Source organism: Bradyrhizobium sp. LA2.1 (genome assembly GCF_040547725.1).
Taxonomy (GTDB): domain Bacteria; phylum Pseudomonadota; class Alphaproteobacteria; order Rhizobiales; family Xanthobacteraceae; genus Bradyrhizobium; species Bradyrhizobium barranii.
In genome coordinates, this window is record NZ_JBEPQI010000023.1 from 1 (window position 1) to 171,007 (window position 171,007).

A 171,007-nucleotide genomic window follows, 5' to 3' on the forward strand; every position below is an offset into this window, starting at 1 on the left:
TCGCCCACTGGGCGTCAGTCAAAACGAATCGGTCCATCTCAAGCTTGAATCACAATCAAGCTCGAATGAGAATCCTGAATCCAAACAGGCCCTAGGACGGCCGGCTCATCCGGCGCCTGAAACAGGCCGAGATGATACGTCACTGGACAGATTGGGCATAGTCGCGCTAACCACCGGAAAACTGAGCGACTTCAACACATAATCAGACCTTCTTGATGAGTCAGATTGCTTGATGAGTAAGATTGATCCCACCGCACGGGTCGCGGACGGCGCCGTGATCGGCGAGGGTACCGAGATCGGACCCTTCTGCATCATCGGTCCGAATGCCGTGATCGGCGCCAACTGCAAGCTGATCGGACAAGTCACGGTCATCGGCCACACCTCGATCGGCGACAGCTGCGTGATCTCGCCCTTCGCGGTGCTGGGTGGCGCGCCCCAGGATCTCAGCTACAAGGGCGAGCCGACCAGGCTGGAGGTCGGCTCCGGCTGCACCATCCGTGAAGGTGCGACGATGAATGTCGGCACCATCAAGGGCGGCGGGCTGACGCGCGTCGGCAACGGCGGCTACTTCATGAACAACAGCCATGTCGGCCATGACTGCATGGTCGGCAACAACGTGATCTTCGCGACCTCGGCGACGCTCGGCGGCCACTGCGAGATCGGCGATTTCGTCTATATCGGCGGCCTGTCGGCGGTGCATCAGCTCACGCGCATCGGCCCGCAGGTGATGGTCGGCGGCCTGTCGGGCGTGCGCGACGACATCATTCCGTTCGGCCTCGCCAACGGCCAGTATGCGGCGCTGGAAGGTCTCAATCTCATCGGCATGAAGCGGCGGCAGTTCACCAAGCAGCGGCGGGCGACCGTGCAATCGTTCTACCAAAAACTCTTCCACGGCCCCGGCACGTTTGCCGAGCGGCTCGCGGCGGCCCAGCCGCTCGCGAGCGAAGACCCCGCGATTGCCGAGATCCTCGACTTCATCGGCAAGCGCAAGCATCGCCCGATCTGTCTTCCCGCCATCGAGAAGTGATTTCGGGATGGCCGCGGGCATGACATCGGCGGCTTCGGAGATTTCTTCGCCGGTCGGCGTCGTCGCCGGCGGCGGCGCCATGCCGTTCGCGGTCGCCGATTCGCTTGCCGCGCGCGGCATCACGCCGGTGCTGTTCCCGCTGCGTGGCGCCTGCGATCCGACGCGGGTGGAGCAATTCCGCCATCGCTGGATCTCGGTCGGCCAGCTCGGCCGTGCCATGCGGCTGTTCCGCGAGGAGGGCTGCCGCGATCTGATCTTCATCGGCACATTGGTGCGGCCTGCGCTGTCCGAAATAAGGTTCGACGTCACGACACTGCGCCTGCTCGGCAACGTCATCCGCGCCTTCCGCGGCGGCGACGATCATCTGTTGTCCGGCGTCGGGCGCATTCTCGAGCAGGGCGGCTTTCGCATGGTCGGCATCAAGGATGTCGCGCCGGATCTGCTGATGCCCGAGGGCTGCATCAGCCGCGCCTGGCCGAACGACAACAGCAAGGCCGACATCGAGCGCGGCCGCGCGGTGCTGACCGCGCTCGGCCCGTTCGACATCGGCCAGGCCGCGGTCGTGATCGACGGCCATGTGGTGGCGATCGAGGATATCGAGGGCACCGACGCGCTGCTCGCGCGCGTGGCACGCCTGCGCGAGGAGGGGCGCATCCGCGCTGCGACAGGACGCGGGGTGCTGGTGAAGGTACCGAAGAGCGGGCAGGATTTGCGCTTCGACCTGCCGACGATCGGCCCGCGTACCCTCGAGGGCGTCGCTCGCGCCGGACTGGCCGGCATCGCCGTCGTCGCCGGCAACACCATCGCCGCCGAGCCGCAGGCGATGATCTCGCTCGCCGACGCCAAATATCTCTTCGTCATCGGCCTGCCGGCGTGATGCAGAGCCGCGATCCCAAGCGAAAGATCTTCCTGATCGCGACGGAGGAATCCGGCGACCGGCTCGGCAGCGCCTTGATGAAGGTGTTACGCCAGCGGCTCGGCGACGGCGTGCAGTTCGTGGGCGTCGGCGGCCGGACCATGGCGCGCGAGGGGCTCGAGACGCTGTTTCCGATCGAGGAGCTGTCGATCGTCGGCTTCGCCGCAGTGGCGCAGCAATTGCCGAAGATATTGCGGCTGATCCGCCAGACCGTGGACGCCGTGCTGGAGGCCGCGCCCGACGCGCTCGTCATCATCGACAGCCCCGATTTCACCCATCGCGTTGCCCGCCGCGTGCGTGCGAAGAATCCCGCGATCCCGGTCGTCGACTATGTCTCGCCGCAGCTCTGGGCCTGGCGGCCCGGGCGGGCGCGGACCATGCTCGGCTACGTCGATCATGTGCTTGGCCTGTTGCCGTTCGAGCCGGAGGAATACCGCAAGCTCGGCGGGCCGCCATGCAGCTATGTCGGCCATCCCCTGATCGAGCAATTGCCGTCGCTGCGCCCGAACGCGGAGGAGCAGCGGCGCCGTGATGCCGAGCCGCCGGTTCTGCTGGTGCTGCCCGGCAGCCGCCGCAGCGAGATCAGGCACCATCTCGACGTGTTTGGCGCGACGCTCGGACGGCTCCAGGCCGAAGGCCGCGCCTTCGAACTGAAGCTGCCGACCATGCCGCATCTCGAAGCCACCATCCGCGAAGGCATCGCGAGCTGGCCGGTCAAGCCGCAAATCGTGGTCGGCGAGACCGAGAGGCGCGCCGCGTTCCGAACCGCGCGCGCGGCGCTGGCCAAATCCGGCACCGTGACGCTGGAGCTCGCGCTGTCCGGCATTCCGATGGTGACGGCCTATCGCGTCGGCGCGATCGAAGCCTTCATCCTGCGCCGCGCGATCCGCGTCTCCTCGGTAATCCTCGCCAATCTCGTGATCGGCGAGGATGTCGTTCCGGAGTTCTTGCAGGAGGACTGCGTACCGGAGAAGCTGACGCCGGCACTGTCGGAGCTGCTCACGGACACGCCGCTGCGCAAACGACAGGTCGAAGCGTTTGCTCGGCTCGACACCATCATGTCCACCGGCAACAAGTCGCCGAGCGTGCTCGCCGCCGACATCGTGCTCGCGACGATGCGCAAGGGGCGGCGGAGCTAGGCGAGGCCGCCATCGACCCGAAAACACTGGCTGGTGATACGCTGGCTCTCGTCCGATGCGAGAAACAGCGCCATGCTGGCGATGTCCTCCGGCGTCACTGCATCGGGAACGGCCTGGCGGGTGCGCAGCTCGGAGATCTTCTGCTCGTCCGGAAACCAGAGCCGGCGCTGGCGCTCGGTGATCACCATGCCGGGCGCGATCGCGTTGACGCGAATGCGGTCGGGGCCGACTGACCTGGCCAGCGAGTTGGTGAAGCCGACGATCGCCGCCTTCGCCGTGGCATAGACCGGCAGCGCCGGCGCGCCGCGGATCCACGCCACCGACGACATGTTGATGATCGAGCCGCCGCCGCGCGCCTGCATCTGCGGCACCACCGCCTGGGCCGCGAAGAAGACGTGCTTGAGATTGACGCCGATCGTCCAGTCGAATTCGGCCGGCGTCACCTCGGCCAGCACCTGACGCTGGTCGTTGGCGGCATTGTTGACGAGGACTGCGGCATCGCCGAGCGATCCGTGCACCTTCGCCATCGCAGTGCGCAAGGCGTCGATGTCGAGGAGGTCGCAGGGCACAAACAGGGGCGTGGAGCCGGATGTGGCTGCGACATCCCGCACCAGCGCTTCGCCGGCGCTCGCATCGATGTCGAGGAAGGCGACGCGGGCGCCCTGGGTCGCGAAGGCGCGTACGAAGACGGCACCGATGCCGCTGGCGCCACCGGTGATCAACACCACGCGGCCGGCAAGGCTGGGATAGATGGTTCGGGTCATGCGATCAGCCGCTCCGTTTCGGGGTCGAACAGGCAAATGCGCCGCGTGTCGAGCGCGAAGGTGGCTGTCGCGCCGGGCGCGGGACGGATATCCGGGGTGATGCGCGCCAGCGCAGTCTCGCCGCCGAGACGCAGCAGCACGATTGTCTCGGCGCCGGTCGGCTCGATCATCTCGACCGGCGCGTCGACGAGGACGGGCGCCTCGCCGGAAAAGACACGGCTGGCCTCGGCGATGCATTCCGGCCTGATCCCGACGACCACCTCGCGGCCGACATAGGGCGCCGCCCCGTCGTGCCCATGCAGGCGCAGACGAACCTCGTCCGGTCGCCCCGCGCCGATCACGGCTATCAGTCCGCCACTATCGGCCTCAAGCCGCCCCGGCATGGTGTTCATCGGCGGCGAGCCCATGAAGCGGGCGACGAACAGATTGGCCGGATAACGGTAGACGGTGTCCGGATCGGCGAACTGCTGCACCACGCCCCGATGCATCACGGCGATGCGCGTTGCCATCGTCATCGCCTCGATCTGGTCGTGGGTGACATAGATGATGGTGGCGCCGATGCGCTGGTGCAGCCGCTTGATCTCCATCCGCATCTCGACGCGCAGCTTCGCATCGAGGTTGGAGAGCGGCTCGTCGAACAGGAAGAGCAGGGGATCGCGCACCAGCGCCCGGCCCATCGCCACGCGCTGGCGTTGCCCGCCGGACAGCTGCGACGGCTTGCGGCCGAGCAGGGGCTCGATCTGGAGGAGGCGCGCCACATTTGCCAGCGCCTTCTCCTGCTCCGCCTTCGGAACGTGACGGCATTCCATGCCGAAGGTGATGTTCTGGCGCACCGTCATCGACGGATAGAGCGCGTAGGACTGGAACACCATGGCGATGTCGCGATCCTTGGGCGGGACGTCGTTGACGACGCGTCCGCCGATCTCGATCGTTCCGTCACTCGGACGATCGAGCCCGGCGACGATGTTGAGTAGGGTGGACTTGCCACAGCCTGACGGCCCGACCAGCACGGTGAACTCGCCGCTCTCGATGTCGAGGTTGATGCCCTTCAGCACCTCCAGATTGGCGTAGCGCTTGGACAGGGTGCGAATGCTCAGTGCTGCCATGACGACCCCATCATTTCACTGCGCCGGCGGTCAGGCCGCGCACGAAGTACCGTCCGCCGAGGAGATAGATCAACAAAGTGGGTAGCGCCGCGATGATCACCGCGGCGCTCTGCACGCCATGCTGCGGAATGTCCGCAATTGCGGCAGAGAGCGCGATGAGCGCGGCCGTGACGGGCTGCTGCTGGCCGGTGGTGAATGTCACGCCATAGAGGAACTCGTTCCAGATATGCGTGAACTGCCAGATCACGGTGACGATCAGAATAGGAGCCGAGAGCGGCAGGATGATACGCCAGAAAATACGAAAGAACCCGGCGCCATCGATGCGTGCGGCCCTGATCAATTCATGGGGGATGGCGACATAGTAGTTTCGGCAGAACAGCGTGGTGAAGGAGAGCCCCTGGATCGTGTGAATCAGCACGAGGCCCGTCAGCGTGTTGATGAGACCGGTGTCCCGCAGCACGATGGTCCAGGGAAGCAGGCGCATCTGCTGGGGAAGGAAGAGGCCGAGGGTCACGATGCCGTAGATCCAGCTATCGCCGCGAAAGCGCCAGAGCGACACGGCGTAACCGGCGACGGCGCCGAGCAAGGTCGAGAAAATTGTCGCCGGGATGGTGACGAGCGCGGAGTTCAGCATGTACGGCCGGATGCCGGCGCAGGTCTCGGCGACGCAGAAACCGCTCCAGGCCTTGGCGTAGTTGCTCCAGGCCAAATGCTGCGGCCAGCCGATCATCGAACCCTGCGCGATCTCCTCGTTGGTGCGGAGAGAGTTCAGGACGACAACAACGAGTGGCGCCAGATAGGCCGCAGCGAACAATGTCACGACGAGATAGATCAGAATTCGGCTCGGTGCGAAGCTGCGGTCACGCATGGGTGGCCTGCCTTCGCTGGACATAACGCCACGCCGCATAGGGTAGCAGCACCGCAAGCAGAATGAGCAGCATGAGCACCGCCGCCGCGGCGCCCCGGCCGAGCTGGCTGCGCTGGAACATGAGGTCGTAGACGACAAGGGCCGGCAGCTGGGTCGCGATTCCCGGCCCGCCATTGGTGAGCGCACGGACGAGGTCGAAGGCCGAGATCGCGAACTGCAACTGGACGACGACGACGGTGATGGTGATCGGCCAGAGCGTCGGCAGAATGACCCGCCAATAGGTTCGGATCGGTCCGGCGCCGTCGATCTGGGCGGCCTTGATGATGTCGGAATCGACGGAGCGAAGGCCGGCGAGGAAGAGCGCCATGGCGAAGCCCGACGATTGCCAGATCGCGGCAATCACGATTGTCCAGATCGCCATGTCGCGGTCGATCAGCCAGTCGAACCGGAAGGAGGTCCAGCCGAGGTCATGGACGAGCTTCTGGATCCCGATGCCGGGATTGAGTAGCCAGCTCCAGACCGTGCCGGTGACGACGAACGACACCGCAAGCGGATACAGGAAGATGGATCGCAGCACATTCTCGCCGCGAATGCGCTGATCGAGCAGGATCGCAAGCATAAGGCCGGTGATCAAGCTCAGCAGCACGAAAGCACTGCCGAACAGCAGCAGATTGTCGAAAGCGATCTGCCAGTTCCGGGACGCCAGGACGGAATTGTAGTTGCGCAAGCCGACCCACCCCGACACCGGAATAAGGGTGGATGGCGTGAACGAAATCCAGATCGTCCAGATCGAAAACGTAATGAGATGCGCTGCGGATAGAAGCAGCGGCACCCAGATCATCAGATATTCAGGCAGCCGGCGCACCGTTTCAGCGGTCGCCGACCGGCCCGGTCGCGTTGCTGTCGAGACGGCGTCGGTCAACGCGCGCCCTCGACGGCCTCGGCGAGGCGGGTAACGGCCTCCTCCGGCTTGATCGTCTTGTTCTTCGCGTACTCCGTGAACACGTCGATCATCGCAGCCGTCAGGCCGTTTTCCTGCGCCATGTTGTGCGCGAGGCTCAGCACGGCCTGATTGTTGGCGACGGCATTCTTCAATGCGGCCGCGGTCGTCCGTTGACCATCCGACCAGCCTTCACCGGTCAGATCGACGTCGGTGCGCACGGGGATCGATCCCGTGATCTGCGAGTACATGGTCTGGATCGCCGGATCCATGACGAGCTGGGCCATCAACATCTGGCCGGCCTGCAGGTCGGCCTCCTTGCGCTGCCAGAAGATGAAGGCATCGGCATTCAACAGGAACACCGGCTTGCCATTATCGCTGGGGCCTGGCGCGATGATGAAGTCGTCGAGCTTGAAGCCGGCGTTCTTCAACACGCCCTGTGCCCATCCGCCCATGATGAGCATGCCCATGTCGCCGTCGATGAAGCGCTTCAAATTGACGGCATAAGGTTGGGCGCCGACATTGGGGTCCATCCACTCGGTGAGCTTGCGCATCTGTGCGAAGGCGGCTTTCATCTCGGGACCCTCTAGGGCCTTCTTGTCGAGATTCATGCAGGCGGCGCGGTATGCCGTCGGGCTGATGCCGGCGAGGGACGCCTCGAATTTTTGACCATCGTCGGCCCGGGTGCCGCCGTTAGCGAAGGGATAGGTCACGCCGGCCGCCTTCATCTTCTCGGCGAGCGCATTGAAATCCGCCCACGTAACAGGCGGCTTGTCGGCCTTTGCCTTGTCCAGCGCACGCTTGGAGAGGAACAGCATGTTGGTGCTGTAGATCTGCAGCGGCAGCGCGATCCACTTGCCGCCGGGCTTGTGCAATTTTGCGAGGTCCGGCGCGACGACCTTTTCGTAGCCGGCGGCGGCGACCACGGCGTCGAGGTCGACGGTCGGAGCGATCTTCGACCAGGCCGCAATCTCCGGGCCCTTGAGCTGCGAACAGGCCGGCGGATCGCCGGCGATGATCTGGGCGCGCAACTTGTTCATCATCTCGGTGGTGAAGCCGGGGACCGGCGAGTGCTGCCAGACGCCGCCTTTCTCCTCGAATTTCCTGCCGAGCGCGGTGATCGCCGCCCCATCGCTGCCTGCGGACCATTGCGAGATCGCGGTCAGGCGCGGCTTGGCCGCGCCTTGCGCGCGGGCGAATGCCGGTAGTGCGAGTGCGGCCGCGGATCCAGCGAGCAGACGGCGTCTTGTTGTCGTGATCGGCATGGCAGTTCCTCCCGGTGTGAACTTTCTTGGCGCGTTGAGCCACGCGGCTCAGGGCATGTCAGGCGGCCTCCGTCGAAGCCGCGGGCATCCCGCCGCGGCTGGCGAGACAAAAGGCGGCGAAGGCGAGAGCTGCTTGCGGATCGTTGCCGTTCGAGGGTGGCACGAAGGCGAGCGACACCTGCGCCAGTTTCCGCCCGCCGAGAAGGCAGGCGTCGATCCCATCGACCACCGCTTTCCGATCCTCTTCAGAGAGAAGCGACGGCCAGCCGCTGATCGCGACGCCGTTGCATGGCTTTACGTTGAGCGTGTTGCCGATCGAAAGGCCCAGCCGGAACAGGCGCTGGCGCAACTCCTGGCGCATTCGCGACGAGCGCGGGATCGTGCTCACCCACTCGCTGCCAAGCTGGAGCAGTTCGGCCTCAGTTGCGCCGAGGAGCTCGGCGAGGGCCGGAAGCGACGTGTAGGCCTCGACGCAGCCATGGTGACCGCAGCGGCAGCGCGGCCCGTCGGCGTTGAACACCATATGGCCGAGCTCAACCGGCTGCGGGGCATCGGCCTCAAGCGGATCGTCCATCCAGGCGCCGGCAACGCCCTGGCCGACGAAGACGAAGAGATGTGCGCCGCTGAAGGGATAGTCCTGCGTACGGCAGCGGTGAAACGTGGCGTGTGCGACCACCGAGTTGGTGAACTCGACCGGCACGCCGGCAAACATTCCGCCGAGCATGTCGCCGATGCGTTCGACGTCGCACGGAATGATCGGATTGCCCGCGGCGCTCAGGCGGCCGAGGCCAGGAATGGTGATGCCGATCTGCGCAAGACTGATGCGGCGGCGGCGCGTCCAGTCGCGCAGCAAGGTGAGGGCTTCGCGGAACACCCGGCCGACGGTCTCGACGGTCGGCTTCTTCAGCAACGGAACACGCTCGGTGTAGTGCATTTCGCCCGACATGCCGCCAACGCCCACGCTGAGCCACTGGCCGGTCAGCTCGAGGGCCGCGAGCGCCACGGAACCATCGAGCGACACGAGGCCTGTCGGACCGCCGACATAAGGGGCAGGGCGCCGGACTTCCTCGATCAGGCCTTCGGCTTTCAGGTCAAACAGGATGCGCGACAGGCTCGCCTCGGACAGCCGCACGGCCTTGGCCAGCGGCGGCCGGAACGAGCCGCCGGACTGGAGCAAGTGAGTCAAAATGGCAGCGCGCGTCTGCCGCCGACTTCTCGGCTGCTCCGGCATTTCCATCCCTGTCGTCATTCTTACTTAGTGTAAGAATTTGCGCGCGGAGCGTTTCGACTGTCAAGCGATTGCGGACGCGATGAGTCGACTAGTTGTTGTGCGTGGCAGCAAGATGAGGCGAAGAACCGATCAAGCTTTCGGTGCGGTGCCTTCGGCCCACTCCGGTAATTCGGCCTTCGGGTCGTACCAGTTGGCGGAATCCGCTCGCCAGATGTGCATCTCGGGCCGTTCTGCGATCGGTGTGTCGAGGCAGCCCATCCGCAGCAGGACCCTGTCCTTGCCCTCGCGCGAAGCGACGATGTGCGAGCCGCATTGCGAGCAGAAATAGCGGGTTTTGCCGGGCGAGGATTCGAAGCCGCGCAGCAAGTCTTCGCCCTTGATCCAGCGGAAGCGGTCGCGCGGCACGTTGGTGACGGTGGAGAAGGCCGATCCGTGCGTCTTGCGGCAGGTCTGGCAATGGCAGTGCATGATGGTGCCCGGGGGCGCGTCGACTTCGTAGGCAACTCCTCCGCAGAGGCAACTTCCGTTCAGCATCGGGTTCTCCGTATCGGTAGGGTGGGCAAAGCGCAGCGTGCCCACCGTTTTTGTCTCGCTCGCGGAGAGGTGGTGGGCACGCTTCGCTTTGCCCACCCTACGGGCCCCAAAAACAAAAACGGCGCCATCGCAGGATGGCGCCGTTTCCAAAAGCCCTAAGGCCGATCTTACTTCCGGTCCTTGATCGCGACGTAGTCGCGGCGGGTGACGCCGGTGTAGAGCTGGCGCGGACGGCCGATCTTCTGCTGCGGGTCCTCAATCATCTCGCTCCACTGGCTGATCCAGCCGACGGTGCGGGCGACCGCGAACAGCACGGTAAACATCGAGACCGGGAAGCCCATCGCCTTCAGCGTGATGCCCGAATAGAAGTCGACGTTCGGGTAGAGCTTGCGGTCGATGAAGTACTGGTCGCTGAGCGCGATCTTCTCGAGCTCGAGCGCCACCTTCAGCATCGGATCGTCGCCATGGCCGGTCTCCTTGAGAACGGCATGACACATCTTCTGCATGATCTTGGCGCGCGGATCGTAGTTCTTGTAGACGCGGTGGCCGAAGCCCATCAGGCGGACTTCGCTATTCTTGTCCTTCACCTTGGCGATGAATTCGGGAATCTTGTCGACCGAGCCGATCTCGGCGAGCATCGCGAGCGCGGCTTCGTTGGCGCCGCCATGCGCCGGGCCCCAAAGGCAGGCGATGCCGGCGGCGATGCAGGCGAACGGGTTGGCGCCGGAGGAGCCGGCGATGCGCACCGTCGAGGTCGAGGCGTTCTGCTCGTGGTCGGCGTGCAGGATGAAGATCTTGTCCAGCGCATCAGCGAGCACCGGATTGATCTTGTACTCCTCGCACGGCACGGCGAAGCACATGTGCAGGAAGTTCTCGGCGAACTTCAGCGAGTTCTTCGGATACACGAAGGGCTGGCCGATCGTGTATTTGTAGGCCATGGCCGCCAGCGTCGGGATCTTGGCGATCATGCGCATCGACGCGATCATGCGCTGCTTCGGATCGTTGATGTCGGTGGAGTCGTGGTAGAACGCGGCGAGCGCGCCGACGGAGGCCACCATCACCGCCATCGGATGGGCGTCGCGGCGGAAGCCCTGGAAGAAGCGGGCCATCTGCTCGTGCACCATCGTGTGATGGATCACGCGGTCGTCGAAATCCTTCTTCTGCGCGGCGGTCGGCAGGTTCCCGTAGAGCAGGAGGTAGCAGGTCTCGAGGAAGTCGCCGTTCTCGGCGAGCTGCTCGATCGGATAGCCGCGGTATTCCAGCACGCCGGCGTCACCGTCGATATAGGTGATCTTGGACTCGCAGCTTGCGGTCGAGGTGAAGCCGGGATCGTAGGTGAACAGCCCGGACTGGGCGTAGAGCTTGCCGATATCGACGACATCAGGCCCGACGCTGCCGCTGTGGATCGGGAGATCGTAGTTCTTGTTTCCGACCGTCAGCGTGGCGGTCTTATTGCTTGCTTTTGCGTCCATCAGAGGTCCCCGATGTGTGGTGAAACGGGCCGGACCCGGAAGGCCCCAATGACTTGGTGGGGCAGGCCGGATATTCCAGAAGGTACGGGTGAGATGGGTATATTATTGCTGTGTGCGCTGCAAGATCGCCGCACGCATGGTCGACTTACGTCGTAGCCTGGTCCTTGGCCTAGTCCTTGGCCTGGTCCTTAAGCCGGCCCAGGCTTTCCTGGCGTCCCAGCACGTCCAAAACCTCAAAAATACCAGGCGATGTCGACCGTCCCGTCAGCGCTGCCCGCAACGGCTGGGCGACGGCGCCGAGCTTGAGACTATTTTCCTCGGCAAAGGCGCGCAGCGCGGCCTCCGCATTCGCCGCACTCCATATCTCGACTTTCTCCAGCGCGGAATGAAGCTGGCCGATCAGCTTGCGGTTCTCGGATGTCAGCAGCGCTGCCGCCTTGGGATCGAGCTCCAGCGGCCGGTCGGCGAAGATGAAATAGGCGCTGTCGATCAGCTCGATCAGCGTCTTGGCGCGCTCCTTCAGGGCCGGCATGGCCTTGAGAAGCTGCGCCCGCGTGGTGTCGTTTAACTTGGCCTTAAGCTCGTTGCGGCTGGGCACGACGTGGTCGAGCACGTCCTCGAACATCTTCACGAGTGATTGATCGTCGGCGTGGCGGATGTAGTGGCCGTTGAGGTTTTCGAGCTTGGCGAAATCGAAGCGGGCGGCGGCGCGGCCGACGCTGGCGAGGTCGAACGCGGCGATCATCTCCTCGGTCGAAAAGATCTCCTGATCGCCATGGCTCCAGCCGAGACGGACGAGATAATTGCGGAGCGCGGCCGGGAGGTACCCCATGGCGCGGTAGGCATCGACGCCGAGCGCGCCGTGGCGCTTCGACAGCTTTGAGCCGTCCGGACCGTGGATCAGCGGGATGTGGGACATGCTCGGCAGCGCCCAGCCCATGGCGTCGTAAATCTGCTTCTGGCGGGCGGCGTTGATCAGATGGTCGTCGCCGCGGATGACATGGGTGACGCCCATGTCGTGGTCGTCCACGACCACTGCGAGCATGTAGGTCGGATTGCCATCGCCGCGCAGCAGGACGAGGTCGTCGAGGTTCTCGTTCTGCCAGACCACGCGGCCCTGAACCTGGTCCTCGATCACGGTCTCGCCGGTCTGCGGTGCGCGCAGGCGGATGGTGGGCTTGACGTCGGAAGGCGCGGTCGCCGGGTCACGGTCGCGCCATAGGCCGTCATAGAGGCGGGTGCGGCCCTCCGCGCGCGCCTTCTCGCGCATGGCGGTGAGCTCCTCTGCGGTCGCGTAGCAGCGATAGGCCTTGCCGTCGGCGAGGAGCTGCTCGGCGACCTCGCGGTGGCGGGCGGCGCGGCTGAACTGGTAGATGACGTCGCCATCCCAGCCGAGCTCCAGCCATTTGAGGCCGTCGAGGATGGCGCCGATCGCAGCCTCGGTGGAGCGCTCCCGGTCGGTGTCCTCGATCCGGAGCAGCATCTTGCCGCCGTGCTTCTTCGCATAGAGCCAGTTGAACAGCGCCGTGCGGGCGCCCCCGATATGGAGGAAGCCGGTCGGGGAGGGAGCAAAGCGGGTGACGACGGAGGAGGTCATTCTTGGCAGGGCCTATGCATTGGAGGCGGTGGTATATAGCAGGACCGGAGCATAACTAAAGCCCGGCAGCGGGCACCTAAGCTCTTGGCTCAGCCAAGCGAATTTGGCAGAAGGGCCGCTGATTTCCCTACAGGATTTTCGTAATGACAGAACCGGTGGCGAACGAGGTTGGGCGCGATTTCATTCGTGACATCATCCAGGCCGACCTCGATCAGGGCAAGTACAAGGAGATCGTGACCCGGTTCCCGCCGGAGCCGAACGGCTACCTGCATATCGGCCACGCCAAGTCGATCGCGCTCAATTTCGGCATCGCCCAGGAGTTTCCGGGCCGCTGCCACCTGCGCTTCGACGACACCAACCCGGTCAAGGAAGAGCAGGAATACATCGATTCCATCCAGGCCGACGTGCACTGGCTCGGCTTCGACTGGGGCAAGAACCTGTTCTTCGCCTCGGACTATTTCGACCGCCTGTATGAATGGGCGGAGAAGCTGATCCGCGACGGGCTCGCCTATGTCGACGACCAGACCCAGGAGGAGATTCGCCTCGCGCGCGGCACGCTGACCGAGCCCGGCAAGAACTCGCCGTTCCGCGACCGCAGCGTGGACGAGAATCTCGACCTGTTCCGCCGCATGAAGGCCGGTGAATTCCCGAACGGCGCGCGCGTGCTGCGGGCCAAGATCGACATGTCCGCGGGCAACATCAACCTGCGCGACCCCGTGCTGTACCGCATCCTGCATGCGCATCATCCGCGCACCGGCACCAAGTGGTCGATTTATCCGAGCTACGATTATGCGCACGGCCAGTCGGACGCGATCGAGGGCATCACGCACTCGATCTGCACGCTGGAGTTTGAGGACCATCGGCCGCTCTACGACTGGTTCATCGAAAAGCTGCCGGTGCCGTCCAAGCCGCACCAGTACGAAATGGCGCGGCTCAACCTGACCTACACGCTGCTGTCCAAGCGCGTGCTGACCCAGCTAGTCCGCGACGGTCATGTCGCCGGATGGGACGATCCGCGCATGCCGACTGTAGCGGGGATGCGCCGCCGCGGCGTGCCGCCCGCAGCCTTGCGCGAATTCGTCAAGCGCATCGGCGTTGCCAAGGCCAACAGCGTCGTCGACGTCGGCATGCTGGAATTCTGCATCCGCGAGGAGCTGAACCGCACGTCGCAGCGGCGCATGGGCGTGCTGCGACCGCTCAAGGTGGTCATCGAGAACTATCCGGAAGGGCAGACTGAAGAGCTCGAGGCGATCAACCATCCCGACGATCCCTCGGCCGGCACGCGCAAGATCACGTTCGGCCGCGAGCTCTATATCGAGCAGGACGACTTCATGGAGAACCCGCCGAAGAAGTTCTTCCGCCTGTCGCCGGGCAACGAGGTGCGGCTGCGCTACGCCTATTTCGTCAAGTGCACCGGCGTGATCAAGAACGACGCGGGCGAAGTGGTGGAGCTGCGCTGCACCTACGATCCCGCGACCAAGGGCGGCAACGCGCCCGACGGCCGCAAGGTCAAGGCGACCATGCACTGGCTGCCGGCGGCGACGTCGGTGCCGGCGGAGATCCGCATCTACAACCAGTTGTTCTCCAACCCGAGCCCGGACGCCTCGAACTTCGCGGCCGATCTCAATCCGCAGTCGCTGGAGATACTCTCCAACGCGCGGATCGAGGCATCGGTTGCGGAAAGCAATTCGACCGAGCCGATGCAGTTCGAGCGTCAGGGCTATTTCGTGCGCGACAAGGACTCGACGCCGGGCAAGCCGGTGTTTTCGCGCACCATCGGCCTGCGCGACACGTTCGCGAAGGAAGTCGCCAAGGGCTGAGGGGATTGGGCCTATGAGCAGTGAAGCCGACGCCATCGTTTCCGCCATCATCGCGAAATGGTGCGCCGGCTTCGCGACGCTCGATGCGGCCGCGCTGTCGTCGCTCTATGCGAAGAACGCGTTCTTCTTCGGCTCGAATCCAAGACTCTATCGGGGCAGGGACGGCGTCGCCGACTACTTCAACGGCCTGCCGCGCTGGCGCCAGCCGAGCGCCGTGTTTTCCGAGGTGCGCGCCGCGCAAGCCAACCCGGACCTGATCAACATGGCCGCGATCGTGTCGTTTGACCTCGCCGGCGAGAGGGCGGAGTTCTCGGTCAAGATGAGCTGGGTCATCCTCCGCGAGGACGGCGACTGGAAGATCGTCAATCACCATGCCTCGTCGCGCGCGCCGTTGATCTAGCCGTCGCGCTACTCCGCCTCTCTCGTCATTCCGGGATGGCCCGAAGGGCCAGGCCCGGAATCCATAACCCCGGCTTGTGGTTATGGATTCCGGGCTCGCGCCAAGTGGCGCGCCCCGGAATTGCGATAGCAACGAACGCTGCCCCCGCGCGTTGGGGTGGGTCCAACAAGGAACCCACCATGCAGAACATCGCAGAGCATATGGAAGTCATCGGCGCCGATGGCGTCCACATCGGCACGGTCGACAAGGTCGAGGGCCATCGCATCAAGCTGACCAAGAAGGACAGCGGCGAGGGCAGCCACAAGGGCCACCATCACTTCATCGACAAGGGCCTCGTCGCCGGTGTCGAGGGCAACAAGGTCCGGCTCTCGGCGAAGGCGGACGTCGCCGTGACGATGGAAGAGGAAAAGTAGGGGGACCTTCGCTCCGTTCCTGATCCGTACCGCTATTCGCGTAACCACACGTTCCGGTAGCCTCCAGGCCGGTCGCGTATCGTAAGGTGCAGGGAATGGCGGAGCCGGGCCGACCAGTTCGGTCCCAGGGGATCGCGGGGACTTGGATCGCGGGGACTTGGCCCGTCGGCCGAGCTGCATCCGCGGGCGGCCTCGTGCCGGCAGGGTTCGACCTCTGGACGTCGCTGGCCGGGACCCTGCGCGAATGGGCGCGCGCCGAGGCCGGCGCCGGGCGATTGTTGCCGTGGGTGCCGGTCGCGTTCGGCGGCGGCATCGCGCTCTACTTTGCCGCCGATCATGAACCGGTGCTGTGGGTCGTTGCCGCAACGGCCATCGCGCTCACGCTTGGCGCCGTGCTGTTGCGGCGGAGCCGGTTGTTTGCGCCGGCGATCATGATCGCGGCGGTCGCGGCCGGTCTTGCCACGGCGACCTGGAAGACCGCGCGGATCGCGCACACGGTGCTGGCAAAGCCGCTTTATTCCGTCTCGCTGTCGGGCTTCGTCGAGACCCGCGACATCCGTGAGCGCACCGACCGTTTTGTCCTTCGCGTCACCGCGATGGAGGCGCAGCGCAGCGACGTCAAGCTCGAGCGCGTGCGCCTCTCCGTGCGCAAGGGGACTGCGCCCGAGGTCGGCAGCTTCGTGCAGTTGAAGGCGCGGCTGTTGCCGCCGTTGTCGCCGGTGCGCCCCGGCAGCTATGACTTTTCGCGCGACATGTTCTTCCAGGGCATCGGCGCCTCCGGATTCGTGATGGGCACGATAGCGGCATCGGTGCCGCCGGATGCCGGTGGCTTGCGGCTGCGTTATGCCGCCTTCATGCAGGGTCTGCGCGATGCGATCGACGCGCGCATCCGCGCCACGCTCGAGGGTGACAACCGGGCGATCGCGACCGCGCTGCTCACGGGCCGGCGCGATGCGATTACCACGCCCGTCAACGACGCCATGTTCATCTCGGGGCTCGGACATGTGCTCTCGATTTCCGGATATCACATGGCGGTCGTCGCCGGCGTGGTCTTCTTCGCGGTGCGCGCGCTGCTGGCGTTGATCCCTGGAATGGCGGCCGGCTTTGCCATCAAGAAATGGTCGGCGGCCGCGGCACTGGTCGCAGCCGCGTTCTATCTGCTGCTGTCGGGCGCGGAGGTCGCGACGCAAAGATCGTTCTTCATGACCGCGGTGGTGCTGATCGCGGTCATGGTCGATCGCCGTGCCATCACCTTCCGCACGCTGGCGGTGGCCGCGCTAATCGTGCTCGCGGTCGCGCCGGAAGCGCTGGTGCATCCAAGCTTCCAGATGTCGTTCGCAGCAACGCTCGGACTGGTGGCGCTGGTGCAGATCGGCATGCCGAACTTGTTTGCGTCGCCAGATCATTCCGCGACCGCGCGGATTGCAATGTGGGGCGGGCGCGAGATCGCGATGCTGTTCCTGGCCTCGCTGATCGCGGGGCTCGCGACCACGCCCTATGCCGCCTTCCATTTCCACCGCGTCACCCCGTTCGGCGTGCTCGCCAACCTCGGGGCGATGCCGGTGGTCTCGGCCCTGGTGATGCCCGCGGGCCTGTTGGGCTTGATTGCAGCGCCGTTCGGACTCGATGGTCCGTTCTGGTGGCTGATGGGGATCGGCATCGACTGGATGGTTGCGGTGTCGCGCTGGGTGGCCGCTTTGCCGGGCGCGATCGGCCGTATCTCGGCTTTCGGCATCGCACCGCTGATCGCTGCAAGCTTGGGGATCATCGTGATGGGCTTGTTGCGCACGCCGTTGCGCTGGGCCGGCGCGGTGGTGTTGTTGGCCGCGATCCTCTGGGGACTGTGCGCGCGGCAGCCCGATGTCCTGATCGCCGGTGACGGCCAGAGTGTCGCGGTGCGGGGCAGGGATGGGCACCTGCAACTCATCAGGTCGAGCAAGGACAGTTTTCTTCTGAAGGAATGGCTCGCCGCCGACGCCGATCCGCGCGACGCCGGCAGTGCCTCTCTGGCCGCCGGCGTGTCGTGCGACGAGGCTGGCTGCGTCACGCCGCTCGCCGACGGGCGCCTGGTCGCGCTGGCCTTGCGCATCGATTCATTGGCTGACGATTGCAGCCGGGCCGCGCTGGTGGTGACGGCGCGGCCGGCGCCGCCGGATTGCGCGGCGATGGTTGTCGACCGTCAGCGTCTCGCAAGGCAGGGCGCGCTGGCGCTGACGCGAAGCGGCGACGGCTTCGCGGTTCAGGCGGCGAAGGCAAGGGGGGCAGACCGTCCGTGGTCGCCGGCGGCGGCCGGCGAGGCGGATTTCAGCGCGAGCCTTGCGCCGCAGGCGGCGGCTCCCCGCAACCGCGACGCGACGCCATCGGAAGCGGACCTGCAGGCTGAGGATTGAGCGGACGGGTTACAGATACCAGGCCAGCACGGCGTCGAGCCTGGCATTGCCGATCACCGGCAGGACGACCATCTGGCTCAGTCCAGAGGCGCTGGCCTGCGAGGCCGCGACCGAGCCGTCACGCGCGAGATCGTCGTTGAGCGCGGGCATGCCGGTGGCCCAGGCCCCGCCGATGCTGCCTTCGCCTTTGGCGATGGATTTCGTCGCATAGAGCGCGGCGAGGTCGGTCTGCGCGCTGCAATCGCCGGTGCGGAAGACCAGCGCCGAACGGGCCTCGTCCGGGACCCAGATCTCGAAGCGTCGCGCAATCGGGGTCGCCTGCGCCGAGAGAAATGTCAGCACCCAGGTCTGATCGGTGCCGGTCCAGTAGGGAACGCCGACGCCGAGATTGATTCCGACCTTGGCGGCGTCCTCCCAGCGCAGAAAACTCCTGGCATCGTGCAGGTCCTTGATGATCAGCGGCAGGCCGGCTTTCCAGATGCGGCCTGGAAGGCCGAAGCCGCGCGGAAATCTGGTGTGGCGGGAGTTGAATTCGAACATGTCGGCGGTGCCGTAATAGCCGTCGACGAGCCCCATCTCGTGGGAGGTTTCGGCATCGTTGTGCCAGAGCTCGATCGCGCCGACATGGGCCTCGTCGTCGCCGCAGAACAGCACCATGACGGCTTGCAGGAATTCGCCCGAAAACACGGGCACCGCCACGCCGCAGGTCAGCCCGGCGGCGATGGCCTGATCGGTCCGCTTGAAATAGGAATCGGTGAATCTGGTGAGGATCACGGGGTGGCCGCCGGCCCAGGCCTTGCCGGGAAGTCCCTCGTCATATCCGAAGTGCAGATCCTCGCTCACGTCCCTAAACGCGGACAACCCTTCGCCGTAGAGGCCGCCGCCGAATTCCAGCCGCATGCGCGTGCGGTCAGGCACCCAGAGTTCAACGACGCGAATGAAGGTCTTCATCGAACGTGCCCGCCGTCTCAAGTCGCACCAAGCATCGGCCATTTGGCTGCGGAACGGACGTTCAAAATTCAGGCAGGACAGCGCAAACTTCGTGCGGTGGGAGACGCCACGGCTTGGTCCGCCCGATGGCGTTTCGCGGGACACAAACGACACCATCTCGCCGGCCTCGGCCGGCGATGGCGATTTCAATCCTGGCCCGACCTGCCGGCCGGGAATGGCTGCATCAGCCGATCGGCAGGCGGGTGATGGTTGTCCGGCTGTCGGTGATGGTCTGCGGCTTGTGCTCGCGCTCGCCGAGCGGCTGGGTCACCGGTAGCTGCAGCACGGTCGCACGCTGGCCTTCGACCAGCTGCGTCACCAGCACGGATTTGCCGTCGGGGAATTCGATCGCATCATGATGGCGATCGGGAATGTGCGGATCGATCTTGCCGAACTTGCCGACGCGCGAATTGACGGTGCGCGTCCAGATCCAGCGATTGTCGTAGCGGACGTTGTCGGCGAAGGCGAGCTCCGTCCCCGGGAGCAGGCAGACCGCGACGGTCGGATCGGCCGCGGAGGCAAAGCCGCGCGTCGAGGTGCCGCGGAAGGTTGTCGTGACGATCGTCTCGCCGACTTCGGCGGGACGCGACGCGACGGCATGCAGGCTGTAGTCACACATCGGGTGCTCCTCATGCAGGGATAGCGACCCACGTCTCTTAATCGAGGCGCAGGCCTCTATCAGAGTGGAAATACCAAACGTTCTGCCGGGTTGTAGGCAAATCTACGGCTCGCCGCCGCAGGCCGCAATCACATTAACTTTCCCGAATCCACCAGGAACAAAGCCCGCCCCTTTGCATTCTGCAGGCGCGTGTCAGCGCCCCGCAGGCGCCGACCAGCCGGAATATTGCCAGCCCGGCCGCGACGGTTGGCCGACGGCGTCGAGGGCCCTGCGGACTTGCTCGCCTACGGCGGTGTCCTTGCGGACATGGGGCCGCGATTGCGCGGCCAAGGCTTGCACGGCCAAGGCTTGCACGTCCAAGGCTTGCGACGCTGATGCTGCGATCAGCGCCACAGCAATTGTGCTCAGAACGATCCGGCGCATGACTTCTCCTCGAACCTGAAGGCCGCGAAGCAGGGCTGCTTCGTGCGGCGTGCCGAGGATTTACCGCTGGAGGAGGGGCCGGATAATCTGCGCGAAACCAGAAAGACTATCCAGCGGAAGCGGACAATCGTCCGCTCCAATCTCGGATCGGCGATGCCGATCGAAAGCGCGCGGGGCGCGAAATGACCAATACCGGCGCGTCCGGTATCAATACTTCCGGTACAGCCCGATCAGCTTGCCCTGGATCTTCACCCGGTTGGGCGGGAGGATGCGGACCTCATAGGCGGCGTTGGCGGGCTCGAGCGCGATCGAGGCGCCGCGGCGGCGGAAGCGCTTCAGGGTTGCTTCCTCGTCGTCGATCAGCGCCACCACGATATCGCCGGTATCGGCGCTCTCGTTGCGCTGGATCAGCGCCATGTCGCCGTCGAGAATGCCGGCCTCGACCATGGAATCGCCGCGCACTTCGAGCGCGTAATGTTCGCCCGAGCCGAGCATGTCAGGCGGTACGCTGATGGTGTGGCTGCGGGTCTGCAAGGCCTCGATCGGCGTACCGGCCGCGATGCGGCCCATCACGGGGACCGCGACGGGGCGCTCGCCCTCGTCCGCCGGTGGGCTCGAAGTCGTGCGGACCTTGCCGAGATTGCCTTCGATGACGCTCGGCGTGAAGCCGCGGCGGCTGCCGGCAGCGGCCTGAAGCTCGGGCAGCTTGATCACCTCGATGGCGCGGGCCCGGTTGGGCAGGCGCCGGATGAAGCCGCGCTCCTCGAGCGCAGTGATCAGGCGATGGATGCCCGATTTCGAGCGCAGGTCGAGCGCGTCCTTCATCTCATCGAAGGAGGGCGGCACGCCGCTTTCCTTCAGCCGTTCGCTGATGAACCGCAGGAGCTCGTATTGTTTGCGCGTTAACATCTCGACCAAAATCCCCCGGTTGATGTCGTTCGATTCCGAGACGCTGAATTCAGCAGTAAGCCGCTACATTCTCGAAACAAATCATGAACGGACACTATATGTTCGATACATGTTCCGCAACTGCTTAATTTACCGTGAACGCGACAAAGTTCGCGGAACGCACGCGAACGAAGCGCTTAGACGGGCAACCGCAAGACCTCGCAAGGCGTGCCGGCTTCGGCCTTCGACGCGAATGGCGCGCGCACGAGAAGTGCCTGTGCCGCAGCGAGATTCGCAAGCAGCGAGGAATCCTGGTGATTGACCGGAAGGGCGACGAGCGTGCCGTCGTCGCGCAGCTCGAGGCGTGCGCGCAGGTAATCCTCGCGCTGGTCGTTGGCGCCGACATCGCGGCCGAGCACCGCGCGTTCGCGGCGGTGATGAATCATCGAACGGCCCGAAAGCGCGCGAATCAATGGCACCATGAACAGGAAGCCGCAAACGTAGGATGACACGGGATTGCCGGGCAGGCCGATCACACGCATCGCCCCGAGCCGCCCGTTCATCATCGGCTTACCGGGCCGCATCGCGATCTTCCAGAACGCCATCGAGATACCTTCGTCCCTCAGCGCCTGCTGGACCAGATCGTGGTCGCCGACAGAGGCGCCGCCGGTCGTGATCAGGATGTCCGCGCCGCTCTCCCGCGCGCGGCCGATGCCGGCCGTGGTGGCCTCCAGCGTATCGGCGGCAACGCCGAGGTCGATGGTATCGGCGCCCTCGCTGCGGGCGAGCGCGTGCAGGGCGTAGCCGTTGGAATAGACGATCTGGCCGGGACCGGGCGTGGTGCCCGGTATCACCAACTCGTCGCCGGTCGCGAGGATCGCGACCTTCGGGCGTCGTCGGACTGGCAGTTGCGGGTAATTCATGCCGGCGGCGAGCGCGAGGTCGCGCTCGGTGAGCCGGGCCCCCTTGCGCAGCAGCACGTCGCCTTCCGAGAAGTCGACGCCGGCGGGGCGGATGTGCCGCCCCGTTACGGCGGCTTCCTTGATGGTGATGCGCTTGCCGTCCGTGATCGTGTCCTCCTGGATCACGACCGCATCAGCGCCATCGGGAACGACACCGCCGGTGAAGATACGCACGGCCTCGCTGGCGCCGACCGATCCCGCAAACGGGCGGCCCGCCGCGACCTCGCCGATCAGGGTGAGCTGGGAGTCGATCTTGGCCGCATCGACCGCGCGCACCGCATAGCCGTCCATTGCCGACATCGCTTGCGGCGGCTGCGTGCGCCGCGCGGCGACGTCGCGCGCGAGCACACGGTGGAAGGCCGCGTCGAGCGCGATCATCTCTTCAGGCAGCGGCTCTGCGCCCGCCAGCACCGCGGCGAGCGCGTCGGAAACCGGCATCAGGGCCACGGGTGAAAACTCCTGCTGGGCCCGTTCGGGCAAATCGGCGGCGAGAGTTCTAGCCGAGTGCAGGCGCAGAGGCAAAACAGTGGCCGCGCAGGATGATTTATCCTGCGTCATCCGCTCTGCGATGAAGGGTGAGCATCACGTCCGCCGCGGCATGATCCAGAAGGCGAGACAGACCGGTACGAGGATGGCCATGGCGAGGACGAGAAGGACGAGAGCCACGGCCAGCATCGGTCAGCCCCCCGGCGGCTTGTACGGACTGACGTCCGGCGCTGCGGGGCCCTGATCCTTGTCAGGCAGCGGGTCGGCCTGGGATTTCAGGTCGGCGGCCTTGCTGATCAGCTTGGCGGAAAGCTCAGAATCCGAGGTGGTCCTGGCGAATTTCATCAGCAGAGAGGCCTGCTTGGTGAGGTAGGTTTTGCCCAACACGACGATAAGCCCGATGTAGAATTCCCAACGGACTCATGAGTCCTGAGAGGGGCAATCGTTCCTGGAGCTCTGTATAAAAATGTACAAAGGGTTTTGGTTCCTCGCCCCCGGGGCAAAATAGTTCCATTCGCGGCCCGTCGGCTTGCCGGCCAGAGATCAGATGCCGAGCGCCTTGAGGGCGTTCCCGACGTCGCGGGGCGAGGTCACGTGGACCGTGGTCAGGCCGCGCGACCGCGCTCCTTCGATGTTCGCGGCAAGATCGTCGAAGAACACGATACGGTTCGCCGGCACGCCGATCGCGGCCACGACATGGTCGAAGGCCTCCACATCCGGTTTGCGCAGGCCGATGCTGGACGACAGATACAGCTCGCGGAAATGGCCGAGCAGGCCAGCATATTCCTTCGAGAAGTGGTCCACATGCGGCCGGTTGGTGTTGGAGAACGCGTAGAGCGGCAACTGCTTTGCCGCACGCGGCAGCAGCTCAGCGATATCGGGCATCTCGCCGGCGAAGATTGCGTTCCAGCCCTCCAGGAACTGCGCGTCCGAGATGCCGATCCCGAGCGCGACACGCAGCGAGTCAAAATAGGCCTCGTCGCTGATCTTGCCGACCTCGTGCAGCCGGTAGGCTTCGCTGTCCCGCACATAGCGCGCGACGATGGCTTCCGGCTTGCAGCCGGCATGTCCCGCCCAGCAGGCGATCGCCTTGGAGAAATCGATGTCGAGCACGACGCGCCCGAGATCGAACAGCAGCGCGTCCGCGCTGCCGGGAGAGAGCGAGCTCATTGCATCCTTTCACTCAATATCGATAGGGGTCGTGGTCGAACAGCGGGAACGCGCTAAACACGCTCGGCGCATTCGTTGCGGTCGCCTGGTGCAGGCAGGACTTGTCGACCTCGGCGAACGAGGTAGCGCCCAAAAGGCCGAGGCAGCGCAGCACCTCGTCCTCGAGCAGCTCCAGCATGCGCCTCACGCCGGCCTCGCCGGCTGCGGCCAATGCCCAGCATTGCAGCCGGCCGATGCCGACCATGTCCGCGCCCGCCGCGATCGCCTTGACGATGTCGGTGCCGCGGCAGAAGCCGCCGTCGACCATGATCTTGGCGCGTCCCTTCACGGCCTCGACGATCTCGGGCAGCACATGCATGGCACCGCGGCCGTGATCGAGCTGGCGGCCGCCATGGTTGGAGACGTAGATCCACTCCACGCCGTGATCGACCGCGATCCGGGCGTCCTCGGCGGTGGCGATGCCCTTCAGGATGAGCGGGATCTTGAACTTGTCCTTGATCATCTTCACGGTCCGCCACTCCAGGCCCTTCTGGTAATCGCCGCCGGTGGCGCGCAGGCGGCTCTCGCGAACATAGCGCTTGGCAATGTCACGTTCGCGACGGCTGTAATGGGCGGTGTCAACAGTCAGGCAGAAGGCAGCGTAGGCGTTCTTCTCGCTCCGGCTGACGACATCGGCCACGAAGTCGTCATCACCGCGCACATAGAGTTGATAGAGCCGCAGCGCATCAGGGGCGGCCTCGGCGGTCTTCTCCAGGCCGGGCTCGGACACCGAGCTCAGCATGTGCGCCGCGCCGAAGGTGCCGCAGGCGCGGGCGACGCTCGCCGCGCCATCCGGATCGAAGATCTCCAGTGCGCCGACAGGGGCCAGCACCACCGGCAGCCGCATCCGGCGCCCGAACAGCTCGACCGAGCCGTCGACCTCGCGGACGTCGCGCAGCACGCGCGGCCGGAAGGCGATCTCGTCCAGCGCCATGCGGTTGCGGCGCATCGTGGTCTCGGTCTCGGCGGCGCCGACGATATAGTCCCAGGCGTTCTGGTTGAGGTTGGCGCGCGCCTTGCGGATGAATTCGTGCAGGTTCTGGAATGGCTCGGCGCTGGCGCCGAGTTCGACGTTCCTTTCCGGCCGGATGCGGGGCGCGTCGTTCATTGTTGTCCTCCCGAGAATTTGAAGCGTTATTGTCATCGCCTATCGTGTCCGGCCCTCCAAAACCATCCTAAAATCGCATAGCTGCGAGGCGTGGGCCGGTCGGGCCGATTCCCGCCTTGCGCGAAACGGTTTCGGAACGTTGCCAAAAGTTTAGGCCCGGGCGAAGGGATTTTTACGATGTACCCGCCGGCGTGGCGTCCCGGCCTTGAAGAAACCAGAATGGTATTGTGAACAGCGGGCTGGATCGCCATTTGCATGGCGCCTCACAAGCCCAAAGCAAAGCTCCAGCAAGAAGGCCAGCCTATCCATGCGGAAAAACCTGCTGTTCCCCCTGGGCGCGCTCACGGGAGCGTGTCTAACCCTTCTGGTCGCCAGCCCGCACGGTGGAGTATGGGCGGCACGGGCGGCAGCGAGCGCGGATGATGCCTATTCCCGGCTCAATCTGTTCGGCGAAGTGTTCGAGCGGGTGAAGGCGAGCTATGTCGAGAAGCCCGACAATTCCAAGCTGATCGAGGGTGCGATCACCGGCATGGTGACCTCGCTCGATCCGCATTCACGCTACATGAACGACAAGGCCTGGACCGAGATGCAGGAGACCACCTCCGGCGAGTTCGGCGGGCTCGGCATCGAGGTCACGATGGAGGACGGCCTGGTCAAGGTCGTCTCGCCGATCGACGACACGCCGGCGTCCAAGGCCGGGATCATGTCCGGCGACCTCATCAGCAAGATCGACGGCGATGCCGTGCAGGGCATGACGCTCGAGCAGGCCGTCAACAAGATGAAGGGGCCGGTCGATACCCAGACCAAGCTCACCATCGTGCGCAAGGGCGCCGACGCCCCGCTCGACGTCGCGATCAAGCGCGAGATCATCCATGTGCGTCCGGTGCGCTTCCACGTCGAGAACGGCGACATCGGCTATATCCGCGTCACCTCGTTCAACGAGCAGACCACCGACGGCCTGAAGAAGGCGATCGCGTCGATCTCCAAGGAGGTCCCGCCGGAGAAGCTGGTCGGCTACGTGATGGACCTGCGTAACAATCCGGGCGGCTTGCTCGACCAGGCCGTCTCGGTGTCGAGCGCCTTCCTTCAGCGCGGCGAGGTCGTCTCGACCCGCGGCCGCAATCCCGAAGAGACCCAGCGCTTCACCGCCCATGGCGGCGACCTCACCAAGGGCAAGCCGCTGGTGATTCTGGTCAATGGCGGCTCGGCTTCGGCCTCGGAGATCGTCGCAGGCGCGCTGCATGACCACAAGCGTGCCACGATCATCGGCACGCGCTCGTTCGGCAAGGGCTCGGTGCAGACCATCATTCCGCTCGGCGCCGGCAATGGCGCGCTGGCGCTGACCACGGCGCGCTACTACACGCCGTCGGGCCGCTCGATTCAGGCCCAGGGCATCGCGCCCGACATCGAGATCCTCCAGGATGTGCCGCCCGAGCTGAAGGGCCGCATGGACACCATGGCGGAGTCCCAGATGCGCGGCCATCTGCAGGCCGCCGACGGCACCGAGCAGACCGGATCGCAGTCCTACGTCCCGCCGGAAGAGAAGGACGACAAGGCCCTGCATGCGGCCTACGACTTCCTGCACGGCGTGACCGCGAATGCGGTCGCCGCCAAGCCTGCGCCGAAGGCGGCGGTACCGAACTAAGCCTTACGACGTTCAGATATCGCCCGGGAGCGGATGACCGCTCCCGGGCGAATTCGTGCGGTGACGCTTCTAGTTGTTGGGAAGACCGCCCTAGCTTGCCTCGCGGCGCCGGCTTTCCTCGCCGCCTCGCTGGGCGAGGCGGCTGCGATGCAGCGCGAACAGCTCCAGCACCTTGTCGGCCGGTTTTGCGGCACTGAACAGATAGCCCTGCATCTCGGAGCAGCCGAGCGCACGGAGCAGGCGCTGCTGCTCCTCGGTCTCGACGCCCTCGGCCGTGGTGGTCATGCGGCGGGCGGCAGCCAGGTTGACGACGGCCTGCACGATGCTGGCGGAGCCGTCGGGACCGGCGATGTCGCTGACAAAGCAGCGGTCGATCTTGATCTTGTCGAACGGGAAGCGGTGCAGATAGCTCAGCGAGGAGTAGCCGGTGCCGAAATCGTCGAGCGCGATCCGCACGCCGATGGCGCGGAGCTGATGCAGGATCGCAAGCGCGGTGTCGTCGTCGCGGATCAGCACGGCCTCGGTGATCTCGAGCTCGAGCCGGCTCGCCGGCAAATTGGAGGCGGCAAGGGCCGCCATGATCTTCAGCGCCAGCGTGCCGCTCTTGAACTGCACCGGCGAGACGTTGACGGCGAGGCGGATGTCGTCGGGCCAGTTGGCGGCATCGCGGCAGGCGGTGGCCAGCACCCATTCGCCGATCTCGTTGATCAGGCCGGTGTCTTCGGCGATCGGGATGAACTCGGCGGGCGAGACCATGCCACGCTCGGGATGGCGCCAGCGCACCAGCGCTTCGCAGCCGGTGATGCGGTCGTCCTTCAGGGCGAGGCAGGGCTGGTAGTAGACCTCGAGCCCGCCTTCGAGCCCACCTTGGGCGATGGCGTGGCGCAGATCGATCTCGAGCTGCCGCCGCTCGCGGACCTTGGCGTCCATCTCCGGCTCGAAGAAGCGATAGGTGCGGCGTCCGGCGGCCTTGGCGGCATACATCGCCATGTCCGCGTTCTTCAGGATCTGGTCCAGCGCGGTGCCGTGTCGTGGCGCCAGCGCGATGCCGATACTGGCGTCCGTGGTGAGATGATGGCCCATGCAGTCGAACGGCGCGCGGATGGCCTGGAAGACCCGCGCGACGAGTTCGTTGACCTGCTCCAGCGACGTCACCGCGCTCTGAACGATGGCGAATTCGTCGCCGCCTAGCCGCGCCACGAAGTCCTGCGGACCCGCGCAGCGGCTGAGGCTCGTCGCGATCGATTTCAACAGCTCGTCGCCGACGAGATGGCCGAGCGCATCGTTGACGCCCTTGAACTCGTCGATGTCGATGTAATGCACCGCGATCTCTTCGCCACCGGCGATGGCGGCGAGCTCCGCGCGCAGATGCTCGTGGAACATGGTGCGGTTGGGCAGGTCGGTCAGTGCGTCGTAGTGGGCGAGGTGGGTGATGCGCTCCTCGATGCGCCGGCGCTCGGTGATGTCTTCGTGGGTCGCCACCCAGCCGCCGTCCGCGAGCGGCTCGTTGAGGATGTGGATCGAGCGCCCGTCGGAGGTGTCGACCACCATGGAGTTACGCACATTGATGTCGCGCAGCACACGGACGACATAGTCGCCGATATCGCCAGTGAACGAGCCGGTCGCCTTGCGGTGGGCGATGATGTCGTGGAAGCTGGAGCCGGGCTTCACCACCTCGGCTGACAGGCCGTACATCTCGATGTAGCGCTGGTTGCAGATCACCAGCCGCCGCTCGGCATCGAACAGCAGCAGGCCCTGTGTCATGTTGTTGACGGCGCGGTCGAGGCGCTGCTTCTCCAGCGTCAGCCGCTCGCGGGAGGCGCGGTGCTGCTCCAGCAGCTTGCGCACGATCGCGATCAGCACGCCCGCGATGGCGAGCGCGGAGGCGCCCGCAACCGACATCAGGATGCCGATCTGCTCGCGCCAGTCCGTCAGCGCCGCCGCGCGCGTCGTGGTGGCCATCATCAGGATCGGGAAGTGGGGCAGGGCACGCGAGGAGATCAGGCGGTCTTCTCCGTCGACGGGGCTCATGATGCGGCCGGCGAAGTGATCGACCCCGAAGATCCTCTGCTGCTCGAACGGGCCGGTCTTGAAATTCCTGCCCATCTGCTCGCTGGAATGGGGATAGCGAGCGAGCAGCGTGCCGTCGCGATGCAGCATCGAGATCGTGGCGCCTTCGCCGAGCACGACGGAGGCGAAGAACTTCTCGAAATTGGCCGGTTCGATGCCGCGTCCGACCACGCCCATGAACTCGCCGTTCGGTCCCACGATCTTGCGCACGATCAGGATGGTCCAGGCGCCGGAGACGCGGCTGTGCACCGGCTCGATCAGCACGTTCGGCGAGTAAGGATCGTATTTGAAAGTGCGAAAATAGGCGCGATCGGCGACGTTCACTTTGGGGGCCGGCCACGCCGTCGACGAGTTGATGAGATTGCCTTCGGCATCGATGATGTTGACGCCGCCCATGTAGGGCAGCGCCTCGATCTTCGAGCGCAGCATCCGGTGGACGTCCTGGCCGGAGAGGCGTTTGCGATAGTCCTCGGCGCTTGCGATGCCGGTTGCGCGGACGTGGTCGACGAAATCCTTCTGGATGACCGCGAAATCCTGCAACTGCTGATCGAAATGATGAGCGAGCAGAAGGACGGTGTTTTCCAACTCGCGCCCGCTGTTGCGCAGCGCGCGCTCTCGGAAATTCTGCGCCATCAGGACCGAGCCAATGGCGATGGCCGCGATCAGCAACGTGCCGCCCACCACCAGCCAGCGGATCGGTCCGCTGCGCACGAAGACCTGGTCAAAGAGGCGACTGCCGTATTTCGTCATCATGTCGATCGTTGCCGCGCACACGTCAGGATCGCTTCTTGATCCCGAGAACATCCGTTGGTTTACGGAAACGATATGGAGGCGAAGTTAGGAAGCGCGGTTAATGCGACATGAACGGCCGCGCACAAAAGCAATCGATGCGCGCGACGCAAGACGTGCAGGAATTGCCGCAAGCTCTCGCGATGCCGGTCAATTCCTGCCGGTCGTGCCACGGTCAACCAAGGCTTAACCATCTAAGATGTTGGCGATCCTCGAGTCGGTATTGGCACGTGATTTGCGAACATGCCTGCCAGCGACACAGAGAGGACACGACGATGACAAACACCTTGAAGAACTTCCTCGCCGACGAGCGTGGTGCGACCGCGATCGAATACGGCCTGATTGCCGCCGGCATCGCGTTGGCCATCATTTCCGTCGTGAACGGCATGGGCTCCAAGCTCAACGCCAAATTCGGGTCGATCAGCTCTTCGCTGCGCTGATCGCGTGGGCTCCGCTGCGCGCCAATATCGCCGCCACGATCAGCGCCGCGACGACGTTCGCCGCGGCGCTGATCAGGATCGGCAAGGTATAGCTGTGGTTGACGTCGTAGGCGAAGCCGGCCGCACTCGGGCCAACCAGCGTGCCGAACGCCACGCTGGTGTAGAGAATACCGATGATTCCGCTGACGTTGCGTCCGCCAAAATAGTCCATGACCACAGCGGGCAGCACCGCGACCCAGCCGCCGTAGAACACGCCGTAGACGAAGGCAAAAGCGGCGAGGGTCCAGACATCGGCGGCGATGGCCCAGATCGCCATCGCGAACGCCATTCCGACCAGGACCATGATGAGCGAGCGATCGCGGCCCATCCGGTCGGCAAGCGCGCCGAGAAAGAAGCGGCCTGCGGTGCTGCCGGCCCCGATCACGCCGAGCAGCAGCACTGCAGAGGACGCCGCGACCCCGTGGTCGCGCGCGTATGGCACGAGATGGACGAACGGAACGAAGGCGCCGAACGAGCAGACCAGACACGATGCGTAGAGGGCGATGAACCGCGTCGACCGGACGGCCTCGCGCACCGAAGCGCCGCCGGCATTGCTTGCGCCCGCGGCCTCGCGAGGCGGATCGCCGTCGGGTCCGAGGCCGCGGTGCTTCGGATCGTTCTCGATCAGCAGCGACGCTCCGCCGCCCAGCACCAGCGCGATCGCGCCCAGCACTAGATAGGCGCCGCGCCAGCCCACCGATGCGATCAGCAATGAGGCGAGCGGCGGCATCGCCAGCGTACCGAGCCCGATGCCGCTCACCGCGAGCCCGGAGGCAAAGCCGCGGCGCTTGATGAACCAGCGTTGCACCGCGCCGATCGCGGGAACATAGGCGCAGCCAAGGCCGAGGCCGACGCCCAGCCCGTAGGCGAGATAGACCTCGACAAGGGAACGTGCCGCGCTCGCCGCCGCAAGTCCGACCGCGATCAGGATCATGCCGGCTATGGCCAGCGGACGCGAGCCGAGCCGGTCGGCGAGCGGACCGCTGACGAGTCCGAGCGCGAAGTACAGAAAGCCCGCAATCGAAAACACGAGCGAGATTGAACCGCGCGAGGCGCCGAAATCGCGCTGGAGTGGCTCCAGAAATGCGCTGAACGTGTAGGCGGAGCCGAAGCCGACAAACATGACGGCAAATGCCGCCGCGACGACGAACCAGCCATGGAAAATGCCTCGCTGAGTGAGCGTGGATTGAATGGTCAATGCTGCCTCCGCGAGGTGAGGGAAGGATGGCGACGGTGCCAGGACGTGGCACGCTGGAACGCCGCGCCGGCGCGCACGAGCATGGCCTCGCCGAGATGAGCGGCGACGAGCTGGAACGCGATCGGCAGTCCGTCTGCCGATGCACCACCCGGTAGCGTGATCGTGGGATGACCGGTCATGTCGAACGGGCAGGTGTAGCGCTGCAGCTTTGCGATCAGATCCGGCTGCTCGCCGAGCGTCCGGATCATGGCGAGCGTCACCGGCGGGAACGGGTGTACCGGGATCAGCAGTAGATCAATGGTCTCGAACAGCGCGGTGACGCGGCCGCGCAGCGCCAGCCGCCGCAGCAGGATCTTCTGATAATCGAGGGCGGAGAGCGCGCGACCGGCCTCGATCAGCGAGGCGAGCATCGGGCCGTACTCGTTCTTGCGGGCAGGATAGGTCGCCTCGTGCGCGACCGCAGCCTCCACCGCACAATTCGGTGTCCAGTCGGCAATCGCCTGCATGACGTCGGGAAATCTGACATCGACGATGCCGGCGCCGAGCGCACGGAACGCATCGATGGCGTCCGCCAGCACGTGTTGTGTCGTAACGTCCACGTCGTCGCTGTTCCAGGCGGCATCGACGCCGATGCGCAAGCTTCGCACGTCCTGTGCGGCCGCGGCCAGATAGTCGGGCACCGGATTGAACACCGAGGTGGGGTCGTTGGGGTCGTGTCCGGCAATGACGCCGAGCAGCGCGCCCGCATCGGCCGCGCTGCGGCCGATCGGTCCGACATGGTCGAGCGTCGCGGCCAGCTCGAAGGCGCCGTGTCGGCTGACGCGACCCCAGCTCGGCTTCAATCCGGTCAGCCCGTTGGCGGCGCAGGGCCAGCGGATCGAACCGCCGGTGTCGGAGCCGAGCGAGCCGAAGCAAAGCCCGGCAGCGGTTGCGACCGCCGAGCCACTGGACGAAATGCCCGGCCAGTAACTCGCATTCCACGGATTCTTCGGCGGCGTCACCAATGGATGGTGATCGGAATAGGCGCCCTCGGTGAGTTGCAGCTTGCCGAGTATCACGGCGCCTGCGTCCTTGAGCCGGCGCACGACGGTTGCGTCTTCGTGGGGACGAAAGTCGCGATGAAGCATGGTGCCGGCCGCCGTCGGAATGCCCTTGGTCCAGAACAGGTCCTTGAGCGCAATCGGCACGCCATGCAGCGGCCCCCGATACCGGCCCTGTGCGATTTCGGCGTCCGCGGCTTTTGCCTCGGCGATGGACGTTTCTGCCATCACGTGAACGTAGCTGCCGAGATCCCGGTCCATGGCGTCGATACGGTCGAGTTGCGCGCGCGTCACGTCCAGCGCGGAGATGTCGCGCGCCTTGAGGCGTGCTGCGAGCGCGGTGAGTTCGAGATAGTGCAGGGCGTCGGCCATCGGCGCGGGTTCTCCGTTCTGGTGATCGCAATGCGTGCTCGATCCCGAAGGATTCGACACTAGTATAATAAGGATACAGGTGTCGCTTGCTGTCAACCAGTAAATCTGTTTTACTGGTGTTCCAATCTTTGGTGTCCCGATGTCGAAAGAGTCTCGCAAATTCCAGGTTCCCGACACGCTGGCGAACGTCTACGATTTCGCCAACACGCTCGATGTTCGCCACTTCATGCATTTCGGCGTGGAGCACCCGGAGAGCGATGAGCTCGGCGGGCCGAAGGAACTTGCGGACTGGATGCGGGAACGCGGCCTTGGCGCCGAGGGTGGGCGTGTCACGCCCGCGATGTTTGAGACTGCGCTACGACTGCGCGGCGCCTTGCGCGCCTATCTGCAATGTGAGCCTGCCGAGCGGCCCCGGAACAGGAGCGTTCTCGGCACGCTCAATGAGGCGCTCGCGCCGTTTCCGTTGCGGGTGGAGGCGCGCGCAGGCCGTGGCGCGATGCTGTCGGCAGCGCGCGAGGATGCGCTCGCAGGCCTCTCGGCCATCGCGATCGAGCTCCATGACGCAACGCTTGTGGGAACGCTGGACCGGCTGAAGATGTGTGCGTCGGAGGAATGCCGGCGGGTGTTCTTCGACCGCTCGAAACCATCGACGCGGCGGTGGTGCATGTCGACGCTGTGCGGCAACCGGATGAAGACGCGCGCCTATCGCGAGCGGCAGCGCGAGGCGAAATAGATCACGCGGCGTTCAGGCGCGGTAGTGGCCCGACTTGCCGCCGAGCTTCTCGACCAGATGGATGCCTTCGATGCGCACGCCGCGTTCGACCGCCTTGATCATGTCGTAGATGGTGAGGCAGGCGACCGACACGGCCGTGAGCGCCTCCATCTCGACGCCGGTCGGGCCCGTCACCTTCACGCTGGCGCGGACGAGGCAGCCCGGCAGCTTCGCGTCGGGCTCGATGTCGACCGTGACCTTCGACAGCGCGAGGGGATGACAGAGCGGGATCAGCTCCGAGGTGCGCTTGGCCGCCATGATGCCGGCGATGCGCGCGGTGCCGAGCACGTCGCCTTTCTTGGCGTTGCCGGAGACGATGAGATCAAGGGTCGCCTTGGTCATGACGACGTGGCCTTCGGCGACCGCGAGCCGCTCGGTCGCGGGCTTGTCCGACACGTCCACCATCCGCGCCTCGCCGGAGGCGCCGATATGGGTGAGGGCAGGGCCGGCTTTCGTCCTGGATTGCCTGGCCTTGGCGGGCTTGCGCGCCATGTCAGCGCGTACTCGTCGCGCGCGCAGTCTCACGCGCGAGCAGCGTGCGCGTGGCGGCGGTCACGTCGGCCTGCCGCATCAGGCTTTCGCCGACCAGGAAGGTCGACATGCCGACGCGCTCGAGCCGGGCGAGATCGGCGGGCGTGAAGATGCCGCTCTCGCCGACCATCAGCCGTTCCGCTGGGATCAGCGGCGCCAGCGTCTCGCTGGTTGCGAGCGTGGTCTCGAAGGTGCGCAAATTGCGGTTGTTGACGCCGATCATCGGCGAACGCAGCTTCAGCGCGCGGTCGAGCTCGGCGCGGTCGTGGATTTCGATCAGCACGTCCATGCCGTAGGCGAGGGCTGCGTCCTCGAGATCCTTGGCAGTGGCATCGTCGAGCGCGGCCATGATGATCAGGATGCAGTCGGCGCCATGCGCGCGCGCCTCAATCACCTGATAGGTGTCGAACATGAAATCCTTGCGCAGCACCGGGAGCGACGTCGCCGCGCGCGCCGCTACCATGAAGTCGAGATGGCCCTGGAACGAGGGCGTGTCGGTTAGCACCGACAGACAGGCCGCACCGCCGGCCTCATAGGCCTTGGCGAGCAGCGGCGGATCGAAATCGGCCCGGATCAGCCCCTTCGACGGCGAGGCTTTCTTGACCTCGGCAATCAGCGCGTAGTCGTCATTGGCGTGCTTGGCCTTGATCGCGCGCACGAAGCCGCGTGGGGCTCCTTGCGCCTTGGCTTTGGCCTCGACTTCCGAGAGCGGCTGCGCGCGCTTGGCGGCTGCGATCTCCTCGCGCTTGTAGGCTTCGATCTTGGTCAGGATGTCCGACATGTCAGGCTCAACCGTTCGAGACCGCGATCAGATGCTTCAGCCGCGCGCTCGCGGCGCCGCTGTCGAGCGACTTCGCACCGATCGCAACGCCTTCCTTGAGATCCTTGGCGCGGCCGGCCACGACCAACGCTGCGGCGGCGTTGATCAGCGCGACATCGCGGTAGGGGCTCGGCTTGCCGTCGAGCACGCTCTGCAAGGCGATCGCATTGGCGTCGGCGTCGCCGCCCCTGAGCGCAACGGGATCGCAGCGCGGCAGCCCCGCTTCTTCCGGCGTCACCTCGAAATTCCTGATCTCGCCATTATGGAGCGCGGAGACGAAGGTCGGGCCGGTGAGGGTGATCTCGTCGAGGCCGTCGGAGCCATGCACCACCCAGGCGGATTCCGAGCCGAGGTTTTTCAGCACCTGCGCCAGCGGCTGCACCCATTGCCGCGAGAACACGCCGACCATCTGGCGCTTGACGCCGGCCGGGTTCGACAAGGGGCCGAGCAGATTGAAGATCGTGCGTGTCGCAAGCTCGACCCGGGTCGGGCCGACGTTCTTCATCGCCGGATGGTGGGCAGGGGCGAACATGAAGCCGATGCCGCATTCGCGCACACAGCGGCCGACCTGCTCGGGCCTGAGGTCGATCTTCACGCCGAGCGACGCCAGCACGTCGGCGGCGCCCGAGCGCGACGACAGCGCACGGTTGCCGTGCTTGGCCACCGGCAGGCCGGTGCCCGAGACGATGAAGGACGCGCAGGTCGAGACGTTGACCGAGCCGGAGCCGTCACCGCCGGTGCCGACGATGTCGACGGCGTCCGCGGGCGCGTCGACCGTGAGCATCTTGGAGCGCATCGCCGAGACCGCGCCGGTGATTTCGTCCACGGTCTCGCCGCGCACCCGCAACGCCATCAGGAGGCCACCCATCTGCGAGGGTGTGGCCTCGCCGGACATCATGGCGTCGAAGGCGGAAGCCGCTTCGTCACGCGACAGGCTGGCGCCGGTCGCCACTTTTCCAATGATCGATTTCAGGTCGTCCATCGCGTGCTTTCAACTCACTGGTTCGCGCCGGTCACCTGCGCGAAGGCGGCCTGATTAATGGTGGTCCCGATGTCGGTTTCAAGCTTGTTGACGTAGGAGGCGACCTGCTCGTCGGTCAACGCGCGGTCGAGGCTGTCCTTCAGCTTCTTCATCGCGTCGGACGCAGCGTCGACCGCGGGTTCGACGATGTCGGTGACGCGGAAGACGATCACCTCGCTGCCGCCGCTCACGGCGGTCTGTCCGACCCCGTCCTTGGCGGTGCGGAAGGCGGCCGCAACGACGCTGGCGGGCACGCCGGCGGGCGAGTCGTCGCGCTTGAAGCCAGAGGCGGTCTCGACCTTGGCGTTGATCGCGGCGGCCTCGTCAGCGAGCTTGCCGCCCTGTTCGAGCTTCTGCACCATCTCGGTCGCCTTGGTCTTCAGCTTGGCGGCGATCTGGTCCTGGCGCCAGCGCGCCTCGACCTGGTCGCGCACCTCGTCGAGATTGCGGTCGCGCGAGGGCGTGATGGCGAGCACGTCGTACCAGACATAGCCGCCCTTGAACGAGATCGCGTCGTTGTCGACGCCGACATCGGTGTTGAAGGCCTGCGACACCACGTCGAGGCCCTGCGGGATGCTGGTGACGGGCTGGCCGTTCGGGGCACGGCCGGAGCGGTCGACGGCGTCGATGGTCACGGCGGTGAGGCCGAGCTTCTGCGCCGCGTCGATCACGCTGGCACCGCCGCCGCGCTCGTCTTCCATCTTGTCGCGGAGATCGTTGACCTTGACGCGGGCGCGCTCGGTGGCGATCTCGCGCTTGATGTCGCCGACAAGGCTGGCGTAGTTCGCTTCACTGCCCGGTTCGATCTTGTCGACCTTGACGATGGACGTGCCGAGACGGCCCTGGATCGGCTGGCTGATCTCGCCTGCGGGAAGCGCGAAGGCGGCATCGCCGACCGCGGGGTCGAGTGACGATTTGGTCACGAGCCCGAGGTCGACATCGGAGCTGCTCAGCCCGCGCTCCTTGCCGAGGTCCTCGAACGACATTCCGCCGGCGAGGCGCTCGCGTGCGGCCTGCGCCTCGGCGACGTTGGGGAATACGATCTGATGGATCTGGCGCTTCTCCGGCGTGCCGAGCCGGTCCTTGCGCTGGTCGAACACCTTCTTGGCGTCCTCGTCGGAGACCTCGCTCCATTTGCCGATCTCTTCCGGCGAGACCACGACGAAGGAAATCTTGCGATATTCGGGCGCGCGGAACTGGACCTTGTGATCCTCGAAATAGGCGGCGAGGGCTTCGGGCGAGGGAGCGTCGATGGTGCCGGCCTGCGCGGCGTCGAGCCTGACGAATTCGATCGCGCGCTGCTCGTTCTGGAAGCGCGTCAGCACGTCGATCATGGCCTTCGGCGGTTCGAGGCCGGCGCCGATCGTGCCGGTGATCTGCCGGCGCAGCGACACCTTGCGCTGCTCGGAGACGTAGCGCTGCTCGGTATAGCCGAAATTGCGGATCACGGCCTGGAAGCGGTTCGGATCGAAGGCGCCGCCGACGCCCTTGAAGTTGGGGTCGTTCATGATGACCTGGCGGATCTGCTCGTCGGACTGGCCGAGCCCGAGCCGGCGGGCTTCTTCGTCGAGGGCGGCTTCCGCGATCGTCTGCTGGAGCACCTGGCGGTCGAGGCCGAAGGCACGCGCCTGGTCAGGCGTCAGCGGCCGGCCGAACTGGCGGCTGATCTGTTGCAAGCGGTCGGTATAGGTCTGCCGGAACTCGTTCAACGAAATCTCGGTGCTGCCGACCTTGGCCACCGTGGACTGCCCGAAGCCCTTGAAGATGTCGGCGATGCCCCAAACGCCGAAACTGATGATCAACACGCCCATCACCACGGCCATAATGGACTTGCCGAGCCAGTTTGATGAGGCCTTGCGCATTCCTCGAAGCATTTGGTCCAACTTGTTTGGCAGGAGGGGAACGGGAGCGCGTCTTAATGCAGATTCCGCAAAAGCGCGTCACCAAATTGATCAATCATCATAAAGTGGCGGCTTTCCCCCCGCAACCTCGGGCCACGCGGTCCCTCGACGCTGCGGTTAAAAGCCTTAGCTCTCTGGAACTGCCGCGACAGCTCTGCTAGCGCATGCACAAACCTCATTTTGCTGGAAATTGACATGACCGACGCCATCCGACCGCTGATCGCCGGCAATTGGAAAATGAACGGCCTCAAGGGCTCGGCTGCCGAATTCGACGCCATGCTCAAAGGCGCGGCAGAGGTGGCCGCCAAGGCCGACCTGCTGGTCTGCCCGCCCGCGACCCTGATCGCGGCCTTCGCCGACAAGGCGCGCGGCAGCAAGGTCGCGGTGGGGGCGCAGGATTGCCACCCCAAGGCCTCCGGCGCCCATACCGGCGATATCGCAGCCGAAATGCTGGCCGATGCCGGTGCGACCGCCATCATCGTCGGCCATTCCGAGCGTCGCGCCGACCACGGCGAGGGCGATGCCCTGATCCGGCAGAAGGCCGAGGCCGCCTGGCGCGCCGGCATCACTGCGATCGTCTGCATCGGTGAGACGCAGGGCCAGCGCGATGCCGGCCAGACCCTCGACATCCTGCGCGGCCAGCTCGACGGCTCGCTGCCGGACGGCTCGACCGCCGCCAACCTGGTCGTGGCCTATGAGCCGGTCTGGGCGATCGGCACCGGCCTGACCCCGACGGCCCAGGATGTCGAGCAGATTCATGGCTTTATCCGGGAACTCCTGACCTCCCGGTTCAGGGCGGACGGGGCCAGGATGCGGATCCTCTATGGCGGCTCGGTCAAGCCGTCGAACGCGGCCGAGCTGATGTTCGTGAAAAACGTCAACGGCGCGCTAGTCGGCGGCGCCAGCCTGAAGGCGGCCGATTTCCTTGCGATTGCGAAGGGCTGCCCCTAGCTAATCCCAAAGCGCGGCCGTGGCCGATCGGGGGGTGGCAATGCCTCTTCTGATCGTGTAACACCGCGCAACTTCAGGAAAACCCGCGAAGCGCGATCGGCCGCCGTCTCGGCGCTGTCGGCTTGTGACGGAAGGACACTATGCAGACTGTTGTCATCGTCATTCACCTCATGATCGTCGCCGTCATGATCGGCGCCGTCCTGCTCCAGAAGTCGGAAGGCGGCGGCCTCGGCATGGGCGGAGGCGCAGGCTTCATGTCGAGCCGCGGCACCGCGAACCTTTTGACGCGGACCACCGCGATCCTGGCTGGGGGCTTCTTCCTGACCAGCCTGTTCCTGTCCTGGCATGCCGGCTACAACCGGGCGCCTTCGTCGATCATCGGCGCGCCGGCGTCCCAGACCCAGCCGGCCGGAGGCGCCCCGATCGCGCCGCCGACCTCGGGCGGCATCCTGGATTCGCTGAAGAAGGCCGACGAACAGCAGCAGAACCAGGCGCCAGCCGGCCCGCAGGTGCCGCGCTCGCAATAAAGCAGGGGGGCCATGCAGGGCGGCTTCTACCGTCCTGCATCAAAAATCCCCATCAAGGCTCTGTCACCACTCTTAGTTTTGGCTCACCCACAGGCCCGCAAATTATTTGGGGCGGAATACGAATCGCTTTGGCGAATCGAATTCGAGGGATTAGAGGTTAAGTCCCATGGCGCGGTACATATTCATCACCGGCGGCGTGGTCTCTTCGCTCGGCAAGGGTCTGGCTTCAGCGGCACTCGGTGCCCTGTTGCAAGCCCGGGGCTACAAGGTCCGCCTCCGCAAGCTCGACCCCTATCTCAACCTCGATCCCGGAACGATGTCGCCGTATCAGCACGGCGAAGTGTTCGTGACCGATGACGGCGCGGAGACCGATCTCGATCTCGGTCACTACGAGCGCTTCACCGGCCGGCCTGCGACCAAGCAGGACAACATCACCACCGGGCGCATCTACCAGGACATCATCTCCAAGGAGCGCCGCGGCGATTATCTCGGTGCGACCATCCAGGTGGTTCCGCACGTCACCAACGCCATCAAGGAATTCGTCCTCTCCGGCAATGACGATTACGACTTCGTGCTGGTCGAGATCGGCGGCACCGTCGGCGACATCGAGGGCCTGCCTTTCTTCGAGGCGATTCGTCAGCTCAAGAACGAGCTGCCGCGCGATCATGCCGTCTACATCCATCTGACGCTGCTGCCTTACATCCCGAGCGCGGGCGAGCTGAAGACCAAGCCGACGCAGCACTCGGTGAAGGAGCTGCGCTCGATCGGCATCCAGCCGGACATCCTGCTCTGTCGTACCGACCGCGAGATCCCGAAGGAAGAGCGGCGCAAGCTGGGGCTGTTCTGCAACGTGCGCGAAAGCGCCGTGATCGAGGCGCGCGACGTCGATAACATCTACGCCGTGCCCGAGGCCTATCACAATGCGGGCCTGGACGACGAAGTGCTTGCCGCCTTCGGCATCGGCTCGCGGATTCCGCCGGAGCTGCGAAGCTGGCAGCAGATCAACGAGCGCGTCCGCAATCCCGAAGGCAACGTCACCATCGCCATCGTCGGCAAATATACCGGCATGAAGGATGCGTATAAGTCGTTGATCGAGGCGCTCTCGCATGGCGGCATCGCCAACAAGGTGAAGGTCAATCTCGACTGGATCGAGAGCGAGATCTTCGAGAAGGAAGATCCCGCGCCGTTCCTCGAACACGTCAACGGCATTCTGGTGCCGGGCGGCTTCGGCCAGCGCGGTGCCGAGGGCAAGATCCGTGCGGCGCAGTTCGCGCGTGAGCGCGACGTGCCGTATTTCGGCATCTGCTTCGGCATGCAGATGGCGGTGATCGAAGCCGCACGAAACCTCGTCGGCATCGAGGACGCCAACTCCACCGAGTTCGGCCCGACCAAGGAGCCGCTGGTCGGCCTGATGACCGAATGGCTGCGCGGCAACGAGCTCGAGAAGCGCTCCAAGGCCGGCGATCTCGGCGGCACGATGCGTCTCGGCGCCTATCCCGCGGCGCTCAACCGCGGCAGCCGCGTCTCGCAGGTCTATGGCGGCGCGACCGAGATTTCCGAGCGCCACCGCCACCGATACGAGGTCAACACCGCCTACAAGGACCGCCTCGAGCAGCACGGGCTGAAATTCTCCGGCCTCTCGCCCGACGGCGTGCTGCCGGAGATCGTCGAGTACGAGGATCATCCCTGGTTCATCGGCGTTCAGTTCCACCCCGAACTGAAGTCGCGGCCCTTCGAGCCTCATCCTCTCTTCGCCTCGTTCATTCAGGCGGCGATGGTGCAGTCGCGTCTGGTGTGATGCCTCAGGGCGCGGCGGTGTAGTCGCGCACGAGGTGCATCGGCGCCGCGACCGGCATTGAGGCATCAGGCGCAAGCGTTTCCGTGACGATCTTCATCTGCGGCCGTCGCGTCAGCTTGTAGACGGCGGCCGGCGGCACGTTCAGCAAGGCGCGATCCACCAGCTTTGCCCGCAAGCCCAGCCGGTCGAGCACCGGCCGCGGCACCGGGCAGCTCATCCCGTAGGTGAACTGATAGAACGCGCCTCCCGGGCGGACGTAACGGAACGCACCGCCGATGATGGAGACGACCTTGCGCGTCGACATATTGAGCAGCGGCAGGCCGCTGACCACGGCGCCGACCGGCGCGCCGTCATAGAGCCGCTCCGTCGTGAGCCGTCCCGCATCCATCCACAACACGCGCGCGCCGGGAAAACGGATTTGCAGGAGCTTGGTGAAGTCCGAGCCGTATTCGATCAGCGTGAGGTCCTGCTGGCGCACGCCGCGTTTCAGGAGCTTGTAGGTGAAAGCGCCGGTGCCGGGGCCGAGCTCGAGGATCGGGCCGGTCGTTGCGGTGATCTCGCGGGTGATGAGATCGGCTAGGGCAGCGCCCGAAGGCGCGATCGCGCCGACCCGCCGCGGGGCCGACATCCAGGACAGGAAGAATGAGAGGAAATCGTTGGGCATGCGCACTCCGGCATTTCGATTGCGCCTCGCAAATCAGAGGTGAGGCGGTCGAAGAGTCGCCTGAGCGCATTGCGACAGCATTGCGCTTGAGACGCAGAGACGAATTGAATCAGCTCTGTTGCAGGGGCGGCAGCGTCATCCTGAAGCACGCACCGCCGTTCGGTCCGTCCAGGACCGAAACGTGACCGCCATGCAGGAGCATGATCTCGTGCACCATGTTGAGGCCGAGGCCGGCGCCGCGATCGAGCGGCGTGAGCCGGTAGAACGGCTCGAAGATCAGCTCGCGCTGATCGGCCGGAATGCCCGCGCCCTCGTCGGTGACCTCGATGCTGGCGGGACGGCTGACGCGAATGACGATCGTGCCGCGGCGAGGGCCGTGCTGGATGGCATTCTGCACGAGGTTGGTCAGCGCGCGTTCGAGCGCGGCCGCGTCGCCGAGCACGTCGATCCGCGCCGCCGGTGCGTCGAAGGACAGCTCATAGCCAGCCGCAATCGCCAGCGGTGCGAGGTCGGCGGCAACGCCTTGCGCGACGGAGACCAGATCGACCGCCACGAATGGATGCCCGCAACGGTCGAGCCGCTGGATATCCAGCAATTGCTCGGCAAGGGTCGCGAGCCGCGCCGCATCCTCGATCAGGCGGGTCTTGTCCGGTCCCGACGGCAATGACTCCAGCCGCGTGTTCAGGATCGCGATCGGCGTACGCAGCTCGTGCGCGGCGTCGGCAACGAAGCGCTTGTGGCGGGCGTAACCCTGATCGAGCCGCGCGAGAGCGTCATTGACCGCGGCCACGAGCGGCACCACCTCGAGCGGAATCTGCTCCACCGACAGCCGCGCGCCGCGCTGATGGATATCGATCCGCCGGGCCTGGTCTGCGGTCGCGTCCAATCCTCTGAAAGCGCGCTGCACGACCATCGGCGTCGCGATGAACGTCGCGGTCCCCATCAACAGCAGGCCGGGGAGCGCGACGCCCAGCAACACGAGCGACGTCGTGAACACCGCCTTGGCGCCGCTGAGCTTCCCCTGCGTCGCCGTGATGACCTGCACGTTGCCGACGGCCGTGTCGATGCGTTTCAACCGCGCCGCCGGCTTGCGTGGATCGTCCTCGAAGAGCTGCCAGCCGAGCCGCGCCTGACTGATCTGGTCGAGGGCGCCGCCGATTCCGGCGAATTCAGCCGGCACGGGGCCTTCACTGAGCGAATGCCCCTGTCTGTCGCGAACCAGCAACCAGAGGTCGGGGGCCTCCTCGCGCAACGCTTTCAGCTCAGCCGTCGGCCGCAGCGTCAGGCCGCCGGCTGCGTCGCGCGCGAGCGCGCTCTGCACGACGTCGATCACGCGGTCTTCGTCCCGTTGGACCAGCACGAAGCCCGTAGCGCACAGTGCGCCGATGATGACGACGACCAAAGCGACGAACAGCGCGGCCTGGAGCGAAAGCAGGCGCCAGCTCAGCCGAGAGCGCAGGCAATATGGGTCGGAGTGCCTGCTCACGGCAGTTTCTTCAGCAGATAGCCGACGCCGCGGATGCCGTGGATCTCCACGTGCGCGTCGGCTTCGGCGAGCTTGCGGCGCAGCCGCGAGACATGCGTATCGAGTGCGTTCGACTGGATCTCGTCGTCGAAACTGTAGACCGCTTCCTCCAGCGCCGATCGCAGCACGGTCCGGCCCATGCGGCGGACCAGGGCTTCCAGCACAAGGAGCTCCCGCCGCGGCAGTTCGAGCGGAGCCCCGTCGACGCTCGCCTCGCGATGGCCGAAGTCGAAGGCGAGGCGGCCGGCGCGAATGATGTCGGGCTGAAGCCCGGCGGGCCGGCGCAACACCGCGCGCAGGCGCGCCAGCAATTCCTCCACCGCGAATGGTTTTGCCAGATAATCATCCGCCCCGCTGTCGAGCCCGGCGACGCGATCGGCGAGCTCGCCGCGTGCCGTCAACACGATGATCGGCACACCGTCGGCGCGCGCTCTCAGTTTCGGAATCAGGGCAAGACCGTCGCCGTCGGGCAGCTGGCGATCGAGCAGCACGGCGGCGTGCACGTCGGCGGAAATGGCCTCTTCGGCCTCGGCAAGCGTTGGCACGTGATCAACGATCATGTCGTACCGCTTGAGCGCCGAGGCCAGCGCCCCGGCCATCTCCGCTTCATCCTCGACGAGCAAAATCCGCATGATCCGCACCTGAGCCTCAACCGAGGCGTTGTAGCGGCAGTATCATTGCGGCAGCATTACGGGAACCGGGTGCGATCGGGGCTGGCAAGCCATGCGCCAGACGCCGCTGGCGGTATCGGGCAGCGCCGAAGACACCGTCACGGCCAGCCGTTATAACCCCCGACGTCATCAGGGAGGAACAAGAATGATCTATGAAATGCGCATCTACCGTTGCGTGCCCGGCCGCCTGCCGGCGCTCTTGAAGCGGTTCGAGACGGTAACGTTGAAGCTCTGGGAGAAGCACGGCATCAAGCAGGCCGGCTTCTTCACCACGCTGATCGGCGAATCCAACCAGGAGCTGACCTATTTCCTGGCGTGGGATTCGCTCGCCGACCGCGAAGCGAAGTGGGGCAAGTTCATGACCGACCCGGACTGGATGAAGGCGCGTGCCGAGAGCGAAGCGGACGGCCAGATCGTCGGCAACATCGTCAGCCAGCTCCTGACGCCGACCGCCTTCTCGGCGGTGAAGTAAGGGGCCGCCGGCGCAAGGGCCTCGCACGGAACCCCGGCGCAACCCTGATATTCGGGTGGCCCGGGGCGAATGGGGTTGATCCGACCCTGATGGCGGCTATGGTCGCGCCGAAACGAGGGACATTGGCCTTGAGCTCTTCGAATTCAGCGGCGCCGGTCGTCACCATTGGCACAGTCAGGTTCGGCAACGATCTGCCGATCTCGGTCATTGCCGGGCCGTGCCAGCTCGAAAGCCGCCAGCATGCGCTGGAGGTGGCCTCCGCGCTGAAGGAGATCGCCGCGCGGCTGAAGATCGGGCTCGTCTACAAGACCTCGTTCGACAAGGCCAACCGCACCAGCGCGTCGGCAGCGCGCGGTCTCGGGCTCGCACAGTCGCTGCCGATCTTCGCCGAGATCCGCGCCTCCCTCGGCTTGCCGGTCCTGACCGACGTGCATGACGCCGCGCAGTGCGTCGAGGTGGCGCAAGCCGTGGACATCCTCCAGATCCCGGCCTTCCTGTGCCGGCAGACCGATCTGCTGCTGGCGGCTGCCGCGACGGGCAAGGTCGTCAACGTCAAGAAGGGGCAATTCCTCGCGCCCTGGGATATGGCCAATGTCGTGACCAAGATCACGACCGCGAACAATCCCAACGTGCTCGTCACCGAGCGCGGCGCCTCGTTCGGCTACAACACGCTGGTCTCCGACATGCGCGCGCTGCCGATCCTGGCGCGCACCACCGGTGCGCCCGTGATCTTCGACGCCACCCATTCGGTGCAGCAGCCGGGCGGGAAGGGGACGTCCTCGGGCGGCGAGCGTGAGTTCGTGCCGGTGCTGGCGCGCGCAGCCGTCGCGGTCGGCGTTGCCGGCGTCTTCATCGAGACCCATCCCGACCCTGATCGCGCGCCCTCGGACGGGCCCAACATGGTGCCGCTGCGCGAGTTCGAAGGGCTGATCCGCACGCTGATGGCATTTGACGCGGTGACGAAAAGCACAACGCGCTGATGTCCCCGCCTGCGACCGGGCCGTCGTCCGACCAGAAGTTTCCGCCCGCGATCAATATCATCGCGCTCGCGAGCTTCTCGGCGGCGTTGTCCACGCGCGCGCTCGATCCCGTCCTGCCGCATGTCGCGGAAGATTTTTCGATCAGTATCACGACGGCCGCCAGCATCGCGGCCGGCTACGCCTTGATCTACGCGCTGGTTCAGCCGGTGATCGGAGCGGCCGCCGATCTGTTCGGCAAGGCGCGGTTGATGACGCTGTGCCTGGCGCTGCTTGGCGTCTCCTGCATTCTTGGCGCGGTCGCGACCACCTTCTCGGGCCTGTTCGCGAGCCGCATCCTCGCCGGTATCGCCTCCGGTGGCGTGTTTCCGGTCGCCCTCGGCCTGACCGCCGACCTCGTTGCACCCGCCAAGCGGCAGGTCGCGATCGGCCGCACGCTTGCAGGTTCGATGACCGGCAATCTGCTCGGCGCGACCGCCTCCGGCATCATCGGTGAACTCATCGGCTGGCGCGGTGTGCTCATGATGCTCGGCGCGCTCGGCCTGATCGCGGCCGTTGCGGTGGCCGCGGGCTTTCGCGGTGCCGCGCTGACGGCGCCGCCGAAGACCGATCTGAAGGCCTTGCGGCAGGGCTACCGGACCATCTTCGCCAACCCCAACACGCGCTACTGCTACTCGGCGGTCTTCGTCGAGGGCTGCTGCGTATTCGGCCTGTTTCCGTTCATCGCCGCGCTGCTGTTCGATCTCGGCGAGAAGTCGCCGTCGATCGCGGGCATCGTGATCGCGGGCTTTGCGATCGGCGGACTGTTCTACACTTTCACGGTCTCACGCTTCCTGCCGTGGCTCGGCGTCAGGGGCATGATGATTGCGGGTGCAGGCCTCGTCGGACTGCAGCTCGGCGTGCTCGCCTTCGGTCCCGGATGGAAGCTGCAATTCGCCAGCATGCTGGCGATGGGCTGGGGCTTCTACATGATCCACGGCTGCCTGCAGGTGTTTGCCAGCGAGCTGTCGATCGGGGCGCGGGCAACGGCGATGTCGCTGCATTCGTTCTTTTTCTTCATGGGGCAGACCGTTGGCCCGATCGCCTATGGGCTTGGCCTCCAGCACGGTGGCAAGGTCTCGACCCTGCTCACGAGCGCCGCGATCATGGTGGTCCTTGGTCTCGTCTGCGCCCGGCTGCTCAAGCAGCGGGCACCCTCGGACGCACGGGTCTGAGGGGAGTATCGAACTACCGGTTTCCGTATTTTCCCGGAAGAGATTGGTAGTTAAAGCCGTTCAATCTTAAATCAAATCTCATCGTTCGCTCCGTAGATTGCCCGCGAACCGCGTATTGGCGGCAATATGGATCAGTCGATGCAAAAGCAGCGTTCGGTCGCCCGCATCCTCGGGGCGGTGGTTGGGTCTCTCGGTCTCGTTCTCGTCGTCATCTGTGCCTATGCGCTGAAGCTCGCGGTCACCCGCTACTCGGACAGCAACCGCATCGTCTCGCTCGCGATCGCCAGCCGCGACCTGACCAATACGCTCGTGATTTTCCGCCTGGAGCGCGGTGACACGCTGAGCTATCTGGCGTCGGCTGCCCCCGCGCCCGACAGCGTCATGAGCAGCCTCGCCGAGCAGCGAGCCACGGTGCAGAAGAACTACGCGCAGGCCTTGCAGAGCCTCGCCTCCGCTGAAGCGCCCGGTCTTGCCGAAAAGCTCGACAAGCTCCGCGGCATCTGGGCGCAGCTCGAGGAGTTGCGGCCGCGCGCGGTCACTGCGCTGAAGCAGGAGAAGGCGGCGCGTGACGCGAACCTGCAACCGAGCTGGGCCAAGATCAGCGACGCCTATATGGACGCGATCGGCGACGTCACCGCCCATGTCGACAACGCGATGACGCTGATCGATCCCGTGGTCGATCGCCTCCTGATCGCCAAGCAGGCCTCCTGGCAGGCCCGCGCCAATGCCGGCCAAACCATTCTGATCCAGTTCTCCTCGATCCTCGCCAACAAGACCTGGACCGCCGCCGATGGCGTCACCTTTGCCGATCTGCGCGGCCGCATCCAGCAGTCCTGGGTGGTCGTGCGCGATCTCAGCCCGAATGTGGCCTCGCCCGAGCTGTTGCAGGCGATCCGTAACGCCGAGCCGGAAATCTCCGGCGCGCTTAGCGACGAACGCAACGCCATTGCGACCAAGCTGCTCGCCGGCGAGCCCGCCGGCGTCGCAGGCATCGACTACCGCGATCGTCAGCTCGTCGGCGCCAACAATGTCGTCATGGTCACCCAAACCGCGCTCGCCAACATGATCTCGCGGGCCGAGGAGGGCGCCTCGCGCGCCCGCTTCAGCCTGATCCTGTTCGGCCTGCTGGTGCCGGCCTCGCTGGCGCTGACGATCGGCGGGCTGATGCTGATGCGCAACCGCGTCACCCGGCCGCTGACCGCGATCACCGGTGTCATGACCCGTTTCGCGGCGCATGATTTCGCCGGCGAGGTGCCGGGCCTCGGCCGCAACGACGAGATCGGCCGCATGGCCGCGGCGCTCCAGGTGTTCAAGGAAGCCATGATCAACGCCGAGCGCCTGTCCGGCGACCAGGCCGCCGAGCGCGCCGACAAGGAGAAGCGTGCATCCGAATTGTCCGGCCTCGTGCGGCAATTCGAGAGCCGCATCGGCCAGATGGTACAGACGCTGTCGAGCGCGTCGGGCGAGCTGGAGACGACCGCGCGCTCGATGTCGGGCACGGCGGCCGAGGCCCAGACCCAGGCCGGCTCGGCCTCGACCTTGGCCGACCAGGTCGGCGGCGGCGTGCAGACCGTGGCGGCCGCGGCGGAGGAGCTCAACGCCTCGATCCGCGAGATCAACCGTCAGGTCGAGCAGGCGACGCGCGCCACCGAGCAGGCGGTCGTCACCGTCAAGGAAACCGACAGCACCATGCGCGCGCTTGCCGACGGCGCCGATCGCATCGGCGAGGTTATCGGCCTCATCACCTCGATCGCCGGCCAGACCAATCTGCTGGCGCTGAACGCAACGATCGAGGCAGCCCGAGCCGGCGAGTCCGGCAGGGGTTTTGCGGTGGTGGCGAGCGAGGTGAAGAACCTGGCCTCCCAGACGGCGAAGGCGACCGAAGAGATCAGCGCCCAGATCACGGAGATCCAGGGGGCGACGCAGAAGGCGGTCTCGGCGATCGACGGCATCGTCAAGACCATCGAGGAGGTCTCGAGCATCAACCGCGTCATCGCCGCCGCCATCGAGGAGCAGAACAAGGCCACCGCCGAGATCGCAAACACCGTGCAGCACACGGCGGAAGCGACCTCGACTGTCACCCGCAACATCGCAACCGTGTCGTCAGCGGCGAACGAGACCGGCCGCGCCGCGTCCGGCGTGCTGAAGGCCGCCGCCAACCTGTCGAGCCAGTCGACCTCGCTGACGTCGGAGGTCGACGGCTTCATCAGTAAGGTGAGGGCGGTGGCGTAAGCTGGCGCGCGCTCTCCTTGGCCCCCAGAGACGGCGCTTCGCGCCGCGCTGAGGTAGCACAATCAACGAGGGCGATGCGCGCGGGCGGCGATTGCTTGCGCGCGCTCGAGCAGCGCTTCGGCTCGCTGCACGATCGGAATATCAATCATCTTGCCGTCGATGGCGAAGGATGCACGTCCCTCGGCGGCCGCTTGCTTGTTGAGCGCAACGACACGCTCGGCGTCCGCTACCTCCTTGGCGGAGGGGCTGAAACCCTCGTTGAGGATCGGCACCAGCGACGGATGGATACAGGCAGAGCCCACGAAGCCGAAGTCCGCCGAGCGCCTCACGATCCTTGTGTATCCTTCCAGGTCGGAGAAATCGGCGACCGAGCCAATAGTGCCGAGCGGCAAGATGCCGGCGGCGCGTGCTGCCTGCACGATCTGCTGCTTCGGCATCAGCAAGGTCTCTTCCGTCGGCTTTGCGCCGATGGCCGTCGCGTAGTCTTCCGCCCCCAGTGAAATGCCGGCCAGCCGCGGGATCGATCGCGCGATGTCATGGGCCCTGGCGAGTGGACCGGGCGCCTCGATCAGGCCGACGAACCAGATCTTGCCGATGGGCAATCCGCGCTCGATCTCCAGTCTGGTCACCATCTCGTCGAGCAGACGCAGATGCTCAGCGCCTTCGACCTTGGTGATCTTGATCGCGTCCACGCCGGCGATGACAGCCGCTTCCAGATCGGGCACCGCCAATTCGAGCGGCTGGTTGATCCGCACCATGACATCCGAACTTCCGGTGTCGCGAAAGCGCTTCACGATGCCCGGGATCAGCTTTCGAGCGTTGGCCTTTTCAGCCAGCGGCACGCTGTCCTCGAGATCGATGATCAGCGCGTCCGCGCCGCGCTCGACGGCCTTGACCACGAACCGCTCGACGTTCGCGGGTACGAACAGCGCAGAGCGCCAGACCGGGAATTTTCGTTCAACTGTCATGTGCTGGTTTCCTTCACAACGCCCGAGGCGAGGGCGGCATCGATGTCGTCAGGGCTGAGGCCGGCTTCGGCCAGGATGGTGCGGCTGTGCTGACCGAGGCGTGGCGCAGGCGTCCGGATGCTTCCGGGCGTCTCGGACAGGCGTACCGGGACGGCGTGCATCGGGAACGTTCCCATGTCCTCGTCGGGATAGTCGGCCAGCAGTCCCCGGGCCTGCACGTGGCGATCGTTCATCAAGCGGACGGTGTCGTTGACCGGACCGATCGTGACCTCGGCCGCCTCGAAGAAGGCGACGTTGTCGTCGACCGTTCGTGTCGCGATGAAATCGCCGATGATCTTGTCGAGTTCGGCGACATGGACGAGCCTCTGCTCGTTGGTCTTGAACTTTGGATCCTCGCAGAGCTCCGGGCGGCCGATCGAACGCAGCACGCGCATCGCCATGCCTTGCGTGGATGCCGACAGGCAAACCCAGCCGCCATCGAGCGTGCGGTAGACATTGCGCGGTACCGAGCCGCTCGAGCGGCTCCCGCTGCGCGGTTTGACCACGCCGGTCAAACGGTAATTTGCCGCCTGAGGCCCGAGCGAGTTGACGATCGGGTCGAGCAGCGGCAGGTCGATCACCTGTCCCTTTCCGCCGTTGATCTCGACTTCCCGCAGCGCCGCCATGGCTGCGAATGCTCCGGTGAGACCGGACAGGGCGTCGGCCAGATACATCGGGGGCAACACCGGCTCGCGATCAGGAAAGCCGTTCATCTCGGCGAAGCCGGAGAAGCCCTCCACCAGCGTCCCGAAGCCGGGCCGGCGATGATAGGGGCCGGTCTGCCCCCATCCCGATATGCGAACGATCACGAGCTTGGGCTCCAGCCGCAGCAGTTCCTCCGGCGAGAGCCCCATCTGCTCGAGCGTGCCGGGACGGAAACTCTCGACCAGCATCGCGGCGCCGGGAATCATCTTGCGGATCAGCGGCACCGCTTCGTCGTGACGGAATTCCAGGCAGATGCTGCGCTTGTTGCGCGAATGGATCTTCCAGTTGGTTTCGACACCCTTGGTGCGCCAGCCGCGCAGCGTATCGCCTTCGCGCGGCTCGACCTTGATGACGTCGGCGCCGAAGTCGGCGAGATGCTGGGTGAGCAGATTGCCCGCGACCAGCCTTGAGAGGTCGATGACGCGGAGCCCTGTCAGCGGGCCGCGGACACCGGGGGTGTAATCGGCCTGATGCAGTCCGCTTTCGGGAGAGGTGGCGTCAGTGGGATTTGCCATGGTTCCGTTCTGTAAACAGGATGCCGCCGGTGACAGGCAGCCACAGGCGCAACTGGCGGTCAGTCGTTGCCTCCTGGGTTTCGATGCGGATCTGATTTCCGCCGACGCTCAATCCGATTTGCCATCGGCCGCCAACATAGGAATGGCTGACCACGTCGGCTTCAACGATCGAACCTCCGATCGCCTGATCGTTGGCCGCCACCAGGCGCATCTGCTCGGGGCGATAGGCAAACGTGACCTTGTCGCCGAGGGATGGACGTTTGTCGGACTTGATCAGAACGCGCTGACCATCGGCGAGACTGACCAGTGTCTGTCCATCGCCGTCGGGCGCCCCGACCACGTCGCCGTTCAGGAAATTGGTCGTTCCGATGAAGTCGGCGACGAAACTGTCTGCCGGCCGCGTGTAGATCTCTTGGGGCGAGCCGATCTGGCTGATGCGGCCGCCATTCATGACCACGATGCGGTCGGACAGAGCCAGCGCTTCGACCTGGTCGTGCGTCACGTAGATCGTCGTCAGGCCGAGGCGCGTGCGCAGTTCGGCAAGCCAGGTCCGGGCGCGATCGCGCAGCTTTGCGTCGAGATTCGACAGGGGCTCGTCGAGCAGGAGGATTTCGGGCTGGTAGACCAACGTTCGCGCGAGCGCGACACGTTGCTGCTGGCCGCCCGAGAGCTGATGCGGATAGCGGTCCTGAAAGCGCTCCATCTCGACGAGAGCGAGACTCTCCTCGACGCGGCGCTTGCAGTCGGCGGTCGATACCTTGCGCAGCTTGAGCGGAAACACGACGTTGTCATAGACCGTCATGTGCGGCCACAAAGCGTAGCTCTGGAACACGAGCCCGCAATGGCGCGCTTCCGGCGGCAGGAAGATTCCCTTTTCGCCGTCGAAATAGGTCTTGTTGCCGACGCGGATGCGTCCGCTCGTCGGTTGATCCAGTCCGGCAATGGCGCCGAGCGTTGTTGACTTGCCGCACCCTGACGGCCCCAGCAGCGTGACGAACTCGCCATCGGCAACGTGGATGTTGACGTCGTCGATCGCTTTGACCGGTCCGTACCGCTTGTGTAGGTTCTCGATCAGCAACTCAGCCATAAAGCTTCACTCCGAGAAAAGTGCGCGCCGCCGTGACACAGACGCCGATCACCAGGATCTGGATGGTCGCCAGCGCGGACACCAGACCGACCTCGCCCTGCGTCCATGCCTGGAGCAGCGTGGTCCCGATCACTTCGCTGCCGGGTGCGAACAGGAAGATCGCTGTCGTGTATTCCTTGAAGAACGTGATGAAGAGGATGATGAAGCAGGCAACGAGTGCCGGCCGCAATAAAGGCAAAACGATGCGCCGGCTCGTCGTCCACCAGTCCGCGCCCTGCGTACGGGCGGCGCGATCGAAATCCGGGCTCATCTGCAACAACATCGGAGCAACCGCACCGAGCCCCACAGGAATGAAGTGCATCGTGAAGGCGGCAACCAGAATCCAGATCGTGTTTCGGAGGCCGCCCAGGCCTGGCACGAGCGCAAACGCGTAGAAGAAACCGATGCCGGCGACGACGCCGGGCACGGCACGGGGAAACAGCGCGACGTAGTGCAGCGCGCCGCGCCAGCGGAAGTCGGACCGCAGCACGATGATGGCGATCAGGGCGACCATCGCAGTGGCGACGACGCCACCGACCGAACTGACGATCAGCGAGTTCCAGATCGAACGCGGGTAGACCGGGTATTCGAGTATGTTGGCGAAGTTGCCGAGCGTCAGCACCTCGCTGATCGGCACCATCGGCGACAGCAGGCTCGTGAAGGCACGCAGCAGCAGCGCGCCGATCGGCATCACGACAGTTGCGGTGATGTAGATCGCCGAGACGATGCAAAGCGGCCAGCGCAGGTTGTTCAGGCGGAAAGGGCGCGGTCGCGTGGCCTTGCCGCCGAGCGTGACGAAGCGCCTTGTATTGCCGAGCAGGCGTCCTTGTAGCCACACCAACACGCAGACGACGGCAAGCATCAGCACGGCAGCCGTTGCCACCAGCCCGTGATCGGGGCGGGCCGACGCCACGCCGTTGTTGTAGAGGAACGTGGTCAGCACGGTGATGCCGGCGGGATCTCCGAACACCAGCGGAATCGCGAGGAGCTCCAGTCCCACAGTGAAGTTCAGCACGGCACTATAGGCGATCGCCGGCATGAGGAGCGGCAGCGTGATCCGCCACAAGGTCCTCAAGGTGCCGGCGCCGGTCACGCGCGCGGCTTCCTCCAAAGTCGGATCGGTGATCGAGGCCGACGACATGCAGTAGATGTAGGCGACCGGTGCTTGCGAGACGCCCGCGATCATCGCCATGCCCGGCAGCGAGTAGAGATTCCAGGGCGCGCCGTCGAAGATCGACTGAACCAGAAGCGTGAGGTAGCCGGCGGGTCCGTAGATCGTGTACCAGCCGAACGACAGTACCAGCGCCGAGAGATAGATCGGCCACAGGAAGAGCTCGCCAAACAACCGCGCAAACGGCATGTCGGTGCGGCCGAACAGCACCGCCGCCAGCGTGCCCAGCGTCTGCGAAATCACGGTGGTGAGGGTGGCGAACACGAACGTGTTCCAGATGACGAGCGCGAAGCCGTCGGTGCGAAGCAGGCGCCCGAAATTGCCCAGCGTCAGTTGCTGGCCGGAATCGTAGAGCGCACGATCCAGGAAAGATTGATAGAGAACGGGCAGGAGAGGCGCTGCGATCAGGACAATTGTCAGCAGCGCCATGCCGTACTGGATGACGGTATCGCGGCCGGGCAGCGGCTTCGGCAAGGCGTCCGCGGCCGACGAGCCCAGCGCGCTGCTTGCGTCAAGCGACATTGAAGGTCTTTTTCCAGCGCGCGAGGAAGCTGTCGTAGTCCCGCACCGCGTCCCGATCGTAGCCGATGTAGCAGATGTTCTGCTCGCCGACGGCTTCCACGATCGACGAGTAGGTGTGGCGGATTCCGTCGCCCGGCTTCACACCGGGGCGTGCCGGCGTCAGGCCGCCCCGTCCGAATGCGCGCTGACCGTCCTCCGAGACGACGTAGTCGAGCATCAGTTTTGCTGCGTTGACGTTCTTCGATCCCTTCGGAATCGCGATGCCACGCAGCACGACCGGCTGACCGTCTCCGATGAAGCTCCAGCCGAGGATCTTTGCCCGCGCCGGATCGTTCAGGCGCGGCCAGAAGGTGATGGCCGAAACGAAGAAGCCCATGGTGTATTCGCCGGAGGTGACCTTCTCGGTCATTGGGCCGCCGGAACGCTCGAATCGGGGCGAAAGCTTCGCAAGTTGGGCGAACCAGTCCCAGGCCTTTTCGCCGTGCTTCTTCACGAACGCGTAGCTGATGCCGTAGCCGAATGTTGTTTGATGCACGCCGTAGCTGGTGATGCGGTTGCGCCAGGTCTTCTCGTTTGCGACCGCAAGCTCGACGAACTCGGCAAGTGTCTTGGGACGCTTGCCGTCGGCCACCAGCGTGTTGTTCCAGATCAACGCCATGGGGTCGGAGGAGACGGTGTAGACGCCGGGAAACGGCTTTGACCAATCCGGCCAGGCCTTCGCTTCAGGCGATACGTAGTCGAGGACTTCACCGCGCTCCTGGAAATCGATCCATCCGCCCGGATCGGCTGTCGCGATGAGGTCGCAGGTGCGGCTGTTGGTGCTCCGCTCGGCCAGATATCGCTCGAAGCTCTCGCGGGAGGCGGGGAGATCCAGGGTCTCGACCTTGATCTTCGGGTAGAGCTTGTTGAAGCCCTCGATCACGGGACGCCAGTTTTCCGGCGACATAATCGAGTAAATGAGGAGGCTGCCCTCGTTATGGGCGTCGTCGATGATCTTCTGATAATTCTCAGGATACCCGTTCGGCGCCGCCTGGGCCGTGCCCCGGAGCCCCATCGTGGCGCCGAGAACCGACATCACCATTAAGCTTCTACGATCGATGCCGGACATCTACTGTTCCTCCCGTCGTCGCGATTTGTTATGCACATTTATTGGCGCCAATTTGTGCGCAATAGTTGTGGTGAGTCAAGCGCTCCAAAAAGGGAAGCAGCCATGAAAGTACGGAAGGAGCAGAAGAGGCTGTTGGCGGCTGAAATCGGTGCCGCCATCCTGCAAGGCGACTACCGGCCAGGCGAATGGTTGCGCCAGATCGACCTGGAAGAAGCCTTCGCTGCCAAACGGTTTGACGTCCGGAGTGCGCTGACCCAGCTTGCCGCAAGCGGGATGGTGACGCATGTCGAAAATCGCGGATACCGGGTCGCGCAACCCGACTTGAACGTCGTTCGCGAGATATTGGCGATCCGCACGCTGCTCGAAGTTGAAGCGGCAAGGCAGGCGCTACCGAATATCGGCCCCGACGAACTCAAGAAGATCAAGCAGGCTCAGCAAATCTTCGAAGATGCTGTGGCGCGCGGCAGCAAGGCGGATCAGGCAAATACCAACGCAGCCTTTCACGATGAGATCTATCGCCATGCAGCGAACCAATCGCTCGCCAGCCTCATCGTGGAAATCAGAAATCGCGCCAGACCGGGGCCGATTGCTTTGTGGCCTTCGAACGCCGAGCTGCAGAGAAGTGCTGCACACCATGTCGAGATCGTCGATGCGATCGAGTCTCGCGATCTCGCTGCGCTCGTTGCAGCAGTGCGACGACACATCGTCGAATCCGGCGCCAACTATCCGGCGCGCGATCTCGGTCCGGTCAAGAAAGCCTCGGCAGCCTCCGATTGACTAGGAGTGGCGAAGCCAATCTGTTGAGGGCCTGTCAGGAGCAGCGCACGGAGTAGGCCTGCCTCAATTCGCGCCCCCCGCCGGGATCGGCTCCATCCCGCTTGCGATGATCGCTTCGCGCGCGGCGGGGGAGGCGAGGAATTTTATGAGGGCACGGCCGGCTTCGGGCTCCTTCGAACCGGCCGCGATTCCGGCCGAGAAGATCGTGATCTTCTGCAATTCGTTCGGCAGCGGTCCCACGATATCGATGCCCTTCACGGGCTTCAGCTCGCTGATCTGCTGGAAGCCGAGCTCGGCCTCGCCGTGCGCGACGATCTCGCCGACGGGTGTTGCCGGAATCTTTCGTGCCTTGTCCTTCATGACGTCGGCGATGCCGAGCTTGTCGAACATCTCGGTCGAGACGTAGACGCCGCTGGCGCTATCGGAATAGGCGATCGTCTTCGCTGCCAGCAGCGCGCGCTTGACCGCCTCCACCGAGCCGATGTCCGGCTTCGGCGCACCCGATTTCACGGCAACGCCGATCGGCGATCTGGTGAGGTCGACCTGGCTGCCGGCCACGACCTTGCCCTTGCCGGCGAGGTCGGTGAGGGCATAGCCCACCATGATCAGGACATCGGCGGGTTCGCCGCGCTCCAGCCGGACCGGGATCGCATTGGTGGTCGTCCCCATCGACGGCCCATATTCCGTCAGCACTTTGTTGCCGGTGGCCTTCTCGAATTCCGGCAAGAGCGCCTTGTAGGCAGCCGTCAATCCGCCCGAGATCATCACATGGACCTCGGCAGCTTCGGCCGCGCCGGTCAGCCACAGGACGGTCAGAACGCCGAAGGCAATGTTGCGGAATGTTGCTGATATCGATGTCATCGTCATTCGTCTCCAACTAACCCCGTCCGCGATACGGCGCGACGCCTTGCTCCGGCACCCACAATCCCTTCGGCACGCGGCCGGTCTGCCAGAACACGTCGATCGGGATGCCGCCGCGCGGATACCAGTAGCCGCCGATGCGCAAGAACTTCGGCTTGATCTCGCTCGCGATGCGCTTGCCGATCATCACGGTGCAGTCCTCATGGAATGCGCCGTGATTGCGAAAGCTCGCGATGTAGAGCTTGAGCGACTTCGACTCCAGCAGCCACGGGCCGGGCGCGTAATCGATCATCAGATGCGCGAAATCCGGTTGTCCCGTGACCGGGCAGAGCGAGGTGAATTCCGGCACGGTGAAGCGCACCAGATAGTCCGTGCCCTTTTGCGGATTGGGCACGCGGTCGAGCTGGGCTTCTTCCGGTGTGTGCGGCCACTCGACCGCGCGGCCGAGCTGGAGGGATTTCTTCGCCATCGTCGTCACATCCTGTTCGAGCATGATCCGGAAAAGTGGGCACCGGTTTTCCGAAAGATCATGCTCAACTAAAAAACCGGAGCGCGATAAGATCGCGCTCCAGAGGATGCCGGGATGGACGCAAATGTCGCCGTCGTCAACCAGCCGCGATCGTCTGGATCATGACGATCCGGTCGTTGCCGGACTCGCAGCCCCACAGCTCGCCCGGGCGGCCGTCGAGCTGGCGCACATTGGCATTGGCCTTGTCGCTGGCGAAAACGTTGAACCGCTCGGTCGTGGGATCGAAGCGGACGATGGCATTGGCGGAGAAATCGGTCAGCCAGACCTTGTCCTTGTCGTCGACATAGACGGCATAGGTGCGAGGGCGATCGCCCGGCAGCTTCCAGGTTTTCCAGGAGCCGTTGGCGGGATCGTGCACCGAGACGTGACCGCTGTTCCACTCGCTGACCCAGATCCGGCTTTGCGAATCTGACCAGACCCGCCGCGACCCCTGGCTCGGCGTCGGCGGCTCGACAATGGCGGCATTGCCGGTCGCAAGATCAATCTTCGCGATATGGCTGCCGGCCAGCGAGGCGTACCAGACCTCACCCTTGGGCGTCACCGCGATGCCGTAGGGGCCAACACCCCTGGGCGCCCTGAACACGTCCATCTCGCCCGATCCCGGCTTGAGCCGGCCGTAATAGCCGGACTGGCCGGTGAACCAGTAGGTGCCTTCCTTGTCGAACACGCCGGTGTTGAGATTGGCGGAGGCGAACTTTTCGGGCAGGCGGAACAGCGTGACCTTGAGATCGCCCGGATCGACCCGGGCGATCGCGTTCTGGCCGCCCTCGGTGATCCAGGGGGCACCGTCGGGGCCGATCGTCACGCCGTGCGGTGCGGCGCCCTGGCCGAGGCTGACTGTCTTGAAACTGCCATCCCGGGGGTCGAGCCTGCCCAGCATGCCCTTGCCCTGCGCCGTGAACCAGACTGTGCCGTCGCGAGCGGGGGCGAGGTCGTGCAGGCCGATGCCGGCGCTGATGGGGAAATATTTTGTCCGGAACAGGCCTTCCTGCGCAAAACTTGGGCGGACGGCGAGGAGGGCGGCGCTCGAGGCAAGAAACTGGCGGCGGTTCATGGCGTTACCCCGACTGTTTCAGATTGAGGTTGGACGCGCAGAGCAGGCGACTTCAAGGATAGTCCGAGCCCGCTCACGCGTCAGTCGAAGCACGCCGTCCGAGCGTTCACATTTGCTTGCGGCCCGTGTAAGACCCCCGGCACCGATCAGCCCTAACGAACGGAAGTGCACATCATGACCGCCATCATCGACATCATCGGCCGCGAAATTCTCGACAGCCGTGGCAATCCCACCGTCGAGGTCGACGTCGTGCTGGAAGATGGTGCGCTCGGCCGTGCCGCGGTGCCGTCGGGCGCCTCCACCGGCGCCCATGAGGCGGTGGAACTGCGCGATGGCGACAAGGCCCGCTATCTCGGCAAGGGCGTCACCAAGGCCGTCGGCGCCGTCAATGGCGAGATCTTCGAGGCCCTGAGCGGCCTCGATGCCGAGCAGCAGGCCCAGATCGACCAGATCATGATCGACCTCGACGGCACGCCGAACAAGAGCCGGCTGGGCGCCAATGCCATCCTCGGCGTCTCGCTTGCCTGCGCCAAGGCTGCCGCAAACTCGCTCGACATGCCGCTCTATCGTTACGTCGGCGGCACCTCGGCGCGTCTGTTGCCGGTGCCGATGATGAACATCATCAATGGCGGCGTGCATGCCGACAATCCGATCGACTTCCAGGAGTTCATGATCCTCCCCGTGGGCGCGTCGTCCTTTGCCGAGGGCCTGCGCTACGGCGCGGAGGTGTTCCACACCCTGAAGTCGGAATTGAAGAAGGCCGGCCACAACACCAATGTCGGCGACGAGGGCGGTTTCGCCCCGAACCTGCCGTCGGCGGACGCCGCGCTCGAATTCGTCATGAACGCGATCGGCAAGGCCGGCTACAAGGCCGGAACCGACATCGTGATCGGCCTCGACTGCGCCTCGACCGAGTTCTTCAAGGACGGCAAATACGTCTATGAAGGCGAGGGCAAGACCCGCTCGATCTCCGAGCAGGCCAAGTACCTCGCAGACCTGGTGTCGCGCTATCCGATCGTGACCATCGAGGACGGCATGTCGGAAGACGACATGGACGGCTGGAAGGAGCTCACCGACCTCATCGGCAAGAAGTGCCAGCTTGTCGGCGACGATCTCTTCGTCACCAACGTCAAGCGCCTGGCCGAAGGCATCAAGGCCGGCCGCGCCAATTCGATCCTGATCAAGGTCAACCAGATCGGTACGCTGACCGAGACGCTCGCTGCCGTCGAGATGGCGCACAAGGCCGGCTATACCTCGGTGATGTCGCACCGCTCCGGCGAGACCGAGGATTCCACCATCGCCGACCTCGCGGTCGCCACCAATTGCGGGCAGATCAAGACCGGCTCCCTTGCGCGTTCCGACCGCACCGCCAAATACAATCAGCTCCTGCGCATCGAGCAACAGCTCGGCAAGCAGGCGCTCTACGGCGGCAAGGCGGCATTGAAGGCGCTGGCATAAGCCGGCGCTCCAGCTAGGACAGGGGAGGATCGACATGAGCGACGGCAAGACCGGACTGCAACTGCGTTCGCTGATCAAGAAGAGCGGTGAACTGGAAATCTCGCTCGTCGACGTGCCGACTCCCGAGCCCGCCGCGGACGAGGTCGTCGTCCGCGTCGAGGCGGCGCCGATCAACCCGTCCGACCTCGGCCTTCTCGTCGGCGCGGCCGATATGAGCACGGCGAAGGCGTCCGGCACCAAGGACGCTCCCGTCATCACCGCGAAGGTGCCGGAGGGCGCGATGCGGGCGATGGCCGGCCGGCTCGACGAAGCCATGCCGGTTGGTAACGAAGGCGCGGGCGTCGTCATCAAGACCGGCTCGTCCGATGCCGCGAAAGCATTGATGGGCAAGACCGTCGCGATGATCGGCGGAGCGATGTACGCGCAGTACCGCACGCTGAAAGTGCGCGAGTGCCTGCCGCTGCCGGCGGGCACCACGCCGGCCGAAGGCGCCTCCTGCTTCGTCAATCCGCTCACGGCGCTCGGCATGACGGAGACCATGCGGCGCGAGGGGCACAAGGCGCTGGTGCACACCGCGGCCGCCTCCAATCTCGGCCAGATGCTGAACAAGATCTGCATCAAGGACGGCATTCCGCTGGTCAACATCGTGCGCAGCAAGGAGCAGGCCGACATCCTGCACAAGATCGGCGCCAAACACGTCGTCGACTCCACCGCACCGAGCTTCCTCGGCGATCTCACCAATGCGCTGGTCGAGACCGGCGCCACCATCGCCTTCGATGCCATCGGCGGCGGCAAGCTGGCCGGCGACATCCTCAACTGCATGGAAGCCGCGATCAACAAGACCGCCGAGGAATACAGCCGCTACGGCTCCAACGTGCACAAGCAGGTCTACGTCTATGGCGCGCTCGACATCCGCCCGATCGAGCTGCCGCGCGGCTTCGGCATGGCCTGGGGCGTCGGCGGCTGGTTGCTGTTTCCGTTCCTGATGAAGATCGGGCAGGCGGACGGAGCTAGGCTGCGCCAGCGCGTCGTCGACGAATTGAAGACGACGTTCGCCAGCCACTACACCAAGGTGGTGTCGCTTCAGGAGGCGCTCGATCCCGCCAACATCGCGGTCTACGCCAAACGGGCCACCGGCGAAAAATTCCTCATCAACCCAAATAAATCTTCGTGATGTGCCACGGCACACCATCCAAAGAAGGACTTGCCTTCTGAGCGAAGCGCGGGAACATTTGCGCCGCAATTGAAAGCGGGGCAACCGCAAGCAAAGAAGGGGACACTTCCATGACTGATCTGAATCGCCGCGACCTGCTCGCGGGCGCTGTCGCTATGGGCGCGGCGGCCGTAACCGGACTTGGACCGACCACTGCCAGTGCCTCGGTGCCGCCAAGCGGGGCGCAGGCGCCCGGCTTCTATCGCTACAAGGTCGGCAGCTACGAGTGCACCTCGATCAACGACGGGGCGCGCACCTTCCCGATGCCGGACAAGTTCGTGGTCAACCTGCCGAAGGAGGAAGCGCTGGCCGCAGGCGAGGCGGCGTACATGCCGAAGGGCATGGTCACGGTGCCGTTCAATCCGCAGCTCATCAACACCGGCTCCAAGCTGGTCCTAATCGACACCGGCAACGGCGTTGCCAATCTCGAGCCGAGCAAGGGCGCGGTCGGCCGTACGCTGCAGAACCTCGCCGCTGCCGGCGTCGACCCGAAGCACATCGACGTCGTGCTGCTGTCGCATCTCCATCCTGATCACACCAACGGCATTCGTCTCGCCGACGGCGCGCTCGCGTTCCCGAATGCGGAGATCATGGTGCCGGCGAAGGATTGGGAGTTCTGGGCGAGCGACGAGAATGCGGCCAAGGCTCCGAACGACATGACGAAGAACTACTTCGCCAACGTGAAGAAGACCTTTGCCGGCCTCGAATCCAAAGTCACGAAATACGAGTGGGGCAAGGAGGTCGCCCCGGGCATCACCTCGATCGCGACGCCCGGCCATACGCCGGGGCATACCTCGTTCGCGGTGGCCTCTGGCGACAGGAAGGTGCTGATCCAATCTGACGTCACCAACATTCCGGAGTTCTTCCTGCGCAATCCGGATTGGCACGTGGCGTTCGACAACGATGCCGCGCTGGCGCAGGCCACCCGCCACAAATTCTACGACATGGCGGCAGCCGAGAAGGCGACCGTGATCGGCTTCCACTTCACCTTCCCCTCGGTGGGGCATGTCGAGAAGGACGGCGCGAAATACCGCCTGATCCCGTCGGCCTGGAATCCGACGATCTGAACCGAGCCAGGGGTTTGCGAGAAACGTCAGGCCGCCTTCGGGCGGCCTGATTGTTTTTGGATCGTAGCGACCATCTGCTTTCGAGAAACTCAGCGTTTCCAAACGGGCCCGGTTCATGCACTTGCATCCATCGGCCGGGATCGCTTAAGTGCCGCCCCGGAACTTCCGCTCAAGCCCTCAAGGACAATCCATGGCCTACAACATCGTCGTGATCGCCGGCAGCCTGCGCAAGGACAGCTTCTCGCTGAAGGTCGCCAACGCGCTCGCAAAGCTCGCGCCGGCCTCGCTCAAGCTCGAGGTCGTCACGCTGGCAGGCATCTCGTTCTTCAACCAGGACCTCGAGGGCGCGCCGCCTGCGGACTGGCTGGCCTTCCGCGAGAAGCTGCAGAAGTCGGACGGCGTCATTTTCGTCACCCCCGAATACAACCGTGCCATCCCGGGCGTGCTCAAGAACGCCATCGACGTCGCTTCGCGCCCCTATGGCAAGAGCTCGTTCAACGGCAAGCCGGTCGGCATCATCTCGAACTCGCCGGGCCCGCTCGGCGGCGTCAGCGCCGCCAAGACGCTGCAGAACATCCTGCCGGGCATTGCCGGCCCGATCCTGCAGCAGCCGGAGATCTATCTGAACGCGGTCGGCGATGCCTTCGATGCGGAGGGGAACCTGACCAAGGAATCTCTGAAGCCCGTCCTCCAAGCCTATATCGACGCGTTTGCTGCGCACGTGGCCAAGCACCACGGCTGAGGTTTTTCTTCGTCATGGCCGGGCTTGTCCCGGCCATCCACGTCTTGCTCGTGGTGACGAAGAACGTGGATGCCCGGCACAAGGCCGGGCATGACGGCTGGGGGTTAGGGATTGGAGCGCGAAGGGGGAGGCGATTAGCACTCCCTTAACCAACCTGCCGCATCATCCCAAGATGGTCTCCCGCGCGCGCCTGAAATCGATCCTGACCGGCCTTGCCCTCTATGCGATGGCGGCCGCTATCGTCGGCTATTTCGGCGTCAACGCCTACACCGGCAAATACGGCCTCAACGCCCGCCAGGAACTCGACCAGGAGATCATCGCGCTGACGAGCGAGCTGGCCCAGCTCAAGCGCGAGCGCGTGAAGAGCGAGCAGCGCGTGTCGCTGCTGCGGACATCGCGGATCGATCCTGACATGCTGGACGAGCGGGCGCGCTATCAGCTCGACTATGTCAATCCGCACGATCTCGTTCGGATGATCCCGGCGAAGTAGCGCTTTCCGCTGCATTCGAAACCGGCATCGAAAGCCGCTGCCGAAATCCCGCAACCGTGTAGCAATTCTACCGAAAGTCTTAGGCTTGGAACCGGGCTGCCGCCTTGACGGCAACGCAGCAACGGCCCCATGGCTTCTGCCGCCGTCTGCCTGAGTTGACGCAGATCAACCGGGCCATGCCGGTGCAGCCTAGACTGCCACCCGGAGGAAACAGTGATGAATGGGCCAATGTCCCGGCATCACGCGGCCCGCGTCGAGGCCGCCATTGCGTCAGGCCAGGCCGCGCGCTCCGCGCTGGTGGCCTCATGGCGCCGTTCGTCCCGATTGCATCATCTCGATCCAGCCGGCCGCAGCGCGCCGATGCGGTTGAGTGATGTCGAGTTGCGGCAGGCGCGCGAGCGCGTCGCGCCGCTGCTCGCCGCCGCGCAAGGCGCGATGGACCGGCTCTATCAGGCGGTCGGCGCGAGCGGCTGCTGCGTGCTGCTCGCCGACGGCGCGGGCGTGCCGGTCGACCGCCGCGGCACGGCGGTGGACGATGCGACGTTCCAATCCTGGGGCCTGTGGACCGGCGCGCTCTGGAGCGAGGAGCATGAAGGCACCAACGGCATCGGCACCTGCGTCGTCGAGCAGCGCCCGCTGACGATCGACCGCGATCAGCATTTCTTCACCCGCAACACGCTTCTGAGCTGCACCGCCGTTCCGATCTACGACCACGAGGCGGCGTTTGCAGGCGTGCTCGATGTCTCCTCCTGCCGCGCCGACCGGACCGATGCGTTTTCCAATCTGATTGCGCTCGCGGCAGGTGAGGCGGCAAGGCGCATCGAAGCTGATCTGTTTCGCCGCGCCTTCGCCCATGCCCGCATCGTGCTGACGCAAGGCGCTGACGGCCAGACCGGCGGCCTCGTCGCGGTCGATGCGGATGATCTCGTGATCGGCGCGACCCGGTCCGCGCGGGTGGGACTCGGGATTGCGCCCGGCCGTCCCTTGCAGCCGGTGCCCGCGGTTGACCTCCTCGGCGGCGAACCCGCGCATGACCATCTTGCGGGCGGCCAGCGCGCGGTGTTGCAGCGGGCGCTGCTGCGCGCGGACGGCAATGTTTCGGCCGCCGCCAAAGCCCTTGGCGTCAGCCGCGCCACGCTGCACAGGAAGCTGAAGCGGTTCGAGCTGAAGCACTGAGCTGCGGCTCTGTTTTTCTTCCGCGCCCACCAACTCAACCCTCATGGTGAGGAGGCCGCGAAGCGGCCGTCTCGAACCCATGCAGACCTGGCTGTGCCCGCGGCCATCCTTCGAGACGCGCGCAAGAGCGCGCTCCTCAGGATGAGGGCTGAGTGTGTGGGGGCAGCTGCGTCACCTGTCGCAGAACTGCGACAGGTCGGGCCGGCCATCGCTCACGCCCGGGCTGACAGAAAAACGCTCCCGCGACATCGTCGGCGCAAGTCGTGAACACGCGACGAATTGCGCAAACAGCAAACATCGGGAGTGATCAATGAACAAGGTGGAATTCCTCGGCGTCACCCAGGTTCCCTTCGCCGAACGCTATGACAATTTCATCGGCGGCAAATTCGTCGCGCCAATCTCCGGCAAGTACTTTGACAACGCCTCGCCGGTGAACGGCCAGATCGTCTGCAAGATCGCGCGTTCCGACGCGCAGGACGTCGAGGCCGCCCTCGATGCGGCGCACGCCGCCAAGGGCGCCTGGGGACGCACCAGCGTCGCCGAGCGCGCCGCGATCCTGAACCGGATCGCCGACCGGATGGAAGAGAATCTGGAGCGCCTTGCGATTGCCGAGACCTGGGACAACGGCAAGCCGATCCGCGAGACCCGCGCCGCCGACCTGCCACTCGCGATCGATCATTTCCGGTATTTCGCCGGCGTGGTGCGCGCACAGGAAGGCTCGATCGGCGAGATCGACCACGACACCATCGCCTATCATTTCCACGAACCGCTCGGCGTGGTCGGCCAGATCATCCCCTGGAACTTCCCGCTGCTGATGGCCTGCTGGAAGCTCGCGCCGGCGCTCGCCGCCGGCAATTGCGTCGTGCTCAAGCCGGCCGAGCAGACTCCGGCCTCGATCATGGTCTGGGCCGAGATCATCGGCGATCTCCTGCCGCCCGGCGTTCTCAACATCGTCAATGGCTTTGGCCTCGAAGCCGGCAAGCCGCTCGCGTCCAGCCCGCGGATCGCGAAAATCGCCTTCACCGGCGAGACCACGACGGGCCGGCTGATCATGCAATATGCCAGCCAGAACCTGATCCCGGTCACGCTGGAGCTCGGCGGCAAGTCGCCGAACATCTTCTTCAACGACGTCACCGCCGAGGACGACGACTTCTTCGACAAGGCGATCGAAGGCTTTGTGATGTTCGCGCTGAACCAGGGCGAGGTCTGCACCTGTCCGAGCCGGGCGCTGGTCCACGCCGATATCTATGACCGCTTCATGGAGCGGGCGCTGAAGCGCGTCGCCGCGATCAAGCAGGGCGACCCGCGTGCGGCCGACACCATGATCGGCGCGCAGGCATCTAGCGAACAGCTCGCCAAGATCCTCTCCTATATCGACATCGGCAAGCAGGAGGGCGCCAAGGTGCTGGCCGGCGGCGGTCGTGCCGAGCTCGGCGGCGATCTTTCCGGCGGCTTCTACGTCCAGCCGACGGTGTTCGAGGGCCACAACAAGATGCGAATCTTCCAGGAGGAGATCTTTGGTCCCGTCGTCTCGGTCACGACCTTCAAGACCGATGACGAAGCGCTCGCGATCGCCAACGACACGCTCTATGGCCTGGGGGCCGGCGTCTGGAGTCGCGATGCCAACCGCTGCTACCGCTTCGGCCGGGCCATCCAGGCCGGACGGGTCTGGACCAACTGCTACCATGCGTATCCTGCGCATGCCGCGTTCGGCGGCTACAAGCAGTCGGGCGTCGGTCGCGAGACCCACAAGATGATGCTCGATCACTACCAGCAGACCAAGAATCTCCTGGTCAGCTACAGCCCCAAGAAGCTTGGTTTCTTCTGATCGGGCAAGATCTGATTGGGCAAGATCTGATGGGGTAGGAGAGGGCGGTGCAACCTTGCGCCGCCCTCTCCGCCGTCATCCGTCTGTCAGAGTCTTGAGACAATACGACAGCGCCGACCGTATCCGGTTCGGCGCCCGCGGCATTCGAAGCGATGCCGGGCAAAGACGGAGGCTTGGTGATGCGGAACAGTCGTTCAGGACGGAAAATGGGTGTCGCAGCGATGCTGTTCGGCGCGGCGGTGCTGCCCCTGTCGATGGCCTTTGCACAGTCCGGTCCGGCGCCAGCCGGCGCCAAGCCCTTCCTGACCGTCGATGGAAAGGTGCCGCTGGTCCTTGGCCATCGCGGCCTGCCGGGCCTGGTACCTGAAGAGACCGAGGCGTCGTACGACCTCGCCGCGGCGCTCGGGACCGATGCGCTCGAAGAGGATTTGCACCTGACCAAGGATTGCGTTCTGGTCGTGCGTCATAACCCCTGGCTGAGCGACAACACCAACATTGCCGAGGTGGCGAAGACCAATGCGGCCGTCGCCGCCCGCAAGCGCACCGTGGCCGGTGTGCGCGTCAAGGCCCCGCCGGCCACCGGCGTGCCTGCCGACTACCTGACGGATCTCAGCGACCCGGCCGATCCCAAATCGGTGCTGAAGTCGCTGATCGTGGACGGCGAGGATCATACCAACGATTGGTCGATCAGCGATTTCACCATGGCCGAGCTGAAGCAATGGATCGGCGGCACCACCTATGACGCGGCCAACGAGCGGCCGAAAGTCTTCAACGGCAAGCTCCCGATCATCAGCTTCCAGGACGTCATCGACATCGCCAAGGTCAAGAGCAAGGAGACCGGGCGGACCATCCTCGTCTATCCCGAAACCAAGAACCCGACCTGGAACAATGCCCAGGCGATCGCCAATGGCTGCGGCGCGGCCGGTAGCCGTCCGCTCGAGGATGCCCTGATCAAGATCATTGGCGACAACGGCCTCAATACCAAGGACGCTCCCATCCTGGTCGCTTCGAACCCGGCAGCCTGAAATATATGCGCAGCCACGGCCTTCAGACGCGGCAGGTCCAACTCGTCGACGGCAACGGAATCGACTTCAAAACCGGCAAGGTTCTCCTCAACAACATCACGAATTCGCGCCCGTTCGACTGGACGGTTGCGGGCGAGGCCCGCCTGTACGATGCGATGCTGACGCCCGAGGGGCTTGCCGAGATCAAGACCTATGCCGAGGGCATCGGTCCGTGGAAGGCCTATATCGTTCCGCTCAAGATCGCGCCGTGGAAGGACAGCAATGCCGACGGCACGCCCTACAAGGGATCGACGCCGGAGGCTTCGACGCAGGACGCGACCAGCCTTGTCGCGGACGCGCACAAGCTCGGTCTTTTTGTCCATGTCTTCACGTTTCGGAATGAGAAGAAGTATCTTGCCGCCGACTATCGCGGCGACCCGAGCCTTGAATATCTCAAATTCTACCGGCTCGGCGTCGATGGGGTCTTCAGCGACTTCACGCATACCGGCGTTGCCGCCCGTGCGGCGTATTTGCGCGAGTTGGGCTGGTAAGGCTGGCACGGCGAATCGGACGCGCGTGGGATTTCGGATACAAAACAGCGCGTCCGATTTCTCTGCGTTGGCTGCTCACGTTCCCTTCGCTGACCGGTGAGCTAAAGTTGCCCGATCGCCGCCAAAGGTTTTGCAAAGTTTCGGTCACGTTGCAGTGCGGCATAATGAAAGTCGCGCCATGCCGCCGCGGTCCTTTCCAAGGGCGTTTGACTTGGGTTAGAGAGGGCTGAAGTTTTCTCTGACCCGGAATTCCCATGGCCGCACCCAAGAAAGCCGCCGCAAGCACTCCACAGGACAAGACCGACGGCGGTTCGCCCCCGGAATTCACCAGAGAGCAGGAGCTCAAAGCGCTCCGCGACATGCTCCTGATCCGGCGGTTCGAGGAAAAGGCCGGCCAGCTCTACGGCATGGGCGCGATCGGCGGCTTCTGCCACCTCTATATCGGCCAGGAGGCCGTGGTGGTCGGCATGCAGATGGCCCTGAAGCAGGGCGATCAGGTCATCACCGGCTATCGCGACCACGGTCATATGCTCGCCACCGGCATGGAGGCCAACGGCGTCATGGCCGAGCTCACCGGCCGGCGCGGCGGCTATTCCAAGGGCAAGGGCGGCTCCATGCACATGTTCAGCAAGGAGAAGCACTTCTACGGCGGCCACGGCATCGTCGGCGCCCAGGTCTCGCTCGGCACGGGTCTGGCCTTCGCCAACCACTATCGTGGTAACGACAATGTCAGCGTCACCTATTTCGGCGACGGCGCGGCCAACCAGGGCCAGGTCTATGAGAGCTTCAACATGGCGGAGCTCTGGAAGCTGCCGGTGATCTACGTCATCGAGAACAACCGCTACGCCATGGGCACCTCGGTGTCGCGCGCTTCGGCGCAGCAGGATTTCTCCAAGCGCGGCGCGTCCTTCAATATCCCCGGCATGCAGGTCGACGGCATGGACGTCCGCGCCGTGAAGGCCGCGGGCGAGGAGGCGGCGGCCTGGTGCCGTGCCGGCAAGGGCCCCTTCATCCTGGAGATGCAGACCTACCGCTATCGCGGCCACTCGATGTCCGACCCCGCCAAGTACAGAACGCGCGAAGAGGTCGAAAAAGTCCGCCACGATCAGGACCCGATCGAGCAGGTGCGCAACCGCCTGCTCGCGGCCAAGGTGAGCGAGGCCGATCTCAAGGCGATCGACGCCGAGGTCCGCGACATCGTCAATGCGTCCGCCGACTTCGCCCAGCATGATCCCGAGCCGGATGCCGCCGAGCTCTGGACCGACATTTACCGCTGAACGCGCGCAAGCTTTCTTTTGGAGTCGATATGCCAATTCAAGTGCTGATGCCCGCGTTGTCGCCCACGATGGAGAAGGGCAACCTTGCCAAGTGGCTGAAGAAAGAGGGCGAGACGATCAAGTCTGGCGACGTCATCGCCGAGATCGAGACCGACAAGGCGACCATGGAGGTCGAGGCGACCGATGAAGGTACGCTCGGCAAGATCCTGATCCCCGAGGGCACCGCCGACGTTGCCGTGAACACGCCGATCGCGACCATTCTCGCCGATGGCGAGACGGCCGCCGATCTCGCCAAGGCGCCGGCCGCGCCCGCGCCGAGCGTCGCGCAGGAAGTCGCCGAATCCCGCTCTCCGGTCGGCGAAGGCAAGCCGATGATCTCGGCGCCGAAGGCTGCGGCTGCCCCCCAGGCCGTTGCCGAGCCCGATCCCGAAGTGCCCGCCGGCACCGCGATGGTGACGCAGACCATCCGCGAAGCGTTGCGCGACGCCATGGCCGAAGAAATGCGCCGCGACGCCGACGTCTTCGTGATGGGCGAGGAAGTCGCTGAATATCAGGGCGCCTACAAAGTGACCCAGGGCCTGCTCCAGGAGTTCGGCGCCAAGCGCGTCATCGACACGCCGATCACCGAGCACGGCTTTGCCGGCATCGGCGTCGGTGCCGCCATGACCGGGCTGAAGCCGATCGTCGAGTTCATGACCTTCAACTTCGCCATGCAGGCGATCGACCAGATCATCAACTCAGCGGCCAAGACGCTCTACATGTCCGGCGGCCAGATGGGCTGCTCGATCGTGTTCCGCGGCCCGAACGGCGCCGCCGCGCGCGTCGCCGCCCAGCACAGTCAGGACTATTCGTCCTGGTATTCCAACGTCCCGGGTCTCAAGGTGGTCGCGCCGTTCTCCGCAGCGGACTACAAGGGCCTGCTCAAGGCTGCGATCCGCGATCCCAATCCGGTGATCTTCCTCGAGAACGAGGTGCTCTACGGCCATACCGGCGAAGTGCCGAAGCTCGATGACTTCGTGATCCCGATCGGCAAGGCGCGCATCGTGCGTTCGGGCAGCCACGTCACCATCATCTCCTGGTCGAACGGCATGACCTATGCGCTGAAAGCCGCCGACGAGCTCGCCAAGGATGGTATCGAGGCCGAGGTGATCGACCTGCGCACGCTGCGGCCGATGGACACCGAGACCATCGTCAACTCCGTCAAGAAGACCGGCCGTGCAGTCACGGTGGAAGAGGGCTGGGCGCAGAGCGGCGTCGGCGCCGAGATCGCCGCGCGCATCATGGAGAACGCCTTCGACTATCTCGATGCGCCGGTCGCGCGCGTCTCCGGCAAGGACGTGCCGATGCCCTATGCCGCGAACCTGGAGAAGCTCGCGCTGCCGTCGGCAGCCGAAGTGGTCGAGGCCGCCAAAGCCGTCTGCTACAGGTAGATCATGGCGGGCCCGAAGGAGCAGCCATTGCCACCCGACGTCCTCGCCCGCGACGATGCGGTCGAGATCCTGCGCGTATTCGTGCTGGACGGCGGGCTGTCGATGGCGTTCCAGCGCGCCTTCGAGGAGCCCGACATGTGGGGCCTCCTGCTCGTCGATCTCGCCCGTCACGCGGCGCGCGCCTATGCGCGCGAGAGCGAATACACCGAGGAGGATGCGCTGAGCCGGATCCTCGAGATGTTCCAGGCGGAGATTGAACGGCCAACCGATACGGGCACGACGACACCGCGCGGGAAGGGGCACTGATCGTGGCGATCGAAGCCCATCATTTCGATTTCATGCTGGAGGCGATCCGTGAGGCGGAGGCCTCGATCGCGCAGGGCGGCCTGCCGATCGGCGCCGTGCTGACGCGCGGCAATGAGATCATCGCCCGCGGCCACAACAACCGCGTGCAGGAAAAGAACGTCATCCTCCACGGCGAGATGAGCTGCCTGCGCGAAGCCGGCGTGATCTCGTTCCACGACACCGTCATGTACACCACGCTGTCGCCATGCTCGATGTGCGCCGGCGCACTCGCTCTGTTCAAGGTGAAGCTGGTGGTGATCGGAGAATCCGTCACCTTCCCGGGCTCCAAGGACATCCTCGACAAGTTCGGCATCCCCTGGATCGACCTTGCCGACGACCGCTCCATCACCATGATGAAGAATTGGCGTTCCATCCCTGCCAACGAGCGCCTGTGGCAGGGCGACATCGGCAACTAAACCTGGTCGTCTTCGCTGTCGGAGACGACGTATTGAAAAGTTCTTCTTGAGGTCAGCATGCCCATCAACATCCTGATGCCCGCTCTCTCGCCGACAATGGAGAAGGGCAACCTCGCCAAGTGGCTGAAGAAGGAAGGCGACAAGGTCAAATCCGGCGACGTCATCGCCGAGATCGAGACCGACAAGGCGACCATGGAGGTCGAGGCGATCGACGAAGGCACGATCGCCAAGATCCTCGTGCCCGAGGGCACGCAGGACGTCCCGGTCAACGACGTGATCGCAGTGCTGGCCGGCGAGGGCGAGGACGTGAAGGCGGCTGGTGCCGCCAAGCCCAGCGCCTCGGCCGCACCTCCCAAAGCTGCTGAAGCGCCCGCCGCCGCGGCTGCGCCTGCCGCGCCCAAGGCAGCACCGCCGCCTGCCGCTGCACCGGCGCCGCAGGCCTCAGCTCCGGCCGCGCAGAGCAACGGCCATGGCGGCCGCGTGTTCTCGTCGCCGCTTGCGCGCCGTCTCGCCAAGGACGCCGGCATCGATGTGTCGATGGTGACCGGTACCGGCCCGCACGGCCGCGTGGTCGCGCGCGACGTCGAGCAGGCCAAGTCCGGCAAGGGCCTGAAGGCGCCTGCCGCTGCGCCGTCCGGGGCGCCCTCGATCGCGCCGACCATGTCGGACAAGCAGATCCTGTCGCTGTTCGAGCCCGGCTCCTACGAGATCGTGCCGCATGACGGCATGCGCCGCACGATCGCGCAGCGCCTGACTGCGTCGATCCAGAACGTCCCGCACTTCTACCTCACCATCGACTGCGACATCGGCAAGCTGCTCGCCGCGCGCGAGGAGATCAATGCGGCTGCTCCCAAGGACAAGGAGAAGAAGCCGCTCTACAAGATCTCGGTCAACGACTTCGTGATCAAGGCGATGGCCGTTGCGCTCCAGAGAATCCCGAACTGCAACGTCAGCTGGACCGAAAGCGGCATGGTCAAGCACCACCATTCCGACGTCGGTGTTGCCGTGGCGATGCCCGGTGGCCTGATCACGCCGATCATCCGCAAGGCAGAGACCAAGACGCTCTCCACCATCTCCAACGAGATGAAGGATTTTGCCGCGCGCGCCCGCTCGCGCAAGCTGAAGCCCGAGGAATACCAGGGCGGCACCACGGCGGTCTCCAACCTCGGCATGTTCGGCATCAGCCACTTCACCGCCGTGATCAATCCGCCGCATGCGACCATTCTGGCGGTCGGCACCAGCGAGGAGCGCCCGGTCGTGCGCGGCGGCAAGATCGAGATCGCGCACATGATGAGCGTGACCTTGTCCTGCGATCACCGCGCCATCGACGGCGCGCTTGGCGCCGAGCTGATCGGCGCGTTCAAGCAGCTGATCGAAAATCCCGTCATGATGATGGTGTGACGGCGAGGGTGGCTTGAAATGCGCCACGTGGTCGCTGGTTGTGGTTTCTTGCTGGCGCTCTATCTCCCAATTTGGTGGAGCATGCCTTCGACGCATCCGGCTCAAGACGTGGGAGTTGCCTTGCTGCCCTTCACGCTGGCGGCATATGGCGGGTTGGCGATCGCGGCTCTCGGCATGTACTACGCCTTGTTTCGCGCAAGCGGTCCTTCGGTGCTTCTGCTCGCACTACTGCTGGCGGCCATTGTGACGTGCTGGTGCCTTCGTTGGATCGACGGGACCACAAGTCTGGAGGCTGGTGCGCTTGCCGCAGCGATACTCACCCATCACCTGATATTCAAAACCCTCGGCGCAATGTCGCCTGCTAGACAGATCTGACCCGGGAGCCACCATGGCCGACACATCCTTCGACGTCATCATCATCGGCTCTGGTCCCGGCGGCTATGTCACCGCGATCCGCGCTGCCCAGCTCGGCTTCAAGGTCGCGATCGTCGAGAAGTCCTATCTTGGCGGCATCTGCCTGAACTGGGGCTGCATCCCGACCAAGGCGCTGCTGCGCTCCGCCGAGATCTACCACTACATGCAGCACGCCAAGGATTACGGCCTGTCGGCGGAAAAGGTCTCGTTCGACCCGAAGGCGGTGGTGCAGCGTTCGCGCGGCGTCTCGAAGCGGCTGAACGACGGCGTCGGCTTCCTGATGAAGAAGAACAAGGTCAGCGTGATCTGGGGCGCGGCCTCGATCGACGCGCCCGGTAAGGTCACCGTGAAGAAGTCCGACGTCGAGGGCCCGAAGGGCGCGCAGGGCGAGGGGGCTTACCAGGCCAAGCACATCATTATTGCAACCGGCGCGCGGCCGCGCGTGCTGCCGGGGCTCGAGCCCGACAAGAAGCTGATCTGGACCTATTTTGAAGCGATGGTGCCGGAGAAAATGCCGAAGTCGCTGCTGGTCGTCGGCTCAGGCGCGATCGGCATTGAGTTCGCCTCGTTCTTCCACACCATGGGCTCCGAGGTCACCGTGGTCGAGGTGCTGCCGCAGATCCTGCCCGTCGAGGACGCCGAGATCGCAGGCCTCGCCCGCAAGCGTCTGGAGAAGCAGGGCATCAAGATCATGTCCTCGACCAAGGTCACGAAGCTGGAGAAGAAGGCCGACAGCGTCGTCGCCACCATCGACGACGGCAAGGGCAAGCCCGTCACGACCGAATTCGAGCGCGTGATCTCGGCGGTCGGCGTCGTCGGTAATATCGAGAATCTCGGCCTGGAAAAGCTCGGCGTGAAGACCGACCGGGGCTGTATCGTCATCGACGGCTACGGCAAGACCAACGTCCCCGGCATCTACGCCATCGGCGACGTCGCCGGTCCCCCGATGCTGGCGCACAAGGCCGAGCATGAAGGCGTGATCTGCGTCGAGGCCATCAAGGGCCTGCATCCGCATCCCATGGACAAGAACCTGATCCCGGGCTGCACCTATTGCCAGCCGCAGGTCGCCTCCGTCGGCCTCACCGAAGCCAAGGCCAAGGAAAGTGGCCGAGAGATCCGCGTCGGCCGTTTCCCCTTCGTCGGCAACGGCAAGGCGATTGCGCTGGGCGAGGACCAGGGCCTGGTCAAGGTGATCTTCGACAAGAAGACCGGTCAGCTCCTCGGCGCCCACATGGTCGGTGCGGAAGTCACCGAGCTGATCCAGGGCTACGTCGTCGCCATGAACCTGGAGACGACCGAAGAAGAGCTGATGCACACGGTATTCCCGCATCCGACCCTGTCGGAGATGATGAAGGAAGCCGTGCTCGACGCGTATGGAAGGGTTTTGAATATTTGATGGGCGCCATCGCCGCCCGCCGCCGTCATTGCGAGCGCAGCGAAGCAATCCAGACGGCCTCTGCGGAAAGATTCTGGATTGCTTCGCTGCGCTCGCAATGACGAGCAGAGAGCCGTTTGCAAAATAAGAAGGAAACCAACCCATGCACGATAACGACAATCTCACCATCGAACGCCCGACCTTCGTCACGCACCTGGAATGCGCGATGGAGGGCGATCATTACGCCGCCGACCAGGTCCACAATCTCTCCAAGGCCGGCAAGCCGCTTTTGGTGCGCTACGACCTCGCGGGCGTGAAGAAGGCGCTGACCAAGGACGCGCTTGCCCAGCGTCCTGGCGACATGTGGCGCTACCGCGAGCTCTTGCCCGTGCGCAAATGCAAGGACATCGTCTCGCTCGGCGAGGTCACCACGCCGCTGATCCGGCTGCCGAAGCTCGGCGCCAAGCTTGGCGGCGGCGAGATCATCGTCAAGGATGAGGGACGCCTGCCGACCGGCTCGTTCAAGGCGCGCGGCCTCGTGATGGCGGTGTCGATGGGCAAGGCGCTCGGCATCAAGCACATGGCGATGCCGACCAACGGCAATGCCGGCGCGGCGCTCGCGGCCTACGCGACCTCCTGCGGCATCAAGACCACGATCTTCTGCCCGGCCGACACGCCCGAGGTGAACATCAGCGAAATCGAGCTTCAGGGCGCGACCGTCTATCGCGTCAACGGCTATATCGACGATTGCGGCAAGATCGTCGGCGAAGGTAAGGCAAAAGTCGGCTGGTTCGACACGTCCACGCTCAAGGAGCCGTACCGTATCGAGGGCAAGAAGACGATGGGCCTGGAACTCGCAGAGCAGCTCGGCTGGGACGTGCCCGACGTGATCTTCTATCCGACCGGCGGCGGCACCGGCCTGATCGGCATGTGGAAGGCTTTCGACGAGCTGGAGAAGATCGGGTTCATCGGCTCCAAGCGCCCGCGTATGGTCGCGGTGCAAGCGTCGGGCTGCGCGCCGATGGTGCGGGCCTATGATGCCGGCACCGAGCATGCGACGCGCTGGGAGGACGCCCACACGATCGCGTCCGGCATTCGCGTGCCGCAGGCGATCGGCGATTTCCTGATCCTGCGCGCGGTGCGCGAGAGCAAGGGTTTTGCCATCGCGGTCGACGACGACAAGATCTCGGCGGCGCTGAACGAAGTCGCACGCGAGGAGGGGCTGTTGCTCTGTCCCGAGGGCGCAGCGACCTACGCCGCCTACAAGGACAGCCTTGCCGACGGCCGCGTCAGCAAGACCGACCGCGTGATGCTGTTCAACTGCGCGACGGGCCTGAAATACCCGCTGCCGCCGGTGACCCGCACGCTCGATCGCCACAAGCCGATCGACTACACGCAGTTCTAGGCACGACCAGACCGCCGGAGCGCGATGATCGCGCTCTGGCGCGTCATTTCGTCTCTTCACGAACGATCCCTCTTCCCGTACGCGGGAGGGCAACAATAAAAATGACATCGCTGGGGAGAAGACAATGAAGAAGGCCATCTGGGCTGGGCTGCTCGGTATTCTCGCTGTGACCGGCGCCGCGCGCGCCGACGACTATCCTTCGCATCCCATCACCGTCATCGTTCCCTTCGCCGCCGGCGGCCCGTCGGATGCGATGGCGCGCGTGCTCGCCGAGCGCATGAGGGTATCGCTCGGCCAACCGCTGGTGATCGAGAATGTCACCGGCGCGGGCGGCTCGATCGGCGTCGGTCGGGCCGTGCAATCGGCGCCGGACGGCTACACCATCTCCTTCGGCCATCTCGGCACCCATGTTGCCAACGGCGCCGTCTACAAGCTCAAATACGACCTCGTCGCCGATCTCGAGCCGGTGGTGCTGCTGCCGAGCAATCCGATGATCGTGGTGAGCAAGAACGCGGTGCCCGCGACCTCGCTAAAGGAGCTCATCGAGTGGCTGAAGTCGCGGCCGTCGCCGCCGACCGCCGGCACCGCCGGCGCGGGCTCCGGCAGCCATATCGCCGGTGTCTATTTCGAGAGCGTCAGCGGCATCAAGCTGCAATACGTACCGTATCGCGGCACGGCTCCCGCGCTGAACGATCTCATCGCCGGCCAGATCGACGTCATCATCGATCAGACCTCCAACTCCATCAACCAGGTCCGCGCCGGCACGATCCGCGCCTATGCCATCACCGACGACAAGCGGCTCTCGTCGGCGCCGGACATTCCGACGGCAGCCGAGGCGGGGCTGAAAGGCTTCAACATGACGTTGTGGTCGGGCCTGTGGGTGCCGAAGGGCACGCCGAAGGAGATCGTCACCAAGCTCAATGCGGCCGCTGTGGAAGCGCTGAACGATCCCGCCGTGAAGAAGCAGCTCGAAAGCCAGGGCCTCGAGATGACGCCCAAGGACCAGCTCACGCCCGAAGCGCTCGGCGCGCGCCAGAATGCGGAAATCGCAAAATGGTGGCCGATTATCAAGGCCGCCGACATCAAGGTGGATTGAGGCGGATTGCCTCTTCGGATGCGGCCACAACGTCAAGTGGCCGCACCCTGTGGAACAATCAGGTTCACGCGGCGCCGCGTTACGTCTTGGCTTCGCCGTGCTTCGACAGGGCCGCCTCCAGACAATTGATCAGAGCCGGCGTGGAAAATGGCTTCGCGAGAAAGCAGATGGCGCCAGCTTTCAGCGCGCGGTCGCGCACGGCATCGTCGGGAAAGGCGGTCATGAAGATAAACGGCGTGCGGTGACCAAGGCCGCGCATATGCATCAGGAGATCAACGCCGCTCATGACCGACATCTGCACATCCGCGATCACGCAGGACGTCGTCCTCAGTTCGGCCGACTGGAGAAATTCGAGAGCGGAGCCAAAGATGTAGACGGTGTATCCCCGCGACGTCAGCAGATTGTTGGTCGCAAGGCGGACGGATGGATCATCGTCAATGACGGAAATGACCGAAGGGACTGACAAGATGATCGCTCCTGATCGGGGAGCGGCCGCGCGCGGCGCAGCCGCCCATCGGAAAATGGGCCCCCGGAGCGACCTTGGAAAGCATACTTAGGTTTGCACCTTTCCCCCCGGGCGTGGAATTCCGAGCACCTCGGTCATTCTGACGAGATCGGCCAATGACTTCGCACCCATTTTCCGCATGATCTGCCCGCGATAGATCTTGACGGTAATCTCAGCCAATCCAAGCTCGGCAGCGACTTGCTTGTTCATCAGGCCGGACGCAACCAGGGCGAGAATGTCGCGTTGACGCGGCGTCAGGCCTTCGAAGCGAGTCCGCACGCTCGACACCGACTTCTCGGCATCGCGCCGCTTGCGATCGCGTTCGATCGCAGCCTGGACCGCGTCCAGCATGTCCTGGTCGCGCACCGGCTTGGTCAGAAAATCGATGGCGCCACTCTTCATGGCCCGGACGGTCATGGGGATATCGCCATGACCGGTGATGAAGATGATAGGCGTGCGAATGTCGGCCTTCACGAGGTCCGCCTGGAGGTCGAAGCCGCTCGAGCCGGGCAGGCGGATGTCGAGCACGAGGCAACTGGGGACCACCGGCGGCTTGGCTTCCATGACCTCCGCCGCCGAGCCGAAGGCCTCCACCCTGAGGCCGACCGATTGGAAGAGATTGGTGAGCGCACGCCGCATCGACGGATCGTCATCGACGATCAGGACGATCGGATCATCGGCCCCCGCCTGTGCCTGCGCCTGCGTTGGCTTGGCGTGGTCGGTCACGACGCGGCCTCGTGTGGGAAGGGCAGGGCAATCTGGAATGTTGCACCGCTCCCCTCATTTGGGAATGCCGAAAGACGGCCCGCGTGAGCCTCGATGATCGATCGGCAGATCGATAGTCCCATCCCCAGGCCGCTCGACTTTGTGGTGAAGAACGGCATGAACATGCGGTCTGTCACGTCGCTGTCAAGGCCGAGACCGCGATCCGTCACGGTAAGAAGCAGGTGCTCGTCGCCGTCCCGACTGGAGCGAATTGCCAGCTCGCGCGGGAGCTCGACATTGGCCTGCATGGCTTCGATCCCGTTCATGACGAGGTTGATCAGCACCTGCTGGAGCTGGATCCGATCGCCGCAAATGTTGGGCAGGCCCGACGACAACTCCATCCGCACCGACACGGCATGGGTAGCGAGCTCGCGCCGAACGAGGGCCATCACCTCCCTCACGACCTGATTGATGTCGACTGGGACCATCTCGATTTCGGTCTTTTTCGCGAGCGCCCGGATCCGGCGGATCACCTCGCTGGCCCGATTGGCGTCCTCGACGATCCATTCGACGGAACGGCGCGCAGCGTCGAGATCGGCCGGGTCGCGGCCGAGCCAACCGATACAGGCGTCGGCATTGGAAATGACGGCGGCGAGAGGCTGGTTGATTTCGTGGGCAATCGAGGCGGTGAGCTCGCCGAGCGTCGTGATGCGCGTGACATGAGCGAGCTCGGCTTGCGCTTTGCGCAGGGCATCTTCGGCCTGCTCGGTGCGGATTGCCGCCGTCACATCGCTGCTGACGCCCCTATAGCCGAGAAAGTTACCATTCTCGTCATGGAAGGGCTTGCCGCTGGTGCGCACGTAAATCTGAGATCCGTTGCGATCCCTGCTGCGGTAAACCAGGTCGCGGAACGGAAGATGAGCATCGAGCGCCGCGCGATGCTGCTCCCACTTCTCGGGCTCGAACTCGGCATCGGGCGGAATGTCCCAGCGGGTCAGCCCGATCAAGCCCGTCGGCACCGGACTGGCCGTATCGGCGTGTTCCGATATCCGGGTGATGCGGTGGTCCGGCCCGGTCTCCCAAAACCAGTCCGATGCGGTTTCGGCATAGTCGCGGAAGCGCTGCTCGGATTGCTTGAGCTCGTCAAAGGCCTTTTGCAGCGCTTCTTTTGCGGCGAACTGCTCGGTGACGTCCACGTGCGTGCCGATGATTTCCATCACATCGCCATCGCCGCCTTTCACAGGATGTCCCTCCGTATGGACACGTCTTATCGAACCGTCCGGACGTGCAATCCGAAAGTCGATTTCGAAGGGCTCCCCTTGGTGGATTGCGCGACGTTCCACGTCGGCAATTCGTCGAAAGTCATCGGCGAGAATCCGTTGCTGGAAAGCCCGCGCCGGGACATCGATCTGGTCCGGCTCAAATCCGAACAGGCGGTAGAGTTCAGCCGATCGGTAGGCAAACTCCTGACGACGCACGTCCCAGGCCCAGCTGCTCGTATGGCTGAGGCGCTGGGCTTCGGCCAGATAGGCCTCACTGCGGCGCAGCCTCTTCTCTGTTTCCTTTGCAATCGTGACATCGGTGACAGCGCCGGCGAACTCGATGCGCCCGGATGCACGTCTCACCGCGCGTGCCACGGAATGGAGATATTTGATGGATCCATCCGGCATCAACAGGCGATATTCATGGTCGAAATCCTCCGCCTCGCGGAAAGCTCGATCAAGGGTCTGGCGGACCGCATCGCGGTCCTCCGGATGGATGCGCTGAAACACGAAGCCCAGGTTCGGCTGCATGGCCGGGTCACATTGGAAAATGCGAAACGTTTCCCTCGACCAGAAGATCTCGTCGGTCGTGGGGCTCAAGCCGAAGCTGCCGGTGCGGCTCAGTTCCTGAGCCTGGGCGAGGTAGGCCTCGCTCTGCCGCAGCGCATCCTCCGCCTCCTTGCGCTGGGTGATGTTTTCGCAGGCGACCAGCACGACCGGCGTGCCGTCGCCGCGCAGCATCGCCTTGGCGTTTTCACGGACCCAGAGAACCGAGCCGTCTTTGCGGATCTTGCGAATCTCCCAGGTGTGCGACTGGTCCACGGTTTCCAGGCACAACCCTACGCATTGACGGACGAAGTCGCGGTCTTCCTCGAAAAAGACGTTCAGCACGGATTGGCCGGTCAACTCGGTCGCCGTGTAACCCAATTGTGCGGCGCCAAACGTGTTCACGTTGAGCACCGTCCCGGCCGGATCGACCATGAAATACATGACCGGATTATGCTCGAACACCTCGCGCCACTGCTTCACGGCGTCGCGTAGATCGACGATGTCCTGTCGCGAGTCATCACCGACCGCGGAACTTTCCTTCTCGCCGGTGCCGAAAGATCGAAGCGCCGCGAGGCCGCCGAGCAGCAATTGTGCGGCCGAATTACCAAATTTCGCGATTTGGCCAGGCATCATCGCGGGCGTCCCGGCTCGCAGGGGTCGAAGCAAGTAGAGCACTTTGCAATCAGGGGAGCAATTCCCTCCGACCAAAGTAGACTCCGCGCCGAAACTCGCGGCAGCCGTGCAGCCTGCCGGCCTTGCGCCGTCTCGTTGCGAAGGTGCGGCGAAGGCCCGGAAAACTACGGGGCAAACCTACGTATAGCTCGCGCATCCCAAGTCATAGCGCACATTTACCTCCGTACAATTGAGTCGTCCGTTGCATGCGGACTAGTCTCACAACCATCGAAGGGACGCGATGTGCAAGGCCACAAGCCGGCGATTAGCTCGATGTGCTGCCGATAGCTCCGCGTCCATTGCCCGACCTGCTGCACGATTGGCTGGTCGCGATTGAGAGGCCGCAATTCAGTAACGAGCGTGGATGGTCGGGCGTCAGCGTACGCGCGAAGCCACGACCATGAGAGCCGGGAGGAGAGCATGATGTGCGATACGCCTGAACACTCCGAGCGTGGCCCTGCCGTAAAAGCCTGCGCTGTCTGTAGCGGCAAGTTTGGCCTGATCCGATATTATTCGTGGCGAGCGCCGCTGTGCTCCAGAAAATGTCTCGATCGCTTCAGGGCGCGCCGCGAACGCGACCGCCGATGGTTGTTTCGATTTCAGGCGGCATGAGGATTAGCCCTTCGATCGGCTCCATTCGGCAATTCTGAACCGGAGGCTGCGTGCTGAACCGTGCTTGCAAGCTCCTCTTGATGATCGCGCTGCCGCTTCCGTTGGTAACGGGAGTGAAGGCCGACGAGCTCGGACAGGATGGTGCACGTCGTCATCATCCACTCCAGGATCAGCTCCTGCACGAGAAGTTCTATTCCAGCTGGCACATGCCCGATAATCCCGTGCTCAGCTGCTGCAACAGCGCGGATTGCTACCCGACCGAGGTGCGATACGTCGACGGCCGGATCTACGCGCGGCGCCGGGAAGACGGGAAGTACATCCTCATTCCATCCCAGAAGGTCGAGCGAAACAGGGACAATCCCGACGGCCGCAACCATCTTTGCGCGCCGCCGCCGTCCGCCTCTCTGGTCGACACGGTCTACTGCTTCGCGTTGGGAGGTGCCACGTGAGATTCATATTGGTGAACGGCAGGACCCCTTTCCGCAAGACGTTCTGTCTATGGTGCTGCGAGGAGATCAGCGGCGGTTATCTGCGCGACGCGAAGACGCTGCTGCCCTATTGCGGCTACGAGTGTTACGCGCTCCATCACGAAGCGGCGCCGTTGATCGAGAGGCGAGCGCAAGCGGCGTCTTGAGCTGACGGGTGGGCGAAGCGCATCGGCCGATGCGACTGCTGGCAGGGGAGGACAGGACGTTGAAATTCATGCTCGTCAACCAGGACCAACCGCGCCATGGCGTCACCTGCAGCGCGTGCGCCCGGCCGCTGGGCTCGAGCTACGTCCGGCATGTGTCCACGCAACGGCAGTACTGCGAGTATGATTGTTACCGCCGGTATCAGCAGACGAGCATGGAAGCGCTCTGGCCTTACCGCAGTTCGCTCGAGATGGTCACGGTGTTGGCGGCCATTTCGAGCTGGAGCTGGATGATGCAATTCGGCGCGCTCTCGGGCGCGCTGACGGAAGCATTTCTGCGCGCGCACGAACCTTCTGACCACGGAAGGAGGTGACGGCTAGCCTAACGATGCGGGCCGCGCAGAGTCGGCGGCCGCAGTCACTGCATCCAGCTTCGCGCCGCGTCCAGCCCCGGCGTTGCGAAGCTAGGGCGCGGCGGCTGCGGCCGCTGCCGTGGGTGCCGCGCTGACTTCGTGCGTCGTGACGCGTTGCTCGGACTTCGCCGTGGCTGTGCCGCTGCCCTCGAACCGGGCGCGGTAGACCAGCACATTCTCCATCACACGCTGGACGTAGTTGCGCGTCTCCGACAGCGGGATGCGCTCGACCCAGTCGACCGGATCGACCTTGGGGTCGCGCGGGTCGCCGCGCGCCTGCACCCATTCGCGCACCCGGCCGCGGCCGGCATTGTAGCCCGCGAAGGTCATGATCTGGTCGCCGCGATATTCCGACAGCAGCGCGCTGAGCTCGGCCGCGCCCATCTGCGTGTTGTAGACGGGATCGGACACCATCCTGTCCCAGTCATAGGTCAGGCCAAAGCGCTTTGCGGTATCGCGGCCCGCCTCCGGGGTCACCTGCATCAGCCCGACCGCGTTGGCGGCAGACTTGTCGCGTTGGTCGAACGAGCTTTCGGTGCGTGCCACCGAATAGATCACGCTGGTCTCGATTGCGGGCGCGACCTGCTTGTGCTCGGGAATGCCGATGGTCGGGAAGGCGTAATGGTCGAGCGCAAGCCCGCGCGCCAGCGCCGACTTGCCGACCTCCAGCATCACGCGCGCATCGTTGCGCCGGCCGGCGAGCTCGCCGAGCGCTTCCAGCGCTGCGACGTCGGTGCTCTCCTTGGCGAAATCCTCGGCATAATAGAACACCATGTCGCGCTCGCCGGTGCCGTAGAGCATCTCGGCGGCTCGGACGCGCTCGTCCGCGGGCTGTGTATCGGCCGCGGCCAGCACGGGCGAGGGCGCGCGCAGCTCGATCCCGTCGAGGCCGAGCCTGGCGCGTGCGAGCTGGCCGTAATAGGCGGTCGGATAGCGCGCAGCGGCCTGATAGCTCATGCGCGCATCCGCCGTCGCCCCCATCGCCTCGGCCGCGCGGCCGCGCCAGTAATGCGCACGCGACAGCGCGATCGGATTGGCTGAGCCTTCGTCGATCGCGGCGAAATGCACCATGGCCGTCTTGGGATCGTCGAGATAGCGCAGCGCGATCCAGCCGCACATGAAGTGGTAGTCGACGCGATAGACTTCCATCGCGGGCACCGCCGCCGCGCGCACCACGTCGTAGGCGGTCTTGAACTTGCCCTGGTCGAGCAGCTTCCGCGCGAGCAGGCGGCGCTCGCGCCACCAGGCATCGGTGTCCTGGGCCGCCATCGTGTCGGGCGCGGCGGCCAGGATCACCTCGGCGGCGTCGTCGATGCGGTCGTTCTGGAGATGCCACTGCGCGCGGCAGAGGACGTAGCCGAGATCGCGGCGTGCTTCGGTCGAGACGTCCTCGAGATAATCCTTTGCTTTGTTGGCCTTGCCGGTGACCGCCGAGCAGGCCTTGACGATCGCGAGCGCGTCTTCGCCAAGCCGCTTGGCCGCGCGACGCGCACCTGCATAGTCCTTGGCGCCAAGGCGCTTGTCCATGCGGGCGCGATGATCGTCAGCGGTCAGGAGATCGCGGAACGCCTCATAGGAATCCTCCTCGCTGCGCTCGGACAATTCGTCCGTGCGCCAGGCCTCGCGCACCAGGCGCGTAGCCCTGTCATTGTCGCCTTCACTCAGGAGCACGCGGGCGAGCGCGAACTTGCCCTTGGCGCTGGTCGGCCGGTCCATCGTGAACTTGTGCACGGTCGCCGCGTCGCTCTTCTCCTGCCACAGCCGCGCTTCGGCGCGGCGGCGGAGCAGGGCGCTGCTCGGCCAGTCCGGATTGGCGGCCAGGAAGCCGGCGTAGCGCTTGAAAGGTGCCGTGCTCTCGGAATGGCGCAGCATGAACCAGTCGGCGAGCTTCTGTCCGGCCGGATCGGCAATGCGGTCGCGCGCCGCGCTTGCATCGTCGGTCTTGCCCTTGCGCGCGAGATCGATGGCGTCCTTCAGCGCGGCGAGGTCGCCGGTGAGCGGCGGCGGCGCCGGCTTGTCCGAGGGCTCGTCGTCCTTCTTCGACTTGCGCTTGGCCTCGGCGTGCTTGCCATGGCGCGACTTGACCGCAGCATGGCGCTGCTTGCCGGCCTTCGCCTCATGCGTCTTCTTCGACGCAGACGATTTGTGACTGCTCTTCGCTGCCAGCTCCGTTGGGATCAAGGCCAAAGCGGCCACGGCAATGACACACGCGAGCGAGCGTAGGCACTGGTTCATTCGATGGTCCCCCTGCGAAACCACTACAAACCAAGGTCCGCGACGACATGCGGCTTGAGAATCAAAGACGACACCCAAAACGATGCCACGACATCGTTTCGCAGTCCTCACGCTCCTTCAACAATGCGGCAAAATACCGATGGGAACTCGGGAACTTCCGAAATGGCGGAAAGGGTAATGCCTTCAACCTTTGTTAACGAATGGGGCTCGCGCGACGGTTGCGCGCGGTCAGGGGCGTCGCGAGGGCCAGATTGCGCGTGTTCCCGCCGCCAAAACCGGTGTATTGAGTTCCCAACCGGTCCTTTCAGCTCTTACCCCCACCGCTCATGCCACTTTTCAACCAGTCGATCAGGCGCAAGATCGTCGGGATCGCCCTCGGATTGATCGTCCTGATGCTGGTCACCGCGATTCTTTCGATGGTGATGTCGAGCCAGGTCGGTGTCCTGCTCGACGAGCTGACCGATCGCTACATTCCGGCCTATGGCCATCTGGCGCGCGCCAACATCCGCTCGCTGGAGCGCTCGGTGGCGCTGCGGCGGATGGTCATGATGAAGATGCAGGCCCCCTCGGAGGAGGAGGCCTACGCGGCGCGCCTGCGCGAATTCGAGGAGGCCGATCGGAAGATCGACGAGGAAGCCGAGGCCGCGCGCACGCACATCAACGCGATCATCGACGACAAGAGGACGCCTTCCGACAATGCCGGGCTGGCGCGGATCGAGACCCGCATCGAAACCGCTCTCACCGAGCTGCGTCACGACATGAATGAGGACCACGCAAAACTCCTCAAGCAGGTCGAAGGCAAGCAGATGACGGAGGCGCGCGGGACCCTGGAGCATCTCGACACCATACGCGACCAGTTCAACCAGAAGATCGACGCGATCCGCGCCGACATGCTGAAGCAGGTCTTCGCCAGTACGGCGACAGTGATCGGTCGCCAGCACCAGGCGATGATCATTTCGGGCATCGTCACCATCCTCGCGGCGGTGGTCGGATTTGCTTTCGCGCTCCTCGTCTCCAGTGGCATCACGCGACCGGTGCGGCTGTTGCTCGCCGGCACCCGCGAGGTCGAGGCGGGCCGCTTCGACAAGACCATCACGGTCTCGACCCAGGACGAGATCGGCGAACTCGCCGCCGCCTTCAATCGCATGATCGAGCAGCTGCGGCACAACGAGCGGATCCGTGAGACCTTTGGCCGCTATATCGATCCCAAGGTAGCGCAGGGGCTGATCGACCGCCCGGAGGTCGCCATCGACGGCCAGCGCCGGGTGATGACCATCATGTTCTCCGACATGAGCGGCTTCACCTCGATGAGCGAGGGCATGACCCCGCGCGGCCTCGTCAAGGTCATGAACCACTATTTCACGGTGATGTCCGCGCCGATCCGGAGCCATCGCGGCGTCATCGATAAATATATCGGCGATGCCATCATGGCCTATTGGGGCCCTCCCTTCATTGAGGAGGACGAGCCGGCGCTGTTCGCCTGCTACGCCGCCATCGACATGGCCGATGAGGTGCCGGCGTTGCAGAAGCAATTGCCTGACCTGCTCGGCATCCGCGCCATGCCAGGCCCTTGCGATCTGCGCATCGGGATTGCCACCGGCGAGGTCCTGACCGGCAGCATCGGCTCCGAGCTGATGATGAGCTTCACCGTGATGGGCGATGCCGTGAACCTCGCTTCGCGGCTCGAACTGGTCAACAAGATCTACGGCACGCGGATCCTGATCGCGCAGGCGACGGCGGACGCGATCGGATCGAACCTCGAGCTGCGCGAGATCGATCGTCTCGCGGTGGCCGGCCAAAGCGCATCGCAGGCCATTTTCGAGGTGATGAGCAAGGCGCACGGGCTCAGCGTCCCGCAGGAGAGTCTGCGCGCGCGCTACGCCGAAGGCCTCGCCGCCTACCGCGCGCAGCGTTTTGACGATGCTCGCGCCGCGTTCAATGCAGCGCTCGAAGCCGTGCCCGGCGACGGTCCCTCGCGCACGCTGCTCGGCCGCATCGCGCAGTTCGAGGCCAATCCGCCGGACGCAGCTTGGGATGGTGCCTGGCGGCTGGAGCAGAAATAGCCGTTCTTGCTGGGCTTGCACCGTCCTTGCTGGAAAAAACGTTTCTACTCGATAACGATGTTCGCCGTGACCTATTTCTCAGGCTTAGGTTTGACGTCCCTTGTGGCGTTTGATGGGGACACGCCGATGACAGAACTTCATGACAGGCTGGAACGGTTCGAGACGCTCACCGCCGAATGCGAGCTGATTGCCAAGCTCGCCACCGACAGCACCAAGCGCGAGTTCTATCTGAGACTCTCGGAGCAGTATCGTCAGCTGGCGGTGGATATGCGGAAGGCGATCGCGACCAAGGCCGCGGCCTGACGCCGCCTGCAATCCGTTCTTAATGTTTGGCGCGCATCCTTTGAGGATGCGAGCGTCGCGATCATGATTGCTCGCATTGGGAATGCCGAGGTCCGTTGCGGTGCAGCGCATCTCGCTGACGTCGCTTTGCCGCTCCTCACCAGGGCAATCCCATGCGCCTTCTCGCAGTCCTCATCTTCGCGCTCATGATGGCCGCCTGCAACCAGGAGCAGGACATCACCGGCTCGACCCCGGTCTGTGCGATGCGGAACTACAGCTCCTACAATCCCCGCGACATGAACCAGTGCGTTGCCGCCTGCAAGGCGTGCGACCACGGCAACACCGTCACCTGCACCACGTCATGCACCCTCAAGGGTGCCCACTGAGCGGCGGCGCTGGCTGGAGCTAGCGCTGAGGGTGCTCGGGCACCGGAACGATCCACATGGGTTAGTCATTGAAGGGGCAGGCAGGACGCGGAGTCCTATGGAATGGGTATGCTCGATCTCGGTCGGTTCCTGGTGTCGTGCTCGCATTGCGATGCATGGCCGATGGCGGCCAACGTCAAACGTTCGAGCTGGTCTTCGTCGCCGCACGAGGTCCGCTTCGTATGCCCGCGCTGTCGCAGCGAGGAGACCGCCATCATCTCGGCCTCCGGTGAGCTGACCCCGATCCGGCGCATCGACGCTCCGCTGCGCGACGTCACCGCGGCCTGGGCTCAGGCCCAGCGGCCAAGAGGTCGGGCGTAGCCCGCCCGTCACAGGACCAAGAGATCGGGCGTAGTCGGCTCTGCGCAACGCCTTGCGCGGTCCGTTTTTGGAACCCGGCCTACGCCGACGCGTTTCCGCTCCGACATCAACGCATCGAGGCCCTGCGAATGATCAGCGAGCATTTCGACACCCGCACCCGGATCAACATGAAGCTGGCGCTGGATCGGGTCTGCCGCAATCGCCCGGTCGGCGAGGACCATTGCTTTCGCAGGTCCGTTGCCGAGAACATCATCCGCTGCGCGCTCACAGGCCGCACCGGCATCGGCCAGCTCGTCGATGCCGGCGAGCGGGCGGTGATCAGGACGCGTTCGGAGCAGGAGCCGGCCTGATTGCGCCGGCTCAATCTCCGGTGCGGCGCTCTGACCGTGATGCAACCGGCCGATTGACTCTTCGCTTGCCCGCCCCGTAGATTGGCCGGTGACGGTTCTCCTCACGGAGATCAAAAGGGAACGTGGTGCGAGGTTTTCCCGATACCGGGATATTCTCAACGCCACGGCTGCCCCCGCAACTGTAAGCGGTGAATCTTTCGTCATATGCCACTGGGAATCTCGGTCCTGGGAAGGCGACGTAAGGTAACGACCCGCGAGCCAGGAGACCTGCCGTCAGCCGTGGTCACACGCGAAGATGTCGGTCGGGGAGTACAGACATTAGCTTCACCGGAGCAATCGAACGCTCCGCCGTGAAACCTCGTTCGCTGTGACGTGCCACTGACGTCATACCGAGGTTACAAGAGTGTCCCGTAATGTCTTTGCCGCCAGGCGCTTCCGCGCCGGCGTTGTCGCGTTCGTTTCCCTATATTCGCTCGATCTGTCCATTGCCCAGGCGCAGCAGTCGGCATCGCCCGATCTGCTGCCGCCGGTCGAGGTCGCGCCGACCGAGCGTCCGGCCAAGCCGCAAGTCGCGCGGCCTGGGCCCGACCAGCCCGAGCAGCGGCGCGTCGCTCGGCTGCCGAAGCCCGAGCTGGTGCCGGCGTCGTCTCCGGTTGCCGGGGTATCCGCGGCCAACCTGTTTCCGACGGTCGTCGTCAGTCCGACGGGTATTGTCACTCCGACCAATCTGGTTGCGAGCTCGGTGACGGTTCTGACCGCCAGAGACTTGGAGCGCGATCAGCGCCGGACCGCATCCGATGCACTGAGCGCGGTTCCCGGCCTCAATCTCGTGCAGACCGGCGGCCCCGGCGGACAGACGTCGATCTTCATGCGCGGAACGAATTCCAACCACACCAAGGTCCTGATCGACGGCATCGATGTCAGCGATCCCGGCAACCCGAACCGTTCGTTTGATTTCGGCCAGTTGCTCACCTCCGACATTCAGCAGATCGAAGTCCTGCGCGGTCCGCAGGGCGGTCTCTACGGCGCAGACGCGCTGGGGGGCGTGATCTCCATCGTGACGAAGAAGGGCGACGGTCCCGCCCGCGCCACCGGCTCGGTCGAGGGAGGCTCGTTCGGAACGTTCAATCAAACTGCAGGTCTGAGCGGTTCACAGGACCACTTCAACTATGCCTTCAACGTCGCGCATTTCCACGCGAACGACGTGCCGGTGACGCCGGTCGAATTGCTGCCGCCGGGGCAGAAGGCGATCGGCAATTATTACGACAACATGACCTACTCGACGAAGCTTGGCGTCGAATTGAGCGAAAACCTGACGCTCAATAGCGTGGCGCGGTACACCGACGCCACCCTGCGCTTTACCGGAGACACCTTCGATCCCGTCACATCCGCGAGCTTTCCCGCGGCCGCGCAAAGCACGCAGACGGTGCACCAGCTCTTCACGCGCGGGGAGGCGGTCTGGTCCGCTCTCGACGACCGGATGAAAAGCTATTTCGGCGTCAACTACACCAATCACTGGAACTACAACATCTCGCCCGGCGACGCGATGGCCACGATCACGACCGGCGACCGCGTCAAGTATGATTGGCACACCACGACCCAGCTCGCGCCCAACAACAATGTCATCATTGGTGCGGAGCATGAGACCGAAACACTGCAAACGGCGACGGTCTCGGCGCAAAACGTCAACAAGGCCGGATATATGGAGCTGCAGTCCCAGTTCCGGGATCGCGTCTTCTTCACGGCCAACGTCCGGCAGGACGATAACGAGCGGTTTGGGGAACATCCGACCTTTCGTCTGGCGTCTGCCATGATCGTGCCGGTCACGGATACGAAGTTCAAGGGAAGCTACGGCACGGGGTTCAAGGCGCCAACGCTCAACCAGCTTTACGTCAGCTTTCCCGCGTTCTTCTTCTTTGCAAATCCCAACCTCAGGCCCGAGGAAAGCGTCGGATACGACGCCGGCTTCGAGCAACCCTTGTTTGGCGATCGTGTCCGCTTCGGGTCGACCTACTTCCGTAACAACATTACCGACCTGATCCAGAGCACGTTCGATCCCGTGACGTTCACGAGCACCAACACCAATATCGGCAAGGCGATCACGGAGGGCACGGAGAGCTTCGTCGCGGCTGCGATCACCGACCGGCTTCGCGTTCGTGCCGACTACACTTTTACCCGCGCAGTGGATGCAACGGCGGGACTGGAGCTGCTGAGGCGTCCGAAGGAGAAGTGGAGCGCAAATGTCATCTGGAATCCGATCGACCCGCTCACATTGTCCGCAACAGTGTTGCACGTCGGGAGTTTCGTCGATGGCAACCGCGACTTCAGCATTCTGCGTCTGCTGGCTCCGGCCTACACTGTCGTCAACGTCGCAGCCGAATATCTGGTCACCGACCAGGTGAAGGTGTTCGGCCGGGTCGATAATCTCGCCAATGTGCACTATCAAAATCCGACCGGCTTTCTGCAGCCGGGACTGGGCGTCTATGGCGGCATTCGCCTGGCGAATTACGACGTCAGATAGTGAGAGAGAGAAGCCTCATGACGACGGCCGATCCGCTCATGGACCTGATCGCAAGCCAGCTTGCCGACGCTGAGGCCGGCTGGAGCGTCGGCACGTTCGGTGCCATTGCCGAGTTCACACGCGAGCCCGGTGAGGCCTTCGATATGGAGCAGTCTCGCAACGGGATCAGCGCCGTGACGCAGAAGGGTGGGATACGCGTTGTCTCCCACCCGGATCTGCGCCTGATCGCATCGGAATCGCCGACCACGGAGAGCTGGAGCCACCGCATCGCGCTGTGTCTTCCGCATGAAGCCAGCGCCATGAGTGGTCGTACCGTGTTGACCGAGCTCGGTCCGGATGTCGAGGCGCTCCTGACGAGGGATCGCAGCGGCATCCTGTTCGACCTTGGTCTCGGAACGTTGCAGATCGACGCCTGCATCCGCGTCAGCGATGCCGATGCCGTCGCCGCACTCAGGAGCCGCACGGGCCAATCCGTGTTCGCGCCCGAAAGCGATGCCATGCGGATCATTCTGACCGCCAATCCGCACCGCGTCTTCATCAGCCGCATCGGGCGCGCCGAGGTATTCCAGCGGATCCCGCCGCCGGGTGGGCGAAGCCCTGACGGCCCGCACACCCACGTTCTGCCAAAGCTGCTCGCGCATCGCCGCACCCATGCCGCCAACGAGCCGCTGCCTGAGGGGTGGATCCCCTGCGCGCATCTCTATCCGGCCCATCCGCTCCGCGATCAGCTCGGCCGCAAGCGCGCTTTTCGGCCGGATCGTCACGCAGCCTTCCAGGCGCTGCTCGAACTCTATGGGCTGCCGGAGCTGACGGCGTGCAAGAGGGCCGTGGTCGAGGCGGTCGCGAAGGGGCGGGGACCTGAGATGATGACGCTTCCGCCCGATCGCACGGCGCGCGCCACCGTTCGCGTGGCCTTGCGTCAATTGGCTGCCATGGAGCCGCACACGGCGGCACTCGCCGCCTGGCTTGCCGCCTACGACCGGCGCGATCCAGCCGAGACTGAAGATCCCATGGAGGCTCTTCACTGAGTCAGACGTGATGCCGCGTTCCAGCAAAATTGTGCTACAAATCCCACAAGGAGATCGTTCCATGACTGTCACCATCCTGCCGCCCCACGCCGACCGTTTCCGCCTTCATCCGGTCACCTCGCGCCTCGCGCCGATGTTCTGCTTTGTGCTGCTGACGGTGTCATGCGCGCTCGCGAGCTTCGCGCTTGCCTGCGCGACGCCGTTTGCGGCGTTCGCCGTCGTCGCCGCCGCGATGCTGCCGATGCGTCCGGCGCTGCTCGTCGTCACCGGCGCCTGGCTCGTGAACCAGACCATCGGCTTCGGCGTGCTGCACTATCCCATCGATGGCAGCACCATCGCCTGGGGCTTTGTCATCGGTGCTGCCGCGTTGCTGTCGACGGCAGCGGCATCGACCGTTCTCCGCCTGCTGCCGCAGGGCCGCACGCCGCTGATGCTGGCCATCGCGCTCGTCGCCGCCTACGCCGCCTATGAGCTCGCGCTGCTTGCCGCGACGCCGTTCCTTGGCGGCGAGGGCGCGTTCACTGCGGCCATCGTGACGCGCATCGGGCTGACCAGCGCCGTCTGGCTCGCCGGCCTCGTCGCCGCCTGCGAGATCGTCCGCCTGGTCGATCCGTTCGGGCGCGCGATGCGGAACGCGTAATGCTGGATGTGCGTCATCCCAAGGGTTGCGCGAGCCCGGCGGGAATTCCCGCATTCCACAGGGAACAGGGTTCATGACCCGCAACGAATCGTTGACACCCGGCTGCATATGTCACCACATGTGGGCGTCACGGTTCCGCTGGATCGCAAGATTTAGTGGCTAAGAGGGAAGCCGGTGAACCGCGCGAGAGCGCGGAATTCCGGCGCTGCCCCCGCAACTGTCAGCAGCGAGCTGCTTCCGAACAATCGTCACTGGTGCCTTTCGCACCGGGAAGACGGGAAGTGGGCGACGACCTGCGAGCCAGGAGACCTGCCGCGACGATCTGAACGTCCACGGGCGGGGTGTCCGGCGGTCGCTTGCATGCACCGCCCGGCAACTCTGCTGCCGGCGTTTCTGCAGCGTCCTTCCTTACAGCCCCGTTCAAACACAACGCGCGCATCACGGGGCCCATTGATGTCACTGAACCTGCACGACGCGGACACCGCTTCCGCACCCATCGTTCATTTGCGTCCACTATCGCTTGCGCCTGCTTCGAGCGAGCCGGCCATGCAGATCATCCGCCGCAATGGAAAAGTCTCGCCGTTCGATTCCGCCAAGATCGCGGTCGCCATGACCAAGGCCTTCCTCGCGGTCGAAGGCACCAGCGCGGTCGCCTCGCGCCGCGTCCATGAGAGCGTGGAGCAGCTGACGGCCGAAGTCGTCACTGCGCTGATGCGGCGGGCAGGCGAGGGACGCACCTTCCATATCGAGGACGTGCAGGACCAGGTCGAGCTCGCCTTGATGCGGAGCGAGCACCACAAGGTCGCGCGCGCCTATGTGCTGTACCGCGAGGAGCGGTCGCGCCAGCGCGCCGAGGAGGCGGCCGCGGAAGTGACGCCCGCTGTCGCGCCGGCACTTCATGTCACGCTCGCCGACGGTTCGCGCGTTGGTCTCGACACCAAGCGGCTCGCGCTGATTATCGGCGAAGCCTGCGCCGGTCTCGACGGCGTCTCTGCGGCACCCGTGCTCACCGAGACCACCCGCAATCTCTACGACGGCATCAGCCAGGACGAACTGGCACTGGCCTCGATCATGGCCGCGCGCACGCTGGTCGAGCAGGAGCCGAACTACGCCTATGTCAGCGCGCGCCTGCTGCTGGACAAGCTGCGCGGCGAGGTGCTGTCCTATGTCCATGCCGTGCCGACCTCCGCCTCGCAGGCCGATATGGCTGTGCGCTATGCTGAATATTTCCCGGCCTATCTGAAGACCGGCATTGATGCCGAACTGCTCGATCCTGAGCTGGCCCGCTTCGACCTCGGCCGGATCGCGGCTGCACTCAAGCCCGAGCGCGACCTAAACTTCCAGTTCCTTGGCCTCCAGACGCTGTACGACCGCTACTTCCTGCACGTCCGCGGCAAGCGGATCGAATTGCCGCAGGCCTTCTTCATGCGTGTCGCGATGGGCTTGGCGGTGCGCGAAATCGATCGCGAGGCTAAGGCGATCGAATTCTATGACCTCCTGTCGTCGTTTGACTTCATGGCCTCGACGCCGACACTGTTCAATTCGGGTACGCTGCGTCCGCAATTGTCGTCCTGTTTTCTCACAACCGTCTCGGACGACCTCGACGGCATCTTCAAGTCGATCAAGCACAACGCACTGCTGGCAAAATATTCCGGCGGCCTCGGCAACGACTGGACGCCGGTGCGCGGCCTCGGCGCCCACATCAAGGGCACCAACGGCGAGAGCCAGGGCATTATTCCATTCCTGAAGGTTGCCAACGACACCGCGATTGCCGTCAACCAGGGCGGCAAGCGCAAGGGCGCGGTCTGCGCCTATCTGGAGACCTGGCACGTCGACATCGAGGAATTCCTCGACCTGCGCAAGAACACCGGCGACGACCGCCGCCGCACCCACGACATGAACACCGCCAATTGGGTGCCGGACCTGTTCATGCAGCGCGTCGATGCCGATGGCGAATGGACGCTGTTCTCGCCTGACGAGACGCCCGATTTGCACGATCTCTATGGCGAGGCGTTCAAGACGGCTTACGAGGCCTATGAGGCCAGGGCGAAAGCCGGCGGCATGCGCGTCTTCAAGACCGTGCGCGCGAGCGACCTCTGGCGTCGCATGCTGACCATGCTGTTCGAGACCGGTCATCCCTGGATCACCTTCAAGGACCCCTGCAATCTGCGTTCGCCGCAGCGGCACGTTGGCGTGATCCACTCGTCGAACCTCTGCACCGAGATCACGCTGAACACCTCCGCCGACGAGGTCGCGGTCTGCAATCTCGGCTCCGTCAACATGCTCAACCATGTCGGTCCCAATGGACTCGACCATGCCAAGCTGAAGCGGACGGTGACGACAGCAGTACGGATGCTCGACAACGTCATCGACATCAATTTCTACACGATCCCGGAAGCGCGGCGCTCCAACATGCGTCATCGTCCCGTCGGGCTCGGCCTGATGGGCTTTCAGGAAGCGCTTCAGGTCCAGCGCATTCCGACCGCGTCCGACGCGGCCGTGGCGTTTGCCGACACCAGCATGGAGGCAATCTCGTTCCACGCGATCGAAGCGTCGTCCGATCTCGCCGCGGAGCGCGGACGTTATCCGAGCTTCGAGGGCTCGCTGTGGTCGAAGGGCGTCTTGCCGCTCGACTCCATCCAGCTTCTCGCCGACGCGCGCGGTGGTCTCGACGTCGATCGCTCCGCGACGCTCGACTGGGATCGCCTCCGCAAGAAGGTCACGTCCAGCGGCATGCGCAACTCGAACGTCATGGCGATCGCGCCGACGGCGACGATCTCCAACATCTGTGGCGTCTCGCAGTCGATCGAGCCGAACTATCAGAACCTGTTCGTGAAATCGAACATGTCCGGCGACTTCACGGTCGTGAACGAGTTCCTGGTCCGCGACCTCAAGGCGAGGGGGCTTTGGGACGAGGTCATGGTCTCCGACCTCAAATATTTCGACGGCAGCGTCGGCCAGATCGACCGCGTTCCTGACGATCTGAAGGCGCTCTACGCCACCGCCTTCGAGATCGACAGCGCCTGGCTGATCGAGGCGGCCGCGCGCCGGCAGAAATGGATCGACCAGTCGCAGTCGCTCAACCTCTACATCGCCAATCCCTCCGGCAAGAAGCTCGATGCGCTCTACCGGCTGGCCTGGCGGCGCGGCTTGAAGACGACCTACTATTTGCGCTCGCACAGCGCCACGCATGTCGAGAAATCGACGTTGAAGGGCACCGACGGAAAGCTCAATGCGGTGTCCGCGTCTGTGGCGGTGTCGCACGCGCCGATCATGATACCGACCTCTGCGGTGCCGGACCTCGACGGCATCAAGGCCTGCCGGATCGACGATCCCGAATGCGAAGCGTGCCAGTGAGGAGATGACGATGCTTGACTGGTCCGATACCGAAACCACAGCGGCCGCTCCGGCCGTCTCAAGTCTCGCCACCGCACTGCGTCCGCAGACCCAGCTCAAGCTCGAGCCGGCCGACCCGACCGGCTTAGGTGCGATCGATCGCGCCGGCGGCCGCGTCTCGGTCGACGAGAAGCAGATGATCAACTGCCGCGCCGACGTCAACCAGCTGCTTCCGCTGAAGTACAAATGGGCCTGGGAGAAGTATCTTTCAGGCTGCAACAATCACTGGATGCCGACCGAAGTCTCGATGCAGGCCGACATCGCGCTATGGAAGTCGCGGGACGGGCTAACGGAGGACGAGCGGCGCGCGATCAAGCGCAATCTCGGCTTCTTCGCAGCCTCTGAATCGCTCGTCGCCAACAACATCGTGTTGGCGATCTACCGTCACCTCACCAATCCGGAGTGCCGGCAGTACCTCCTTCGGCAGGCCTTCGAGGAGGCGGTGCACACCCACACCTTCCAGTATATCGTCGAAAGCCTCGGCCTCGACGAGGGCGAGCTGTTCAACATGTACCGCGAGGTGCCGTCGATCACGGACAAGGCGGCCTGGGCGCTCAAGCACACGCAGCACCTGGACGATCCGTCGTTCCAGACGGGGACGCCGGATAGCGACCGCGCCTTCCTGCGCGATCTCGTCGCCTTCTATGTCGTGTTCGAGGGGATGTGGTTCTACACCGGCTTTGCGCAGATCCTGTCGCTCGGCCGCCGCAACAAGATGGTCGGCATCGCCGAGCAGTATCAATACATCCTGCGCGACGAGAGTATCCATCTCAACTTCGGCATCGACGTGATCAACCAGATCAAGATCGAGAACCCGCATCTGTGGACGGCGGCATTCCAGGACGAGGTTCGCGGCATGATCCGTGATGCGGCCGAGCTGGAAGCCGCCTACGGACGCGATACGATGCCGCGCGGCTTTCTTGGGCTCAACGCGGCGCTGTGCGAGCAGTACATGCACTTCATCGCCAACCGCCGCTGTGCGCAGATCGGGCTCGCTCCGGTGTTCGCCGAGGTCGAGAACCCGTTCCCGTGGATGTCCGAGGCAATGGATCTGAAGAAGGAGAAGAACTTCTTCGAGACCCGCGTCATCGAATACCAGAATGGTGGTGCGCTGACTTGGGAATAGCACCGATCATGGTTATGCCGCGGGCGTGTCACCTGTGCTTAAACGGTGGCACGCGTGCGACAGCAGGGGGATGAGGTGGAGATCCGACGAGACGATCCGACGGCGCCCTATGTCGCCGACTTGTTGGCACATCATCTCGAGGAGCTGCGCAGCGTGATGGCCGAGCGCGCGTTCGCTCTCGATGCCACCGGCCTTTCGGCTGCCACCGTGACCTTCTGGACGGCTTGGCAGGACGATGTCCTGCTCGGGTTCGGTGCGCTGAAGGAGCTGGATCATACGCATGGCGAGGTGAAGTCGATGCGTGCCGCGCCGGCTGCGCGGGGCACCGGGGTAGGGCGCGCACTGCTGAGCCATATCATCGCTGAAGCCCGCAAGCGGGGCTATGTGCACCTCAGCCTGGAGACCGGCACGGCAGCCCTGCACGCGCCCGCCATCTCGCTCTACCGCAGCGCCGGTTTCGTCTCCTGCGCGCCGTTCGCTGACTATGAGACAAGCCCGCACAACCAGTTCATGCGGCTCGACCTGACGGATTGAACTGGGCGCTTCGCGCTCATCACTCCTGCCTCAGGATGACGGGGTTGGTACTGTGGGCCGCCGCGACTCAGGTGAGGCACGCTCCGTTCCCGAGACCCGCGCTGGGGCGCGCCGGAGCGGCTTTGAAATCTCAAGTTGTGGATTGGTATAATCACGAGGGTATTACAGTAAGCCAACCCGTGTCTTCCCGGTAACGATTGTGCTGTCTCTGCAACACTCATCTTGGATTAAACCCTTATCTCCGTCCGTTCGCATCAGCGCCGCTTTTTAGCCACACCCGAACATGAATAAAATCGCTCTAAAGTTTGAAGGGCATCGGCGGTCTTCGAAGGACGGAAAATCCCAAGGTCGATTCAAATCTTGGCTCTGATTTTTCGGGTCTGAAAGGGTTGGCCGGGGAAACTGGTTTGCGATGGACGCAAAGACCGACATCAAGCAGAGGCTGCCGAGCCGTCACGTGACGGAAGGCCCGACGCGCGCGCCGCACCGGTCCTATTTCTACGCCATGGGTCTGACTACCGAGCAGATCCACCAGCCCTTCGTCGGCGTCGCCTCCTGCTGGAACGAGGCCGCCCCCTGCAACATCTCCCTGATGCGCCAGGCCCAGGCGGTGAAGAAGGGCGTCGCGTCGGCCGGCGGCACCCCCCGTGAATTCTGCACCATCACCGTCACCGACGGCATCGCCATGGGCCATGACGGCATGCGCTCGTCGCTGCCGTCGCGCGAGTGCATCGCCGATTCCGTCGAGCTGACCGTGCGCGGCCACGCCTATGATGCGCTCGTGGGCCTTGCCGGTTGCGACAAGTCGCTGCCGGGCATGATGATGGCGATGGTCCGTCTCAACGTGCCCTCGATCTTCATCTACGGCGGCTCGATCCTGCCCGGCAATTTCCGCGGACAGCAGGTCACCGTGCAGGACATGTTCGAGGCGGTCGGCAAGCACTCGGTCGGCGCCATGTCGGACGAGGACCTCGACGAGATCGAGCGCGTGGCCTGCCCCTCGGCGGGCGCCTGCGGTGCGCAGTTCACCGCCAACACCATGGCGACCGTCTCCGAGGCGATCGGCCTGGCGCTGCCGTACTCGGCCGGCGCCCCGGCACCGTATGAGATCCGCGACGCTTTCTGCATGACCGCGGGCGAGAAGGTCATGGACCTGATCGCCTCCAACCTCCGGCCGCGCGACATCGTGACACGGAAGGCGCTTGAGAACGCCGCCGCCGTGGTCGCGGCGTCCGGTGGCTCGACCAATGCTGCACTGCACCTGCCGGCAATCGCGCATGAGTGCGGCATCAAGTTCGACCTGTTCGACGTCGCCGAAATCTTCAAAAAGACACCATATGTCGCGGATTTGAAGCCGGGTGGCCGTTATGTCGCCAAAGACATGTTTGAAGTAGGTGGCATACCGCTTCTGATGAAGACGCTGCTCGACAACGGATTTCTCCACGGTGACTGCATTACGGTCACCGGTCGAACGATCGCCGAAAACCTCAAAAGCGTTAAGTGGAATCCGCACCAGGATGTGGTGCACCCGGCAGACAAGCCGATCACCGTCACCGGTGGTGTGGTTGGTCTGAAGGGCAATTTGGCGCCAGAAGGTGCGATCGTGAAAGTCGCGGGAATGTCTAACCTGAGGTTCACCGGTCCGGCGCGATGCTTCGACCGGGAAGAGGACGCCTTTGAGGCCGTCCAGAACCGCACCTACCGCGAAGGCGAAGTCATCGTGATCCGCTACGAGGGCCCCAAGGGCGGTCCCGGCATGCGGGAAATGCTCCAGACCACCGCGGCGCTGACCGGCCAGGGCATGGGCGGCAAGATCGCGCTCATCACCGACGGCCGCTTCTCCGGCGCCACCCGCGGCTTCTGCATCGGCCATGTCGGGCCGGAAGCCGCCATCGGCGGCCCGATCGGGCTGCTCGAGGATGGCGACATCATCGAGATCGACGCGGTCGTAGGTACCCTTAACGTAAAATTGAGCGACCAAGAGCTCGCCCAGCGCAAGACCAAATGGAGCGCTCGCGCGACTAACCACACGTCGGGTGCGCTCTGGAAGTATGCTCAGCAGGTTGGACCAGCGGTCGGTGGGGCAGTGACCCATCCGGGCGGCGCGCACGAGAAACAGTGCTATGCGGACATCTAGGCGTGCCATAGTTGCGTTTGTGTTGGGGGTCGGTGCGCTGGCCGCGCCGGCGCTCGCCTTTGACGGCTCGGCCAGCAAGGATGCGGCCCTCCCGGTCGTGACCACCTTGCCGGGCGCCGCGGGTGCCGTGCGCAGCAAGGTGGCGGCACCGGCGACCACGCCCCAGGAAACCTCGCTCAGCGCCCTGCAATATGCCGCCGAAGGCGGTCATCCCGGCGCTCAGTTCAAGCTTGGCCGCATGTATGCCGATGGCGACGGCGTCGCCCAGGACGATGTGCGCGCCTTCGAATATTTCAGCCGCATCGCCAATGCGCATGCCGAGGACAGCCCGTCGGCGCCGCAGGCGCAGGTCGTGGCCAACGCCTTCGTCGCGCTCGGCCGCTACTATCTGAGCGGTATCCCGAACTCGAAGATCAAGTCGGATCCGGACCGGGCGCGGGAGATGTTCTCCTATGCGGCCTCCTATTTCGGCAATGCGGATGCGCAGTACGATCTCGCCCGGCTGTATCTGAAGACTCCGGACGCTTCACGCGAGGATTTCCGCTATGGCGCGCGCTGGCTTGGCCTTGCCGCTCAGAAGGGCCAGCACGAGGCGCAGGCGCTGCTCGGCCAGATGCTGTTCAATGGCGACCGCCTGCCGCGGCAGGCCGCGCGCGGCCTGATGTGGCTGACGCTGGCGCGTGACAGCGCCGGTATCGAGGAAACCTGGATCAAGGAAAGCTACAATCGCGCTTTCGCCAAGGCCTCGGACGACGACCGCGCTATGTGCCTGCAAATGCTGGAACAGTGGGTGCAGGGCGTTCAGGGCCGCCGGTAGTAGGTACCCCAGCCGGGTAGGTTAGCCCGCGGCTGCGCAAAGCGCAGTCCGCAAGCTCCATCCAGCACCTCCGCGCACCAGCTTAAGCCGCCTCCAGATTCAGATCCGCCCATACCGGCACGTGGTCCGACGGCTTCTCCCAAGCCCGCACATAGCTGTCGATGCCGACATTGGCGAGCCGGTCGCTGGCCTGCGGCGACAGCAGCAGATGGTCGATCCTCAAGCCATGGTTCTTCTGCCAGGCGCCGGCCTGGTAGTCCCAGAAGGTGTAGAGCCCGGGCTCGTCGGTGACCGCGCGCAGGGCGTCGGTGAGGCCGAGGCCCAGCAGGGACTGAAAGCTCTCCCTCGTCTCGGCCTTGAACAGGGCGTCCTCGGTCCAGGCGGCGGGATTATGGACGTCGCGGGCATGCGGGATGACGTTGAAGTCGCCTGCGAGGATCAGCGGCTCCTCGGCCTTGAGGCGCTCCCTCGAATACTCAAGAAGCCGCGACATCCATTTGAGCTTGTAGGGATATTTCTCGGTCCCGACCGGATTGCCATTGGGCAAATAGAGGCAGGCGATGCGCAGCACCCCGTGCTTGAGCGTGACCACGCCCTCGAGGAAACGGGCATGGGCGTCCTCGTCGTCGCCGGCGAGGCCCGACTTGGTCTCGTCGAAGCGAAGCTTCGAGAGCAAAGCGACGCCGTTGAAGGTCTTCTGACCGTGGGTGACCACGTTGTAGCCCAGCGCCTCGATCTCCAGCCGCGGGAAGGCCTCGTCGACGCATTTGATCTCCTGGAGGCAGACGATGTCCGGCTGGCATTCCTTCAGCCAGGTCAGCAGCAGGTCGATCCGCTGCCGGACCGAGTTCACGTTCCAGGTAGCAATTCTGATGGGCATTGGTGGGGCTCCGGGCAGGGGCCATGGTTAGAACAAACTGCAAACGCGCCCGTCAAGGACGCCGCAAAATCTCCCACAAAATTAACCCGGCTTAAGCCGGGCTCGGGCCATTGATGCCGAAAAGGTTTTTCGAATGGGATGGCCGGACAAATCCATGAAGCAAGCTGAGCCGCGCGACGGCCTGATCGGCGCGTTCCTGTACTGGCTCGGCGGCTTCGAGATCGAGGACGGCCTGACCGCCGATCTCAGCGAGCGCGAGCTGCGCCGCATCCGCGCCAAGCAGATCGACGCGGTGATGCGCGCGATCCCGGTGACCATGGCCGTCACCATGCTCAACGTCGCCATCGTGCTGATCCTGTTCTGGGGCAGGGGCTGGAACGATTTCCTCGCGATCTGGGGCATGACCCTCGCCGTCACCGCCTCGCTTGCCGTGCGCGCGTGGCGGCGGTCGCATCAAAACCCGCCGCAGGAAGCATCACCGCGCGCCGCGCGGCAGATGCTGCGGCAGGCGTTCTTCCTCGCGGCGATCTGGGGCACGCTTCCGCTCGCGCTGTTCAGCCGGGTCGAGCCGACCAGTCAGCTCATCCTGGCCTGCCTGATGGTCGGCATGATGTCCGGCGGCGCCTTCACGCTGTCGACCTTCCCGCGCGCGGGCCTCGTCTATCTCGCGACCGTGACGATGGCCTGTGCCGGCGCGCTGTTCCTCTGCGGCACCGGGCCGTATCTGCTGACCGCGGTGTTCCTGCTGCTGTTCGCGTTCTTCATGGCGCGCAACATCGTCTCGCAGGGCAATCTGTTCCTCGGCAATCTCAAGGCCCGGCTCGAGCTCGAACGTCAGACCGAGATCATCTCGCTGCTGTTGAAGGACTTTCAGGAGAACGCCAGCGACTGGTTGTGGCAGACCGACGCCGAAGGGCATCTCGTCGACGTGCCCCAACGCTTCGCCGAAGTGGCGCAGCTTCCGCTTCCATTGCTGAAGGGCTCGCATTTCGTCGACGTGCTCGACATGCTCTGTCCCGACGACAAGAGCGCAGCCTACAACGTCGTCGGCCTGATGGAGCAGAGCGAGCCGCTGCACGAGATGAACCTCAAGGTCGTCGCCGGCGGCGAAGCGCGGCTGTGGTCGCTCACCGCGAAGCCGGCCTACGACCGCGACGGCCTGTTCCTCGGCTATCGCGGCTTCGGCCGCGACGTCACCGAGCGCTGGCGCGCGGAAAAGGCGGAGGCCGAGAGCCGCGCCAAGTCCGACTTCCTCGCGGTGATGAGCCACGAGATCCGCACGCCCATGAACGGCGTGCTCGGGCTTGCCAGCATGCTGCTGGAAACCAAGCTCGATCCGGAGCAGCACGAGGCCGTCACCTCGATCCGCGAGTCCGGCGACAATCTCCAGCGCATCCTCAACGATATCCTCGATCTGTCCAAGCTCGAGGCCGGACGCTTCGCGTTCGAGGCGATCGACTTTGCGCCGCAGGCGCTGGTCGAGACGGTTGCGACCGTCGTGCGCGCAGGCGCCAAGAGCAAGGGGCTCGCCGTCAAGGTCGAGCTCGATCCGAACCTGCCGCCGACGCTGCGCGGTGATGTCGCGCGGATCCGGCAGGTGCTGCTCAACCTCGCCTCCAACGCGGTAAAGTTCACCGACGAAGGCGAGGTGACGATCAAGGCCACCTGCCAGGCGCGCCGCGATCTGCTTGCGACCGTCGAATGGACCGTGACCGACAGCGGCATCGGCATCGCGCCCGAGAAGCTCGGGGAGTTGTTCTCCGACTTCGCGCAGGCCGACGCCTCGATCAGCCGCCGCTTTGGCGGCACCGGGCTTGGGCTTGCGATCTCCCGACGCATCATCGAGCAGATGGGCGGCACCATCGGCGTCACCTCGACGCCGGGCGAGGGCTCGACCTTCCGCTTCACGCTGGTGCTGCCCTGGAGCCAGGCGCAGGTCTCCGACCAGGCGGCGGGCAGCGATGAAGCCGACGAGCTGAAGGCACGGATCGCAGGGCTCGACCGGCCGCTGAAGGTGCTGGTGGCCGAGGACGATGCCGTCAACCGCATGGTCGTGACCAAGATGTTGGGGGCGTTCGAGGTCGAGCTGCGCGTCGTCACCGACGGCGTCCAGGCGGTCGAGGCTGCCTCGGAGAGCGACTACGATGTCGTGCTGATGGACGTGCGCATGCCGGACATGGACGGCCTTGCCGCGACGCGGGCGATCCGCGCGCAGGGCGGGCGTTTCGAAGCCTTGCCGATCGTCGCGCTGACCGCCAACGCCTTCCCCGAGGACGTCAAGATCTGCCGCGAGGCCGGCATGTCGGATTTTTTGGCAAAGCCGCTGCGTAAGCCCGCGCTCGCCGCCGCCTTGCTGCGCGCGCTCGACGGCCACACGATGTCGGAGGACGCGCCGCTTCAGCCGGAGCTGACGCCGATCGACGTCGCGTGGACGGACGAGGAAAGGCAGATGACCGGCGTCTAGCCGGTCAGATCGAGAAGCTGGTCCCGCTGAGCTACTGGCGCGTGCGCCGGCAATGTAACGCGGCGCCGCTACAGTTTTCCATAGACGCGCCCGGCGACCGCCTTCAGGCGCTCGACCGAGCCGGACTCGGGATGCGGCTTGACCGGCGCGAACAGGATCGAAGCCTGCCTGCCGTTCTTCCGAACATAGATGTTGACGGCGTTACCGTTGCCCTTGGTGCAGGAATGCTCGCCGAACGCTTCACTGCCGAGCTCGGGTATCGCCAAATGTTTGCACGGGCCCGAGCGCTTCATCATGCTGATGACCGTGTCGCGCGAGATCGCGATCACCGCGACGGTCATGGTATTGGCCTCGCGATCGAACATCATGCAGCTGCCGGCGCCGGTCCGCTGGACCGTCAGCGTGCTCTTGTCGAGAAAGCCGTCGGCATCGGCGGCCGTGAGCCACTCGCAATTGCCAAACCGCTCGCTGCTCTTGCTCACGTTGGCGATGGCAACGCGCGCGGCATCTGTGAGCGGTCCGAGCAGCGCGTCGTCGGCACGGCGGCCGATCGGATAGACGCTGATCTGCAGAATGTAATCGCCGGACAAGGCGACGACCGAGGCTTCCTGGCGTTCCGCGCCGGCGGCGCTCGTTCCGCCCTGGCCTTCGTCGCCGATCCCCGCGACCGCGTTCAGCGGCATGCGCTCACCAAGCGTCTTGACGAAGGTCGCGTACAATTCTCTGGCGCGGTCCTTGTCGGGATTGCGGAACACGGTCAACATCATCGTGTCGCCGCGCCCGCCCTGGTAGATGCAGCCGCGGCCGTCCTGATTTGAAATCAGTGACCATTTGAGCGCCGGCATCGCGCGGGCGAGCTCCTGGGTGCTGAGGAACGGGCAGGTTTCGGCCGCGCGCGCGGGAAGCACCGGGACGGCTGCGATTGCAAGGAATAGAGCGAGGCAACAGAACAGACGATCAATAACTCGCATTGGATAATTTACTACCGCTATTGGCGCGCCACGGCAGATGCCACGGCAGATGAAGATGGTCACTATTGCTTCGTCGTGGCGCTATGATGCAACGTTCAATTTTGCTCGACTGCTGCCCAGGGCGGGCGTGAGCCGCCGATGCTGCTATGATGAGCAACCGGATTTTGGATGGGCCACCGCCTACTTCCGCTGAACGCGCTGACCGGACATGGCTGCATTAACATTGCGACAGGACTGGAAGGAGGTGCCATGCCGAAAACGATCGCGATATTGGGCTCCGCCCTCTTCTTTGCGGTTGCGCCCACCACAGTGGCGGGGCTCGTTCCCTGGTGGATTACGCGTTGGGAGTTTCGGCCGCCCTTCTTCGATCTCGACGCGACACGCGCCGTCGGGATCCTGTTGATCGTCGCCGGTCTACCCGGGCTTGTCGACTCGTTTGCACGCTTTGCGCTGCAAGGATTGGGCACGCCGGCGCCGATCGCACCGACGCAGAACCTCGTGGTGACGGGTCTCTATCGCTATGTGCGCAATCCTATTTACGTTGCCCTTGTCGCCGTCATTCTGGGCCAAGCGGCCTTGTTCGGCGACCAGCGCCTTCTTGTGTACGGTGTGTTGGTGTGGCTCGCCTTCCACGCGTTTGTCGTGGGGTACGAGGAGCCGGCGCTCGTTCGTAGCTTCGGAACGGAGTACGAGGATTTCCGGGCCAATGTCCCGCGCTGGATTCCGCGGCTCACGCCCTGGCGAGCCGCACGACGCCGGAATCATTCGTGACGCGGGCGCCACCGCGGGAAGGGCGTAGTAGCGTGCCCTGTCGTAAAATGGCGCCGCTGACGAGATTCGAACTTTCTAGAATGATTGGACTGCGGCAGGGGCCGCTTCGGCGTCAGACTGTATCGGACCCGCCGAGCCCCGCTCTTTGGGACCGCGCGATGATCGCAACTTACCCCTGATTTGCCCGACGCGTCAAACGCTTTGCGGAAAATCCGAAATGAATCGTGCCGGCTCCCGACTACTTTGCATGGGGTTGTTTTTCAGATTTTAAGTCGGGTTAGATCGAGAAGCTGGTCCCGCACCCGCAGGACGCCGTCGCATTGGGATTGTTGACGCGGAACGAGGCGCCGATCAGATCGTCGACGAAATCGACCTGCGAGCCCGCCAGGAACGGCTGGGAGGCGGAATCGACCAGCACGACGGCATTCTCCTGCTCGATCACGAGATCGTCGTCGGTGCGGTCGCGGTCGATGTCGAATTTGTACTGGAAGCCCGAGCAGCCGCCTCCCTCGACGGAGATGCGCAGCATCGCGCCAGAACCTTCGCCCTTGAGGATCTCCCCAATCCGGCGTGCGGCGCGGTCACTGATGGTCACGTCAGTCGTCATAGCTCGTCTCCGATAGTCCCGCGGTCATACCAACTTCACTTGTCCAATTCATTTGGTATCCCGCGTCCGGCATAGTTAAGTGCAAGCATACGCAGAATCAAATGGATAGGGACTAAATTCGTCGTGTCCGTCGGAATGGCAGCCCCCCGTGCGCCCTATGCCTGCGACCCCGACCGCAGCCGCGGCCGGCTGGTCGTGGAGCCGCCGAGCCGGACCCGCAGCCCGTTCCGGCGGGATTGCGACCGGGTGATCCACTCCACCGCGTTCCGCCGCCTGAAGTACAAGACCCAGGTCTTCGTGTTCCACGAGGGCGACCACTACCGCACCCGGCTGACCCATTCGCTGGAGGTGGCGCAGATCGCTCGCGCCCTGGCCCGGCAGCTCGGGTTGGACGAGGACCTCACGGAAACGTTGGCGCTGGCTCATGATCTCGGCCATCCGCCGTTCGGGCACGCCGGCGAGCGGGCGCTGGATGCCTGCCTGAAGGATTTCGGCGGCTTCGACCACAACGCCCAGACCTTGCGGGTCGTCGCGTCGCTCGAGCACCGCTACCCGGAGTTCGACGGTCTCAACCTGACCTGGGAGTCGCTGGAGGGTATCGTCAAGCACAACGGCCCGCTGACGGATCGCAGCGGCGCGCCGGTCGGGCCCTATCGCGAGCACGGCATTCCGGTCGGCATCGCCGACTACATCAAGACCTACGATCTCGAATTGTGGAGCTTCGCCTCGCTGGAGGCGCAGGTTGCCGCGATCGCCGACGACATCGCCTATGATGCCCACGACATCGATGACGGTCTGCGCGCCGGCCTGTTCCATCTCGATGATCTCAAGGTGATGCCGCTGACCGCGGAGATCATTGCCGAGACCTCGGCGCATTATCCCGATCTCGAAGACGTCAGGCGCGGCGCCGAGCTGGTGCGCGAGCTGATCTCGCACCTGATCGGTGCGGTGTATTCGGAGGCGCAGAAGAACCTCGCCGCCGTGAAACCGCAATCGGCCCAGGACGTGCGCCGGCAGAGCCGGGCGCTGGTCACGTTCCCGGCGGCGGTTGCCGAGGAGGAGGCCGCCATCAAGCGCTTTCTCTATCAGCACATGTACCGCCACAAGCGGGTGATGCGGGTGATGGGGGAGGCGGAACAGATCCTGTTCGACCTGTTCGCAAAATACCTGACATCGCCCGGAGAGCTGCCACCGGAATGGCTGCTGGGGGCGGAGGCGGACAATGAGGGCGACCGGGCCCGCCGGATCGGCAATTTCATTGCCGGAATGACCGACCGTTTCGCCCTGACCGAGCACCAGCGGCTCTTTGACTCGACCCCGGATTTGCGTTAGGCGGCGGCCATGCCCGACACATCCTCAGCACTGCACCTGTTCGCCGACGTGCTCGCACGCGTGCACGCCGCCTGCCGCGCGCTCGCAGCGGACGCCAACTGGCCCGAGGGTATCGATTTCTCGCGCGTGGTGGTCGAGCCGCCGCGCGACGCCTCCCATGGCGACATGGCGACCAACGCCGCCATGGTGCTTGCGAAAGAGGCAAAGGCAAAGCCCCGCGACCTCGCCGAGCAGATCGCCGAGCGGCTCCGTGCCGACGCGCTGATTGCCAAGGTCGACGTCGCCGGCCCCGGCTTCATCAATTTGACGCTGAAGCCGACCGCCTGGGCCGAGGCGCTGCGGACGGTGCTGCGCGAGGGGGCTGACTACGGCCGCGTCCGCGGTGGCTCCAAAGTCAATGTCGAATACGTCTCGGCGAACCCGACCGGACCGATGCATGTTGGCCATTGCCGCGGCGCCGTGTTTGGCGACGCGCTCGCAAGCCTGCTCCAGTTCGGCGGCCACGACGTCACCCGCGAATACTACATCAACGATGCCGGCGCCCAGGTCGACGTGCTCGCGCGTTCTGCCTTCCTGCGGTACCGCGAGGCACTTGGCGAAAACATCGGCGCGATCCCGGAAGGGCTGTATCCCGGCGACTATCTGAAGCCGGTGGGCGCGGCGCTGGCGAAGGAGCACGGCGACAAGCTGCTCGCGATGAGCGAGGCCGAGTGGCTGCCGACGGTGCGCGCCAAGGCAATCGCGATGATGATGGACGAGATCAAGGACGATCTCGCCGCCCTCAACATCCGCCACGACGTGTTTTTCTCGGAGCGCTCGCTGATCGAGACCGGCAACAACAAGGTCGCCGAGACCATCGACTTCCTGAAGGCCAAGGGCGACATCTATGAAGGCCGCCTGCCGCCGCCGAAGGGCGCGCCGGTCGAGGATTGGGAAGACCGCGAGCAGCTCCTGTTCAAGGCGACCGCTTACGGCGACGATGTCGATCGTCCGCTGATCAAGTCGGACAATTCCTACACCTACTTCGCCTCGGATATCGCCTACCACAAGAACAAGTTCGATCGCGGCTTTGCCGAGATGATCGACGTGTGGGGCGCCGACCATGGCGGCTACATCAAGCGCATGCAGGCGGCGGTGAAGGCGACGACATCAGGCAAGGGCGCGCTCGACGTCAAGATCGTCCAACTCGTGAAGTTGCTGCGCAACGGCGAGCCGGTGAAAATGTCGAAGCGGAGCGGGGACTTCGTCACCTTGCGCGAAGTGGTGGATGAGGTCGGCCAGGACGCCGTCCGCTTCATGATGCTCTACCGCAAGAACGATGCGGTGCTCGACTTCGACCTCGCCAAGGTCATGGAGCAGTCGCGCGACAACCCGGTATTCTATGTCCAGTACGGCCACGCCCGCGGCCACTCGATCTTCCGCAACGCCCGGGCCGAAGTGTTCCCGGAACTGCCTGAGGATACCGGCAAGCGCATCGCGTGGCTCGGCGAGTCGGCGGTGGAACGACTATCGGACCCGGTCGAGCTCGAGCTGCTCAAGCGCCTCGCAATTTTTCCGCGCATGCTGGAGGCCGCCGCCGCAGCCCATGAGCCGCACCGAATTGCCTTCTATCTCTATGACTTAGCGAGCGAATTTCACGCACTTTGGACGAAGGGGCGCGATTTGCCCTATTTACGCTTCATTATCAATAATGATGCAGATCTTACAAAGGCGCGACTGGCCATGGTCCAGGGCGTCGTCTCTGTCCTGGCATCGGGCCTCGCCATCCTCGGCGTCCATGCTCCGGACGAGATGCGGTAGTTTGGGGCGAACTACTTAAGGGGAATTTTGGGGGTAACCGGCAGAAGCCGGACCGCTTAGACTTGGTTGAATGCCTTGTGGGTCGAAAGCCGCGCCTTGGTCGAGGGGCGCGCGGCTTTCCCGAAGGGACGCATCATCACGATGGCCGAACGATATCAGGACAGAACGTTTCCTTCCGATGGCTATGGTCGCGGTGGCGATCAGCATGGGAAGGCGGACAACGATCCCTTGGCCGAACTCGCCCGCCTGATCGGACAGACCGATCCATTCGCAGCGCAGGGACGGCCGAGCGCGCAGCCGCCGGCACCGCCAACGCAGAGCTATCAGGACCACGACTATCCGCAGGACGACTATCGGCAGGATTATGCCGAGCAGGCGCCGCCGGCTCAGCCCGGGCCGCCCTCATGGATGCGGCGCGCCAACGTGCAGCCGCAGCCCACGCCCGAGCAGCCCGACTATCCCGTTTCTGTGAACCCGGTTCATCCATTGCACCGCTATTCAGCCCAGCCGACCGCGCCCGAGCCTGATTTCCATCAGCCGCAGGCCTATCAGGACCACGCTTACCAGGATCAGGCCCATCAAGCGCAGGCCTATCAGGATCAGGCCCATCAGGGCCGCGCTCACCAGCAGCATGATCAGGCTTACCAGGAGCAAGTCTATCAGGAGCCGCATCAGCCGCCCGATCCGGCACGCTACGACGACGCGCTCTATGGACGGCTGGAGGGTGGCGAGCAGGATTATCAGCGCGATCCCGCCTATCCGGATGATCCTTACGCGTTCCAGAGCGACTATCCCGAGGCCGATCTCGACGAGCCGAAGAAGCCGCGCGGCGGCATGATGACGGTCGCGGCGATCCTCGCGCTTGCCGTGGTCGGCACTGGCGCGGCCTTCGCCTACAAGACCTATGTCGGTTCGCCTCGCAGCGGCGAGCCGCCGATCATCAAGGCGGACAATACGCCGACCAAGATCGTGCCGGCGCCGACCGACTCCTCGGCGAAGGTGCCGGATCGCATGGCGAGCGGCGATGGCTCCGAGAAGATCGTGCCGCGCGAAGAGGCGCCTGTCGACATCGCTGCCAAGGCGGGCGGTCCGCGCGTGGTGTTCCCGCCGCTGAATCAGAACGCGAACCCGCCAACGGTCGCGAGCGTGTCGCCGTCCACGATCCCGCCGCCAAGCGCGGGTCCAATCCCGAGCAACGGCACGCTGCCAGCCAACACGCCGCGCGCGATCAGGACTGTGGCCGTGAGGGCCGATCAGACCGATAGCACCGCGCCGCAATCCGCGGCCGCCAAGCCGGCGGCAGCCGCGCCGAAGCCCGTTGCCGCGCCCGCCGCACCGCCGGCGCCGCGCAATCCGCCGACTTCGGCCAATGCCAGTGCCAACCAGCCGCTCTCGCTTGCGCCGCAATCGACGCCGGTTGCGGAGGTGCCGCAGCGGATGGCTGCGACCAACCCGACGCAAATCACGCCCGCCAGCAATGGTGGTGGCGGTTACGTCGTGCAGGTCTCCTCGCAGCAGAGCGAAGACAGCGCGGCTGCGTCCTACCGGGTGCTTCAGAGCAAATATGGGAGCGTGCTCGGATCGCGCTCGCCGGTGATCAAGCGGGTCGATCTGACCGACAAGGGCAAGGGGGTCGTCTATCGCGCTTTCGCCGGACCCTATGGTTCGGCCGAGGAAGCGACGCAGGCTTGCAACAGCCTGAAGTCCGCTGGCCTGTCCGCCTGCTTCGTCCAGAGGAATTAACGGCCGTTTCCTTGACCCCCTCGCGGGGCAGGGTTAATCGGCCGTTATGAGCACGCGGGCCTTCATTACCGGTGTATCCGGAACGGAACTAACCGCCGCCGAGCGGGAGTTTATCCGTGCCGAACGCCCATGGGGCTTCATCCTCTTCAAGCGCAATGTCGAGGCGCCGGCTCAAGTTGCTGCGCTGGTTGAGGAATTGCGGGCGGCTGCGGGCGCAGCCGACGCGCCTGTCCTGATCGACCAGGAGGGTGGCCGGGTGCAGCGGCTGGGCCCGCCGCACTGGCCGGTCTATCCGCCGGGCGCGATTTTCTCGACCTTGTACGACGCTGATTCGGTACTTGGATTGACGGCTGCGCGCCTCAGCGCCCGGCTGATTGCGTCGGATCTCGCCGATCTCGGCATTACCGTGGATTGCCTGCCGCTGGCTGACGTGCCGGTGCCGGGTGCCGATGCCGTCATTGGGAACAGGGCTTACGGCACCGAGCCGGGCAAGGTCGCCGCGATCGCGCGCGCGGTCACTGAGGGCCTGGAGCAGGGCGGCGTGCTGCCGGTTCTGAAGCACATTCCCGGACATGGACGCGCCACCGCCGACACCCATTTCAAACTGCCGACGGTCGATGCTCCGAGGGACGAACTCGACCGGACCGACTTTGCGGCATTCAAGCCGCTGGCCGACCTGCCGATGGCCATGACTGCACATGTTGTGTTTAGCGCGGTCGACCCCGCCCATCCGGCGACGACTTCTGCGACAATGATCACTCAGGTGATTCGCGGCGTGATCGGGTTCCAAGGTTTGTTAATGAGTGATGACGTGTCGATGAACGCGCTGTCGGGGAATATCGCCGATCGGACCCGCGCCATCTTCGCGGCCGGCTGCGACATGGCCCTGCATTGCAACGGCAACATCGAGGAGATGCGCGAGGTCGCCGGCCAGACACCTGAGCTGTCCGGCACGGCGCTGGCGCGCGCGAAGGCCGCACTTGCGTCGCGCAAGGCACCGCAGCCGTTCGACCGGGTGGCCGCACGCGCCGAACTGGACGCATTGATCGCACGGGCAAACACGGCATCCGCATGACCGCAGAAATCCTATCGTTTGAAACCGGGCGGCCTGCAGAGCTCGCCGAGGGTGAGCCGGCGTTGGTTGTGGACGTCGAGGGCTATGAGGGCCCGCTCGACCTGTTGCTCGCGCTGGCGCGGCAGCAGAAGGTCGATCTCGCCAAGATCTCGATCCTGGCGCTGGCCGACCAGTACCTCCACTTCATCGAAGCCGCGCGAAAGATCCGGCTGGAGCTTGCCGCCGATTATCTCGTGATGGCGGCCTGGCTTGCCTTCCTGAAGTCGCGCCTGCTGCTGCCGGAGCCGCCCAGTGCGGAAGGCCCGAGCGCAGAAGAGATGGCGACCGCGCTCGCCAACCGCCTGCGCCGGCTGGAAGCCATTCGTGAAGCCGCCAACCGGCTGATGAACAGGCAGCAATTGCTGCGCGACATCTTCCCGCGCGGTGAGCCCGAGCAGATCGCCGAGATCAAGCATCCGAAATACACCGCGACGCTGTACGACCTGCTCACCGCTTATGCCGCGCAGCGCCAGTCGCGCGTGCTGGCGAGCGTGCATCTGGCCAAGCGCACGGTGTGGTCGCTCGCCGAGGCGCGCGCCACGCTGGAGCGGCTTGTCGGCAGCATCAGCGAACAGGACGACTGGGGCGTTCTCGACGACTTTCTGCTCCGGCACGTTGCCGATCCGACGCAGCGCGCGACGGTGCTCGCCTCGAGCTTTGCGGCTGCGCTCGAACTGGTGCGTGAAGGTCAGCTCGAGTTGAACCAGAAAGAGGCGTTCGCGCCCATCTATTTCCGGAAGGGGCGCCCGAAACCGGTCGTGGACGCAGCTCCTGCGCCTGATGCGCCGGTCGGTTAAGTGCAAGAAGGAGAAGCTACCATGGCAAGCCTGGCTGAAGTGCGGGTAGAAGAGGCCGAGCCGATGGAGAACGAGTCCCAGGCACGTCCCGAAGAACTGCGGCTGCTGGAAGCGCTGCTGTTTGCTTCGAATGAACCGCTGGACACCGCGACGCTGGCCAAGCGCATGCCTGATGGCGTCGACGTCAAGGCTGCGCTCGAACAGCTCCAGGCCGACTATGCCTTGCGCGGCGTCAATCTCGTGCGCGTCGCCAACAAATGGACCTTCCGCACCGCCGGCGATCTCGCCTGGCTGATGACGCGGGAGAGCACCGAGACCCGCCGCCTGTCGCGCGCCGCGATCGAGGTGCTGGCGATCATCGCCTATCACCAGCCGGTGACGCGCGCCGAGATCGAAGAGATCCGCGGCGTCGTCACCTCGAAGGGCACGCTCGACGTGCTGCTGGAGACCGGCTGGATCAAGCCGCGCGGTCGTCGCAAGACACCCGGCCGCCCCTTGACCTTCGGAACCACCGAGGACTTCCTGTCGCAGTTCACCCTGGAACAGCTTGGCGATCTGCCGGGCCTGGAAGAGCTGAAGGGCACGGGCCTGCTGGATTCGCGCCTGCCGACCGGATTCAGCGTGCCGACCCCGTCAGATGACCCGCAGCTGCGCGAGGACGAGGATCCGCTGGAACCGGGCGAGGACCTCGATCTGGCGCTGGCGCCTGCGGTCGAGCCCGAGACGCCGGAAGGCGGCAATGAGGGCGGCGAGGGTGGCAGCGAGGACTGACGTCCCGGTCGTTTAGCGGCTCCCTGCGACCAGTTAACATTGGCAAGATTACGTAGCGCCGACAGCGAATTGGCGCTGCCTTGGTCCTTGTTTTTGAGGCCTGCCAAGCCTAGGTTTCGGGGAAGATCGGCCGGGTCCCCGGCCAAGTGTGTTTGGAGGGTTGCAGGATGGGTTCGCTTAGCATTTGGCACTGGATCCTGGTGATCGCAGTCGTCCTGCTGCTGTTCGGCCGCGGCAAGATTTCGGATCTGATGGGCGACGTGGCCCAGGGCATCAAGGCCTTCAAGAAGGGCATGCAGGACGACGACAAGGTCGCCGACAAGCCCGAGCCGGCCAAGTCGATCGAGCACGCCGCCGCGCCGCCGACCGCGGCCCGGTCCGACGTCGGCAGCAAGGCCGTCTGAGTAAGCGTACGCGAGACGCGGGTGACGGCGCCGATCCTAAGCGCGAAGGATTGGGCCGGTCGCGGCTGGCGTGAACGGAAGACCTCATGTTCGATATCGGGTGGAGTGAACTGGTCCTGATCGGGGTCGTGGCCCTGGTTGCCATCGGCCCGAAAGAGCTGCCGGGCGTTCTGCGCATGGTCGGGCAGTGGATGGGCAAGGCCCGCAAGATGGCTGCCGAATTCCAGGGCCAGTTCCAGGAAGCGATGCGCGAGGCCGAAATGGCCGACCTCAAGAAGAGCTTTGACGAGGTCAAGGAAGCCGCTTCCGGCTTTGCCGGCAACAATCTGATGACCTCGCTCCAGAAGGATGTCAGCGACGCGCTCCGCGTCGATGCGCTGGACAAGCCGGCCGAGACCACCACGACCACCGCCGTCGAAGCGACTTCAAGTGAAGCGCTGGCGATTTCAAGCGAAACGCCGGCGACACCAACCACGCCGGAAGCGCCGACGCCCGAGACCTTCGTGGAAGCCGAGGCGCATGCGGCTGCGAACGAGCCGCTCGCGATCACCCGCGAGGTCGAGCAGGCCCAGGTCATTCAAGACACTGCGCCACCCGAGGCGATCAAGGACGTCAAAGCGTCATGAGCGACGCCGATATCGAGGCCAGCAAAGCCCCTCTGATGGACCACCTGATCGAGCTGCGGTCGCGGCTGATCAAGGCGCTGCTTGGCTTTGGCGTGGCCTTCATCTTCTGCTTCTTCTTCGCCAAGCAGATCTACAACGTGCTGGTCTGGCCGTTCGTGTGGGTCGCGGGTCCCGAGAATTCGAAGTTCATCTACACGGCGCTGCTGGAATATTTCATCACCCAGCTCAAGCTCGCGTTGTTCGGCGCCGGCTTCATCTCGTTCCCGATCGTCGCGACGCAGATCTACAAGTTCGTCGCGCCCGGGCTCTACAAGCACGAGAAGCAGGCCTTCCTGCCGTACCTGGTCGCAACCCCGTTCTTCTTCGTGCTGGGCGCGGCGCTGGTCTATTTCGTGGTGCTGCCGATGCTGGTCCGCTTCTCGCTCGGCATGCAGCAGGCCGGCAGCGACGAGACCGCGCAGATCCAGCTGCTGCCCAAGGTCGGCGAATATCTGTCGCTGATGATGTCGCTGATCTTCGCCTTCGGCATCGCCTTCCAGCTTCCGGTGATCCTGACGCTGCTCGGGCGTATTGGGATCGTGACCTCGAAGATGCTGCGCGAGAAGCGCCGCTATTTCATCGTCATCGCCTTCGTCATCGCGGCCGTTCTGACGCCGCCCGACGTGCTGAGCCAGTGCTCGCTGGCGATCCCCCTGCTGCTGCTCTACGAGGGCTCGATCATCGCGGTCGGGATGGTGGAGAAGAAGGCGGCGGCGTCGAAGGCCGCCACCGGCACCGACGTGTCGACGCCGGCCAATCCGGCGGAGTAGCGGCCAGGCGCGCTGTCATTCCCCGCGAAGGCGGGGAATCCAGTACGCCGAGGCCCCTCGGAGAATCACTGCTGTCTCTGGAATACTGGATCGCCCGCTTTCGCGGGCGATGACGCCTGTGGTAGTGGGAAGCGCGATGCAAGCTCCCGACATACCGCGTTGGCTGTTGCACGCTGATCCAGGACCACCGCCATGCACGACATCAAATCGATCCGCGACAATCCGCAAGCCTTCGACGCCGGCCTCGCCAGGCGTGGCCTGAAGCCGTTGTCGGCGTCGCTGCTCGCGATCGACGAGAAGCGGCGGGCGGCGATCCTGGCCTCGGAGCAGGCGCAGGCGCGGCGCAATGCGGCCTCCAAGGAGATCGGCGACGCCAAGAAGGCGAAGGATGACGCGCGCGCCGCCAAGCTCATGGCGGAGGTCGCCGAGCTCAAGACAACGATGCCGCAGCTCGAGGCCGTTGCGAAAGCCGCCGACGAGGAGCTTGCCACGGCGCTGTCGGCGATCCCCAATCTGCCGCTCGGCGAAGTGCCCGACGGCGTCGACGAGCACGGCAACGTGCAACGCCATGTCTTCGGCAACCGACGCAACTACGCGTTTGCGCCCAAACCCCATGATGATCTCGGCGGCGCGCTCGGTGACATGGATTTCGAGACGGCGGCAAAGCTCTCCGGCGCGCGCTTCGTCGTGCTGAAGAAGGGGCTGGCGCGGCTCGAACGCGCGCTCGGCCAGTTCATGCTGAATCTGCACATCGATGAGCACGGCTATACCGAGATCAATCCGCCGCTGCTGGTCCGCAACGAGATCATGTTCGGCACGGGACAATTGCCGAAATTCGAGGATGACCAGTTCTGGGCGATCAAGGGCGAATTGCTCGCCGCACCCGATCTGGAGCGGCTGCGGACCGAGCGTCTCGGCATCATTCCGACAGCGGAGGTGGCGCTCACCAACCTCGTTCGAGAATCCATCCTCGATGAGAAGCAGCTGCCGATGCGCTTGACTGCGCTGACGCCGTGTTTTCGCGCGGAGGCGGGCGCCGCAGGACGTGATACCCGAGGCATGATCCGCCAGCACCAGTTCACCAAGGTCGAGCTGGTGTCGATCACGACGCCGGAGACCAGCAAGGACGAGCATGAGCGGATGCTGGCATGCGCCGAGGAAGTGCTGCGCCGGCTCGATCTGCACTACCGCGTGATGACGCTGTGCACCGGAGACATGGGCTTTTCGTCGCAAAAAACCTATGACATCGAGGTCTGGATGCCCGGGCAGGGCGAGGGCGGCGCGTTCCGCGAGATCTCGAGCTGCTCGGTCTGCGGTGACTTCCAGGCCCGCCGCATGGACGCCCGCTCGCGCGGTCCGGACGGCAAGCCACGATTCGTGCACACGCTGAACGGCTCCGGCACCGCGCTCGGCCGCGCGCTGATCGCCGTGATGGAGACTTATCAACAGGAGGACGGCTCGATCGCAGTCCCCAGCGTGCTCCAGCCCTATATGGGCGGACTGAAGGTGGTCGCGCGCGAGTAGGGCGTTTTCGAGCGAAGTGGATACCGGTTCGCGTCGAGAAAGCGCGTCAAACAAGATAAAAATCTGAAGTCCCGTTCCGATTCTATCGGAACGCGAATCCGGTGCGTGTTGCCCGGCTGTCACGCAGAAACGTTTGGTTGCGAAGATCGGGCGGCTGGTTATTCTGCCGGCCACCCGACAACACGAACTCACTGTTCATGGCCTTGCACCGCGACATCTTCTGGGTCGGCAGACAATGGGCGGTGACAGGTGCCGGTATCCAGGCCGTCGATCAGCGTCTGCGTGGTGTGTTCGACATCGCGATCGCGCGGCTCTGGGATGACGATCTCGTGTGCAGCCGGCGGGCCAAGCCCGGCGTGAATGCTGCGGATTTCGACAAGGCGCTGACCGTGGCGCGCGAACGCTTTCCGCAGACGCGGGAGCCGGAGCCGATCCTCGCGCAATTGGAGGCGCTCGGGGTGATCGAGGCTCCGGTCGTGAGCCTGGTGGTGCCGGCGATGAAGCTGCGCGCGGAAGGCAGGCTCGCACGCTTCCTGCCGCAATGGCGCATCCGCAGGTAGCAGGACCAGGCCGGGAACCCGCCGCCGGACACAGTCGGCCGGTTTGCCTGATCGGCCCCGGCCGGATAAGACGGCTCAGACCCGCTCAGGAACGATTTTTAATATGCGCATTCTCTGCACCAATGACGACGGCATTCACGCCCCCGGCCTCAAGGTCGTGGAGGAGATCGCGCGCGCACTGTCCGACGACGTCTGGGTCGTGGCGCCCGAGCTCGACCAGTCCGGCGTATCGCATTCGCTCTCGCTGAACGATCCGCTGCGCCTGCGCGAGGTCGGACCAAAGCACTTCGCCGTGCGCGGCACGCCGACCGACTGCGTCATCATGGGCGCGCGCCATATCCTCGGCACCAAGCCGCCGGACCTCGTACTGTCCGGCGTCAACAAGGGCCGCAACGTCGCCGAGGACGTGGTCTATTCCGGCACCATCGCCGGCGCGCTGGAGGGCACCATCCTGGGGCTGCCGTCTTTCGCCCTGTCGCAGGAGTTCAGCGTCGAGACGCGCGAGCGCCCGCTTTGGGACACCGCGCTCAAATTCGGACCCGACATCCTGCGCAAGGTGATCGCCGCCGGTATCCCGAAGGACACCGTCATCAACGTCAATTTCCCGGCCTGTACGCCGGAAGAGGTGCTCGGCATCCGCGTCACGCGCCAGGGCAAACGCAATCTCGGCTTCCTCAGGATCGACGAGCGCAGGGACGGCCGCAACAATCCCTATTTCTGGATCGGCTTCGAGCGCGCCGCAATGATGGATACGCCTGCCGAAGGCACCGATCTGGCGGCGCTGCGCGAGCGCTATGTCTCCGTCACGCCGCTACGGCTCGACCGCACCAATGAGGCGTTTTCCGAAGCGCTGAGCGCGACGCTGAAGTAATCGCTAGCCGCCGCGAAGGGCGGCTTCGATGGTCTTGCCGAGCGCGTCGAGCTGGAACGGCTTCTGCAGAGCCGGCCGGTCGCGGTACTGCTCGGGCAGGCCGGAGGAGCCGTAGCCGGTGGCGAAGATGAACGGGCAGCCCTTCGCCCTGATGACATCGGCGACCGGAGAGATGACCTTGCCGTTGACGTTGACGTCGAGGATGGCGATGTCGAACTCGGTCGCCTGGGCGAGCCGCAGGGCCTCGGTGATATCGCCGGCCTCGGCAGCCACCTTGTAGCCGAGCTCTTCGAGCATATCCGCGACCATCATCCTGATCATCACCTCGTCCTCGACGAGGAATACAGAGCGGCCCGAAGGTCCGGTCGCGGTCATAGTCGTTGAGTCCTTGCCCATTTGCGGAAAACGTTCGCAGATAACGCGAATCGACGCAATGCGCGTTTCGGCGAGCGGACACCTGAAAATGGTCTTTGCAGCCAACCCGTTGCAAGCCGATTTATGGTCCAATACCGCGCCCGAACGGCTATCATGGGTTCCTGGGTAGGAACAGGATTCCTGCCCCGGGTCTTAACGAGACACGTGGCCCCGGACCCGACGAGACGATAAGCAGCGATGACCTCCGATCAGCACCCGCCGGAAAAGATGATGTTTCAGCTCTCGCTGAGGCGGCGGGGCATCAGCGATCAGGCGGTGCTACGAACCATGGAGGAGGTGCCGCGCGATCTGTTCGTCGAGGAGACCGATCGCGACGCCGCCTATCGTGACAGCGCGCTGCCGATCGCCTGCGGGCAGACCATCAGCCAGCCCTTCGTCGTTGCCTACATGACCGAGCAGCTGCAGCTCCAGAAGAAGCACCGCGTGCTCGAGATCGGCGCCGGCTCGGGCTATCAGGCCGCCGTGCTGTCGCGTCTCGCAGGCCAGGTGCTGACCGTCGAGCGCTACCGCAAGCTCGCGGAGGCGGCACGCGCCCGGCTCGAAAAGCTAAACTGTCACAATGTCGAGGTGATGCTCGGCGACGGCCTCAACCTGCCGGCCAATATCGGCCCGTTCGACCGCATCATCGTGACCGCCGCGATGGAGCAGCTTCCGGAGAACCTGGTCGAGCGGCTGGAGGTCGGCGGCATCCTGATCGCACCCATCGGCCCGCACCATGGTGTGCAGACGCTGGTCCGTCTCAGCCGGACCGAAGCCGGGATCGAGCGCAAGGAACTCGTCGAGGTCCGCTTCGTGCCGGCGCTGCCCGGGGTGGCGCGGGAGCTGTAGATTTCCGGATCGGCTGTGCCGCCAACATCTTATTGGGAGGGTTAAGCCGTTATTTACTCGCGACGTGTTTACTTAAAAGACCAGTTCTGTTGCGTACGAGTGAGTAACCATGTCTGTAGTCGCCGAGTTGCTTTACTCGCGCCGCGTGCCGCAGGTTGCGGTCTTGGCGCTGATCTCGTTCAGCTTCGCAGGGTGCAGCGCCGACATGCAGTCGCGGCTGTCCCAGTCGAATTTCTCCAATCCTTTCGCGTCTGAGCAGACCGGCTCGGTGCAGCAGGCACCGCCGCCGCAGCGTGAGCTGCCGCAATATTCGCGGCCGCAGACGCAGCCCGGTTATTATCAGTCGCAGCCCTTGCCGCCGCCGGCGGTCTCCGCGCCGCAATCCTATCCGGTTGCGGCGGGTGGCGGGGTGTCCGGAGGCGGTCGCGGCGTCAGCTCCTACGCGCCCCCGGCACAGCCGCATCTTGAGACCACCGCCACCGTGCCGCCGCGCTCGGTCGCGGCCGCCCAGCCGCCCGGCGGCACCAAGATCATCGTCGGCACCAGCGACACGCTCGACGTGCTCGCCAAGCGCTATCGCGTCACGCCGCAGGCGATCCTCGCCGCCAACGGCTACAAGGGCCCGCGCGCGCTCTCGCCAGGCCAGCAATTGATCATCCCGCATCCGGCCACAGCGGCTGCGCCCGCACCGGCGATGGCTCCTGTCGCGGCGGCTCCCGCGATGGCGCCTGCTGCGAAGCCGGTTGCCGCCGTCGCCGCGCCGCCGAGCACGCACTTCGTCAACCACGGCGACACGCTCGCCAGCATCGCCCGCAAGAACCACATCTCGTCGGCTGAGCTTGCCCGTGCCAACGGCCTCGATCCGTCGGCCAAGCTCAAGCTCGGCACCAGGCTGACCGTGCCCGGTGCCAAGACCGCCGCGGTCGCGGCGCCGGGTGCTGCGGCCCCTGTCGCGGGCACGCTGCAGCCCGTTGCAGTTGCTCCCGCACCCGCCACCAAGATGGCCGCTGTCGCCGCACCCGTGCAGAGCGCGCGTCTGGCCCAGGCCAATGTCGAAGAGAAGGCCGCGGAGGCTCCGGCGAAAGCTGCGGAGACCACCAGCGCGCTGCCGACCTTCCGCTGGCCGGTGCGCGGCAAGGTGGTCACGAGCTACGGCGCCAAGACCAATGGCAAGTCCAATGACGGCATCAATCTCGCGGTGCCCGAGGGTACGCCGGTCAAGGCGGCAGAAGACGGCGTCGTCGCCTATTCGGGCAACGAGCTCAAAGGTTACGGCAATCTGGTCCTGGTTCGGCACTCCAACGGCTACGTCACCGCATATGCCCATGCGAGTGAGCTGATGGTGAAGCGCGGCGATACCATCAAGCGCGGTCAGGTCATTGCCAAGTCGGGTCAATCCGGGGAGGTGGCGTCGCCGCAGCTCCACTTCGAGATCCGTAAGGGATCGAGCCCGGTTGACCCGCTTCAATTCCTGAACGGGGCGTGAGGCGCGGGCCCACAGAGTAGGGCACGCAATCACCACGAGTATGCTGTCATCGCCCGCCTTGTGCGCATTGCGCACTGGTGCGGGCGATCCAGTATTCCAGAGGCGGCGGTTGCCAAGCCGAGAAGCTGCCTCGAACCGTGGCGTACTGAGGCTTTGTGTCCGGACAATCAATTTTCGAAAAACAACCCCATGCAAAGTAGCCGATGGCTGCCGGTGAAATGTCCTAATGTCCTGAAGCTGCTTCAGTTTCGATGGCGCAGCGGACTTGGCAGCCGGACCGTCAACGTTGTGACCAGGACCCTTTGATTTAGATCAACCTGGAAGTCTGTCGTTCCGTTTCCGTAGCAGCGCAGGCCAATGACGCACGGGTCCGGAGATCGGCATGAAGCTGGCTGATACGAAATCGTCGCCTGATTCCGGACAATTGTTCCAGCATCCACCAGGCGAGGGGATGCTGTACGTGCCGGGCGGCACGTTTCGCATGGGTTCGGATCGGCACTATCCGGAAGAAGCGCCGGTCCACCGTGTCACCGTGGATGCGTTCTGGATGGATTGCCATCCAGTGACCAACCGGCAATTCAAGGCGTTCGCCAAGGCTACCGGCCACGTCACCCTTGCCGAGATCGTGCCCGATCCAAAGGACTATCCGGGAATGCTCCCGCACATGGTCTATGCGGGCTCCCTGATGTTCTCGCCGCCCGCGTATCCGGTCAGTCTCCGGGACTTCAGCCAGTGGTGGACCTTCGCCAAAGGCGCGAACTGGCGGCATCCCTACGGGCCGAGCAGCGACATCCGTGGGCTGGACGATCATCCCGTCGTGCATGTGGCCTTCAGCGATGCGATCGCCTTCGCAAAATGGGTCGGCAAGGATTTGCCGACCGAAGCGGAATGGGAGTTCGCGGCGCGCGGCGGACTGGACGGCGCCGAGTTCGCATGGGGAGATGAATTTGCGCCCGGGGGCCGTCACATGGCCAACACCTGGCAGGGCGAATTTCCACGCCAGAACACCAGGGACGACGGATACGAACGGACATCGCCGGTCAACGCATTTCCGCCGAACGGTTACGGGCTGCACGATCTGATCGGCAACGTCTGGGAATGGACGTCCGACTGGTACTCGCCTCGGCATGAGGCCGACGCTGCAAAAGCCTGCTGCATTCCAGAGAACCCGCGCGGCGGCCGCGAGGCCGACAGCTACGACCCCAGAACGACCAACGTCAAGATTCCACGCAAGGTCATCAAAGGCGGCTCGCATTTGTGCGCGCCGAACTACTGCAGACGCTACCGGCCGGCTGCGCGGCATGCGGAGCCGATCGACACATCCACGAGTCACCTTGGATTTCGGTGCATCAGGCGAGGTGTCTCTAACGCATCATAATGGGAGAGCGAGGCCATGTTGAATTGCATATTCAATGACAAGCCACCCTTTGCCGCAATTCCACCGTTCAAGACGTCCCGTTGCCACAAGAGGTCCTGCGCCTCGCTGCTTGGCGCGACGATATTGATGTCGCTGTCCGGGGCAGCCAGCACGCCGGCGACCGCACAGCCGGCACCGAAACCCAATATCCTCTTCATCATGGGCGACGACATCGGCTGGATGCAGCCGAGCATCTACCACCGCGGCCTGATGGTCGGCGAAACGCCCAACATCGATCGCATCGGCAACGAAGGCGCGATCTTCATGCACTATTACGCCGAGCAGAGCTGCACGGCCGGTCGCAATGCCTTCTTCACCGGCATGAATCCGCTGCGCACCGGCATGATCCCCCCGCAACTGCCCGGCAGCCCGTCCTATCTGCGGCCCGGCACCCCGGCGCTCGCCAAATTCCTGCTCGATCTCGGCTACAACACCGGCGAGTTCGGCAAGAACCATCTCGGCGATCACACCGACGCGCTGCCGACCGCGCACGGCTTCCAGGAATTCTGGGGCTACCTGTATCACCTCGATGCGATGCAGGGCGTGAGCTTCCCGGACATCAACAAGTCCCCCACCCAGCAGACGGTTGCCCCGCCCTGCAAGAATACGCCGATCCCCGGCATCCCGGAAGTACCGGGCGCGGTCGATCCGCAAACGACGGTTTGCCTGACGCCTCCGCGCAACGTGCTGGCGTGCAAGTCGGATGGTACATCCAGGACTCAGCAGTGCATCGACCAGGGCCCGCTGACGCTCGAGCGATCGAAGGGGGTCGACGAGGAAATCTCGGCCAAGGTCATCGACTTCATCGATCGCAACGACCCGAAGACGACGGGCAAGCCTTTCTTCGTCTGGTACAACCCGGCGCGCATGCACGTCACAACCGTGCTGAACGACAAGTACATGGCCATGGTCGGCGAGCCCGGCGGCAAGGACTGGGGCGTCAACGAAGCCGGCATGAAGCAGATGGATGACAACATTGGCTACGTGCTGAAGAAGCTCCAGGACATGGGCCAGCTCGACAACACGATCGTCGTGTTCACCACCGACAATGGTGCGGAGACGTTCACCTACCCGGACGGCGGCACGACCCCGTTCAAGGGCTCGAAGATGAACACCTGGGAAGGCGGCATGCGCGCTCCCTGTGTCATCCGCTGGCCGGGCGTCATCAAGCCCGGGACCGTCAAGAACGACATCTTCGCGTCGCTCGACTGGCTGCCCACGCTTGTCAACATTGCCGGCGGAGCCAAGGGCGATGCGCTGAACAAGCGAATCATGGCCGGTGCCTATCCGGGCATCGTCAAGACCAAGCTCGATGGCGTCGATCAGACCGAGTACCTTTCCGGACGTTCGGAAAAGTCGGCGCGCGACACCTTCTTCTACTATTCCAGCAGCCATCCGTCGGCTGTGCGCTACAAGAATTGGAAGATGTATTTCGCGATCGCGCCCGAAACCGCGACGGGATTCCTCTTGCCGGGCGTCCAGACCCAGTTCGCAGCCGGCATGGTTAACCTCAAGCGCGATCCATTCGAGACGTCGTGGGGCGATGAGAAAAAGGCGAGTTTCTGGATGAGCGGCGCGCTCGCCGGACCGGTCAGCGCTTACATATACGACTGGAACCTGCTGCCCATCGGGCAGGTGCTGTGGCTGAAGGAGCTGGAATCCTACAGGGAGTTTCCCCCCCTTCAGGATCCCGCGAGCTACAACCTGGATCAGGTCATGGAACAGCTCAAGAAGGGTCAGGGGCACCCGAGCCAGTAGCTCGGATGCTTGCGGGTGAAGCGGGCGCCCGACATAGGGCGCCCGCCAACGGAATAGCGAGCAAAGTGATCAAGGAGGCCGCGCCCGATCGGTCGGCACCTCCACAAGCCACGTCCGCTTCCGATGCATCAAGCGAACAGAGCCAATTGCATAACAACAGGAGAAGCACGTCATGAGTAGCAAGCTTCCGCCAGAAGAATCGCACGACGTTGCGCCGCAATCGGGCGGCGGAATGAAACGCCGCGATCTGCTGCTGAGCGGCAGTTCGCTTGTGGCCGCCTCGGCGCTCTCGGCTGTCGGGCTGACAACCCCGGCACACGCGCAGCAGCCGGCAGCAGCGCCCGCAGCGGCCGGCCAGCGGCCGAACATCGTCTTCATCATGGGTGACGACATCGGCTGGTTCAACATCGGCGCCTACCACCAGGGCATCATGGCAAGCCGGACACCGAACCTCGACAAGCTCGCCGCGGAAGGCATGCGCTTCACCGACTACTACGCCGAAGCGAGCTGCACGGCGGGCCGCGCCAATTTCATCACAGGCGAACTGCCAATCCGTACCGGGCTTACCACGGTCGGCCAAGCGGGCTCCCCGATCGGAATGCCTGCGCAGGCGCCGACCATTGCGACCGCGCTGAAATCCATGGGGTACACCACGGGACAGTTCGGCAAGAACCACCTCGGCGACCTCAACGAATTCCTGCCAACCATGCACGGCTTCGACGAGTTCTTCGGCTATCTGTACCACCTCGATGCCATGGAAGACCCGGCCCACCGCAACTACCCGCAAGCGCTCTTGGCCACCGTCGGTCCGCGCAATATGGTTCATTCCTGGGCGACCGACGTCGACGATCCGACGGTGCAGACGCGCTGGGGCAAGATCGGCAAGCAAAAGATCGAGGACTCCGGACCGCTTTATCCAAAGCGGATGGAGACGGTGGATGACGAAATCCTGAAGATCACGTTCGACTTCATCGACAAGGCCAAGCGGGACAACAAGCCGTTCTTCGTCTGGCTCAACCCGACGCGCATGCACGTCGTCACGCACCTCTCCGAGAAGTACGAGAACATGCGCAACTCCGACAACGGCTGGTCGGTTTCGGAGGGCGGATTCGCCCAACTGGACGATATCGTCGGCGCCGTCATGAAGAAGCTCAAGGACGAGGGCTTCGACGACAACACGATCGTCGCGTTCACGACCGACAACGGCGCGGAGAACTTTACATGGCCGGATGGTGGACAGACGCCATTTGCGGGCGGCAAGGGAACGGCCCTGGAAGGTGGCTTCCGCGTGCCCTGCATGATCCGCTGGCCGGGCAAGGTGCCGGCGGGAAAGGTCGAGAACGGCATTATCTCCGGACTCGACTGGTTCCCGACCTTCGTCGCCGCCGCCGGCAATCCGAATATTGCCGACGAGTTGAGGAAAGGAAAGCAACTCGCCGGCAAGACCTACAAGGTCTACCTCGACGGGTTCAACCAGATGGACCTGATTACCGGAAAGGGCCCGTCTGCCCGCCACTCGGTCTTCTATTTCACTGAGGGCACACTGAGCGCGGTGCGCATCGACGACTTCAAATATCGCTTCACCGATCAGCCGAGCGGCTGGTTAGGCGGCACGGTCAAGGTTGATTGGCCGATCCTCACCAACATTCGGCTTGATCCGTTCGAACGCACGAACTTGCCCAACGGCGCGCAGGGGTCGTTGGCATTCTATAACTGGTTTGTTTTCGAGTTCTGGCGGTTCCAGTTCGTGCAGCAGGAGGTCGGCAAGCTCGCCCAGACGGCGATCGAGTTTCCGCCGATGCAGAAGGGCGCGAGCTTCAACCTCGAAGCCGTCAAGGAACAGATCGAGAAGGCCATGCAGTCGCACGCTGGCAAGTAGAATGTGCGGTGGGCGGGCGCTCCGCGTTGGGGCGCCCGCCCACGGAATAGCGAGCAAGTGATCAAAGAGGCCGCGTCGGGCCGGTCGCCACCTCCACAAGCCACGCCGGCTTCCGATGCGTCAAGCGAACAGAGCCAATTGCGTAACAACGGGAGGAGTACGTCATGAGCAATAAGCTTCCGCCTGGAGATTCCCACGACGCTACTCCGCAATCGGGCAACGGAATGAAACGCCGCGATCTTTTGCTGAGCGGGAGTTCTCTTGTCGCCGCTTCGGCACTCACCGCGGTCGGGCTAACAAGTTCTGCGCATGCGCAGCAACCAACACCGTCACCCGCGCCAGCCGGGCAGCGGCCGAACATCGTCTTCATCATGGGTGACGACATCGGCATGTGGAATATCGGCGCTTATCACCGCGGCCTGATGGCCGGCCGGACGCCCAATCTCGACAAGCTCGCCGCCGAAGGCATGCTGTTCACCGATTACTATGCCGAGGCGAGCTGCACGGCAGGTCGCGCCAACTTCATCACAGGTGAATTGCCAATCCGCACCGGCATGACCACGGTCGGCCAGGCCGGCGCTGCCATCGGCATACCCGCGCAGGCGGTGACGATTGCCACCGCGTTGAAAGGAATGGGCTACGCCACCGGCCAGTTTGGCAAGAACCACCTTGGCGACAAGAATGAATTCTTGCCGACGGTGCATGGCTTCGACGAGTTCTTCGGTTACCTCTATCACCTCGACGCCATGGAAGACCCCGCGCACCCGAATTACCCGCAGGACCTGCTGAACGTCGTCGGTCCGCGCAATATGCTCCATACATACGCGACCGCCGTGGACGACCCCACCGTGGATCCACGCTGGGGCAAGGTCGGCAAACAGCGGATCGAGGATGCCGGAACGCTTTATCCAAAGAGAATGGAAACCGTAGATGACGAAATTCGCGATCTTGCGCTGAAGTTCATCGAGAAGGCCAAGGCCGACAACAAGCCGTTCTTTCTATGGCTCAACCCGACCCGGATGCACATCGTCACGCATCTTTCACCAAAGTACGAGGGAACGCGCAACTCCAAGAACGGCTGGTCGATACATGAAGCCGGCATGGCGCAGCTCGATGACGACGTCGGCATGGTGATGCAGAAGCTCAAGGATATGGGCGTGGACGACAACACCATCGTGGTCTTCACCACCGACAACGGCACCGAGGTCTTCACCTGGCCTGATGGCGGGCAGACGCCTTTCGCGCAGAGCAAAGGCACCGTCATGGAAGGTGGCTTCCGCGTGCCCTGCATGATCCGTTGGCCGGGCAAGGTGCCGGCCGGCAAGGTCGAGAACGGCATCATTTCCGGTCTGGACTGGTTTCCGACCTTGCTGGCGGCCGCCGGCAACCCGAACATTGCAGATGAGCTGCAGAAGGGCAAACAGATCGGTGACACGACCTATAAGTGCTATCTGGACGGCTATAACCAGATGGACATGATTACCGGCAAGGGGCCGTCGAACCGGCACGAAATCTTTTACTTCGGAGAGAGCGAACTAGGTGCCGTGCGCATCGACGACTTCAAGTATCGCTTCATCGACCAGCCAAAAGGCTGGCTCGGCGAAAAAACCAAGGTTGACGTGCCCTATTTGACCAATCTTCGCCTCGATCCATTCGAGCGCACGGGCTGGCCCGATAACGGGAGTAAAGAAGGCGCGCAGCAATACTTCGACTGGTTCAAATACGAATTCTGGCGCTTTGTATTTGTTCAGCAGCAGGTGGAAAAGCTGGCGATGACGGCGATCGAGTTTCCGCCGATGCAAAAGGGCGCGAGTTTCAACCTCGATGCCGTGAAGGCGAAAATCGAGGCGGCCCGGGCGGCGGTGGGCAAGTAGCGCCTGGCATCGACTGGTTTCATGGCGGGCGCACCGAACTCCTGTGCGCCCGCTTGGCAACGGAAAGGAGTCGACCTTGAAACCGATCATCCGTTTTCCTGCTATCGATCGCCGCATCCTGCTCTCGTCACTGGCCGTCCTTCCCTTGCTCTCCGCCTCACTCCGCTCCACCTCCGCGCTGGCACAGGCACGCGATCCACTCCCGTCCTGGAACGAGGGGGCGACCAAGGCTTCGATCCTCGATTTCGTCGCGCGGGTCACGACGCAAGGCGGGCCTTTCTTCGTGCCGGTCGAGCAGCGCATCGCGACCTTCGACAATGACGGCACACTATGGGTCGAGCAGCCGATGTACGTGCAACTGGCCTTCGCCCTCGACCGCGTGAAGGCCATGGCGCCAATGCATCCGGAATGGAAGACCAAGCAGCCGTTCGCGGCGGTGCTGGACGACGACCTGAAGGCGCTCGCGGCTTCAGGCGAAAAAGGATTGGTCGAAATCATCGCCGTGACACATGCCGGCATGACCACGGCAGAGTTCGAGAAGATTGTCACGGATTGGTTGGCGACCGCGCGCGATCCCCGCTTCAAGCGGCCGCATACTGAACTGGTCTACCAGCCGATGCTCGAACTGCTCGCCTATCTCCGGGCCAGCGGCTTCAAGACCTTCATCGCGTCGGGCGGCGGCATCGAATTCATGCGGCCCTGGACCGAGCGGATCTACGGAATACCTCCGGAGCAGGTGGTCGGATCGTCGATCAAAACCCGATTTGAGATCAAGGACGGTGCGCCAACGCTCTTCCGGCTGCCCGACATCAATTTCATCGACGACAAGGCGGGCAAGCCGATCGGCATCAACGAGCACATTGGCCGGCGTCCGATCGCCGCCTTCGGCAACTCCGACGGCGATCTCGAAATGCTGCAATGGACGACGCTCGGCGCCAGTGGCGCGCGGTTCGGCCTGATCGTCCACCATACCGATGCAGAACGCGAATATGCCTATGACCGCGACTCGCATTTCGGGAAACTCGACGTCGCGCTCGACGCCGCGGCCGTCAACAAGTGGGCGGTCGTCGACATGAAGAAGGACTGGAAGCGCATCTTTGCCTTCGACTGACATCCTCTAAGGACCCATAAGTGCCATCTGGACGGCAACAGCCAGTGGACATGGTTACCGGCAAGAGGCACCCAACGCATTCCGGACTTGCACACCGACCATCTTTGTCGCCTGCGGCACCGCGTTCGAGGCGCGGACGTCCGCTGTTAACGCAAGGAGGACATCAGCAGGACGTTGGGCGCCCCCTTGGGCGGCACCACGGTCGGTGGCCAATAGGGTTTGGAACCCTTGGCATCCATATTGATCGTTCCGCCGAACGGCGCGGGCGGGTTTGGGAGATATTTGCCGTCAATCGTCGTCGTGGCGCTGGGTGAGCCCGGCGTTCCCGAGATCTGCTGGGCGAAGGTCGGACCAATTGTGAGAGCCAGAACGGAGGTCGACCATACCAATGCGCGCATGGTGGGAGTGATGTTCATGGTCAGACTCCCTCGAATTGACTATTCGAAGCTAAACCTGCGAACAGCATGCGCCATACGCTTCAGGATGGCCGCATCGTCATCGACCACAATCACGAAGCGCCATCATGTCCGTGTAGCCCGGTACGGGCGTGCGCAAGAGTCTTGGCCGACCGTTGATCCAGATCAATGGAATAGTCCACCGTGAGCACAACGAAGGGTCGTTGTTATAAAGGCGGGCTTTGCCGACGGGCGCTGAGAATGTCCGGTGATGGGGACCGACCGGACGCGGCTGGCCTCGCGGTCGGTTGCTGACGAGGCGACGACGTCTTCTAAAAGCGAACATTTCCGGACTAGTGATCAAAGAAGTCTGCACGATGTCGGACCGTGAACCCATTCTCAAGCCCGTTGCGATCGCAGACCTGCGCCCGACCCAGATGACGGTCGGCATTCGGGAGGTCAAGGAGAAGCGCAAGCGCTGGCGCGACGAGAGCAAAGAGAAAGGAGCCGAGTTCCTGGGTAAGCACATGATCCCCGTCGTGCTTGGCCCAAAGGACCGCCACTACGTCATCGATCATCACCACCTGGCGCGTGCGCTCCATGAAGAAGGGGTCGAAGAGGTATTGGTTACCGTGGTGAAAAACCTCAGGACGCTGGAGCCCGATTCGTTCTGGTTCGTCCTGGACAATCAAAGCTGGATGCATTCGTACGACGACGAGGGCCGTCTGCGCCCTTACAAGGATTTGCCGAAGACCGTGGCCGGGCTTGTTGACGATCCGTTCCGCTCGTTGGCGGGCGAACTGCGGCGCGCCGGCGGGTACGCCAAGGACACGACGCCGTTCAGCGAGTTCTTGTGGGCGGATTTTTTGCGTCGCCGGGTCAAGCGCAAAACCGTAGAGACCCACTTCGAGGCCGCTCTCGAGCAAGCCCTGGAATTGTCCAAAACCGAGGAGGCGAGCTACCTGCCCGGCTGGTGTGGTCCCGTCTTGGAGGATTGAAGGCATGCCTATCCCGCTCGAAAAATCCGCAAGCGCGCCGAAGACCCGAGGAGCCGTGCTGGCCCGGTGCGAGAGGCTAACGGACAGCGGCATCGACTAGAGGAAAGAGCAGCTCATGGCGCAAACAGAGGCCGACAGAACACTGAGCCATCTGGATCACGAGCTTGTCGCGTCGCTAAACGACTTCCACGATCCGAACCAAGAGTGGCGCCGCCTCTTCTCGGAGCTGCTCGGAACGTTCTTCCTCGTCCTCGTGGCCGCCGGTGGCGGCATGATGGGGCAGGCCTTTCCCGGCACGATCAGCCGTGCCGCTGCGGTCGTCGCACCCGGTCTGATGGTGATGGCGATCATCCTCTTCATGGGCAAGGTGTCCGGCGCTCATCTCAATCCCGCGGTCAGTATCGCGTTCTCGGTGCGTGGCGACTTCCCATGGCGTCGCGTACCGGGATATATCGTCGTGCAGTTGATCGGGGCGACGCTCGCGGCACTGTTCCTGCACGCCGTGATCAACGTGTCGGCCAGCTACGGGTCGAACTATCCCGCGTCGGGATACTCCGCGTCCGATGCGTTCCTGATGGAGGCCGTGCTGACCCTCGGTCTCGTCAGTGTCATTCTCGGCACGGCGTCAGGCGCTCAGAACATCGGGATCATCGGCGCGATCGGCGTCGGCGCGTACATTGCACTTGCCGGGCTGTGGGGGAGCCCTATCTCGGGAGCGTCGATGAACCCAGCGCGCACGTTCGGCCCGAACTTAATCGCGACCGACTTCACGAGCTATTGGGTGTATGTCGCAGGTCCACTCGTGGGTGCAGTTCTCGCAGTGGGTGCAGCATGGGTGCTCCGCGGTGCCGGCGGCGGCCGCGCAGGCTCAGGTGCGGCACAGGGGAGCCTTTTCACCGAAGTCGAGCACCCGGAGAAAGGGTGAGGCGCAGGCATAATGGGTCATGAACTCTCGCTGTTCGTGGGTACGTTCGCGACTTTGCTCGCGATAATAAATCCGTTCGAGGTCCTGCCGGTCTATCTGAAGATGCTGGAAGGCAAGGACGCCGCCACACATCGCAAGGTGGCATGGAAAGCTTGCCTCTATGCGCTGCTTCTATCTCTCTTTTTCTTGATCTTCGGAACGCTGATCCTACGCTTGTTCGGCGTGCCGCTGAGCATGGTCCGCATCGTCGGCGGGATCATCCTGATGAAGATCGGCTTTGAACTATTTTCACCGTCCGCTTCCGGTGGCGTGATTCCGGCCAGCGGCGCGGATCAGAGCGGTAACATAGCTTTCGTGCCGCTTGCGATGCCGCTCATGTGCGGACCAGGCGCTATCGCCACCATCCTCGGCATGACTGCCACGATTAAGCGATCATCAGCGGAACTGGCCTCTTTCGTAGCGATCGTCGTGGCTATTTTCGCGACGATGGTCGTCACCTACCTGTGTCTGGCATATGCCGGGAAACTTTTCGACAAGCTCGGCGCAATGGGGATCGATGCTATCACCCGAATAGTTGGCTTCTTCGTCTCTGCGATGGGCGTTGCGCTGATCTTCGACGGTATCATCGAGGCATTGCAGACGCATGGTGTGACGATTCTGCGTTGAACTAGCTGTTGGTGGCGCCACGCAAATTCCGGGGCGATCTTGACCGCGGATGTATTCTGCCAATCGGAGATTTGTTCTGAACCGAACCGAGTCCGAGGTGGACCGTATTACGCGGCGTCGGGAAGTTGTCGGCCCACAGTACAAAGGACGCGATCATCCACTTCGGACACCGGGACACAAGTCTCGTTGCGCGCCAGGCCGCCACGTCATTTAACCGGGAACAGAAGCGCGATTTCAGCGCGCAATTGCCAAGCCGGAGTGCCGGTCGGACGTACCGCGTTGTAATAGCCGGCAATCGATGCGTTCACCGGTTGGTCACCCACTCTGAAAACGCGACCGAAGCCGCCGCCAATCGGCACAGTCCACTGCTGACCCGATGGCGCGAGCCAGTTCGAGGTGATGACGGGTGACGTGGTCAAGTACCAGCCGTGCGCCATGTTGTAGTTGGCGAAGGGCTGGGCGAGGAAGGCGTTGACGGGCGGTCGCAGTGGATTGCCGCCGACCGACCACTGGTTATTGAGCAATACACCGATCACCCAATGTGGCGGCGTGACCACTAACACGGCCGTTGGGCCGAACAAGAATTTACCGGTCCCGAGGATGGGATCGTTTGCGGACGGAACGGTGAAGACTGGCCCCACGCCCCAGATCAGCGGCCCGGGGTGCACGGGGGACACAAACAACGATTGAGTAATGTCGCCAATCCCGTTGGTGCTACTGTCGAAGAACGGACTCGGCTGGCTCACCAGCGGAATGATAGTACGTGAGATTACGTTCCAGTCTTCGTTTAAATGCATGGGCACGACGGGTTGAATGTTGAGTACTTCCTGGGTGCGATTGAATGGTCCGGTATTGAAATTGGTGTTGCTCTGAAACGGCACGCTGACCAAATCCGCGATCGGGTTTTGTGATTTCTTCTGTAGATCTTCGTCGTCTGAAGGCTCGTGGGAATGCTTCGGCGCCTCGGCCTCCGCGGGAAGGCCGCTTTCGAATTTATAATTGATGCCAGCTTTGACCATTTGAAGGTCGCGGTTCAACGCGACCGAGGGGACGGTGGGAGAACGCCAGTTCGATAGCCCAAGATAATCGTATTCGAGTTTGACGGTCCAATGCGACTTGAAGCCGTATTCGATGCCAGCGCCCGCCAACCAGCCGGTGTTCGTGCTGGTCCCGTTCCAAGCGGCGCCGGGGAGGTTCAAAGTAGCGCTGCTGTTGACCCAGCCGCCGCCAAGCTTGGCGAATACGAGCCATCGATCATCCACGAGGCCGACACGGCCCGCCACGGTGCCGATCCAGTGTTGATCTACAAAGGCTAATGTCGGAGCAGGAAAGACCGGATGACCGAAGCCGGCTCCATCGAACTCACCTTCGACACCAAACAGAAAGTGGCCGGCCTGGAAGTTATAGCCCGCCTGCACGCCTCCAACGAATTCGGTCAGGCCGCCATACAGATTGTTGCCGGGAATGTTCAGGCTGCCGTTGGACCATCCCCCACCGAAGTTGGCACCAACATAAAACCCTCCCCAATTGTACAATGGTGCCGCGATTGGTGCTTTGTATATCGGAGCTTTGACAGGCAGATCGGACGCAAGAGCGGGTCCGCTCAACAATCCTGCCGCGATGCAAATGAGGAAAACTCTCTGCACTGTCGCCTCCTCAAGGTCGGCCACAACTCGCAAACATATGACCAAGAAGGTTTCTGACCAATCAACTTGTTTGATCTGCATCAAGCCTAGCTTGCAATGTCGATGCAGGTGACATTTCGGTCACAACGAAATTGAGGGTCTTCGTGCCGCTTCGTGTTCTTTAAGTGAACATTGTTGTCTGACTTTGCGATCGTCTCCTGTTTGAGAACGCGCTGGGCGATCTGGGAGTGATGCATTGGAATTTTTGCCCATGGCGGTCATCAGCACCGCAATAGAAGTTTCGGCTAACGAGGAGGTTGCTGCGTAGCCGGCTTCCCCACGCTTTGGCCGTACAGGGCCTGGGCGTAATCGTCTCTGGCGTGAGCATCGACGGCATCCTCGAATGGGCCAGCGGCCACAGGTGCGGCGAAGACTGACGCTAGAATGACGCCGACGAGCGTGAGCTTGAGGTTCATCGTCTGGCAACTTTGCTCTTGGTCACACTCGATTACCAATAAGCAGTCGTGAGGCTCAATACGCGACCTAGCAACGGCTGGCATCGCGTTGCAGCAAGAGACGCCGGCGAACGGCAACGCGAGCTTGTTTTTTTCTCACTCGTTGGTGGGGGTCCGAAAATAGAATCGGTGGCACAAACTGCATACCCAACATTTCCAGCTATGAGAGGGTTGCAGTAGGTCTGCCGTGGCGCCCGATCGGACTTGGGTTACCGAATGTGGCTCTTTGGTCGCAGCATTGATCTTTCTTGCGATAGATCTATCCCCGTTGAATTTTACATGATGAGCCCCGATCGCCTCGGGGGTACGCTGTGGCCGGATTGTATTCGGAGGTAGCACATCTTACGAGGCGCGACATGACAGTGAGCATTGCACTGGCGGCGGGGCAGAGTGAGCGATCGAAATCAGCACGTCGACGCAGACTTGGCGTTGCTGCATTCGTCTTGACGTCCGCGATCATTGGTTTTTCCCATTGTGCGTTGGCCGATGAAGGCGGCGTCAGCTTCTGGGTCCCCGGTTTCTTTGGAAGTCTGGCGGCCACGCCGCAGCAGCCGGGTTGGTCGCTGGCAAACATCTACTATCACACCTCTGTCTCCGCCGGCGCCGACGTCGCGCGTGCGCGCGAGTTCACGCTCAACAGGGTTCCGGCCAATGTTACCCTCGACGCAAAACTGAATTTGAACGTCAACGCCACGGGCGATCTTGGCTTTGTGATCCCAACCTATGTATTCGCGACGCCGGTTCTCGGCGGCCAGGCGTCCGTGTCCCTGTTAGCAGCCTATGGCGTCGTCGGCACCAGCCTGGCAGGCACCTTGTCAGGCGTGCTCACGGGCCCTCTCGGCAACAACGTCCCCTTCGCGCGGTCCGACACCATCAGCGACACCACATGGGGCTTTGGGGATGTCGCGCCGGTATTCCAATTGCGCTGGAACGCCGGGGTCCACAACTACATGACCTATATCATGGGCGACATCCCGGTTGGCGCTTACCAATCCGATCGCCTGTCGAATATAGGCATCGGACACAGCGCGATCGACGTCGGCGGCGGCTACACCTATTTCAATCCGCAGACCGGCCACGAATTCTCCGGCGTGCTCGGCTTCACCTACAATTTCAAGAACACTGCAACGCAGTATCAGAATGGCGTCGACATGCACTTCGACTGGGGTGCATCGCAATTCCTGTCGAAGCAGGTCATGGTTGGCCTCGTGGGCTATGTCTACAAGGAACTCGGCTGCGACAGCGGTTCAGGTGACCGTGTCGGCTGCTTCCAGTCCCAAGTGGTCGGCATCGGCCCCCAGATTGGATTCCTGTTTCCGGTCGGCGACATGCAGGGCTATCTCAATTTAAAGGCTTACGGTGAGTTCGCTGCGGAAAACCGGCCATCAGGCTGGAATACCTGGGTCACCTTCTCTATCTCGCCGCCCGCGCCCGGAGCACCTCCGACGACAAAGCCCATCGTTAGAAAATACTAGCAGCAATCAAGCTGCGGCTGTCAGTTTGCTGATCATTCTTTGCAACACGCGGGCAACCGGTGGCACCTGGTCCCCGTCGAAGCTCGTTCCGGTGACCACCACCGAGGCCGTAGTGCCGGCGCGTAGCAGGCGTCGCCTTCGCGCGCGATTCCTTTGCGATCTCGCCCGCCGCGCCTGAAAGTACCGTCACGCCGACCCGGCACATGGTGACAAAGCAAGGCACGCGCCCTTGACCCCCGCCTTCGGGGAAGGGCGGCACGTAGCCGGGTGGCGATCCGACCGCTAATTCACCGTCAGCTTCACGCCGAGCCGCCCCGCAAGCTCCTGCACGAACTGCCAGGCGACGCGGCCAGAGCGGGAGCCGCGCGTGGTCGACCATTCCAGCGCCTCGCGCTCCAGCGCCTCGTCGTCGACCTCAATGCCGAAATGGCTGCAATAGCCCCGCACCATGGCGAGATATTCGTCCTGGCTGCAGCGGTGGAAGCCGAGCCATAGTCCGAAGCGATCGGACAACGAGACTTTTTCTTCGACGGCTTCGCCGGGATTGATCGCGGTCGAGCGCTCGTTCTCGATCATCTCGCGCGCCAGCAGATGGCGGCGGTTGGAAGTGGCGTAGAGGATGACGTTCTCGGGCCGGCCCTCGATGCCGCCTTCGAGCACGGCCTTGAGCGACTTGTAGGACGCATCATTGCCGTCGAAGGAGAGGTCGTCGCAGAACACGATGAAGTAGAAGGACGAGGCGCGCAGCTGCTCCATCAGCGCGGGCAGGCTCTCGATGTCCTCGCGGTGGATCTCGATCAGCTTCAGCTTATCGGCGGCCTTGCGCTCCGCGTTGATGCTGGCATGCGCCGCCTTAACGAGCGACGACTTGCCCATGCCGCGCGCGCCCCAGAGCAGGGCATTGTTGGCCGGCAGGCCGTTGGCGAAACGCTCGGTGTTCTCCATCAGGATGTCGCGCATCCGGTCGACGCCCTTCAGCAGGAACAGCTCGACGCGGCTGACCCGCGGCACCGCAGCGAGGCGGCCGTCGGGGTGCCAGACATAGGCGTCCGCCCGCTCGAACGATTCGCGTTCGACGGCCGGCTTGCCCTGGGCGGCGAGGTGCGCCGCGATCGTCTCCAGCGCGCGGACGATGCGATCCTGGGAGAGGTCCGGGGCTGCCTTATCGACTGCCTTGGGGGGGGCCTTGGGACGTTTTGCCGCGACGCGGGCAGGCGTCCTGGCAGGGGGGCGGGGGCCTTTGCCGGCCGGGCTTTTGCTTGGTTTTTTGGGCATGTCCGAAGTTCCTGAGAACGCAGCCTTATCGGGCCTGAGGGCGCGCCGCAAGGTGGCCAAATCGACGGTCTGGCAGCGTTGCAATTGGGGCAATGGCCGCTATAGTCCGCGCGAATTTGACCGAACCGGTCGCCTTTGAGGGCCTGACCGGTTTTCCCCCGTTTCCACGAGGATCGTCCGAATGTTCATTACCCCTGCGTATGCCCAGGCCGCGGGCGCCGGCGACACCAACAGCATGTTGATGTCGCTGCTGCCGTTCGCCCTGATCTTCGTGATCATGTACTTCCTGATTCTGCGCCCGCAGCAGAAGAAGGTGCGCGACCATGCCGACCTCGTGAAGAACATCCGCCGCGGCGACACCGTCGTGACCTCGGGCGGCCTCGTCGGCAAGGTCACCAAGGTCGTCGACGACGACCAGATCGAGTTCGAGATCGCAGACGGCGTGCGCGTGCGGCAGATGCGTTCGATGGTCTCCGGCGTGCGCGCCAAGGGCGAGCCGGCGAAAGAATCCAAGGATAGCAAGGAAGCCGCCAAGGACGACGCCGCGTCGAAGTGAGCGTTTCCGCGAGCATCCCAAGTCTCCCGATCTGACAGGTCCAGTCGATGTTGTATTTCACGCGGTGGAAGGCGCTGGGGATTATCCTGACGGCGCTGATCGTGTGCCTCTGCGCGGTCCCGAACTTCTTTCCCGAAGCGCAGGTCAAGACCTGGCCCGCCTGGGCGCAGCGCCGGCTCGTTCTCGGCCTCGACCTCCAGGGCGGCTCCTATCTGCTGCTCGAGGTCGATTCCAGCTATGTGAAGAAGGAGAGGCTGGACCAGGTCCGCGACGACGTCCGCCGGACGCTGCGCGATGCCAAGATCGGATTCACCGGCGGCGTGACCGTGCGCAACGACGCGGCCGAGGTTCGCATCACCAAGGAATCCGACGTGCAGCCGGCGCTCGCCAAGCTGCGCGAGCTGTCCCAGCCACTGGGCGGACTGATGGGATCCAGCGGTCAGCGCGACCTTGAGGTGACCGATGCCGGCGGCGGCGTGATCCGCCTGGCGATTCCGCAGGCTGCGATGCTCGACCGCATGCGTAAGACCATCGAGCAGTCGATTCAGATCGTCGAGCGCCGCGTCAACGAGCTCGGCACCGTCGAGCCGGTCATCCAGCGCCAGGGCAACGACCGCATCCTGGTGCAGGTCCCAGGTCTTCAGGATCCGACCCGCCTGAAGGAATTGCTCGGCAAGACCGCGAAGATGGAATTCCGCATGGTCGATGCGTCCGTGCCGCCGGATCAGGCGCAGCAGGGACGGTTGCCGCCGGAATCCGAGCTGCTGATGAGCGCCTCGCCGCCGCCCACGCCCTATGTAGTCAAGAAGCAGGTGCTGGTCGCCGGTGGCGACCTGACCGACGCCCAGGCGAGCTTCGACCAGCGGACGGGTGAGCCGGTCGTCAGCTTCAAGTTCAACACCTCGGGCGCGCGCAAGTTCGCGCAGGCCACGCAGGAAAACGTCGGGCTGCCCTTCGCGATCGTGCTCGACAACAAGGTGATCTCGGCGCCCGTCATCCGCGAGCCCATCACCGGTGGTCAGGGCCAGATCTCCGGCAATTTCACGGTGCAATCGGCCAACGATCTCGCGATCCTGTTGCGCGCCGGCGCGTTGCCGGCGCCGCTCACTGTGGTCGAGGAGCGCACCGTCGGTCCGGGCCTCGGCCAGGACTCGATCGAGAAGGGCGAGCTTGCGGCCTATGTCGGCTCGATCCTGGTCATCATCTTCATGCTGCTGACCTACCGGCTGTTCGGCGTGTTCGCGAACATCGCGGTGGCGATCAACGTCGCCATGATCTTCGGCCTGTTGTCGCTGCTCAACGCCACGCTGACGCTGCCCGGCATCGCCGGCATCGTGCTCACCGTCGGCATCGCGGTCGACTCCAACGTGCTGATCTACGAGCGCATCCGTGAGGAGCTGCGGGGTGGCCGCAATGCGATTTCGGCGATCGACGCCGGATTCAAGCGGGCGCTGGCGACCATCCTCGATTCCAACATCACCACCTTCATTGCCGCTGCCGTGCTGTTCTACATCGGCACCGGCCCGGTGCGCGGCTTTGCCGTGACGCTCGGCATCGGCATCATCACCACGGTGTTCACCGCCTTCACGCTGACCCGGCTGATCGTAGCCTGGTGGGTGCGGTGGAAGCGGCCGCAGAGCGTGCCGATCTAGGAGCTAAGACCGTGACTCACTACGTTCTCATCGGGCTTGGCATTCTCATTGCCGTTCTCACCGTGGTCGCAGCGCTCGGGCTGCTGCCGTCGCTGCGCATCGTCCCGGACGATACGCATTTCGACTTCACGCGCTTCCGCCGGATCAGCTTCCCGATCTCGGCGGCGCTGTCGATCGTCGCGATCACGCTGTTCTTCACCCATGGCCTGAATTTCGGCATCGACTTCCGCGGCGGCACGCTGCTGGAAGTGCAGGCCAAGTCCGGCGCCGCCGACATCGCCGCGATGCGCACGACGCTCGATGCCTTGCATCTCGGCGAAGTCCAGTTGCAGCAGTTCGGCGGCCCCGAGAACGTCCTGATCCGCGTCGCGGAGCAGCCGGGCGGCGACGCTGCCCAGCAGGAAGCCGTGCAGAAGGTGCGCGGTGCGCTCGGCGATTCCGTCGAATATCGCCGCGTCGAGGTGGTGGGACCGCGCGTGTCCGGCGAGCTGCTGGCTTACGGCATGCTCGGCCTGATGCTCGCGATCGTCTCGATCCTGATCTACCTCTGGTTCCGCTTCGAATGGCAGTTCGCGCTCGGCGCCATGATCGCCAACGTGCACGACATCGTGCTGACGATCGGCTTCATGTCGATCAGCCAGGTCGATTTCGACCTGACCAGCATCGCGGCCCTTCTGACCATTCTGGGCTATTCGCTCAACGACACCGTCGTCATCTACGACCGTATCCGCGAAATGCTGCGCCGCTACAAGAAGATGCCGATGCCGCAGCTGCTCAACGAGTCGATCAATTCGACCCTGTCGCGCTCGATCATCACCCACTTCACCGTGACGCTGGCGCTGCTGGCTCTGCTGCTGTTCGGCGGCCATGCCATCCACAGCTTCACCGCGGTGATGATGTTCGGCGTGGTGCTGGTCGGCACCTATACCTCGATCTTCATCGCGGCCCCGATCCTGATCTATCTCGGCGTCGGCGAGCATCGCGAAGATGCGCCCGATACGGCTACGCCGGCGAAGAAAAACAAGGCATGATCCGAACCGCATGCCCTCGCACGCGTTTGCGAGGGCAGTAAGCTCATTCGGACGAAGCACATGGCCGGCGATCCCAACGCACCGCATTTTCCCCGCTCGGCGCCGATCGAAGCCTATGGCAAGGGCGGCTTCGCCTTTGCCGGCATGTCGCACCGGGGATCGCTGCTCTGCCTGCCCGACGCGATCTGGGCCTGGGACGTGACGGACCCGACGAAGATCGACCGCTATTCGCTGGATCGCGTGTTCACGGCGGCCAACAGCATCGACACGCTTCTGATTGGCACCGGAACCGGCGTCTGGCTGCCGCCGCCTGACCTGCGGCAAGCGCTGAAGGCGGTGAGGGTGGTGCTGGATACGATGCAGACCGGTCCCGCCGTGCGCACCTACAACATCATGATCGGCGAGCGGCGCCGCGTCGCGGCCGCGCTGATCGCCGTGCCATGAGCAGCGCTGCGCCTCCGCCCGATTCCGTCGCCTTCTGCGCCGGCCTCGTGCGCAGCCATGACTTTCCGCGCTATGCCGCAACGCTGTTTGCGCCGGCCGCCGAGCGCCAGGCGCTGCTGGCGCTCTATGCCTTCAATGTCGAGATCGTCCGCGTCCGCGACCAGGTGAGCCAGCCCTTGCCCGGCGAAATCCGCCTGCAATGGTGGACCGACATGCTGTCGGGCCACGTCCACGGCAGCGCCGAGGGCAACCCGGTGGCGGCGGAGCTATTGCGTGCGATCAGCGATTTCGACCTGCCGGTCGAGCCGTTATCGCTGCTCGCCGACGAGCATCAGTTCGATCTCTACAACGATCCAATGCCGACCATGGCGGCTCTGGAGGGCTATCTGGACGCGACCTGTTCGGCATTGTTTGGCCTCGCAGCGCGGGTCATGGCGCCGCCGTCGGAGGCGGCCGAGCATGTCGCAAGGCATGCCGGGCTCGCCCAGGGCATCGCGCAGGTGATTGCGAATCTGCCGCGCGACTCGGCGCACCGGCAACTGTTCCTGCCGCAGCAGCTGCTGGCGGCCCATGACTGCCAGATGGAGGACGTGTTCGCCGGCAAGGAGACGCCAAATCTGCATGCGGTGCTCGGCCAGCTCGTGGGCGAAGCCGAGCAGCATTTGACGACGGCCTTGTCGCTGTTGCCGGAGGTGCCGGCGCCGGCACGGCCAGCGTTTCTGCTGCTGAGCCAAGTGCGGGGTGACCTCAAGCGCCTGTCGCAACCCGGGCGCAATCCGTTTGCGCCGCAGCCCCCGTCGCGGCTGCGCACGCTATGGACGCTGTGGCGGGCTTCACGTTCCCGGGAATTTACCAAATAGCGGCCGGCTTATCGCCTCAAACGGCCAAATGCTCTATGCTGTCCTATGGCTGAGTTGTCCCAAAATACATCCCCCGATCTCAGTGGCTTGCCGGTCGCTCTGGGCGACATTCATGCCGCCGCCGACACCATCCGCGGCGCCGTCGTCGAGACGCCGTGCAGCTACAGCCGCACGCTGAGCAATATCTGCGGCTGCGACATCTGGCTGAAATTCGAAAACCTCCAGTTCACCTCCTCGTTCAAGGAGCGGGGTGCGCTCAACCGGCTCACCGCGCTGACGCCGGAGGAGCGTGCGCGCGGCGTCATCGCGATGTCGGCGGGCAACCACGCGCAGGGCGTCGCCTATCACGCCAAGCGGCTCGGCATTCCCGCCACCATCGTCATGCCGGTCGGCACGCCCATGGTGAAGGTCGAGAACACCAAGCACCACGGCGCCGAGGTGGTGGTGACGGGCGCGACGCTGGAGGAGGTGGCCACGTATGCGCGCAGCCATGGCGAGGCCCGCGGCATGATCTTCGTCCACCCCTACGACGACCCGCTCGTCATCGCGGGGCAGGGCACGGTCGGGCTCGAGATGCTGAAGGCGGTGCCGGAGCTCGATACGCTGGTGGTCCCGATCGGCGGCGGCGGCCTGATCAGCGGTATCGGTATTGCTGCGAAATCGATCAAGCCGACAGTGCGGATTCTCGGCGTCGAGGCCTGGCTCTACCCCTCGATGTACAACGCCATCCATGACGGCAATCTGCCGGCGCGCGGCGACACGCTCGCCGAAGGCATCGCGGTGAAATCGCCGGGCAAGATCACGACCGAGATCGTCCGCCGCCTCGTCGACGACATCGCGCTGGTGAACGAAGCCGAGCTTGAGCGTGCCGTCGCGACCCTGATCTCGATCGAGAAGACCGTCGTCGAGGGCGCCGGCGCCGCCGGGCTTGCCGCGCTGATGTCCGATACGTCCCGCTTTGCCGGCCAGAAGGTCGGCCTCGTCCTGAGCGGCGGCAACATCGACACGCGGCTGATCGCCTCCGTCCTGACGCGCGAGCTGGCGCGCGAGGGGCGGCTGACCCAGCTGTCGCTCGACATCCCCGATCGGCCGGGGCAATTGGCTGCCGTCGCCTCACTGCTGGCCGAGGCGGGCGCCAACATCATCGAGGTCTCGCATCAGCGGACCTTCTCCGACTTGCCGGCCAAAGCGACGCTGCTTCAGCTCGTCATCGAAACCCGCGACAGCGCGCATCTCGACGAGGTCATGGCCAAGCTCGGCGCATCCGGCTTGAGCGCGCGCTGTACCTGAGTGGCGCGCGCCTCTATCGCGGCGCCAAACCCGCGAGGTGGCCGATCAGCCGGTCGATCTCGGCTTCCGTATTGTAATAATGCGGGGAGGCCCGCACGACCGGCGGCAGCGAGCGGATTTCGGCATCGATGCGGGTGCTCGCCGGATCTGAAGCGCCGATGGTGATGCCCGCTGCAGCGGCGCTGCTGACGATGGCGTCCGCCTCATACCTATCCAGCGTGAAGCTGACGATGGCGCCCTGTGCGCGTCCGAGGTCGCGAATGGTCACGCCGCGAACCGAGGCGAGGCCACCGCGAAGACGGTCCGCAAGCAAACGGCAGCGCTGCTCGATGGGGCCGAGACCGATATCGAGCGCGTAATCGACGGCGGCTCCGAGACCGAGCCGCGCCGCGTAATTGTTCTCCCAGGTCTCGAAACGGCGCGCGTCGTCACGCAACCGATATTCACCGCGCGAGACCCAGGGCGCGGCGAAGTGATCGATCATCGGCGGCTCGAGCCGTTGCAGCGTCTCGCGGCGGATGTAGAGAAAGCCCGTGCCGCGCGGGCCGCGGAGGAATTTGCGCCCCGTCGCCGACAGCATGTCACAGCCGATGGCTTCGACGTCGACCGTCATCTGGCCGACCGCCTGGCAGGCGTCGAGCAGATAGGGAATCCCGTGCGCCCGCGCGATCTTGCCGATCGCCGCCGCGGGATTGATCAATCCGCCATTGGTCGGAACCCAGGTGATGGCGATCAGCTTCACGCGTTCGTCGATCATGCGCTCGAGCGCATGGACGTCGAGTTCGCCGCTGGCATCGCTCGGCACGACATCGATGATCGCGCCCGTGCGCCTTGCGACCTGAAGAAACGCGACGTAGTTGGCAGCGTATTCCGCTTCGGCGGTCAGGATCCGATCGCCCTGGCGAAACGGAATCGCGTAGAACGCCATCTGCCAGGCAATTGTCGCGTTCTCCATCAGGGCGATCTCGTCGGGGGCGGCATTCAGCAGGCGCGCTACGGAGCCGTAGACCGCATCGAGCCGATCGGACTCGCGGTCGGCAGCGGCATAACCTCCGATCTCGCCCTCCAGATCGATGTGGTCCTTCATTGCCGCGACGACGGCAGTTGGCATGAGGGCCGCGCCGGCATTGTGGAGATAAGCGAGGCGGGAGGCGGCCGGGGTGTCGGAACGTATCCGGTCGATGTCGATCAATGCTGGTCTCCGCCTCTGCTGTCCCGATCCCATGAATTAGGCGCGTTGACGAGCGCGAGCAAGCTTATGTGCTGCTTGGAACAAAATGGCGGATTATTGCCTCGTCTTGGTATCGGATTCCAAATCGGCGGCCGTTCTCCCCGGATTTTGAGAAACCCGGTGACTTCGGACGTTATATCTTCCCGGATCGGGAAACAGACCATGCAAGAGAAGACGCAATCCCGCTCAATGACCGGGACGCCCAGGACCAACATCACCCGACGGATCGACCTCACGACCCTGCGGCTGTTCATCGCCATCTGTGAGGAGGGCAATTTGACGCGCGCCTCGCAGCGCGAGGCGATCGCGCCCTCTGCTGTCAGCAAACGCATGCATGACCTCGAGGAGGTACTCGAGGTCGCGCTGTTCGAGCGGCATCCGAACGGCATGGCGCTGACGCCGGCCGGTGAATCGCTGCTGCATCATGCGCGCGTGACGCTGCTCAACGTCGAGAAGATCGCCGTCGACATGGCCGAGCATGCGCGCGGCGTGCGCGGGCATGTGCGGATGCTGGCCAATCTCTCGTCGATCGTCGAATTTCTTCCCGACGATCTGCCCGGCTTCTTTCGCTCGCACGAGCTGGTGCGGCTCGATCTGCAGGAGCGTCCGAGCGCCGATGTCGTTCGCGGCGTCGAGGAGGGCGCGGCCGAAATCGGCATCTGCTCGGCAGACGTGTCGACGCGCGGGCTGGCGCGGTTCTCCTATCGGCGGGACCGCCTCGTCATCGTGGTGCGGTCCGATCATCCGCTTGCATCGGCGAGAGACGTTTCGTTCGCCGACACACTCGACTACGACCATGTCGGCCTGTTTGCGACCAGCTCGATCTATCTGCGCTCGCAATACACCGCGCAGCAGATCGGCAAGTCGATCCGGTTGCGGGTCCACGTCCCGGGTTTTGATGCGGTGTGCCGGATGGCGCAGGCCGGCATGGGCATCGGCCTCATTCCCGATCGTGCGTTCGAGGTCCTCAGTCACGGCATGAACCTGACGGCCGTCGAGTTGAGCGACGACTGGGCCGATCGCGAACTGGTGCTGGTGGCCAGGGATCCCGCGGGATTGTCGGCGACGAGCCAGTTGATGCTCGATCATCTGCGATTGCCCGGAACCAAACCTCACTGATGGCGGCCTTCGTGTCGTTCGTCATCCGCGAACGCGTGTTCATCAAAGGATATTGGACTTAGGGCCCTGCGCTCGGCGACACCACGATCAAAGACGATCGAGGAGCGCCAGACGTGGACGGACCATTATCCGGAATACGAGTCGTCGAACTCGGAACTTTGATCGCGGCACCGTTTGCCGCGCGGCTCTTTGCTGAGTTCGGCGCCGAAGTCATCAAGATCGAGCAGCCGGGCAGCGGAGATCCGTTGCGCAGATGGCGCAAGCTACATCAGGGCACCTCGCTCTGGTGGTACCTGCAATCGCGCAACAAGAAGTCGATCGCGATCGACCTGAAATCGCCTGACGGCCGCGACGTGGCGCTGCGGCTGGCCGCGCAAGCCAATGTCGTGATCGAGAATTTCAAGCCAGGGAGCCTCGAGAAGCTCGGCCTTGGCTGGGACGTGCTCTCAAAGCTTAATCCAGATCTGACACTGGTCCGCATCTCCGGCTACGGGCAGACCGGCCCTTATCGCGACCGCTCCGGGTTCGGCGCGATAGGCGAAGCTATGGGCGGGCTGCGCTTCACTACCGGCGATCCCGACAGCCCGCCGGCCCGGGTCGGCATCAGTATCGGCGACAGCCTTGCGTCGCTTCATGGCGTGATCGGCGCGCTGATGTCGCTGCTTCGTGTCAAGACGGGGCAGGGGCGAGGGCAGGTGGTCGACGTCTCGCTCTACGAGAGCGTGTTCAACCTGATGGAGAGTCTCGTCCCCGAATATGACCTCATGGGTCATGTCAGGACCCGCACCGGCGGCGCCCTGCCGGGCATCAGTCCATCCAATACATATCCCAGCTCCGACGGGCGCCATGTTGTGATCGCTGGCAACAGCGACGCGATCTTCAAGCGCTTGATGCTGGTCATCGGGCGGCCGGACCTTGCCGACGATCCGGCCCTTGCCAGCAATGACGGACGTGTCCGCGGCAACGCCTTGCTCGATGCTGCCATCACGGCATGGACCTCGGAGCGAACGATGGACGAGATCCTCGCACGTCTCGATGCGGCGGATGTTCCTGCAGGCCGGATCTATTCCGTCGCCGATATTGTCGACGATCCCCATTACGCTGCCCGCGAGATGATCCTGCCGACCGAGCTGCCGGGCGATGTCACCGTGAAGATGCCGGGCATCGCGCCAAAGCTCTCCGACACCCCGGGCGCCGTCAAATGGCCTGGCCCGACGCTGGGACAGCACACCGACGAGGTGCTCGCGGGCCTCGGCTTGCAGGCAGGCGATATCGCGCAGCTGCGCCGGAGCGGAGCGGTGCAATGACGGCAACGCCACCGGACATCCTGATCCAGGAGGTCGCTCTGCGCGACGGCCTTCAGATCGAAGCGAAATGGGTCGAAACCAGCGAAAAAATCCGGCTGATCAATTCGCTCTCTGCGATCGGCTTCAGCCGCATTGAGGTCTCGTCGTTCGTGTCAGCGGCGGCCGTGCCGTCGCTGCGAGACGCCGCGGACGTCTTCGCCGGCATCGAGCGGCGGCCCGGCACGATCTATACGGCGCTGATCCCGAACTGGAAGGGTTCTGAGCTGGCGCTGGCCGCACGCGCCGACGAGCTCAATTTCGTGATGTCGGCGAGCGAGACGCACAACCGCGCCAACATGAACATGACGCATGCGGTGTCGCTGGCGTCGCTCAGCGAGATCGTGAAGCCGGCCCATGCAGGCGGCGCGTTGGTCAACGCGACGGTTGCGACCGCGTTCGGCTGTCCGTTCGAAGGCCTGCAGCCTTTCGAGAAGGTGCTCGATATCGTCAAGCGCTATCTCGATCTCGGGGTCGATGGCGTCACGCTCGCCGATACCACGGGCATGGCCAATCCCAATCAGGTCTCGCAGCTGGTGGCGGAGGTCTTGATGCTGGTCCCTGCGGACATGCTCACGCTTCACTTCCACAACACGCGCGGTCTTGGGCTGGTTAACGTCCTCGCGGCCTATGACACCGGCGCGCGCCGCTTTGACGCCGCGCTGGGCGGTCTCGGCGGATGTCCATTTGCGCCGGGCGCCACCGGCAATGTCTGTACCGAAGACCTCGTCAATCTCTGCCACGAGACGGGCTTGCGAACCGGTCTCGATCTGCAGGGCTTGATCGATCTCTCGTTCCGATTGCCTGGACTGGTCGGACACGAGGTGCCGGGGCAGGTCGCCAAGGCCGGCCGTCCCCTCGATCTGCATCCCATACCCGAGCGGCTGCGGCGCTCGGGCTGAGCGACCACGATCAAAATTCAAAACACATTGGAGGAAACCATGACGATTGCCACGGCGGCGACTGCCGACCTCGATACTGGACTCACAGAGCATCAGGTCATCAAGAAGATCGCGTGGCGGCTGATGCCGCTGATCATTGTCTGCTACTTCTTTGCGTTCTTCGACCGCGTCAACATCAGCTTCGCCAAGGCTGCGCTCCAGGCCGATCTCGGCCTCAGCAACACAGCCTACGGATTTGGCGCCAGCCTGTTCGTCGTTGGTTACGTCCTGCTGGAAGTGCCGAGCAACATGCTGCTCTATCGCTTAGGCGCGCGGCGCTGGATCGCCCGCATCATGATTTCCTGGGGGCTGGCGACGGCGGCGATGGTCTTCGTTCATAGCGAGTGGCAGTTCTATGCGTTGCGCTTCGTGATTGGCGCCATGGAGGCGGGATTTGCGCCTGGCATTCTCTATTACCTGACACTCTGGTTTCCAAAATCGCATCGCGGCCGCATGACGTCGGTGTTCTTCCTCGCCACTGCATTCTCGGGGATCATTGGCGCGCCGATCTCGGGTCTCATCCTCAACTATCTGAACGGGCTGCACGGTCTGGCCGGTTGGCAGTGGCTGTTTCTGGCTGGCGGCATTCCCTGCGTTGCGCTGGGCTTCGTCGTGCTGCTGCGCTTCGACGACGGGATCGAGCAGGCCGAATGGTTGAGCGACGACGAGCGCCGGTTGATCTCGGTTCAGCTGGACCGCCAGAAGAGCGAGATCGGCGAGCATTCGGCATGGCGCTCGCTGCTCATGCCCGGCGTGCTGCTGCTCGGATTCATCTACTTCCTGATCCAGATCGCCTCCTACGGCCTCAATTTCTGGGCGCCCGACCTGATCAAGGCGGCCGGGGGAGGCAGTGCAGCCGCGATCGGCTTCCTGACCGCCGTACCCTATATCTGCGGCGCCATCTGCATGATTATCGTAGGCCGATTGTCGGATGCATCGGGCGAGCGCCCGAAATTTGTCGCAGCCTTGATTCTGACCGCGGCCGTGGGCTTCTTCGCGTCCGGTGCATTCGACAGGAATGTCGTCACGCTGGTTGGCGCGCTTGCCATTCTTGGTGCCGGCGTGGTTGCGGCCATTCCGACATTCTGGACGCTGCCTCCGAAAATTCTCACCGGTGCGGGGGCGGCGAGCGGGATCGCGCTCATCAACACGCTGGGGCAGGTCGGCGGCATCGTCAGCCCGGTCATGGTTGGCTCGGTCAAGGATGTGACCGGCAGCACGACACCCGCGCTCTATGTCATTGGCGGCTTGTGCGTGCTCTGTGCGTTGCTGCTGCTGACGGTGCTTCCGCGAGACCTGAAAGCCAGGGACGTGGCGGAACCCCGGGTCGCATAGGCCGCGGCATTGGCGCGCCTTGGTGAGGCGCATTCAAGAGGGTATCTAGGCGAAAGACATCACACCGCCGTCCATTCTCAATGGATGGCGGTGTGATGGCCCGGAACCGAAGGGGACGCGCAATGGCGAAGAACACGATTTGCCTCTGGTACGACAAGGACGCCGAGGCGGCCGCCCGCTTCTATGCCGAAACATTTCCCGATAGCGCCGTAAGCGCCGTCCATCACGCGCCCAGCGATTACCCCTCCGGCAGGGCGGGCGATGTGCTGACCGTCGAGTTTACGGTTGCCGGCGTTGCCTGTCTCGGCCTCAACGGCGGTCCGATTTTCAAGCACAACGAGGCTTTCTCGTTCCAGATCGCGACCGACGATCAGGAGGAGACCGACCGCTATTGGAACGCCATCATCGGCAATGGCGGGCAGGAGAGCGCCTGCGGCTGGTGCAAGGACAGATGGGGCCTCTCCTGGCAGATCACGCCACGGGCGTTGACTGAGGCATTGGCGACCGGCGGCGCCGAGGCAAAGCGCGCCTTCGATGCGATGATGGGCATGACGAAGATCGATGTCGCCGCGATCGAGGCCGCGCGCCGCGGCTGAAATCATCTCGCCTCAGATGCAGAGGCCGAGCAGCTTGACGTGGCAGCTGCTGGATTTCGGCTTGCTGGCGGGCGCGGCCTCGCGCTTCACGGCAACCAGCGGCTCCTCGTCCTTCTTGCCTTTACCTTTGCCCTTGCCCTTCGGCTCGTAGTCGCCCGCGATCACCATGGCCCAATAGGTTCGCTTGCCGCTGGCATTCTTGGCGCTTGCGATACCGACGCGGGAGGCGTTGTGCAGCAGCAGGTTCTTGCGATGCCCGGACGAGTCGATCCACTGTCCCAGCGTCTTCTCGAAATTGTCGTAGCCGTAGGCGATGTTCTCGGCGGCGCGGCCCGCGCCGGCCGGTGCGACGCGCCGGTTGAACGGGCCGAGCGCGTCGTGGCTGAGGTCGTCCTTCGCCGCCATCGCGCGGGCCTGGTCCATGGCGATGCGGTCGAGGGTTGAATCGCGGACGACGCGGACCTCGCCGTTCTTGAGGCGAAAACCGGAGATCAGCTCTGCCGGGGAGTCGGCCATCGCGGGCGCAGCTGCGAGCAGCAGAAGGCCAGCGATCACGCTGCCAACGACACGATGCATCATCATCCCCCGAATGCCCATGACCCGCCGCCCGAATGATCCGATCGCTTCTCTATCGCCAATGTGGACGCTTCAAGGCGCGAGCAACCCGTCAGCTCGCCGGCAGGTCGGCCTCGAAGTTGAAACGGTCCCGCAGGTTCTTCCGCTGTTCCAGGATGTCCTTGAGGAAGGCGCGGTCCTGGTCGTTCTTCATCATCGGCTCGATCAGGTCGAGCTGGTTCATGGCGACCAGTTGCAGGATCTCGGTCCGCGGCTTGCCGCTGGTATCGCGGGGCAGCGCGTGTACGATCTGGATGTGCTCCGGCGGCTTTGGACCCTTGGCGGCCGAAAGCTCGCTGCGAAGCTCGCCTTCAAGCGTGGCCTGATCGGCCTCGACGAAGGCATAGAGCCCGACGCCGGAGCGGCGGTCGGCGAAGGCGACGATGGCGGTGTCGCGCACGGCCGGGTTCTTGCGGATCAGCTCGGCCAGCACCGGCGCGTCGTTGACCAGCCGGCGGCCGCCACCCTCGCGGTCGGTGAAGTTGAACAGGCCGCGCGTGATCGCGCGATAGACCTTCTTGCCGGTCGCGAGCCACAGGCTGGCGGCGAATGATTTCTTCGCCAGGATCTTTCGCTCGCGCGGCGTCAGCGCCTCGGGTGCATAGGAACGCTTGTGCTTGAGCAGATGCCGGAGGTCCTCGTAGGCGAGGATGCGGTAGAGCCGGCCACGTCGGTTGAAGCAGGCCGCGAGCTGGAAGTCGGTCACGTAGGCGCGGCCGTCGCGGCCGACCAGCCAGTTCTGCTCCTTGGCGAGATCGTTGTGGCAGATGCCGGCGCGGCGCAGCCGGCGTAGCGCCGCCTTGGCCGAGCGGAAATAGGCGAGGTCGCCATGCGGCTTGGCGAGATGGAGCGCGACGCCGTCGACAAAGCCGCGCACGAGCGCCCGGCGGCCGGCCCACAGCAAATCGGGGCCGACATTGAGTCCTTTTGCCAGCGCCAGCGCGTGCTTCTCACGCGCGAAGAGGTGGCGCGCCAGGGGAAATGACCACCACGGCACTTCGTCGAGCCGGCGCAGCACGGCGTCGACCTCGCAGCTGTCACCGCGGAAGCGGCCGCGCTCGACGGTCGAGAACACGTCGCGCTTGAGCAGCACGCCCTCGGTCCAGCGCGCCGACAGTGTCGCGGCGTCGTCTTTGGGAAGACTCATCGAAAAACTCACGCGGCTGCGGCGATGCGCAGGTGATCGGCGATCCAGCGATCGAGATCGGCGAGCGCCAGCGCGCTCATCGCCTGCTTCTTGGCCACCGTCTTCTCGTTGCCGCGCAGGCGGGTGCCGTCGGGCTTCTTCGTCGGCGCGCTCGCGAGCGGCGGGAACAGGCCGAAATTGATGTTCATCGGCTGGAACGAGCGCGTACCGGGCTCGATGGTCTCGATATGGCCGCCGGTGATGTGACCGAGCAGCGATCCCAGTGCCGTCGTGGCAGGCGGGCTCGCCAGTGTTTCGCCGCGCGCATCCGCTGCCGCATAGAGACCGGCGATCAGGCCGACGCTGGCGGATTCCACGTAGCCCTCGCAGCCGGTCATCTGACCGGCGAAGCGCAGCCGGGGCTGCGCGCGCAGGCGCAGCTGGCCGTCGAGCAGCTTTGGCGAATTGAGGAAGGTGTTGCGATGCAGGCCGCCAAGGCGGGCGAATTCGGCCTTCTCCAGCCCCGGAATGCTGCGGAAGATGCGCTGCTGTTCGCCGTATTTCAGCTTCGTCTGGAAGCCGACGATGTTGTAGAGCGTGCCGAGCTTGTTGTCCTGGCGCAGCTGTACGATGGCGTAGGCTTTCGTGGTGGGATCGTGCGGGTTGGTGAGGCCGACCGGCTTCATCGGGCCGTGGCGCAACGTCTCGGGGCCGCGCTCCGCCATCACCTCGATCGGCAAGCAGCCGTCGAAATAGGGCGTGTTGGTCTCCCATTCCTTGAACTCGGTCTTCTCGCCCGCGATCAGCGCGGCGACGAAGCCGTCATACTGCTCCTTGGTCATGGGGCAGTTGATGTAGTCGGCGCCGGTGCCGCCGGGGCCGACCTTGTCGTAGCGCGACTGGAACCAGGCCACTGACATGTCGATGGACTCGCGATGCACGATCGGCGCGATCGCGTCGAAGAAGGCGAGCGCGTTCTCGTCGGTAAGCTCGCGAATGGCGTCGGCGAGTGGCGCGGAGGTGAGGGGGCCGGTCGCAACAATGACGTTGCTCCAGTCGGCCGGCGGCAGGCCTGAAACCTCGCCGCGGGCGATCTCGATCAGGGGGTGGTCGTTGAGCGCCTTGGTGACGGCCGCCGAGAAGCCGTCGCGGTCAACCGCGAGCGCGCCGCCGGCGGGCACCTGGTTGGCGTCGGCCGCGCGCATGATCAGCGAGCCGAGCCGGCGCATTTCGGCGTGCAGCAGGCCGACGGCGTTGTTGGCGGCGTCGTCCGAGCGGAACGAATTGGAGCAGACGAGCTCAGCGAGCCCATCGGTGCGGTGCGCCTCGGTCATGCGGTCCGGCCGCATCTCGTGCAGCACCACGGGCACGCCGGATTTGGCGACCTGCCAGGCAGCTTCGGAACCGGCAAGGCCAGCGCCGATCACGTGCACAATGTTGGATTGGGGTCCTGTCATGGGCGGACAGGTAGCGCTTTTCGGCGGTCAGTGGAATCGCCGAGATGGAGTTTTCTGCCATCAGAAACGACAACGCCCGCACGAAGCGGGCGCTATCGGTTCGTCCGGTGAAGGGCTGAACGAAATCAGCCCTGATACTGACCGGCGGCAACGCGCGGGATGTCCGAGCGATCGAGGCCGATGTCGGCCAGTTCGCGATCGCTGAGCTGGGACAGCTCGGCAACATTGCGCTGATAGTCCCGGAAAGCCTGGATCATGCGGATGAGCGAGAGCAGCATTGGTAGTCTCCTGTAGTTCGATTCAGCCCTTGCCCGGGCCTCATCGTTGAAATGAATATAGATGAGAGTGGTGCAGTGCGAAAGTTCCGATGTTGCGATGCAGCTAAGCGCGGGGTGCATAGCGCTGGTAACGGACGATTAACCCGGGGGCACTCTCGCCCAAAGGGTAGGCGAAATAGGGAATGCTTTGCCATAAATCACCGTGAATTCACGGGTTTACTGCAAACAATCTCGTTACCGGTGAAATGGAAATAGGTAGGGTTCCAACTGTTCTCAAGGCGATCAGTCAGCGTCTGCACCCAAGTCTCGCATGCGCGAATCGCATGATAGTGGAACTATAGAGGTGAATATAAATTCATTCATATGAGAGGTGCCACGCGACCGGATCCCGCCGATCCGACTCGCTCAGGGCTGGCGGATCACCAGGCGACCGGCCGTGGAGCCTGTCGAAACTCACCCTGCCTCGTTTCAGACCGCAGCCGCCTCCTTGGTGCGGTGCACACACGCCGAACGTGTGGCGTTCATTACAAGGGTGTAATGAAAATCAGAAATTTCGCATGGTGCCTCTGCGCCGCGCGCAACATCACGCAATTCTCGCGAGGAATTTATTGCGGCAAGTTGCCGCGCCCGGAGGAAAGTCATGTCGCAGATTCCGGCAATGTCGCTGGTTCTGTCACAAGAACAAGAGAAGGAAAGTAACATCATGACGAAGTTACTCGGGGTTATCGCAATTGCCGCCGTCGCGTTCGCCGTCGCGCCGGCCCAGGCTGCCAAGCACGCCATGGGCGGCTGCAGCTCGGCCAATCTGGAGAAGACGGAGACCGCGATCGAGAACATGGCCGACGGCGACAGCAAGTTCGTGGCGCAGAAGGAGATCGCGGCTGCGCAGGACGCGCTTCTCAACGGCAAAATGGGTGTGTGCGGCGCGCACCTGAACAAGGCGATGAACGCCACCATGGGGAAGTAAACGCACCAAGAGAGGGCCGATCGCCGGGCGATCGGCCCTACGCGTCCTGTCGGGCGCTATTTAAGGGGCGCGTGCGAGCTGGGTCGCGAAATAGGCGACGGTCTTGGAGTAGACTTCGCTCTTATTCCACTGCTGCAATACCGCAAAATTCGGACTGCCCGGCTGCCAATCCTTGCCGCGCTGCCAGCCGTAGCCGGCGAGATAATTGGCGGTGGAGGCGAGCACGTCGGGCGCGTTGTGCAAGAGGTCGCGCTTGCCGTTGCCGTCGAAATCGACGGCGTATTTCATCCAGGACGACGGCATGAACTGGGTCTGGCCGAGCTCGCCGGCCCATGCGCCCTTCATGTCGGCGGGGGCGAGGTCACCGCGCTGGACGATGCGCAGCGCATCCAGCAGCTCGGCACGAAACTGGTCGGAGCGACGGCAATCATAGGCCAGCGTTGCCAGCGAGCGGATGGTGGCGAACTTGCCGGTGTTGATGCCGAAATCGGTCTCGAGACCCCAGATCGCGACCAGCACCTCGCCGGGCACGCCATAGGTCTGTTCGATGCGGGACAGCACCGAGCCGTATTGCTTCATCATGTTGGAGCCGCGCTGCATGCGCGGCGGCACCATGCGGCCGGAGAACTCCTCGAAGGTCTGGGTGAAGACTTTTTGCGAGCGGTCCCGGTTGAGCACGCTCTGATCGAGCGTCACGCCGGCAAGCCCGGCGGCAACGGCCTGCTGCGAGACGCCCTTGGCCGCGGCGTCGGCTTTGAAGTCCGCGAGCCAGGCGTCGAAATTGCCCGAGCCGCAGGCAACAGCGGCGAGGGCTGGCTGGGCGGTTAGGATTGACGCGGAGAGGGCGAGGGCTGCGAGAGCGAGACGAGAAATCGTCGGGGTCATCAGATGAAATGGATTCCGTGAAGTGATCTGACCGGCGGGCACAATTTCGATTGTAACCGCGGCCAAAGCAAGGCGTATGACAGCACGCAATCCTGCCCGAGCCGAGCCCGGGCAGGATCGCATGTCACGATATCGTCAGGCGTCCGTCCGATTGCGCCAGGGGAAGAGGTTGGCGGGGAAGTCGGCGGCCGGCTTGCGCGGGCGATGCGGCGGGGGCGGCACCGGACGTGCACCGGGCTCCGAGACGATCACCTTGCGGTAGAGGTGCCAGGTGGCGTGGCCGAGCAGGGGGATCACCACGGCAAGGCCAAGGAACGCCGGAATCGTCCCGAGCGCCAGCAGCACCGCGACGATCAGGCCCCAGGCCGCCATCGGCACCGGGTTCTTGGCGACGACGCGCAGCGACGTCACCATCGCCTCGAATGCGCCGGCATGGCGGTCGAGCATCAAGGGGAACGACACGGCGCTGATGCAGAGCGCGGCAAGCGCAAACAGGAAGCCGGTGCCGCAGCCGACCACGATCAGCCACCAGCCTTGCTGGGTCGTCAGCACGCGCGTCATGAAATCAGAGATCCCGGTCGCGCCCTCATAGCCGAACGCCGCGACATAGATCGCCTGAGCGGTCGCAACCCAGGTCACGAACAGAGCGAGCAGCAGCGTGCCGAGACCGAGCATGGCGCCGAACGAAGGCGAGCGCAGCACCTCCATGGCATTCCAGGCGCTGGCCTCCTCATAACGTTCGCGCCGGCTGGAGAGCTCATAGAGACCGAGCGCGGCGAACGGGCCGATCAGCGCGAAGCCTGCGGCCAGTGGGAACAACAGCGGCAGCACCGAATAGCCCATCACCGCGCGGGCGAGCACGAGGCCCAGCACCGGATAGATCACGCAGAGGATGATGGCGTGGCTCGGCACCGCCTTGAAATCTTCCCAGCCGCGCCTGAGCGCGTCGTGCAGATCGGACAGTTGGATGGTTCGGATCACCGGTCCAGCCGCATCCGCGGGCTGGGCCACAGTGGGGACATTGCCCGGGTAGAGTGTGGCCATGGTCGCTAGCTCCCTTGCCATGCAGCCGAATTCGGCGCCGGCAACGGCGCAAGCGGCCGCTTTTCTGAGTTTCGCGATTCCGGCCAGACGCGAATTCCGGACGTCATCGCGAACTGAAAGTGGAGCGTACGCCCATTTCCGAGTCCTGTCCCACACGCTTGGTTGAGATTCGATGCCGCACCGCAACCTCACTGATGTCATTCGGTCGTCATTTCGCCGCAGATAAGCTGATGCTGGTTGTCGGTTCGCAGAACTTCGCGGGCGTAACGCAGTAACTTCGTTTATAAGTGCCACTCAAGGCCCTTCCAACGGATCCTTTTCGGGGAGAAGACATGAGCATTTTCGGGAAAATCATGGGCGCGATCTTCGGCAGCCATCCGGCTTCCGCCGCGCCCGCAGGTGGCGCACCCTCGGGTAGCGCACCCGCCAGCGCCGCGCCGGGCGGATCGGCGCCTGCTGCCGCGCCGATGGCAACCGTGGACGTTGCGGCCATCGTCGACAAGCTGGTCGCTGCCCAGAAGGAGAAGCTGGAATGGCGCACCTCGATCGTCGACCTCATGAAGGCGCTCGACATCGACTCCAGCCTTGCCGCGCGCAAGGACCTCGCCAAGGAGCTCGGCTACAGCGGTGACATGAACGACTCGGCGAGCATGAACGTCTGGCTGCACAAGCAGGTGATGTCCAAGCTCGCCGCCAACGGCGGCAAGCTGCCGCCGGAGATCAAGCACTGACCGATTGCTCGGTCGTAAGCCAGGGGCCCGCGATCTCGCGGGCCCCTTTTGCATTCAGGCGACGAGGTCTGCTTCCTCCGGATGCCTGTCGAGATAGTCGACGACGAAGCCGCAGCCGGCGATCACCTTCTTGCCGTCGCGGCGGATCAAGTCCAGCGCGCCCTTGACCAGCTCGGATGCAATGCCGCGGCCGCGTAGCGCGCGCGGCGTCTCGGTATGGGTGATGATCACGGCCGACGGCGTCAGCCGGTAATTGGCGAAGGCGATTTCGTTGCCCGCATCGAGCTCGAAGCGACTCCTGTCCTTGTTGTCCCGTACCGCCATGCCAGATCCCTTCGAAGCGCTGCGTGTTCTCTGATCTAGGCGCCTGAACCGGCTCTTGCCAAGGTGCGACCAAGGGAGGTTGCCGCAGGGGAGATATCCGGAAAATGCGTGTCCCGCTCAGCCTCATGGCGCTGCTTGCGGCGCTCGCCTCGACCGCGCCGGTATCGGCTGCGGCCGAAGGGGGGCCGGTCTGGGAGGCCTGCGTTGGGCTGACCAGCACGCCGGACGCGCGGATCAAAGCCTGCTCGACCGTGATCGATACCAGGAGCGAGAGCGGGCAGAGACTCGCCGGCGCCTATTGCAATCGCGGCCATGGGCTCACCGAGAAACGCGAGCTCGACGCCGCGTTGTCCGATCTCGACGAGGCGGTCCGGCTCGCTCCCGGCTATGCCTGCGCCTACAACAATCGCGGCCGCGTCTACAGCTTCAGGCGCGACTATGATCGTGCCATCGCCGATTATGACCAGGCCATCAAGCTCGATCCGTCGCTGGCGCTGGCCCATAGCAACCGCGGCGAGGCCCGTTTCAACAAGGGCGACCTCGACGGCGCCATTGCCGATTTCGACGCGGCGATCGAGCGCGATCCCAACTATGTCACCGCCTACGCCAACCGCGGCTTCGTCTACGCCCGCAAGCACGACACCGCGCATGCGCTCGCCGACTACAGCATGCGGATCAGGCTGGCACCGGATCTGATTGCCTATATCGACCGCGGCAATGTCTATCGTGACAGCGAGCAGCTCGATCGGGCCGCCGCCGACTACGGCGAGGCGATCCGCGTCGCGCCGACCGACGCACGCGGCTGGCGCAATCGCGGCATGATCCGGCTCTTTCGGGGCGACAACAAGGGCGGCCTCGCCGACTACGACAAGGCGCTGCAATACGATCCCTCCGACGTGTTCTCCTGGAACAACCGCGGCCAGGCCAGGCTGCGCCTCGGCGACAGGCAGGGCGCGATTGCCGATTTCCGGAAGGCGCTGGAATTGCGTCCAGGCCTGCCGTCCGCCCATGATGCACTGCAGAAGCTTGGGGCTCTGTAGCGAGCGTTCGATCAACGCGTGAGCCATAGTTCGCTAATGCCGCCTCGCTGGCAAAAAACATCAGTCCGTCTTGCAATCGTGCACCCGGTTCCCCACGTCTCGTTACAGGACATACGCCCGAATGCGGCCGGCACGGTCGCTAGACATTCGGAGTGTCATGATCGCCAGCCGCTGACGTATGCCTCTTTTGGAGGAGGGTACGATGTCGGACTTTAGTTTCATCAAGACTCATCGAACATGGGAAGATTGGTGCGGGATGCTGCTCGGCGCGCTGATTGTCGCATCGCCGTGGTTCCCCATCCAGGATCACTCGCCGGTCGTCGAACGCCAGACGATGATCCTGAACACGGTCGCAATCGGCCTCGTCGTATTTGGCCTGAGCCAGCTCGAATATGTCGCGTTGCAGCGCTGGCAGGAGGTGGCGACGATCCTGGTTGGGCTGTGGCTTATCGTCTCGCCCTATGTGTTCGGTTATTCCGGCGAAGGCTTTCTCCGGATCTACCATACGAGTCTCGGAGCGGTGGCGGTGATCCTCGGCGTGCTCCAGCTGTGGCAGGACTGGGGTCTGAGTGACCAGGATATGCTGAAGCATGGGCAATAGGCGGTAGATTTGAGCAGGCCTGCCGCGCGCTCGGCAGGCCTGCGCTCGCTATCTCTTCACCAAATCCGCATACTCCGGATGTTTCTCGATCCACGCCTTCACGAACGGGCATTGCGGGATCAGTTTCAAGCCGGCCGCGCGGACCTGGTCGAGCGCGCCTTGCACCAGCTTCGAGCCGACGCCCTTGCCACCGAGCTCTTTCGGCACGTCGGTATGCTCGAAGGTGATGACGTTGCCGTCGAGCTTGTAGTGTTCGGTCGCGAGATGGCCCTCCACCTCCAGCTCGAAGCGATGACCGGCCTTGTTATCGATGACGTCGCTCATGGTGTCTCCCGTCAGGTCTTCAACGAGTCCGCCAGCATCTTGCGGATCGACCAGGCCTCGCCGTCGGACGAGCCCTTGATGTCGTCGATCCGCCAGCTATTGCCCTCGCGCACGAAGTCATAGCGCACGATCTGGTCGGCGGGTTTGCGGTCGTTGCGGTGGCCGGTGATGGTCACCGCGATCGTCGCCTTGTCGGCCTCCATCTTCTCTGCGTCAACCTTGAAGGATTTCACGTCCGGTTCTTGCGAGTTGGTGACAGGATCGAAATCGACCGGACCAACGTCGCCCTTCGGCGTATGCGCATCCGCCTTGGCCCACAGCGCGACCAGCGCCCTCGAGAGATATCTTGTTTTGGCCGCCTTGTTCTCGATGACGAAGGCGCCGCCGCCATCGCCTTTGCCCTTGGCTGCGCGCGTGTAGATGGCGGTCAGGATCGCGACGGGGTCGCTGGAGGCAGGCATCACGGCGAATGCCGGGGAGGCGGTGGTAAGCAGAGAGACGGCGACGAAGGTCCGACGGGTGAGCATGAAATGTCCCTGAGATAATGACGTGCGACCGCAGGGCCGGAGCGGCCGGCGTCAGCGCGTATCTCTGTAGACCGATGGCGCGGCCGCTCGGTTCAATCGGTCGCTTTGGCGAGCCTGGAATCTTCAGATTGCGGCTGCGGGCGGAGGCAACCCTGGCAGATGACGAGGGAGCGGGTGACCTTGGCGTCCTGCTCGGCCTCAATGCCGTCCTGGGCCTGCCACCATTCCTTCGAATAGGGCTGAAGTCCGGCTTGCGACCTGTTGCGCTCGGAGCTGGCGTCGGCGCGGGTGGCACGCGGAGCCCCGGAACGTGGCTGGTTGGGATCCTCGCCGGCGCCGTCCCAGGCATAGCGCGCAGGCTTGAAGGCGGGGTCGGCGGAGAGGTGCGCCTGAGGCGCCACGGCACATCCGGCGAGCGCCAGCGACAACAGGAGGAAGGCGGGCCCTTTGACCATGATGCGGCACTCTGTACGCGAGAACTGGCTGAGGTTGCGCCGATCATGTTTAAAATTCCCTGAACGGTCGCGGCTGCGCCGGCGACAAACGCGAATGCGCTATCTGATCCTCCTGCTCACACTGCTCGCCACCGCTGCGCGCGCCGACGATGCAAAACCGTTCAATCCCTCCGATTATCCGCCCGCCGTGCAGCAGGCGCTGCGCTCCGCCAATGAGGAATGCGACAGCCAGGATGGTGGCCTGGTGACCTTCGCGCCGGACACCGTGCGCAAGATCGATCTGACCGGCGACGGCCGTGAGGACTACATCGTCGATTTCCGCGACACCAAATGCGGGGAGCGCGAGACCACCTATTGCGGAACCGGCGGCTGCGTCATGAACGTCCTGGTGACTCTGCCCGATGGCAGCGTGCGCCCCGTGTTCGACGGCTATGTCCGCCGCTACAAGATTGTGCCGCCGCCGATGAAGCGTGGCGCGGCGCGCACCATTCGATTCGATCTGCACGGCAGCTATTGCGGCGGTTTCGGTGCGCAGGCCTGCTGGAAGGAGAAGGCCATCACGGCGACGCCGTTTGCGTTCAGGCAGCCGTAGGGCAGATGCGCGACCGGCGGCCTTGCTACGCCGCATTCGATGGCGATAAATGGGCTGCAAGGAGCGGGCGGCTCGTGCGCCGCCCGCCGTCGAAGAGGAAGCCCGATGCAGCCCCTGCGCATGTCCCGCCGCGTCATGAATCTCGCTCACATGCTGACCCAGAATGCGCGGCGGCATGGGGCGCGTCCCGGTTTCGTATGGGGGGACAAATCCTGGACCTGGCGCGAGATCGATGCGCAGGTCTCGGCGCTGGCCGCCGCACTCGCCGCGCGCGGCATTGCCAAGGGCGACCGCATCCTCGTCCATTCCAAGAACGGCGACGAGATGTTCTTCTCGATGTTCGCCGCGTTCCGGCTCGGTGCGGTCTGGGTGCCTACCAATTTCCGCCTGATGCCGGATGAGGTCACCTATCTCGCGCAGGCCTCCGGCGCGAAGGCATTCCTGTGCCACGTCGATTTTCCCGAGCACGCTGCAGCCGTGAAGGGCGGTGCGCTGGAGTTCACCTGGAGCGTCGACGGCAAGGGCTCGTTCGGCGAGCGCTCGGTGGCGGAAGCCATCGCCTCGCAGGCCGGTGCAAGCCTTGCGAACGTCGCCGTCGAGCACGACGATCCCTGCTGGTTCTTCTTCACCTCCGGCACCACCGGCCGCTCCAAGGCCGCGGTGCTGACCCACGGCCAGATGGGTTTTGTCGTCACCAACCATCTCGCCGATCTCACCCCCGGCGTCACGGAAGCGGATGCGTCGCTGGTGGTGGCGCCGCTGTCGCATGGCGCCGGCGTCCATCAGCTGGTGCAGACCGCCCGCGGCGTGTGCACCGTGCTGCTGCCGACGGAGAAATTCGACATCGACGAGGCGTTCCGCCTGATCGAGGCGCATCGGGTCAGCAATCTCTTCACGGTGCCGACGATCCTGAAGATGATGGTCGAGCATCCGGCCGCCGACAAATACGATCATTCCTCGCTGCGTCACGTGATCTATGCCGGCGCGCCGATGTACCGCGAGGACCAGAAGGCCGCGCTGAAGAAGCTCGGCAAGGTCATCGTGCAGTATTTTGGCCTCGGCGAAGTCACCGGCAACATCACCGTGCTGCCGGCGGCGCTGCATGATCCCGAGGACGGACCTTATGCGAAGATCGGCACCTGCGGCTTCGAGCGCACGGCCATGCAGGTCTCGATCCAGGACGACGAGGGCAGCGAGCTGGCCGCCAACCAGAGTGGCGAGATCTGCGTGATCGGGCCTGCCGTGCTCGCCGGCTACTACGACAACCCCGAGGCCAATGCCAAGGCGTTCCGCGACGGCTGGTTCCGCACCGGCGACCTCGGCCACATGGACGAGGAAGGGTTCGTCTACATCACGGGACGGGCCTCCGACATGTACATCTCCGGTGGCTCCAATATCTATCCGCGCGAGATCGAGGAGAAGATCTTGACGCATCCCGCGGTCGGCGAGGTTGCCGTGCTCGGCGTGCCCGATGCGACCTGGGGCGAGGTCGGCGTCGCCGTCTGCGTCGCGCGCGAAGGCGAGAAGCCGGTGAGCGAAGCCGAGATGGCTGCGTTCCTCCTGCCGAAGGTGCCGCGCTACAAGATGCCGAAGCGATTCTTCTTCTGGGAGGCGTTGCCGAAGTCCGGCTATGGCAAGATCCCGAAGCGCATGGTGCGCGATGAGCTCGAGGCGCGCGGACTGCTCGATCTCGACAACAAACAGGCAGGCTGAGCATACGCGATGCGAAGTATCAAGCAGCCGGGCGCGCCTGTCGCCGAACGCATGCAATGGGTCGAGGCGAGGGGGCGCGCGTTCTCGTTCAGGCTCGAAGCGGGTCTGCCGCTGCTCGAAGCCGCGCGGCGTGGTTTTGCGGCAGAGGGATTTGCCAGTGGCGTGCTGAATTTTGGCAGCGCTGCGCTCGGACCATTCGCATATGTGATGCCGGCGCTGTCGAAGACAGGTGAGAACGCGGCGTTCTACAGCGACACTTTTCGCCCCAGCGGCGTGACGCGGACGAAACTCGGCAGCATGACGCTCGGTATGCGCGACGGCGCCCCGTTCTTTCATTGCCACGGGCTCTGGACGGAGGCGGACGGCAAGGCAAGCGGCGGGCACATGCTGCCGGACGAGACTGTTGTCGCCGAGCCGTTCGAGGTCGAGGCGTTCGGCATCGACGGTGCGATGTTCACCGCGGAGCCCGATCCCGAGACCAATTTCAAGCTGTTCGGACCGGTGCCCGGCGTGAGCACCGGCGCGCGTACGACAAGCCGCGCCTTCGCGCTGCGGCTGCGGCCCAACCAGGATTTTGCCGGCTGCCTCGAAGCGTTCTGCCGCGCGCATGGCATCGCACGCGCGAAGATTCACGGCGGCGTCGGTTCGACCATCGGCGCGCGCTTCACCCATGGCGGGGTGACCGAGCCGTTCGCGACCGAGCTCGCCGTGACAGCGGGGACGATCGTACAGGGCAGTTCGGGCGCACCGGAGGCGGCGCTCGACATTGCCCTGATCGACTACACTGGCGGCATTGCGGAGGGCCGTCTGATCCGTGGGGATAATCCCGTGCTGATGACCATGGAGCTGGTGCTCGAGGTGTTGGACTAGTACCGACGAGCGATCATCAGTGAGCACGCAGCTTGGCGATGGCCAAGAACGTGGATTCGCTTATCCCTGATATGCCTGAGCTCGATCCTTGAAAGAGGTTGAGCAAGGGAGATTGACCCTGGCCGATGCTCTGGCTGTTTCTGACGTCATACATGGCGGAGAACCGGCTCAACAGTTTTTCAACCTTCGCCGGATCGGAAAGATCCTTGATCTTCATGAATTTGTCCACGACCTTGGCTTGCTGATCGATCTGCATCGAGGCCATCGAGTCAGGCAAATCGAAGGTGGTCCTGAACACCTCCGAAAGAGCCTTGTCGGCAAGGATGTCGTATGCGGACGTGATTTCTCCCGCCTTTCGCTGGAAATAGAGCGCAAGGCGTACGCCGGGATTCGTATCCCCCTGCTGCTGCTCCAGGCTTTGCTGGAGATAGTTCGCCTGTGTTTCCCGGAATTGATCTCTCTTCTGAGGACCCATCATCGGGAGGCGCGCGACGTTACCCTTGCTGTCGAAGTTGAACGATGCCACGATTTCGGCAAAGCGAGGATCGCTCTGCGTGTTCGCGAAGCTCTTTGGGTTGTTCAGGTCGGAGCTGAAGATCTTCTTGAGAAATTCGGTGCTGACCTTCTTGGGTTCCAAACCCTTGGCCAAGAGAATGAAATCGACCATCGGCCTGTTTGCGAGAAGGTCGGAAACGCTGTCGATGCCTGCGATGGCCTCTTGATAAGCCGTCGCATCTTTCGTGGCTTGTGCCCGGACGGCCGCTTGCTGCTGAGGGCTTGCCTGTTTCAGCGCTGCAATGACGTAGTTCCTCGCAATCTCGACGACTTCAGCCGAGTCCTGAGCCACCAAGGGGGTCGTCAGATTGCCTTTTGCGTCGAAGTTGAAGGCGTGTGCAAGCTGTACGTACCGGTTGTCCTTGAGGGTATAGACGAAGCTCTTGGGGTCACTGAGGTCGCTTTCGAGGACAGCCTTGATCGTGGCCTGCGAGACCCCCTTGGGATCGAGGCCGACGGCGCCCAGCGCAAAATCATACACGGCTGGTGTTGATACGAACGCCTGGACTGAATTGATCTTGAGGATGGCTGTTCTGAATTGCCTGACTGCAAAGGCTTCGTTAAGGGGGCTTGCTGCCGAATAGACGGCGGCCTTGCTGTCGTCGAACCGCGTTTTCGTGATCGCGACATTTGCAGCAGTCTGGGCGGATACACCTGACGGAAGCGACCCGTCGGACGAAAACTCGAACGCGCCGGCCAAGTCTACAAACCCGCCAATCGTCGATATCTGGTCGCCGAGGCTGGAAATGCTTTTCGTATATGACTCCAGGTGACTTTTTTCTACCAGGATCTGGATGTTCAACTGGTTCACGTCGGCGCCCGGCTGCGATAGTTGGGCCTTGTAAGCGGTTATCTTTAAATCAGCGGCGCTGGCATCCGATTTGGCTTGAGCAAGCTGGGCGTTGAGGCCGGTCAACTGAGAAGCGAAGGTGGTGTTGACGTAGCTGTTGGGATCGGATGGATCGCTGCGCAAGACCTGACTTATCGTGTCACGCGGCCACTTGCTTTCATCGATCCCATATGCCGAATAGACATAGTTGCGAAGACGGTCGTTGTTCAGGAGTTGGTCTGCACTGCTGATGTTGCCGATTTCGGCGCTGTAGTATTTCGAGTCGTCGGCAAGTGCATCGACCTGGCTCTTCTTGGTCGCCGTGTACAGATCGATCATCTCATCGATTTGGTTCTCCGATTGCGCAACCGGCGTCGCACCGCCATTGAAGGAGAATGCCGCGGCAAACTCCTGGTAGCGTTTGTCCACCAACTTGTTGACGAAGCTCTTTGGGTCGGAGAGGTCGCTCTCCAGCACCTTCTTCATGAAAGCCTTGGCGTAGGCCATGTCTTCCAGGCCATATGCCTTCATCGCATAATGATACAGGCGATAGTCCTTCATGAAATCATCGACGGTCTTCACCTTGCCGATGTTGGCTTTGTAGTAAGCCTCCTCGCGCGCGACATCCGTTTGCTGTTCGACCCGCGCGAGGGACTGCTTGAGATTGCGCGTGATGTAGCTGTAACTGAAATACGTCGATACCATCGCGCACTCCTCGCGGCTTTACGGTCCCGGACGTCCGTCAATCATTGCCGGGGTCGCGAGGTGGGAGCCGGCCTCATGCCGGCAACTGTCTCGTAGCTACGTTTTCTTAATTCGCACCCGGGTGGCGGATGGCGGGTTTATTTCAATTTGTTTCCATTTGTTTCTCAGATGCAGCTTTCGTGAGGATTGTGTTCCTGATATGTTCTTATTGGAAGATGGGTCGGAACGGGTTGGAAGCCGGGCATGAGCCGAAGAAGCAATCGCACGATCAACCTGCCGGCGCCGTATCTGAAGCGGGTCTGGCTCGATCCGTCGCAAGTTCGCGATCGCGAGGCTTATCCGTTTTGCCTGCCCATTTTTCCGGATGATTTCGAGCTCAACTTCGACGCCGCCATCACGATCATCGTCGGAGAGAATGGCACAGGGAAGTCGACGATCCTCGAGGGTATGGCAGCGCTTGCCGGCTACGACGATGCGGGTGGAGGCAAGGGCTACATGCCCGTCGACCATTCCGAAGCGCGGGAGAAGATGGGCGGCCAGCTTTCCAGGGCCTTGCGCGCAAGCTGGCTGCCGAAGATCACCAACGGCTGGTTTTTTCGCGCCGAGAGTTTTTTCTCGGTCGCGCGATATCTCGACAAGGCCGCACGTGATGCCGGCCAGGCCGGCCCCGACTTCCTGTCGCATTCCCATGGCGAAGGTTTTCTGCGCTTCTTCGAGGAGCGCTGCCAGCGCCAGGGCATCTTCATCTTCGACGAGCCGGAATCGGCGCTGTCGCCGGCGCGTCAGATCGAATTCCTGAAGCTCTTGCGACGCATGGACGATTCCCGCATCTGCCAGGTCATCATGGCCACCCATGCGCCTCTGCTGATGGCGTATCCAAATGCGAGACTGTTGCGGTTGGGCAAATACGGCCTGGAGCCGACGACGGTGGAGCAAACCGATCATTACCGGGTGATGCGCGAATTCTGTGACGATCCGCGCGGGTTCGTGGAGGCGACACTGGCGGAGTAGGCGAGGGCGCGCTCCCACGGCACTCGCTCTTCTCGTGTCCCGGACGCGCTGCAGCGCGTAGCGGTGCGGCGCAGGGCAGGGACTCACGCAGTCACACGCTCGCTGATGCATGGGCCCCGGCTCTGCAGCGCACCGCCGCACTGGACGATGCTGCGCATCGCCAGGGAAGCGCTGCGCTGCGTCCGGGGCACGCGAGCAGATTCTAGCTTTGCATTCGAATTCAAATCGCACGCACGGATTCGCATCCTCGTGGCAAGATCTGCCCGAGCTCTGCAGTATTCATCTCCCCCAAAAGTGCCGAGGGCGCAGGGAAGGCCGGGTGCCGGCTGGCACCCGCGGTCCACTGTGCGGAAATTGCGCTACGAAGTTTGCACAGTGGCATACAGGTGAAGCCAAACATCCGGCCTTCCCTGCGCAGTGGTTTTACGGCTTATGCCGAGCTCTCCCCGGGGAGCGATGCGCTATTGCCCCCGTCACCTTGCGGATGACTGATGTGCGCGCCCGGTCGGGCCGCCACATCACCGCAAGACTTGGCGCACAGGCTCCGAGCGCCAGGACGGCACGGTTTTACCGTACACAGGCTGCACCGGTCGTGTGCGCGCGGCGTTCGCTCACGGTTGCCCGCCCTGCAAACCACCTTCGCGTCGCTGCCGCCTGCGTCCACCACGCCCCATCCCGCGTGTCGTGACGATCGCGATAACGCCCCTCGGCCCAGGGTGGGATGGCCTTCTATATGATAATCCGAAATACGGATAAAGAGAATTATTTCTGCGTGGTGTAGTTGACCCGCCCATTGGGTGTTTTGCCCGCCGGGCGGCGCAAGGGGTTGTGGGACGCGCGAGCGCGCGCCGCAACGCCGCCATGAACAGGTCTCCCCTCGGCCGCAAAATGCGTTACCATGATCTCAGCGCGCCTCAAGTCGCGCACGATCCACGAGACGCATGAGGAAACGAGATGAGGGTGACGATTGGACGGCGCACGGTCATGGGCGCGGTGCTGACTGCCGCGGGCGCGGTGGCTTTGACGGCGGCGTTTGGCCCGGCCTGGGCGCATGGGCCGACCCGGCAGAAGGTGCGCGAATCCATCGAGATCAATGCGCCGCCGGCCAAGGTGTGGGCCGCGATCGGCAATTTCCAGGACATGAGCTGGCTGCCGCCTGTTACCAAGACCGAGGGCGAAAAGGGCAATGAGATCGAAGCGACGCGGCGGCTGACCCTGACGGGAGGCGCCACCGTCGATGAGGAACTCTACAAGTTCGACGCTGCCGCGATGACCTATTCCTACCGGATCACCAAGGTGGACGTGAAGGTGCTGCCGGTCACCAATTATTCCTCGACGCTGACGGTGACGCCGAGCGCCGACGGCAAGGGCGCGACGCTGGAATGGGCGGGCGCGTTCTACCGCGGCTTCCCCAACAACGATCCGCCGCCTGAGCTGAGCGACGAGGCCGCGGTGAAGGCGGTGAAGGGGCTCTATCAGGCCGGCCTCGAAGCGCTGAAGAAGAAGATCGAGAGCGGAAGCTGACCGTGCGGGCGCGGGTCCTGGCGGCGCTCGCCGCCAGCCTTTGCGCTGCCAGTATTGGCAGCGCGTCCGCCGAAGAGGCGTTCGTCACCAACCAGCTCAGCGACGATTTGATGGTCGTGGACCTCGCAACGTCGCGCAGCGTTGCGACCATTCCGATCGGCGGCAAGCCGGCCGGCGTGGCCGTCAGCGCGGATGGGCGCTTTGCCTATGTCACGAGCCCCGACGCCAAGGCGGTGACCGTGGTCGACGCCGCAACGCGGCAGGTCTCGGGGCGGATCGAGGTCGGCGGTGGGCCGCTCGGCATTGCCGTGACGCCCGATGGCAAGACGGTCTACGTCGCGGACTGGTATGCGGCGGCGGTGCGGGTGATCGATACGGCCTCGCGCAGTATCACGGCCAGCATCGCGGTCGGCGCATCCCCGTCCGGTCTTGCTGTGACGCCTGATGGCAGGCTGCTGCTCTCGGCGGACCGCGACGACGACAGCGTCTCGGTGGTCGATACCGCGACGCGTGAGCGCAGGGCGACCATCAAGGTCGGCACCCGTCCGTTCGGCGTCACCATCGATGCCGAGGGAAAACGCGCCTACACCGCCAATGTCGGCTCCAACGACGTCTCCGTGATCGACATCGCCGCGAGCCAAGAGATCGGCCGCGTGCCGGTCGGGATGCGTCCCTATGCGGTAGCGCTGACGCAAGGGCGCGGCTTCGTCACCGACCAGTATGGCGGCACCGTCAGCGTGTTCGACCTGGCGACGCTGAAGCCGGTGAAGCGGATCAATGTCGGCGACTATCCCGAAGGCATCAATGCGACCGCCGACGGCAAGCGCGTCATCGTCGCCTGCTGGGAGAGCAACACATTGAGCATCATCGATGCCACCGAGCTGAAGGTGATCGGCGAGGTCAAGACCGGCGACGGCCCGCGCGCGTTCGGGGCGTTTCTCAGGCGGACGGAGTAGGGGGCGTAGGGTGGGCAAAGGCGCAGCGCGCCGTGCCCACCATCTCTCCGCTGCCTCGGCACCAAATGGTGGGCACGCTTCCGCCTTCGCTCTTCGAGCTACGGTGGACAAGTCGCTTTGCCCACCCTACGGCACCTTCGGCGCGGCAAAATCCTTCAGCTTCAGGAAAAAGTCCTTCAGGATCGGGTTGCGATCCACATAGGTCACGTAGCGGATCGGATGCCGCCGGCGGTCGACGCTCCACGTGATCTGATCCGTGAGAACCGGGGCCGGGATGATCACGCTCGGCGCCCAATCGGGATTCAGCAGCCAGCCGACCGGCGCCATGTCCCAGATCTCCTTGGCCCAACCCAGATGGTCGGGCGAATAGTCCTTGAAGCGCATGGCGAGGAACGCGCCGATGCTGCCATGCGGTTCGACGTAGCGCTCGATCTCCGGCACCGTGCTGTGAAGGTGCGAGGTGACGCCCTTGCATGGCACGAGCACGAGCGGCACGCCGCTGTCGAACAGCACCTGCGCGCCGCCGACGTCCTGCTTGAGGTTGAACTCGATCGTGTGCGGCCATTCCAGCGCGTGACCGCCAAGCCAGACCACCACCACGCGGTCGATGATGTCGGGGGCCTTCAGCAGCGCCGAGGCGACGTTGCTGATGGCGCCGATCGCAATGACGTAGAGCGGATTGTCAGGGGAGCCTGCGCGCGCCCGGGCCACGAGGTCGTTGACGGCGGGGGCCGCCTGCGCCGTCTTGCCGGGACCGACATAGTCGGTGACGCCGCGATGGACGAGGCCGTCCGGCGCGACGTTGAGGCGCTCCAGCAGGCGAAGGATTTCCTGGTAGCTCAGCTCCATGCCGTGGCCGGGACTGTCGGCGCGTGTGTTGAAGAACGGCGCGGCGTAGATCGCCTCGACGTCGAACCGGTCCTTCGACAGCAGCATCTGCACCAGCGCGAATTGATCGTCGATCTCGTTGTAGGTGTCGGTGTCGAGCACCACGCGCACCTTGCCGACCGGCGGCTCCAGCAGTTTGAGGCGGGCTGCGTCCGAGAGTGTCATCACCGTCTCCTTGGGCCGGGCGTGCCGATTGCGGATCAGGCCTTGAGCGAAATCCGGCAGACCACGTCTGCGATCTCATCCATCTGCGCGAACATGTGATCGGGCGCAAGCGCCCGCAGCGCCGCCGGCGCAGCGTAGCCCCAACTCACCGCGCCGCAGGCAATCCCCACCGCCCGCGCCGCCTCGATATCGCGGACCTCGTCGCCGATCGCGATCACGCGGCCTGGCTCCACGCCCGCGCGCCGGATCACGCGGCGGAATTTCGCGGGCTTGCCGAACAGCGACGCCGCGCAGTCGAAATGCGCGAACAGGGCGGCGGACTCGCCAAGCTTCTCGCGCGCATTGGCTTCGCTATCCGACGTCACCAGCGCGAGCTGCACGCCGTTCCCGGCCAGCGTCCGCAGCATCGTCTCGACGCCCGCAAACAGCGGAATCTCGGCCGCCGCCTCCGCCTTCAGCCGCCGCGCATGGCGCGCGATCGCCGGCAGCTTCCACAGCGGTACCTCGAGCCGGGCGAGGATCTCGCGCGACGAGGCATGCCGCAGCGCTTCGATTTCGTCATCCGCGACGCGACGAAAATTGAAGCGATCGGCGACATCGTTGATGGTGCGCAGGAACCACGGAAAGCTGTCGGCCAGCGTGCCGTCGAGGTCGAAGATGGCGAGGGAGTAGGGCATGGGGGGCGAACGAAATTAAGATTACAACTTTGGTATCAACACTAATTCTGGCCGGCGTTTTCTGTTGCCGTGTGCAGGGGTCTTCTGCGATACAACTAGAAGTATATTTGCAAGGCGCTTAGCTGAAATGGTCAGTAAGTCGGAATTTAGACGCGCCGCGGTGCAGGCCGTCCAGAACATTATCAAACATGGTGATACGGACATTTTTCCGTTTCCGTTCGAAAATCATGCATTCTTCGATAGGCAAGAGCAGTTGGTCGACCTCGTTGTGGAATATGACGAGAATTTCGAAGAGTACCTTACCCGTTTCTCTCCCCTGAATGTGAGTTCTCTCACTCCCGTTACCTACTCGGGGTTTCGTTGGGCGACGCAGATTGACCCCATATGGAATGCCCACTTTCTGGCGTGCGTCCTATCGTTGTCGCAAAAGATGGAAGATGCACGCGCCCCGAAATCTGACAACCTCGTATTTTCCTATCGGCACCAAATCGATCCTGAGACAGGTGATCTTTTTGATCGCGGATATGGCTGGTTTCAATTTATGGAGCACTCCCAGAGAGTCTCCCAAGAATTCGAATTTGTCGTTGCATGCGATATTTCGGAATTTTACCCACGCCTTGGTCATCACCGATTGGAGAACGCCCTCAAGCAAATCGCGGGTGACACTCCTTATCCCAGAAGGATTATGCAATTTCTAAGTAACTTTTCGAACACTCGATCCTTCGGGCTACCTATCGGCGGTCCCGCGGCGCGCATTTTGTCAGAGATAACTATAAATCAGATCGATCGCTTGATGATTGGAAACGGTATTTCGTTCGCTCGATTTGCCGACGACTACCACCTATTCGCAAAATCACGAGAGGATGCGTATCGCTATCTAATTTTTGTTTCTGAGAAGCTTTTTGACAATCAAGGTCTGTCTCTCCAGAAGTCAAAAACGAGAATAATGTCGGCTGGAGAGTTTAGGGCAACGAACCCGCTGAGACCTCAGCTAGATGGAGATGCCGCGGATGGCGAACTCAAGCCCCCGGAACAAGGTTCAAGGGAGCTGTTGCGTTTCTCGCTACGCTTCGATCCCTATTCGGCCACTGCAAAGGACGACTACGAACGACTTAGTAAGGAGATCAAGCGATTCGATATCTTGACACTCCTGAAGAACGAACTGGCAAAGAGCCGAATTCATACTGCGTTGGCCCGGAAGATAGTGACTGCAGTTAGATATCTGGATGCTGCGACCAAGGACGACGCAGTGCTTTCGATTTTAGAGAATTGTGATGTGCTTTATCCAATTTTCTCTTCCGTACTCTTGATGCTCGATAAAGTGTTCGATGAGCTGTCGATTTCAACGCAGAAGACAGTGACGACGGAGCTGCAAAAGCTCATTAGGAGTCGCTCGCATGTATTTCGTGTGGACGTACACTTGAGCGTAAGCGCGAATTTCCCTGCACCTTTTGCTTTTGGGTGCTCTGATGCATGAGGTGTCCACCAAAATAGGTGGACACCTTGTGATGGCAGACGATG

The 171,007-nt window shown here is 64.1% G+C and carries 159 protein-coding genes, 1 pseudogene and 2 riboswitches; of the genes and pseudogenes, 100 read left to right on the forward strand and 60 right to left on the reverse strand.

Features of this window, described 5'->3' with window-relative positions; all coding sequences use genetic code 11:
• The 4 genes from ABIB95_RS34150 to lpxB all read left to right on the forward strand — a co-directional run.
• Positions 1 to 202 (forward strand): hypothetical protein (locus tag ABIB95_RS34150; protein WP_354246053.1); only part of this gene is annotated, 202 nt, incomplete at its 5' end.
• Between the two features lie 30 nt (positions 203 to 232).
• Entirely contained in the window at positions 233 to 1,027 is a 795-nt protein-coding gene (lpxA, locus tag ABIB95_RS34155) for an acyl-ACP--UDP-N-acetylglucosamine O-acyltransferase (RefSeq protein WP_354246056.1), read from the forward strand.
• A 19-nt stretch (positions 1,028 to 1,046) separates the two neighbouring features.
• On the forward strand, positions 1,047 to 1,904 hold the full coding sequence (locus ABIB95_RS34160) for an LpxI family protein (RefSeq protein WP_071917423.1): 858 nt from the start codon (positions 1,047 to 1,049) through the stop codon (positions 1,902 to 1,904).
• Positions 1,901 to 3,082: a lipid-A-disaccharide synthase gene (lpxB, locus tag ABIB95_RS34165; RefSeq protein ID WP_354246058.1), complete on the forward strand. Its 1,182-nt coding sequence runs from the start codon at positions 1,901 to 1,903 to the stop codon at positions 3,080 to 3,082. Before ABIB95_RS34160 ends, lpxB begins: the two co-directional genes overlap by 4 nt.
• Here lpxB and ABIB95_RS34170 read toward each other — a convergent pair.
• The 9 genes from ABIB95_RS34170 to gltX all read right to left on the reverse strand — a co-directional run bounded on the left by ABIB95_RS34170 (position 3,079) and on the right by gltX (position 12,859).
• Complete coding sequence (locus tag ABIB95_RS34170; protein WP_354246060.1) at positions 3,079 to 3,846, reverse strand: SDR family NAD(P)-dependent oxidoreductase; 768 nt, start codon at positions 3,844 to 3,846, stop codon at positions 3,079 to 3,081. The genes lpxB and ABIB95_RS34170 overlap by 4 nt on opposite strands.
• Positions 3,843 to 4,952: an ABC transporter ATP-binding protein gene (locus ABIB95_RS34175; RefSeq protein ID WP_354246063.1), complete on the reverse strand. Its 1,110-nt coding sequence runs from the start codon at positions 4,950 to 4,952 to the stop codon at positions 3,843 to 3,845. Before ABIB95_RS34175 ends, ABIB95_RS34170 begins: the two co-directional genes overlap by 4 nt.
• Positions 4,953 to 4,962: 10 nt before the next feature.
• Positions 4,963 to 5,820: a carbohydrate ABC transporter permease gene (locus ABIB95_RS34180; RefSeq protein ID WP_014494951.1), complete on the reverse strand. Its 858-nt coding sequence runs from the start codon at positions 5,818 to 5,820 to the stop codon at positions 4,963 to 4,965.
• Positions 5,813 to 6,742 (reverse strand): carbohydrate ABC transporter permease, encoded by a 930-nt coding sequence (locus ABIB95_RS34185; protein WP_085404578.1) that lies wholly within the window; start codon positions 6,740 to 6,742, stop codon positions 5,813 to 5,815. The genes ABIB95_RS34180 and ABIB95_RS34185 overlap by 8 nt, the downstream gene beginning before the upstream one ends.
• Entirely contained in the window at positions 6,739 to 8,025 is a 1,287-nt protein-coding gene (locus ABIB95_RS34190; RefSeq protein WP_208087084.1) for an ABC transporter substrate-binding protein, read from the reverse strand. The genes ABIB95_RS34185 and ABIB95_RS34190 overlap by 4 nt, the downstream gene beginning before the upstream one ends.
• Before the next feature lie 58 nt (positions 8,026 to 8,083).
• Positions 8,084 to 9,262: an ROK family transcriptional regulator gene (locus tag ABIB95_RS34195; RefSeq protein WP_208089447.1), complete on the reverse strand. Its 1,179-nt coding sequence runs from the start codon at positions 9,260 to 9,262 to the stop codon at positions 8,084 to 8,086.
• A 123-nt stretch (positions 9,263 to 9,385) separates the two neighbouring features.
• Entirely contained in the window at positions 9,386 to 9,835 is a 450-nt protein-coding gene (locus ABIB95_RS34200) for a GFA family protein (RefSeq protein ID WP_354246067.1), read from the reverse strand.
• A 122-nt stretch (positions 9,836 to 9,957) separates the two neighbouring features.
• Entirely contained in the window at positions 9,958 to 11,262 is a 1,305-nt protein-coding gene (gltA, locus tag ABIB95_RS34205; protein ID WP_071913479.1) for a citrate synthase, read from the reverse strand.
• 169 nt (positions 11,263 to 11,431) lie between these two features.
• Positions 11,432 to 12,859 (reverse strand): glutamate--tRNA ligase, encoded by a 1,428-nt coding sequence (gltX, locus tag ABIB95_RS34210; RefSeq protein ID WP_354246070.1) that lies wholly within the window; start codon positions 12,857 to 12,859, stop codon positions 11,432 to 11,434.
• A 143-nt stretch (positions 12,860 to 13,002) separates the two neighbouring features.
• On the opposite strand from gltX, the gene ABIB95_RS34215 reads away from it, so the two are divergent.
• The 4 genes from ABIB95_RS34215 (at position 13,003) to ABIB95_RS34230 (ending at position 17,882) form a co-directional block, all read left to right on the forward strand.
• The gene (locus tag ABIB95_RS34215; protein ID WP_354246073.1) at positions 13,003 to 14,679 is read left to right on the forward strand and encodes a glutamine--tRNA ligase/YqeY domain fusion protein; all 1,677 of its coding nucleotides are present in this window, start codon (positions 13,003 to 13,005) and stop codon (positions 14,677 to 14,679) included.
• Positions 14,680 to 14,692: 13 nt separating this feature from the next.
• Positions 14,693 to 15,079, forward strand: a complete 387-nt coding sequence (locus tag ABIB95_RS34220) for a nuclear transport factor 2 family protein (protein WP_354246075.1) — start codon at positions 14,693 to 14,695, stop codon at positions 15,077 to 15,079.
• A 179-nt stretch (positions 15,080 to 15,258) separates the two neighbouring features.
• Positions 15,259 to 15,492, forward strand: coding sequence for a DUF2171 domain-containing protein (locus ABIB95_RS34225; protein WP_028149639.1), 234 nt, complete (start codon positions 15,259 to 15,261; stop codon positions 15,490 to 15,492).
• A gap of 95 nt (positions 15,493 to 15,587) precedes the next feature.
• Complete coding sequence (locus tag ABIB95_RS34230; protein WP_354246077.1) at positions 15,588 to 17,882, forward strand: ComEC/Rec2 family competence protein; 2,295 nt, start codon at positions 15,588 to 15,590, stop codon at positions 17,880 to 17,882.
• 9 nt (positions 17,883 to 17,891) lie between these two features.
• Here the strand turns inward: ABIB95_RS34230 and ABIB95_RS34235 are convergent, their stop codons facing one another.
• From ABIB95_RS34235 to ABIB95_RS34270, 8 genes are all read right to left on the reverse strand, one after another.
• Positions 17,892 to 18,833, reverse strand: coding sequence for a GAF domain-containing protein (locus ABIB95_RS34235; protein ID WP_354246080.1), 942 nt, complete (start codon positions 18,831 to 18,833; stop codon positions 17,892 to 17,894).
• Between the two features lie 223 nt (positions 18,834 to 19,056).
• On the reverse strand, positions 19,057 to 19,491 hold the full coding sequence (locus tag ABIB95_RS34240; RefSeq protein ID WP_063983046.1) for a hypothetical protein: 435 nt from the start codon (positions 19,489 to 19,491) through the stop codon (positions 19,057 to 19,059).
• Between the two features lie 192 nt (positions 19,492 to 19,683).
• On the reverse strand, positions 19,684 to 19,914 hold the full coding sequence (locus ABIB95_RS34245; RefSeq protein WP_354246083.1) for a hypothetical protein: 231 nt from the start codon (positions 19,912 to 19,914) through the stop codon (positions 19,684 to 19,686).
• A gap of 207 nt (positions 19,915 to 20,121) precedes the next feature.
• The gene (gene lexA, locus ABIB95_RS34250) at positions 20,122 to 20,823 is read right to left on the reverse strand and encodes a transcriptional repressor LexA (RefSeq protein ID WP_014494969.1); all 702 of its coding nucleotides are present in this window, start codon (positions 20,821 to 20,823) and stop codon (positions 20,122 to 20,124) included.
• A gap of 176 nt (positions 20,824 to 20,999) precedes the next feature.
• Complete coding sequence (locus ABIB95_RS34255; RefSeq protein ID WP_354246085.1) at positions 21,000 to 22,211, reverse strand: molybdopterin molybdotransferase MoeA; 1,212 nt, start codon at positions 22,209 to 22,211, stop codon at positions 21,000 to 21,002.
• 231 nt (positions 22,212 to 22,442) lie between these two features.
• Positions 22,443 to 22,637, reverse strand: a complete 195-nt coding sequence (locus ABIB95_RS34260; protein ID WP_354246088.1) for a hypothetical protein — start codon at positions 22,635 to 22,637, stop codon at positions 22,443 to 22,445.
• A 156-nt stretch (positions 22,638 to 22,793) separates the two neighbouring features.
• Complete coding sequence (locus ABIB95_RS34265) at positions 22,794 to 23,420, reverse strand: HAD family hydrolase (RefSeq protein ID WP_354246090.1); 627 nt, start codon at positions 23,418 to 23,420, stop codon at positions 22,794 to 22,796.
• 13 nt (positions 23,421 to 23,433) lie between these two features.
• Positions 23,434 to 24,567 (reverse strand): alpha-hydroxy acid oxidase, encoded by a 1,134-nt coding sequence (locus ABIB95_RS34270; protein ID WP_071913496.1) that lies wholly within the window; start codon positions 24,565 to 24,567, stop codon positions 23,434 to 23,436.
• Between the two features lie 307 nt (positions 24,568 to 24,874).
• Between ABIB95_RS34270 and ABIB95_RS34275 the strand changes: the two genes are divergently transcribed.
• Positions 24,875 to 26,212, forward strand: coding sequence for a S41 family peptidase (locus ABIB95_RS34275; RefSeq protein ID WP_028149630.1), 1,338 nt, complete (start codon positions 24,875 to 24,877; stop codon positions 26,210 to 26,212).
• A 90-nt stretch (positions 26,213 to 26,302) separates the two neighbouring features.
• Here ABIB95_RS34275 and ABIB95_RS34280 read toward each other — a convergent pair whose 3' ends face one another.
• A complete protein-coding gene (locus ABIB95_RS34280; RefSeq protein WP_354246309.1) occupies positions 26,303 to 29,035 on the reverse strand; it encodes a bifunctional diguanylate cyclase/phosphodiesterase in 2,733 nt (910 codons plus the stop codon).
• Positions 29,036 to 29,346: 311 nt separating this feature from the next.
• Between ABIB95_RS34280 and ABIB95_RS34285 the strand changes: the two genes are divergently transcribed.
• Entirely contained in the window at positions 29,347 to 29,511 is a 165-nt protein-coding gene (locus ABIB95_RS34285; protein ID WP_028149628.1) for a Flp family type IVb pilin, read from the forward strand.
• Here the strand turns inward: ABIB95_RS34285 and ABIB95_RS34290 are convergent.
• Together ABIB95_RS34290 and ABIB95_RS34295 are read right to left on the reverse strand one after the other, a co-directional pair.
• Positions 29,492 to 30,748, reverse strand: a complete 1,257-nt coding sequence (locus tag ABIB95_RS34290; protein WP_354246093.1) for an MFS transporter — start codon at positions 30,746 to 30,748, stop codon at positions 29,492 to 29,494. The genes ABIB95_RS34285 and ABIB95_RS34290 overlap by 20 nt on opposite strands.
• Complete coding sequence (locus ABIB95_RS34295) at positions 30,745 to 32,160, reverse strand: amidase (protein WP_354246095.1); 1,416 nt, start codon at positions 32,158 to 32,160, stop codon at positions 30,745 to 30,747. Before ABIB95_RS34295 ends, ABIB95_RS34290 begins: the two co-directional genes overlap by 4 nt.
• A 139-nt stretch (positions 32,161 to 32,299) precedes the next feature.
• On the opposite strand from ABIB95_RS34295, the gene ABIB95_RS34300 reads away from it, so the two are divergent.
• Complete coding sequence (locus ABIB95_RS34300; RefSeq protein WP_063983054.1) at positions 32,300 to 32,893, forward strand: CGNR zinc finger domain-containing protein; 594 nt, start codon at positions 32,300 to 32,302, stop codon at positions 32,891 to 32,893.
• A gap of 12 nt (positions 32,894 to 32,905) precedes the next feature.
• Here the strand turns inward: ABIB95_RS34300 and moaC are convergent, their stop codons facing one another.
• Genes moaC through ABIB95_RS34320 form a run of 4 tightly spaced genes read right to left on the reverse strand, consistent with a single transcriptional unit; the run spans position 32,906 to position 37,178 of the window.
• On the reverse strand, positions 32,906 to 33,424 hold the full coding sequence (gene moaC, locus ABIB95_RS34305; protein WP_354246098.1) for a cyclic pyranopterin monophosphate synthase MoaC: 519 nt from the start codon (positions 33,422 to 33,424) through the stop codon (positions 32,906 to 32,908).
• A gap of 1 nt (position 33,425) precedes the next feature.
• A complete protein-coding gene (trpC, locus tag ABIB95_RS34310; protein ID WP_354246100.1) occupies positions 33,426 to 34,244 on the reverse strand; it encodes an indole-3-glycerol phosphate synthase TrpC in 819 nt (272 codons plus the stop codon).
• Between the two features lie 7 nt (positions 34,245 to 34,251).
• Positions 34,252 to 35,265, reverse strand: a complete 1,014-nt coding sequence (trpD, locus tag ABIB95_RS34315; protein ID WP_354246102.1) for an anthranilate phosphoribosyltransferase — start codon at positions 35,263 to 35,265, stop codon at positions 34,252 to 34,254.
• 14 nt (positions 35,266 to 35,279) lie between these two features.
• Positions 35,280 to 37,178, reverse strand: a complete 1,899-nt coding sequence (locus ABIB95_RS34320; RefSeq protein WP_354246105.1) for a SurA N-terminal domain-containing protein — start codon at positions 37,176 to 37,178, stop codon at positions 35,280 to 35,282.
• A 222-nt stretch (positions 37,179 to 37,400) separates the two neighbouring features.
• Between ABIB95_RS34320 and tpiA the strand changes: the two genes are divergently transcribed.
• The 3 genes from tpiA to pyrG all read left to right on the forward strand — a co-directional run bounded on the left by tpiA (position 37,401) and on the right by pyrG (position 40,481).
• Positions 37,401 to 38,156, forward strand: a complete 756-nt coding sequence (tpiA, locus tag ABIB95_RS34325) for a triose-phosphate isomerase (RefSeq protein ID WP_354246107.1) — start codon at positions 37,401 to 37,403, stop codon at positions 38,154 to 38,156.
• A 140-nt stretch (positions 38,157 to 38,296) separates the two neighbouring features.
• Positions 38,297 to 38,683 carry a preprotein translocase subunit SecG gene (secG, locus tag ABIB95_RS34330; RefSeq protein ID WP_063983061.1) on the forward strand — a complete coding sequence of 129 codons (387 nt, stop codon included), beginning with the start codon at positions 38,297 to 38,299 and terminating at the stop codon, positions 38,681 to 38,683.
• Positions 38,684 to 38,849: 166 nt separating this feature from the next.
• Entirely contained in the window at positions 38,850 to 40,481 is a 1,632-nt protein-coding gene (gene pyrG / locus ABIB95_RS34335; RefSeq protein ID WP_014494987.1) for a CTP synthase, read from the forward strand.
• 4 nt (positions 40,482 to 40,485) lie between these two features.
• Here the strand turns inward: pyrG and ABIB95_RS34340 are convergent, their stop codons facing one another.
• From ABIB95_RS34340 to ABIB95_RS34350, 3 genes are all read right to left on the reverse strand, one after another.
• A complete protein-coding gene (locus tag ABIB95_RS34340; protein ID WP_354246110.1) occupies positions 40,486 to 41,145 on the reverse strand; it encodes a class I SAM-dependent methyltransferase in 660 nt (219 codons plus the stop codon).
• Positions 41,146 to 41,254: 109 nt separating this feature from the next.
• Positions 41,255 to 42,631: a sensor histidine kinase gene (locus ABIB95_RS34345; RefSeq protein WP_354246113.1), complete on the reverse strand. Its 1,377-nt coding sequence runs from the start codon at positions 42,629 to 42,631 to the stop codon at positions 41,255 to 41,257.
• The gene (locus ABIB95_RS34350; protein WP_028156062.1) at positions 42,628 to 43,302 is read right to left on the reverse strand and encodes a response regulator transcription factor; all 675 of its coding nucleotides are present in this window, start codon (positions 43,300 to 43,302) and stop codon (positions 42,628 to 42,630) included. Before ABIB95_RS34350 ends, ABIB95_RS34345 begins: the two co-directional genes overlap by 4 nt.
• A gap of 184 nt (positions 43,303 to 43,486) precedes the next feature.
• Between ABIB95_RS34350 and ABIB95_RS34355 the strand changes: the two genes are divergently transcribed.
• The 4 genes from ABIB95_RS34355 (at position 43,487) to ABIB95_RS34370 (ending at position 48,236) form a co-directional block, all read left to right on the forward strand.
• Positions 43,487 to 43,813, forward strand: coding sequence for an NIPSNAP family protein (locus tag ABIB95_RS34355; RefSeq protein WP_063983065.1), 327 nt, complete (start codon positions 43,487 to 43,489; stop codon positions 43,811 to 43,813).
• 128 nt (positions 43,814 to 43,941) lie between these two features.
• The gene (gene kdsA, locus ABIB95_RS34360; protein ID WP_354246117.1) at positions 43,942 to 44,793 is read left to right on the forward strand and encodes a 3-deoxy-8-phosphooctulonate synthase; all 852 of its coding nucleotides are present in this window, start codon (positions 43,942 to 43,944) and stop codon (positions 44,791 to 44,793) included.
• Positions 44,793 to 46,004, forward strand: a complete 1,212-nt coding sequence (locus ABIB95_RS34365; RefSeq protein ID WP_208087060.1) for an MFS transporter — start codon at positions 44,793 to 44,795, stop codon at positions 46,002 to 46,004. The genes kdsA and ABIB95_RS34365 overlap by 1 nt, the downstream gene beginning before the upstream one ends.
• Positions 46,005 to 46,142: 138 nt before the next feature.
• A complete protein-coding gene (locus ABIB95_RS34370; protein WP_354246122.1) occupies positions 46,143 to 48,236 on the forward strand; it encodes a methyl-accepting chemotaxis protein in 2,094 nt (697 codons plus the stop codon).
• 62 nt (positions 48,237 to 48,298) lie between these two features.
• On the opposite strand, the gene ABIB95_RS34375 is transcribed toward ABIB95_RS34370, so the two are convergent.
• From ABIB95_RS34375 to ABIB95_RS34395, 5 genes are read right to left on the reverse strand one after another with little or no spacing between them, the layout of a single operon-like run.
• Positions 48,299 to 49,204, reverse strand: a complete 906-nt coding sequence (locus tag ABIB95_RS34375; protein ID WP_063983068.1) for an HpcH/HpaI aldolase/citrate lyase family protein — start codon at positions 49,202 to 49,204, stop codon at positions 48,299 to 48,301.
• The gene (locus ABIB95_RS34380) at positions 49,201 to 50,463 is read right to left on the reverse strand and encodes a CaiB/BaiF CoA transferase family protein (protein WP_028156065.1); all 1,263 of its coding nucleotides are present in this window, start codon (positions 50,461 to 50,463) and stop codon (positions 49,201 to 49,203) included. The genes ABIB95_RS34375 and ABIB95_RS34380 overlap by 4 nt, the downstream gene beginning before the upstream one ends.
• A complete protein-coding gene (locus ABIB95_RS34385) occupies positions 50,447 to 51,550 on the reverse strand; it encodes an ABC transporter ATP-binding protein (RefSeq protein WP_247305193.1) in 1,104 nt (367 codons plus the stop codon). The genes ABIB95_RS34380 and ABIB95_RS34385 overlap by 17 nt, the downstream gene beginning before the upstream one ends.
• The gene (locus ABIB95_RS34390; protein ID WP_354246127.1) at positions 51,543 to 53,282 is read right to left on the reverse strand and encodes an ABC transporter permease; all 1,740 of its coding nucleotides are present in this window, start codon (positions 53,280 to 53,282) and stop codon (positions 51,543 to 51,545) included. Before ABIB95_RS34390 ends, ABIB95_RS34385 begins: the two co-directional genes overlap by 8 nt.
• Positions 53,272 to 54,390, reverse strand: a complete 1,119-nt coding sequence (locus tag ABIB95_RS34395; RefSeq protein WP_224517275.1) for an ABC transporter substrate-binding protein — start codon at positions 54,388 to 54,390, stop codon at positions 53,272 to 53,274. The genes ABIB95_RS34390 and ABIB95_RS34395 overlap by 11 nt, the downstream gene beginning before the upstream one ends.
• Before the next feature lie 102 nt (positions 54,391 to 54,492).
• Between ABIB95_RS34395 and ABIB95_RS34400 the strand changes: the two genes are divergently transcribed.
• Complete coding sequence (locus ABIB95_RS34400) at positions 54,493 to 55,167, forward strand: GntR family transcriptional regulator (protein ID WP_208071202.1); 675 nt, start codon at positions 54,493 to 54,495, stop codon at positions 55,165 to 55,167.
• A 63-nt stretch (positions 55,168 to 55,230) separates the two neighbouring features.
• On the opposite strand, the gene ABIB95_RS34405 is transcribed toward ABIB95_RS34400, so the two are convergent.
• The 3 genes from ABIB95_RS34405 to ABIB95_RS34415 form a co-directional block, all read right to left on the reverse strand.
• Positions 55,231 to 56,028 (reverse strand): substrate-binding domain-containing protein, encoded by a 798-nt coding sequence (locus ABIB95_RS34405; protein ID WP_354246130.1) that lies wholly within the window; start codon positions 56,026 to 56,028, stop codon positions 55,231 to 55,233.
• A 16-nt stretch (positions 56,029 to 56,044) separates the two neighbouring features.
• Entirely contained in the window at positions 56,045 to 56,521 is a 477-nt protein-coding gene (gene queF, locus ABIB95_RS34410) for a preQ(1) synthase (protein ID WP_041960296.1), read from the reverse strand.
• 112 nt (positions 56,522 to 56,633) lie between these two features.
• Positions 56,634 to 57,611: a Vgb family protein gene (locus ABIB95_RS34415; RefSeq protein WP_354246133.1), complete on the reverse strand. Its 978-nt coding sequence runs from the start codon at positions 57,609 to 57,611 to the stop codon at positions 56,634 to 56,636.
• A gap of 174 nt (positions 57,612 to 57,785) precedes the next feature.
• Between ABIB95_RS34415 and eno the strand changes: the two genes are divergently transcribed.
• From eno to ABIB95_RS34505, 18 genes are all read left to right on the forward strand, one after another.
• Positions 57,786 to 59,069 carry a phosphopyruvate hydratase gene (gene eno, locus ABIB95_RS34420; protein ID WP_085404746.1) on the forward strand — a complete coding sequence of 428 codons (1,284 nt, stop codon included), beginning with the start codon at positions 57,786 to 57,788 and terminating at the stop codon, positions 59,067 to 59,069.
• Positions 59,070 to 59,103: 34 nt separating this feature from the next.
• A complete protein-coding gene (locus ABIB95_RS34425) occupies positions 59,104 to 60,243 on the forward strand; it encodes a zinc-binding dehydrogenase (RefSeq protein ID WP_354246135.1) in 1,140 nt (379 codons plus the stop codon).
• 110 nt (positions 60,244 to 60,353) lie between these two features.
• Entirely contained in the window at positions 60,354 to 61,349 is a 996-nt protein-coding gene (locus tag ABIB95_RS34430; RefSeq protein ID WP_063983075.1) for an MBL fold metallo-hydrolase, read from the forward strand.
• A gap of 190 nt (positions 61,350 to 61,539) precedes the next feature.
• Positions 61,540 to 62,091: an NADPH-dependent FMN reductase gene (locus ABIB95_RS34435; protein ID WP_354246138.1), complete on the forward strand. Its 552-nt coding sequence runs from the start codon at positions 61,540 to 61,542 to the stop codon at positions 62,089 to 62,091.
• Positions 62,092 to 62,263: 172 nt separating this feature from the next.
• Positions 62,264 to 62,581, forward strand: a complete 318-nt coding sequence (locus ABIB95_RS34440) for an FtsB family cell division protein (protein ID WP_354246141.1) — start codon at positions 62,264 to 62,266, stop codon at positions 62,579 to 62,581.
• Positions 62,582 to 62,797: 216 nt separating this feature from the next.
• Positions 62,798 to 63,757, forward strand: a complete 960-nt coding sequence (locus ABIB95_RS34445; RefSeq protein WP_354246144.1) for a GAF domain-containing protein — start codon at positions 62,798 to 62,800, stop codon at positions 63,755 to 63,757.
• 310 nt (positions 63,758 to 64,067) lie between these two features.
• Positions 64,068 to 65,585, forward strand: coding sequence for an aldehyde dehydrogenase (gene adh / locus ABIB95_RS34450; protein WP_212451142.1), 1,518 nt, complete (start codon positions 64,068 to 64,070; stop codon positions 65,583 to 65,585).
• Between the two features lie 206 nt (positions 65,586 to 65,791).
• Positions 65,792 to 66,610, forward strand: a complete 819-nt coding sequence (locus tag ABIB95_RS34455; protein ID WP_354246147.1) for a glycerophosphodiester phosphodiesterase family protein — start codon at positions 65,792 to 65,794, stop codon at positions 66,608 to 66,610.
• Between the two features lie 5 nt (positions 66,611 to 66,615).
• Positions 66,616 to 67,140 (forward strand): glycerophosphodiester phosphodiesterase family protein, encoded by a 525-nt coding sequence (locus ABIB95_RS34460; RefSeq protein WP_354246150.1) that lies wholly within the window; start codon positions 66,616 to 66,618, stop codon positions 67,138 to 67,140.
• A gap of 254 nt (positions 67,141 to 67,394) precedes the next feature.
• Positions 67,395 to 68,417, forward strand: a complete 1,023-nt coding sequence (gene pdhA / locus ABIB95_RS34465; protein ID WP_063983080.1) for a pyruvate dehydrogenase (acetyl-transferring) E1 component subunit alpha — start codon at positions 67,395 to 67,397, stop codon at positions 68,415 to 68,417.
• A gap of 29 nt (positions 68,418 to 68,446) precedes the next feature.
• Entirely contained in the window at positions 68,447 to 69,847 is a 1,401-nt protein-coding gene (locus tag ABIB95_RS34470; RefSeq protein ID WP_354246153.1) for a pyruvate dehydrogenase complex E1 component subunit beta, read from the forward strand.
• Between the two features lie 3 nt (positions 69,848 to 69,850).
• Positions 69,851 to 70,153 (forward strand): DUF5076 domain-containing protein, encoded by a 303-nt coding sequence (locus ABIB95_RS34475; RefSeq protein ID WP_028149595.1) that lies wholly within the window; start codon positions 69,851 to 69,853, stop codon positions 70,151 to 70,153.
• Positions 70,154 to 70,155: 2 nt separating this feature from the next.
• Positions 70,156 to 70,608: a nucleoside deaminase gene (locus tag ABIB95_RS34480; protein WP_014495015.1), complete on the forward strand. Its 453-nt coding sequence runs from the start codon at positions 70,156 to 70,158 to the stop codon at positions 70,606 to 70,608.
• 57 nt (positions 70,609 to 70,665) lie between these two features.
• On the forward strand, positions 70,666 to 72,009 hold the full coding sequence (locus ABIB95_RS34485) for a pyruvate dehydrogenase complex dihydrolipoamide acetyltransferase (protein WP_354246155.1): 1,344 nt from the start codon (positions 70,666 to 70,668) through the stop codon (positions 72,007 to 72,009).
• 18 nt (positions 72,010 to 72,027) lie between these two features.
• A complete protein-coding gene (locus ABIB95_RS34490; RefSeq protein WP_354246157.1) occupies positions 72,028 to 72,384 on the forward strand; it encodes a hypothetical protein in 357 nt (118 codons plus the stop codon).
• 13 nt (positions 72,385 to 72,397) lie between these two features.
• Positions 72,398 to 73,819, forward strand: coding sequence for a dihydrolipoyl dehydrogenase (gene lpdA, locus ABIB95_RS34495; RefSeq protein WP_354246160.1), 1,422 nt, complete (start codon positions 72,398 to 72,400; stop codon positions 73,817 to 73,819).
• 142 nt (positions 73,820 to 73,961) lie between these two features.
• Positions 73,962 to 75,203, forward strand: coding sequence for a threonine synthase (locus ABIB95_RS34500; protein ID WP_354246163.1), 1,242 nt, complete (start codon positions 73,962 to 73,964; stop codon positions 75,201 to 75,203).
• A 124-nt stretch (positions 75,204 to 75,327) separates the two neighbouring features.
• On the forward strand, positions 75,328 to 76,299 hold the full coding sequence (locus ABIB95_RS34505) for a tripartite tricarboxylate transporter substrate binding protein BugD (RefSeq protein WP_354246166.1): 972 nt from the start codon (positions 75,328 to 75,330) through the stop codon (positions 76,297 to 76,299).
• A 79-nt stretch (positions 76,300 to 76,378) separates the two neighbouring features.
• Here the strand turns inward: ABIB95_RS34505 and ABIB95_RS34510 are convergent, their stop codons facing one another.
• From ABIB95_RS34510 to ABIB95_RS34520, 3 genes are all read right to left on the reverse strand, one after another.
• Positions 76,379 to 76,765 (reverse strand): response regulator transcription factor, encoded by a 387-nt coding sequence (locus ABIB95_RS34510; RefSeq protein ID WP_354246168.1) that lies wholly within the window; start codon positions 76,763 to 76,765, stop codon positions 76,379 to 76,381.
• Positions 76,766 to 76,852: 87 nt separating this feature from the next.
• The gene (locus ABIB95_RS34515) at positions 76,853 to 77,530 is read right to left on the reverse strand and encodes a response regulator transcription factor (RefSeq protein WP_085404624.1); all 678 of its coding nucleotides are present in this window, start codon (positions 77,528 to 77,530) and stop codon (positions 76,853 to 76,855) included.
• A complete protein-coding gene (locus tag ABIB95_RS34520) occupies positions 77,527 to 79,953 on the reverse strand; it encodes a PAS domain S-box protein (RefSeq protein ID WP_354246171.1) in 2,427 nt (808 codons plus the stop codon). Before ABIB95_RS34520 ends, ABIB95_RS34515 begins: the two co-directional genes overlap by 4 nt.
• 701 nt (positions 79,954 to 80,654) lie before the next feature.
• On the opposite strand from ABIB95_RS34520, the gene ABIB95_RS34525 reads away from it, so the two are divergent.
• The 3 genes from ABIB95_RS34525 to ABIB95_RS34535 all read left to right on the forward strand — a co-directional run bounded on the left by ABIB95_RS34525 (position 80,655) and on the right by ABIB95_RS34535 (position 81,609).
• Positions 80,655 to 81,053: a hypothetical protein gene (locus ABIB95_RS34525; protein ID WP_354246174.1), complete on the forward strand. Its 399-nt coding sequence runs from the start codon at positions 80,655 to 80,657 to the stop codon at positions 81,051 to 81,053.
• Positions 81,050 to 81,238: a hypothetical protein gene (locus ABIB95_RS34530; RefSeq protein WP_084795121.1), complete on the forward strand. Its 189-nt coding sequence runs from the start codon at positions 81,050 to 81,052 to the stop codon at positions 81,236 to 81,238. The genes ABIB95_RS34525 and ABIB95_RS34530 overlap by 4 nt, the downstream gene beginning before the upstream one ends.
• Positions 81,239 to 81,306: 68 nt before the next feature.
• Entirely contained in the window at positions 81,307 to 81,609 is a 303-nt protein-coding gene (locus tag ABIB95_RS34535; protein ID WP_175618423.1) for a hypothetical protein, read from the forward strand.
• A gap of 90 nt (positions 81,610 to 81,699) precedes the next feature.
• Here ABIB95_RS34535 and ABIB95_RS34540 read toward each other — a convergent pair whose 3' ends face one another.
• Positions 81,700 to 83,883: a lytic transglycosylase domain-containing protein gene (locus ABIB95_RS34540; protein WP_354246177.1), complete on the reverse strand. Its 2,184-nt coding sequence runs from the start codon at positions 83,881 to 83,883 to the stop codon at positions 81,700 to 81,702.
• 326 nt (positions 83,884 to 84,209) lie between these two features.
• On the opposite strand from ABIB95_RS34540, the gene ABIB95_RS34545 reads away from it, so the two are divergent.
• The 13 genes from ABIB95_RS34545 to ABIB95_RS34605 all read left to right on the forward strand — a co-directional run bounded on the left by ABIB95_RS34545 (position 84,210) and on the right by ABIB95_RS34605 (position 99,523).
• Positions 84,210 to 85,946, forward strand: coding sequence for an adenylate/guanylate cyclase domain-containing protein (locus ABIB95_RS34545; protein WP_354246180.1), 1,737 nt, complete (start codon positions 84,210 to 84,212; stop codon positions 85,944 to 85,946).
• A 126-nt stretch (positions 85,947 to 86,072) separates the two neighbouring features.
• The gene (locus tag ABIB95_RS34550) at positions 86,073 to 86,249 is read left to right on the forward strand and encodes a hypothetical protein (RefSeq protein ID WP_166341944.1); all 177 of its coding nucleotides are present in this window, start codon (positions 86,073 to 86,075) and stop codon (positions 86,247 to 86,249) included.
• A gap of 152 nt (positions 86,250 to 86,401) precedes the next feature.
• The gene (locus ABIB95_RS34555) at positions 86,402 to 86,614 is read left to right on the forward strand and encodes a hypothetical protein (RefSeq protein WP_354246183.1); all 213 of its coding nucleotides are present in this window, start codon (positions 86,402 to 86,404) and stop codon (positions 86,612 to 86,614) included.
• A gap of 102 nt (positions 86,615 to 86,716) precedes the next feature.
• On the forward strand, positions 86,717 to 86,974 hold the full coding sequence (locus ABIB95_RS34560) for a hypothetical protein (protein WP_354246185.1): 258 nt from the start codon (positions 86,717 to 86,719) through the stop codon (positions 86,972 to 86,974).
• Positions 86,975 to 87,102: 128 nt separating this feature from the next.
• Positions 87,103 to 87,324 (forward strand): hypothetical protein, encoded by a 222-nt coding sequence (locus ABIB95_RS34565; protein ID WP_354246187.1) that lies wholly within the window; start codon positions 87,103 to 87,105, stop codon positions 87,322 to 87,324.
• Positions 87,325 to 87,399: 75 nt separating this feature from the next.
• A riboswitch (cobalamin riboswitch) is annotated at positions 87,400 to 87,613 on the forward strand.
• A gap of 114 nt (positions 87,614 to 87,727) precedes the next feature.
• Positions 87,728 to 89,845 carry a TonB-dependent receptor domain-containing protein gene (locus ABIB95_RS34570; RefSeq protein WP_354246190.1) on the forward strand — a complete coding sequence of 706 codons (2,118 nt, stop codon included), beginning with the start codon at positions 87,728 to 87,730 and terminating at the stop codon, positions 89,843 to 89,845.
• 17 nt (positions 89,846 to 89,862) lie between these two features.
• A complete protein-coding gene (locus ABIB95_RS34575) occupies positions 89,863 to 90,873 on the forward strand; it encodes a DUF6925 family protein (RefSeq protein WP_354246193.1) in 1,011 nt (336 codons plus the stop codon).
• A 61-nt stretch (positions 90,874 to 90,934) separates the two neighbouring features.
• Positions 90,935 to 91,513 (forward strand): hypothetical protein, encoded by a 579-nt coding sequence (locus ABIB95_RS34580; RefSeq protein ID WP_354246196.1) that lies wholly within the window; start codon positions 90,935 to 90,937, stop codon positions 91,511 to 91,513.
• 113 nt (positions 91,514 to 91,626) lie between these two features.
• Positions 91,627 to 91,844: riboswitch (cobalamin riboswitch) on the forward strand.
• Between the two features lie 122 nt (positions 91,845 to 91,966).
• The gene (locus ABIB95_RS34585) at positions 91,967 to 94,870 is read left to right on the forward strand and encodes a ribonucleoside-diphosphate reductase subunit alpha (RefSeq protein ID WP_354246199.1); all 2,904 of its coding nucleotides are present in this window, start codon (positions 91,967 to 91,969) and stop codon (positions 94,868 to 94,870) included.
• Between the two features lie 10 nt (positions 94,871 to 94,880).
• On the forward strand, positions 94,881 to 96,035 hold the full coding sequence (locus ABIB95_RS34590) for a ribonucleotide-diphosphate reductase subunit beta (protein WP_283016620.1): 1,155 nt from the start codon (positions 94,881 to 94,883) through the stop codon (positions 96,033 to 96,035).
• A 75-nt stretch (positions 96,036 to 96,110) separates the two neighbouring features.
• Positions 96,111 to 96,569 carry a GNAT family N-acetyltransferase gene (locus ABIB95_RS34595; protein WP_283016619.1) on the forward strand — a complete coding sequence of 153 codons (459 nt, stop codon included), beginning with the start codon at positions 96,111 to 96,113 and terminating at the stop codon, positions 96,567 to 96,569.
• Between the two features lie 412 nt (positions 96,570 to 96,981).
• The gene (gene ilvD / locus ABIB95_RS34600) at positions 96,982 to 98,706 is read left to right on the forward strand and encodes a dihydroxy-acid dehydratase (RefSeq protein WP_247305303.1); all 1,725 of its coding nucleotides are present in this window, start codon (positions 96,982 to 96,984) and stop codon (positions 98,704 to 98,706) included.
• Positions 98,693 to 99,523: a tetratricopeptide repeat protein gene (locus ABIB95_RS34605; RefSeq protein WP_071913596.1), complete on the forward strand. Its 831-nt coding sequence runs from the start codon at positions 98,693 to 98,695 to the stop codon at positions 99,521 to 99,523. The genes ilvD and ABIB95_RS34605 overlap by 14 nt, the downstream gene beginning before the upstream one ends.
• Positions 99,524 to 99,605: 82 nt before the next feature.
• On the opposite strand, the gene xth is transcribed toward ABIB95_RS34605, so the two are convergent.
• Entirely contained in the window at positions 99,606 to 100,403 is a 798-nt protein-coding gene (gene xth, locus ABIB95_RS34610; protein ID WP_283016618.1) for an exodeoxyribonuclease III, read from the reverse strand.
• A gap of 133 nt (positions 100,404 to 100,536) precedes the next feature.
• Between xth and ABIB95_RS34615 the strand changes: the two genes are divergently transcribed.
• Positions 100,537 to 102,867, forward strand: coding sequence for a hybrid sensor histidine kinase/response regulator (locus ABIB95_RS34615; protein WP_354246204.1), 2,331 nt, complete (start codon positions 100,537 to 100,539; stop codon positions 102,865 to 102,867).
• A gap of 68 nt (positions 102,868 to 102,935) precedes the next feature.
• On the opposite strand, the gene ABIB95_RS34620 is transcribed toward ABIB95_RS34615, so the two are convergent.
• Positions 102,936 to 103,838 carry a hypothetical protein gene (locus ABIB95_RS34620; protein WP_354246207.1) on the reverse strand — a complete coding sequence of 301 codons (903 nt, stop codon included), beginning with the start codon at positions 103,836 to 103,838 and terminating at the stop codon, positions 102,936 to 102,938.
• A 249-nt stretch (positions 103,839 to 104,087) separates the two neighbouring features.
• On the opposite strand from ABIB95_RS34620, the gene ABIB95_RS34625 reads away from it, so the two are divergent.
• Positions 104,088 to 104,609 (forward strand): methyltransferase family protein, encoded by a 522-nt coding sequence (locus tag ABIB95_RS34625; RefSeq protein ID WP_085404644.1) that lies wholly within the window; start codon positions 104,088 to 104,090, stop codon positions 104,607 to 104,609.
• A 277-nt stretch (positions 104,610 to 104,886) separates the two neighbouring features.
• On the opposite strand, the gene erpA is transcribed toward ABIB95_RS34625, so the two are convergent.
• Complete coding sequence (gene erpA, locus ABIB95_RS34630) at positions 104,887 to 105,216, reverse strand: iron-sulfur cluster insertion protein ErpA (protein ID WP_014495044.1); 330 nt, start codon at positions 105,214 to 105,216, stop codon at positions 104,887 to 104,889.
• 123 nt (positions 105,217 to 105,339) lie between these two features.
• Here erpA and ABIB95_RS34635 point away from each other — a divergent pair, with 123 nt between their 5' ends.
• The 12 genes from ABIB95_RS34635 to surE all read left to right on the forward strand — a co-directional run bounded on the left by ABIB95_RS34635 (position 105,340) and on the right by surE (position 117,567).
• A complete protein-coding gene (locus ABIB95_RS34635) occupies positions 105,340 to 106,548 on the forward strand; it encodes a deoxyguanosinetriphosphate triphosphohydrolase (RefSeq protein ID WP_094184451.1) in 1,209 nt (402 codons plus the stop codon).
• A gap of 9 nt (positions 106,549 to 106,557) precedes the next feature.
• Entirely contained in the window at positions 106,558 to 108,348 is a 1,791-nt protein-coding gene (gene argS, locus ABIB95_RS34640; RefSeq protein ID WP_208087025.1) for an arginine--tRNA ligase, read from the forward strand.
• Between the two features lie 141 nt (positions 108,349 to 108,489).
• Entirely contained in the window at positions 108,490 to 110,091 is a 1,602-nt protein-coding gene (locus ABIB95_RS34645) for an SPOR domain-containing protein (RefSeq protein ID WP_354246312.1), read from the forward strand.
• A 46-nt stretch (positions 110,092 to 110,137) separates the two neighbouring features.
• Entirely contained in the window at positions 110,138 to 111,166 is a 1,029-nt protein-coding gene (gene nagZ, locus ABIB95_RS34650; RefSeq protein ID WP_354246212.1) for a beta-N-acetylhexosaminidase, read from the forward strand.
• Positions 111,163 to 112,002: a segregation and condensation protein A gene (locus tag ABIB95_RS34655; RefSeq protein ID WP_063983110.1), complete on the forward strand. Its 840-nt coding sequence runs from the start codon at positions 111,163 to 111,165 to the stop codon at positions 112,000 to 112,002. The genes nagZ and ABIB95_RS34655 overlap by 4 nt, the downstream gene beginning before the upstream one ends.
• Positions 112,003 to 112,023: 21 nt before the next feature.
• A complete protein-coding gene (scpB, locus tag ABIB95_RS34660; RefSeq protein WP_063983111.1) occupies positions 112,024 to 112,773 on the forward strand; it encodes an SMC-Scp complex subunit ScpB in 750 nt (249 codons plus the stop codon).
• A 167-nt stretch (positions 112,774 to 112,940) separates the two neighbouring features.
• Positions 112,941 to 113,177, forward strand: a complete 237-nt coding sequence (locus ABIB95_RS34665) for a twin-arginine translocase TatA/TatE family subunit (RefSeq protein ID WP_028156107.1) — start codon at positions 112,941 to 112,943, stop codon at positions 113,175 to 113,177.
• Between the two features lie 86 nt (positions 113,178 to 113,263).
• On the forward strand, positions 113,264 to 113,803 hold the full coding sequence (gene tatB, locus ABIB95_RS34670) for a Sec-independent protein translocase protein TatB (protein WP_354118119.1): 540 nt from the start codon (positions 113,264 to 113,266) through the stop codon (positions 113,801 to 113,803).
• Positions 113,800 to 114,612, forward strand: coding sequence for a twin-arginine translocase subunit TatC (gene tatC, locus ABIB95_RS34675; protein WP_063983113.1), 813 nt, complete (start codon positions 113,800 to 113,802; stop codon positions 114,610 to 114,612). The genes tatB and tatC overlap by 4 nt, the downstream gene beginning before the upstream one ends.
• 192 nt (positions 114,613 to 114,804) lie before the next feature.
• Positions 114,805 to 116,136: a serine--tRNA ligase gene (serS, locus tag ABIB95_RS34680; protein WP_071913615.1), complete on the forward strand. Its 1,332-nt coding sequence runs from the start codon at positions 114,805 to 114,807 to the stop codon at positions 116,134 to 116,136.
• Positions 116,137 to 116,333: 197 nt separating this feature from the next.
• Positions 116,334 to 116,696 carry a hypothetical protein gene (locus tag ABIB95_RS34685; protein ID WP_071913617.1) on the forward strand — a complete coding sequence of 121 codons (363 nt, stop codon included), beginning with the start codon at positions 116,334 to 116,336 and terminating at the stop codon, positions 116,694 to 116,696.
• Positions 116,697 to 116,799: 103 nt separating this feature from the next.
• The gene (gene surE, locus ABIB95_RS34690; RefSeq protein ID WP_063983116.1) at positions 116,800 to 117,567 is read left to right on the forward strand and encodes a 5'/3'-nucleotidase SurE; all 768 of its coding nucleotides are present in this window, start codon (positions 116,800 to 116,802) and stop codon (positions 117,565 to 117,567) included.
• A 3-nt stretch (positions 117,568 to 117,570) separates the two neighbouring features.
• Here surE and ABIB95_RS34695 read toward each other — a convergent pair whose 3' ends face one another.
• Entirely contained in the window at positions 117,571 to 117,942 is a 372-nt protein-coding gene (locus ABIB95_RS34695; RefSeq protein ID WP_028152469.1) for a response regulator, read from the reverse strand.
• A gap of 237 nt (positions 117,943 to 118,179) precedes the next feature.
• Here ABIB95_RS34695 and ABIB95_RS34700 point away from each other — a divergent pair, with 237 nt between their 5' ends.
• The 7 genes from ABIB95_RS34700 (at position 118,180) to ABIB95_RS34730 (ending at position 128,355) form a co-directional block, all read left to right on the forward strand.
• The gene (locus ABIB95_RS34700) at positions 118,180 to 118,830 is read left to right on the forward strand and encodes a protein-L-isoaspartate(D-aspartate) O-methyltransferase (RefSeq protein WP_208087020.1); all 651 of its coding nucleotides are present in this window, start codon (positions 118,180 to 118,182) and stop codon (positions 118,828 to 118,830) included.
• Between the two features lie 109 nt (positions 118,831 to 118,939).
• A complete protein-coding gene (locus tag ABIB95_RS34705; RefSeq protein ID WP_354246218.1) occupies positions 118,940 to 120,316 on the forward strand; it encodes a peptidoglycan DD-metalloendopeptidase family protein in 1,377 nt (458 codons plus the stop codon).
• A 382-nt stretch (positions 120,317 to 120,698) separates the two neighbouring features.
• Complete coding sequence (locus tag ABIB95_RS34710) at positions 120,699 to 121,694, forward strand: formylglycine-generating enzyme family protein (RefSeq protein WP_354246220.1); 996 nt, start codon at positions 120,699 to 120,701, stop codon at positions 121,692 to 121,694.
• A gap of 126 nt (positions 121,695 to 121,820) precedes the next feature.
• A complete protein-coding gene (locus ABIB95_RS34715) occupies positions 121,821 to 123,491 on the forward strand; it encodes an arylsulfatase (RefSeq protein WP_354246315.1) in 1,671 nt (556 codons plus the stop codon).
• A gap of 232 nt (positions 123,492 to 123,723) precedes the next feature.
• Positions 123,724 to 125,370: an arylsulfatase gene (locus ABIB95_RS34720; RefSeq protein ID WP_354246318.1), complete on the forward strand. Its 1,647-nt coding sequence runs from the start codon at positions 123,724 to 123,726 to the stop codon at positions 125,368 to 125,370.
• A 224-nt stretch (positions 125,371 to 125,594) separates the two neighbouring features.
• Positions 125,595 to 127,244: an arylsulfatase gene (locus ABIB95_RS34725; RefSeq protein WP_354246321.1), complete on the forward strand. Its 1,650-nt coding sequence runs from the start codon at positions 125,595 to 125,597 to the stop codon at positions 127,242 to 127,244.
• 130 nt (positions 127,245 to 127,374) lie between these two features.
• Positions 127,375 to 128,355, forward strand: coding sequence for an HAD family hydrolase (locus ABIB95_RS34730; protein ID WP_502917899.1), 981 nt, complete (start codon positions 127,375 to 127,377; stop codon positions 128,353 to 128,355).
• Positions 128,356 to 128,516: 161 nt separating this feature from the next.
• Here the strand turns inward: ABIB95_RS34730 and ABIB95_RS34735 are convergent.
• Positions 128,517 to 128,753 (reverse strand): annotated as a pseudogene (locus ABIB95_RS34735) (hypothetical protein); the annotation flags it as partial.
• Positions 128,754 to 129,127: 374 nt separating this feature from the next.
• Here ABIB95_RS34735 and ABIB95_RS34740 point away from each other — a divergent pair.
• The 3 genes from ABIB95_RS34740 (at position 129,128) to ABIB95_RS34750 (ending at position 131,339) form a co-directional block, all read left to right on the forward strand.
• A complete protein-coding gene (locus ABIB95_RS34740; RefSeq protein WP_354246226.1) occupies positions 129,128 to 129,748 on the forward strand; it encodes a ParB-like protein in 621 nt (206 codons plus the stop codon).
• A gap of 115 nt (positions 129,749 to 129,863) precedes the next feature.
• A complete protein-coding gene (locus tag ABIB95_RS34745) occupies positions 129,864 to 130,673 on the forward strand; it encodes an MIP/aquaporin family protein (RefSeq protein WP_071917433.1) in 810 nt (269 codons plus the stop codon).
• A gap of 12 nt (positions 130,674 to 130,685) precedes the next feature.
• The gene (locus ABIB95_RS34750) at positions 130,686 to 131,339 is read left to right on the forward strand and encodes a MarC family protein (protein WP_071913630.1); all 654 of its coding nucleotides are present in this window, start codon (positions 130,686 to 130,688) and stop codon (positions 131,337 to 131,339) included.
• A gap of 206 nt (positions 131,340 to 131,545) precedes the next feature.
• Here the strand turns inward: ABIB95_RS34750 and ABIB95_RS34755 are convergent, their stop codons facing one another.
• On the reverse strand, positions 131,546 to 133,066 hold the full coding sequence (locus ABIB95_RS34755; protein ID WP_354246324.1) for an outer membrane protein: 1,521 nt from the start codon (positions 133,064 to 133,066) through the stop codon (positions 131,546 to 131,548).
• A 769-nt stretch (positions 133,067 to 133,835) separates the two neighbouring features.
• On the opposite strand from ABIB95_RS34755, the gene ABIB95_RS34760 reads away from it, so the two are divergent.
• Entirely contained in the window at positions 133,836 to 134,954 is a 1,119-nt protein-coding gene (locus ABIB95_RS34760; RefSeq protein ID WP_223154038.1) for a SphA family protein, read from the forward strand.
• 282 nt (positions 134,955 to 135,236) lie between these two features.
• On the opposite strand, the gene ABIB95_RS34765 is transcribed toward ABIB95_RS34760, so the two are convergent.
• The gene (locus ABIB95_RS34765) at positions 135,237 to 136,229 is read right to left on the reverse strand and encodes an ATP-binding protein (protein WP_354246231.1); all 993 of its coding nucleotides are present in this window, start codon (positions 136,227 to 136,229) and stop codon (positions 135,237 to 135,239) included.
• Between the two features lie 181 nt (positions 136,230 to 136,410).
• On the opposite strand from ABIB95_RS34765, the gene yajC reads away from it, so the two are divergent.
• Genes yajC through ABIB95_RS34795 form a run of 6 tightly spaced genes read left to right on the forward strand, consistent with a single transcriptional unit; the run spans position 136,411 to position 142,062 of the window.
• Positions 136,411 to 136,785, forward strand: coding sequence for a preprotein translocase subunit YajC (gene yajC / locus ABIB95_RS34770; RefSeq protein ID WP_354246234.1), 375 nt, complete (start codon positions 136,411 to 136,413; stop codon positions 136,783 to 136,785).
• A gap of 47 nt (positions 136,786 to 136,832) precedes the next feature.
• Complete coding sequence (gene secD, locus ABIB95_RS34775; RefSeq protein WP_071913639.1) at positions 136,833 to 138,437, forward strand: protein translocase subunit SecD; 1,605 nt, start codon at positions 136,833 to 136,835, stop codon at positions 138,435 to 138,437.
• Between the two features lie 11 nt (positions 138,438 to 138,448).
• A complete protein-coding gene (gene secF, locus ABIB95_RS34780; RefSeq protein WP_028152341.1) occupies positions 138,449 to 139,468 on the forward strand; it encodes a protein translocase subunit SecF in 1,020 nt (339 codons plus the stop codon).
• Positions 139,469 to 139,528: 60 nt separating this feature from the next.
• On the forward strand, positions 139,529 to 139,912 hold the full coding sequence (locus ABIB95_RS34785) for an Mth938-like domain-containing protein (protein WP_028152342.1): 384 nt from the start codon (positions 139,529 to 139,531) through the stop codon (positions 139,910 to 139,912).
• Positions 139,909 to 140,772 (forward strand): phytoene/squalene synthase family protein, encoded by an 864-nt coding sequence (locus ABIB95_RS34790; protein WP_354246237.1) that lies wholly within the window; start codon positions 139,909 to 139,911, stop codon positions 140,770 to 140,772. The genes ABIB95_RS34785 and ABIB95_RS34790 overlap by 4 nt, the downstream gene beginning before the upstream one ends.
• A gap of 45 nt (positions 140,773 to 140,817) precedes the next feature.
• Complete coding sequence (locus ABIB95_RS34795) at positions 140,818 to 142,062, forward strand: threonine ammonia-lyase (RefSeq protein ID WP_354246240.1); 1,245 nt, start codon at positions 140,818 to 140,820, stop codon at positions 142,060 to 142,062.
• A 13-nt stretch (positions 142,063 to 142,075) separates the two neighbouring features.
• Here the strand turns inward: ABIB95_RS34795 and ABIB95_RS34800 are convergent, their stop codons facing one another.
• Positions 142,076 to 143,254, reverse strand: a complete 1,179-nt coding sequence (locus ABIB95_RS34800) for an aminotransferase class V-fold PLP-dependent enzyme (protein WP_354246242.1) — start codon at positions 143,252 to 143,254, stop codon at positions 142,076 to 142,078.
• A gap of 201 nt (positions 143,255 to 143,455) precedes the next feature.
• Here ABIB95_RS34800 and ABIB95_RS34805 point away from each other — a divergent pair, with 201 nt between their 5' ends.
• From ABIB95_RS34805 to ABIB95_RS34825, 5 genes are all read left to right on the forward strand, one after another.
• Complete coding sequence (locus ABIB95_RS34805; protein WP_354246245.1) at positions 143,456 to 144,412, forward strand: LysR family transcriptional regulator; 957 nt, start codon at positions 143,456 to 143,458, stop codon at positions 144,410 to 144,412.
• 113 nt (positions 144,413 to 144,525) lie between these two features.
• Entirely contained in the window at positions 144,526 to 145,719 is a 1,194-nt protein-coding gene (locus ABIB95_RS34810) for a CaiB/BaiF CoA transferase family protein (RefSeq protein WP_354246247.1), read from the forward strand.
• Positions 145,716 to 146,657 (forward strand): hydroxymethylglutaryl-CoA lyase, encoded by a 942-nt coding sequence (locus ABIB95_RS34815; RefSeq protein WP_354246250.1) that lies wholly within the window; start codon positions 145,716 to 145,718, stop codon positions 146,655 to 146,657. The genes ABIB95_RS34810 and ABIB95_RS34815 overlap by 4 nt, the downstream gene beginning before the upstream one ends.
• 39 nt (positions 146,658 to 146,696) lie before the next feature.
• A complete protein-coding gene (locus ABIB95_RS34820) occupies positions 146,697 to 148,031 on the forward strand; it encodes an MFS transporter (protein ID WP_354246253.1) in 1,335 nt (444 codons plus the stop codon).
• Positions 148,032 to 148,153: 122 nt separating this feature from the next.
• The gene (locus ABIB95_RS34825) at positions 148,154 to 148,627 is read left to right on the forward strand and encodes a VOC family protein (protein ID WP_354246256.1); all 474 of its coding nucleotides are present in this window, start codon (positions 148,154 to 148,156) and stop codon (positions 148,625 to 148,627) included.
• Positions 148,628 to 148,639: 12 nt separating this feature from the next.
• On the opposite strand, the gene ABIB95_RS34830 is transcribed toward ABIB95_RS34825, so the two are convergent.
• The 4 genes from ABIB95_RS34830 to ABIB95_RS34845 form a co-directional block, all read right to left on the reverse strand.
• On the reverse strand, positions 148,640 to 149,203 hold the full coding sequence (locus ABIB95_RS34830) for a CAP domain-containing protein (protein WP_354246259.1): 564 nt from the start codon (positions 149,201 to 149,203) through the stop codon (positions 148,640 to 148,642).
• Positions 149,204 to 149,294: 91 nt separating this feature from the next.
• Positions 149,295 to 150,389, reverse strand: a complete 1,095-nt coding sequence (locus ABIB95_RS34835) for an AMP-binding enzyme (RefSeq protein ID WP_354246262.1) — start codon at positions 150,387 to 150,389, stop codon at positions 149,295 to 149,297.
• Between the two features lie 8 nt (positions 150,390 to 150,397).
• On the reverse strand, positions 150,398 to 151,825 hold the full coding sequence (trmFO, locus tag ABIB95_RS34840; protein ID WP_063983139.1) for a methylenetetrahydrofolate--tRNA-(uracil(54)-C(5))-methyltransferase (FADH(2)-oxidizing) TrmFO: 1,428 nt from the start codon (positions 151,823 to 151,825) through the stop codon (positions 150,398 to 150,400).
• A 125-nt stretch (positions 151,826 to 151,950) separates the two neighbouring features.
• Entirely contained in the window at positions 151,951 to 152,103 is a 153-nt protein-coding gene (locus ABIB95_RS34845) for a DUF1127 domain-containing protein (RefSeq protein ID WP_007590701.1), read from the reverse strand.
• A gap of 640 nt (positions 152,104 to 152,743) precedes the next feature.
• Here ABIB95_RS34845 and ABIB95_RS34850 point away from each other — a divergent pair.
• The gene (locus ABIB95_RS34850) at positions 152,744 to 153,070 is read left to right on the forward strand and encodes a hypothetical protein (RefSeq protein WP_071913656.1); all 327 of its coding nucleotides are present in this window, start codon (positions 152,744 to 152,746) and stop codon (positions 153,068 to 153,070) included.
• Between the two features lie 60 nt (positions 153,071 to 153,130).
• Here the strand turns inward: ABIB95_RS34850 and ABIB95_RS34855 are convergent, their stop codons facing one another.
• Entirely contained in the window at positions 153,131 to 153,955 is an 825-nt protein-coding gene (locus tag ABIB95_RS34855; RefSeq protein WP_354246265.1) for a lytic murein transglycosylase, read from the reverse strand.
• Between the two features lie 135 nt (positions 153,956 to 154,090).
• Positions 154,091 to 154,999: a DUF2189 domain-containing protein gene (locus ABIB95_RS34860; RefSeq protein ID WP_166341915.1), complete on the reverse strand. Its 909-nt coding sequence runs from the start codon at positions 154,997 to 154,999 to the stop codon at positions 154,091 to 154,093.
• A 332-nt stretch (positions 155,000 to 155,331) separates the two neighbouring features.
• On the opposite strand from ABIB95_RS34860, the gene ABIB95_RS34865 reads away from it, so the two are divergent.
• Positions 155,332 to 155,730, forward strand: coding sequence for a DUF3597 domain-containing protein (locus tag ABIB95_RS34865; RefSeq protein WP_028156132.1), 399 nt, complete (start codon positions 155,332 to 155,334; stop codon positions 155,728 to 155,730).
• Between the two features lie 54 nt (positions 155,731 to 155,784).
• Here the strand turns inward: ABIB95_RS34865 and ABIB95_RS34870 are convergent, their stop codons facing one another.
• Positions 155,785 to 156,054: a GNAT family N-acetyltransferase gene (locus ABIB95_RS34870; RefSeq protein ID WP_014495087.1), complete on the reverse strand. Its 270-nt coding sequence runs from the start codon at positions 156,052 to 156,054 to the stop codon at positions 155,785 to 155,787.
• 104 nt (positions 156,055 to 156,158) lie between these two features.
• Between ABIB95_RS34870 and ABIB95_RS34875 the strand changes: the two genes are divergently transcribed.
• Both ABIB95_RS34875 and ABIB95_RS34880 read left to right on the forward strand, forming a co-directional pair.
• Positions 156,159 to 157,094 carry a tetratricopeptide repeat protein gene (locus ABIB95_RS34875; protein ID WP_354246268.1) on the forward strand — a complete coding sequence of 312 codons (936 nt, stop codon included), beginning with the start codon at positions 156,159 to 156,161 and terminating at the stop codon, positions 157,092 to 157,094.
• 202 nt (positions 157,095 to 157,296) lie between these two features.
• Positions 157,297 to 157,695 carry an SPW repeat protein gene (locus ABIB95_RS34880; protein ID WP_354246271.1) on the forward strand — a complete coding sequence of 133 codons (399 nt, stop codon included), beginning with the start codon at positions 157,297 to 157,299 and terminating at the stop codon, positions 157,693 to 157,695.
• A gap of 48 nt (positions 157,696 to 157,743) precedes the next feature.
• Here the strand turns inward: ABIB95_RS34880 and ABIB95_RS34885 are convergent, their stop codons facing one another.
• The 3 genes from ABIB95_RS34885 to ABIB95_RS34895 all read right to left on the reverse strand — a co-directional run bounded on the left by ABIB95_RS34885 (position 157,744) and on the right by ABIB95_RS34895 (position 159,001).
• Positions 157,744 to 158,019, reverse strand: a complete 276-nt coding sequence (locus ABIB95_RS34885) for a GNAT family N-acetyltransferase (RefSeq protein WP_354246274.1) — start codon at positions 158,017 to 158,019, stop codon at positions 157,744 to 157,746.
• An 11-nt stretch (positions 158,020 to 158,030) separates the two neighbouring features.
• On the reverse strand, positions 158,031 to 158,546 hold the full coding sequence (locus ABIB95_RS34890) for a DUF3828 domain-containing protein (protein WP_354246277.1): 516 nt from the start codon (positions 158,544 to 158,546) through the stop codon (positions 158,031 to 158,033).
• Between the two features lie 92 nt (positions 158,547 to 158,638).
• Entirely contained in the window at positions 158,639 to 159,001 is a 363-nt protein-coding gene (locus ABIB95_RS34895; protein ID WP_354246279.1) for a hypothetical protein, read from the reverse strand.
• Between the two features lie 94 nt (positions 159,002 to 159,095).
• On the opposite strand from ABIB95_RS34895, the gene ABIB95_RS34900 reads away from it, so the two are divergent.
• The 3 genes from ABIB95_RS34900 (at position 159,096) to ABIB95_RS34910 (ending at position 162,176) form a co-directional block, all read left to right on the forward strand.
• Positions 159,096 to 159,593: a hypothetical protein gene (locus tag ABIB95_RS34900; protein WP_354246282.1), complete on the forward strand. Its 498-nt coding sequence runs from the start codon at positions 159,096 to 159,098 to the stop codon at positions 159,591 to 159,593.
• A gap of 105 nt (positions 159,594 to 159,698) precedes the next feature.
• Positions 159,699 to 161,306: an acyl-CoA synthetase gene (locus tag ABIB95_RS34905; protein ID WP_354246285.1), complete on the forward strand. Its 1,608-nt coding sequence runs from the start codon at positions 159,699 to 159,701 to the stop codon at positions 161,304 to 161,306.
• Between the two features lie 9 nt (positions 161,307 to 161,315).
• Positions 161,316 to 162,176, forward strand: a complete 861-nt coding sequence (locus tag ABIB95_RS34910) for a PCC domain-containing protein (protein ID WP_354246287.1) — start codon at positions 161,316 to 161,318, stop codon at positions 162,174 to 162,176.
• Positions 162,177 to 162,192: 16 nt separating this feature from the next.
• Here ABIB95_RS34910 and ABIB95_RS34915 read toward each other — a convergent pair whose 3' ends face one another.
• Positions 162,193 to 164,265 (reverse strand): DUF1217 domain-containing protein, encoded by a 2,073-nt coding sequence (locus ABIB95_RS34915; RefSeq protein WP_354246290.1) that lies wholly within the window; start codon positions 164,263 to 164,265, stop codon positions 162,193 to 162,195.
• Positions 164,266 to 164,508: 243 nt separating this feature from the next.
• On the opposite strand from ABIB95_RS34915, the gene ABIB95_RS34920 reads away from it, so the two are divergent.
• The 3 genes from ABIB95_RS34920 to ABIB95_RS34930 all read left to right on the forward strand — a co-directional run bounded on the left by ABIB95_RS34920 (position 164,509) and on the right by ABIB95_RS34930 (position 167,756).
• Complete coding sequence (locus ABIB95_RS34920; protein WP_354246293.1) at positions 164,509 to 165,276, forward strand: AAA family ATPase; 768 nt, start codon at positions 164,509 to 164,511, stop codon at positions 165,274 to 165,276.
• 954 nt (positions 165,277 to 166,230) lie between these two features.
• Positions 166,231 to 166,800 (forward strand): SRPBCC family protein, encoded by a 570-nt coding sequence (locus tag ABIB95_RS34925; RefSeq protein WP_028154383.1) that lies wholly within the window; start codon positions 166,231 to 166,233, stop codon positions 166,798 to 166,800.
• A 2-nt stretch (positions 166,801 to 166,802) separates the two neighbouring features.
• On the forward strand, positions 166,803 to 167,756 hold the full coding sequence (locus ABIB95_RS34930) for a YVTN family beta-propeller repeat protein (RefSeq protein ID WP_354246296.1): 954 nt from the start codon (positions 166,803 to 166,805) through the stop codon (positions 167,754 to 167,756).
• Positions 167,757 to 167,882: 126 nt separating this feature from the next.
• Here ABIB95_RS34930 and ABIB95_RS34935 read toward each other — a convergent pair whose 3' ends face one another.
• Together ABIB95_RS34935 and ABIB95_RS34940 are read right to left on the reverse strand one after the other, a co-directional pair.
• Positions 167,883 to 168,809: a nucleoside hydrolase gene (locus tag ABIB95_RS34935; protein ID WP_354246299.1), complete on the reverse strand. Its 927-nt coding sequence runs from the start codon at positions 168,807 to 168,809 to the stop codon at positions 167,883 to 167,885.
• A 35-nt stretch (positions 168,810 to 168,844) separates the two neighbouring features.
• A complete protein-coding gene (locus tag ABIB95_RS34940; RefSeq protein WP_354246302.1) occupies positions 168,845 to 169,486 on the reverse strand; it encodes an HAD-IA family hydrolase in 642 nt (213 codons plus the stop codon).
• Positions 169,487 to 169,613: 127 nt separating this feature from the next.
• Here ABIB95_RS34940 and ABIB95_RS34945 point away from each other — a divergent pair, with 127 nt between their 5' ends.
• The gene (locus ABIB95_RS34945; RefSeq protein WP_354246305.1) at positions 169,614 to 170,963 is read left to right on the forward strand and encodes an RNA-directed DNA polymerase; all 1,350 of its coding nucleotides are present in this window, start codon (positions 169,614 to 169,616) and stop codon (positions 170,961 to 170,963) included.
• Positions 170,964 to 171,007: the final 44 nt, after the last annotated feature.

Excerpts from the sequence above, each read along its gene's own strand:
- ABIB95_RS34745 (WP_071917433.1), top strand. The coding sequence starts at position 129,864 with ATGGCGCAAACAGAGGCCGACAGAACACTGAGCCATCTGGATCACGAG.
- ABIB95_RS34890 (WP_354246277.1), bottom strand. The coding sequence starts at position 158,546 with ATGCTCACCCGTCGGACCTTCGTCGCCGTCTCTCTGCTTACCACCGCC.
- ABIB95_RS34820 (WP_354246253.1), top strand. The coding sequence starts at position 146,697 with ATGACGATTGCCACGGCGGCGACTGCCGACCTCGATACTGGACTCACA.
- ABIB95_RS34615 (WP_354246204.1), top strand. The coding sequence starts at position 100,537 with ATGGGATGGCCGGACAAATCCATGAAGCAAGCTGAGCCGCGCGACGGC.
- ABIB95_RS34590 (WP_283016620.1), top strand. The coding sequence starts at position 94,881 with ATGCTTGACTGGTCCGATACCGAAACCACAGCGGCCGCTCCGGCCGTC.
- ABIB95_RS34350 (WP_028156062.1), bottom strand. The coding sequence starts at position 43,302 with ATGCGGATTTTGCTCGTCGAGGATGAAGCGGAGATGGCCGGGGCGCTG.
- ABIB95_RS34940 (WP_354246302.1), bottom strand. The coding sequence starts at position 169,486 with ATGCCCTACTCCCTCGCCATCTTCGACCTCGACGGCACGCTGGCCGAC.
- ABIB95_RS34695 (WP_028152469.1), bottom strand. The coding sequence starts at position 117,942 with ATGACCGCGACCGGACCTTCGGGCCGCTCTGTATTCCTCGTCGAGGAC.
- ABIB95_RS34700 (WP_208087020.1), top strand. The coding sequence starts at position 118,180 with ATGACCTCCGATCAGCACCCGCCGGAAAAGATGATGTTTCAGCTCTCG.
- ABIB95_RS34295 (WP_354246095.1), bottom strand. The coding sequence starts at position 32,160 with ATGGCCGACGCCCTGCACTATCTCGAACTCACCGCGCTCGCAGCACGC.
- ABIB95_RS34220 (WP_354246075.1), top strand. The coding sequence starts at position 14,693 with ATGAGCAGTGAAGCCGACGCCATCGTTTCCGCCATCATCGCGAAATGG.
- ABIB95_RS34230 (WP_354246077.1), top strand. The coding sequence starts at position 15,588 with ATGGCGGAGCCGGGCCGACCAGTTCGGTCCCAGGGGATCGCGGGGACT.
- ABIB95_RS34875 (WP_354246268.1), top strand. The coding sequence starts at position 156,159 with ATGCGTGTCCCGCTCAGCCTCATGGCGCTGCTTGCGGCGCTCGCCTCG.
- ABIB95_RS34175 (WP_354246063.1), bottom strand. The coding sequence starts at position 4,952 with ATGGCAGCACTGAGCATTCGCACCCTGTCCAAGCGCTACGCCAATCTG.
- secG (WP_063983061.1), top strand. The coding sequence starts at position 38,297 with ATGCAGACTGTTGTCATCGTCATTCACCTCATGATCGTCGCCGTCATG.
- ABIB95_RS34460 (WP_354246150.1), top strand. The coding sequence starts at position 66,616 with ATGCGCAGCCACGGCCTTCAGACGCGGCAGGTCCAACTCGTCGACGGC.
- ABIB95_RS34285 (WP_028149628.1), top strand. The coding sequence starts at position 29,347 with ATGACAAACACCTTGAAGAACTTCCTCGCCGACGAGCGTGGTGCGACC.
- ABIB95_RS34605 (WP_071913596.1), top strand. The coding sequence starts at position 98,693 with ATGCGGACATCTAGGCGTGCCATAGTTGCGTTTGTGTTGGGGGTCGGT.
- ABIB95_RS34885 (WP_354246274.1), bottom strand. The coding sequence starts at position 158,019 with ATGAGCGACGTCATCGATAACAAGGCCGGTCATCGCTTCGAGCTGGAG.
- ABIB95_RS34785 (WP_028152342.1), top strand. The coding sequence starts at position 139,529 with ATGGCCGGCGATCCCAACGCACCGCATTTTCCCCGCTCGGCGCCGATC.
- ABIB95_RS34685 (WP_071913617.1), top strand. The coding sequence starts at position 116,334 with ATGGCCTTGCACCGCGACATCTTCTGGGTCGGCAGACAATGGGCGGTG.
- ABIB95_RS34720 (WP_354246318.1), top strand. The coding sequence starts at position 123,724 with ATGAAACGCCGCGATCTGCTGCTGAGCGGCAGTTCGCTTGTGGCCGCC.
- ABIB95_RS34865 (WP_028156132.1), top strand. The coding sequence starts at position 155,332 with ATGAGCATTTTCGGGAAAATCATGGGCGCGATCTTCGGCAGCCATCCG.
- ABIB95_RS34580 (WP_354246196.1), top strand. The coding sequence starts at position 90,935 with ATGACTGTCACCATCCTGCCGCCCCACGCCGACCGTTTCCGCCTTCAT.
- ABIB95_RS34845 (WP_007590701.1), bottom strand. The coding sequence starts at position 152,103 with ATGCTGCTCTCGCTCATCCGCATGATCCAGGCTTTCCGGGACTATCAG.
- ABIB95_RS34445 (WP_354246144.1), top strand. The coding sequence starts at position 62,798 with ATGAATGGGCCAATGTCCCGGCATCACGCGGCCCGCGTCGAGGCCGCC.
- ABIB95_RS34740 (WP_354246226.1), top strand. The coding sequence starts at position 129,128 with ATGTCGGACCGTGAACCCATTCTCAAGCCCGTTGCGATCGCAGACCTG.
- ABIB95_RS34880 (WP_354246271.1), top strand. The coding sequence starts at position 157,297 with ATGTCGGACTTTAGTTTCATCAAGACTCATCGAACATGGGAAGATTGG.
- ABIB95_RS34390 (WP_354246127.1), bottom strand. The coding sequence starts at position 53,282 with ATGTCGCTTGACGCAAGCAGCGCGCTGGGCTCGTCGGCCGCGGACGCC.
- ABIB95_RS34655 (WP_063983110.1), top strand. The coding sequence starts at position 111,163 with ATGACCGCAGAAATCCTATCGTTTGAAACCGGGCGGCCTGCAGAGCTC.
- ABIB95_RS34500 (WP_354246163.1), top strand. The coding sequence starts at position 73,962 with ATGCACGATAACGACAATCTCACCATCGAACGCCCGACCTTCGTCACG.
- xth (WP_283016618.1), bottom strand. The coding sequence starts at position 100,403 with ATGCCCATCAGAATTGCTACCTGGAACGTGAACTCGGTCCGGCAGCGG.
- ABIB95_RS34455 (WP_354246147.1), top strand. The coding sequence starts at position 65,792 with ATGGGTGTCGCAGCGATGCTGTTCGGCGCGGCGGTGCTGCCCCTGTCG.
- ABIB95_RS34860 (WP_166341915.1), bottom strand. The coding sequence starts at position 154,999 with ATGGCCACACTCTACCCGGGCAATGTCCCCACTGTGGCCCAGCCCGCG.
- lexA (WP_014494969.1), bottom strand. The coding sequence starts at position 20,823 with ATGTTAACGCGCAAACAATACGAGCTCCTGCGGTTCATCAGCGAACGG.
- ABIB95_RS34160 (WP_071917423.1), top strand. The coding sequence starts at position 1,047 with ATGACATCGGCGGCTTCGGAGATTTCTTCGCCGGTCGGCGTCGTCGCC.
- ABIB95_RS34365 (WP_208087060.1), top strand. The coding sequence starts at position 44,793 with ATGTCCCCGCCTGCGACCGGGCCGTCGTCCGACCAGAAGTTTCCGCCC.
- ABIB95_RS34475 (WP_028149595.1), top strand. The coding sequence starts at position 69,851 with ATGGCGGGCCCGAAGGAGCAGCCATTGCCACCCGACGTCCTCGCCCGC.
- ABIB95_RS34535 (WP_175618423.1), top strand. The coding sequence starts at position 81,307 with ATGCTCGTCAACCAGGACCAACCGCGCCATGGCGTCACCTGCAGCGCG.
- ABIB95_RS34805 (WP_354246245.1), top strand. The coding sequence starts at position 143,456 with ATGCAAGAGAAGACGCAATCCCGCTCAATGACCGGGACGCCCAGGACC.
- ABIB95_RS34540 (WP_354246177.1), bottom strand. The coding sequence starts at position 83,883 with ATGAACCAGTGCCTACGCTCGCTCGCGTGTGTCATTGCCGTGGCCGCT.
- adh (WP_212451142.1), top strand. The coding sequence starts at position 64,068 with ATGAACAAGGTGGAATTCCTCGGCGTCACCCAGGTTCCCTTCGCCGAA.
- ABIB95_RS34240 (WP_063983046.1), bottom strand. The coding sequence starts at position 19,491 with ATGTGTGACTACAGCCTGCATGCCGTCGCGTCGCGTCCCGCCGAAGTC.
- ABIB95_RS34925 (WP_028154383.1), top strand. The coding sequence starts at position 166,231 with ATGAGGGTGACGATTGGACGGCGCACGGTCATGGGCGCGGTGCTGACT.
- ABIB95_RS34835 (WP_354246262.1), bottom strand. The coding sequence starts at position 150,389 with ATGAGTCTTCCCAAAGACGACGCCGCGACACTGTCGGCGCGCTGGACC.
- ABIB95_RS34550 (WP_166341944.1), top strand. The coding sequence starts at position 86,073 with ATGACAGAACTTCATGACAGGCTGGAACGGTTCGAGACGCTCACCGCC.
- trmFO (WP_063983139.1), bottom strand. The coding sequence starts at position 151,825 with ATGACAGGACCCCAATCCAACATTGTGCACGTGATCGGCGCTGGCCTT.
- ABIB95_RS34645 (WP_354246312.1), top strand. The coding sequence starts at position 108,490 with ATGGCCGAACGATATCAGGACAGAACGTTTCCTTCCGATGGCTATGGT.
- ABIB95_RS34815 (WP_354246250.1), top strand. The coding sequence starts at position 145,716 with ATGACGGCAACGCCACCGGACATCCTGATCCAGGAGGTCGCTCTGCGC.
- secD (WP_071913639.1), top strand. The coding sequence starts at position 136,833 with ATGTTGTATTTCACGCGGTGGAAGGCGCTGGGGATTATCCTGACGGCG.
- ABIB95_RS34920 (WP_354246293.1), top strand. The coding sequence starts at position 164,509 with ATGAGCCGAAGAAGCAATCGCACGATCAACCTGCCGGCGCCGTATCTG.
- ABIB95_RS34915 (WP_354246290.1), bottom strand. The coding sequence starts at position 164,265 with ATGGTATCGACGTATTTCAGTTACAGCTACATCACGCGCAATCTCAAG.
- ABIB95_RS34300 (WP_063983054.1), top strand. The coding sequence starts at position 32,300 with ATGTCGAAAGAGTCTCGCAAATTCCAGGTTCCCGACACGCTGGCGAAC.
- nagZ (WP_354246212.1), top strand. The coding sequence starts at position 110,138 with ATGAGCACGCGGGCCTTCATTACCGGTGTATCCGGAACGGAACTAACC.
- ABIB95_RS34855 (WP_354246265.1), bottom strand. The coding sequence starts at position 153,955 with ATGACCCCGACGATTTCTCGTCTCGCTCTCGCAGCCCTCGCCCTCTCC.
- ABIB95_RS34320 (WP_354246105.1), bottom strand. The coding sequence starts at position 37,178 with ATGCTTCGAGGAATGCGCAAGGCCTCATCAAACTGGCTCGGCAAGTCC.
- pyrG (WP_014494987.1), top strand. The coding sequence starts at position 38,850 with ATGGCGCGGTACATATTCATCACCGGCGGCGTGGTCTCTTCGCTCGGC.
- tatC (WP_063983113.1), top strand. The coding sequence starts at position 113,800 with ATGAGCGACGCCGATATCGAGGCCAGCAAAGCCCCTCTGATGGACCAC.
- tatB (WP_354118119.1), top strand. The coding sequence starts at position 113,264 with ATGTTCGATATCGGGTGGAGTGAACTGGTCCTGATCGGGGTCGTGGCC.
- ABIB95_RS34760 (WP_223154038.1), top strand. The coding sequence starts at position 133,836 with ATGACAGTGAGCATTGCACTGGCGGCGGGGCAGAGTGAGCGATCGAAA.
- ABIB95_RS34665 (WP_028156107.1), top strand. The coding sequence starts at position 112,941 with ATGGGTTCGCTTAGCATTTGGCACTGGATCCTGGTGATCGCAGTCGTC.
- trpC (WP_354246100.1), bottom strand. The coding sequence starts at position 34,244 with ATGTCGGACATCCTGACCAAGATCGAAGCCTACAAGCGCGAGGAGATC.
- gltA (WP_071913479.1), bottom strand. The coding sequence starts at position 11,262 with ATGGACGCAAAAGCAAGCAATAAGACCGCCACGCTGACGGTCGGAAAC.
- ABIB95_RS34935 (WP_354246299.1), bottom strand. The coding sequence starts at position 168,809 with ATGACACTCTCGGACGCAGCCCGCCTCAAACTGCTGGAGCCGCCGGTC.
- ABIB95_RS34435 (WP_354246138.1), top strand. The coding sequence starts at position 61,540 with ATGGCCTACAACATCGTCGTGATCGCCGGCAGCCTGCGCAAGGACAGC.
- ABIB95_RS34895 (WP_354246279.1), bottom strand. The coding sequence starts at position 159,001 with ATGGTCAAAGGGCCCGCCTTCCTCCTGTTGTCGCTGGCGCTCGCCGGA.
- ABIB95_RS34505 (WP_354246166.1), top strand. The coding sequence starts at position 75,328 with ATGAAGAAGGCCATCTGGGCTGGGCTGCTCGGTATTCTCGCTGTGACC.
- queF (WP_041960296.1), bottom strand. The coding sequence starts at position 56,521 with ATGCTCGAACAGGATGTGACGACGATGGCGAAGAAATCCCTCCAGCTC.
- ABIB95_RS34910 (WP_354246287.1), top strand. The coding sequence starts at position 161,316 with ATGCGAAGTATCAAGCAGCCGGGCGCGCCTGTCGCCGAACGCATGCAA.
- surE (WP_063983116.1), top strand. The coding sequence starts at position 116,800 with ATGCGCATTCTCTGCACCAATGACGACGGCATTCACGCCCCCGGCCTC.
- ABIB95_RS34900 (WP_354246282.1), top strand. The coding sequence starts at position 159,096 with ATGCGCTATCTGATCCTCCTGCTCACACTGCTCGCCACCGCTGCGCGC.
- ABIB95_RS34180 (WP_014494951.1), bottom strand. The coding sequence starts at position 5,820 with ATGCGTGACCGCAGCTTCGCACCGAGCCGAATTCTGATCTATCTCGTC.
- ABIB95_RS34755 (WP_354246324.1), bottom strand. The coding sequence starts at position 133,066 with ATGCAGATCAAACAAGTTGATTGGTCAGAAACCTTCTTGGTCATATGT.
- ABIB95_RS34380 (WP_028156065.1), bottom strand. The coding sequence starts at position 50,463 with ATGGCAAATCCCACTGACGCCACCTCTCCCGAAAGCGGACTGCATCAG.
- ABIB95_RS34765 (WP_354246231.1), bottom strand. The coding sequence starts at position 136,229 with ATGCCCAAAAAACCAAGCAAAAGCCCGGCCGGCAAAGGCCCCCGCCCC.
- ABIB95_RS34625 (WP_085404644.1), top strand. The coding sequence starts at position 104,088 with ATGCCGAAAACGATCGCGATATTGGGCTCCGCCCTCTTCTTTGCGGTT.
- ABIB95_RS34195 (WP_208089447.1), bottom strand. The coding sequence starts at position 9,262 with ATGGAAATGCCGGAGCAGCCGAGAAGTCGGCGGCAGACGCGCGCTGCC.
- ABIB95_RS34280 (WP_354246309.1), bottom strand. The coding sequence starts at position 29,035 with ATGATGACGAAATACGGCAGTCGCCTCTTTGACCAGGTCTTCGTGCGC.
- ABIB95_RS34945 (WP_354246305.1), top strand. The coding sequence starts at position 169,614 with ATGGTCAGTAAGTCGGAATTTAGACGCGCCGCGGTGCAGGCCGTCCAG.
- ABIB95_RS34555 (WP_354246183.1), top strand. The coding sequence starts at position 86,402 with ATGCGCCTTCTCGCAGTCCTCATCTTCGCGCTCATGATGGCCGCCTGC.
- ABIB95_RS34705 (WP_354246218.1), top strand. The coding sequence starts at position 118,940 with ATGTCTGTAGTCGCCGAGTTGCTTTACTCGCGCCGCGTGCCGCAGGTT.
- ABIB95_RS34170 (WP_354246060.1), bottom strand. The coding sequence starts at position 3,846 with ATGACCCGAACCATCTATCCCAGCCTTGCCGGCCGCGTGGTGTTGATC.
- lpxA (WP_354246056.1), top strand. The coding sequence starts at position 233 with ATGAGTAAGATTGATCCCACCGCACGGGTCGCGGACGGCGCCGTGATC.
- pdhA (WP_063983080.1), top strand. The coding sequence starts at position 67,395 with ATGGCCGCACCCAAGAAAGCCGCCGCAAGCACTCCACAGGACAAGACC.
- ABIB95_RS34385 (WP_247305193.1), bottom strand. The coding sequence starts at position 51,550 with ATGGCTGAGTTGCTGATCGAGAACCTACACAAGCGGTACGGACCGGTC.
- ilvD (WP_247305303.1), top strand. The coding sequence starts at position 96,982 with ATGGACGCAAAGACCGACATCAAGCAGAGGCTGCCGAGCCGTCACGTG.
- eno (WP_085404746.1), top strand. The coding sequence starts at position 57,786 with ATGACCGCCATCATCGACATCATCGGCCGCGAAATTCTCGACAGCCGT.
- ABIB95_RS34270 (WP_071913496.1), bottom strand. The coding sequence starts at position 24,567 with ATGAACGACGCGCCCCGCATCCGGCCGGAAAGGAACGTCGAACTCGGC.
- ABIB95_RS34560 (WP_354246185.1), top strand. The coding sequence starts at position 86,717 with ATGGGTATGCTCGATCTCGGTCGGTTCCTGGTGTCGTGCTCGCATTGC.
- ABIB95_RS34565 (WP_354246187.1), top strand. The coding sequence starts at position 87,103 with ATGATCAGCGAGCATTTCGACACCCGCACCCGGATCAACATGAAGCTG.
- ABIB95_RS34425 (WP_354246135.1), top strand. The coding sequence starts at position 59,104 with ATGAGCGACGGCAAGACCGGACTGCAACTGCGTTCGCTGATCAAGAAG.
- ABIB95_RS34245 (WP_354246083.1), bottom strand. The coding sequence starts at position 19,914 with ATGCGCCGGATCGTTCTGAGCACAATTGCTGTGGCGCTGATCGCAGCA.
- ABIB95_RS34620 (WP_354246207.1), bottom strand. The coding sequence starts at position 103,838 with ATGCGAGTTATTGATCGTCTGTTCTGTTGCCTCGCTCTATTCCTTGCA.
- ABIB95_RS34825 (WP_354246256.1), top strand. The coding sequence starts at position 148,154 with ATGGCGAAGAACACGATTTGCCTCTGGTACGACAAGGACGCCGAGGCG.
- ABIB95_RS34795 (WP_354246240.1), top strand. The coding sequence starts at position 140,818 with ATGGCTGAGTTGTCCCAAAATACATCCCCCGATCTCAGTGGCTTGCCG.
- ABIB95_RS34225 (WP_028149639.1), top strand. The coding sequence starts at position 15,259 with ATGCAGAACATCGCAGAGCATATGGAAGTCATCGGCGCCGATGGCGTC.
- ABIB95_RS34355 (WP_063983065.1), top strand. The coding sequence starts at position 43,487 with ATGATCTATGAAATGCGCATCTACCGTTGCGTGCCCGGCCGCCTGCCG.
- ABIB95_RS34830 (WP_354246259.1), bottom strand. The coding sequence starts at position 149,203 with ATGCATCGTGTCGTTGGCAGCGTGATCGCTGGCCTTCTGCTGCTCGCA.
- ABIB95_RS34370 (WP_354246122.1), top strand. The coding sequence starts at position 46,143 with ATGCAAAAGCAGCGTTCGGTCGCCCGCATCCTCGGGGCGGTGGTTGGG.
- ABIB95_RS34395 (WP_224517275.1), bottom strand. The coding sequence starts at position 54,390 with ATGTCCGGCATCGATCGTAGAAGCTTAATGGTGATGTCGGTTCTCGGC.
- erpA (WP_014495044.1), bottom strand. The coding sequence starts at position 105,216 with ATGACGACTGACGTGACCATCAGTGACCGCGCCGCACGCCGGATTGGG.
- ABIB95_RS34485 (WP_354246155.1), top strand. The coding sequence starts at position 70,666 with ATGCCCATCAACATCCTGATGCCCGCTCTCTCGCCGACAATGGAGAAG.
- ABIB95_RS34545 (WP_354246180.1), top strand. The coding sequence starts at position 84,210 with ATGCCACTTTTCAACCAGTCGATCAGGCGCAAGATCGTCGGGATCGCC.
- ABIB95_RS34850 (WP_071913656.1), top strand. The coding sequence starts at position 152,744 with ATGTCGCAGATTCCGGCAATGTCGCTGGTTCTGTCACAAGAACAAGAG.
- ABIB95_RS34585 (WP_354246199.1), top strand. The coding sequence starts at position 91,967 with ATGTCACTGAACCTGCACGACGCGGACACCGCTTCCGCACCCATCGTT.
- ABIB95_RS34265 (WP_354246090.1), bottom strand. The coding sequence starts at position 23,420 with ATGAGCTCGCTCTCTCCCGGCAGCGCGGACGCGCTGCTGTTCGATCTC.
- moaC (WP_354246098.1), bottom strand. The coding sequence starts at position 33,424 with ATGGCGCGCAAGCCCGCCAAGGCCAGGCAATCCAGGACGAAAGCCGGC.
- ABIB95_RS34440 (WP_354246141.1), top strand. The coding sequence starts at position 62,264 with ATGGTCTCCCGCGCGCGCCTGAAATCGATCCTGACCGGCCTTGCCCTC.
- ABIB95_RS34750 (WP_071913630.1), top strand. The coding sequence starts at position 130,686 with ATGGGTCATGAACTCTCGCTGTTCGTGGGTACGTTCGCGACTTTGCTC.
- ABIB95_RS34490 (WP_354246157.1), top strand. The coding sequence starts at position 72,028 with ATGCGCCACGTGGTCGCTGGTTGTGGTTTCTTGCTGGCGCTCTATCTC.
- ABIB95_RS34215 (WP_354246073.1), top strand. The coding sequence starts at position 13,003 with ATGACAGAACCGGTGGCGAACGAGGTTGGGCGCGATTTCATTCGTGAC.
- ABIB95_RS34575 (WP_354246193.1), top strand. The coding sequence starts at position 89,863 with ATGACGACGGCCGATCCGCTCATGGACCTGATCGCAAGCCAGCTTGCC.
- ABIB95_RS34400 (WP_208071202.1), top strand. The coding sequence starts at position 54,493 with ATGAAAGTACGGAAGGAGCAGAAGAGGCTGTTGGCGGCTGAAATCGGT.
- ABIB95_RS34790 (WP_354246237.1), top strand. The coding sequence starts at position 139,909 with ATGAGCAGCGCTGCGCCTCCGCCCGATTCCGTCGCCTTCTGCGCCGGC.
- gltX (WP_354246070.1), bottom strand. The coding sequence starts at position 12,859 with ATGACCTCCTCCGTCGTCACCCGCTTTGCTCCCTCCCCGACCGGCTTC.
- argS (WP_208087025.1), top strand. The coding sequence starts at position 106,558 with ATGCCCGACACATCCTCAGCACTGCACCTGTTCGCCGACGTGCTCGCA.
- ABIB95_RS34405 (WP_354246130.1), bottom strand. The coding sequence starts at position 56,028 with ATGACATCGATATCAGCAACATTCCGCAACATTGCCTTCGGCGTTCTG.
- ABIB95_RS34275 (WP_028149630.1), top strand. The coding sequence starts at position 24,875 with ATGCGGAAAAACCTGCTGTTCCCCCTGGGCGCGCTCACGGGAGCGTGT.
- ABIB95_RS34235 (WP_354246080.1), bottom strand. The coding sequence starts at position 18,833 with ATGAAGACCTTCATTCGCGTCGTTGAACTCTGGGTGCCTGACCGCACG.
- ABIB95_RS34905 (WP_354246285.1), top strand. The coding sequence starts at position 159,699 with ATGCAGCCCCTGCGCATGTCCCGCCGCGTCATGAATCTCGCTCACATG.
- trpD (WP_354246102.1), bottom strand. The coding sequence starts at position 35,265 with ATGGACGACCTGAAATCGATCATTGGAAAAGTGGCGACCGGCGCCAGC.
- tpiA (WP_354246107.1), top strand. The coding sequence starts at position 37,401 with ATGACCGACGCCATCCGACCGCTGATCGCCGGCAATTGGAAAATGAAC.
- yajC (WP_354246234.1), top strand. The coding sequence starts at position 136,411 with ATGTTCATTACCCCTGCGTATGCCCAGGCCGCGGGCGCCGGCGACACC.
- ABIB95_RS34715 (WP_354246315.1), top strand. The coding sequence starts at position 121,821 with ATGTCGCTGTCCGGGGCAGCCAGCACGCCGGCGACCGCACAGCCGGCA.
- ABIB95_RS34375 (WP_063983068.1), bottom strand. The coding sequence starts at position 49,204 with ATGACAGTTGAACGAAAATTCCCGGTCTGGCGCTCTGCGCTGTTCGTA.
- lpdA (WP_354246160.1), top strand. The coding sequence starts at position 72,398 with ATGGCCGACACATCCTTCGACGTCATCATCATCGGCTCTGGTCCCGGC.
- ABIB95_RS34430 (WP_063983075.1), top strand. The coding sequence starts at position 60,354 with ATGACTGATCTGAATCGCCGCGACCTGCTCGCGGGCGCTGTCGCTATG.
- scpB (WP_063983111.1), top strand. The coding sequence starts at position 112,024 with ATGGCAAGCCTGGCTGAAGTGCGGGTAGAAGAGGCCGAGCCGATGGAG.
- ABIB95_RS34870 (WP_014495087.1), bottom strand. The coding sequence starts at position 156,054 with ATGGCGGTACGGGACAACAAGGACAGGAGTCGCTTCGAGCTCGATGCG.
- ABIB95_RS34520 (WP_354246171.1), bottom strand. The coding sequence starts at position 79,953 with ATGATGCCTGGCCAAATCGCGAAATTTGGTAATTCGGCCGCACAATTG.
- ABIB95_RS34190 (WP_208087084.1), bottom strand. The coding sequence starts at position 8,025 with ATGCCGATCACGACAACAAGACGCCGTCTGCTCGCTGGATCCGCGGCC.
- ABIB95_RS34725 (WP_354246321.1), top strand. The coding sequence starts at position 125,595 with ATGAAACGCCGCGATCTTTTGCTGAGCGGGAGTTCTCTTGTCGCCGCT.
- ABIB95_RS34340 (WP_354246110.1), bottom strand. The coding sequence starts at position 41,145 with ATGCCCAACGATTTCCTCTCATTCTTCCTGTCCTGGATGTCGGCCCCG.
- ABIB95_RS34710 (WP_354246220.1), top strand. The coding sequence starts at position 120,699 with ATGAAGCTGGCTGATACGAAATCGTCGCCTGATTCCGGACAATTGTTC.
- serS (WP_071913615.1), top strand. The coding sequence starts at position 114,805 with ATGCACGACATCAAATCGATCCGCGACAATCCGCAAGCCTTCGACGCC.
- ABIB95_RS34415 (WP_354246133.1), bottom strand. The coding sequence starts at position 57,611 with ATGAACCGCCGCCAGTTTCTTGCCTCGAGCGCCGCCCTCCTCGCCGTC.
- ABIB95_RS34470 (WP_354246153.1), top strand. The coding sequence starts at position 68,447 with ATGCCAATTCAAGTGCTGATGCCCGCGTTGTCGCCCACGATGGAGAAG.